The organism is Streptomyces rubradiris (assembly GCF_016860525.1).
Lineage (GTDB): Bacteria > Actinomycetota > Actinomycetes > Streptomycetales > Streptomycetaceae > Streptomyces > Streptomyces rubradiris.
Genome location: NZ_BNEA01000015.1, coordinates 1,149,962 through 1,380,647, shown reverse-complemented (window position 1 = coordinate 1,380,647; position 230,686 = coordinate 1,149,962). Strand labels below are relative to the sequence as shown.

The window sequence follows — 230,686 nt, the reverse complement described above, 5'->3', positions numbered from 1 at the left end:
GGGGTGAACGAGCGATGAACACCGCTCCGTGCGGACTGGTCAGGTACCGGTCACATCAGGGTAGTGTGCCCCGGTGACCACGCAATCGAACACCCCTGCCGGCTGGTACCCGGATCCGCACGGAGCGCAGAACACGCTGCGTTACTGGGACGGCACGCAGTGGACCGACCACACCAACCCGGCGCAGCAGGCCGCCGGGCAGGTTCCGCCGCAGCAGGCCCCGGCCCAGCAGGCCGCCTTCCCGCAGCAGCAGGCTGCCGCCGCCGACCCCAAGGTCCAGCGCCAGGTGCAGCAGCAGGCCGGCGTCTCGGCCGGCGGCGCCGGCGGCGGCACCCTCTTCACCGAACCCGTCCTGGTCGTGAACCAGAAGGCCAAGCTCATCGAGCTGACCAACGAGTACAAGGTCATGGACCAGAGCGGCCGGGAGATCGGCTCGGTCACCCAGGTCGGCCAGGGCGTCCTGCGCAAGATCCTGCGCTTCGTCTCCAGCCTGGACCAGTTCCTGACCCACAAGCTGGAGATCCGCGACGCTCACGGCCAGCCGCAGCTGCTGCTGACCCGGCCCGCGAAGATCTTCAAGTCCCGGGTGGTCGTGACCCGCCCGGACGGCTCCCCGGTGGGCGAGATCGTCCAGAAGAACATGATCGGCAAGATCAACTTCGCGATGATGGCGAACGGCCAGCAGGTCGGCGCGATCAAGGCGGAGAACTGGCGGGCCTGGAACTTCGCGATCGTCGACCACGCGGACAACGAGGTCGCCCGCATCACCAAGACGTGGGAGGGCCTGGCCAAGACGCTCTTCACGACCGCGGACAACTACGTCCTGCAGATCCACTACCAGCTGCCCGAACCCCTGCTGAGCCTGGTGGTGGCCACGGCGCTGACCGTGGACACCGCGCTGAAGCAGGACTCCCGCGGCTGGGGCTGAGCCGCAGCGGACGCGCGAAGCGGTGCGGCCGGTGCCCGGGGGTTCCCCGCGCACCGGCCGCCGCCGTATCCGCGTCTCACAGGGCCGTGAGATGCCCCGGCTGCTCCGGTTGCCGGGGCACGCCCGACGGCCCCCCGGCAGCCGGGCCCGGCCGGGGCCGGCGTGGGGCGAGGGCCGGTTCGGCGGTGGCCGTGCCCGGCTCCAGGGCCAGTACGGCCGCCACCGGATGCTCCTCGTCCGCCGCCGGCCCGCCGGGACCCGGGGCGGGCGTCGCCCGGGTGAGCAGCAGCACACCCCAGGCGGCCAGCCCCGCGCCGGCGACCGCCAGCAGCACCCCGCCGGCCCCGCCCCGCAGCCCCTGCCCCAGCAGACTGAGGCCGATCACCGCGGCGGCGACCGGGTTGGCGAGGGTGACCACGGCCAGCGGCGCGCCCAGCCCGCCGCGGTAGGCGGTCTGGGACAGCAGCAGCCCGCCCACGGCGAACGCGGCGACGAGCACGGCCCCCACGATCACCTCGGTGCTCAGCACCGGACCCGAGCGGTCCGTGGCCGCCACGGTCACCGTCTGGGTGAGCGCGGAGGCCACCCCGGAGGCGAAGCCGGACGCGGTCGCGTGCCTGAGGCCCGGCCGCGCGCCGGGCCAGGACAGCAGCCCGATCGCGGCGGCCGTCGCCCCCGCGACCAGCAGCGCCGCCGGCAGCGACAGCACCCGGGAGGGCGCCGGACCGGACGCGGCGACCAGCAGCGCGGCCAGCCCCAGCAGGGTGAGCGCCGTACCGCGCCACTCCACCGCGCTGACCCGCCGCCCGGCCGCCCGCGCACCCAGCGGCACGGCCGCGACCAGGGTGAGCGCGCCGAGCGGCTGCACGACGGTCAGCGGACCGTACTTCAGGGCGACGACGTGCAGCAGCGCGGCGGCGGCGTTCAGCCCGACCGCCGACCACCAGGCGCCGGTGCCCAGCAGCCGCAGCAGCCCGGTGCCGGTGCCGCGGGCGGCCAGGCGTTCCTGGGCGACGGCGGCCAGCGCGTAGGCGACGGCCGACACCAGCGACAGGCCGAGGGCGGCCAGGGCGGCGGCGCTCATCGGGCCGCTCCCGCCGGCACGGGCTCCAGGGCGACCGGCACACCGGTGCCGCGGCCCGCCGTGGTGGCGGTGCGCCGGGGCGGATGGATGACGGCGAGGGTGAGGCCGAGCATGGCCGTGGCCACGAGCGCGTCGAGCCAGTAGTGGTTCGCCGTGCCCACGATCACCAGCAGGGTGATCAGCGGGTGCAGCAGCCACAGCGGGCGCCAGCGGGAACGGGTCGCGGCGATCAGGCCGATGGCCAGCATCAGCGCCCAGCCGAAGTGCAGCGAGGGCATCGCCGCGAACTGGTTGGACAGGTGGTCGCTGGACGGCGGGCCGTACACGCTGGGCCCGTAGACCCGGCCGGTGTCCACCAGCCCCGTGCCGGTCAGCATCCGCGGCGGGGCCAGCGGGAAGGTGAACGGCAGCACCAGGGCGGCCGTGGTGACCACCGCGAGGACCCGGCGGGCCCAGACGTAGTGCGCGGGCCGGCGCACGTACAGCCAGACCAGGAAGGCGAGCGTGGCCGGGAAGTGGACGGTCGCGTAGTAGGTGTTCGCCAGGTGGACGAGGGTGTCGCCGTGCAGCAGTGCGGACTGCACGGCGTTCTCGTGGGGGAGACGCACGGCCCGCTCCAGGTCCCACACGCGGCGGGCGTTGCGGAACGCCTCCCCGGTATGCCCGGTGGCGAGCCGGCGGCCGAGTTTGTAGACCAGGAAGAGCCCGGCTACCAGCAGGAACTCACGTATCAGAGGCGGGCGTGCCGGGATGGCCGGTGCCGTCGCCGCCTCCGCAGGCTCGGTTCGGGCATTCATCCCCCGGCCCCTTCGCTGACGGTGGTGCGTGTGGTGGTACGTGCGCGTCCCGGACGGTCACCGGAACTCATCGATACGTTGCCGTACCGATACGCCAGTGTACCGATACGGTCGTGTACCGGTACACTTGCGTATCGATTGATGTGCGCCACACTGGACGCAGCACGAGCGAGGGGAAGCACCGCATGACGTCGCAGGCCGCGGAGGGACCGGAGACGGTCGTCGCCTCGCGCCGCTCCAAGATCACGCCGGAGCGTGAGCGGGAGTTCTTCGACGCCGTGCTGGAACAGATCCGCGAGTGCGGCTACGACTCCGTCACCATGGAGGGCATCGCCGCCAGCACCCGGTGCAGCAAGTCCACGCTCTACCGGCAGTGGAAGACCAAGCCGCAGTTCGTCGCCGCGGCCCTGCGCGCCAGCCGCCGGGTGCGGTTCGCCGGCATCGACACCGGGTCGCTCGCCGAGGACCTGCGCCAGGCCGCCCGGGCCGCGGGCGACTGGTCCGGCAAGGACACCCGGCTGCTCCAGGCGCTGGGGCACGCGGTGACCTCGGACCAGGAACTGGCCCGGGCGCTGCGCGAGGCGCTGATCCACCCGGAGATCGCCGCGCTGGAGGAGATGCTCGCCCGGGGCGTCGCCCGGGGCGAGGTCCGGGCGGACCACCCCGCGCTGGAGTACATCCCCGCCATGATGTTCGGCGTCCTGCGTGTACGGCCGGTGCTGAACGGGCAATACGCCGACGCCGACTATCTGGTCCGGTTCGTGGAGGCCGCGGTGCTGCCCGCGCTCGGACTGGGATAGACGCGGGCCGCCGTTCACGGGATGACTGAACGACGGCCTGCCCGCGCCGCACCGTGGGGACGGGGGCGGCGCGCACCCCCCGGCCGGGTGGGATTCCTCTTGAGCGGAGGGGAACCCCACCCGGCCGACTCATGTCTGCGGCCGACTCGGGAGGCGGCCGGCTCCCGCGCGCGCCGGCATGGCGGCGACCGCGGCTCACGGCCCGTCGTCGGCGGCATGTCACGCACTCGTGTGGCTTGACCGAAGGAGAGCCCGCCCCATGGCCGCCATCTGCCCGAACCGCCATCTGCCGGAGATGATCGCCTACGTGGTCAACGACGGCGGACTGCACCCCTTCCCGTGCCTGGAGTGCACCGGAACCGGCCGCTGCACCCCTTACGGGCATCTCTCGGGGGCGGCACCGTGCGGCACCGACGGCTGCCAGGGGTCCGTACGGGACGACTACCAGTACGACCCCGAGGGACGCCTCTCCCGCCTGGACCGCGTCAGGTGCCGGCTGCGCGCGACCGACAGCGCGGCGGTGCCGCCCGCCAGGAGCGCGCCGGAACGTGCCGTGCCCGGGCCCCGGCCGCCGGGGAGCGCGATGCCCGGAGCCCGGCCGCCGGGGAGCGCGATGCCCGGGCCCCGGCCGCACGGATGACCGGGGCGGCGTCGGCGGCTACACGGCCTGTCCGCTGCCCGTGCCGGCCGACGAGACCTTGATGCCCTTCAGGATCTCGTCCATGACGGACAGCTTCTGGCCGACGTCCAGGCCGAAGCGGATCACGACGATCCGCTCGGGGGCGTCGGGGGAGGGGAAGGCGACGGACTCGACGTAGCCGTCGGCGCCCTTGCCGGTGACCGCCTTCCAGCGGACCAGGTACCCCTTCTGCCCGGCCACCGTCACCGCCTCGGAGGCCAGCTCCTCGTGCGAGGTGATGCCGCCGTAGGTGGTACCGCCGTAGGACTCCTCGGCGTTGGCCGCGATGTCCGCCTTGGCGACCTCCTCGGCGGTGTCCCCCTTGACGCGCAGCACCATCGCCGGGGCCGTGTAGGCGCCGCCCGCCGTGCAGGTCTGCGTCGTGTCACCGGGGCACTTGTAGGTGTCCTCGGAGGTCACCTGCGCCCCGACGTTCATCGTCTGCCCCGTCCAGCCCTTCGGCACCGGCAGGCTGATCCCGTTGACCGGGTCCGGCACCGTGCCGCCGCCCTCGATCTCCGGCGCCCCCGACGGACGCGGGTCCGGCTCGTTTTCGCCTGACCCACCGGACCCGCCTGACCCACCGGACCCGCCGGATCCACCAGACCCGCCGGAGCCTCCCGGGCCGTCCTGCGGGCCCCGGCCGGCGTCCCCGCCGGTGGGCCCCTGCCCCGACCCCGCGCGGTCGCCCCCGCCGTCGTCCTCGGCCAGGGCGTACACGCCGACCCCGATGCTCGCCAGTACCGCGGCCGCCACCGCGACGGCTATCCCCGTGCGCAGCCCGCGCCGGGACCGGGCCGGCGGCTGTGCCGGGTACGCGGGATACCCCGGGTACCCGCCGTACCCCCCGGGAGCCGGGGCGCCCGGCCGCGCCGCCTGCGGTGCCGGGGGACCCCACGGGGCGGCGGCCGTGCCCGCCGGGCGGGTCCGGTCCGTCCAGGCCGTACCGTCCCACCAGCGCTCGGTGGGCGGGGCGTCGTTCGTCTGCCCGGGGTCGGGGTACCACCCGGGAGGAGTCACCTGCGTCATGCCCCCACCGTATGAGGTGTCGGTGAAAGTGTGATGAGAGGAATCGGCGCCGGACGGACGGACCGGCGAAACCCGCCCCGCGAAACCCGCGTACCGGTGGCCGCCCGCGCACCGCGGCCCCTCCCGGCGCCGCCTCCACCGCCGGCCGGCCCCGGCCCGGAGTCACCCGCGCGTACCGTCTTTCACCCGGCCGGGCAGCACCTGCCCCGACCGTCCCCGCGGGCCGTGCCGGACGGCTACGCTCGGTGCCTGTATGCCGTGCGGGCGACCTGGGGAGGGAACGGGATGACGGACGGACGGCCAACGGCGGCCGGCTCGGCACCCCTGTGGGAGCGGGACACCGAGATCGCCACCGTCGCGGCGGCGCTCGACGCCCTGTGCGCCGGCCGGCACGCCGCGGGCGCCCTGCTGGTCTTCCGCGGCAAGGCCGGACTCGGCAAGACCGCGCTGCTGGCCGAGACCCGCCGCATGGCCGAACGCCGCGGCTGCTCCGTCTGGTCCGCCCGCGGCGCCGAGACCCTCAGATCCGTCCCGTTCCACGTCCTGCGGCAACTGCTCCAGCCCGCACTGCTGTCCCTGCCGCCCGGAGAACTCCGCGACCACCTCGGCGACTGGCACGACATCGCCGGCCCCGCCCTCGGCATAACCGAACCGCGCGGGGACAACGCCGACCCGCACTACGTCCGCGACGGACTCGTCTCCGCCGTACGCCGCATCGCCCGCCGCACCTGGCCGCTCGTCCTGCTGCTCGACGACGCCCACTGGGCCGACCCCGAGACCCTGCGCTGGCTCGCCGCGTTCGCCGAACGCCTGGACGACGTGCCCGTACTCGTCGTGGTCACCCGCAGGCCCGACCGGGCCGGCGGGGTCGGCGCCCGCCATCTCGACGCGGTCGCCGCCGCCGCGGGCCGCCCGGTCAACGACCTGAGCGCCCTCACCCCGGCCGCCACCGCCGGACTCACCCGCGCCACCCTCGGCCGGCACGCCGACGACGCGTTCTGCCGCGAGGTCTGGGCGGTCACCGACGGCAACCCCTACGAGACCGTCGAACTCCTCGCCAAGGTGCACGACATCGAACTGGAGCCGGTCGAGGCACACGCCGGTGAGCTGCGCGCCCTCAACCGCGCGGCCCGCGGCGGCGGACTGGTCGACCGGCTCAAGGGCCTCGGCCTGGAGGCCACCCGGTTCGCCTGGGCCGCCGCCATCCTCGGCACCGGCATCACCGTCGACATGGTCGCCCGCCTCGCCACCATGGACGACGACCTCGCCCGCAGCTGCGCCGACGTGCTGTGCACCGCCCGCATCCTCACCCGCCCCGGACCCGCCACGAGTGCCGAAGGCGACGGGGACGAGCTGGAGTTCGTCCACCCGCTCATCGCCACCGACGTCTACCGGTCCATCCCCTCCGGCGTGTGCACCGCCATGCACGGCGTCGCCGCGCAGATCATCAACGAGCTGGGCCGGGGTGCCGCCGAAGCCGCCCGGCACCTGCTGAAGGTGCACCCGGACGAAGACGAGGAGCTCGTCGAGCAGTTGCGTCAGGCGGCCCGCGAACACCTCGCCGTCGGCGCCCCGGACGCCGCCCGCCGCTGCCTGGAACGCGCGCTGCGGGAGCCGCCCCTGCCCGAGGTGCACGCCCCCATGTGCTGTACGAACTGGGCTGCGCCACCCTGCTGACCAACCCAGCCGTCTCCATCGACCAGTTGCGCAGCGCGCTCGGCATGCCCGGCCTGGACGGGGACGACCGGGTCGACGCCGTCGTCCGCCTCTCCCAGGCGCTGCTCCACAACGACCAGCTGGAGCAGGCCGTCCGCACCGTCGAGGCCGAGGCCGCCCGGCACGCGGCCGGCCCGGTGCGCCTGCGGCTCCAGGCGTTCCAGTTCATGTGGGAGGGCATCCACGGCGAGACCGCCGCCCCGGCCCGCTCCCGGCGCCTCGCCGAACTCGCGAGCACCTGCACCGGCCGCGACAACGCCGAACGCGCCCTGCTGATCCTGCGCGCCTTCGACGCCATGACCCACGGCGAGAGCGCCGACGCGGTCGTCGACCTGTGCGACCGCGCCCTCGTCAACGGCCGCCTCGCGCCCGGCCTCGGCTGGACCGACCCCGAGTGGGGCATGGAACTGCTCATGATGCTCGGCAGCGCGTACGCCTACGCCGACCGGCTCGACCGCGCCGAAAGCCTGTTCTCCGAAGCCCGGCGCGTCTACACCTCGGCCGGCTGGCGCGGCGTCCACCTCTCCCTGGCCAACGCCTTCCTCGGGCTCGCCTACCGCAGACAGGGCCGGCTGCCGGACGCCGAGTCCACCCTGCGCGAAGCCGTCCGGCTCGCCGAACGCGTCGGCCGCCGCCTGCCGTTGTACTGGTCGGCCACCTGCGGACTGGTCGACACCCTGCTGGCCCGCGGCCGGGTGGAGGAAGCCTGGTCGGTCGCCGAGCAGTACGGCTTCGCACCGCCCTACCCGTCCACCATCGTGCTGCCCGACATCCGCTCCGTGCGCGGCCGGCTGCTGCTCGCCGTCGGCCGCACCGCGGAAGGCGTCAGCGAACTGGAGGCCGCCGAGAAGACCGCCGCCTCCCGCGGCGGCCACAACCCGGTCCTCGCACCCTGGTCCGTCGACCTCGCCCGGGCCCTCGCCCCGACGGACCCGGCCCGCGCCGCCCAGCTCGCCGCCGACGCCCGCAAACAGGCCGAGCGGTTCGGCACGGACACCGCCATCGGCGAGGCCCTGCGCTGCGCCGCCGCGCTGGAGACCGGTCAGCGCGCGGTACGGCTCGCCGCCCGCGCCGTGGCCTACCTGGAGGCATCTCCCTGCCAGTACGAGCACGCGGCGGCCCGCGTCGAGTACGGCATCGCCACCGGCTCGGTCGCCGAACTCACCCGTGGCCTGGACCTCGCCCGCCTCTGCGGCGCGGACGGTCTGGCGACCCGAGCCCGGAAGGCCCTGGCCGGCGTCCGGAACCCGCGCTGAACCCGGCCGGATTCAGCGCCCTGGTCGTGACCTTCGAAGACCCCGGTCCGATGCCGCGGATGTCGACCACCACAGACCTCTGGTACCACTACGGCCGCGCCCGTGCCGAACACGACCGCGCTGTTCCCGAGACCTTCCACTGGACATGGGCCCAGGACAGCGGCCCCGGCCCGGAGCCGCTGGGCGATGTGACGGGCAGTACCGTCGGTGAACTCGGCGCCGGAGCCGCCCGGCATGCCGCCTGCCTGGTCGCTCACCGACTTCCCGCGCGCGTCGACGCCGTGGACGCCTCACCCGCCCAGCACGCCATGGCCATGGACCTGTTCGGCCACCTCGCACCCCGCCTGCGCCTCGTCCGTTCCGACGCCGTACGGCACCTGCGGGATACGGCCGGCACCTACGACGTGCTGTACAGCGTCTTCGGCGCGGTCGACTTCACCGACCCGCGAGAGCTGCTCCCGGCGGCGGCGGGAGCCCTGCGACCCGGCGGCCGGCTGGTCTTCTCGACCCTCGCCCACTACCTGGGCGGTGCGCCCGCCGAGCCCGATGTCGTGCCGGCCGAGATCGCGGCACGGACCCCGGGCGGGGAGACGACCACGATGCGCAGATGGGTGCTCCAGGAACACGTCTGGACGGAGGTCCTGCACGAGTCCGGGTTCACCGGCATCAGCGTCGACACGTTGCCGTCGCCCACCGACGCGCCGCGCAGCGCGGCCACGTTGCTCGTCAAGGCGGTCCGACGGGCTTGAACGACCCGCACGCCACGGTGCCGCCGCCGAACGTCGGCCTCCTGGCAGCGCCACGGGCAACGAGCCGCCGCCGCGCGTACGCCCGGCAGCGGTACCCTCGCCATGGGTCAGTCCGGGTCCTCCTCGGCGAGTACCCGCTGGGCCGTCGCGAACGCCGAGTTGGCGGCCGGTACGCCGCAGTACACCGCGGTCTGCAGCAGCACCGCGCCGATCTCCTCCGGCGTCAGCCCGTTGCGGCGGGCCGCCCGGACGTGCATCGCCAGCTCGTCGTAGTGGCCGTGCGCGACCAGCGCGGTCAGTGTGATCATGCTGCGCTCGCGGCGCGACAGCGTCGGGTCGGTCCAGATCTCGCCCCACGCGTAGCGGGAGATGAAGTCCTGGAAGCGGGCGGTGAACGGGGTCTGCCGGGCCTGCGCGCGGTCCACATGGGCGTCGCCCAGCACCTGGCGGCGCACCGCGAGACCGCTCGCCGGCGGCCCGTCTAGCTGGGTGCGCAGTGCCGCCAGCACCGCCCGGGGAACCTGCGCCGGGGCCAGATGAGAAGCCCCGGGCAGCTCCACCAGCGCCGCGCCCGGTACCGCGTCCGCGATCTCCCTGAGGTGCGCGGGCGGGGTCGCGGGATCCTCCCGCCCGGCCACGAGCAGCGTCGGTACGGTGATCCCGGCCAGCCGGTCGCGCAGATCGAACGCGGCGAGCGCGTCGCAGCAGGCGGCATACGCCTCCGGGTCGGCCGCACGGTGGTCCCGGACCAGCTCCGGCACGCTGAACCCGGGCGTGAACCAGCGCGCGTCGGCGCTCTCGGCCAGCCACTGAAGGCCCTCGCGGCGCACCCGCTCCGCCCGCTCCCGCCAGGGCGCGGCACCGCCGAAGTGGGCCGAGGAGCACAGCACCGCCAGCGAGGTCAGCCGCTCGGGGTGGTGGACGGCCAGGTGCAGGCCGACCGCGCCGCCCAGGGACACGCCCGCGTAGGCGAACCGGTCGACGCCGAGCGCGTCCGCGAGCGCCAGCACCAGCGCGGCCAGGTCGCCGACGGTCGCGCCCGGCCCGATCAGGTCGGCCGCCGAACCGCCGTGCCCCGGCAGGTCCCAGCGGATCACCCGGTGGCTCGCGGACAGTTCGGGCGCCACCCGGTCCCACAGGGCGAGCGAGGTACCGAGCGAGGGCCCGAGCAGCAGCGGCGGCGCGGAAGCGGGGCCTTCCGCACGGTGGTTGAGGAGGGTCACGGTCAACGTCGCTCCAGAGCACGGTCGGTGAGGATGCCGGCGAAACCGGTGTACCGGGCGGGGTCGGTCGCCTCCGCCAGATCGATGCCCGCCAGCTCCTCATGTTCTTCGAGGAGTTCACGCAGCGGGCGGTTCTCGCAGTGGGCTCGGCGGGCCAGTTCGGTCAGCAGCTCCTTGGCCCGCGCCCGGCCGAGGACGGGCGCGAGGACGGCGGTCAGCCGCTCGGAGACGATCAGTCCCCGGGTGCGGCCGAGATCGCGGCGCATCGCGTCCGGGTGCACCCGCAACCCCTCGGCCAGCTCCGCCGCCTGTCCGGCCGCGCCGCCCACCAGCCGGAGCAGATCGCGCAGCGGCTCCCACTCGGCGTGCCAGGCGCCGGCCGGCCGCTCGTCCTCGGCGGCCAGGCAGCCGTACAGGGTCGCCGCGAGCTGGGGAGCGCGCCGGGCGGCGGACGCCAGGAGCGTGGCGCGCACCGGGTTCGCCTTGTGCGGCATGGCGGACGAGCCGCCGCCGCTGCCCTCGCTCACCTCGCCGATCTCGGTGCGCGACAGCGTCAGCACGTCCACGGCGAGTTTGCCCAGGGCGCCCGCCGTGAAGGCCAGGCACCCGGCCAGGTCCGCGACCGGCGTGCGCAGCGTGTGCCAGGGCAACGCCGGTGCGGCCAGCCCGAGTTCACGGGCGTAAGCCTCCGTCAGTACGGCCGGGTCCGGGGCGCCGTACGCCTGGAAGGCCGCCAGGGTGCCGGCGGCCCCGCCGAGCTGGGCGGGGAGCGAGTCGCGTACCCGGGCGAGGCGGTCGCGCGCGTCCAGGACCAGCGCGCGCCAGCCGGCCGCCTTCAGCCCGAACGTGGTCGGTACGGCGTGCTGGGTGAGCGTCCGGCCCGGCAGCACGGTGTCCCGGTGCCCGGCCGCGAGGCGGGCCAGCGCCCGCTCGGCGCGCCCGAGATCGGCCAGCACCGGGCCGAGGGCGCGCACGGCGACCAGCATCGTCGCCGTGTCCATGATGTCCTGGCTGGTGGCACCCCGGTGGACGTAAGGCCCGTACTCGGCGCCGACCGCCGCCGTCAGGTCGGCGGCCAGCGGGATCACCGGATTGCCGCCGCCGGCGGCGCGGGCGGCCAGGGAGCGCAGGTCGAACCGGTCCGGTTCGGCCGCCTCGGTCACCGCCGCCGCGGCCTCGGGCGGGGCGAGCCCCAGCGCGGCCTGCGCCCGGGTCAGCGCGGCCTCGGCGTCGAGCAGCGCCCGCAGATACGCGGGGTCACCGGTCTCGGACACGGCGTCCGCCGCGCCCCGCCCGGGGGCCAGCAGACCGGTGTCGGTGCAGGAAGGGAACTCGGGTGTCACTGGTACTCCAGGAAGACCGTCTCGCCTTCGCCCTGAAGGCGGATGTCGAAACGGTAGGTGCCGTGCCCCTCGTCAGCCGCGATCAGCGTGTCACGCCGGTCGCCCACCCGGGTGAGCAGCGGATCGGCGGCCAGGGCGGCGTCATCACCCGGCAGGTAGACACGGGTGAACAGATGCACGAGAAGGCCCCGCGCGAAGACGCAGACACTGAGGTAGGGCGCGTTGCGCCCACGCGCGCCGGGGCGCAGCGTACGCACGTACCAGTGCCCGTTCGCATCCGTCTGGATCCGTCCCCAGCCGGTGAACTCCACCCCGTTGCGGCCCAGGAAGCCGCCCGTGGCCGGGTCCCGCCGCAGTGCGCCGTCCACCCGCGGCACCGTGCCGTCGGGCCGCGGCCCCCACACTTCGAGCAGCGCGTCGGGCAGCGGATCACCCGCGCCGTCGAGGACGTGGCCGTGCACGGTGACGGTGTCCGGATGACCGAGCGGGGCGATCTCCTCGCCGCCGCTGAACGGCAGCGCGTACCCGTAGAACGGGCCGACCGTGTGGGACGGGGTGGGCGGCACCTGCTCCGGGCTGCCCGGGTCGATGAGCGTCATGGCGGTCAGCGTCCTTCTTCGATCCAGGTGGCGGCCGGGCCGTCCAGCACGATGTCCCAGCGGTAGCCCAGGGAGAACTCGGGCACCGACAGGCCGTGGTCGTAGGTGGCGACCAGCCGATGCCGGGCCGCGTCGTCCGTCACCGACTGCAGGATCGGGTCGTAGGGGAACAGCGGGTCGTTCGGGAAGTACATCTGGGTCACCAGCCGCTGGGTGAACGCCGTGCCGAACACCGAGAAGTGGATGTGGGCCGGACGCCAGGCGTTCACGTGGTTGCGCCAGGGATAGGGGCCCGGCTGGATGGTGGTGAAGTGATAGCGGCCCTCGGCGTCGGTGAGGGTACGGCCGACGCCCGTGAAGTTCGGGTCCAGCGGCGCGTCGTGCTGCTCGCGCCGGTGGGCGTACCGGCCGGCCGAGTTGGCCTGCCAGATCTCGATCAGCTGACCGCGCACCGGGCGCCCGTCGCGGTCCAGCAGCCGGCCGGAGACCGTGATGCGCTCGCCGATGGGCTCCCCGGTGTGCTGCCGGGTGAGGTCGTTGTCGATCTCGGTGATGTCCCGCTCCCCGAAGGCGGGGGAGCGCAGCTCCACCAGCTCCGGGTCCTGGCGCGTGTCGATCGCCACCAGGGGCTGCTTCGGATGGCGCAGCACGGAGGAGCGGTACGGCGCGTAGTCGCGGCGCGGATGGTGCTCGACAGGGGCGCCGTCGGCGACGCGCTTGGCGTACGCGACGCGCTCGGCGGCCATCTCCTGGTCGATGTCGTGCTGGGTGAGACTCATCGTGGTACCTGACGCTTCCTTATCGTTCGAGGACGAGGGCGAGGCCCTGGCCCACGCCGATGCACAGGGTGGCCACGCCGGTGCCGGAGCCGCGGCGGGCGAGCTGGTGGGCGACGGTCCCGGCGAGCCGGGCCCCGGAGGCGCCGAGCGGGTGGCCGAGCGCGATGGCGCCGCCCTGCGGGTTGAGGACCGCCGGGTCGAACTCCGGCCATTCGGCGAGGCAGCCCAGCACCTGGGCGGCGAACGCCTCGTTCAGTTCCAGCACCGACAGATCGCCGAAGCCCTTGCCGGCCTTGGCGAGGGCCCGGTTGACGGCCTCCACGGGCGCCAGGCCGAAGTACTGGGGATCGAGCGCGGAGAGGCCGGTCGCGCTGATCCGGGCCAGCGGCTCCCGGCCGGTGGCCCGCAACCCCTCCTCGTCGGCGAGGAGCAGGGCCGCCGCACCGTCGTTGAGGGGAGAGGCGTTGCCCGCGGTGACCGTGCCGCCCTCGGCGCGGAAGGCGGGCTTCAGCTTCGCCATGGCGGCGAGGGAGGCGTCCGGCCGTACGCACTCGTCGGCGTCGAAACCGACCGGCTCGCCCTTGCGCCGCGGCACCGGGACGGACACCAACTCGGCGTCGAACAGGCCCTGTTCCCGTGCGGCGGCGGCCTTGCGGTGCGAGTGCAGCGCGAACTCGTCCTGCCGCTCGCGGCCGATGCCGTGCTTGTCGGCGATCCTCTCGGCGCTCTCGCCCAGCGGGATGGTCCACTGCGGGTCCATCCGCGGGTTGACCATGCGCCAGCCGAGCGTGGTCGAGTACAGCTCGGTGTGGGCGGCCGGGAACGGGCTGTCCGGCTTCGGCAGCACGTACGGCGCCCGGGTCATGGACTCCACCCCGCCCGCCACGGCGAGGGACGCGTCACCCAGGGCGATGGCCCGGGCCGCCTGGATCACCGCCTCCAGGCCGGAGGCGCACAGCCGGTTCACGGTCACGCCGGGCACGGAGGTCGGCAGCCCGGCGAGCAGGGCGGCCATGCGGGCGACGTTGCGGTTCTCCTCGCCGGCGCCGTTGGCGTTGCCGAGGTAGACGTCGTCGATCCGGGCGGGATCCAGTTCGGGGGTGCGGGCGAGCAGCGCGCGGAGGGTGTGGGCGGCGAGGTCGTCGGGGCGGACGGTGGCCAGGGCGCCGTTGTACCGGCCGAAAGGCGTGCGGACGGCGTCGACGATGTAAACGGGTTTCGGGGTGTGAGCGGTGTTCACAGTGTGTGCGCCTTTGTGGTGTGAACTGGGTCAACAGGATCGGCGGGATTAGCGGGGTTCACGGCGTCGGGGCTGGCGGCGGTGGCGTGAGGGGTGCAAGCGGTGCGAGCGGTGCCAGCGGTGTGAGCGGGGTTCACAGCCTTGACGTTGGCGGTGGCTTGAGCGGTGTGAACCGTGTGAGCTGGGTTCACAGCAGACCCTCCGCAACGCTCAGTTCCGCGTCCGTCCTGGCGATGACCTCGTCCACGCTCACACCCGGCGCGGTCTCCGTCAGCGTCAGCCCCTCCGCGGTGACGTCCAGCACCGCCAGATCCGTGATGACTCGGTTCACACACCCCTTGCCGGTCAACGGCAGCGTGCACTCCTTGAGGATCTTCGCCGAGCCGTCCTTCGCGGTGTGCGTCATCACCACGATCACCTGCCGGGCACCGTGCACCAGGTCCATCGCGCCCCCGATCCCGGTGACCAGCTTTCCGGGCACCGCCCAGTTGGCCAGATCGCCCCCGGCGGACACCTGCATCGCGCCCAGCACGGCGACATCGATGTGCCCGCCCCGGATCATCGCGAAGGACAGCGCCGAGTCGAAGAAGGAGGCGCCCGGCAGCACCGTCACGGTCTCCTTGCCGGCGTTGATCAGATCGGGGTCGACCTGGTCCTCCGTGGGATACGGGCCGGTGCCCAGGATGCCGTTCTCCGACTCCAGCACCACCTCGACCCCCTCGGGAAGGTGGTTGGGGATCAGCGTCGGCAGACCGATCCCGAGGTTCACGTACTGGCCGTCCCGCAGTTCACGGGCCGCGCGGGCGGCCATCTCCTCGCGTGTCCAGGCCATCAGCCGCTCACCGTCCGGAACTCGATCCGCTTGTCGGCCGCCTGCTCCGGGGTGAGCGGCACCACCCGCTGCACGAAGACGCCCGGCACGTGCACCGCGTCCGGATCGATCGCGCCGGGCTCGACCAGTTCCTCCACCTCGGCGATCGTGACCCGGCCGGCCATCGCGGCCAACGGGTTGAAGTTCCGCGCCGACCTGCGGAACACCAGATTTCCGTGCCGGTCCCCGCGCGCGGCCCTGACCAGCGCGAAGTCGGTGCGGATGCCCCGCTCCAGCACGTACTCCACGCCGTCGAACTCCCGCACCTCCTTCGGCGGCGAGGCCAGCGCGACCCCGCCCGAGCCGTCGTAGCGCCAGGGCAGTCCGCCCTCGGCGACCTGGGTGCCGACGCCGGCGGGGGTGTAGAAGGCGGGGATGCCGGCGCCGCCCGCGCGCAGCCGTTCGGCCAGCGTGCCCTGCGGGATCAGCTCCAGCTCCAGCTCACCGGCCAGGTACTGGCGGGCGAACTCCTTGTTGCCGCCGATGTAGGAGCCGGTCACCCGGGCGATCCGGCCCGCGGCCAGCAGCACCGCCAGCCCGGACTCCATCGCCCCGCAGTTGTTCGACACCACCTTCAGCCCGCCGACGCCGCGCTCGTACAGCGCCTGGATCAGCACGTCGGGCACGCCGCTGAGCCCGAACCCGCCGACGGCGAGGGACGCGCCGTCCGGCACATCGGCCACCGCCTCGCCGGCGGTGGCCACCACCTTGTCCATGCGTGAAGCTCCGTCTCTCCGGTACCCCGAATAGTCAGGGCACTGAGTATTTCGTGAGGTGCCGCTCACGCTGCCACCGGAGACGAAGACCGTCAAGACCTGGATTTCCCGCGCTCACAGAACAAGACAGCCGGTTTGGCGGCCGGGTATCGTTCAGTGCACCAACGAATCGATCAGGGGAGCGCACATGGCCGCGGTGGACCTCGGCACCCATCCCGGACACCTCGCCCGGCGGCTCCAGCAGGCCCACTACCTGCTGTGGAACACGATGGTCTCGGAAGAGATCACCTCGCCGCAGTTCGCGGTCATGAACGCGCTCGTCGCCGAGCCCGGACTCGACCAGCGGACCGTGGGGGAGCGGGTGGGCCTGGACCGCTCCACCATCGCCGAGGTGATCAGCCGGCTCGACCGCCGCGGACTGCTGCACAAGGTGCGCGACCCGCGCGACGGCCGGCGCTTCCTGCTCCGCCTCACCGAGGAGGGCGCGCGCACCCACCGCAAGCTGTCCGTCCGCACCACCCGGATGAACCAGGTCTTCCTCGCCCCGCTGACCGCCGAGGAGCGGACCGTGTTCTTCGAGCTGATCCGCCGGGTCGCCGACGCGGCCGAGAGCCTGCGCAACCCCGAGCCCCCGCACCCCGCCGAGCCCCCGCACCCCGCCGAGCCCCCGCGCGAGCCGGCCGAGCCCCTGGCCACCCAAGGCTGACCGCCCCCACGGCCACCGCCCCGCCGTGAGCCTCCCCGCACCGGGCGCCCAATGCCGGGCGTCAGGTGCCGCACGCCGGGCGTCAGGTGCCGTACGCCGCAGCCCGCCACCGGGTTCGGCACCGGCGCGCACGGGTACCCGGCCGCGACCGCACACGGACGAGGCCGAACGTGACCTAGGGAGTGCGACCCATGAAGGCAGTCACCTGGCAGGGCAAGCGGGACGTCCGGGTCGAGGACGTGCCCGACCCGCGGATCGAGGAACCCACGGACGCGGTCATCCGCGTGACGTCCACCGGACTGTGCGGCTCCGACCTGCATCTGTACGAGGTGCTCACCCCGTTCATGACGCCCGGCGACATCCTCGGTCACGAGCCCATGGGCATCGTGGAGGAGGTCGGCCCGGAAGTACCGCACCTGCGCCCCGGCGACCGGGTCGTGGTGCCCTTCCAGATCGCCTGCGGACACTGCTTCATGTGCGACACGGGCCTGCCCACCCAGTGCGAGACGACCCAGGTCACCGGCGAGGGCATGGGCGCGGCCCTGTTCGGCTACACCCGCCTGTACGGTGCCGTGCCCGGCGGCCAGGCCGAGTACCTACGGGTCCCGCAGGCGCAGTTCGGCCCGATCAAGGTTCCCGAGGGACCGCCGGACGACCGGTTCGTCTACCTCTCCGACGTGCTGCCCACCGCCTGGCAGGCCGTCGAGTACGCCGCCGTCCCGCCCGGCGGAACCCTCGCCGTCCTCGGCCTCGGCCCGATCGGCGACATGGCCTGCCGGATCGCCAGGGCCCGCGGCGCGGAACGCGTCTTCGGCGTGGACCTGGTGCCCGAGCGGCTCGCCCGGGCGCAGCGGCGCGGGGTCGAGACGTACGACCTGAGGGCCTTCGACGACGAGAAGGCACTGGTCCACGCGATCCGGGAGGTGACCGGCGGCCGGGGCCCGGACGCCGTGATCGACGCGGTGGGCACCGAGGCGCACGGCAGCGCCGCCGCCAAGCTCGCCCAGACGGCGACCGCGATGATGCCCCGCAAACTGAGCGGTCCGCTCGCCGAACGCTTCAGCATCGACCGGCTCGGCGCCCTGTACATGGCGATCGACCTGGTCCGCCGCGGCGGCACGATCTCGCTCAGCGGCGTCTACGGCGGCATGGCCGACCCGATGCCGATGCTCACCCTCTTCGACAAGCAGATCCAGCTCCGCATGGGCCAGGCCAACGTCCGCCGCTGGGCCGACCAGATCATCCCCTACCTCACGGACGACGACCCGCTCGGCGTGGACGACTTCGCCACGCACCGGCTGCCGCTGGCGGAGGCACCGCACGCCTACGAGATGTTCCAGCGCAAGCAGGACGGTGCCGTCAAGGTGCTCATGCGGCCGTAGTGACGCCCGCGCCCGCGGCGCGCACGGTGACGGTCGCTCAGCCGGGCTCCCGCGGGCCCTTCTCGCCGAGCACCTCCGCCAGGTCGTAGCGCACCGGCTCCTCCAGCTGGGCGTACGTGCAGCTCTCCGGCGTGCGGTCCGGGCGCCAGCGGCGGAAGCGGGCGGTGTGCCGGAAACGCTGCCCGTTCTCCATGTGGTCGTAGGCCACCTCGGCCACCCGCTCCGGCCGCAGCGGCACCCAGGACAGGTCCTTCTTCCCGGACCAGCGGCTCGGCGCGCCCGGCAGCCGGGCCGTCTCGTGCGCGGCCTCGTCCGTCCAGGCGGCCCACGGGTGCCCCGAGACGTCGTCCATCCGCAGCGGCTGAAGCTCCTCGACCAGTTCGGCGCGCTTCTTCATGGAGAACGCGGCCGACACGCCGACGTGCTGGAGCCGGCCCCGCTCGTCGTAGAGGCCCAGCAGCAGCGAACCCACCACCGGGCCGCTCTTGTGGAGGCGGTACCCGGCGACGACGACGTCCGCCGTCCGCTCGTGCTTCACCTTGAACATGGCCCGCTCGTCCTGGAGGTAGCGCAGGTCCGGCGGTTTGGCCACGACGCCGTCCAGCCCGGCGCCCTCGAACTGCTCGAACCAGTGCCGGGCCACCTCGATGTCGGCCGTCGAGGGCGCCAGGTGCACCGGCGGGGTGGCGTGTGCCAGGGCCCGGTCCAGCAGGGCGCGGCGATCGGACAGCGCCACGTCGAGCAGGGCGTGGTCGTCCAGGGCCAGCAGGTCGAAGGCGACGAAGGACGCCGGGTTCTTCTCGGCCAGCATCCGCACCCGGGAGGCGGCCGGGTGGATGCGCTCGGTCAGCGCGTCGAAGTCCAGCCGCCCACCGCGCGCGATCACGATCTCCCCGTCCAGTACGCACCGCTCGGGCACCCGCTCCTTCAGCGCCTCGACCAGTTCGGGAAAATACCTGGTCAGCGGCTTGCCAGTGCGGCTGCCCAGCTCGATTTCGGCCCCGTCGCGGAACACGATCGACCGGAAGCCGTCCCACTTGGCCTCGTAGTGCATGCCCGGCGGGATCTTCGCCACCGACTTGGCGAGCATCGGCTTCACGGGCGGCATGACGGGCAGATCCATGCCACCGATTCTGCGCGCATGCATACGGCTTCGCCCGGTATGCGAGGTGTGCGGGGTGCGCCTACGGTGGCCGCATGGGTGATGCGGTGGAACTGGAGGTCGGCGGCCGGACCGTACGGCTGTCCAGCCCGGACAAGGTGTTCTTCCCGGAGCGGGGCTTCACCAAGCTGGACCTCGCCCGGTACTACGTCTCGGTCGCCCCCGGCATCCTGCGTGCCCTGCGCGACCGCCCCACCACCCTGGAGCGCTACCCGGACGGCGTCGGCGGCGAGTGGTTCTTCCAGAAGCGGGCGCCCAAGAGCATGCCCGACTGGATCCCGACCGCCCACATCACCTTCCCCAGCGGCCGCAGCGCCGACGAGATGTGCCCCACCGAGGAGGCCGCCGTGGTGTGGGCCGCCCAGTACGGCACCCTCACCTTCCACCCCTGGCCGGTCCGCGCCACCGATGTCGACCACCCCGACGAACTCCGCGTCGACCTCGACCCGCAGCCCGGCACCGACTACGCCGACGCGGCCCGCGCCGCCCACGAACTGCGCGCGGTACTGGAGGAGTTCGGCGGTCTGCGCGGCTGGCCGAAGACCTCCGGCGGCCGGGGGCTGCACGTCTTCGTCCCCATCGAACCCCGCTGGACCTTCACCCAGGTGCGGCGCGCGGCGATCGCGGTCGGCCGGGAGATGGAACGCCGGATGCCCGAGCACGTCACCATCAAGTGGTGGAAGGAGGAGCGCGGGCGCCGCATCTTCCTGGACTACAACCAGACGGCACGGGACCGCACCATCGCCTCCGCCTATTCGGTGCGTCCCCGCCCGCACGCCCCCGTCTCCGCGCCCCTGCGCTGGGAGGAGGTCGGCGTCGCCCACCCCCGTGACTTCGACCTCGCCACCATGCCCGCCCGGTTCGCCGAACTCGGCGACGTGCACGCCGACATGGACGACCACGCCTACTCCCTGGACGCGCTGCTGGAACTGGCCCGGCGGGACGAACACGACCACGGCCTGGGCGACCTGCCGTACCCGCCGGAATACCCGAAGATGCCCGGCGAGCCCACCCGCGTCCAGCCGAGCCGGGCCCGCCGCACCCCGTCGGACTGAGCCCCGGCCGGGAGCGGGTGGCACATCACGGCGCGGCCCGGGAAGCGGAGCGCCGGCGCCCCCGCGGCTATCCTGAGGGCCGGCCGCCGAGGAGGGGGTGTCCCGAAGTGACCGAGGCCGTGTCGCGTCCCACCCTGGAGGCCGTGGCCGCGCGGGCCGGAGTGTCCCGGGCCACCGCGTCCCGGGTGGTCAACGGCGGCGACGGGGTCCGCGCACCCCTGGCCGAGCGGGTCCGGCGGGCCGTGGCGGAACTGGGCTACGTCCCCAACCAGGCGGCACGCAGCCTGGTGACCCGGCGCCACGACGCGGTCGCGGTCGTCGTCGCCGAGCCCGAGACCCGGGTCTTCGCCGATCCCTTCTTCGCGCTCCAGCTGCGCGGCATCAGCAAGGAACTCACCGCGCACGACAACCAACTGGTGCTGCTGCTCACCGAGGGCCGCGCCGACCACACCCGCGTGGCCCGCTATCTCGCCGGCGGCCATGTCGACGGCGCGCTCGTGTTCTCCCTGCACCTGGACGACCCGCTGCCCGGCCTCATCCGTGCCGCCGGGGTGCCCACCGTGTTCGGCGGACGCCCCCACCGGAGCGCGGACCCCGGGGCGCCGGACCCCGGCGTGGTGTACGTCGACTGCGACAACCGGGGCGGGGCCCGGGCGGCGGTACGGCACCTGCTGGACCTCGGCCGCCGGCGCGTCGCCCACCTCACCGGCGCACTGGACCAGACCTCGGCGGCGGACCGGCTCGACGGCTACCGGGACGCCGTCGCCGAGGTGCCCGGCGCGTACGATCCCCGGCTGGTCGCGGAGGGCGACTTCACCCCGGCCGGTGGCGAGCGCGCCATGCGGGAACTGCTGGCCCGCTGCCCGGACGTCGACGCCGTGTTCGCCGCCAACGACCTCAGCGCGCTCGGCGCCCTGCGGGTGCTGCGCGAGAGCGGCCGGCGGGTGCCCGAGGACGTGGCCGTGGCCGGCTTCGACGACATGGCGCCGGTCGCCGAGCAGACCGACCCGCCGCTGACGACGGTACGTCAGGACATCGAGGGAATGGGCCGCCTGATGGCCCGGCTGCTGCTGGACGGTCTGCCCGGCGGCCGGGACCGGGAGCGTACGACGGCCGGCGCCCCGGACACGCGGGGCAAGGGCGTGATCCTGCCGACCACCCTGATACGCCGCGCCTCCGCGTGAGCCGCCCGCGGGCCGGCCGGACAAGCGCCGCCGGAACACCACGCCGGCACCCGCTTCCCCGGGGCCCTCGGCTTTTCACACCGGTCCCGCGCGCCGCCGTGCGCGTACCGGGAACCAGGGGCATCATCGGGGCGGTTCGGGGGCCGGCGGCCGACGGCCCCGGGTACGCCGTTGAGCCGGCGTTGATCGAACGTTTTTCTGTCTGGGGCAGGCTCCTTGCCATGCACTCAGACACCATCACACCGGCCGACGACACCTGGCGGACGCAGGCCCTGTGCGCACAGACCGGGCCGGACTTCTTCTTCCCCGAGCCCGGCAGCTCGGTGCGCGAGGCGAAGCGCATCTGCGCCATGTGCGAGCTGCGCCCGGCCTGCCTGGAGTACGCCCTCGCCCACGACGAGCGGTTCGGCGTCTGGGGCGGCCTGTCGGAGAAGGAACGCCTGGCCCTGCGGCGCACCGCCCGCTGATCCCGGCCCTCCGGCACACCGCCCGCCGACCGCCCGGGCCGAGTGCGGGGCGTCAGCCCCCGGCGCGCGCCGCCATCCGGGCCTTGCGCGCGGCCAGCTTCTCGTCGAACTTCGACGCCTCCGCGTTCAGCCCGCCCAGAAACAGGCCGAGTTCCTCCTGCGCCCTCAGGCCCTCGGGGCCGAGGCCGTCGATCTCCATGACCTTCAGGAAGCGCAGCACCGGCTGCAGCACGTCGTCGTGGTGGATGCGCAGGTTGTACACCTCGCCGATCGCCATCTGCGCGGCGGCCCGCTCGAAGCCGGGGATGCCGTGGCCGGGCATGCGGAAGTCCACCACGACGTCCCGGACCGCCCGCATCGTCAGGTCGGGGGCGAGCTCGAAGGCGGCCTTGAGCAGGTTGCGGTAGAACACCATGTGCAGGTTCTCGTCGGTCGCGATGCGGGCCAGCATGCGGTCGCAGACCGGGTCCCCGGACTGGTGGCCGGTGTTGCGGTGCGAGATCCGCGTGGCCAGCTCCTGGAAGGCGACGTAGGCGATCGAGTGCAGCATCGAGTGCCCGTTGTCGGACTCGAAGCCCTCGCTCATGTGCGCCATACGGAAGCGTTCCAGCTGGTCGGGGTCCACCGCGCGCGAGGCCAGCAGATAGTCGCGCATCACGATGCCGTGCCGGCCCTCCTCGGCCGTCCAGCGGTGCACCCAGGTGCCCCAGGCGCCGTCGCGGCCGAACAGCGTGGCGATCTCGTGGTGGTAGCTCGGCAGGTTGTCCTCGGTGAGCAGGTTGACCACCAGGGCGATACGGCCGACCTCCGTCACCTTCGACTGGCCCTTCTCCCAGGCCTCCCCGTCCTCGAACAGACCGGGGAAGTTACGGGCGTCGCTCCACGGTACGTACTCGTGCGGCATCCAGTCCTTGGCGACCTTCAGATGCCGGTTCAGTTCCTTTTCGACCACTTCCTCCAGTGCGTACAGGAGCCGCGCGTCGGTCCAGACGGACGGGCTGCCGAGGTGAGGGGAAGTGATCGTCACAGGAACTCCAGGGGGACGCCGGACATGGGGCGTGGGGAAGGGGAACGGCCCGGCGAGCGGTGCCGGGAACCTACGTGATCGTAGGCTACGAATCCGTAGGTTACGTAGCCGTAGGTTAAGACGGCGGTAAAGAACCGCTGATCAGCCTCGCCGACCGGGCTCCCGCGCACGCCGGACAGCCCCGGGACCCGCAGGTCCCGGGGCTGTCGAAGGGGCGGAATCACCCGATCAGGCGTACAACTCCCGCAGGCGCACGGAGAGGCAGGTCACACAGCCCTCCAGCTTCTCGAACTCGCTGATGTCGACCGTGACCACGTCATGACCGAGATCGCTCAGCAGCTCCGCCGTGCGCGGCGCGCTCGCCGCCATCAGCAGCTTGCCGCCGCCCAGCAGCACCACGTGCGCCCCGGACTCCTCCGGCACCGACAGGAACCCCGGGAACAGCGACGGCCGGTCCACCCGCGGGATGTGCCCGATCACCGTGCCGTCGGGCAGCGCGGTCACCGCCGACTTCAGGTGCAGCACCTTGCTCACCGGGACGGCCACCACCCGGGCGCCCAGCGGTTCGAAGGCCGCGCGTAGCTGCTGCACACCGGCCGCGTTGGTGCGCCCGCTGCGGCCCACGTACACGGTGTCGCCGACCTTGAGGACGTCACCGCCGTCCAGCGTGCCCGGATCCCAGATCCAGTTCACCGAGCAGCCGAGGCTCGCCACCGCCTCCTCCACACCGGCGGTCTCCGCGCGCCGGGCGGCGGCACCCGGACGGGTGATCAACGCCACGTTCCGGAACATGACGACGGTGTCCTCGACGAACACCGAGTCCGGGCAGTCGTCGGCCGGTTCGACCTCGATGGTCTCCCAGCCGTGCGCGCGCAGGGCCGCCACATAGGCCTCCCACTGCTCCACGGCGAGCCCCACGTCGACCTGCTCCCGCGCGATGTGCGTCACCAGGCCGTCGGCGAGGCGGGGGCTGGGGCGGCGGACGAGGGCCTTCTTGCTGGGCACGACGGGCCTTTCGTATCGGTCGGTGCGGTGGCCGGCGCCGGTCACTCGGCGCCGGTCCGTCATCATGCAGCGCGCTCCGGCCAGGACAAAACCCTGGTCACCGGGTGTGTGTCCGGGCCGCCCGGTCAGACCGGTCCGCCGAGCGCCTCGGGCGTGGTCTCCGTCAGCTCGCCTCCCTCCAGCAGCAGCCAGCGGGTGATCCCGATCGACTCCAGGAACGGCAGGTCGTGGGCGGCGACGAGCAGCGCGCCCTCGTACGACTCCAGGGCCTGGGTCAGCTGCCGGACGCTGGCCAGGTCCAGGTTGTTCGTCGGCTCGTCCAGCAGCAGCAACTGCGGTGCCGGCTCGGCGAGCAGCAGCGCGGCCAGGGCCGCCCGGAAGCGCTCGCCGCCGGAGAGGGAGCCCGCCTTCTGGTCGGCCCGGGCGCCCCGGAAAAGGAAGCGGGCGAGACGGGCCCGGATCCGGTTGTTGGTGGCGTCCGGCGCGAACCGGGCCACGTTCTCGGCCACCGACAGGCCGTCGTCCAGCACATCCAGCCGCTGCGGCAGGAACCGCAACGGCACGTGGGCCGTCACGGTGCCGGCCACCGGCGCCAGTTGGCCGGCGACGGTCCGCAGCAGCGTCGTCTTGCCGGCGCCGTTGCGGCCGACGAGCGCGATCCGCTCCGGGCCGCGCAGCTCCAGGATGCCCGGCACGCGCGCGTGGCAGGCGGTTTCCACATTCTCCAGGGTGAGCACCTGCCGCCCGGGCGGCACGGCCGTGTACGGCAGTTCGACGCGGATCTCGTCGTCGTCCCGTACGGCCTCCACCGCATCGTCCAGCCGTTCCCTGGCCTCGGCGAGCCGTTCCTCGTGCAGGATGCGGTGCTTGCCCGCCGACTCCTGGGCGGCGCGTTTGCGCGCACCCATGACGATCTTCGGCTCGCGCTTGGAGTCGTACATCTTCTGGCCGTACCGCTTGCGGCGGGCCAGTTTCACCTGGGCGTCGGCCAGTTCGCGCTTCTGCTTGCGCACATCGGCCTCGGCGACGCGCACCATGCGCTCGGCCGCCTCCTGCTCGACGGCCAGCGCCTCCTCATAAGCCGAGAAGTTGCCGCCGTACCAGGTCACCTCGCCCGCGCGCAGGTCCGCGATCCGGTCGACCAGGTCGAGCAGTTCCCGGTCGTGGCTGACCACGACCAGGACGCCCGGCCAGGCGCCGACGGCCTGGTGGAGCCGCCGGCGCGCGTACAGGTCGAGGTTGTTGGTGGGTTCGTCGAGCAGCAGGATGTCCGGGCGGCGCAGCAGCAGCGCGGCGAGCCGCAGCAGCACCGACTCGCCGCCGGACACCTCGCCGACGGTCCGGTCCAGGCCGATGTGGCCGAGGCCGAGTTCGCCGAGGGTGGCCAGGGCGCGCTCCTCGACGTCCCAGTCGTCGCCGACGGTCTCGAAGTGCTCCTCGGAGACGTCGCCCGCCTCGATGGCGTGCAGGGCGGCCCGCCGCTCGGCGATGCCGAGGGCCTGGTCGACCCGGAGCGAGGTGTCCAGGGTGACGTTCTGCGGGAGGTGGCCGATCTCGCCGGTCGCCTTGACGGTGCCGTCGGCCGGGGCGAGTTCCCCGGCCAACAGCTTGAGCAGGGTGGACTTGCCCGATCCGTTGACGCCGACGAGCCCGGTCCGGCCGGGGCCGAACGCGATGTCGAGTCCGTCGAAGACGGCGGTGCCGTCGGGCCAGGCGAAGGACAGGGAGGTACAGGTGAGGGAAGCGGACATGGGCGCCTCGCGAGGGTGTGGGCGTTCGGGTGGACGCGTGTCGAGACACCGCGAGGCGGAAACCGAAGGGCCGGGCAGGGAAGGGCCGCGGAAGAAGGGGCCTGTGCCTGGGGGACGGCTCGGACGCCGAGGTCGTCGTACGCCGCGCACACCTCACCGGTGCGACGCGGTGTCTCGGGACCTCAGACGAGCAACGTCCTTCTCCAATCGACGGCAACAGAACCGCTGAACACCGTACGAGCGGCGGGAAGGGGGTGTCAACGCGATTTCCACCGAGGTGCTTCTGGCGCTGAGCGAGGCGTTCCCCACGCGCGCGTGCCGTTCACCGGGCGTCCCACGCGCGCGTGCCCTTCAGCAGGTGTCCCGCATCAGCTCGGCGAGGCCGTGGTCCAGGTCGAGCTGGAGGTGTTCCAGGCCGGCGGGGACCAGTTCGTCCGCGGCCTTGAGGAACCGCCGTATCTCGCCCGAGCGCACATGCACGATCGCGGTGCCTTCCGGGGCGTGGAACTCCAGCACCGTGCGGTCGTACCCGTACGGCCGCACGCGGACGTCACCCTGGCCCGCGCGGTCCTCCAGCCCGGCCGTCAGCAGCTCGCGGGCGAAGGTCCAGCACACGTCGACGCCCTCCAGGGTGGCCGGCGCCGGGAAGGTCATGCGGACGGCGAACGGGTCACGCCGGTCGTAGCGCAGCGTGGCGGGAATGCTCGGCATGCGCGGTGCGGCGGCGACGAGACGGGCCTCTACGGGCTGCTCGATGACGGTGGACAACGCCTTGCTCCCTCGTGACGGCTGGACAGCGCCCGGATGCGCCCACACCCGGCACAAGAAGAGACGACGGAAACGGCCGGTGCGTGCACCCCCGGACCGAGTGACCTCGGTCACCGCGTTCATGCACGGGGGGCACGGTCCGGTCGGCCCGTCTCCCGCCGCGCGCCGGCGCGACCCGGCTGCCTGGACGCGCCCCGGCGGGCCCGCGCCGGGGCCCGGCACACCGGATGGGGACGGTGGCCGGTCCGGTGACGTGAGCGTCCGTGAGACGGGTACTCGTCCCTGTGCCGCGAAGGAAAGGAGCGATCATGCCAGCCGGTTCCAGCCCCAAGCGCGAGCGTCAGTACGAGCACATCAAGAAGAGCGCGCAGGACCGGGGCGAGAGCACCGGGCGCGCCAAGGAGATCGCCGCGCGGACGGTGAACAAGGAACGCGCCCGCTCCGGCGAGTCCAAGACCGCCAGCCGCACCTCGACCCAGGACATGTCGTCCGGCAAGCGGGGCGGTCAGCGGTCCGGCAACCGGGTCGGCTCGCACGGCCCGACCCGCGACCAGTTGTACAACGAGGCCAGGCAGCGCGGCATCGAAGGCCGTTCGCACATGAACAAGGAGCAGTTGCAGCGCGCGCTGGACCGCAAGAAGGGATGACCCGCCGGCTCAGCCCAGCGTCTGCCGGTGCCGCTCCAGCTCGGGGGCCGTCTTCGTGGCGAGGAACTCGATGACGCGGTAGGAGCACATCCCGGCGGTGACGAACGGGTCGGTGGCGACGACCTCCTCGATCTCCGCGCGATCCCCCGTGACGGCCAGGATCACCCCGCCGTCGCGGGGGTTCTTGCGCCCGGAGGCGAGGAACAGGCCCTTGTCGTACTGCCGCTCCAGCCAGGCCACGTGGTCGGGCAGAACGGCGTCCACGGCATCGAGGGGCGCGGTGTAGGTCAGCTCCAGGACGAACATGATCAGGAGCCTACCCCCGCCCCGCCGCAGGCCACCGGCGAACCGTACAGTCACCCCCGTGACGATCGTTGGCGTACCCGCGGGCTGGCCCGCTACCGAGGAGGAGGCCCGCGCCGTCCAGGACGAGCTGCGCGGCCGAGTGGTGCTCCACGAGCCCGGCCCCCCGCCCGGCACCGGCCGGGTCACCGGCGTCGACGTCGCCTACGACGACGAGCTGGACCTGGTCGCGGCGGCCGCCGTGGTGCTGGACGCCGCCACCCTGGACGTCGTCGCGGAGGCGACGGCCGTCGGCCGGGTCTCCTTCCCGTACGTGCCCGGACTCCTCGCCTTCCGGGAGCTCCCGGCCGTGCTGGCCGCGCTGGACCGGCTGCCCGTCCCGCCCGGCCTCGTCGTGTGCGACGGCTACGGCCTCGCCCATCCGCGCCGCTTCGGCCTGGCCAGCCACCTCGGGGTGCTCACGGACCTGCCGGTCATCGGCGTCGCCAAGAACCCGTTCACCTTCACCCACGACGACCCCGGCCCGGCGCGCGGCGCCGACGCGCCGCTGATGGCGGGAGCCGAGGAGGTCGGGCGCGCCCTGCGCACCAGGGACGGCGTGAAACCGGTCTTCGTTTCCGTCGGCCACCGGGTGGGCCTGCCCGGTGCCGTGGCGCACACCCTCGCGCTGACCCCGCGGTTCCGGCTCCCGGAGACCACGCGCCGGGCCGACGCCCTGTGCCGGCGGGCCCTGCGCGAGGCGGCGCGGCGCCTGGCCGGCACCGGCGGTCAGGACGCCACGACCCGCCAGGCGCCCACCTCCTGGTACGCCGAGTCGTAGACGGCCGAACCGGCACCGGGTTCCACGGCGTAGTGGCGCAGGTTGCCACCCCAGTAGCGCAGGATGCGCTCCAGTTCGCGCGCCCGGTCCTGCGCCTCCACAGCGTCGTCCACGGTCACTTCCAGCACGAACTTCACGTGCGCTCCGCCTCCTCGGGGGACACTCCGGTCAAGGCCCCATCGTCGCAGCCGGGCACCGGCGGGCGGGCCGGGACCGACGTGTTCCGGTCAGCGCCGCGCCGCCACCCGGAAGGTGATCCCGGCCGCGCGCAGCCGTTCGGTCAGGGCGTCGCCCATCGCCTCGGCGGTGGTGACCTGGCCGGCCGTCGGCGGCAGCTCGTCGAAGGCCAGGCAGAGGGCGGCCTCGGCGAACATCTTCGCCGTCTCGTCGTAGCCCGGGTCGCCGCCCGCGACCTCGGTGTACACGCGCTCCCCGCCGCCCTCGCCGACGAACCGCACCCGGAACCAGCTCTTCGCCCGCTTGTCCGGGCCCGGGCCGTCGCCCGGCCGGAGCAGGTCCGACACCCGGCGCCGCACGGGCGGCAACTGGGCCGCGACCGCCAGCGCGCCGACGGCGGCGGCCCCGCCGAGGGCGACCGGCAAGTGGCGTACGGCGGCGTAGTGGCGGTAGCGGAAGTCCGGGCCGTACCGCTCCAGCGCCCGCGCCGAACGGCGCACGACCTGCGGGTCGATGGTGGGCAGCGGCAGCGCCCAGGCGCCGGCCTCCGGGGCGAACCTCGGCGCGCCGGGCGGCGTCGTGACCCGGCGGCCCGGCAGCCGCGGCTCGTGCCGGGCCCGTTCGCGGGCTGCGGCCCGCATCCGCCCGGCGCGGGCCAGCTGGTTCAGCGCGGAGGCGAGGGTGCCGCCGGAGAAGGCCGCGTCCACGGTCACGTAGCCGTCCACGGTCAGCGGCACGCCCTCGGGCAGTTGGCGGACCGTGACGTACACGCCGAGGTCGTGCGGGACCGAGTCGAAGCCGCAGGCGTGCACCAGGCGCGCGCCCGTCTCCCGCGCGCGTGCGTCGTACCGGACGTACATCAGGTCCACGAACTCCGGCTCGCCCGTGAGGTCCAGGTAGTCGGTGCCGCTGTCGGCGCAGGCGGCGACGAGTTCCTCGCCGTGGAGCACGTACGGTCCGACGGTCGTGGCGACCACGCGCGCGTGCCCGGCGAGCGCGCGCAGGGTGGCCGGTTCGCCCGTGTCGGCCCGCAGGACGCCGATGCCCTCGCCGCCGGGCAGGCTCTCCCGCAGCCGTTCCAGCCGCCGTTCGTCACGGCCGGCGACCGCCCAGCGCAGCCCGCGCGGCGCGTGCTCGGCGAGATAGCGGGCCGTGAGCGTGCCGACGAAGCCCGTGGCTCCGAAGAGCACGAGGTCGTAGGGACGGCCGGCCCTGCCGATGCTGCTCATGTCACCCCTTGTCCGCACACCCCGGCGCAGCTCGCGCCGCTGTCGGTGGCCGAGGCTAGCGTGAGGAGTGCGCAGTCCGAGGACCAGCCCGGAGGCAGCGGTGCCCGCAGTCAGGAACACCCCGCGCCCGCGGGAGCCGGCACACCCGCCCCGGCGGGCGTGCCGGCACCGCGCGGACGGCGGGGGAGGCGCGGTCCCGTTCACTCGTCCGGGTGATGGCTGACGCGCCGGGCACTTGGCTAAGCGCTTGCTCGTTGGGTCTTGTGTTCGGTGGAACACGTTCTTAGCATCACCGGTGTTACAGCAACGGTGTCACACACGCATGGGGGCTGGACGGATGACAACGGCACAGACGCCGCCGGCGCCGGGTACCGGCCCGCTCTCCGGCGTGCGCGTGGTCGAACTGGCCGGCATCGGGCCCGGCCCGTTCGCCGCCATGCTGCTGGCCGACCTGGGCGCCGACGTGGTCCGGGTGGACCGCCCGGGCGGCGCGGGCCTCGGCCTCGACCCGGCCCGCGACCTCACCAACCGCAACAAGCGCTCCGTGGTGGTCGACCTCAAGGCGCCGGACGGCCCCGCACGCGTCCTGGACCTCGCCGAACGGGCCGACATCCTCGTGGAGGGCTACCGCCCGGGCGTCGCCGAACGGCTCGGCGTCGGCCCCGGCGACTGCCACGCCCGCAACCCCCGCCTGGTCTACGGCCGGATGACCGGCTGGGGCCAGGACGGCCCCCTCGCCCACCGCGCCGGCCACGACATCGCCTACATCGCGCTCACCGGCACCCTCGGCATGATCGGCCGCCCGGACGAACCCCCGGCCGTGCCCGCCAACCTCCTCGGGGACTACGCGGGCGGCGCCCTCTACCTGGTCGTCGGCGTGCTCGCCGCCCTGCACCACGCGCGCGCGACCGGCACCGGCCAGGTGGTCGACGCGGCCATCGTCGACGGCACGGCCCACCTGTCCACGATGATCCACGCCATGCTCGCCGCCGGCGGCTGGCAGGACCGGCGCGCCGCCAACCTCCTGGACGGCGGCTGCCCGTACTACGGCACCTACGAGACCGCCGACGGCCGGTACATGGCGGTCGGCGCCCTGGAAGAGAAGTTCTACGACGAGTTCCTGCGCCTGCTGGGCCTCGCCCCCCTCGCCTCCGCCCGCACCGACCTCACCCGCTGGGGGGAGCTGCGCGAACGGATCGCCGCCGCCTTCAAGACCCGCACCCGGGCCGAGTGGACGGCCGTCTTCGAGGACTCCGACGCCTGCGTGGCACCCGTGCTCGGCCTGCGCGAGGCCCCGCACCACCCGCACCTGGCCGCCCGCGCCACCTTCACCGACCACGACGGCATCACCCAGCCCGCCCCCGCCCCCCGGTTCTCCGCCACCCCGGCCACCGTCCGCACCGGCCCCGCCCGGCCCGGCGCGGACACCGCGGCGGTCGCCCGGGACTGGCGCATACCGCCCCGCCCCGCCGGCGGCCCCGACGCCCCGGCCACCGAAGACGCGATCACCGACGGCGGCTGACCCGCCGACCCCGCCCGGCCCACCCTCCCGAAAGGCACCCCAGTGAGCACCGAAGCGTACGTGTACGACGCGATCCGCACCCCCCGCGGGCGCGGCAAGGCGAACGGCGCCCTGCACGGCACGAAGCCCATCGACCTGGTCGTCGGCCTCATCCACGAGATCCGGGACCGCTTCCCGGACCTCGACCCGGCCGGGATCGACGACATCGTGCTCGGCGTCGTCAGCCCCGTCGGCGACCAGGGTTCCGACATCGCCCGGATCGCCGCCCTCGCCGCCGGGCTGCCGGACACCGTCGCGGGCGTCCAGGAAAACCGCTTCTGTGCCTCCGGCCTGGAGGCCGTCAACCTGGCCGCCGCCAAGGTCCGGGCCGGCTGGGAGGACCTGGTCCTGGCCGGCGGCGTCGAGTCCATGTCCCGCGTCCCGATGGCCTCGGACGGCGGCGCCTGGTTCAACGACCCGATGACCAACCTCGCCGTCGACTTCGTCCCGCAGGGCATCAGCGCCGACCTGATCGCCACCATCGAGGGCTTCTCCCGCCGCGACGTGGACGAGTACGCGGCCCTGTCCCAGGAGCGCGCCGCCACCGCCTGGAAGGAGAACCGCTTCGAACGCTCCGTGGTCCCCGTCAAGGACCGCAACGGCCTGGTCGTCCTCGACCACGACGAGCACCCGCGCCCCGGCACCACCGCCGACTCCCTCGCGGGGCTCAAGCCGTCCTTCGCGGACATCGGCGACCTGGGCGGCTTCGACGCCGTCGCGCTCCAGAGGTACCACTGGGTGGAGAAGATCGACCACGTCCACCACGCGGGCAACTCCTCCGGCATCGTGGACGGCGCCGCGCTCGTCGCGATCGGCTCCCGCGAGGCCGGCGAACGCCACGGCCTCACCCCGCGCGCGCGGATCGTCTCCGCCGCCGTCTCCGGCTCCGAGCCGACCATCATGCTCACCGGCCCCGCCCCCGCCAGCCGCAAGGCCCTGGCCAAGGCCGGTCTCACCATCGACGACATCGACCTGGTCGAGATCAACGAGGCGTTCGCCGCGGTCGTCCTGCGCTACGCGAAGGACATGGGCCTGAGCCTGGACAAGATCAACGTCAACGGCGGCGCCATCGCCTTCGGCCACCCGCTCGGCGCCACCGGCGCGATGATCCTCGGCACCCTCGTCGACGAACTGGAGCGCCAGGACAAGCGCTACGGCCTCGCCACGCTGTGCGTCGGCGGCGGCATGGGCATCGCCACCGTCCTCGAACGTATCTGAACTCCCCGCGGAACCAAGCGACTTCAACGGAGACGACTGTCATGACCGAGAGCACCACCATCCGCTGGGAGCAGGACGACACCGGTGTCGTCACCCTCGTCCTGGACGACCCGGACCAGTCCGCGAACACCATGAACCAGGCGTTCCGCGACTCCCTCGCCGTGATCACCGACCGGCTGGAGGCCGAACGGGACTCCATCCGCGGCGTCATCCTCACCTCGGCCAAGAAGACCTTCTTCGCCGGCGGCGACCTGCGCGACCTCATCCAGGTCACCCCCGAGACCGCACAGGAACTGTTCGACGGCGGCCTCGCCATCAAGCGCGACCTGCGCCGCATCGAGACCCTCGGCAAACCGGTCGTCGCGGCGATCAACGGCGCGGCCCTCGGCGGCGGCTTCGAACTGGCCCTCGCCTGCCACCACCGGATCGCCCTGGACACCCCCGGCACCCGGATCGGCTGCCCCGAGGTCACCCTCGGGCTGCTCCCCGGCGGCGGCGGAGTGGTGCGCACCGTACGCCTGCTGGGCATCGCGGACGCCCTGCTGAAGGTGCTTCTGCAGGGCACCCAGTACAACGCCCGGCGGGCCCGGGACAACGGCCTGGTCCACGAGGTGGCCGAGACCCGCGAGGAACTGATCGCCAAGGCCCGCGCGTTCATCGACGCCCACCCCGAGTCCCGGCAGCCCTGGGACACGCCGGGCTACAAGATCCCCGGCGGCACCCCGGCCCACCCGAAGTTCGCCGCCAACCTGCCCGCCTTCCCGGCCAACCTGCGCAAGCAGACGAACGGCGCCCCCTACCCGGCCCCGCGCAACATCCTCGCCGCGGCCGTCGAGGGCTCCCAGGTCGACTTCGAGACCGCCCAGGTCATCGAGGCCCGCTACTTCGTGGAACTGGCCGCCGGACAGATCTCGAAGAACATGATCCAGGCGTTCTTCTTCGACCTCCAGGCGGTCAACTCCGGCGCTAGCCGGCCCAAGGGCGTCGAGCCCCGCCAGGTGCGCAAGGTGGCCGTCCTCGGCGCCGGCATGATGGGCGCCGGCATCGCCTACGCGTGCGCCCGCGCGGGCATCGACGTCGTCCTCAAGGACGTCTCCCCCGAAGCCGCGGCCAAGGGCAAGGGCTACTCGGAGAAGCTGTGCGCCAAGGCCGTCGCCAAGGGCCGCACCAGCCAGCAGAAGGCCGACGCGCTGCTCGCCCGGATCACCCCCACGGCGGAGACGGCCGACCTCGCGGGCTGTGACGCGGTCATCGAGGCCGTGTTCGAGGACACCGCCCTCAAGCACAAGGTGTTCCAGGAGATCGAGTCGGTCGTCGCCCCCGACGCGCTGCTGTGCTCCAACACCTCCACCCTGCCGATCACCACGCTCGCCGAGGGCGTCGACCGCCAGGCCGACTTCATCGGGCTGCACTTCTTCTCACCGGTCGACAAGATGCCGCTGGTCGAGATCATCAAGGGCGAGCGCACCGGCGAGGAGGCGCTCGCGCGCGCCTTCGACCTGGTCCGGCAGATCAACAAGACGCCGATCGTCGTCAACGACTCGCGGGGCTTCTTCACCTCCCGGGTGATCGGCCACTTCATCAACGAGGGCGTCGCCATGGTCGGCGAGGGTGTCGAGCCCGCCTCCGTGGAACAGGCCGCCGCCCAGGCCGGCTACCCCGCCAAGGTGCTCTCCCTCATGGACGAGCTGACGCTCACCCTGCCCCGCAAGATCCGGGCCGAGACCAAGAGGGCCGTGGAGGAGGCCGGCGGCACCTGGACCGCGCACCCGGCCGAGACGGTCGTCGACCGCATGGTGGACGAGTTCGGCCGCACCGGGCGCAGCGGCGGCGCCGGTTTCTACGACTACACCGAGGACGGCGAGCGGGCCGGACTCTGGCCGGGGCTGCGCGAGCACTTCACCAAGCCCGGCCACGACATCCCGTTCCGGGACATGCGGGAGCGCATGCTCTTCGCCGAGGCGCTCGACACCGTACGCCTGCTGGAGGAGGGCGTCCTGACCTCGGTCGCCGACGCCAACATCGGCTCCCTCCTCGGCATCGGCTTCCCCGGCTGGACCGGCGGTGTGCTCCAGTACATCAACGGCTACGAAGGGGGCCTGCCCGGCTTCGTCGCCCGCGCGCGCGAGCTGGCCGAGCGCTACGGCGACCGGTTCACCCCGCCCGCGCTGCTCGTGGCGAAGGCGGAGCAGGGGGAGATCTTCACCGACGCCCGCTGAGCCGCCACACCCGGACGGCGCGCCCCGGGACCCCGCGCCCGGGGCGCGCCGTGCCGTCAGCTGTCCGCGCCGTCCGGCCGTCCGCTTCGTCAGGGCCGTCCGGGGCCGCCGCTCACGCGGTGCCGTCGGCGTTCGCAGAGGGTCGGGGGTCGTCCGCGCCCCCGGCTCGTTCAAGGCCGTCCGCGCCCACCGCTCCCTCCGGACCGTCCCCGTCGTGAGCGCCGTAGCCTTCGTCCGGGCCGTCCGCTCCGTCCAGCCACTGGCGCAGTTCCTCCCGCAGTGACCGCTGGAACGTGGTGAGCAGCGCCTGGACCACGAGCGGGTGCATATGGGCCGACAGGGACTTCACATCCCGCGTGTCGCGTTCGGCCACCGCCTCGCGCAGCAGGTCCGACAACTCGTGCGCCGCCGCCCGCGCGTGGCCGGTCAGCACGGTCCGCGCGGCCAGGATCGTCTCCTGCGCCAGCGGCACGTCCAGCAGCTGCACGGCGAGCCGCAGCAGCCCGCAGTCCACGCGGAAGGACTCCTCGTCCCCCTCCCCGTCCGGTGTGACCACGTTCATCGCCGCCAGCCGGTCCAGGTCCTCCCCGGTCAGCCGCCGCCCCGCCCGCCGCTCCAGCTCCGGGCGGGAGACGGTCTCCACGGTGTCCGGCGCCCAGGAGGCGACCACCGCCCGGTGGATCGCCAGATCGTGCGGGCCGAGGTCGGCCGGCAGCTGCCGCAGGTGCCGCTCGATCGCGGCCAGGGTCATGCCCTGGTGCTGCATCTCCTCGATCAGCGCCAGCCGGGCCAGGTGCTCGCTGCCGTAGTGGCCCACCCGGCGCGGACCGATCACCGGCGGCGGCAGCAGCCCCTTGGTGCCGTAGAAGCGGACCGTGCGGACCGTGACGCCCGCCCGCGCGGCCAGCTCGTCGATCGTCAGGATGGGCTCCCCGGTGTCGGTCGTCATGTACAGCAGTATCGCTGTCTCACCAATGGTGTGAAACCCGCGGGGAGTGCGTGCGCGTGGTGTGAGAAGTACCGCTCTGTGACGTAGACCACCGCTTAACCAGTGATCTGTCTGGGAAGCTGCTGCCTTGGTCTGTGCCGCGACAAAGGGTGGTGCGGGCCAAGACCTGCACGACCCCCGGATCCACGAGGTCCGGGCGCACCAGGAAGTGAAACCACCCGTGAGCAAGGAAGCCGTGGAATCGGCACAGGCCACCACCCAACCCCAGGTGGCCGCAGCGCCCGCGGACGCGGGCGACGCCGGATACAGCAAGGACCTCAAGGCCCGCCACGTCAACATGATCGCCATCGGCGGCGCCATCGGCACCGGCCTGTTCCTGGGCGCCGGCGGCCGCCTGCACAACGCCGGTCCGGCGCTGGCCCTGGCCTACCTGGTCTGCGGTGTCTTCGCGTTCTTCGTCGTGCGGGCCCTGGGCGAGCTGGTCCTCTACCGTCCGTCCTCCGGGTCCTTCGTGTCGTACGCGCGCGAGTTCCTCGGTGAGAAGGGCGCCTATGTCGCCGGCTGGATGTACTTCCTGAACTGGTCGACCACCGGCATCGCGGACATCACCGCGATCGCGCTGTACACGCACTACTGGAGCATGTTCACCCCCATTCCCCAGTGGGTGCTGGCGCTGATCGCCCTCGCCGTCGTCCTCACCGTGAACCTGATCTCGGTGAAGGTCTTCGGCGAGCTGGAGTTCTGGTTCGCGATCATCAAGGTCGCCACCCTCGTGGGCTTCATGCTGATCGGTATCTTCCTGCTGGCCACCCAGCACGACGTCGGCGGCAGCAAGCCGGGCCTGAGCGTCATCACCGACCACGGCGGCGTCTTCCCGCACGGGCTGATGCCCGTCGTCCTGGTCATGCAGGGCGTGATCTTCGCCTACGCCGCCCTGGAGCTGGTCGGCGTGGCCGCCGGCGAGACCGCCGAGCCGGAGAAGGTCGTCCCGCGCGCGGTGAACTCGATCATGTGGCGGGTGGGCCTGTTCTACGTCGGCTCCGTCGTGCTGCTCGCCCTGCTGCTGCCGGGTTCGGTGTACTCCGCCGACCAGAGCCCGTTCGTGACCGTGCTGTCCAAGATCGGCGTTCCGGCGGCCGGCGACGTGATGAACCTGGTCGTGCTGACCGCCGCCATGTCCTCGCTGAACTCCGGCCTGTACTCCACCGGCCGCATCCTGCGCTCGATGGCCATGGCCGGCTCGGCGCCCAAGTTCACCCGCGTGATGAGCCGCAGCCAGGTGCCCTACGGCGGCATCCTGCTGACCTGCGCGGTCTGTGTGCTCGGCGTCGGCCTGAACTACCTGGTGCCCAGCAAGGCCTTCGAGATCGTGCTGAACGTCGCCTCGCTCGCCATCATCAGCACCTGGGTGATCATCATGATCTGCCACGTGATCTTCGTCCGCCGCGCCCGCGCCGGCCTGGTCACCCGGCCGCACTTCCAGCTGAAGTTCAGCCCGGTCACCGAGATCGCCACCGTCGTGTTCCTGCTGGTGTGCCTCGGCATGATGTGGAACGACGAGGAGGTCGGCCGCAAGACCCTGCTGCTGATCCCTGTGATCGCCGTCATGCTGGTCGTCGGCTGGTTCGGCATCCGCCGTCAGGTGGCCAAGGACGCCGCCAAGGCCTCGGCGGAGCTGCCGCAGTAGCGGCTCGGCGCCATTGTCAGTGGCAGCGCCTACGGTGGCGTCATGGCGGAGATCATGTATGTCCGGGGTGACGCCACCGTGCCGTCGGGCGAGGGCGCCAAGGTGATCGCCCATGTCTGCAACGACACCGGCGGCTGGGGGAGGGGCTTCGTCCTGGCGCTGTCGCGGCGCTGGCGGGAACCGGAGGCCGCGTACCGCGCCTGGCACCGCGACCGCGCGCACAACGACTTCGGTCTGGGCGCGATCCAGCTGGTCCGCGTCGAGCCCCGGGTGTGGGTGGCCAACATGGTCGGCCAGCGGGGGATCAGGAGGGGCGGCAAGGGCGTCCCCGTCCGCTACGAGGCCGTCGACACCGCCCTCGCCCGCCTCGGCGACGAGGTACTCCGGCTCGGCGCGTCCGTGCACATGCCCCGGATAGGCTGCGGCCTGGCGGGCGGGAAGTGGTCCCGCATGGAGCCGCTCGTCGCCGGCCGGCTGGCGGCGCGGGGGATCGCCGTGACGGTGTACGACCACGGGGAGGACGGGGCATGACCGCGGCCGAGCGCGCGGGCGATGTGCTGGTGCTGGGCGGGGCCGGGGTGGACACGATCGTCCGGGTGCCCGAGCTTCCCCTGCCGTACGCCGACAGCTACATGATCGACTCGGGCATCCGCACCCGCGCCGGGCAGACCGGCGACTTCGTCGCCCTCGGGCTGGCCGCGCTGGGCCTGCGCACCCACCACCTCGACTTCCTCGGCGACGACCCCGAGGGCGACCTCGTCCGCGCCCTGCACGCCGGGCACGGCATCACCCTCACCGCGCTGCCGCAGCCGGCCGGGACCAAGCGGGCGGTCAACCTCGTCGGCCCGGACGGCCGCCGCCTGTCGCTGTACGACACCACACGCGGCCACCCCGGTGACCGCTTCCCCGAGGCCACCCTGCGGGCGCTGGCCGCCGCGAGCCGGCATGTGCACGTGACCATCACCCAGCCCGGCGCCCACGCCCTGCCCGTGCTGCGCGAGACCGGCGTGCCGCTCTCCACGGACCTGCACGACTGGGACGGCGAGAACCCGTACCACGAGGCGTTCGCCCACGCGGCCGACGTCGTCTTCCTGTCGGCCGCCGCCCTCGCCGACCCCGAGCGGACCATGCGGCGCATCGCCGAGCGCGGCCGCGCCCGGACCGTCGTCGCCACCGCCGGGGCCGAGGGCGCGTACCTGCTCGCCGACGGCGCGCTGACCCGGATACCGGCGGCGCGCCCGCCCGCGCCGGTGGTGGACTCCAACGGCGCGGGTGACGCCTTCGCCGCCGCGTTCCTCTACGGCCGGCTCGCCGGCGAGCCGCCCGAGCGCTGCGCCCGGTACGGCGCGATCGCGGGCGCCCACGCCTGCACCGTCCCGGCCGACCGCGCCGACGCGATAGGCCGGAACGAGCTGCTGCGCCGGGCGGCCGCCCCGAGCCACTGAGGCACCGCGGGACCCCAGGACAGCGGCACAGCGGCCGGGCCCCTGGCCGGTGCGCGGAGCCCCGGCGGCTCGGGCCGGCCGGCGCCGGAGCCCCGGCCGGCCACGAGACACCGGTGCCCGTGCCGCACGGCTCAGTGCTGGTGCGCCGAGTTCGTCGCCTCGATCTTCTTCCACGACTTCGGCTGCGCCACCGCCGTGCCCGTCTTCACCAGGGCGCGGGCCGACGGCGCGGCCGGCTTCACCGGCTGGAACAGCCAGGTGTCGAACAGCCCGGCCAGCGGCTTGCCGGACACCCGCTCGGCGTACCGCTGGAAGTCGGCCACCGATGCGTTGCCGTAGGCGTGCTCCTTCGGCCAGCCCTTCAGGATCGCGAAGAACGCGTCGTCGCCGATCTCGTTGCGCAGCGCCTGGATGGCGAGGGCGCCCCGGTCGTAGACGGCGCCGGCGAACTGGTTGTCCGGGCCGGGGTCGCCCGGCGCGATCGTCCAGAACGCGTCGTCGGCCGGGTGCGAGGCGTACACGTAGTCGGCCAGCTCCTGCGCGGTGCCCTCGCCCTCGTGCTCGGACCACAGCCACTGCGCGTAGCGGGCGAAGCCCTCGTTGACCCAGATGTCCTTCCAGCCCTTGACCGACACGTAGTCGCCGTACCACTGGTGGGCCAGCTCGTGCACGACCAGGGAGGTGTTGGCGCCGTTCGCGAACTGCCGCGGGCTGTAGTAGACGCGGGTCTGCGTCTCCAGCGCGTACCCGGTGGTGGTGTTCGGCACGTACCCGCCGGCCGAGGAGAACGGATACGGCCCGAAGTAGCCGCTCAGCCAGTCCACGATCTCGCCGGTGCGCTCCAGGCCGGCCCGCGCGGCGCCCGCGTTGTCGCCGAGGTCCTTGCTGTAGGCGTTGATGACGGGCACCCCGCCTTCGGAGGTGCCGGTGGTGATGTCGAACCTGCCCAGCGCGAGCGTGGCCAGATAGGTGGCCTGCGGCTTGTTCTGCCGCCAGGTGTAGCGGGTCCAGCCCAGCTTCGAACTGGTCGACTGGAGCGTGCCGTTGGAGATGGCCTGGGTGCCGTCCGGGACGGACACCGACACGTCGTAGGTGGCCTTGTCGGTCGGGTGGTCGTTGCTCGGGAACCACCACCAGGCCGCCTCGGGCTCGTTGGCGGCCACCCCGCCGTCCGGGGTCCGGTGCCAGGAGGTGAAGCCGTAGGCGCTCTTGGCCGACGGCACCCCGCTGTAGCGGACCACGACCGTGACCGGCGTGCCCTTGGGCAGCGGGGTCTTCGGGGTGACGACCAGCTCGTGCTCGCCGGAGGTGGTGAAGGCGGCCTTGACGCCGTTGACCCGCACCTCGCTCACGTCCAGCAGGAAGTCCAGGTCGAAGCGGGACAGGTCCTGGGTGGTCTTCGCCACGATCGTCGCCGTGCCCTGCAACTCGTCCGTCTTCGGCTGGTACTGCAGCCTCAGGTCGTAGTGCGAGACGTCGTAGCCGCCATTGCCGTAGTACGGGTAGTAGGGGTCGCCGATACCCTGCGCTCCGGGGGTGTAGCTCGCGGCCGATGCCGGGATCGCCAGCAGGACGGAGGCCGCCGCCAATGCGCCCGGCGCGATGATTCTGCGGTGCACGTCAGCTCCAAGTCGTCAGGACCACGGGTCCGTTCGGAAAGGCTCTGTTCCGCACCCTATTCATTACCTGTCTCTCCTGACCTGTCCATGGCACCTGCTGTCACATGATCGCCATTCAGCCGTCACGTGGCCCGGAGAGTCCTCTTTTTCAGGGGAGTTGACCGGAGTACCGTCCGCGCATGCCGACACGCACGCGCTCCGCGATCCGCAGAACGCTCGTCACCACCGCCGTCGTCACCCTGACGGCCCTTCTCCCCACTCCGGCCGGCGCCCGGCCCGCGCCCCGGGAGAGCGCCCCCGTCTACTCCTACGCCCAGGCGATCCGCGAGTCCGTATGGGTCGACACCGGGCTCGACGAGGACGGCGACGGGAGGCACGACCGCGTCGCCGCCGACATCGTCCGGCCCGCCGAACCCGCCCGGCAGGGCCGTAAGGTGCCGGTCATCATGGACGCGAGCCCGTACTACTCCTGCTGCGGGCGAGGCAACGAGAGCCAGCTCAAGACGTACGACGCCCAGGGCCACGTCGTCCAGATGCCGCTGTTCTACGACAACTTCTTCGTACCGCGCGGCTATGCCTTCGTCGGCGTCGACCTCGCCGGCACCAACCGCTCCGACGGCTGCGTGGACATCGGCGGCCCCTCCGACATCGGGTCCGCGAAGGCCGTCATCGACTGGCTGAACGGCCGCGCCAGGGCCTACACCAGCCGCACCGGCGACACCCCCGTGCGGGCCGGCTGGACGAACGGCCGCACCGGCATGATCGGCAAGAGCTGGGACGGCACCATCGCCAACGGCGTCGCCGCCACCGGCGTCGAGGGCCTGAAGACCATCGTCCCGATCAGCGCCATCTCCTCCTGGTACGACTACTACTTCGCCCAGGGAGCCCCCCTCTACGCCGGCGGCCCCGACCGTCTCGCCGACCGTGTCGAGAGCGCCGGCGCGCGCGCCCACTGCGCGGCCGTACAGCGCAGGCTGGCCGAGGGCAGCCCGCGCAACGGCGACTGGACTCCGCTGTGGACCGGGCGGGACTACGTCAAGGACGCGGCCGAGGTCCGGGCCAGCGTCTTCGCGGTGCACGGCATGCAGGACCTCAACGTCCGCACCCAGCACCTCGGCCCGTGGTGGGACGCCCTCGCCCGGCACGGCGTCCGGCGCAAGATCTGGCTGTCCCAGACCGGGCACGTCGACCCGTTCGACTTCCGGCGCGGCGCCTGGGTGGACACCCTGCACCGCTGGTTCGACCACGAACTCCTCGGCTACGACAACGGCGTCGACCGCGAGCCGATGGCCGACGTCGAGCGCCACCCCGACCAGTGGGTCACCACCCCCGTCTGGCCCCCGGCCGGCACCCGCGCCACCGTGCTGCACCCGGCCCCGGGCCCCCAGGCGGGCGTCGGCACGCTCGGCCCGCGCCCGGCCCACGGCACCGCGGTCTTCACGGACGACCCGCGGCTGGGCGAGACCGACTGGGCCGCCCACGTCACCGCGGCCACCCCCGAGAAGGCGGGTTTCCTCACCGCGCCGCTCTCCCGCGCGCTCCGGCTGGCCGGTTCCGCCGAGGTGACGGTCACCGCCACCCCGACCACGTCCTCCGCCCATCTGTCCGCCGTCCTGGTTGACATCGGTCCGGACACCATCCGCGACTACGCCGACCCCGCCGAGGGCATCACCACCCTCGCCGAGCGCACCTGCTGGGGGGAGAGCACGGCCGGGGACAGCGCCTGCTACAAGGAGACCCGGGCCAGGACCGCGGCCGTCGGCTACACCGTGGTGAGCCGGGGCTGGGCCGACCTCGGGCACCACGCCTCGGCGACGAAGGGCGTCCCCCTCACCCCGGGCAAGGCCTACACGATGACCCTCCGGCTGGGCGCCACCGACCACGTCGTCCCCGCCGGGCACCGGCTGGCGCTGATCATCGCGGGCACGGACAGGGACCTCCTCGAACCGCCGTCCACCCGGCCGACCCTCACCGTGGACCTTTCCCGTACGACGGCGAAGGTGCCGCTGGTGGGCGGAGCGGGGGCGTTCGCCCGCGCCACGTCGGGCGGGGCGGCGACTCCCGTGCCGACGGTGCTGGGCGGGGTCAGGGCGCCGCGAGCCGGTCTCCACATGCCGGTCGACTGACGGTTCGGGAACCCGGCGCGGGTGGGGTGGCTGGTTGTTGTGTTGGGGTGCGGGTGGTTGTGGGGTGGGGTGGCTGGTCGTCGTGTTCGGCCGCGGGCGGTCCTGGGCCGGGCGCGCAGTTCCCCGCGCCCCTGGGGAGTTACCGCCTGGCTCGGCCGAAACGCCGGCCCCGTTCCCGCTCAGCCGAACCGCCGGCCCTCGCTTGCGCTCAGCCGGACCACCGATCTTGGCTTGCGCTCAGCCGAACCGCCGGGCCTCGCCGGCACTTGGCCCACCCGTCGGCCTCGGCTTGCGCCCAGCCGAAACCCCGCCCCCGGCTTCCGCCCAGCCGCTCGGCCGGGCCGCTGGTCCCCGCTCACGCCAGCCGCTCGGCCGGGCCACCGGACCCTGCCTTCGCCAGCCGCCCAGCCGCCCAGCCGGATCGTCGGTCCTCGCTCACGCCCGGTCGGTCGACCGGGACGCCGGGGCCCGGCCGCTCGGCAACGCCCCTGCCCGCTGCCCGTGACGAGGGCTCAAGGTGCCGGCGACGCCAGCCTCGCCGCCTCCTGTGCGCAGCCCCACGCCACCGTGACGCCGGCGCCGCCGTGGCCGTAGTTGTGGACCAGGACGCGCCCGTCCGGCAGGAGCTGTCGCTCCAGGCGTACCGCCGTCCGGGCCGGACGCAGGCCCACCCGGTGGGCGAGTATCCGGGCGCCGGCTATCTCGGGACGGACCGACGCGCAGCGGGCGACGATCGACGCGGCGGCCCGGGGGTCCGGCTCCAGGTTCCAGTCGTCCTCCTCGGCCGTGCCGCCCAGCAGGAGCCGGTCCGGCTGCGGGATGACGTACGTGGACGTGGCCGAGGAGTCGTCGACGGTGGTGAACCACTCCGTGACGCCCGGGTTCTCCACCACGACCAGCTGCCCGCGCACCGGACGCACCGAAGGGTCCGGCACCAGCGAACGGGCCCCGAGTCCCGCGCAGTTGACCACCACGGCGGCGGGCACGGCCGCGAGGTCGGCCACCTCGCGGAGTTCCACCGTGCCCGCCGCCCGCTCCAGCCGCCGCCGCAGCCACGCCAGGTGCACCGGCATGTCGGCCACCGGCAGCCGCGCCGCCAGCCCCCCGGCCACCGCCCGCAGCCCCGGCACCCGGCCCGCCCAGGAGCCCAGCCCCGCGAGGCGCACCCCGTGGTGGACGCCGTCGACCAGGCGCACCCCGGTCTCCTCCGGCCGCGCCGCCAGCTCCTGGTACACGCGCAGGGACGTAAGGGCCCACGCCCCGACCAACGGCTCGGGTTCGATGCGGTACGGCCACCACAGGCCGCCGGCGACCGCGGAGGTGGTCCGCTCGGCCGGCTCCCGCGCCCACACCCGTACCCGTCGCCCCGACTCGGCCAGCAGCACGGCCGTCGTCAGCCCGGCGACCCCGCCCCCGACCACGATCACTTCGTCCCTCGGCTCAGTGTCCACGCCAGGACGATAGGCCCCGTACGGCCCACCCCGGCAGACCGGGGGAGGAGCGTGCCCCCGGCCCCGGTGACGGCCGCGCACGTGGCCGGGGCCGGAGCGGGGCGCCGTTAGGATCGGCGTCCTGATGACTGCCACCCTCGTTGCCAAGAACCTCGCCGCCGGGCACGGCGACCGGCCCCTGTTCTCCGGGCTCGACCTGGTCGTCGCGCCCGGCGACGTGATCGGGCTGGTCGGCGCCAACGGCGCGGGCAAGTCCACCCTGCTGCGGATGCTCGCCGGACTCACCCCGCCCGAGCAGGGGGAGCTGAGGCTGTCCCCGCCGGCCGCGACCGTCGGCCACCTGCCGCAGGAGCCGGAGCGCCGGCCCGGCGAGACCGTGCGGGAGTTCCTGGCCCGCCGCACCGGTGTCGCCGCCGCCCAGCGGGCCATGGACGAGGCCACCCAGGCACTGGTCGACGGCGCGCCCGGCGCCGACGACGCCTACGCCACCGCCCTGGAGCGCTGGCTCGGCCTCGGCGGCGCGGACCTGGACGACCGCGCGGAGGAGGTCGCCGGCTCGCTCGGCCTGGCGGTGGACCTGGACCAGCCGATGACCGCCCTGTCCGGCGGCCAGGCGGCCCGCGCCGGCCTCGCCTCCCTGCTGCTGTCGCGCTACGACGTCTTCCTCCTGGACGAGCCCACCAACGACCTCGACCTGGACGGCCTGGAGCGCCTGGAACGGTTCGTCACCGGACTGCGCGCGGGCACGGTCGTCGTCAGCCACGACCGCGAGTTCCTCACCCGCACGGTCACCAAGGTCCTCGAACTCGACCTCGCCCAGCGGCAGATCAACCTCTACGGCGGCGGCTACGCGGCCTACCTGGAGGAGCGCGAGGTGGCCCGTCGGCACGCCCGCGACGAGTACGAGGAGTACGCCGACAAGAAGGCCGCCCTCCAGGAACGCGCCCAGACACAGCGGTCCTGGATGGACAAGGGCGTGAAGAACGCGCGCCGCAAGGCGGGCGACAACGACAAGATCGGCCGCAAGTTCCGCAGCGAGGCCAGCGAGAAGCAGGCCGCCAAGGCCCGGCAGACCCAGCGCATGATCGAGCGCCTGGAGGTGGTCGAGGAGCCCCGCAAGGAGTGGGAGTTGCACATGGAGATCGCCTCCGCCCCGCGCTCGGGCGCGGTCGTGGCGACCCTGCGGGACGCCGAGGTGCGGCGCGTCGGCTTCACCTTCGGACCGGTGTCGCTCCAGGTCGACTGGGCCGACCGGATCGCGGTGACGGGTGCCAACGGCGCCGGCAAGTCCACCCTGCTCGGCGCCCTGCTGGGGCGGATCCCGCTCGACTCCGGGCACGCGGCCCTCGGTTCCGGTGTGCTGGTCGGCGAGGTCGACCAGGCCCGGCGGCTGTTCCACGGCCCCGAGACCCTGCTGGACGCCTTCCGCGCGGCCGTGCCCGACACCGAGCCGGTCGAGGTCCGCACCCTGCTGGCCAAGTTCGGCCTGAAGTCCGACCACGTCCTGCGGCCCGCCGACACCCTCTCCCCGGGCGAACGCACCCGCGCCGCCCTCGCCCTGCTCCAGGGCCGGGGCGTCAACCTGCTGGTCCTCGACGAGCCCACGAACCACCTGGACCTGCCCGCCATCGAGCAGCTGGAGTCGGCCCTCGACTCCTACGAGGGCACCCTGCTGCTGGTCACCCACGACCGGCGCATGCTGGACGCGGTCCGGGTGACCCGGCGCCTGGAGGTGGCGGACGGCAAGGTGACGGAGCGTTAACTCCCGTCGGTGGCGGCCTCCTTCGCCGCCCGTTCGACCCGGCCGTAGTGTTCCGGGTCGTGGGGCGCGACATTGAGGCTGTCCGGTCGCTGGCCCACGGCACCGTCGATCAGCTCGCGCACGATGTCGGCGTGACCGGCGTGCCGCTGGGTCTCGGCGACCATGTGGGTCAGTGTCCGGTGCAGCGTGATCTCCCCGGCCCCGCCCGGCAGTCGGCCGACCGCGTCCAGGGGGAGGGCCGCGATGGTCTCGTCCGCGTGCGCGCAGGCCCGCCGGTACCGCGCGGTGATCTCCTTACGGGATTCGTCGGCCCGCGCCCACAGGTCCGAGTCCGGCTCGGCGTCACCCGTCACCCACAGGGGCGTACCGGCGAAGGGCCGGCCGAAGGCCGCGCCGAAGTACAGGGCCTCGGCACCCGCCAGGTGTTTGACCAGGCCCAGCAGATTGGTGCCGGTGGGCGTCAGCGGGCGCCGGATGTCGTACTCGGCGAGGCCGTCGAGCTTCCAGAGCAGCACGTCGCGCGCGTCCTGGAGGTACACCTGAAGGTCGGCTTTGGGATCTGATCCTGTCATGCGACGAGTCTGACGATCAGGTGATCTTTGTCCACGGGTTATCAGGCGATCTTTGTCCACGGGTTATCCGGGGCCGGGCGGAGACACCGCCCGGCCCCGGACCCGTCGCGTCAGCGTTTCTTCTGGTCCAGCAGCCCCGCGCGGCGCAGGGCGTCCGCCATCGCGCTGTTGGCGGGCGCCGGCGCCTGGCGCCCGCCGCGGTCGCCACCGCCCCGGCCCTGCCGCTGCCCCTGGCCACCGCCCTGCCGCTGTCCCTGGCCGCCGTCCTGCCGTCGGCCCTGTCCCTGGCCGCCGCCCTGCCGCTGCTGGGGCGGGCGGGCACCGCCGCGCTGCGGCCGGCCGCCGCCCTGCCCCTGCGGGGCCGCCTCGTCGTCCAGCCGCAGCGTCAGGGCGATCCGCTTGCGCGGGATGTCCACGTCCAGGACCTTCACCTTGACGATGTCACCGGGCTTGACGACATCGCGCGGGTCCTTCACGAACGACTTGGACATCGCCGACACGTGCACCAGGCCGTCCTGGTGGACGCCGACGTCCACGAACGCGCCGAACGCGGCCACGTTCGTCACCACACCCTCCAGGACCATTCCGGCGGACAGGTCGGAGATCTTCTCCACGCCCTCCTTGAAGGTGGCCGTCTTGAAGGCGGGACGCGGGTCGCGGCCCGGCTTCTCCAGCTCCTTGAGGATGTCGGTGACGGTGGGCAGACCGAAGGTGTCGTCCACGAAGTCGGCCGGCCTGAGCGAGCGCAGCACCCCCGTGTTGCCGATGAGGGACGCCACCTCCTGGCCCGTGGTCTTCACCATGCGGCGCACCACCGGGTAGGCCTCCGGGTGCACGCTGGAGGCGTCCAGCGGGTCCGTGCCGCCCCGGATGCGCAGGAAGCCCGCGCACTGCTCGTACGCCTTCGGACCGAGCCGCGCCACCTTCTTCAGCTCCGCGCGGGAGGTGAAGGGACCGTTGGCGTCCCGGTGCGCCACGATGTTCTCGGCCAGCCCGGCGGAGATGCCCGACACGCGCGACAGCAGCGGCACGGACGCGGTGTTGACGTCGACGCCGACGCCGTTCACACAGTCCTCGACGACCGCGTCCAGGGAACGGGACAGCTTCACCTCGGACAGGTCGTGCTGGTACTGGCCGACCCCGATGGACTTCGGATCGATCTTCACCAACTCGGCCAGCGGGTCCTGCAGACGCCGCGCGATGGACACCGCGCCGCGCAGCGACACGTCCAGGTCCGGCAGTTCCCGCGAGGCGTACTGCGACGCCGAGTACACCGACGCGCCCGCCTCGGACACCATCACCTTGGTGAGCTTCAGCTCCGGGTGTTTCGCGATGAGTTCACCGGCGAGCTTGTCGGTCTCGCGGGAGGCCGTGCCGTTGCCGATCGCGATCAGTTCGACCGCGTGCTCCTTCGCCAGCCGCGCGAGCGTGGCGATCGCCTGGTCCCACTTGTTGGCCGGCACGTGCGGGTAAATGACGTCCGTGGCGACGACCTTGCCGGTGGCGTCGACCACGGCGACCTTCACGCCCGTACGGAAACCCGGGTCGAGGCCGAGCGTGGCGCGGGTGCCGGCCGGCGCGGCCAGCAGCAGGTCCCGCAGGTTCGCCGCGAACACGTTCACCGCCTCGTCCTCGGCGGCCGTGCGCAGCCGCAGCCGCAGATCGATGCCGAGGTGCACCAGGACCCGGGTGCGCCAGGCCCAGCGGACCGTGTCCGTCAGCCACTTGTCGGCCGGGCGGCCCCGGTCGGCGATCCCGAACCGCGACGCGATGACGCCCTCGTACGACGACGGCCCTTCGGTGGGCTCCTCCGGCTCCAGGACGAGGTCCAGGACCTCCTCCTTCTCCCCGCGCAGCATCGCCAGGATCCGGTGCGAGGGCAGCTCGGTGAACGGCTCGGCGAAGTCGAAGTAGTCGGCGAACTTGGCGCCCGCCTCCTCCTTGCCCTCGCGCACCTTCGCGGCGAGCCGCCCGCGCACCCACATGCGCTCGCGCAACTCGCCGATCAGGTCGGCGTCCTCGGCGAACCGCTCGGTCAGGATCGCCCGGGCACCGTCCAGCGCGGCCTGCGGATCGGCCACGCCCTTGTCCGCGTCCACGAACGCGGCGGCCGCGGCCCGCGGTTCCACCGTCGGATCGGCCAGCAGCCCGTCCGCGAGCGGCTCCAGACCCGCCTCGCGCGCGATCTGCGCCTTGGTGCGCCGCTTGGGCTTGTACGGCAGGTAGATGTCCTCCAGCCGCGCCTTGGTCTCGGCGCCGCGGATCCGCGCCTCCAGCTCCTCGGTGAGTTTGCCCTGCTCCCGCACCGACTCCAGGATCGCCGTCCGCCGGTCCTCCAGCTCCCGCAGATAGCGCAACCGCTCCTCGATCGTGCGCAGCTGCGCGTCGTCGAGCATCTCGGTCGCTTCCTTGCGGTAGCGCGCGATGAAGGGCACCGTCGAGCCGCCGTCCAGCAGCTCGACCGCGGCCTTGACCTGCCGCTCCCGTACGCCGAGCTCCTCGGCGATCCTGCCTTCGATGGACCCTGCTCCGAGGGACCCGGGTGTGGTCACGTCCCGTACCGCCTTCTCCACTGGGGTTGCGCGGCAATTGTGGCAGGTGACGCCGGCGACCGGGGATCAGGGCGGCGCCCGGCGGGGCGCCGGGCCCGGGGACGTCAGGCCCGGCTGCCGCGCGCGGTGGAGGAGGCTCCGCCGAACAGCCGGGCGAGCGCCCGGAACGGCAGCGTGACCACCGTCGCGACGGCTCCGCCGATCTGCCGCAGTACGTCTGCGAGGGCACGGAACACGGCACGGTCTCCTCTCGTCGGGGAACTGTCGCCCACCGGGTACCGCACAACGGCCCGGGAAACCACGGGAGGACGGACCACGGTCCGGGAACCACGCGACGACGGACCACGGCCAGGGCAATCCGTCGGGAGCGTGACCGGCCGGCCACCGTACGGTCCGGCCACCGTACGGCCCGGCCGTACGAACGCGAGCCGCGCCTCAGTCCGCCGTGGACGTCGTCCATGTGAAGCGCGGCTGCCTGCGCTCCAGGAACGCGGCGACCCCTTCCGCGGTCTCGCCGCTCTCGCGTGCCCGAGCCGCCCAGTGGGCGTCCCGGTCGGTGCGGCCGGCCGTGAACTCCTTGGCGGCGGCCTGGGTGAGCTGCGAGCGGGACACCAGGACCCCGGTCAGCTCCGCGGTCCGCTTGTCCAGCTCCCCCTCGGGCAGCACCTCGTCCACCAGACCGGTGCGCAGCGCCCGCCCGGCGTCGATCAACTCGGCTGTGAACAGCAGGTACTTGGCGGTGGCCGGGCCCACCAGGGACACCAGCCGGCGGGTGGCGGAGGCCGGGTAGACGATGCCGAGCCGGGCCGGGGTCACCCCGAACAGCGCCCCTTCCTCCGCCAGCCGCAGATCACAGGCCGCCGCCAACTGCGCCCCGCCGCCCACACAGTGCCCGCGCACCGCGGCGACGGTCGGCTTGGGGAACGCGGCCAGCGCCTCCTCGGCCGCCACCGCGAGCCCCTGGGCCTCCTCCGGCGAGCCCTGGAGCGTGCTGATGTCGGCGCCCGCGCAGAAGGTGCCGCCCTCGCCGGTCAGCACCAGCGCCCGGACGTCCGGGTCGGCCGCCAGGGTGTCCAGCAGCGGGGGCAGGGCCCGCCACATCGCGGCCGTCATGGCGTTGCGCTTGGCGGGATGACGGATCACCACGGTGGCGACGGCACCGGCGATGTGATGGGACAGCTGGGGGGCCATGCGGCGGATCGTAGCGGAGGCGCCGCGGGGCGCGGCCGGAGGGAGCGGGCGGCACGGCCGGGCAAACCCGTACAACCCGACTAGTTCGCGAACCGGCGCCCGGAGAAACAGGAACAGTCCCGCCCACGACCAGGTCAGACGCGGTCGGTCAGAAAGCGTTCGATACCCGCTGACTTGTGTTCAGGTATCCGGGCGGCAGCGCATCGTTACCAACACTCGACGTGTGGTGACAATCGAGCGCGAGGACGGCGACCGGACGATGGACGACCGCGGGCACGGACACGGCCCGTGCCCGGCGGGGGACGGTGCACGGCCGCCGGGCCCCCTGCCGTACGAGGGCGTCTGGCGGTTCAGCGCCGCCGCGGTGGACGCCTCGGTGCCGCAGGCCCGGCACGCGGTACGCGACCTGCTGCTGCGCCAGGGCGTGCCGGCCTCCGACGACCTGGTGCACGGACTGCTGCTGATCGTCACCGAGCTGGTCACCAACGCGGTGCGGCACGCGGCGCTGCTGTCGCCGGTGCTCGCCGTGGAGGTGGCCGTGGGAGCCGAGTGGGTGCGGGTGTCGGTGGAGGACAACCACCCCTACCGCCCCACCCCCCTGGAGGCCGACCACGGCCGGACCGGCGGCCGGGGACTGCTCCTGGTCCGCGAGGTGGCCCGGGAGGCGGGCGGGGTGGTCGACGTGGAGCACACCGCAAGCGGCGGCAAGGTGGTCTGGGCCGCCCTGCCGCTCAAGCCCCCGGCGCTGTCGTAGCGGGCCGGCTCACCAGCCGGCGGTCGGGCCCGTCAGCTCCCTGATCGCCGGCCGGGCCGCGTCCAGTACGGTCATGAACCAGGCCGAGAACGGGTCCCGGGCGTGCCGCTCGGCCAGCTCGTCCGCCGTCACGAAGACGGTCTGGGCGACCTCCTCCGGATCCGGCGCGGGCGGCGCCTGCACCAGGCCGACGAACAGGTGGTTGTACTCCTGCTCCACCAGGCCCGAGGCGGGGTCCGGGTGGTTGTAGCGGACCGTGCCGGCCGCCGCGAGCAGCGACGGCGACACACCGAGCTCCTCGTGGGTGCGCCGGGCCGCCGCCGCGAACGGCGCCTCGCCCGGGTACGGGTGACCGCAGCAGGTGTTGGACCACACACCGGGGGAGTGGTACTTGCCGAGCGCCCGCTGCTGGAGCAGCAGCCGCCCCCGCGGGTCGAAGAGGAACACCGAGAACGCCCGGTGCAGCCGCCCCGGCGGCTGATGCGCGGCGAGCTTCTCCGCGGTGCCGATCGTCACACCGTTCTCGTCGACCAGTTCCAGCAAGATCGCCTCTGCGGTGTCCTCCGACGAGCCGTGCGTCGCGGTGGCGGGTGTGATCGGCATACGCATCCTTCGCTTCGGTCCCAGCTTCCCCAGTCTGCCGTACGGATCCGGCGCCCCGGGCACGCCCCGCTTCTCCGCGCGGCGCGGCACCGGCACCGGACCCGGTAGCCCATCGTGCCCGGCCCCCGCCCGGGGAAACCGGCCGGGGCACCCTGGGCGGCGAGGTGTGGTCGGGCGGCGCCGGCCCGCCCGCCCGCGCCGTCAGTGGCAGAGCCGCGCCTCGTGCTCCGCGTGCCCGCCCGGTTCCAGCTGGAACGTGCAGTGCTCCACGTCGAAGTGGTCGCCGAGGCAGCCCTGGAGTTCGTGCAGCATCTTCTCGTTCCCGATGGCGTTCAGCACCTCGGAGCTGACCACCACGTGCGCCGACAGCACCGGCATGCCCGAGGTGATGGTCCAGGCGTGCAGGTCGTGCACGTCCTCCACGCCGTCCAGCGCCAGGATGTGCGCCCGTACCTCGGCCATGTCGACGCCCTTGGGGGCCGCCTCCAGCAGCACGTCCAGCGTCTCGCGCAGCAGCTTCAGTGTGCGCGGCACGATCATCAGCCCGATGACCAGGGAGGCGACCGGGTCCGCCGGCTGCCATCCGGTGACCAGGATCACCGCCGCCGACACCAGCACCGCCACCGAGCCCAGCGCGTCCGCGGCCACCTCCAGGAACGCGCCGCGCACGTTCAGGCTCTCCTTCTGCCCGCGCATCAGCAGCAGCAGCGAGACGGAGTTCGCGACCAGGCCCACCAGACCGAACACGATCATCAGTCCGCCCCGGGTCGGCGCGGGCTCGACGAACCGCTGGACCGCCTCGTACAGGACGTATCCGCCGACCCCGAGCAGCAGCAGACAGTTGGCCAGGGCCGCGAGGATCTCCGCGCGCGCGTAGCCGAAGGTGCGGTTGGCGCTCGGCGGGCGGCCCGCGAAGTGGATCGCCAGCAGTGCCATGCCGAGGCCGACCGCGTCGGTCGCCATGTGCGCCGCGTCCGCGATCAGCGCGAGCGAGTCCGCGACCAGGCCGCCGACGATCTCCACCACCATGATCGTGAGCGTGATGCCCAGCGCCACGCGCAGCCGGCCGCGGTAGGCGGCCGTGGCCGTACCCGGGGCCGGCGCGTGGGAGTGCGCGTGCCCGTGGTCGTGCCCTGCCCCCATGACTACCGCCTTCCGTCCGTCTGCCCGGGGGGCCAGTGAACTACGGGCGGGGGGTATTGGCAACGCGGCACTGAACACCGTTGTCATGTGCTGTGACCTGCGGAAACCTTGCGCAGGTCAGCGGGCTTCGGGCCCGCTCGGCGGAGCGCGTCACCGGGTCGGCCGCCCTCCGTCACGGTCGCCTCCCCGGCGCGGGCGCCCGCCACGGGCGGTGCCGGACGCGCCGGGGCGGACCCGGCGCCGCCGGCGCGACAGCCCGGCGTTCCGGTTGCCCGACGTCCTCGTCGCCCGATGTCCTGGTTGCCCGGTGTCCTCGTCACCCGGTGTCCTCGTCGCCCGGTGTCCCGGTTGCCCGGGTCTGCTCCACGGGTTTGTGGGCGGGGCCCCGAATCCCTGATGATGATCGCGGCAAAGGCCGGGTCAGCCCCGGTGGGCCGGGCCGTGAACGGCCGGTGAACGCGGGCTCCGGCCCATCCGATAGCCTCTGCCGACATGCCGCCCGGTGCCGCAGGCCGGGGCGCCCCACCATGCAGCAGACCGGCGCCGCGCCGGCACCCAGGGAGTGAGTTCGGTTGTCGACCGCCATCGTCACCGGTCAGCCGGTCCCCGGATCGTCACTGGAGAACGATCTGCGGTCCCTCGGCTTCGACGTGCGCGTGGCCGCCGACGCCGCCGAGACCGAGACGCTGCTCGCCGCCGTGCCGGCCGACCGGCGCGTCGCCCTGGTCGACGCCCGCTTCGTGGGCCACCCGCACGCCCTGCGCCTCGGCCTGACCGACCCGCGCTTCCCGCTCGCCGCCGTACCCGGCGCCGTCACCGCCCAGCCCACCGCCCGGCAGGCCCTCACCCGGGCCGTGGCCCGCGCGACCTCCGCGCCCGCCCGCTCGGCCGAGGGCGGCGCCCCCGCGCTCGCCGTGGACAGCCTCGCCGACCGCGTCGCCGGCGCCCTGGAAGACGACGGCGGCGCGGTGCACCGGCCCGAGCTGGGCAGCCTGGTCGCCACCGTGCCCGCCGAGCCGGGGGCACGGGAGGAGGCCCGGCGGGCCGTCGCCGCCGTCGACGAGGAGGCCGTCCGCCTGAAGTCGGCCGTGAAGTCCCGCGACGGCTTCTTCACCACGTTCTTCATCAGCCCCTACTCGCGCTACATCGCCCGCTGGTGCGCCCGCCGCGGCCTGACCCCGAACCAGGTCACCACGGCCTCGCTGCTCACCGCGCTGATCGCGGCCGGCTGCGCGGCGACCGGCACCCGGGGCGGCTTCGTCGCGGCCGGCGTGCTGCTCATCGCGTCCTTCGTGCTGGACTGCACCGACGGCCAGCTCGCCCGCTACGCGCTGAAGTACTCCACCCTCGGCGCCTGGCTCGACGCCACCTTCGACCGGGCCAAGGAGTACGCCTACTACGCGGGCCTCGCCCTCGGCGCCGCCCGCGGCGGCGACGACGTCTGGGCGCTCGCCCTCGGCGCGATGGTCCTGCAGACCTGCCGGCACGTGGTCGACTTCTCCTTCAACGAGGCCAACCACGACGCCACCGCCAACACCAGCCCCACCGCGGCCCTCTCCGACAAGCTCGACAGCGTCGGCTGGACGGTCTGGGTGCGCCGCATGATCGTGCTGCCGATCGGCGAACGCTGGGCGATGATCGCGGTCCTCACCGCGGCCACCACCCCGCGCATCACCTTCTACGCCCTGCTCGTCGGCTGCGCCCTGGCCGCGGCGTACACCACGGCCGGCCGGGTGCTGCGCTCGGTGACCCGCCGGGCCCGGCGCACCGACCGGGCCGCCCGGGCGCTCGCCGACCTCGCCGACTCCGGGCCGCTGGCGAACGCGGTCCGCCGGGTGTTCCGGCGCGGCCTGCCCGGTCTCGCCGTGCCCGCCGTCGCCCTGCTGGGCGGCGCCGCGGTCGTGGCCTGCTCCGCCCTCACCGACTTCGGCGGCGCCCTCCCGGTGGCCGGGGCCCTGGTCTACGTCCTCACCTCGGCGCTCGCCGTGGCCCGTCCACTCAAGGGCGCCCTGGACTGGCTGGTCCCGCCGGTGTTCCGGGCCGCCGAGTACGGCACGGTTCTCGCCCTCGCCGGTAAAGCGGGGGTGAACGGAGCCCTTCCCGCCGCTTTCGGGCTGGTGGCGGCCGTCGCCTACCATCACTACGACACGGTGTACCGCATCCGCGGCAACGCCGGAGCGTCCCCGGCCTGGCTGGTGCGCGTCATCGGTGGGCAGGAGGGGCGGACGCTGCTCCTCACCGTCCTGGCCGCCGTGCTCACCGCCGCGCAGTTCAAGGCCGCGCTCACGGTTCTCGCCGTGGCCATCGCCCTGGTGGTGCTCGTCGAGAGCGTCCGCTTCTGGGTGTCCGCCGGGGCGCCCGCCGTACACGATGAAGGAGAAACCGCATGATCGGCCTCGTGCTGGCGGCCGGCGCCGGACGGCGTCTGCGCCCCTACACCGACACGCTGCCCAAGGCGCTGGTGCCGGTGGGGCCCGAGGGTGTGGAGGGCGAACCGACGGTCCTGGACCTGACGCTGGGCAACTTCGCCGAGATCGGGCTGACCGAGGTCGCGGTCATCGTCGGCTACCGCAAGGAGGCCGTCTACGCGCGCAAGGCGGCGCTGGAGGCGAAGTACGGCCTGAAGCTCACCCTGATCGACAACGACAAGGCCGAGGAGTGGAACAACGCCTACTCCCTGTGGTGCGGCCGGGACGCGCTGCGTGACGGGGTGATCCTCGCCAACGGTGACACCGTGCACCCGGTCTCCGTGGAGAAGGCGCTGCTGGCCGCCCGGGGTGAGGGCAAGCGGATCATCCTCGCCGTGGACACGGTGAAGAAGCTGGCCGACGAGGAGATGAAGGTCGTCGTCGACCCCGCGAAGGGGATGACGAAGATCACCAAGCTGATGGACCCGGCGGAGGCCACCGGCGAGTACATCGGTGTGACCCTGATCGAGGGCGACGCGGCGCCGGAGCTGGCGGACGCGCTGAAGACGGTCTGGGAGACGGACCCGCAGCAGTTCTACGAGCACGGGTACCAGGAGCTGGTCGACCGCGGCTTCCGCATCGACGTGGCGCCGATCGGCGAGGTCGACTGGGTCGAGATCGACAACCACGACGACCTCGCCCGGGGACGGGAGATCGCGTGCCGGTACTGACGCGGCTGATTCCCTCGCCGGTCGTCGTGGACATCCGCCCGGGTGCCCTGGACGACCTGGCCTGTGTCCTCGCCGACGAACGCATCTCGCAGTCGGGCCGGCTCGCCATCGCCGTCAGCGGCGGCTCCGGGGCCCGGCTGCGCGAGCGCATCGCCCCGACCCTGCCCGGCGCCACCTGGTACGAGGTCGGCGGCGGCACCCTGGACGACGCCATCCGGCTGGCGGGCGACATCAAGGCCGGCCACTACGACGCGGTCGTCGGCCTCGGCGGCGGCAAGATCATCGACTGTGCCAAGTTCGCGGCCTCCCGCGTCGGCCTGCCGCTGGTCGCCGTCGCCACCAATCTCGCCCACGACGGCCTGTGCTCACCGGTCGCGACCCTCGACAACGACGCGGGTCGCGGCTCCTACGGCGTGCCCAACCCGATCGCGGTCATCATCGACCTCGACGTGATCCGCGAGGCACCCGTCCGGTTCGTCCGCTCCGGTATCGGCGACGCCATCTCCAACATCTCCGCCGTCGCCGACTGGGAGCTGTCCCACCAGGTCAACGGCGAGAAGGTCGACGGCCTGGCCGCCGCCATGGCCCGGCAGGCCGGCGAGGCCGTGCTGCGCCACCCCGGCGGGGTCGGCGACGACGGCTTCCTCCAGGTGCTGGCCGAGGCGCTGGTCCTCACCGGCATCGCCATGTCCGTGTCGGGCGACTCCCGCCCGTCCTCCGGCGCCTGCCACGAGATCAACCACGCCTTCGACCTGCTCTACCCCAAGCGCGCCGCCGCCCACGGCGAGCAGTGCGGCCTCGGCGCCGCCTTCGCGATGTACCTGCGCGGCGCCCACGAGGAGTCGGCGTACATGGCCGAGGTGCTGCGCCGGCACGGGCTCCCGGTCCTGCCGGAGGAGATCGGCTTCACCGTGGACGAGTTCGTCCGCGCGGTCCAGTTCGCCCCGGAGACCCGGCCCGGCCGCTACACGATCCTCGAACACCTCGACCTCAAGACGAACCAGATCAAGGACATCTACGCCGACTATGTCAAGGCCATCGGTAGCTGAACTCCGTCCGGTCGTCCACCCCGCGGGGGTGAAGGACCGGCGCAGCGGTGAGCACTGGGCGGGACGCCTCTACATGCGCGAGGTGTCCCTGCGCGTCGACCGCTACCTGGTCGACACCAGGGTCACGCCCAACCAGCTCACGTACCTGATGACCGTCTGCGGCGTGCTCGCGACCCCGGCCCTGCTGGTGCCGGGGATCACGGGCGCGGTGCTCGGCGTGGTCGCCACCCAGCTGTACCTGCTGCTGGACTGCGTCGACGGCGAGGTCGCCCGCTGGAAGCAGCAGTACTCGCTGGGCGGGGTCTACCTGGACCGGGTCGGCGCCTACCTCACCGACGCTGCCGTGCTGGTCGGCCTCGGCCTGCGCGCCGCCGACCTGTGGGGCACCGGCCGGATCGACTGGCTGTGGGCCTTCCTCGGCACCCTCGCCGCGCTCGGCGCCATCCTGATCAAGGCCGAGACCGACCTGGTCGGCGTCGCCCGGCACCAGACCGGCAAGCCCCCGGTGCAGGAGGCCGCGTCCGAGCCGCGCTCCTCCGGCATGGCGCTGGCCCGGCGGGCCGCCTCGGCGCTGAAGTTCCACCGGCTGATCCTCGGCATCGAGGCCTCGCTGCTCATCCTCGTCCTCGCGATCGTGGACCAGGCCCGCGGCGACCTGTTCTTCACCCGTCTCGGCACCGCCGTGCTGGCCGGCATCGCCCTGCTGCAGACCCTGCTGCACCTGGTGTCCATCCTCGCCTCCAGCAGGCTGAAGTGAGCGCGCCCATGAAGGTCGGTGCCGTCGTCATCACCATGGGCAACCGGCCCGAGGAGCTGCGGGCCCTGCTCGACTCCGTCGCCGAGCAGGACGGCGACCCGGTCGAGGTCGTCGTCGTCGGCAACGGCTCGCCCGTCCCGGAGGTGCCCGAGGGCGTGCGGACCCTGGAGCTGCCCGAGAACCTGGGCATCCCCGGCGGGCGCAACGTCGGCATAGAGGCCTTCGGGCCCGGCGGCCGCGATGTCGACATATTGCTCTTCCTCGACGACGACGGCCTGCTCGCCCGCCACGACACCGCCGAGCTGTGCCGCGAGGCCTTCGCCGCGGACCCCGAGCTGGGCATCATCAGCTTCCGCATCGCCGACCCCGACACCGGCGAGACCCAGCGCCGGCACGTGCCCCGGCTGCGCGCCTCCGACCCGATGCGCTCCTCCCGGGTCACCACCTTCCTCGGCGGCGCCAACGCCGTGCGCACCCGCGTCTTCGCGGAGGTCGGCGTCCTGCCCGACGAGTTCTTCTACGCGCACGAGGAGACCGACCTGGCCTGGCGGGCGCTGGACGCGGGCTGGATGATCGACTACCGCTCCGACATGGTGCTGTACCACCCGACGACCGCGCCGTCGCGGCACGCCGTCTACCACCGCATGGTCGCCCGCAACCGGGTCTGGCTCGCCCGCCGCAACCTGCCCGCCCCCCTGGTCCCGGTCTACCTCGGGGTCTGGCTGCTGCTCACCCTGGCGCGCCGCCCCTCGCGACCGGCCCTGAAAGCGTGGTTCGGCGGCTTCCGGGAAGGCTGGTCCACACCGTGCGGTCCCCGCCGCCCGATGCGCTGGCGTACGGTATGGCGACTCACCCGACTGGGCCGCCCGCCGGTCATCTGACAAGCTCGTCCCCGACGGGCCGGTGCCGCCGCGCGCGGCCGCCCGCAGGACGAACCAGACACGCGTACCCGAGGACGAAAGTTTCCACCTGTGAGTGAGACCATGCACGACGGCACGGTCGCGGTGACCGCGGCCGCGTCGCCCGACGCGGGACTGACGGCGGCCGAGCTCGCCGCCAAGTACGGGCTCTCCGTGAGCGGCGCCCGGCCCTCGCTCGTGGAGTACGTCCGGCAGCTGTGGGGACGGCGCCACTTCATCCTGGCCTTCTCCCAGGCCAAGCTGACCGCCCAGTACAGCCAGGCCAAACTCGGCCAGCTCTGGCAGGTGGCCACGCCCCTGCTCAACGCGGCCGTGTACTTCTTCATCTTCGGGCTGATCCTGCACGCCAGCCGCGGCATGTCCCAGGACGTGTACATCCCGTTCCTGGTCACCGGCGTGTTCGTGTTCACCTTCACGCAGAGCTCGGTGATGTCGGGCGTCCGCGCGATCTCCGGCAACCTCGGCCTGGTGCGCGCCCTGCACTTCCCGCGCGCCTCGCTGCCCATCTCCTTCTCGCTCCAGCAGCTCCAGCAGCTGCTGTTCTCGATGCTGGTGCTGTTCGCCGTGGCGATCGGCTTCGGCAGCTACCCCGGCCTGTCCTGGCTGCTGATCGTGCCGGTGCTGGTGCTCCAGTTCCTGTTCAACACCGGGCTGGCGCTGATCGTGGCCCGCATGGGCGCCAAGACGCCGGACCTCGCGCAGCTGATGCCGTTCCTGCTGCGCACCTGGATGTACGCCTCCGGTGTCATGTTCTCGATCAACAACATGCTGGCGGGCCGCCCCGAGTGGATCGTCCGGGTGCTCCAGGTCAACCCGGTCGCGATCTACATGGACCTGATGCGCTTCGCGCTGATCGACGGCTACGGCTCGTCGCACCTGCCGCCGCACGTGTGGGCCATCGCCCTGTTCTGGGCCGTGGTCTTCTTCGCCGGCGGCTTCGTGTACTTCTGGAAGGCGGAGGAGCGGTACGGCCGTGGCTGAGCAGCACAACCAGGACCGGCGCCCGACGGTCATCGCGGACGACCTGCACATCGTCTACCGGGTCAACGGAGCCAAGTCCGGCAAGGGCAGCGCGACGGCGGCCCTCAGCCGCATCCTCCGGCGCGGCGAGGAGCGGGGCGTGCGCAAGGTGCACGCCGTGCGCGGCGTGTCCTTCGTCGCCTACCGCGGCGAGGCCATCGGCCTGATCGGCTCCAACGGCTCCGGCAAGTCGACCCTGCTGCGCGCCGTGGCCGGCCTGCTGCCCGCGGAGAAGGGCAAGGTCTACACCGACGGCCAGCCGTCCCTGCTGGGCGTGAACGCGGCCCTGATGAACGACCTCACCGGCGAGCGGAACGTCATCCTGGGCGGCCTGGCCATGGGCATGTCCCGGGAGCAGATCAAGGAGCGCTACCAGGACATCGTCGACTTCTCCGGCATCAACGAGAAGGGCGACTTCATCACCCTGCCGATGCGCACCTACTCCTCCGGTATGGCGGCCCGGCTGCGTTTCTCCATCGCCGCCGCCAAGGACCACGACGTCCTGATGATCGACGAGGCGCTGGCCACCGGTGACCGCAAGTTCCAGCAGCGCTCCGAGGAACGCATCCGGGAACTGCGCAAAGAGGCCGGAACGGTCTTTCTGGTCAGTCACAACAACAAGTCGATCCGCGACACCTGCAACCGCGTGTTGTGGCTGGAGCGCGGTGAACTGCGGATGGACGGACCCACCGACGAGGTCCTGAAGGAGTACGAGAAGTTCACGGGCAAGTGACCCGTTTCGGCCAGGGCCCCGTCGGAATTTCGTCCGGCGGGGCCCTTCCACTGCAAAGGAAACGTCAACTCGGCCCGAGTGCAGGAATCTTGGAGCCAATCGGTGTGTTGTTGTGATGTGCGGGACACCCCGACGATGGGCGCCACGTTGTACAACGTAAGCTGTACCGGTGCCGGAAACCGGCAAGTCCGGCGATAATGCGCGCCTTCCTTCGCTGGGGTGCCTTCGCGCATTGCGGGGCGGCGTGTCCGAAATAGTGTGTATTGGGTCGGCAGTGTAGAACGGGAGATGTGACGGCAATGGCTACGGAAACGCCCCAGCTCAACGCAGCGTGTGCCGTCCCCGCCCCGGGCAGCGTCCGATGACGGCCACCGATACGGCGTCCGGCCTGGAACGCGCCACCCTGGACAAGGCCGCGAGCGAGAACTTCCCGGTGGCCCCCTTCTTCCTGCCCCGGGCCTGGCGCGCCGACCTCATGGCGGTCTACGGCTTCGCCCGCCTCGTGGACGACATCGGCGACGGCGACCTCGTCCCCGGCGGCGCCGACGCCCGCGCGCTCGGCGTGTCGCCCGCCGAGGCCGGCGACCGGCTGCTCCTCCTCGACGCCTTCGAGGAGGATCTGCGCCGCGTCTTCGACGGCACGCCGCACCACCCGTTGCTGCGCCGCCTGCAGCCGACCGTCCGGCGCCGCGCCCTCACCCCCGAGCCGTTCCTCGGGCTGATCGCCGCCAACCGCCAGGACCAGCTCGTCGCCCGGTACGAGACCTACGACGACCTCCTCGCCTACTGCGCGCTGTCGGCCAACCCCGTCGGCCGCCTCGTCCTCGGCGTCACCGGCACCTCCACCCCCGAGCGGATCCGGCTGTCCGACGCGATCTGCACCGCGCTGCAGATCGTGGAGCACCTCCAGGACGTCGCCGAGGACTACGGCCGCGACCGGATCTACCTGCCGGCCGAGGACATGAAGCGCTTCCACGTCCAAGAAGCTGATCTTGGCCAAAAAAGCGCGGGCGCATCGGTGCGCGCCCTGGTTGCATACGAAGCACAACGCGCCCGCGATCTGCTGGATGAAGGCGCTCCCCTGGTGGGTAGCGTCCACGGCAGGCTGAAGCTGCTGCTCGCGGGGTTCGTGGCGGGGGGAAAGGCGGCGGTCGAAGCGATCACCGCCGCCGGATTCGACGTACTTCCCGGCCCGCCCAGACCCGGCAAGGTCCAGTTGCTGCGTGAGGTGGGCGTGATCCTGCGAGGAGAGGGGTGATCCGGGCCGTGGAGTCTGCGCCGCACGTGTCCGCACCGGTACTCGCCGCCTACAGCTACTGCGAGGCCGTCACCGGGCAGCAGGCCCGTAACTTCGCGTACGGCATCCGGCTGCTGCCGGCGGCCAAGCGCCGCGCCATGTCGGCGCTGTACGCGTTCTCCCGGCGGGTGGACGACATCGGCGACGGCGGCCTGGCCGACGAGGTCAAGCTGTCGCGGCTGGAGGACACCCGGGCGCTGCTCGCCCGGATCCGCGCCGAAGAGGTCGAGGAGGACGACACCGACCCGGTGGCCGTCGCCCTCAGCCACGCCGCGCGGGCCTTCCCGATCCCGCTCGGCGGCCTGGACGAGCTGATCGACGGCGTCCAGATGGACGTGCGCGGGGAGACGTACGAGACCTGGGACGACCTCAAGGTGTACTGCCGGTGTGTCGCCGGTGCCATCGGACGCCTCTCGCTCGGCGTGTTCGGCACCGAACCCGGCGCGCGCGGCGCCGAGCGCGCGGCCGAGTACGCCGACACCCTCGGCCTCGCCCTCCAGCTCACCAACATCCTCCGCGACGTCCGCGAGGACGCGCTCGGCGGCCGGACCTACCTGCCCGCCGACGACCTCGCCAAGTTCGGCTGCTCGGCCGGCTTCAGCGCGCCGACCCCGCCGGAGGGCGCCGACTTCGCCGGCCTCGTCCACTTCGAAGTACGGCGCGCCCGGGCCCTTTTCGCCGAGGGCTACCGGCTGCTGCCCATGCTCGACCGGCGCAGCGGTGCCTGCGTCGCCGCGATGGCCGGCATCTACCGCCGGCTGCTCGACCGCATCGAGCGCGAGCCGGAGGCCGTGCTGCGCGGCCGGGTCTCGCTGCCCGGACACGAGAAGGCCTACGTCGCCGTGCGCGGCCTGTCCGGCCTCGACACCCGCCATGTCGCCCGGGGCTCCGTCCGGAGGCGCGCCTGATGCAGCGCACCGAACCGGAGCCGGCCGTACCGGACGGCACGCGCCAGGCAACCCTCCACCCCGGCGCTGCGTCCCTGACTGCGGCGGCCGACCGTGCGCCCTCCGCCCGGCACGCCCGCGCCCCGCGAGGGCGCGGGACCGGGTGCGGCGCGCGGCCGGTCTCGTGTGGGCGGGACCGGCCGCACGATCGGCCACGACGAAGCCGCGGACGAAGGACGGCCCGCACCGGCCCGGCCCGCGCAGCGCTCGCACGGAAGGACGCACGATGAGCGACGGCTCACCCCACCCCGCACCGGCAGCGGCCGCCACCTCGCCGACGGCCGCCCGCAGCGCGGTCGTGGTCGGTGGCGGACTCGCCGGGATCACCGCGGCACTCGCCCTCGCCGACGCGGGCCTCCGCGTCACCCTGCTCGAAGGCAGGCCCAGGCTGGGCGGCCTCGCCTTCTCCTTCCAGCGCGGCGAACTGACCGTCGACAACGGCCAGCACGTGTACCTGCGCTGCTGCACCGCCTACCGCTGGTTCCTCGACCGGATCCAGGGCGCGGCGCTGGCACCGCTGCAGGACCGCCTGGACGTGCCCGTCGTCGACGTCGCCAAGCCCGTGGGCCGGCGGCTCGGCAGACTGCGGCGCGACCCGCTGCCCGTCCCCCTCCACCTGGGACGCAGCCTGGCCGCCTATCCGCACCTCTCGCTCGCCGAGCGCGCCGCCGTCGGGCGGGCCGCGCTCGCGCTGAAGGGGCTCGACCTCGCCGATCCGACCCTGGACACCCAGGACTTCGGCAGCTGGCTGGCCGCGCACGGCCAGTCCGCGCGCGCCATCGAGGCCCTGTGGGACCTGGTCGGGGTCGCCACCCTCAACGCGGTCGCGGGCGACGCCTCGCTGGGGCTCGCCGCGATGGTGTTCAAGACCGGTCTGCTGTCCGACCCGGGCGCGGCCGACATCGGCTGGGCCCGCGTCCCGCTGGGCGAACTGCACGACCGGCTGGCCCGCAAGGCGCTCGACTCCGCGGGCGTCCGTACCGAGGTCCGTACACGCGTCACCTCCGTCTCCACCAACGACAACGGCGGGTGGAGCGTCCGAGTTCCCGGCGAGACGCTTTCCGCGGACGCCGTCGTTCTGGCCGTGCCCCAGCGCGAGGCCCACGACCTGCTCCCGCCCGGCGCCCTGGACGCACCCGAGCGGCTGCTGGAGATCGGCACCGCGCCGATCCTCAACGTCCATGTCGTCTACGACCGCAAGGTGCTCGCGCGCCCCTTCCTCACGGCGCTCGGCACCCCGGTGCAGTGGGTGTTCGACCGCACCGACGCCTCCGGGCTGCGCACCGGGCAGTACCTCGCGCTGTCCCAGTCGGCGGCGCAGGACGAGATCGACACGCCGGTGGCCGAACTCCGCGAGCGCTACCTGCCCGAGCTGGAACGGCTCATCCCGGGCACCCGCGCCGCCGAGGTGAAGGACTTCTTCGTGACCCGGGAGCGCACGGCCACGTTCGCCCCCACCCCCGGCGTCGGACGCCTCAGGCCCGGCGCCCGGACCAAGGCCCCCGGCCTGTACCTGGCCGGAGCGTGGACCGCCACCGGGTGGCCCGCGACCATGGAGAGTGCGGTCCGCAGCGGTGTGAGCGCGGCCGACGCCGTGCTCGGCACCCTGGGCCGGCCCCGCCCCCGCCACCTCTTCGAGTTCGAGGAGGCGGCGTGATGCCCGGCCGGCGGGCGAACGCCCCCGCACCCCCGGTACCGCAACCAGAGGAGAGATTGTGCCCACTGTGCCCCCGGCCGCGACGCCCGCTCGGAGGCCCGCGGTGGACGTGACCGCGCTCCTGGAGCGCGGCAGGAACCTGGCCACACCGGTGCTGCGGGCGGCCGTCGACCGCCTGGCCCCGCCCATGGACACCGTGGCCGCCTACCACTTCGGCTGGATCGACGCCGCCGGCAACCCCGCGCACGGCGACGGCGGCAAGGCCGTCCGCCCCGCGCTGGCCGTGCTGTCCGCCGAGGTCACCGGTGCCGCGCCCGAGGCGGGAGTACCCGGCGCGGTCGCCGTCGAACTCGTGCACAACTTCTCGCTGTTGCACGACGACCTGATGGACGGCGACGAGCAGCGCCGGCACCGCGACACCGTCTGGAAGGTGCACGGCCCCGCCCAGGCCATCCTGGTCGGCGACGCCCTGTTCGCCCTCGCCGGCGAGGTCCTGCTGGAGCTCGGCACGGTCGAGGCCGGCCGCGCCGCCCGCCGGCTGACCGCGGCCACCCGCGCCCTGATCGACGGCCAGGCCCAGGACATCTCCTACGAGCACCGCGACCGCGTCAGCGTCGAGGAGTGCCTGGAGATGGAGGGCAACAAGACCGGTTCCCTGCTCGCCTGCGCCTCGTCCATCGGCGCGGTCCTCGGCGGCGCCGACGACACCACCGCAGACGCCCTGGAGCGCTACGGCTACCACCTCGGCCTCGCCTTCCAGGCCGTGGACGACCTGCTCGGCATCTGGGGCGACCCGGAGGCCACCGGCAAGCAGACCTGGAGCGACCTGCGCCAGCGCAAGAAGTCCCTGCCGGTCGTCGCCGCCCTCGCGGCCGGCGGCCCCGCCTCCGAACAGCTCGGCGAGATCCTCGCCGCGGACGCCAAGAGCAGCGACTTCGAGAACTTCTCCGAGGAGGAGTTCGCGGCCCGCGCCGCCCTCATCGAGGAGGCCGGAGGCCGCGAGTGGACGGCCGCCGAAGCGCGCCGTCAGCACACCATCGCCATCGAAGCCCTCGACGCCGTGGACATGCCCGACCGGGTACGGGACTCCTTCACGGCGCTCGCCGACTTCGTCGTCGTACGAAAGAGATGATCACCATTGGCTGGATAAGCCTCGCGTAGTCGCCGGCCGGTGTCGCCAAGCCAAGGACACCGGCCGACGGCGGACCCACAGCAGCACGACTCGCACGACTGCACGAAGGGGAAGCCATGACAGCGACGACCGACGGAAGCACCGGGGCCATCTTGCCGTCCCGGGCTGCCGCGGCCAGCGACTCCACCCTCACCATCCCCGAGACGGCCGGGGTACAAGAAGCCGCTACGCGCGCCGTACGGCGCGCCACCGATTTCCTGCTCGCCCGGCAGGACGCCGAGGGCTGGTGGAAAGGCGACCTGGAGACCAACGTCACCATGGACGCCGAGGATCTGCTGCTCCGTCAGTTCCTGGGCATCCTGGACGAGACCACCACGCAGGCCGCCGCGAAGTTCATCCGCGGTGAACAGCGCGAAGACGGCACCTGGGCCACCTTCTACGGCGGCCCCGGCGAACTGTCCACCACCGTGGAGGCGTACGTCGCCCTGCGCCTGGCCGGCGACGCGCCCGACGCGCCGCACATGGCGAAGGCCTCGGCCTGGATCCGCGAGCAGGGCGGGATCGCCGCCTCCCGGGTCTTCACCCGGATCTGGCTCGCCCTGTTCGGCTGGTGGAAGTGGGACGACCTGCCCGAACTCCCACCGGAGCTGATCTTCTTCCCCACCTGGTTCCCGCTCAACATCTACGACTTCGGATGCTGGGCGCGGCAGACCATCGTGCCGCTCACCATCGTCTCCGCCAAGCGCCCGGTGCGCCCGGCCCCGTTCGCGCTGGACGAGCTGCACACCGATCCGGCCAACCCCAACCCGCCGCGGCCGCTCGCCCCGGTGGCGAGCTGGGACGGGGTCTTCCAGCGGCTGGACAAGGTGGTCCGCGGCTACCGCAAGGTCGCCGTGCGCAGGCTGCGCAAGGCCGCGATGAACGCCGCGGCCCGCTGGATCATCGAGCGGCAGGAGAACGACGGCTGCTGGGGCGGCATCCAGCCCCCCGCCGTGTACTCCGTCATCGCCCTGCACCTGCTCGGCTACGACCTGCAGCACCCCGTGCTGCGCGAGGGCCTCGCCTCCCTGGACCGCTTCGCCGTCTGGCGCGAGGACGGCGCCCGCATGATCGAGGCCTGCCAGTCCCCGGTCTGGGACACCTGCCTGGCCACCATCGCCCTCGTGGACGCCGGACTGCCCGCGGACCACCCGCAACTGGTCAAGGCGGCCGACTGGATGCTCGGCGAGGAGATCGCCCGGCCCGGCGACTGGGCCGTGCGCCGGCCCGAACTGCCCCCGGGCGGCTGGGCCTTCGAGTTCCACAACGACAACTACCCCGACATCGACGACACCGCCGAGGTCGCGCTCGCGCTGCGCCGGGTCCGCCACCACGACCCCGAGCACGTGGACCGCGCCATCGGCCGCGCCGTCCGCTGGAACCTGGGCATGCAGTCGAAGAACGGCGCCTGGGGCGCCTTCGACGTGGACAACACCAGCCCGTTCCCCAACCGGCTGCCGTTCTGCGACTTCGGCGAGGTGATCGACCCGCCGTCCGCGGACGTCACCGCGCACGTGGTGGAGATGCTCGCCGCCGAGGGCCTGGCCGACGACCCGCGCACCCGGCGCGGCATCGACTGGCTGCTCGCCGAACAGGAGCCGGACGGCTCGTGGTTCGGCCGCTGGGGCGTCAACTACCTCTACGGCACCGGCTCGGTTCTCCCCGCGCTCACCGCGGCCGGACTGCCCACCTCGCACCCGGCGATCCGGCGGGCCGTGGCCTGGCTGGAGAGCGTCCAGAACGACGACGGCGGCTGGGGCGAGGACCTGCGCTCTTACAAGGACGCCAGGGAATGGAGCGGCCGGGGCGCCTCCACCCCCTCGCAGACCGCGTGGGCGCTGATGGCGCTGCTCGCGGCGGGGGAGAAGGGCTCCGCGGCCGTCGAGCGCGGCGTGCGGTGGCTGGCCGCCACCCAGCGCGAGGACGGCGGCTGGGACGAGCCGTACTTCACCGGCACCGGCTTCCCCTGGGACTTCTCCATCAACTACCACCTGTACCGGCAGGTGTTCCCGCTCACCGCACTCGGCCGGTACCTGCACGGGGACCCCTTCGAGCGCAAGCTGCTCGCCCCGGCCGGGAAGGTCTCCGCGCGGGCCGAGGGAGACTGATGTGAGCCACCAGCCCGCTCCGGCTCCGCTGCTGATCGCCTGCGCGCTCGGCATCGAGCACCTCGCCCTGCGCACCGGCGACCGCCGGGCGCGCGGGGCGGGCGCGCCGGTGCCGCGGGGCGCGGGGCGGGGGGCCGGCGGGCCGGTGACCTTCGTGCGCACGGGCATGGGACCCCGTGCGGCGAAACGCTCCGTCACCCGGCTCCTGACCGGCCCGGCACCCGCCGGCACGGCCGTCCTGGCCACCGGCTTCTGCGCCGGGCTGGCCCCCGGGATGCACCCCGGCGACCTGGTGGTCGCCGAGGAGACCCGGGACCCGCGCGGTACCGTGCCGTGCGTGGGCACCGAGCTCCTGGCCAAGGAACTCGCGCGCCTGCTGCCCGGACGCACCGTCCACACCGGCCCGCTCACCGGCTCCGACCACGTCGTGCGGGGCCCCGAGCGTTCCGGTCTGCTCGCCACCGGGGCGATCGCCGTGGACATGGAGTCGGCGGCCACGCTGCTGGCCGCCGTCCGCACCGGCGAGCGGCCGGTGGCCGCCGTCCGGGTCGTCGTGGACGCTCCCGAACACGAACTCGTCCGGATCGGCACCCTGCGCGGAGGGATATCGGCCTTCCGCGTACTACGTTCCATCCTTCCCGCGTTTTTCGATTGGCACCGTTCTTTGCTGCTCCCCCGGAGGTGAGCCAGATGGCCATGCCGCTGCGCCAGTCCATCAAGGTCGCTACATACCTGGCTGAACAGAAGCTCCGCAAGCGGGACAAGTTTCCGCTCATTGTCGAGCTGGAACCGCTCTTCGCCTGCAATCTGAAGTGTGAGGGCTGCGGCAAGATCCAGCACCCCGCCGGCGTGCTCAAGCAGCGCATGCCGGTCGCCCAGGCCGTGGGTGCCGTGCTGGAGTCCGGTGCGCCGATGGTGTCCATCGCCGGCGGCGAACCGTTGATGCATCCTCAGATCGACGAGATCGTGCGGCAGTTGGTGGCCAAGAGGAAGTACGTCTTCCTGTGCACCAACGCGATGCTGCTGCGCAAGAAGATGGACAAGTTCACCCCCTCGCCCTACTTCGCGTTCGCGGTGCACATCGACGGGCTGCGTGAGCGGCACGACGAATCCGTGGCGAAGGAAGGTGTGTTCGACGAGGCCGTGGCCGCCATCAAGGAGGCCAAGCGGCGCGGCTTCCGGGTGACCACCAACTCCACCTTCTTCAACACCGACACCCCGCAGACCATCATCGAGGTGCTCAACTTCCTCAATGACGACCTCAAGGTCGACGAGATGATGATCTCGCCCGCCTACGCCTACGAGAAGGCCCCGGACCAGGACCACTTCCTCGGCGTGGAGCAGACCCGCGAGCTGTTCAAGAAGGCCTTCGCGGGCGGCAACCGCCGCAAGTGGCGGCTCAACCACTCCCCGCTCTTCCTGGACTTCCTGGAGGGCAAGGTCGACTTCCCGTGCACCGCGTGGGCGATCCCGAACTACTCGCTCTTCGGCTGGCAGCGGCCCTGCTACCTGATGAGCGACGGGTACGTGCCCACGTACCGCGAACTGGTGGAGAAGACCGACTGGGACAAGTACGGCCGCGGCAAGGACCCGCGCTGCGACAACTGCATGGCGCACTGCGGCTACGAGCCGACCGCCGTCCTCGCCACCATGGGCTCCCTGAAGGAGTCCTTGCGGGCCATGCGCGAGACCGTCTCCGGGAACCGGGAGTGACAACGGTGACCGCCGTCCCACTGGGCGTCCCCGAGGTACCGGCCCGTCCGGTCGCGCCGCGGCGGCAGTCGCGGCAGATCCAGGTCGGGCCGGTACCGGTCGGAGGCGGGGCCCCGGTGTCGGTGCAGTCGATGACGACGACCCGTACGTCCGACATCGGTGCCACCCTCCAGCAGATCGCCGAACTCACCGCGTCCGGCTGCCAGATCGTCCGCGTCGCCTGCCCCACGCAGGACGACGCGGACGCCCTGGCGACCATCGCCAGGAAGTCGCAGATCCCGGTGATCGCGGACATCCACTTCCAGCCGAAGTACGTGTTCGCGGCCATCGAGGCCGGCTGCGCGGCGGTACGGGTCAACCCGGGCAACATCAAGAAGTTCGACGACCAGGTCAAGGAGATCGCGCGCGCCGCCAAGGACCACGGCACGCCGATCCGGATCGGCGTCAACGCCGGTTCCCTGGACCGCCGTCTGCTCCAGAAGTACGGCAAGGCGACCCCCGAGGCGCTGGTCGAGTCGGCGTTGTGGGAGGCGTCCCTCTTCGAGGAGCACGACTTCCGGGACATCAAGATCTCCGTCAAGCACAACGACCCGGTCGTCATGATCGAGGCCTACCGCCAGCTCGCCGAGCGGTGCGACTACCCGCTGCACCTCGGCGTGACCGAGGCCGGCCCCGCCTTCCAGGGCACGATCAAGTCGGCGGTCGCCTTCGGCGCGCTGCTCAGTCAGGGCATCGGCGACACCATCCGAGTGTCGCTGAGCGCGCCGCCCGTGGAGGAGATCAAGGTCGGCATCCAGATCCTGGAGTCCCTGGGACTGCGGCAGCGCCGGCTGGAGATCGTCTCCTGCCCGTCCTGCGGCCGCGCCCAGGTCGACGTCTACAAGCTCGCCGAGGAGGTGACGGCCGGCCTGGACGGAATGGAGGTGCCGCTGCGGGTCGCGGTGATGGGGTGTGTGGTCAACGGTCCGGGCGAGGCCCGCGAGGCCGACCTCGGCGTGGCCTCCGGCAACGGCAAGGGGCAGATCTTCGTCAAGGGCGAGGTCATCAAGACCGTGCCCGAGTCGAGGATCGTGGAGACCCTCATCGAGGAGGCCATGAAGCTCGCCGAGAGCAAGAGCCCGTCGGACCAGGTGAGTTGAGGCAAGGCACGCAACGAGAGGGGGCCCGAGAGTGACCATTCTGGAGAGCATCCGGGGACCACGCGACCTGAAGGCGCTGTCCGAGGCGGAACTCGGGGAACTGTCCGGAGAAATACGTGAGTTCCTGGTGCAGGCGGTGTCGAGGACCGGCGGTCACCTCGGGCCCAACCTGGGCGTGGTGGAACTCACCATCGCGCTCCACCGGGTCTTCGAGTCACCGGTCGACCGCATCCTGTGGGACACCGGCCACCAGAGTTACGTCCACAAACTGCTGACCGGCCGTCAGGACTTCTCCAAGCTGCGCGGCAAGGGCGGACTGTCCGGCTACCCCTCGCGCGAGGAGTCCGAGCACGACGTCATCGAGAACAGCCACGCCTCCACGGCGCTGGGCTGGGCCGACGGCCTCGCCAAGGCCAACCAGGTGCAGGGGGAGAAGAGCCATGTGGTCGCCGTCATCGGCGACGGCGCGCTCACCGGCGGCATGGCCTGGGAGGCGCTGAACAACATCGCCGCCGCCCGGGACCGTCCGCTGATCATCGTCGTCAACGACAACGAACGCTCCTACGCCCCCACCATCGGCGGCCTGGCCAACCACCTGGCCACCCTGCGCACCACCGACGGCTACGAGAAGGTCCTCGCCTGGGGCAAGGAGGTGCTCCAGCGCACCCCGGTCGTCGGCAACACGCTCTACGAGTCCCTGCACGGCGCGAAGAAGGGCTTCAAGGACGCCTTCGCCCCGCAAGGGATGTTCGAGGACCTGGGCCTGAAGTACCTCGGCCCGATCGACGGCCACGACATCAAGGCCGTCGAGTCGGCGCTGCGCCGCGCCAAACGCTTCCACGGCCCCGTCCTGGTCCACTGCCTCACCGAGAAGGGCCGCGGCTACGAACCCGCCCTCGCGCACGAGGAGGACCACTTCCACTCCGTCGGCGTGATGGACCCGCTCACCTGCGAGCCCCTCGCCCCGTCCAAGGGCCCCTCGTGGACCTCGGTGTTCGGCGAGGAGATCGTCCGGATCGGGGAGGAGCGCGAGGACGTCGTGGCGATCACGGCGGCCATGCTGCACCCGGTCGGCCTCGCCGGCTTCGCCGAACGCTTCCCCGACCGCGTCTGGGACGTCGGCATCGCCGAACAGCACGCGGCGGTCTCCGCGGCCGGGCTCGCCACCGGCGGACTGCACCCGGTCGTCGCCGTCTACGCCACCTTCCTCAACCGGGCCTTCGACCAGCTGCTGATGGACGTCGCCCTGCACCGCTGCGGGGTCACCTTCGTGCTGGACCGGGCCGGCGTCACCGGCACCGACGGGGCCTCCCACAACGGCATGTGGGACATGTCCATCCTCCAGGTCGTGCCCGGCCTCAGGATCGCCGCGCCGCGCGATGCCGACCAGCTGCGCGCCCAACTGCGCGAGGCGGTCGCCGTGGACGACGCGCCCACGCTCATCCGCTTCCCCAAGGAGACCGCCGGCCCGCGCGTCCCCGCCGTCGACCGGGTCGGCGGCATGGACGTCCTGCACCGGGCCGAACGCCCCGAGGTGCTGCTGGTGGCCGTCGGCGTGATGGCCACGGTGTGCCTGCGGACCGCCGAACTGCTCGAAGCCCGCGGCATCGGCTGCACGGTGGTCGACCCGCGCTGGGTCAAACCCGTCGACCCCGCCCTTCCCCGGCTCGCCGCCGGACACCGGCTGGTGGCCGTGGTGGAGGACAACAGCCGGGCCGCCGGCGTCGGTTCGGCCGTCGCGCTGGCCCTCGGCGACGCCGACGTGGACGTGCCGGTACGGCGGTTCGGCATCCCCGAGCAGTTCCTCGCGCACGCCAAGCGCAGCGAGGTGCTGGCCGACATCGGCCTCACCCCCGTCGAGATCGCCGGGCGGATCAGCGCGAGCCTGGCCGTCAAGGACGTCGACGGCACAGTCAAGGAGAGTGAATGACCACCGAGTTCGACCTCGGCGCCCTGCTCGCCGAGCGCGGAGCCGAACGCTACGAGCTGCACGCCAGGCACCTCAACCCGCAGCTGCCGCGGATGCTGCACACCATCGGCTTCGACAAGGTCTACGAGCGTGCCGAGGGAGCGCACTTCTTCGACGCGGACGGCAACGACTACCTGGACATGCTCGCCGGGTTCGGGGTGATGGGCCTGGGCCGCCACCACCCGGTCGTCCGCAAGGCGCTGCACGACGTGCTGGACCTCGACCTCGCCGACCTCACCCGCTTCGACTGCCAGCCGCTGCCCGGCCTGCTCGCCGAACGGCTCCTCGCCCACAGCCCGCACCTGGACCGGGTGTTCTTCGGCAACAGCGGCACCGAAGCGGTCGAGACGGCCCTGAAGTTCGCCCGGTACGCCACCGGCAAGCCCCGCGTCCTGTACTGCGACCACGCCTTCCACGGACTGACCACCGGCTCGCTGTCGGTCAACGGCGAGGACGGCTTCCGCGACGGGTTCGCCCCGCTGCTGCCCGACACCGCCGTCCCCCTGGGTGATCTGGACGCCCTCGCCCGGGAGTTGCGCAAGGGCGACGTCGCCGCGCTGATCGTGGAACCCATCCAGGGCAAGGGCGTCCACGAGGCACCCCCCGGCTATCTGCGGGCCGCGCAGGAACTGCTGCACAAGCACAAGGCGCTGCTCATCGCCGACGAGGTGCAGACCGGCCTCGGCCGCACCGGTGACTTCTACGCCTACCAGCACGAGGACGGCGTCGAACCGGACCTGGTGTGCGTGGCCAAGGCCCTGTCCGGCGGCTATGTGCCGGTGGGCGCCACCCTCGGCAAGGAGTGGATCTTCAAGAAGGTCTACTCGTCCATGGACCGCGTGCTGGTGCACTCGGCGAGCTTCGGCTCCAACGCCCAGGCGATGGCGTGCGGCCTCGCCGTGCTGTCGGTCATGGAGAACGAGCAGATCGTCGCCGGCGTGCGCCGCACGGGCGAGCTGCTGAAGTCCCGGCTGGCCACGCTGATCGACAAGTACGAGCTGCTCGCCGACGTACGCGGCCGGGGCCTGATGATCGGCATCGAGTTCGGCAAGCCGTCCTCGCTGAAGCTGCGCGGTCGCTGGACCATGCTCCAGGCGGCCCGCAAGGGCCTGTTCGCCCAGATGGTCGTCGTACCGCTGCTGCAGAAGCACCGGATCCTCACCCAGGTCTCCGGCGACCACCTGGAGGTGATCAAGCTCATTCCGCCGCTGGTCATCGACGAGGCCGACGTGGACCGGTTCGTGGACGCCTTCACCGCGGTGATGGACGACGCGCACAGCGGCGGCGGCCTGATGTGGGACTTCGGCAAGACCCTGATCAAGCAGGCCGTGGCCAACCGCTGACGGCACTCCGGCGGGCGGGGCGCCGACGGCGGTGAACGCCGAGGCGCCCCTCTTGCCTCTCAGGCAAGAAAATTGCCCCACGGGCAACGGTGGGGCTCAATAGAGGCATGAACGCCTCGGACGCCGCGCCGCCGGCGACTGCGGACGGCGGCCTGCCCGCCGTCGCACCCCAGCTGCGCGCTCTGCGCCGGCGCGCCGGCCTCACCCTGGAAGCCGCGGCCCGCTCCGCCGGTCTCTCCCCGGCCCATCTCTCCCGCCTGGAGACCGGACACCGGCAGCCGTCGCTGCCGATGCTCCTCGCGCTCGCCCGTATCTACGGTACGACCGTCTCCGAACTGCTCGGCGAGACGGTCGCCGACCGGGACGCCATCGTGCGCGCCGCCGACATGGAACCGACCCGGGCGGGCGGCTGGACGTACCTCCAGGCCGGGGCGCCCGGCCGCGGCATGCAGGCCCTGCGGGTGCGGGTGCCCTACGGCTCGCAGGGCGACATCGTGCGCGTCCACCCCGGCGAGGAGTGGCTCTACGTCCTCCAGGGACGGCTGCGGCTGCGGCTCGGGGACACCGCGCACCTGCTCGGCCCCGGAGACAGCGCGCACTTCGACTCGCTCACCCCGCACCGACTCGCCGCCGACGACCACGACGGCGTGGAGCTGCTGTTCGTCCACACCCTGCTGCAGAGCCCCACGGCCACGCTGTGCCTGGGGTCGCCGACCGGAGAGCTGCCATGAGCAACTTCGAGACGAAGTTCCCCCGTTCCCTGTGGATCCGGCTGATCATCTACATCGCCCTCGGACACGTCCTGGCCGCCTTCCTCTACCTGCTGTTCGCGGTGGGCGGCAAGGGCTGACCGCCCCGCGCCCGCGTCAGTCCAGCAGGCGTTCGCGCAGCCGCTCACGCGCCTCGGGAGCGAACTGAAGGCCCCGCGTCAGATAGGTGTCGACGTCGCCCCAGGTCTCCTCGATGCTCGCGAACGCGGCCTGGAGGTACTCCGCGCGGGCGTCGAAGAGCGGGTCCAGCAGCTCCATCACCTCGGGCGTGTACGCCGTTTCCGCGCTGCCGCTGCGCCGGACCTTGTAGCGACGGTGCTTGGCGCCGGACTCCAGATAGTCGGCGACGATCGCCTCGCGCTCCACCCCCAGGGCGAGCAGCGTGACGGCGACGGACACGCCCGCGCGGTCCTTGCCGGCCGCGCAGTGCATCAGCGCGGGGACGCTGTCGTCGGCGAGCGCGTGCAGCACCCGGGAGTGCTCGGCGGTGCGGTGCTTGACCATCGTCCGGTACGAGGCGGTCATCCGGGCCGCCCCCTTGCCGTCGGAGAGGATCGCGCGCAGCTGGTCGAGGTCGCCGTCGCGGACCATCTTCCAGAACTCGGCGCCGTCCGCCGGGTCGCTCAGCGGCAGGTTCACGTTCCGCACGCCGGGCAGCTCGACATCGGGGCCCTCCAGCTTCTGGTCGGCCGCGTTGCGGAAGTCGAAGATCGTGTGCAGCCCCAGAGAGGCGAGGAAGGCCGCGTCCTCCTCGGTCGCGTGCGCGAGGTGCCCGCTGCGGAACAGCACGCCGTGGCGCACGCGCCGCCCGTCGACGGTCGGCAGCCCGCCCACGTCACGGAAATTGCGCACTCCTGCCAGCTCCGGCTCGGTCGACGGGACCTGCTGCGTCACGGGGGCTCCTCCCGGTCGTTCCCCGCCGTCGCGGCTCGCCGACGGGCACTGAGATCGACCATACGGCATCGATTTCCTGGGGCAATGAGTTGTCCACAGGCATTGTCAGGAGACCCCGGAGCCCTTGATGATGTTGAGGCTTGCGCGGAACTGTTGACCCCTGTGAGGTCTCGATGGTGGACATCGCCGAAGACGGTCGCACCTGGCTGCTGTCGGGCCCCGGCAGCGGCTACGCCCTGCACCTCACCGGCGCGGACGAACTGCTCCACCTGCACTGGGGGCCGCCGATCGCGCTCGCCGACGCCGAGGAACTGGCGAAGCGCCCGCCGCCCGGCCCCTGGCCCTTCGAGTCCCCGCTCGACGGCCGCGAGGAGTACCCCGTCGAGGGCGGCCCCCGCTTCGTCCGCCCCGCCCTGTCCGTGCGCACCGGCCGGCGGCGCGGCACCGAGTGGCGCTTCGTGTCGTACGACGTGGACGGGGAGGACGGCACCCTGCGGCTGCGGTTCGACGACGACGGCGTGGGCGTCACGCTGCACTACCGGATGCGCGGTGACGTGGTCGAGCGCTGGGTGACCGTAGCCAACGGCGGCCCCGAGCCCGTGGAACTGCTGCGCGCCGACGCGGCCACCTGGACGCTGCCCGACCGCGAGGGCTGGCGGCTGTCCCAGTTGCACGGCCGGTGGGCCGCCGAGTCCCGGCTCATCACCGCCCCCCTCACCTACGGCGAGAAGGTCATCGGCAGCCGCCGCGGCCACACCGGCCACCAGCACCTGCCGTGGGCCGCCCTCGACACCGACGCCACCGAGGAGCGCGGCGAGGTCTACGGCTGCGCACTCGGCTGGTCCGGTTCCTGGCGCATCAGCGTCGCCCAACTCCCCGACGCGCGCGTGCAGATCACCGGCGGCGCCGGACACGACGACTCGGGCCTGCTGCTCCTGGCGCCCGGGGAGTCGTACACCACCCCGGTCTTCGCCGGCCTGTGGAGCGACGGCGGCTTCGGCGGCGCCAGCCGTGCCTGGCACGCCTACCAGCGGGCCCACGTCATCCCGGACGCCGAACGGGACCGGCCCGTGCTGTTCAACTCCTGGGAGGCGACGTACTTCGACATCACCGAGGAGCAGCAGGCGGCCCTCGCCCGCCGGGCCGCCGAGATCGGCGTCGAGCTGTTCGTCGTCGACGACGGCTGGTTCGGCGCCCGCACCAGCGACCGCGCCGGCCTCGGCGACTGGACGCCCAGCCCGGACCGCTTCCCGCGCGGCCTGAAGCCCCTCGCCGACCACGTACACGCGCTCGGCATGCGGTTCGGGATCTGGGTCGAGCCCGAGATGGTCAACCCGGACAGCGAGCTGTACCGCGCCCGCCCCGACTGGGTGCAGCACCACCCCGGCCGCACGCGCACGGAACTGCGCAACCAGCTCGTCCTCAACCTCGCCCGCGAGGATGTCCGGGAGTACCTCTGGGAGCACCTGGACACCCTGCTCTCCAGCGCCCCGATCGACTATGTGAAGTGGGACTTCAACCGCTGCTTCACGGACGCCGGCTGGCCCGGGGAGCCCTACCCGCAGCGCCTGTGGGTGGACCATGTACGCGCCCTGTACGCCCTGCTGGACCGGCTGCGGGCCGCCCACCCGCGGGTCGCCTTCGAGTCCTGCTCGGGCGGCGGCGGCCGGATCGACCTCGGGATGCTCGGCCGCACCGACCAGGTGTGGACCTCCGACAACACCGACCCGCTGGACCGGCTCGCCATCCAGCACGGCTTCACCCAGCTCCACCCCGCGCGCGTGATGGCGGCCTGGGTCACCGACAGCCCCAACACCCAGCTCAACGGGCGAGCCAGCTCGCTGCGCTTCCGGTTCGTCAGCGCCATGGCGGGCGTGCTCGGGGTCGGCGGCGACCTGACGCGATGGAGCCCGCGGGAACGGACCGAGGCCCGGCGGTGGGTGGAACTCTACAAAGAGATCCGGCCGCTCGTGCAGCACGGCGAGCTGTACCGGCTGCGGCCCCCGACGGGCGGCCTGAGCGCCGTCCAGTACCTCAGGGGCGAGCAGACCGTCGTCCTCGCCTGGCTCCAGGCGCAGCACTACGGGGAGCCGGTGCCGACGGTGCGGCTGCGCGGACTCGACCCGTCGGCATCCTACGAATGCCGCGAAACGGGCGAAGTGCACCGCGGTGCGGTCCTGCTGCACCACGGGCTGCGCACCGGACTCAAGGGCGACCTGGACGCGACGGTTCTCCGGCTGCGCCGCATATGAAGCACCCGGAGGAAGTCGGGGAAGTCGGGGAAGTCGGGGAAGTCGGACCCACCGGTTCAAGCCGCCTTTATTCCTGTATTGCAAAGACTTTAAGAGTGGCTCATCTCACCGCTAGTCAACCCCTGCCTACGGTCGCGTAGGTCACATCCGAAGGTGAATCATGGTCCGTCGTGGCAGACGATTCGAAGAGTGACAGCAGATCAGTGATCGGGTCGTACGTGGCGGTGGGGGACAGCTTCACCGAGGGCGTCGGCGACCCCGGGCCCGACGGGGCGTTCGTGGGCTGGGCCGACCGGTTCGCGGTGCTGCTCGCCGACCGGCGTCCCGAGGGCGACTTCCAGTACACCAACCTCGCCGTGCGCGGGAAGCTGCTCGACCAGATCGTGGCCGACCAGGTCCCGCAGGCCGTCGACCTGGCACCCGACCTGGTCTCCTTCTGCGCCGGGGGCAACGACATCATCCGTCCGGGCACCGACCCCGACGAGGTGGCCGAGCGCTTCGAGCGGGCCGTTGCCCGGCTGACCGCGGCCGCCGGCACGGTGATGGTGACGACCGGCTTCGACACCCGTGGCGTGCCCCTGCTCAAGCACCTGCGCGGCAAGATCGCCACGTACAACGGACACGTCCGGGCCATCGCCGACCGCTACGGCTGCCCCGTGCTCGACCTGTGGTCCCTGAAGTCCGTGCAGGACCGCCGGGCCTGGGACAGCGACCGCCTGCACCTGTCGCCCGAGGGGCACACGCGCGTGGCGCTGCGGGCCGGACAGGTCCTCGGCCTGGAGGTGCCGGCCGACCCCGAGCAGCCGTGGCCGCCGCTGCCGCCCCGGGGCACCCTGGAGGTCCGCCGCGACGACGTCCACTGGGCGCGGGAGTTCCTCGTGCCCTGGATCGGGCGCCGGCTGCGCGGCGAGTCCTCCGGCGACCACGTGACCGCCAAGGGCACGCTCTCGCCGGACGACATCAAGATGCGCATCGCCTCCGTGGCCTGACGCCGTTCGCTTCCGGGGCCTGACGGTGCTTGCCTTCGTGGCCTGACGCCGCCGGCCGCGTCCCGGACCGCTCGCGAGGGGCGGTCCGGGACGCGGCCCGCGCGTCCCTCTCGCCGTTCAGGACAACGCCCGCCGTGACGAGCCCGGTCAGCGCCGGCCAGGGCATCGTCCGCCCACTCCGCACGCCGTGCCGGGCCCACCGTCCGGGCGGGACGCCTGCCGCACCGCCGGTTCGTCCGCCGAAACCGCAGGAGGCGAAGGGCCGTCGTCAACGGCCCTTCGGAGACGGCAGGGTGCACGAAGTGCCCCGGCCCGCCCGGGCTGTCGGAGGTGCCGACCATAATGGTGGGCCTCACCCCACTCCACCGGGAGGTACCGTGACCGGTCTGCGTTCTCCGGGCTCCGGGCCGCGCGCCCTGCGGCCCGCCGCGTTCGGAGCGGAACCGGGCGGCGCCCGCCTGGCCCGCATCCGCCGCTCGCCGCACTTCGAGGACGGTGTCTTCCAGAACCCCGGCGGCCCCGCCCGTACCCGGCCGAGCGCCTCGCCACTGGACCTCGCCAAGGTGTTCCTGGACAAGGACACCCGGCCGCTGCGCTCACCCCGGGGCACCGTCCCGGTACACCCCACCACCTTCGCCGACCTGGCCGAGCCGCCCGCCACCGCACTGCGGCTGACCTGGATGGGCCACTCCAGCGTGCTCGCCGAGATCGACGGCCACCGCGTGCTGTTCGACCCCGTCTGGGGCGAGCGCTGCTCCCCGTTCCCCTTCGCCGGCCCCAAGCGGCTGCACCCGGTTCCGCTGCCGCTGGCCGCGCTCGGCCCGGTCGACGTCGTCGTCATCTCGCACGATCACTACGACCACCTGGACCTGCCCACCGTCAAGGCGCTGGCCGGCACGGACACCCTGTTCGCCGTGCCGCTCGGCGTCGGCGCCCACCTGGAGCACTGGGGCGTCGCCCCGGACCGGCTGCGCGAACTGGACTGGCACGAGTCCACCCGGATCGGCGGACTCACCCTCACCGCCACCCCGGCCCGCCACTTCTGCGGCCGGGGCCTGCGCAACACCCAGCACACCCTCTGGGCGTCCTGGGTCGTCGCAGGCGAGGAGCACCGGATCTACCACAGCGGTGACACCGGCTACTTCGACGGCTTCCGGGAGATCGGCGCCGCGCACGGCCCGTTCGACGCCACGATGATCCAGATCGGTGCGTACAGCGAGTTCTGGACCGATATCCACATGACCCCGGAGGAGGGCCTGCGCGCCCACCTCGACCTCCAGGGCGGGGCACCGCACGGCGTGCTGCTGCCCATCCACTGGGGCACCTTCAACCTCGCTCCGCACCCCTGGGCGGAGCCGGGGGAGTGGACCAAGGAGGTCGCCGAGGAGGCCGGGCAGGCGGTGGCCCTGCCCCGTCCCGGCGAGCCCTTCGAACCCGCCGGCAAGCTGCCGGCGGAGGCCTGGTGGCGACACGTCTCGGGTGACGTCCGGCGCACCTGGCGCTCGGCCGGCGCGCTCGTGGCGGAACCGCCCGTACGGGGCTGAGCGGACCGGGGTTTCGGCGCCGACGATTCCAGGCCAAGGCAACTACTCTCGGTGACATCTGCCAGGGCCGCACCCCGTGGGGGAGGCGGTCCGGCGGGTGATCGAGGCGCACTGATATTCGCACGTTCACACCCGACCGGGGGTGGCGGGCCGATCCGGCCCGCCACCCCCGGTCTCGCTTTCTGATCGCTTCCGACCAGGTCGCACCGGTATCTTTCGCGCCGTCCGGGGGACATTCGGCCGGGTTATCGGTCTGTCGTACGGCTCCTCATACCAGAGCGGGACGCTCCGCGGGGGACTTTGTCAACTGCCCACCACACAGGATGCGCGGACAACTACTGTGAGTGTCCGTCGGGTGGCATGCGGCCGGATTCCCCGGTCCCGTCGGCCGACGCCGCGATGACGCGCGCCCGCATCGACGCATGCCCGCAGCGCGCACCGCACGAGGACCACAAGCCCGACGGACCAGTACGAGGACGCAGATGTCTCACCTCCGAGCGCCGGCCGCCCGCGCCGACCGTCGCGAGGGCGGCCGGCACGGGCGGCCGGTCGCCCGACCCGCTCCCGCACCGCCCGAGACGCACATACGGCCCCAGTTGATGCGGCTCGCCGTCCTGCCGCCCCTCGCGGTCGCGCTCGGCGCCGGCGCCGCGGTGCTGTTCAGCGTCCGCTCCGCCGGGACGCACACCGGCCCCCTGCTGTGGGCCATGGTCGCCGGAGCGGCGGGCGTGACCGTCGCCGGCATCCTGATCGCCGCCGTGGCCGCCGACCGCGCCGCCCGCTCGATCGCCGACCGCGTCGACGCGCTCCGGCGCACCGCCGCGCGCGTCGAGGCCGACCTGCACGCCCTGGTCGACGCGCTCCGGCAGGGCGAGGCCCCGCCCCAGCGCGGCCGGCGCCGCGGGCCACCTCCGGACGCCGACGACTTCGAGCTGCTCGCCGCCGACCTGGCCCGCGCGTACGACGGCGCCGTCACCGCCGTCGTCCGGGCCGCCCAGCTCTCCAGCCAGACGGGCAGCGAACAGAAACTGGAGGTCTTCGTCAACCTCGCGCGTCGGCTTCAGTCCCTCGTGCACCGGGAGATCTCGATCCTCGACGACCTGGAGAACGACATCGAGGACCCCGGGCTGCTCAAGGGCCTCTTCCACGTCGATCACCTGGCCACCCGGATCCGGCGGCACGCGGAGAACCTCGCCGTGCTCGGCGGTGCCGTCTCCCGCCGCCAGTGGAGCAACCCGGTCAGCATGACCGAGGTGCTGCGCTCCGCCATCGCCGAGGTCGAGCAGTACTCCCGGGTCAGGCTGGTGCCGCCCGTCGACGGCGAGCTGCGCGGCCACGCCGTCGCCGACGTCATCCACCTGCTCGCCGAACTCATCGAGAACGCCACGGTGTTCTCCGCCCCGCACACCCAGGTGCTGCTCCGCGCCGGCCTCGTCACCTCCGGGCTCGCCGTGGAGGTCGAGGACCGCGGGCTGGGCATGCCCGTCACCGAGCAGAACCGGATGAACGCCCTGCTCGCCGACCCCGACCAGGTCAACGTCGCCAGCCTGCTGGCCGACGGCCGCATCGGCCTCTACGTCGTCTCCCAGCTCGCCCGCCGGCACGGCATCCAGGTGCGGCTCCAGACCAACATCTACGGCGGTGTCCAGGCCGTGCTCGTCGTCCCCCAGGCGCTGTTGGGCCAGGCACGGGCGGTGCCGGACGCGGACACGGACGCCGGTGCGGGGCCGGATGAGGGTTCGGGACCGGTGCCGGCGCCGGTGTCGGTGCCGGGATCGGGATCGGGTGAGCGCGCGGGCGTGAACGTGGGCGCGGGTCTGGGCACCGAGGTCGTCGCCGCCGTGCCGCAGCCGCGCGTGCCGTCGTCCACGTCGGCGTCCTCGTCCCGGGGCGCGAACCCGGGCACGGACGGGCAGGGTGCCGGGGAACGCGCGGGAAACGGTTCCGCGCCGGCCACCGGCACGGAGACCGAGGGCGGAGGGACCGGAACCGGCGACATCGGGACCGGCGGCACAGCGGCCGAGGACGGGACCGGCGCCGGTGCCGGACAGGCGCCGGGCACCGGGCGGCGGCGGCACGCGCAGCGCGGCTCCGGGCGACGCGACGCCGGGAACGGTACGCGCGAACGCCAGGGAGCGGGCGCCCCGCCCCCGTTGCCGGTCCGCGGCGCCCGTGGAACACGGCCCAACCCCGCCGACGCCGTGCCCGGCGTCAGCGCCGAGGACCGGCCGGTGGTGGAGTCACACACGGGTCTGCCGCCCACCCCGCGCGTGTCCACCTCGCGCGTCGACATGGTGCGCGACACCCGCGACACCATGGACAAGCCCGCACTGCCCCGCAGGCGCGCCCAGGAACACATCGCGCCCCAACTGCGCGGCGGCCCGGTGCCCCGCCAGGACGCGGGCACCGTCGCCGGCCACGACCCCGGCCTGATGGCCGCCTTCCAGCGTGGCTTCGGACTCGCCGAGGCCCAGCGGCACCTGGAGTCCGGGTACGGGGAGCCGGGGCAGGAAGAGCCGGAGTACGGGGGGACGACGGGGGAGGGGAGGACGTACGGGGCCTACGGCGAAGAGGCGTACGCGAACACCCCCTACGGCCACATGCGTTCGCCCCACATGGACGCCCCGCACATGGGGGCTCACCACACAGCTTCCGCGCACATGGCTCCCGAGCACACAGCCTCCGCCCACACGGGCTCCGCGCACATGGCTCCCGAACACATGGCCTCGCCCCACACAGCCTCCGCCCACACAGCCTCCGCCCACACGGACACACCCGACATGGGCTCAGAGCACATGGGCCCGGACCACACCACCCCCGAGCAACCACCGGCCCCGGCCGCCATACCCCAGGCACGCACCCACGCGGCGCCCCTGCCGGACGGCGCCCGCGGTACCGGCCGAGCCGACGGGAGTGCCCCGGCCGGATGACCGTGCCCGCTCGCGCCCCCGCCCCCGCACGTCGTACCCCCACCCCCAGCGCTCCCGCAGAGCTTCGTACCCCAAGGAGTCGATCCACCATGGCGAGCGATGCGCCGACCATCCCCGCATCCGACCTCGACTGGCTGCTGAGCGGCCTTGTGCAGCGCGTACCGCACACCACCAGCGCGGTGCTCCTCTCCTCCGACGGACTGGTGAAGTCCGTACACGGCCTGGACGCCGACAGCGCCGACCACATGGCGGCCCTGGCCTGCGGCCTGTACTCCCTCGGCCGCAGCGCGGGCGTCCGGTTCGGCGACGGCGGGGACGTGCGCCAGGTCGTGGTCGAACTCGACACCACCCTGCTCTTCGTCACCACCGCCGGCTCCGGCACCTGCCTCGCCGTGCTGGCCGGCCGCGAGGCCGACGCCGCCGTGCTCGGCTACGAGATGGCGATGCTGGTCAAGAGCGTGCGCCCCTACCTGGTGACCGCCCCCCGGCAGCAGACCGCGGACCCCGCGGCGACGAGGCCTTGAGCGTGGCCGCAGCCGGCGACGGGCCCTGGCTGGACGAGGCGGCCGGGCGGCTGGTGCGGCCGTTCACGGTCAGCGACGGCCGCACCGAACCCAGCATCGCCCTCGACCTGATGTCGCAGGTGATGGCCACCGGTGTCACTCCGCTCGGCTACCTCGGCCCCGAGCACGCGCAGGCGCTCGACCTGTGCCGCGCGCCCGTCCCCGTCGCCGAGGTCGCCGCCCAGCTGAAGCTGCCCGCGGTGGTCACCAAGGTGCTGCTGTCGGACCTGGTCGACTGCGGCGCGCTGACCACCAAGCCGCCCGCCTACCACCACACTCCCACTGACCGGTCTCTGCTGGAGGCAGTGCTCGATGGACTACGACGACAGCTCTGACCCGTTCCCCACCGCGCTCAAGATCCTGGTCGCGGGCGGGTTCGGGGTCGGCAAGACGACCTTCGTGGGCGCGGTCAGCGAGATCGCGCCGCTCAGCACGGAGGAGCTGCTCACCACGGTCGGCGTCGGCACGGACAGTCTCGACGGCGTCGAGAACAAAATGGAGACCACCGTCGCCATGGACTTCGGCCGGATCACCCTCGACGCGGAACACGTGCTGTACCTGTTCGGCACGCCGGGGCAGGAGCGGTTCTGGTTCATGTGGGACGAACTGTCCGAGGGCGCGCTCGGCGCGGTGATCCTCGCCGACACCCGGCGCCTCCAGGACTGCTTCGCCGCCGTCGACTTCTTCGAGGAGCGCGGCCTCGCCTTCATCGTCGCCGTCAACGAGTTCGACGGCGCCCACCGCTACGCACCCGACGAGGTGCGGGCCGCCATCGACCTCGGCCCGGAGATCCCGGTGGTGCGCTGCGACGCGCGGATCTCCAGCTCCGGCGTCCAGACCCTGCTCACCCTCGTACGCCATCTGCTGGCCCTCGCCCCGGCGGCCACGCCCAGCCAGGGCGCCCACAGGTGATCCAGACACACCGTCCACGGAGTTCCCCTATGCGGTACACCCACAGCGCCGGAGCCCGGCGATGAGCTACGAGCCGCCCCGGCCGGTCCGGGGTCTGCTGCTCACCCCCGAGGACAAGGAGGCCCCCGCGCGCGTCCAGCGGCTGCGCCGGCTGGGTCTGGCGGACCGGCCCGACCCCGCGCTCGACGCCTTCGCCGGCCACCTCGCCCGGCTCACCGGAGCGAGCTACGCCATGGTCAACTTCATCGGCGAGGACCACCAGTTCTTCGCGGGCCTGAGCACCCCCGCCGCCCCGGTCGTCCGCGAGGACGGCAGCAGGGCCGAGATGGGCCGGGTGCTGCCGCGCGACCATGGGTTCTGCCCCCATGTGGTGGTACGACACAAGGCGCTGGTCCTGGACGACGTCCGTGACTTCCCGCGGTTCGCGGGCAACCCGGTCGTCGACGAGTTCGGCATCCGCTCCTATCTCGGTGCCCCGCTCATCGACGGCTCCGGCATGGCGCTCGGCACGGTGTGTGCCGCCGACACATCCCCGCGCGCCTGGGGCAGGACGGGCCTGGACACCATCAAGGCGCTGGCCGCCGACCTCGTCGTACGCCTCGAACGGAGCGCGCGGGACGGCCTGCCCCTCTGAAGGCGCCGCCTCGCCGGAACCGGGCTCAAGAACGGCTCCGGGCAAGGGAGACGAGGGACACTCGCGGGGCCTGAAGGAAAGCTGAGGCGCCGGTTAAGAAAAGCTCGATGGACCCCGGCGGCGCGCATAGGGCAGATTGCGGGGTGATTCCACCCCTCTGACCCGGTGCGGGCTCCTTCGGCATGCCCGCGGGCCGGGCCTCACCCACAGGAGCCGTAGCGTTGAAGGCGCTGGTCAAGGAGAAGGCGGAGCCGGGTCTGTGGCTGACGGACGTACCGGAGCCCGCCATCGGCCCCGGTGACGTCCTCATCAAGGTCATGCGGACCGGTATCTGCGGCACCGACCTGCACATCCGGGCCTGGGACGGCTGGGCCCGGCAGACCATCCGCACCCCGCTCGTGGTCGGCCACGAGTTCGTCGGGCAGGTCGTGGAGACCGGCCGGGACGTGACCGACGTCCGCGTCGGCGACCGGGTCAGCGGCGAGGGCCACCTGGTGTGCGGCAAGTGCCGCAACTGCCTGGCCGGCCGCCGCCACCTGTGCCGGGCCACCGTCGGCCTCGGCGTCGGCCGCGACGGCGCGTTCGCCGAGTACGTGGCCCTGCCCGCGTCCAACGTCTGGGTGCACCGGGTCCCCGTCGACCTCGACGTGGCCGCGATCTTCGACCCGTTCGGCAACGCGGTGCACACCGCGCTCTCCTTCCCGCTGGTCGGCGAGGACGTCCTGATCACCGGCGCCGGACCGATCGGCCTGATGGCCGCCGCCGTCGCCCGGCACGCGGGCGCCCGCAACGTCGTCATCACCGACGTCAGCGAGGAGCGCCTGGACCTGGCCCGCAAGATCGGGGTGAGCCTCGCCCTGAACGTCGCCGGGACCACCATCGCCGACGGCCAGCGCGCACTGGGTCTGCGCGAGGGCTTCGACATCGGTCTGGAGATGTCCGGCCGCCCCGAGGCCATGCGCGACATGATCGCCAACATGACCCACGGCGGCCGGATCGCCATGCTCGGCCTGCCCGCCGAGGAGTTCCCCGTCGACTGGGCCCGGATCGTCACCTCGATGATCACCGTCAAGGGCATCTACGGCCGCGAGATGTTCGAGACCTGGTACGCGATGTCGGTGCTGCTGGAGGGCGGACTCGACCTCGCCCCCGTGATCACCGGCCGGTACGGCTACCGCGACTTCGAGGCCGCCTTCGCCGACGCCGCGAGCGGCAAGGGCGGCAAGGTCATCCTCGACTGGACCGCCTGACCCCCTGCAACCGCGAGCACCTTCAGGAGCCCCCCATGTTCGACACCGTCCGCGACGAGCTGCGCGCCACCCTCGACGAGATCCGCGCCGCCGGCCTGCACAAGCCCGAGCGGGTCATCGGCACCCCGCAGTCCGCGACCGTCAACGTCACCGCCGGCGGCCGTCCCGGCGAGGTCCTCAACTTCTGCGCCAACAACTACCTCGGCCTCGCCGACCACCCCGAGGTGATCGCCGCCGCCCACGAGGCCCTGGACCGCTGGGGCTACGGAATGGCCTCCGTCCGCTTCATCTGCGGCACCCAGGAGGTGCACAAGGAGCTGGAGGCCAGGCTGTCGGCGTTCCTCGGCCAGGAGGACACCATCCTGTACTCCTCCTGCTTCGACGCCAACGGCGGTGTCTTCGAGACCCTGCTCGGCGAACAGGACGCGGTGATCTCCGACGCCCTCAACCACGCCTCCATCATCGACGGCATCCGGCTGTCCAAGGCCCGCCGGTACCGCTACGCCAACCGCGACCTCGCGGACCTGGAGGCCAGGCTGAAGGAGGCGTCCGACGCCCGCCGCCGGCTGATCGTCACCGACGGCGTCTTCTCCATGGACGGCTACGTGGCGCCCCTGCGCGAGATCTGCGACCTCGCCGACCGCTACGACGCGATGGTCATGGTCGACGACTCGCACGCCGTCGGCTTCGTCGGCCCGACCGGCCGGGGCACCCCCGAACTGCACGGCGTCATGGACCGCGTCGACATCGTCACCGGCACCCTCGGCAAGGCCCTCGGTGGCGCGTCCGGCGGTTACGTCGCCGCCCGTGCCGAGATCGTCGCCCTGCTGCGCCAGCGCTCCCGCCCCTACCTGTTCTCCAACACCCTCGCCCCGGTGATCGCCGCCGCCTCCCTGAAGGTCCTCGACCTGCTGGAGTCCGCCGACGACCTGCGCGTCCGGCTGGCCGAGAACACGGCGCTGTTCCGCCGCCGGATGACCGAGGAGGGCTTCGACATCCTCCCCGGGGACCACGCCATCGCCCCCGTCATGATCGGTGACGCGGCGAAGGCGGCCCGCATGGCCGAACTGCTGCTGGAGCGCGGGGTGTACGTGATCGGCTTCTCCTACCCGGTCGTCCCCCAGGGCCAGGCCCGCATCCGGGTCCAGCTGTCCGCCGCGCACTCCACGGACGACGTCCACCGCGCGGTCGGCGCGTTCGTCGCGGCGCGCGCCGAACTGGCGGCCTGACCGGGCCGGACGAGCTGGGATAATCAGGGACATGATCGAGGCGCGGCGGCTCCACATCCTCCGTGCGGTGGCCGACCACCGCACGGTCACCGCGGCGGCCGCCGCGCTCTACCTCACGCCCTCCGCCGTCTCCCAGCAGCTGACGGCCCTGGAGCAGGAGACCGGCCACCGCCTGGTGGAACGCGGCGCCAAGGGCGTACGGCTCACCCCGGCCGGCGAGATCCTGCTCAGCCACACCAACGCGGTCCTCGCCCAGCTGGAGCGGGCCGAGGCCGAGCTGGCCGCCTACGGCTCGGGCGAGGCGGGCACGGTCACCGTGGCCGCCTTCGCGACCGGCATCGCCCAGGTCGTGGCCCCGGCCGTGGCCCGCCTCGCCGCCAAGGCACCCGGCATCCGGATCCGGGTGCGGGACGCGGAGGGGGACGCCAGCCTGCCCATGGTCTTGGACCGCCAGGTGGACGTGGCGGTCGCCGTCGAGTACCGGGGCGCCCCGCCGGCCGACGACCCCCGCCTGACCCATGTCCCGCTCTACGCCGAGCCGTTCGACGCGGTCGTCCCCCTCGGACACCGGCTGGCCGACACCCCCGAGGTGCCCCTCGCCGAACTGGCCAAGGACGCCTGGATCGGGCCCTACCCGGGCAACCCCTGCCACGACGTGGTCGTCCTCGCCTGCGAGAGCGCCGGCTTCCAGCCCCGTCTGGAACACTCCTCCGACGACTTCCGGGCCGTCGTCGCGCTCGCCGCCGCCGACGCGGGCGTCGCCCTCGTACCGCGCTCCGCGCTGTGCGGCATGGACCTCGCCGGCGTGGTCGTACGCCCCGTCGACGGCGTCGCCCCGACCCGCCGGGTCTTCGCCGCCGTACGCCGGGGAGCCGAGGGACATCCGCTGATCCGCCCGGTGCTGGAGGCGCTCGGCGAGGCGGCCCGGACGTGAGCCGTCCGTAACACGGCCGTCTCATATCAGGGATAGCGTCCCGGATATGAGAAGCGAGGATCCTGTCGATCTCCTCATCGGCGCCCGGCTGGCCGAGCTGCGCGCCGAGCACGGCTGGTCCCTGGGCGAGCTGGCGGAGCGCAGCGGAGTCAGCCGGTCCACCCTGTCCCGCGCCGAACGCGCCGAGACCAGCCCCACCGCCGCCGTCCTGAACCGGCTCTGCCACGTCTACGGCCGCACCATGTCCCAGCTGCTCGGCGAGGTCGAGGCGGCCCCGGCCCCGCTGGTCCGCGCCGCCGAGCAGCAGGTGTGGGAGGACCGCGCCGCCGGCTTCGTACGCCGGTCCGTGTCCCCGCCGCACACCGGACTGCGCGGCGAACTGGTCGAGGGCCGGCTCGCCCCGGGCGCGGACCTCGCCTACGACCGCCCGCCCGTGCCCGGCCTGGAACAGCACCTGTGGCTGCTCGCGGGGGCACTGGAGGTCACCGTCGGCGAACAGGCCCACCGGCTCGACGCGGGGGACTGCCTGCGGATGCGGGTGACCGGAGCCACCCGGTTCCGCTGCGCCGGCCCGGACCCGGCGCGCTACGTCCTGGCGGTGGTACGGCCGTGAGGATCGAGCGCTGGAACGGCGACCGGATACGCGCGCGGGCCGACGGCCTGGCGGCACTGCTCACCGACACCGTGGCCGCGGGCGCCTCCGTCGGCTTCCTCGCACCGCTCGGCCACACCGAGGCGGTCGCCTGGTGGCGGGAACGGGCCGCCGCCGCGGCGGCCGGCCGGCTCGCCGTCTGGGCGGCCCTGGACGCCACGGACCGGGTGACGGGCACCGTCAGCCTGGACTTCCCGGGCAAGCCGAACAGCCGGCACCGGGCCGAGCTGGTCAAGCTGATGGTGCACCGGTGCGCGCGCGGGCGGGGGCTCGGCCGCCGGCTGCTGACCACCGCCGAGCGGGCCGCCGCGGCCGACGGGCGCACCCTGCTCCACCTCGACACCGAGACCGGCAGCCCCGCCGAGCGGCTGTACCGCTCGGCCGGCTGGACCGAGGCCGGCACCCTCCCCGACTACGCGGCGAGCCCGGCGGGCGAACTGCGGCCGACGACGCTGTACTACAAGCGGCTCGGTGGCAGGCCCGGAGGCTGATTGTCAGTGGCAGGGGCTACCTTGCGAGTCATGCCGGACGCAGAAGACGTACGCCGAATCGCCCTGTCCCTGCCGGACACCACGGAGAAGGTGGCCTGGAGCATGCCCACGTTCCGGGTGGCCGGGAAGATGTTCGCGACCCTGCCCGAGGACGAGACGTCCATCGCCGTGCGCTGCCCCAAGGAGGAGCGCGAGGAACTGGTGCTGGCCGAGCCGGACAAGTTCTGGGTCGCCGGCCACGAGGCCCAGTTCGCCTGGGTGCGCGCGAGACTGGCCGCCCTGGAGGACGAGGAGGAACTGCGGGACATCCTGGCCGACTCCTGGCGCCAGGCCGCCCCGCCCCGACTCCTGGACGCTCACCCCGAGTTGGGGCTCCCGGCCGGGGGCTGAAAAGCCTGGTGGGGGCGGCCGGCGGGGTGGCATCATCCCGCGACGGGGGCGGTACGGGGAGGCGCGGGCCCGCGGGTGACGGCAGCGGCGGAGACACCGCGGCCCGAGCCGCCGGACGCGCCGTCGACAGGGAGGGGAGCACTCGGATGACCGGAAGAACGGACGCGCGGCACGCCCTCGGCGCGCGGCGGGCGCGGGGGGCCGCGGCCGGTGCCCCGGCCGTGTGGTCGCGGGACTTCGCGCTGTTCTTCGTAGCCCGGGCCGTCGCCCGGCTCGGTGACACCATGCTGCCCGTCGCCCTCGCCGCCGGCCTGCTGGAACACGGGTACGGCGCGGGCGCGGTCGGTCTCGCCATGGCCGCCACCGCCGCCGCGTTCGCCGGGCTGGTCGTCTTCGGCGGGGTCGTCGCCGACCGGTTCAGCACCCGCAGGCTGATGATCGGCGCGGACCTGGTCCGGCTCGTCACCCAGTCCCTCGCCGCCGGCCTGTTCTTCGCCGGGCAGGTGGTGCTGTGGCAGATCTGCGCCATCGGCATCGTCAACGGCGTGGCCGGCGCGGTCTTCCAGCCCGGCGTGGCCAGCACCGTCCCCCGCCTCGCCGCGGACGTCCAGGGCGCCAACGGCGCGATACGGATCGCGGAGTCCGCCGCCCAGCTCGCCGGCCCCGCCGTGGCCGGCGTCCTGGTCGGCCTCGCCTCGGCCGGGGGCGTCTTCGCCGCGCACGCCGCCACCTACGCGCTCAGCGCCCTGTGCCTGCTGCTGCTCCGGCTGCCCCCGCTCCCCGCGGGGCACCGGGCCGCCACCGGCTCCGCCCTGCGCGCCTTCCGCGCCGACCTCGCCGTCGGCTGGCGGGAGTTCCGCTCCCGTGCCTGGCTGTGGGGCGTGATCGCCGTCTGGTGCCTCTACATGATCGCCGTATGGGGCCCGACCGTCCCGCTGGTCGCGACCGAGGTCGTCCAGCGGCACGGCCCGGGCGCCTACGGCCTGGTCAACTCGGCCCTCGGCGCGGGCACGGTGATCGGCGGCCTGCTCGCCCTGCGGCTGCGCCCGCGCCGCATGCTCCGCGCCGGGGCGCTGTCCCTCTTCGCCTTCTTCGGCTTCCCGGCGGCCGTCGGGGCGGGCCTCGGGGTGCCGGCCATGGCGGCGGGGGCCGCTCTCGCCGGTGCCGGCATGTCGTTCTGGGGGGTGATGTGGGCGACCACCGTGCAGACGCAGGTCCCGTCCGACGTCCTCAACCGCATCCACGCCTACGACGTCGCCGGCTCGCTCGCGATGCTGCCCGTCGGCCAGGCCCTGGCCGGACCGGCGGCCGGGGCACTGGGCGCCGGCCGCGTCCTGCTGACCGCCGCGGCCGTGAGCCTGCTCGTGGCGGTGGTCCTGCTGGCGATACCGGCGATACGCGACCTGGCCCGAGCCGAACCGGCCACACCCGCCCCCGGGACCCCGGCCACGCCGGCCCGCTGAGGCCCCGGCCTCCCGCCTGGCCGATCCGTCCGGTGGGGCCCTGACCCTCCGCCCGCTGGGGCCGGTGGTTCACCCGCCCACGGAGACCGGACCGCGTCCGCCCACCGGCACTCGTCCGGCTTCCACGAAGCCGCCGATCCGTTCCCGCAGGCTCGCCGCGTCCAGGCCGTGCGCGGCCACGTGCTCGTCGATCGTGCCGTAGCGGCGCAGCTCCCGCCGGCCGACGCCGAGGCCGAGCACCCGGTGCGGCACGTCGGACAGTGCCTCGCTGACCGCGGTCGTGGAGGTCCCCGCCAGGTACGGCTCGACCAGCACGACGTCCGTACCGGCGGTTTCCGTGGCCCGGCGCAGCCCGGCCGCGTCGAACGGCCGCACCGTCGTCGCGTACAGCACGGTCACGTCCAGGCCCTCCGTGGCGGCGAGGACCGTGTCCAGCAGTGGGCCGACGGCGACCACGACACCCGAGCGGCCCTCGCGGACGGTGACGAAGCGCTGCCCGTCGACCAGCCGCCCCTGCCGGTTGGACTGCACGGACAGCCGTACGTACACCTTGTCGTCGCCCGCGGCGACCGCGTGCCGCAGCAGGGTCTCCGCCTCGTCCGGATGCCCGGGCACATGCACGGTCCAGCCGTCCAGCGTGTCCAGGAGGGCCACATCGCCCGGAGCCATGTGGGTGAAGCCGCCGGCCGGCCAGTCGAAGGAGGCGGCGGCGCTCACCAGCACCGCGCCCGTGTCCTGGTGCCCCAGGTCCAGTTTGACCTGCTCGAACGGCCGCTCCACGAGAAAGCTGGCGAAGGTGTGCACGACGGGCCGCAGCCCGGTGAGCGCCAGCCCCGCCGCCGCCCCGACCAGGAGCTGTTCGCGGATGCCGACGTTGATCACCCGGTCGGGGTGGCGGCGCATGGCGTCCTGGAAGCCGTCGAGGCCGATCTCGGCGAGGACGACGGCGAGGCGGGGGTCCTCGTCCAGCAGCCGGGAGACGACGGGTGCGAAGCGGTCACGCATGGTGTCCATGGAGGTGTGCCCTTTCGGGGAGCGGGGGAGGGTCAGGCGTTCTTCGGCTCGACACGGGCGACGACGACATGCGGCCGGCCCGGGTGCGGCGCGGTGAACGCCGCGTACAGCGCCGCGTGGTCGCGGCCGTCCACGGTGACGGCGGACCAGCCGGCGGCCTCGAACCGGGCCGCGATCCCGCCGGGCAGCGCGTGGCTGGCGGAGGAGTTGTCGATCACGACGGTGTGCAGCCGGTCCAGTCCGGCGGGCCCGGCGAAGGCGATCGCCTCGTGGTTGCTGCCCTCGTCCAGTTCGGCGTCCCCGATCAGCACCCAGACCGCCGGGTCGGTCCGGCCCTGGGCACGCAGGCCCAGCGCGGTGCCCACGGCGATCGGCAGCCCGTGCCCGAGCGACCCGCTGCCGATCTCGGCGCCCGGCACCAGCACCCGGTCCGGGTGGTGCCCGAGCGGGGAGTCGTACGTGCCGAACCCCGGCAGCCACTCCGCGGGAAGGAAGCCCTTCGCGGCGAGCACGGCGTAGTACGCCATGGGTCCGTGCCCCTTGCTGAGCAGGAAGCGGTCCCGGTCGGGGTCGGCGCGCCGCTCAGGGGTCACGCGGAGCACCCGGTCGTAGAGCACCCACAGCACGTCGAGGGTGGAGGTGGCGGCGGGGCCGTGCTTCTCGTCACCGGTCATCAGCCCCATCAGCCGGGGCAGGTCGTCGTAGCCGTGCGTACGGCCCAGATCCGTTGCGGTCGTCATGTGGTTGATCGTGCAACCTCAACCAAACTTGAGGTCAAGGGGGAAAGGGGCGCGCGACCACCCACCCGAGTGCGGTATGGTTTTCCTGCGCGTTCGCCCGGGGAAACCCCAGGTCAGAGCGTGCGACGGGACGTGGCGCAGCTTGGTAGCGCACTTGACTGGGGGTCAAGGGGTCGCAGGTTCAAATCCTGTCGTCCCGACTCGTGAGAGTCGCAGATGAGGGCCGGTTTCGGAGCAATCCGAAACCGGCCCTTGATCTTTTTGGGGACCAGTCGGGGACCAGTGCTCCCTCGACCGGTGTCAGCGGGTCATGACGATCGGGCCCGGGAGCGAGCGGGACGCGGTGCTGTGCCGGCGGTCGTGATCTCGGGGTTGTCCGGGTGGAGGTAGCGCTGGATGGCCATGAGAGAGCCGTGCCCGGCGATGCATCTCCGCCGTGCGCCGCGTGGCTCAGCGAAACGGCCTCCGCCTGATCCGCGAATCTGACGGAGATCAGCAGACCACGCGACTCACGGAGGCTTCTGTCCAGCAGACGCGTGACGCGGTTGTGAACGAGCCGGGGGCACTCGACGGCGCCGCGCTGCTCGGTGATCCACCTTTTGACCTGCCGGGCCCGGCCGCACGGGACAGGGCCGGTCGGGTCCAGCAGCGGGTGAGAAGATCACCTTTGGGTAAGTCCGGTGAACGGCAGGGGTAGGGCAGGGGCATGGCGAAGAGGTCCACGTTGCGGGGGTACTTGCTTGAGGAGGCCCTGGCCTGGTTGCTCCGGCACAGCGGCTACCGTCTGATAGTCGACTATCGACAGGACGATGCCGAACTCATCGGATCAGGTGGCGCTCTGCGTGTCCGTGGCCGCGGGGCGCTCCATCAGGTGGACGTGCTCGGTGAGTTCGCTTTCACCCCCGCTTTCTCCCTCCCAGTTCGACTGTTCCTGGAAGCCAAGCACTACTCGACCCCGTGCGAACTGGAGGTCGTGCGCAATGCGCACGGCGTCCTGCACGACGTCAACGAGAACTTCATGAGTCATGCCGGTACCCGGCCCCGGCGGCGCTACCAGTACACCTACGCGCTCTTTTCGGCCAACGGGTTCACTCAGAGCGCCCAGCAGTATGCCCTCGCCCACCAGATTTCCTTGGTGGACTTGTCCGGCGAGTCCTTCACGTGGCTGCGCAATGCGATCCGGATCGCTGCGGCCAGCCTTTATTCGGCGCAGAACGCCCACGCCGTCGTGCCCTTCCCTGTGACGTGGATGCGCAAGGTGCTCCGCGAGGCTCTCGGTACATGGCCGACAGGGGTGCCGCCGCTGCCGGTCGATACCAGTGCCGAGCAGTTCAAGGCTGCTGCCTCTGTGATCCTTGCGAAGTTTGTCGACACCCTGGAACAGCATGCTGCGGCCGAGCTGCTGCTGGGCTTCCCCGCGGCCCCGTTCATCCTGCCGCTGGTCGCCGAGGATCAGGAGCAGTTCCTCTCCTACGCCGAACAGTGCCCCGACCACGCTGTGCGGCTGCGCAGGTCTGGGCAAGCCGCAACTGCTGAGTGGACGCTTTCCCCACGAGAAGACGAGGACGCTTATCGTCTGGCCTTCAAGCTGCCGGAACACATCGAGGTGTGGATCAGCGGGATTGAAGAGAAGGAGCGGCAACGCATCCTGGACATCAAGCAGCAGTTTCTGTCGAGCATCACGATCTACCGCATGAACCCGAGCAGTGTCCGCGCTTATCGACTCAGCTACGAGCCGGGCGAGTTGCGACCGTCTCCTGACGGAGGCCAGTAGCAGATCGGCTAGGGCCTGTAGCGAAAGTGGATCTTGTTCGTTGATGATCCCGTCCTGTGGGACGTGGGGATGTGACGAACGGCCAGTGGGCCCGGCTTGAGCCCCTGCTGCCGACGGGCATCAAGCCGGGCCGGCAGCGGGTGTGGACGCGGCGGTAGTTGACAGACGGCATACGGTAGCGGACCCGGACCGGTGCTCCCTGGCGGGTCGTGCCCCGAACGTCACGGGCCGTGGGGCCGGTTCTATGACCTGTCCCGGTGCTGGCAGCGGGACGGCACCTGGGCGAGGGGGGAGATCCTCACCCAGCTCCAGGCCGAGGCCGATGAGAAGGGCCTGATCACCGTCTGTCGTGATCACGGCCGGGCAACGAGGCGACTCCCCGTAGTTCGAGCCGGTCCTGGAAGCCATCCGGGTTCCCCGGCTGGGGCTCGGAAGGCCGCGCAAGCGCCCGGACCGGGTCCGGGCCGACAAGGCGTACGCCTCCCGTGGCAACCGCTCCTACCTGCGCAGGCGCGGAACCAAGGCCACCAACCCGGTTCCGGCGGACCGGGTCCGCAACCGCCTCAGGCGCGGATCGCGTGGCGGGCGGCCGCCGAAGTTCGACAAGGACGACTACAAGCAGCGGCACGCGATCGAGTGCGGGACCAACCGGCTCAAGCGTCACCGGGCCGCCGCCACCCGCTACGACGAACTCGCCGTCCGCTACGAAGCGACCGTGCTGGTCGCAGCCATCAACGAGTGGCTGTCACCAGCACTCTCACAACAGGCCCCAGAGGGAAAGAACCGCAACGGCAGCAAATCGCCTGTGTACCGGGTTGTTCAGATGCCCCATTCCATCCGTACGGGCTCGCGGGCTGCGGCGAGGGCGCCGTCGAAGTCGGCGAGGCGTTCGGCGAGGGTGGTGGTGGCGATGCGGGGCGGGAGGGCCGCCGAGAACTTCAGGCCGCGGACTGCTCGCGGATCAACAGTGGGCAGCGTGAGGGAGTCGGGGAGTTCGGCGCGGGCGGTCTTCCAGTCGGTGGGGGAGAGGTCCTGGCGAAGCCGGATATGAGTGTCCGTGGGGCGCTGTACGGGGTCGGCGAGGTTGCCGAGGGAGGCGGTGAGGGTGGCGTTGGCGCGGTATCCGGCCCAGGTCCACCAGCGGGTGGCGTCGGCGTCGCGGACCAGCAGGGTGCCCGCCGGGTGGACTTCGTGAGGTGCGCGGTCCATGCGGAGTTCAGCGAGGGCCGCGACGGCGCGGCGGGTGAGGCGGACGTCGGGGTCGGTGCCGAGCAGGACGTCGCGCATGGCGCGGGTGAGGATGTAGGACAGCCCGCGGGCTTCGCTGCCCTGCCATTTGGCGATGCCGCCGTCCTCGACGGGTTCCACGAAGGCACGGCGTCGGGCCCAGTCGATGAACGTGACCTGCCAGCTGCGGCCGGCCAGCAGCAGGCGGCGCGGGCCCGGTCGTTCTTCGGTGAGGACGGTGGGGTCGGTGGTGCCGATCTCGGTGCGTCCAGCGAGCACCGTGAACTCGGGGGGTGCGGTGAAGGAGGCGGTCAGCTCCATGAAGTGCCGGCGGCCGAAGTGCTTCTCGGCTTCGGAGCCGATGAACAGCATGCCGCCGTCGCTGTTGAGGAAGCCTTCCGCGACCAGGTGTGACAGGAGGGGCGCGGCGGACTGGTCGAAGGGCGCCAGGCCGTTCCACTGCTCGGGCCACAGCCGGTCGCCGACACGGTGTTCCTGCAGGGTGACGGCGAGGAGCTGCTGGGCGACGAGATGGCGGGGTGAGGGAGGCGGCGTGACGGGTTCCACCCAGCCACGGGCCCACAGAGTGAGCAGGCCGGCGGCTTGGAGCAGGGCGTCGGGCCGGGTGGCGAGGAACAGGCAGTTGCGGGAGGTGCCAGCGCGACGCCCGGTGCGGCCGATGCGCTGCAGGAACGAGGCCACTGTGCTGGGGGAGTCGATCTGGATGACCCGGTCGAGGTCGCCGACGTCGATGCCGAGTTCCAGGGTGGAGGTGGAGACGATGACGCAGTCGCGAGCTTCGGCGAATGCCTGCTCGGAGCGTGCGCGTTCGTCGGTGGACAGCGAGGCGTGGGAGAGGAACACGGTGACGTCGCGGGCGCGCAGTGCCGCACCGAGTTCTTCCACCTGCTTGCGGGAGTCGCAGAACACAAGCCGTTTCTCGCCCCGGTGCAGGGCGGAGATCACCTTGGCAGCGTTGGGGAGCGAGCCGACGTAGTCGAGCTCCACCTCTCCCGCCGGGCGCGGGAGTTTGGTGGTGCCGGTTGTGGCAGGCAGAGTGACGCCGGGGGCTACGACCCGGCCGGGGCGGTCGGCGGGGCGTGCGCCCTGGAGCCAGGTGAGCAGGGCGTGGGGATTGCCGACCGTGGCGGACAGGCCGATGCGCTGGATGCGGTGGCCGGCGAGCCGTTCCAAACGTTCGAGTACGGCGAGCAGGTGCCAGCCGCGGTCGTCCCCGGCGAAGGCGTGCACTTCATCCACGACGACGGCATGCACCCGGCCCAGCATGTGTGCGTGGTCGGTCTTGACGCTGATGAGCATCGCTTCGAGGGACTCGGGCGTGGTGAGCAGGAAGTCGGGGGATTCGGTGCGGATGCGACGGCGTACGGACTCGGGGGTGTCGCCGTGCCAGAGGGCGGCTCGGCGCCCCAGCCACTGGGCGTAGCTGTCGATCCGGTGCACCAGGTTGTTCAGGAGCGCCTTGAGCGGGGCCAGGTAGAGGACGGAGGTGCCGGTCCAGCGCTGCTCCCGCATGGCGGACAGCAGGGGGAAGGTGGCGGCCTCCGTCTTCCCGCCCGCCGTCGGCGCGAGCAGGACCGCGTCCTCACGGTTCATCAGCGGATGCACGGCCGCCTTCTGCAGGGGGCGCAGATCGGGCCACCCGAGCGTGTTGACGATGTGGTGCAGGACTACCGGGTCGAGGCGCTCCAGCGGGTCGGTGCCGCGTGGCTGCTCCTGCACGTCTGCAACTCCAGGGCTGTTCGTCAGCGTTCGGGACTTCGGGAACTGGGTCGTCAGAGGTCGATGTCGAGGTCGTCAGCCGAGACGGCCGGTGCGGGCGCGGCGAAGTTCCGTTCGGTGGCGGTGAGCTCACTGCTGCCCACGGTCAGCTTGTAGTGCGTGCGCGGGTCGAAGTCGGGGAACTGGTCGATCCGATCGAGTACGTCGCCGACCAGCTTCTTCAGGTACAGCCGTGGTGCTACTCCGACCTTCCCGCCCAGTGCCCCGCTCACAGCCCGGGCCAGGTCGGTGAGGTAGGCGTCGTCGGCGAGCTGCTTGATCCGGTCGGGGGACAGGGAGCCTTCGGCATACAGGTCGCGGATGGCGGCGCCCAGGCCGGTCAGTGATGCCTCGGTGAATCCGGGCAGCCGGATCTGGACGGCCCGCGGGTTGTCGAAGCGGGGGTCGGTGGTGAAGTCGGTGGCGAGGCGCTGGGCGAGCGGTGCGAGTCGCTGGACGCCCTGCTGCCCGTCGTAGAAGGCGGGCGTGCCGGTGATGATGAGATACAGGCCGGGGAAGCGGCCGGAGTGGACCTCGTCGATGAGCTGCCGCAGCGCGTTGAGTGCCTTGTCGCGGGCGTCGGAGCGGACCCGTTGCAGGGTTTCCACTTCGTCCAGGACGAGGACGAGTCCGGCGTGCCCGGCGTCCCTCAGCACGGCGAGCAGGCCCTGCAGGAAGCCGTAGGCGCCGAAGTGGTCGAGGTCGCCGCGGACGCCTGCGCTGCGCCGGGCGGCTGCGGCGACGTGTGGCTGGCCGCCGAGCCAGGCCATCACCGCAGCGGCGGTGGCCTCGTCGCCGGCATCCAGTGACTGCTTGTATCCGCGCAGGGCGGTGGCGAACGCGGGGGCGTGTCGGGACACCTCGGCCAGGCGGGCAGTGAGCAGCCGGTCCACGGCCTGTGGCAGCTCGCTCTCGCAAGCGCCGTCGGCGAGTGCGTCCTCCTCGAGTGCGTAGAACCAGGCGTCTACGACCGGCCGCAGGGCGCTGGGCGGGAAGCTCGCGGTGGCCAGGCGCTCAGTGAGTCGCCGGTAGACCGTCTCCAGCTTGTGCAGCGGGGTCTCGGTCTCTGACACCTGCACCTCGGCCACGGCGAATGTGCGCCGTTTGGCGCGCTCGCCGAGCCAGCGGGCGAAGAAGGTCTTGCCGGATCCGTACTCGCCGCGCACGGCCTTGAACACCGAACCGCCGGCGGCGGCAGTGTCCAGTTCCTCATCGACGGCCCGCTCGAAGCGGCCTAGTCCGGTGGCGAGCAGGTCGAGGCCGCTCTCGGGGACGGCGCCGCGCCGCAGGGCGTCCACGACAGCACGCCGCCGCACCGCGCTGACCGGAGTGGTAGCCCCGGATGCCGAAGATCCAAACGCGTTCACCCGAATAGTCTCGCATCCGGCCGGCCACCTGGCCGGACACCCGGCCCTGCACCGCGCTGCCGGTGCCCGGAGCGGCCGGGCGGGCCGACTACACCGCCCGGCATGGCCGCAGACACCCGGTTCACAGTCCGAACTGCTCGATCAGCCGGCCCCGGTGCAGGCGCAGGGTACGGTTGTCGGGGAGAATCTCCAGGATCTGGGCCCCGTCGTAGTTGAGAAGCTGGGCCAGGGTCGCGGCCAGGCCGGGGGCACGGGTGGCGGGCTGGCCGGCGCGTTCGGCCAGGGCGGTCATGGGCAGGGTGCCCGCTTCGACCAGCGCGGCCAGAGCCTTCGGCAGGACCGCCTTGTCGCGTGGCACACGGGCGAGCAGTTCCAGCTGCGCCTGGTACAGCTCGGTGGCCAGGAGGCGTTCCACCAGTGCGGTGGCAGGATCCTCCGTTCGGTCGGAGACGGGTACGGCCGCAGGCTCCACCACAGGGGCGACAGGTTCCTGTGATCCGGAGGGTGCGACCTCGTCCTCGCCGAAGAGACTGATAGCGCCCTCTGTCACGGGCGGGGCTGCCTTCCCAGCCCGCTTGCGGCTCGGGCGTGCAGCGGTGGCCTCGGGTGCCGCGACTGCATCGGTTCCAGTCTCAATCTCGGCCTCGAGTCCGGTGGTGGCGTCGTTGTCCTGCTCCCACCATGCGGGTGTAAGGTCGCCCAGCTCCCGCCACCCCGTAGGTGGCTCCGCGCCGAACGGCAGTAGGGCGAGGAGGGGGATGGTGAACTCGGCGAGGGTTGCCCCGCCGTGGTGGCCCGCCTTCAGCGCGGTGTACCGGACGTCGTGGTCCCGCAGCGCGACGATCCGCGATCCGGGCTCCGGCCAGACCACCCGTGGTCCGGACAGCTCGATTTCGGCCGGTGCGAGGGGTCCGCCGGGGGCGCGGTGACGGGCCGACCCCATGGCGCCGACGGCCGAGTCGATCTTGCTGCCGCGTCGCTCGACCACATGGCCGTGGTCGGAGGTGAGGAGCACCGTCATGCCGTTGGCGCGGGCGGCCCGCAGCAGCGGTTCCAGGCCGCCGATCTCCTTGATCTCCCAAGCGCCGTCGCCGAGCTTCTGCTCCTTGGCGAGCCGGTCGTCGACGGTATTGAGGACGACCGCGACATGGGTGCGCTCGTCGGCGAGCGCTTCAGCCAGGGCGGTGGAGAAGGGCGAGCCGGTGTCGGGGCTGCGCAGATCGTCCTTGTGGAAGACAGCCGCAGGGGCCCCCTTCCAGCACGGGTGCTGGGGGAAGAGCCGCTTCTCGTCGTTCTGGTCGCCCTTCATCAGGGTGCCGGCGAACAGCGAGGTGCGGGAAACGGTCGTGAGAGTGGGCAGCGCAGCCGCCACGGCCCGCCTCACCGGTGCTCCGACCGCTCCCGGCAGCGGGTCGAACTCGGACCAGTGTGCGTGCAGTTCCTCACCCAGTTCGGCTGCGATGGCCGCACTCATTCCGTCGATGAGGAGGAGCAGAAGCCGCCGGCCGGGACAGTCCACGACGGGCGCGACGACCCGGTCCAGGAAGCTCTCGACGGTGAGCATGGCGCCGGGGGCGGTGCCATCTGCGGTCCACACCGCGAGCCGCTCGGAGAACGCGCGGTCCAGCTCACGACGTTTGCTGCGCACCTGCTCGCCGATCCGGCTGTAGGCGTAGGCGAGTGCGTCATCTGCGTCGCCGCCCGCGTCCAGGTGTTCCAAGGCTCGGTCCACCCAGCCGAGTTCGCGGATCTGGCGGGCGATGCCGTCGGCCACCGAGGCGATGTCGACTTCAGGCTGGGACGCCAGCCACCGCCGCAGCCGCGCTGCCATCCGTACCCGTTCGATACGGGCCTGGGTGGCGCCGTCGACGGCCAGGGCGTGTTCGGCCAGCGCGGTGATGGCAGCCGTGACCGTCTCGGGACCGCCGTCGGCGAGGGCGCGACCCGCGGCGGTGAAGCGGGCATCGAGTCCGGCGGCGAGCAGCGGACTGGCAGCGGCGGCGGTCTGCGCCCCGAACTGTGTGACGAGCTGTGCGGCCCTGCTCAGGACCGGGTCGGCGAGCCGGTGTTCGCCCCGGTCGATGAGACCGCGGACGTACGCCTCACCGCTTTGCCCGAAGGAGGTAAGGAGTCGGTCGAGGTCGTCGCCCTGGGCGGGGGGCTGGTCGCCGAGCCATCGCTCGGCGCGCCCACGCGCCCGGTACAGGTCGTGGTCGGCCTCCGCGTGCCCCCACAGAGCCGCGCAGACGACCGCGTAGGCGGCTGCGTCCGCCCCGTGGTCGGCGTCCACCAGGGCGGTGATGATCTTTCCGGCGGCGCCGGCCTGTTCGGGTTCGGCGAGGAAGCGGGCCAGGCCGGCCCGTTCCGGTCCGCGCAGGTCGCGCAGGAGGTCGGGGCCGCCTGGGATGTGGGTCCACCGGAACAGGGTGATGGGGTCGATGCGGTCTCCGTCGTCGTGTGCGGCCGGCCCGCCCAGCGCGTCCGTGTCACGGCGGCCGAGCCGGAGCCGACGCCGGGCCAGTCGGGTGAGGGCTTCGTCTCGGGACAGCAGTCCTTTGCCGAGGGAGGGCCAACCGCGGCTGGCCGCCGCGTCAAGGAGCGCTTCGGCCGCCCAGGTCTCCTTGCGCAGCCGCCCGTCGAGGCGGCGCGCGTCGAACGCCTCCTGCACGACCTCCCAGTTGTCGACGGACCGGATCCTTCCGCCGTAGACGCGGGCGAGCAGCCCGGGGTCGAGGTCGGTGTCCTCGCGGTCGGTGAGGACGACCAGCACTTTGGGGTCGGGAGGAGTCGGCGCGTCCAGGTGGCCCAGGATCTGCTCGTGCACGGCCAGCACCGAGGGTGCGACGACCACCCGTGCCTGCAGCCCGCCCGCCGTACGCTGCACGGCGGGCCCGTCCCAGACGGGAGCGGCTCGCAGCAGCAGTACGCGGACCGTGCCGTCACCGAGCCGACTGCGGGCGGCGAGGTACTGACGGACGGTTCCTGCCGACAGCCGGGCGGGGCCGACGGTCGCGGGGGCTGTGGTGACCGTGTCGGACATCAGTCGACGACCTTCCAGATGACCTCGACGGTGGCGTTCGGGTGCTCGGCCGCGAGCGCCGCGATCTCCGCCTGCAGTTCGGCGGCGGCCCGGGCGGCGGTAGTCCGCCCGCCGCCGGAGCGGGCCACGGACCGGGACGGTGTGCGCGGCCCCGGCTGCTGCGGCGGCTCCGGCAGCACCTGCGGGTGGGCGGAGCCGCCGTTCAGGTCCACGCTGTCGGAACTCGGCGGCGGAGTGGGCGACGGCTGGGGTCGCTCGGCCGTGCTCTGGCGAAACCTCAGCAGGGACAGCACTTCCCGGCAGCTGGTGTGCAGCACGCCCGGTAGGTCGGGGTAATCACCCGGGTCGCCAGCAGCAGCATCCCGTACCCGCTCCAGGACGGCCGCGCCGTCCACGCCGAGGGTGTCGGCCAGACCCAGCTGGTCCCAGCTGGTGTTCTGCAGCGCGCTGGCGACCTTCCCGGCGCTCTTCAACGACATGCCGTACCGGTGTGCGGAGAAGTCGCCGAGAGGGAAGCGGGCGAGCCGGTCCACGACGGTCTTCGCCTCGATGCCCGCTTCCGTCACCTCCTTGACCAGCTCCTGCGCCCGCCGGGCAAGGACGAGCCGGGGGGAGTCGTCGTTCAACTGGAGGAAGTCGCGGTGCTTCTCCAGTTCCCCGACGAGCCGTCCGGCGTCCTGGCCGAGTGAGTCGGCGGCCTGCTTGATCTGTGCGGCGAACTGGTTGACGATCCGGCCGCGCCGCAGTTGCGGCGCCTGCTCGCCGAGCATGGTCTCGAACCGTTTGCGCGCCTCCGCCCAGTCGCTCTCGGTGGGCAGTTGCTGCTCGCGCAGGGCGTAGTCGCCCTTCAGCTCGTGCGGTGCGGGCGCGGGTTCGACGGGGACGCCGCCGCGCACCCACACCCGGTCGGTCATCTCCGCGTATGCGGCGGCGAGCAGCCGGCGCAGCGGCTCGGGCAGTCCGCGCGGCTCGGGAAGGTCGCTCCAGTCGGAGAGCTTGACCAGGGTCGGCTCGGCGGTGCCGTTCCGGCGGGCTCGGTCGTTGAAGTGATCGGGCCAGGCGGTGGACTGCCGGTAGTACGCCTCCCGCATCGCGCCGAGCCCGAGGCCGCCCGCGATCCGCGCCATGGTCTTGCGGTCCTTGCCGTCGACCTCGGTCTGGCCGTCACGGTTCTCGGCGGCCTTGCGGACATACTCGAAGACGGTCTTGATCTCGGCAGGCTTCACCGGCCTGCCCGTGCCGTCCGGGTCCAGGTCGGGGTGGGCGGGGTACTGGTGGGCGAGCAGCTTGCCGGCCAGGTCGCGGGCGGCGGCATCCAAGGTCGCGCCGAGCGGAAGCCGCAGGTCGGGCACGTCCTGCTGGGCGACCAGGTGGGTGTCGAAGCTGAGGTCGACGACCCCTTCCTGCTTCTGCGCGAGCCCGTACGCCTGCCGCAACGCCTGGCTGACGCGCTCGGTGAGGATGAGGAGCTGCGACTGGAGCATGCCCTTGGCGCGCTCCTTGTCGTCCGCGTTGAGGCTGCGCGCGAAGTCGGAGTCGAAGCGGGTCTCGTCAGCGAGGGCTTTGTCGATGACGACGAGGCGCTCGAAGTCGCCGCGGGAAGCATCGGTCAGGTGAGTGGGCAACCAGGCCAGCGTGCGCGAGTCACCACCCGGCTTCTCCCGTAGGGCACGCAGCCGCTGCAGGTCATCCATCGGCCCGAACTCGCCCTCGTCGTAGGGGAAGTCGACGACAAGCCGCCAGGCGTCCTCCTGGCTGGGCCGCAGGGTCGCCTCGGGCAGCGAGTCGACGTCGGCGACGTTACCGAAGACAACCTCGACCTGCCGTTCGGTGCCCTTCCACACCAGGTTGAGCACGTCGTACGCGTCGAAGCCGCCAGGCCCGTCGCTGACGCCGAGCGCCTCCTTGAGCAGGCCGCGCATCTTGGCACGCCGGTTGTTCTGGTTGTTGTGGACCTGGGCGTTGGCGAGGACCGCGTCCAGGTCGACACCGGTGAGCTCCAGGCGCACCACAGCACCCGGCCCGGTACCGGTCACCTTTATCTCGGGGAAGGTCGCCGCCCACTCCTTCGCCTTCTGCTCCAGCCGGCCGACCTCGGTCCCCGCGATGCGGGTGGTGATGGAGCCGTGGTTGAGGGCATGCAGCCGTGCCAGGGTGAGGTCCGCCAGCGCGGGCACACTGGGCGCGAGCGCAGACAGCAGCAGGGTCTGGAGCAGTCGATTGTCACCGGTGAAGTCGCGGCAGCGGGCCGCGAGTTGCGGGTCGCCGAGGGTCTCGGGGCGGCGCCGGTACGCCTCGACTTGGTCCTCGGTGACCTGGTTGGTCTTCAGCAGATACGGTCGCAGCTTGTCCCGGTACAGCTTGTCGGCGGCCTCGAAGTGAACACTGGTCTCCCCGCTGAACGCCTTGTCGCCGCCGCCCGCGATCGCCGGGTACAGATCGCCCAACGGCACAAGCTGTCCGAGCCGCCAGTCGTCGCGATGATCGACGAGCAGCTGGCTCATCAGCTTCAGGCCAGTACGGGAGCGCTGCAGGGCCGCGGAGATGTGTACCAGGGTATCCATGAACGCCGGCGGGAACGGGTACGTCCTCCTGAACGCGCTCTCGTCCGCGCCGGTGGTGGACTTGTCATGGCCGAGCAGGGTGTCCCACACGTCCGGACCGAGCCTCTTGGCCTCGGCGAACGCCGCCTCCACCTTCGCCTCGGCCTCCGGACTGGTGGGCTTGAGCAGGCGGGCCTGCGCGATCTGCGGGAGGTTGCGGTCCTCCAGGACGATCTTGTCGAAGCGCCCGCCGCTGAGCTTCAGACTGTCCTGGACCGCGGCCTCGGCGGCCCCTGACATCTCCTCGCCGACCAGCTCACGCAAGTCGCGCTGGCGGGCGATGAACGACACCACCGGGATGGCGCGCCGTTCGTCACCGCCCTCCACGAAGTTCGTGATCTTGTCGGCCTCGCGGGAGACGAACTTCTGGTCGTGGATACGGGAGGCCAGCCACAGGATCAGCTCGTCCATGAAGAGGACGAGACCGTCGTAGCCAAGGGACTTGGCGTGCGCGGCGATGATGCCGAGACCCTTGTCCAGCGAGACGAACCCGTCGGCATCCTCGGAGGCGTTACGCGAGAACGACGGGAACAGAGTCTGAGTGAGGTCCTGCACGAGACGGGCCCGCAGTTCCCGCGGCGTGGAAGGGTTCTCCAGATCGAGGTCCTTGGTGTTCTCGTGCTCCTCCGGCGCGTTCACCGCCTGGTCCAGCAGCTCGGATGTCCAGGCGAAGGAGTCACCCCACTCGTCCTCCTGGCCGTCGCCGGCATCGGCGAGCTGCTCAATCACCCGCTCGTCACCGTGACGACGACGCTGCTCGGCGAAGTCCTCGAAGAGCCCGTCGGTCCGGTAGACCTGCGGCAGCGCGCAGCCAGGGTGGAGTTTCCGTACGTGCTCCACGTACTTGCCGAGCACGCGCTGCTCCAGCGACTTGGAGCCCAGCATGTGGTAAGGCACCAGCAGGAACTTCCGGTCGTCCTCATCCAGCCAGGCGTGCCGGGCCCGTACTGGGTCGAGGTCGCCGCGCGCCCGAGCGGCCTGGTTGTGCGACAACAGCGCGTAGAGCACGGCCATGAAGTGCGACTTACCGGAACCGAACGAGCCATGTAGATAGGCAGCCTTCGACGAGCGGCTGTCCAGCGCGGACTTGATCAGGTCGAGGGCTTCGTCGAAGTTCCCGAGCAGCCGGTCGGTGACGACGTAGTCCCTCAGCGCCGCTTCGGCCCCCTCGGGCATGACCGCTTCGTTCAGCTTCAACACGAAGTCGGAGGTGGACACCGACTCCGGGATGTCGATCAGCTCCCGAAGCAGCGGCCGGTCCTCGGGACGAGGATTGTTCCTGTTCATGAACGCCATGGTGTGTCTGCTCCTCGCCCTGCTCAGGCGTACTCTGCGCCGCTTACGGCCTCGGTGCCGGTGTCGTTGCCGGCGTCGATGACGGACGTCTGGACGGCGGCCTTCGTGCCCGTGCGCGTTCTCGATGCGGCGGCCTTCGACGCGCCGCGTCCACGGCTGGCGGCCGACGGACGCCAGGCCCGCAGTGCATCGTCGGTCAGCCCGAGCTCGCCCTGCTTCTGCTGCCTGAACGCCAGGATCTCGGCGGCCGGTGACGCCCCGAACTCCGGGTCATACTCGCCATGCCACTGCTCCAACCACGGCTGCAGCTCAAGCAGTCCGGCCAGGTAAGGCACGAGGTCGTCGTCGCTGAGCCCGGCCTGCTGGATGTACGAGGCGAGTGCGAGGGCCTGCTCCAGGTGATCCCAGCCGGCCCATCCGTACAGCTCCGGCGACTGCGCGTTGACCGTGCCATAGGACACGAACCGCTCCTTGGGCACATCCAGCTTGCCGCGCGCACGCCAGTAGCTCGGCTTCAGGAAGTCCGCCGAGGTGTACTTCGGCGGCACGGGCGTCCGCTCACGGACCTTCCGCTTGGCGGGCTCGTCGGGCGCCGCGTCCTCCTCCCGCTGCAACTCCCAGACCTGCTCCCAGTCGGCACGCTTCTTCAGCCCGGTCGGCTTGTACCGCAGCGCGGACACGAACGGCACATGCTCCTCGGACAGCAACTCCCGCACGATCTGCACGAGGTCCTGCCGGGGTGCGTACAGCTCGGCAACGGACGTGAAGTCCTCGTCGGCGGAGAGGTTCTCGGCAAGGCGGGCGAGGGTGGTGACGGTGGGATTGCCGCTGGCGTCGAACCAGTGCGCGCGGTCCTCGACCCGGTCGAGCATCCAGGACCTCAGCGCCTTCTGCCGCATCGTGTCCCAGCCCTCCGTGGCCCAGCGCCTCTTGTACTCCGGGCGCTCGACCATCCCGATGGCACGGTTCGACTCGATGACCTCGATTCGCCTCCGTACGAGCGTCTGATAGTCGGCGGGCCAGTGCGTGGGGATGTCCGTGACGGGCGTCGAGCCGTGTCGCTTGAACCACTCGCCACTGGCTTCACCGGCCGCGACCCGTCGAGCGAGCACAATCTCGAAGGCACGCTCGCCGAGGGCGAGTTCGGGCACGGCGGAGGTGTCGGGCAGGCGCAGATCCTCGGAGTGAAGGTCGTAGAGGGAGTACACCTGCCAGTCCAGCTCCTCCTGGAGGGCGATCATGCGAGCGCGGGTGGAGTTGTAGCGGGCCTGAGCTTCGCGGAGGGCGGTGGCGGTGGGGGTGGCCTCGGTGGCGAGGGCGGCGGGGGTTGTGGCGGAGAGCTGCTGGGCGAGGGCGTCAAGCTCGGTGGCGAGGGCAGTCGGGAATTCGGCGGGGAGGGGGAAATCTTCCAGATTGGTCCCCGTGAACTCGTAGCGCTCCTCCCAGGCTTCACTCTGAATCCCGCGCCCCAGGCCACTACCACCCTTCGCCTGGCTCACCATCTTGAGCCAGAACCCGGCCGTGGAGCTATTGAGCAGACCAAGCAGCTGCACATGCTCCTCCTCCGTCGCCCCCTCCCGCAACTTGATAACAGGGGCCGTGCTGCCGAAGAGGGTTCCGTCACGATCAAAAGCGAAGTGATTGTGAGTCGCAACGAACGCGAAAGTGATCCCCTTGGGATTCCTGAGCTTTTCGGGGTAGCTCTCTAGGTGGGCATGCCAGGGCTTTCCGTGCTCAACGATGGTCTTGCCGAACAGGAGACGCTGACTCAGGACCCGACGGTGCGGCCACAGGTAGCGCGCCACGAGAGGAGTGGTGTCGGCGACGGAATGTGAGTTGGTTGAATCCTCGTAAGGGTTCACAACCGTTACGAGATCCCAAATCACATAATCTCGGACTGCGTTGCCTGTGGCCAGAGGTCGAACATTCTCCTGGATTCCTAGTCGAGCGGCTGCCGTGTTATCGGGCAAGAAGTAGACGTCGTCTCCTCCGGACTTGGTTGTGCGACCTGCTGACTGAATTACCTGAGTCAGGGTCAGTGCGGCACTTTTCCCCAACTGCTCGATCATCTCCAGGCCGCCGTCCGCCAAGATCCACGGCTGTTTCCCAAAGTACCGATCCCGCGTCAGGTCGTCCACCGAAACCCAATGCCCCCCACTTCCCGGCCGGTCGACCTGTTCCACGATCGCCGTCCAGACCTGCCCTTCCTCGGGCTTCGCCGGCGCCGCAGGCTCTCCCTGCACGCTGCGCACCGTCCGGACCGTCATCTGTCGCTTCGATCCGTCCCTCGGCCGGCCCACGAGGATAACCGTCGGTGTCCCGTGCCCCGGGATGTACGCCCCCGACGTGTCGATGACCTCGGTGAGTTCGACCTTGTGCGCGAAGTACTCCTCGATGAGCTTCGTGCCGAACTCTCGCTTCATGAAGGAGTTCGCCGTGATCTGGCCGACCATGCCGTAACCGTCTCCATCGGCTCCGCCTCGCTTGGCCAGTTCGAAGAACCGCTGGGCGAAGGGGACGGACAGCGCGTACGTCCCCGCGCACGCGTCGTACAGCTCCCGGTACAGCTGGTTGAGCTGCTTGTCCTTGACCGTGATGTAAGGCGGGTTGCCCACGACCACGTGATAGCGCCCCTGCTCCAGGATTCCGGGGTGCTCGTGCACGTCCTCCGTCGCGTACGAGAAGTCGGCCAGCGGGTCACCGGCCGCGCTGCCGCCCTCCTCCTCAAGGGCGAGCCCCAACTGCAGCTCCAGCTGCCGGTCCTTGATGAGCGAGTCGCCGACCGCGAGCTGGATGGGCCACTCGTAGCGCCGCGCCTCCTCGAAGGTCCGCATGCCGCTCGCGGCCATCGCCGCGACCAGGAGCCGGAAACGGGCCACTGCGACCGCGAACGGGTTGAGGTCCACCCCATGCACCGAGTGCAGGGCCGCTCGTACCCGCTCGTAAGCGCCAACCTCGGGCCGCTGCTCAGCCCACATTCGCACCAGTCGCCGGAACGCACCGAGCACGAAGTGGCCGGACCCGCAGGTCGGATCGATCATCTTCAGCTCTTCGAAGCCGAACTCCCGCACTGCCGGGGTCATCGTCCGGTCGAGGATGAACTCCTCCACGAACTCCGGCGTCTGCAGCAGCGCGTACGTCTTGCGGGCCGCCTCGCTCAAGTCTTGGTACAGGTCGCCCAGGAACCGGGTGTCCCAGCCCTCGGTGCCGTCCTCGCCCAGCGGGTCACTGAAGTCGTGTACGAGGACCGGACCGTTCGCCCCTTCGCCCCCGTTGACCTCACCGGCGCGCTGCTCCCGCCAGAAGGCGAGCAGCGCGCCGGCGCCGTCGTGCGAGAGCGGGATCTGGTAGAGCGGGTTGTGGTCGCGGTCGAAGAGCAGCCGCCCGGCCTGTCCGGCGCCCAACTCGGCGAACGCTGTCTCCAGCCACCCTCGGTATGTCGGGTCGGCGTCCTTCTCCAGATACTCCTCGAACCGAGCCTGGGCGATCTCCCGCCCTGCCACGTCGGGGGAGGTGATGTAAGGCTCGGCGATCAGCCGGTTGTCCTCGCTGAACCGCACGAAGACCGTGCCGAGGACCCAGGCCACCGCGACCTGGGTGATCCGCTCGCCGAGCCAGGCGCTCCATGTTGCCGACGTACGGCCCAGCTTCCGGGCCTGCTCATACTCGCCGCGCAGCCGCGTCCCGACCTCGGGGATGGCTTTGACCTGCTGTTCCAGATCGATCTCTGCCGCCTTGACCTGCTTCTGTAGATCGGCGAGGAGGATCTTGCGGTCGATCACCAACGGCTCCTGTGGAGAAAAGCGAGAGGATGGAAGAAGGCCAGGTCAGGAGAAGGGGTGGGTCAGGCGTCCGGCTCAAGGTGTTTGCGTGCCACCCAGGCGTCAGGCACGACGATCCACTCGTCGAATCCCGCCTGGTACGGGACACTCTGCCCGGCCAACCGTGGCGCCCGTGCCGGATCGGACTGGGCGACGAGCAGCCACAGCGGGCTGCCGCCCTGCCGAGCCCCCTCCGCGAGCCGCCCGATCAGATCGAACGCGTCATAGCGAGCCAGCACCGCAGTGTCGGTGAGCAACAGCGGACCAGCGGCCTCCGCCAGCAGCTCCCGCAGCTGCGGCTCGACCCGCCCCCACGCCTTGTCGGTGCGTATGCGCAGCTGTTGGTGAGCCCGACTACCCGGCTCGGCGGCGTCCGCCTTGAGGACGGTCTCCCAGGTCGGCCGGGCAGCCTCGCCGACCACGCCGCGCAGTTCGGCCACGAACAGTGCGGTCACCGACACCGGCCGAGCCCCGTATGGCTCGCCGGCCAGCCGCCGCACCGCGTCCTCGGCGCGCCGCTGGGGCACGGTCAGGACCCGGAAGCCGTCCTGCCGTGCCGAGTGCGTAAGCCGCTGTTCAGCCTTGACGGCAGCGGCGACGGCAGCGTCCGCGTCGTACTGGGTGGGGGCCGAGCGGCGCGCAGCCGAGGCACCCCAGCTCGCCGAGGTCAGCCCGGCAGTGGCGTCCCCGGAGGGGCGGTCCGGGACGAGCCGGAGCACCTTGTCGTAGCGGGTGGCCAGTTTCAGCTCGAAGCCCGCCTGCTTCAGGGCGCGGACCAGGGCGCTGCCCGTGGGCAGCTCGCGCGGCGCCAGCGGATCGGTGCCCAGGTCGGGGAAGCGGGTCGCGACCCGCTTGTGCAGCGCGTCCACCGTCAGGCCCGGCTGCCGCTCCTCCTCGACACCCGGCTGCAGGGCGACCACGCCGGCCTGGGTGATCCGCAGCGCACGCACAAGGTCCAGGTCGCGCGGGTAGATCTCCAACCGCGGGGTGAGCGCGGCCCGGGTGGAGGCGGCGACCGCGATCTCGGCCGTCCGCCGCTCGTCCCAGCCCAGGCTGCCCGGTGGCCGTCGCACCGCGTCCAGCTCGGTGAGGACCGTGCTCGCTGTCGGCAGGGACTCAAGCGCCGCGAGCCGGTCGGCCCGCACGCCCAGGTTCAGCGCGTACTCCTGCAGGGCGGGCAGCGCCGGGGTGTCCGGACCGTCCACGTCCTCCCGGACATCCAGGGCGAGCAGGCCGAGTACCGGATCGGCGCCCTTGGGCATGCGGGCGTGGAAGTAGCGGAAGAGCGGCGGGGACTCGTTGTCGTAGTTCTCTCTTTCGACCACCGCACGCAGCAGCGACAGGGCGAGTGCACGCCGGTCGCGCCGCTCCACGTGCTGGGTGCCGCGCCGGGCGATGAGGGCGTCGGCGAGCTCGATCACCGGGGCCACCCGGCCGCGCTCAGCCAGAAGTTTCACCACCTGCTCACGCAGCAGCCCCAGAGCCGCGTCCTTGTACCAGCGCTCGCGCGCCTTCTTCACGATCTGCGGAATCCGGCCCGCGGTCAGGCCCACCGCATCGGCGACGTCCCGCTGCCGGACCCAGGCCAGGCCCCCGGGCAGCGTCCCTGTCTCGTCGGGCAGCCGCAGCAGCAGCCGGATTGCTTCGCGCTCCTTGGCATTGGAGCGGGCACTACCGCTGGATGGCTTCGGTACGAGACGGGCGGCGAGCGCGTCCAGGCTCAGGCCGCCCAGCACCTGCGGGTCGGCGCCGTCCCCGTCGGCGGCGGCCGACTCCGCGACCGCCCGCTCCAGGTCGGAGAGCTCCTGCCCCGCCGCCTTGCGGGCCTCCGCGCTGAGCGGCGCGGGAGCCGCCTTGCCCAGGCGCGCGTTCCACTCCTTCTGCCGGCGCTGGATCTCCTCCCGGGTGCGCGAGCCCATGCCCGGCGCGGTGAGGAACTTCCTCGCCGAGTATTCCAGGACGTCCCCGACGGTGTTCAGCCCCATCGCGAACAGCTGCGACTGCGCAGCGACCGTCAGACCCGCCACCGACAGCGGCGTCTTCCGGTCGGCGCGCTCGGCCTGCTGGTCGCGGACCTGCTCGGCGGAGACGTCGTCGTCCTCCCGCCCGATCCGCGGCTGCGCCGCCGACCCGGCGACCGTGTCTGTGCCGCCCTTCGCTCCGCGCCCCGACTTCTCACCGTGACCGGTGCTCGGCGCCGTCGTCTGCTGTGCGTCCAGGAAGATCCGCTGCCAGGCACGCTCCATCGGCTTGAGGTCCGGGAAGCGGTCCTTCACATCCCGGGCCAGCGCCTTCCGGAAGAACGCCACCAGGCCGTCCCGGACAGCCGGTTCGAAGGCATCGGCCGCGAGCTGCGGGTACGGCCACTCCTTCGCGTCCGTCTGCCGGGCCGTGACCGATCCGTCACCCCAGCGGGGCAGCTCGTTCGACGCCATCTCATGCAGCGTCACGGCCAGCGCGTACCGCTCGGCGTACCCGTCGTACGAGCCGCGCGTGATGACGCCCACGAACGGGTCGAGATAGCCCTCGGTGCCCGCCTCGATCTCCTTCGCCGGGTACCCGGCGAGCGAGAAGTCGATCAGTACCAACTGACGGGTGCCGTTGGGGCGGACCCGGATCGCGATGTTGTCCGGCTTCAGGTCCCGGTGCCAGATCCCCTCCGCCTCCAAGTGCTCCACAGCACCGAAGAGGTACTTCCCGTACGCCTCCAGCTGGTCCATGCCCAAACGGCCGTTGTCCCGCAGCTGGCGGGCAACGGTGTCCTCCCTGCGGCGCGGCCCCTTACTCGCACTGCCGTCCTGGTCCTTCAGCTCCCGGCTGTCGCCCACGTACTCCAGGACCAGGACCCGGCGCCCAGCCAATGTCAGAGGCTGCGGCTCGTACAGCGAAATGATGCTGGAGTCCCTGTGGATACGGCCCAGGACCTCCGCCTCACGATCCAGGACAGCATGCTTGGCCTCGCTCAGCGCGACCTTCAGCACTGCCACCGGCAGGCCGCCGCTGCGCCGAGGCTCGCCCTCCAGATCCCGCACCAGGAAGGCCCGCGCGGTCGAGCCTGTACCGAGGCGGCGCACGACCTCCCAGCGTCCGGCCAGTACGTCCCCGGCCACGGCCTCCAGCGGGTCCTTCTCCGGCTCGGATCTTTCCTCGCCCGCGCCTGCGGCTGAACCGCCGTCTCCGCCCGCGACCGCAGCCGCGTCTCCGCCGCCCGGGACTTCCTCGACGAATGCCTGCTCGACGTACTCCAGCATTTCCAGAAAGTCGTCGACCGTGGACAGACGCCGACCTGGTTCGTACGCGGTGGATGCCTCCACCAGATCGTCGATGTCCGGATTGAGACCGTCGACGAGCGCGCTTGGACGCAGACTCTCGCCGGCCTCCAGACGTGCCATGACCTCGCTCTGGCTCGCGCCAGGCGCTTGCCCGGTCACCAGCAGATACGTGAGCACGCCGAGCCCGTACACATCGAGGCGCACTGGATCGGCCTTCGGAATCCTCAGCTCCGGAGCCAGATATGGATCGGCCTGGTCCGCGACATGGAGCCTCGTCACGTTGGTTGGGGCCAGGGTCAGTGGGCGGCCGCGGCTGGAGCTTTGTCCAGTGCCGATCTGCCAGTCCGCGATCTGTGTCCACGGACGCAGCCAGCGCTGCTCTTCGCCGAGCTCCCGCCCGCGTGGGCCGCGGTCGCGCGGAATCACATGCACCGCGTGCGCCGACAGCGTACGGTGGTGGACCCGCCGGGAGTGCGCGGAGCGCACCGTCTCGGCAAGCTGCCGCACCAGCGCGAGGCGCCCCCGCAGGTCGAGACCCTCACCGTGCTGGACCAGGTAGTCGTCCAGGCGTAGCGTCTCCGGGTGGTAGTCGAAGAGGATGGCGGGCCCGGCGGGATGCCCCGACGGCAGATAGTTCTTCAGCCGTACCGCACCGGGATGACGAAAACGGCTGAGTACCGACGCCTCGCGGGCGGCGGCTCGCTCCACCGAGCGCCGCTCGTCGTCCGAGGCACCGCGTTCGCTGAGGAAGACCCGCACCCGTGCCAGGTCGTGCAGCTGGGAATGGCGTCCCAGATAGTCGGCCCAGGTCGGCCCGGAGTCGAACGCCTTCGCATCGAGGAGGTAGGAGCCCACCTCGTGCTGGCGGCGGATCGGTGCGATACGGAGCTTTTTCAGGGCTGCATCGACAAAGCGGGATGCCTCGGCTGTGATTTGGTAGCGGGCGTCTCCCGGCGGAACGGCCAGCATCTCCACCAGCTGCTTGACCGTGAACACGCCGTTCATGTCGGCAGCCGGTAGCTTCACCTGGAGCTTGTCGTCGGTGAAGCAGACAGCCTCGCCCACCCAGATCTTCGTTCGGTGCGCGGGCCGACCGGAGACGCCGTTGATCAGGCCCGACAGCTCTTTGGCCTTCCGGTTCGCCAGGTGCAGCGGGTTGCCGTGCCGACGGCTGGTCCCACTGGGTGTGGTCTGCACCCAGTCGTTGCCGCCGCCGTGGACCGAGCCGTGCCAGTCTTTCAACTCGACCAGGAACACTCCGGCCGGCGCTACCACCAGAAGATCGACCTCACGGACGTGCCCGCTGTTCGCGGTGAACATGAAGTTCGCCCAGGCGCGCCACGGCTCCTCGTCCGGCAGACGGCGGCGGATCGCCTCAAGACCACGACGCTCGTGCTCATACTCGGACACGGTGACCGTCGTCCACCGGTCTTCCAGCATGCGGCTCCCCGTCCGTGTCTGTATGCCTGCCGTAGTTCCTGCCGACGCGTTCAGGAAGCACAGCTCAACCCTCGGACCGAATCCTAAAGGGTGACACTGACACGAAGAGCGGCCTGAGCGTGCTGCGACAGAGGCCCTGTGACCCAGACCTGCTGGCGATGGAACGGGGCAGTGCGCACCGTGAGCGGATTCGGCCGGGCGGACCATGGCGATTCAAGCCGCAGCAGCGCCGAGTCGATGCGTGTGCGGATGAAGCGGTGGGTGTCGGGTGGGCGATCACGCCGTGCCCGGTGACAGCATGGCTTTGCGTCGTAGCCCTTGCTGACGCGGCCATGCCAGGTCGGCTCCATGTTCTGCCGGTTGCTGCCGAGGGAGCGGCAGTGGCTGATTGGCGGGCGCGGGCCGTCACGGTGATGCCCCCTGCGTAAGATCCCATGACTGTGTGAAGATCGGCCTTGAGTGCAGGAGGGGCCGGGTGGCCCGAGGGGGATGCCATGAGCGATTCAAGGACGCAGCTTTCCAGGCATATCTGGTCGCTCACGGATCTTCTTCGCGGGGACTTCAAGACATCTGAGTATGGCAGCGTTGTATTGCCGTTCACCGTACTGCGGCGCTTGGATTGCCTGCTCGGACCCACGCGCCAGGAGGTGCTGGCCACCTCGGCTGAATTGGCGGACAAGGGTGTACATTCGGACTCGTTCCGGGATTTTGCGCTGCGCCGCGCCTCTGGCCATCCCTTTTTCAACACCAGTCGCTACGCCCTGGATGCTGTCGTCGCCGACCCGAGTAACTCGGTGGCGTTGCTGCGTGAGTACGTGCTCGGTTACTCCGAGAACGTCAGGGACGTGTTCCGGCGCTTCGAGTTCGACCGCACCGTCGAACGGCTGCACCACGCTGGGCTGCTGTATGCCGTCGTCAGCCGATTCGTCTCCATGCACCTGGGGGCACCCCTCTCCGCCGGCGACATGGGGTTTGTGTTCGAGGACCTCGTACGGCGCTCTGTCGACCAGGCAGGAGGGACTGGCACCGACGAGCACGTCACCCCACGTGACGTCGGCCGGCTGATGTCTGCACTGTTGCTGCGGCCCGATCAGCATGAGCTCACGCTTTCCGGCGTGCTCCGCACGGTCCACGACCCGGCCTGCGGGACGGGCGGACTCCTTGAGGAGGTGGCCGAGCGCATCGAGACCGCCAACCCCTTGGCGCACGTGTCCCTGTACGGCCAGGAGATCAACGCCGAGACCTGGGCTGTCGCTGGCTCCAACATGCTAATGAGCGGACGTGATCCGGGACAGATCCTCTTCGGGAACGTCCTGCGGGAGGACCTCTTCAAGGACCAGAGCTTCGACTACCTGTTGGCGCACCCTCCGTTCGGCCTCAGCTGGAAGCACGTTGAGCAACAGGTCCGCGACGAGCATGGGCTGGGCCATGCAGGACGGTTCGGTGCGGGACTGCCGCGTGTCAGCGACGGATCGCTGCTCTTCCTTCAGCACATGCTGGCGAAGATGAAGCCGGTGGACGCTTCCGGTGGTGGTGGCAGTCGTGTCGTGGTCCTCTTCAGTGGCTCTCCCATGCAGGGGGGAGCCACTGGCCTGGGTGAGTCCGACGTCCGGCGATGGATTGTCGAGAACGACTGGCTCGAGGGCATCGTCGCCTTGCCTGACCAACTCTTCTACAACACCGGCGTCAGTACGTACCTATGGGTCCTGAGTAATCGCAAGAAGTCGGCGCATAGGGGCAGGGTGGCCCTGGTCAAGGCGCAGGACCACTGGCAGAAGACGCGGCAGTCATCCGGCAGCAAGCGGAAGTACCTCGGCCCCGATCAACTCGACAAGATCGTCCGGCTCTACGAAGAGGCGCTGTCGGCTCCGGTCGGCGGGTCTCCCCGCGACCAGGTGAGTGTCGTGCGGAACGAGGACCTGCTGTACCGGCAGATTGTCATCGAGCGCCCGCTGCGCTTGCGCTTCGAACTCACCGCCGACGGCTTGCAGCAGCTCTCCTCCCTGCGGCCGATCCAACGAGGGGACCACCCCGAGAAGCTGGTTGACGCGCTGCGTGGGCTCGTCGGAACGTCCTGGACCACCAGCTCAGACGCCTTCTCGGCACTGCAGCACGCGGTCGCGACCGTGGGCCAGACCTGGCCGCGAGGTGCCGCCTTCGAAAGGAGCGTCCGAAACGCTATCGGGGTGCGTGATGACCAAGGAGAAGTGCAGCAGCGCCGGGGTGTGACGGAACCTGATCCGGAGTTGCGTGACCTGGTCGTCGTGCCGTTGCGGGACGATCCTGAGGAATACTTCCGCAAAGAGGTGTTGCCCTACGCTCCAGATGCCTGGCTCGATCATGCGAAGACCCGGATCGGGTGCGCCATCCGGTCTTCGCTCTTCTATGTCGCGGAGCTTGACGGGGAGTTCAGGCCGCTGCGTGCCTTCGCACAGCTGGAGACAGTGCGTGTCAAGCTGCGCCGTCCGCGACGTGGTGAGGCAGAGTCCATCCCGCCCAAGCACCTCACGGCGTCCTACCTGCATAGTGTCGACTCGGCCTTGGAACTGCCGGATGCGGAACTGGATGACTCCGAACTGACACCGTGCACGGGCGGCGACTTGGTCGGGCGCTCTGGTAACTGGCGCCTTCTGCCTGCGGGGTTCGGTGACGCAGTCACTCGGCTGTTCGTGCTGCACCCCGCCCCGGGGAGCGGTCGCGGGCTATGTGAATGGCTCAACTCCCGTAAGGGCAACGCGGCTTACCCGCAAGCCCGAGAGCTGCTCGACACGCCCGTACCAGTGGAGTTGGTCGCAGCCCCGGAGGTCGAGGATCTACTGGCAGAGGTGCAGGAGGGCCGTCATGCGCTGCGAATGGCGACGGACGGCATCTTGCCGAACGTCTTCGCCGGCCCCGAGACACGCGTTGCGGAGATCCGTCAGTCCATCCGGTTCATCGCCCGCGAGGCACGCCTCGCCGGACAATTGGTGCGCCCTTTCGACGACCCCGTGTGGCGTGCGGAGGCGAGCTATCCATTTCACGTAGCCGCTCTCGCGCGGCGTTACCGCGTAAGCACCCACCCGGCCGAGAAGAAGGACGGACTGCTCAAGCTTGGTGAAGGAACGGCACGCACGCTGGGCGTCCTTGCCTTGCAGGAACTCATTGCGCACCGCGGGAGCTTCTCCAGCTCTCTCCGCAAATCTTTCGGTCAAGGGGCGACCTTTGGCACCTGGACCACACTCATCAAGAGATTCATTGATGAGGTCCCAACGCCTCAGCTGCCGGAACTCGTCGCGCTCCGTGAACACGGCGTCACGCTATCGCTGCTGAAGGAAATCAAGGATCTCCGTAATAATTCCCACCACGCTCACGGGGTGCGCAGGAGTCACGAACTCGACGAGGACGTCGAAAAGCTCGAACCGTATGTGGTCTCGGCGCTCAACTCAGTCAACTGGCTGTCGAGCACTGACTGGTTCTGGGTGGAGCGCTGTGAGTACCTCGATGATTCCTCCTTCCAGGCTGTGGGCCTGAGGCTACGAGGGAGCCACCCGAGCTGGGAGCCGTTTAGCCGGCCGATCGACCACCCTCTGCGGCCGGACAGGATATATGTCGACGGCACCCCGCCAGGCGTCCCGATCGATCTATGGCCATTGGCCGTGGTCAGCCTGTGCCCGGACTGCCGCACGCGGGAACTGTTCCTGCTTAATAAGATTTCGAATGGCACGGCAGTTCTGCGCAGCCTGGAGGAGCACGAGTTGACAATCCCATACACGACCCAGGCCTAGAGCTGAGCTGGTGAATGCGTCTGGTTTGAGGCGCGTTCACTGAACTGGGCGTGCTGAGTGGACGTCCGTTGTCGGCACCAGGCCCTCGAACTCCCGCAAGAAAGCCTGCCGCTGGCCTGGTACCTGTGCGCTCTGCCCAACCCCTGGAACTGGAGCCGGAACGCCCACCTGGCCTTCGAGGGCGCACCGGGCGAAGAGCGGGAAGGACTCGCCCCCGTACCCGGCCCCTTCGTGCACCCGGACAATGCTCGCCCCATCACCGGATGGGGCGAGCACAACATCGGCCGACAGAGCCGCGCCGGAACTCCGTGCGCTACCGCACCTGTCGTAACTACCAGTTCACCTGGTGGCTGCGGGGCCACCGCAGTGCGCCGGTTGCGCCGCCGGAGTTCATCCCGCCCAGGAGGTCAGGTGCAGGCGAGCAGATGTCACTGATGTGACGGCGGCGCTGGCGCGGCGGAATCCGCCTCGCCGAGCCGCTCCGAGCCGACCGCTGATCCGCCGGCTTCGGACCGCACCGGGTCGGCGGTCTGCGCGTCTGTACTCTTCTGCGCGGGCGGAGCCTCGCCGTCCGCCGTCTGGTTCTGCTCGCTGTCGTCGCGAAAAGTGCTGCGCAGCTTGCGCCATGCCCTGACCAAGGGGATGAGCTGCCCCAGGATTCCAGTCAGGACGAAGATCAAAACAGAGATCACGCCTGACCAAGCGAGAATCCAAAGAATCGCAGACGAGTCCACCGTTCGGTCCCTTTCTGTACAGGGCCGAACTGAATGCGGGCACGCCTACTCAGCTCGGCCACAACTCGTGGCTGAACTGAGTTCCGTACCAGCGATCGAAACTCAGGACCTTCAGACTTTTCCGGCTCTGTGTGTTTTGCGAAAGTGGTCGCTCGTCCGTGCACCGTGGAGAGTCAGGCAGGTCGCTGGATCCGCCCGGACTTCCCGGAGCACCCGGTTAGCGCACGCCCTTGAACTGCGGGGGCGATGCCCGGACTTCCAGCGGAAATGGTACTGGGCCGCAGAGTCGCTGTCTGCGGAACAGGTGAAGTGGCGGAGTGTCGGTTCCTGCCGACGGTGCAATCATGGACCCGGGCGCGGGGGGGGGCGCACCCGAGCTGTGGCGGACCCCCGCCGTGGGACGCCCCGACAAAGCCGCTCGTGCGGCCATCGCGCGCCGCCGCTGAGACGCCATCGACCTACGACTCGCCGGCGTGGACTGGCTCACGATCGCCCGCGAACTCGCCGCCGACCCGACAGCCAACTCCGACGGCATCGCCCACCCCGAGGGCTGCTGCGTCGAGCGGTACCGCAAGAACCAGGACCCGCCCACCGACGAGGCCCTGATCCACGCCGCTCGCCGCGACGTCCGTACCGCACTCGCCGACCGCCGCGCCGAGCTGAACGACGACGTTGACGAGCTGCGCGCACTTGAGGCAGAAGATCCGCATCCCCCCGGTAGCGGCCCGCGTCCAGCGATGTGGCCGCGATGAACTCCGCCACCAGCTCAGGCTTCACGGGATGGTATGTCAGCTCTGCGTGTGTCCCCCAGCCGGCAGAGAAACCGCGGTCGGCCCATGGGTGATCCGGTGTGGCCGGCGTCGGATGCTCGGCCAGCTTCCGCCGACGCCGGCGGCCAGCGGGGTGGTTCGTGGGACCGGTCGGAGGCCGTCGAGGGCGTCGTACCGTGCCAGCAATAGGGTCAGCGGCGCCGTCAGAGAGCCGGTGACCCCGCCGGTCAACGCTTCCGTGGTGACTCGGGCGCGCACCTTGATCCACGCCCTCTTGCGTGGCAGGTATGGCTGGTCCAGGCCCTTGCACCACACCTTCGATGCCTGCGCTTCCCCAGGCCGGGTCGAGCCAAGTCCTGTGCCGTCGCCCGGTCAGCCGTGGCTGGACAAAGCGGGAAAGGCGTGTCGAGGGCTCCAGTGGCGAAGAGGGAATCGAGCCGGGCGAGGAGGTTGTCACCGAGGGGTCTGGCCGCGCGGGCGATATCGGGGAATGCCGAGGTCAGGTCCGTGCCCTGGCGGGACTGAACCATCACCAGGTCACTGCGGGCGAAGATGATGGCACGGACCCGTCGGGCTTCTGTTCGGCGACGATGCCTCCGGGCAGGGCATCGGCCGCGGCGGCAGGTGCCATCGAGCCTCAGCGAGCATCGGCTCGATGGGTGGGGTCAGGGGCACACCTCCACCTCCACTCGCACCTCACTCGCACCGCGCGCTGGAATCCGCTTCGGCACACCCCACCCGGCCTCGCCCTGTCTTCGGCCGTCTGTCTGCGGACTCGCGCACGACTGCTTCGCCCTGGCCCCGGATCGCAGTTGTCCGTGGTCGCTCAACCCAGGCTTTTGACAGAGAACCGAGCCGTGAGCGCCGAGCAGGCCAGGACAGCTCGGAGCATTGGGGGCATGCTCAAGGAGTGGCCGGCCAGTGTCCCGACCCTGTCCGTCACCACTGAAGGCACCGACCCTAGCGGCTGACCTACCGGCTGGACTGCCAGCCGGTCCGACAGGGCCAAGTGCGGTGCGGTCACCAGTCGGTGATGTCCACCACGTACCGACAGTGGGGGTCGATCGTGTCCTTCGAGATCCGGTACTCCTCATCGAGCAGGGACGGCAGAGCCGCCAGCACAGCGGTCAGCGCACCACCCGGGCGTACGTCGGCGGCGATCACTCCGGGAACCTCGTCGCTGTCCATGTACAGGCGCAACAGACCCTCCTCGCGGAACAGGAAGCCGCGCAGTCGCGCCCCGTGCCGGTCCTCGGCCGGATCAGTCGGACGGGCCAGGCAGCGCAGGAGTGTGGCGGACCAGTCGTCCGTGGTGAACGGGGCCTCCGTCACCTCCGCCGGGTCGACCAGGTAGAGGTCCATGCCCATGACCGAGGTGACCCGGCTGCGCGGGTAGATGTGGGTGCCGGTGTGCGCGGCCCGGAGCAGTGCGACGACATCGTGCGGCGTGCGCAGATCCTCGCCGTCCCGGAGGGGGATCTCGTATGCGGTCAGCCGTTCCGGCCTGGTCTCGCCCCGGTCGCCCAGCACTCCCCGGACGGCCGGCGCCTGCGACGGGGCGGGCAGGACTCCGCGTACGTGCTGGTCCTCCAGGAGCGGGGCGTAGACGTGGTCCGACAGGAGGGCGGCCACCTCGACCTGGAGGTCTGCGATCTCACGCTCGTCTTCGTTCACCGGGTTACCCATTCACCCAGTTCGGACACTTCCGCATGCCCTTGCAGTACGCGGTGATCACGCCGATCACCTGCCTTTCTCCGGCGTCGTAGCGCCTGTCGTCCGTCCTGCGAGCGTAGCGGGCCTTGACGATGATTTTGACGCGACCGTGAGCCCGGTCCGAGGCCCATCCCCAGTACAGGAGGTTGTGCCCGTCCACCTTGTCAACCTTGTCCCGGAGAGGAATGGTGACGAGCGCGCACTTCTTGATGTTGTGCTTGCCGGAGAAATGGGTCCAGCCCAGCACGCCGTTGCCCAGACGGGTGGGGATCCGGCGGCCGTCCGGGTCGGTCGCCTCACACTTGATGTGCTTGTTCCAGTAGGGGCCCGCGTGCGCGGGGAAGGCGGCACCGCTGAGGAAGAGCGCCGCTACGGCGACGGGTGATGTGAATGCCGTGAGCTTCCTCATGCCAAGACAATGGCGTCGCCCGTACCGGCGTGTGCATTATCTCCCGCGGGATTCATCATATTCAGGTTCCGTCGCACGTGTGTCCAGCCCTCCGTCGGTCCCCTCGGTAGCGGCCGACGCCGGCGTCAGTGACACAGGCAGCGGCGTGCCGTCGCCGATGATGCTGGGCATGACGGCGAGCAGACGTCCGTGCGCGCCTTCGTCGCACAGTGCGCGGGTGGTGGCCAGCCGGGTGTTCAGCGGACCGCTGCCGGTCGGGGCGGGAGTGTCGTCCGGAGCCTCGTCCAGGTAAGGCGCGTTCTCTTGGTGGCCGTCTGCTCCGGGCGCGGCACGGCTGCGGTAATGGATGGGACAGCGGTAGGCGGTAGCAGGGGTTCCGGTTCGCGCACCGGCGCGGCGGTTCTGCCGGGTGGCTGTTGGTGCGTCTGCGGCACACGATCTTCGGGTTGCTCTGGAGTCGGGACGACCTTCCCGGTGGCGTCTCGCTGCCGGGATCTCGTGTTCTCCGGGCGGAGTCGGATCTTGCGTAAGGTGCGGCCGCACGACCGGAGTTCAGAGGGTTGACGTCGATCCGGCCGTGCTCCAGGCCGCCGTACATCGCTCCGTGCCCACGACGGTGCCCGGGCAACAGCGTCACGTCCACCGGGGACCTCACCGCACCGTCCGCACACAGCACCACGTCCGCCGGCTCGAACAACTCGTCACGCCGAGCGGTCAGACACTCGTAGAACTCTCCCCGGAGGCGTGCCGCTTCCGCGAACGCTTCCCTGCGGGCAGCATCAGGCAGCAGACTCACCCTCACGGTCTTCGTCGTGGGCACGTGCACCTTGGGCGGAGCACGTGATCAGACGAAGGCCGCCGCCACGTCCGGTGAATCCCCATGCGAGCGAATCCGGTCGAGACCCCATTCGAGGCCGTGGCACCATGTACCGCATGACGACGAACCGAAAGGTCCATGCCTCGTAGTCGGCCAGGACAGATCCGTGCCGGCGCCCCCGGCGGCCACCGGACCACGGGTGCAAGGCCAGTCATCGACGGCCTGTCTTCGCGCGCACTGTCCGAGATCACCCGTCTCGAGCACACCCGCAACTATCTGCAGCCAGGCGACGTCAGCGCGGCTGTGCGCCTGTGGAAGGACTACGTCCAGCAACCCGAGCGTGATCTGTGGCACGACTACGAGTGGGGCAACGTGCACTGGCACTGCTGCGGCAACCCTCTCGAAGCCCGAGCCCTCCTCGACACCGTGATGCAGGCCGTATCGCCACGAAGCGCCCGCGAACTTCGAAGGATCGTCAGCCGGTCAGACACCGTCTGGAACCGTCCCTCCCCGCCCCATCGCGCGGACGGAAGATGAAGAAGAAGCCCAGTTCCCGCCCGGCCGTCGCCTTTGATCTTGCTCGGGCAAAGAACCGTTCGAGAGAAAAGGGCGCTTGCCTCCCACAGGTGGTAGAGGGATGCCATCTGCATGGCTCATGGCGAGAGCATGGCTCATGGCGAGAGGGAGCGTCCGGCCATCGGCGTCCGTTCCCTGCCAGTAGGGCAGCGGTGCGGCTGGCCCCCGCCTCGTACAGGCGCCGCTTCTGCACCCGCACCAAGACCGCCCGGGCACCCCAACTGAACGCGGCCGCCCCCGATGTATGGGGCGAGGCGTCCGCTTCCGACGCGACCGCGCTGGGGCTCGGTGATGGAGACTTGGTGGGCGTAGGCACTCCTCGCGGGACCCGGTGCGGACGGCTGAGGATCACCGGCATCCGCCGGGGACTGCTCTTCGTCTCCTTCCACTACGACTACTGGGACACCGAAGGCGGGCAGGTACCCGTGGGCGACGCCCCGGCCGGGCCGCGAACGAGACGACTGTCACCGGCTGGGACCGGGTCTCCAAGCAGCCGCTGTTCAAGGCCGCGGTGGCGGGGCTGCGTCTCGTGGAACGGGGCGGCGGCACGAGCGCCCCCGCCCCGACGACCACCGCGTCCGCCCGACGCCACAGGGGACCGCCCCCGGAAGGAGGCACCGTGAACGGCGTCAACCTCACCCCCTGGGAGTCCTCTACCACGGTGAGAAGCAACTGGCAGGGCAGCTGACGGCCGTGGTCCGGGAGATGCTCACGCAGGCTACGCAGGGCGCGCAGGCCGCGCATGCCGCCAAGGACGACGTAACTCCTCGCTCTGGACTCCGCGTGCCACCCCGCGCCCCTGCGGCAGATGCGCTGCGGGGCGGCCACCGGATGTTGAGCGCGTTCGGGTCACAGAGACGTGAGCCGATCGTGGAACACCGACAGGCGGTCGATCTTTTCCTGGTCGCTGCTCGGGTCGAGCGGGAGGTGGCCGTCCGCATTCAGCTCCGCGGTGAGCCGTGCCTGTTCCCGCAATCTTCGTGGTCCAGTACTCCGAAACCCTGATCACCTGGGCAGCGATCACGCTCGGTCAGTGCCCGCGCTTGACCTTGTCGAGGAGCGAATCGTAAGCAACCTCCGAGGAATCACTGCAATCAACCTCGACTGCGATGCCTACGAGCGAGCGGCGCAGCTCCTCCTTGGAAGCAGTGAAGAGCATCTTCTGCTTGACCTTGGCGGTGTCCGGTAGCCACGAAACGAACACGAGCTTGCTCCGCTCCCCGGCGCCCTCCTTCTCGAACTCGAAGTCGTAGACGGCCCACCGGCACTCGGTCTCAGGCAGGTCCGCGATGAAGTCGTCGTACTCCGGGGAACTGGAGACCTTCTGGACGACGATCTCCGTATTGTCCGCGTTGAGGTTGAAGAGAACGTACCTGTGCTTCTTCTCGCTCTTCAACGCCTGGTATTCCTGTACGCAGCGATCGTTCACCGCGGCACCTGATGACATGACGTTCCTCCGTTGACGGGCTGGAACTTACAGTGGTCGCATCGTATCGGAGTGTCACATCCTGGGGGCTCGGGCCGGGCACCCGCCCCCGGCACCGACGCCGTCGCCCTCCTCAACGCGCTCGCCCACGCCGGCCGCCCGCTCACCGCCGACTTCCTCGCCGAGTCCCTCGGCTGGGACCTCCACCGCGTCAGCGACGCCATCGAACGCGCCTGGGCCTACCCCCATCTCGCTGGCCCGTACGCCCTGCGGCGCACGGCCCCCGCCCACTTCACCCTCACCCCGCGGCTGGACGTCCTCACCGACCGGCAGATGAACTGGCTCCACCCCGCCGACCGCACCGAGCCCTGGCGCCACCCGACGGACCAGCACCACCGGCCGCTCCAGCGCAACGTCCTCAGCAGCCAGGACGCGGCCGTGCTGTTCCGTCCTACGAGGGCTCCGTCTCCACCGACCCCGAGGAGCCGACCGCGGCCACCGTCGCCGGGCTGATCGACGCCGGCCTCCTGGTCCGTGCCGCTGACGGCACCGCCGTCCTGGCCGACGACGTCCGATACAGCCTCCGCCTCACCGACGCAGACGACGCCAACACCTACTGACACGCCTCATGGCAGAACCACTGACATCCAGTGGCAGACTCCACTGACCTCTCCGTGGCAGACGACACGGAGCGAGGGGACTGGCCGGCTATCGAACGAGATGGCCAACTACCGATCGGCGTCACACACGACGGCGCTCAGCGGTTGCCGGGGCGGAGCGTCGATGATCTCCAGGATCGGCGGGACGGTGAACTCCACCGGCCGCGCGGCCCGCTTCATCCGGTCGACGTGAGCCGCGGTGGCGGCGTCGAATTCGCCCGCGAAACCGGTGCGGGTCCCACCGGGGAACAGCAGTACGTACCGGGCGCGACGGGTGCTTCCCCCCTCGGCGAACGAGACCCCGAGAAGGTCGTTGAGCCGGCCGCCCTGGAGCATGGCCGTCCAGCCGTCGTAGCCGCGTTCGAGGCCGAGGTCGTTCCAGTGGATGCCCGGCGCCCCCACACCTGGGCCGGCGATGTTCATCACGACCGGCGTTCCGGCCTTGTTCATGACGTCGACCAGTCCGTATCCGAGCAGGTACCGGCCGAGGTAGTACAGCGCCACATTGTGTTCGATCCCTTCGGAGGTCACCATCCGGTGGCTGCGGAAGTACCGCGCGCACAGCGCGAGTACGTCCACCACCGGGAACCGGTCCTCGATCTCCGCGATGACGCGCCAGTTCTCGCTGATGAGGCTGAGGTCGGCCTCGATGAACACGGCACGGTCGGCGGCACCCGCCTTCTGTGCCGTGTCGAGGAATCTCTTCCCCTTCAGCAGGTCCGGAGCGATGACGACGACTTGGTCCCCGGCCGAGACAGGTATGTGCGAGCGCCTGCCCGATACCGGAGGTGCCTCCCGTGACAACGATGGTCTTCACCGTGATCCTCCTCGGAACACTGGATCGTGAGATCCCGCGCGGCGGAAGAGCTCCCGCCCACGGGCGGAACTCACCCCTGGACGCGGGGCGTTCGCGTTCCTACGGGGCGTTGTTCGTTTCCCGCGCCGGGGCGGGCACCGGGGCTTCCCCGGCCTTCGGTCCGGCCCCGGAGCCGGCCGTGGGGCGCATCCGTGACGCGACGACCAGGGTGAGGGCGACGACCACGGCCATGGCCAGGAAGACGTCGGAGTAGGCCGAGCCGCTGTGACCGGAATAGAGGGGGTTGACGGCGTCGCTGCCGCTCTGCTTCCTGGCGGACACCAGCACACCGAACACCGCGGGACCGGCGCCGGCCCCCAGGAACTGGGCCCCCTGGAGGATTCCCAGGCCGGCACCGATCCGCTCCGGGGGCAGTTCGCTCGCCGCGGCGCCGATGATGGTGGTCATCACGAGCATGAAGCCGATGCTCAGCCCGAGGATCCCGGCACCTGCGAAGATCACCGAAGAGCCGCCGGTGAAGGACGAGAGGAACAGCGAGAACAGCCCCATGACGCCCAGTCCGTAGAGCACCGGGACCCGCGTGCCGAAGCGGCCGGCGAGGCGTCCGATCCACGGTGAGAGGAGCGCGGTCACGACTCCGGCCGGAATCATGACCAAGGCGCCCCTGCCCGGGGCGAGCCCGTTGACCTCCACCAGCAGCAGCGGGACGAACACCAGGCCGCCGAGGTTGACGGCCATGACCAGGAACGCGACGAGGACGCCGGTCCGGTAGACGGGGTTGGCGAACAGCGACGGGGGAACGAACGGCTGGTCGATACGGACGGTGCGCACCCCGAAGAGCACGAGCGCCGCGATCGCGACCACCAAGCTGCTCCAGGACATGGGGTCGGTGAAGCCGGCGACCTGCGCCCGGGTCATACCGAACAGTGCGAGACCGGCTCCGAGGCCGAGGAGGGCGCCGCCGGGGAGGTCGAGCCGGCCGGAGCCCTGCGGAGTCTCGTCCGGGAGTACGCGCAGGGCGGGGAACAGCAGCACCAGCGAGACCACGAGCGTGATCCAGAACAGCGCGTGCCAGCCGAGCGCTTCCCCGATGCCGCCGCCCAACGCCGGTCCGGCGGCGGTGCCGACGCCCGCACCGGCGGAGACGACGCCGATCCCGGCACCGCGCCGCTCTGGCGGCAGCAGCGTCGTGACGGCGATGACCGAGAGCACCGGGATCGCGGCCGCGCCGACACCCGTCACGATCCGCCCGGTCACGAGCACTGCCAGATTCGGGGAGATCGCGCAGACCAGGCTCCCGGCGGCGTAGGCGAGGAGCGCGAAGGCGAAGAGACGGCGCAGGCTCACGCGGTCCGAAACGCGGCCGTACAGGGGGATGCCGACCGAGAACATCAGCAGGAAGCCGGTGACGACCCAGGCGAGTTCCGCCTCGGAGGCCCCGAACTCGGCCCCGATCGCGGGAAGCATCAGGTTGACCATGTCGCTGGCGGTGACCGTGGCCAGGATCGCCGGGGTCAGCACGGCCAGTAAGCCCAATCCTGCACCGGTCCGCTCGGTCGGTGTCGACGTGGAAGTCATACGAGGCCCTTCGAGTGACTTACTGCCACCAATGTGGTTACATTTAAGGGAGAAGAACGGCGGAGGGTGCTGCCTCCGCCGTCTGTTCAGCTGGTGACGCGTTGTGCTGCCTCGCGCTCGCTGTCCCGCACTTGCCGGACGAGGTGGGCGATCGTCGTCCGCCCGAGCCGTTCCTCCAGGGCCCGCTCCGCGTCCTGGAACTCCACCTCCAGCAGCTTCTGCATGTTCCGCCCGACCTCGCATTCGGCGCTCGGCGGATGCGGGTGCCGGGAGAGGATCGGCCCCGTCTCCACCGCCGTGTACGCGTCGTAGAGCGTGATCTCGCGGGTGGGGCGGGCGAGCGACCAGCCGCCGTTGCGCCCCTCGGTGGACCGGACCAGGCCGGCGTCGCGCAGGCTGCCGAGGATCCGCCGCACCAGGACCGGATTGCTGGCCAGGCTCTCCGCGATCTCCGCGGAGGTCAGCGAGCGGTCCCAGCGCCCCAGCATGGTGAGTGCGTGAATCGCGACCGCACTCCTGCTGCTGATGCTCACCGTGACTTCCTCCCGCCGGTCACCCCGCCAACCAAACTGTATTCACGCTAGTAGCAGTTTTGTGCGCGCGTCAACAGCTGCCAACGCGTATTGACACCCGCTTGAAGCGGGCCGCCCTGGGACCGGTTCATGCTGGCGGACGGGCGCGGCTACGAAACCGTGCACGTGTGACGTCACCACGGCCGGCGCCACTCCTTGTCCGGCGGAACCAGAGCATTGGCCGGGTTTGCCCTTCACAACGCAACTGCCGTTGTTCCAGAGGCGGAAGGACTTACGGCGATGTTGTCCACGGACGCGGGCCGCACCGCCACCCGGAGCGTCTCCTTCTTCGACGCGGCGGCCGAGGGCTTCGGCCCGCGCGAGAGGTGACCAGCTTCGACACCTCCGCGTCCCCCTCGCGGCCGGCCGGGGCGAACGGCGGGGTAATCGCCGGAGGAACAGTTCACCGGACCGCCGGTACGGCGACGACCGCCGCACCGGTCACGTCGTACCGGCGGTCCCCGGGTCACGCCTTGGGCGCGGCCTGCCGGACGAAGTCCTCCAGCGAACCAGGCTTCACCTGCGGGTACTTGGCGTTGTCAACGTTGTCGAACTTGGCCTTGCCCGTCACCATGCACCACTGGTACTGCAGACCCACGTACTCGAACGGGTTCTGGGTGGCGGCGGCCTTCCGGGTGATCTCCGCGCGCAGTTCGTCGGCGGTGCCGAGGTTCTTCAGGGTCAGGCCGCGGCCGGTGGCCCGCTCCAGGGTCTGGTGGAACTGGCGCATCGACAGCACCTCACCGGCGAACCGCTGGGTGCCCTTGGCCTCCGGGTCGAGGGCGACCGCGGCGGTGAAGGCGGCGGTGTCGGGGACCGAGGTCATGTCGAGCGGCTGGTCGGGGTCGCCCCAGTGGGAGACGGTACCCGCCTCCCAGTCGACGAGACCCATGAAGCCGATCATGACCTCGTAGAACGCGCCGTTGAGCACGGAGATCACGTCGAGGCTGGTGTCGCCGTACGCGGCCGCGGCCTTCCGGCGCCAGCCGATCATGACGTTGTCCTCGTCGTCCAGCTTGGTGATGTCGATCGCGAAGTCGGACGGGATGAAACGGCGGGCACCGGCCTGCTCTGCGGCACGCACCAGGTTCACCTGCCCGTCGATGATCAGGTCCGGGCCGCCCTGGATGGCCGAGACCACGGTGGTGGCGTCGCCGATCGCGGCGGCCAGCTTCTCCACCGGGTCGGTGATGTCACCCTCGACGAGCTCCAGTCCACGGGCCTGGAGCGCGGTGAGGGCCGCCTTCTTGTCGCCGTCGGTGCCCGGCCGGACCAGCGCGCGCACGGAGGCGCCCCTGTCCAGCAGGTTGCTGACGATCTGGCCGCCCAGCAGGCCGGTGGCGCCGGCCACGAAGATCTTGGATGCGGTGGTCATGGTGTTGTAGTTCTCCTCGGTAAGCCCCGGGCCACGGCCGGCCCGGACGAATGAGCGCAAGGTGCTTGCTGCGGAAGGTGGTTCACGGGATGAGCAGGGTCTTGCCGACGGTGCTGCGCGCCTCCACGGCGGCATGCGCCTCGGCCGCCCGCTCCAGCGGGTAGCTCTGGCCGATGACCGGCTTGATCTCGCCGGCGACCGCCAGGCCGAGCACGTCGGTGACCAGCTCGCGGGCGAACGCGGGCCGGTTCCAGATGAGACCCGCGCTGAAGCCGGTCAGGGTCAGGCCGCGGCCGAACAGCTCCATGGGCTTCACGTCGAGCGGCTGCCCGCTGGAGAAGCCGAACACGATCTGACGGCCGGCGCCGGGGGCGAGCAACGAGAAGGAGTCGCGCCCGAGTTCGCCGCCGACGTGGTCGTAGACGATCTCGACGGCGCCCCCGGCGGCCTGGCGTACCTGCTCGGTCCAGCCCGGCAGCGAGTAGTCGATGACGTGGTCGGCGCCCAGCTCCTTGACGAGGCCGAGCTTGGCGGCGCCGCGGGCCGTGCCGATCACCGTCGCGCCGGCCCGCTTGAGCAGCTGGACGAGGACCGTGCCGACGGCACCGGCCGCGGCCTGCACCAGGACCCGGTCGCCCGCGCCGACGCGTGCGGCGTCGATCAGGCCGCGGGCGGTGGCACCGTAGCGGTAGAGCGCGACGGCGTCGCGGAAGCCCAACCCGTCGGGCACCGGGACGAGTTCGTCGGCGGGCGCGGTGGCGAGCTCGGCATAGCCGCCGACACCGCCGGTCGTGGCGAGCACCCGGCTGCCGACGAGCGCCGTGTCGACACCCGGCCCGGCCTCGATGACCTCGCCCGCGATCTCCTTGCCGAGGATCACGGGCAGGGGCGCGTCGCCCAGGGCCCCGCGCATCATGCCGGAGCGGACCTGGGTCTCCAGGAACTGGATGCCGACGGCGGCCACCCGGATCGTCACCTCGCCCCGGGCGGGGCGCGGGTCGGGTACCTCGGCCACGGTCAGTCGGTCCGGAGGACCGAAATCTTTCAGCAGGACGGCACGCACCTGTCCTCACTCCTTCTTGGTGAATCGTGTACGGATTACTCGTCCGCGACGACGGGGACGAGCTGATGGCTGCCGAACCGGCCGCCGGTGCGGATATGACGTGGTCGCCGGCGTCGCGGGTGACGCGGTGTCCGGGCAGCACGCCGGTGACCACATGGCCCGCCTGGACGACGGCTTGGAGGCTTTCGCCCGGCTGGGCGAGCGTCGACGTGGGCCAGATCTCGATGCCGAGGGCGACCGGGACGCCCGGTTCGAGGAGCTCCTCGCGGTCGTGCCGGTGCGAGGGCTGCCACGGCGTGGAGCGCTGTTCGTCCAGGGCCCGGTGGCCGGCCCGCAGCCGGCCGAGGGCGGCGGGGCCGTTGTCGTACAGCATTGAAGAACGGGAACGGCACCTCCTGGTCCGTGGTTTCCTTCTTGCGCGGCGCGGCGCGGCGCGACGCGGCGCGGCGCGACGAAGACGTCGGCGTCGTCGGAGCCCCTCGCCGCCAGCCACAGCCGCAGCTTGGCGTGGCCGGTGAGCCGGGTCCGCTCGGTGAACCGGTAGCTGAGACGCGTCCCGCCCATCCCGTCGCCGTCCTAACCGGGTAACTCACCTCGGCCTCGGCCGGCGGCGGCTTGTCGGCCAGGGTGCCCGTGGCCGCGTCCAGGTGCCGCGGCACGTACTCGGCGCGGGTGATGGGCCACTCCCGTTCCTGCCCGACATGGCCGGCGTTCGCCCGTTCGCGCACCTCGGTGAGCACCTTCGGCCGCTCGGTCCAGTCGAAGAACTTCAGCCGGCCGGCGACGTCCTCGGAGGTGCACGGCCGCACAAGGTGCCCGCGTACGTCGTGGTAGCCGAGGCTGTGCCGGGCGAACACCGCCATGAAGCCGGTCTCGGGCCGGCCTGGCCCACCGTCTACCGGCGCTTTGCCCAGGGGAGCCGGGAGCGGGTGTGGGCCGGACTGCACCGGGTGATCCTGGACGGACTCGGCGCGCGGGGTGAGTGGGACTGGTCGCGCTGCGCGATCGGCGTCCGGGCGGCGGAAGGGGGGCCTTGACCGGACCGGATCCGACCGGCCGTGGCAAGCCGGGACCGAGAATCCACCTGATCGCCGACCGGAACGGCGTGCCGCCGTCGCTGGGGATCTCCGGCGCCAACCTGTACGACAGCCTCGGCCTGGAGCCGCTCGTGCGGGGTGTCCCGCCCATCCGTTCCCGCCGCGGGCCCCGCCGCCGGCGTCCGGCCAAGCTCCATGCCGACAAGGGCTACGACTCCGACCACCTTCGGAAATGGCTCCGCGAGCGTCGCATCCGCCACCGCGTCGCCCGCGAGTGCATCGAGTCCTCCCCGCGGCTGGGCCGCCACCGCTGGGTCGTCGAAAGAACCGTCTCCTGGCTGGCCGGATGCCGGCGCTTGCACCGACGTCACGAGCGCGAGGCCGAGCGCTCCGTGGCCTTCGTAGGCATCGCCGCAGCCCTCATCAGCTACCGCCGACTCACCAACCAAGGCGGCGTCTAAGTGGGTCACGGTCCCTACCCCTTCTTCTCGATCGCTTCGGCGAAGGCCGCCAGACGCGTGGCCAGGCTCTTGATGTCGGCGGTGCTCCAGTCCTCCATCAGCTCCGCCACGATGGCGGCCCGGGCCTGCCACAGCTTGCGGACGGCCTGCTTGCCGGCCCGGCTGACGCTCACCAACTGGGCGCGGGCGTCCGCCGGGTCGGGCTCGCGGACGATGAAGCCGCGGGCCTCCAGCCGCTTGGCGGGCGGGGTGAGCGTGGACTTGTCGACCTCCATCAGGTCCGCGAGGACCGACAGCCGCACGGGTGCGTGCTGGGAGATCTGTGCGAGCAACGTGTAGTCCCCGATGGACAGTTCGAGACCGGAGGCCGCCATGATGCGGCGCCGCGCCGCCGTGGAGAACATCCAGTTCCCCACCACGGCAAGGGCCGACGCCACCTCACCGGAGGCCGCGCGGTGCTCGTCCGGTCCGTCTGGTGGATTGGCTGACGTGCGTCCCATGTCCGGCACCGATCCCGCTTGGTTGGTTGTGACAAACCAACTATGACTCGGTGGTCCGGTCCCTGGCAAGTACGTTCTCTGTCGATCCGGGCCTCCAGGCGACGGTGAGCCAGGCTTGCGAGCGTCGCCGTACCGCAGTCGACATCAGCAAGTTCGCATGCCGGACGATCTCTCGCACGGCCGCTGGAGGTGGGCTTCGGGCGGGCCTTGTCGCCGAGGAGGGCGACGAGGCACGCCACTCGGCCCGCAGGGGAAACGGCCCCACGGCGCTCCCTGACCCGCCCGGCCCGGGCCTATGAGGGCCAGGGGGCAGCCGTGGTCGCGAAATGGCCGGATCACGTCACTCGTCGGGGGGATCGCCTGCGCGGCGGTCCCGGTGATCTCTACGGTGGGCGGGAGACGTCCGGAACGTGGGGGAGTGCTGTGGAAGCGGAAATCCTGGCCCTGGCAGGCATGGGCGCGAGCAGTCTCGTGACGCTGGCGCTGCAGGATCTGTGGGGATGGGGCAGGAGACGCTTCGCGACGCTGCTCGGGCGGGGCGCGCCCGCGGACGAGGCGGCGGCCGAGGAGGAACTGGAGCGGTCCCGGCGCCAGTTGCTGGACGCCCGGCGCGCCGGCGACGAGGACACGGCCGACGCCGTCGAGGAAGCGTGGGCCGAGCGCCTGCGGGACCTCCTGGCCTCCCACCCGGAGGCCGGGCACCGGCTGCGGGAGGTGGTCGCGGCGACGATCGAGCGCAGCCCCGCCCCGGTCGCGCTCGGCCACATCCTGCACTACGTCAACCACGTCCCCGTCTTCCAGGCGATGAACGACCACTGGGCACGCTGCACCGAGGCACGCGCCACCACCGCGATGTTCCTGTGCGGACTGCCCGGCGTCGGCAAGCGGACCACCCTGCGCCGCTGGCTGCAGTCCCACCGGGACGACCTGCCCGGCGAGCTGCTCCAGGCCGACCTCGCCCCGGACGAGCGCGGACGCCCCGCCGACCCGGCGGCCGTCCTGGAACGCTGGCTGGCCCAGCTCGGCGTGGCCCGCGAAGACCGCCCGGCCGACGCCGACGCGAAGGCGGCCCTGGTACGGCGGCAACTGCGCGCCCGGCCGGCCGTGCTGGTCCTGGAGAACGTGAGCAGGCCCGCCGAAGTCAGGCCCCTGCTCCCGGACTCCGCGGGGCACGTCGTGCTGATGACCGGCCAGCGGGTGCCGCTCGGGCTGGACGCCCTGCTGGACTTCGAACCCGTGGAGATCGCCCCGCTGAAGGACGAACACGCCCTGGAACTCCTGCTGAAGGTCAGCCGCAGCACCGAACACCCCGACCGGCTGCGGCCCGTCGTCCGGCACCTGGGCGGGCTGCCACTGGCCCTGCGCCTGGTCGCCGGGCAGCTCAGGACACCGGGGCCGGGCACCCTGGAGGACATCACCGCCCGGCTCGCCGACCGGACCACACGATGGGAACTGCTCGCCGTGGACGACACCCACGACCTGCCCGGCGCACTCGACCTCGCCTACGAACGCCTCGGCGCCGACGCCGCCCTCCTCTACCGGCGCCTCGGCACCCTGCCCCGGACCGGCATCCACCTGGACACCGTGCACGCGCTCACCCCGGACCGGGAACCGGCCACCGCCCGGCGCGCCCTGCACGAACTGCTCTCCGCGCGGCAGCTGGAGCGCGACGGCGTGGACACCTACCGCCTGCACCCCCTCGTCCACGACCACGCGGCGGCCCGCGCGGAGCGGGAGGACACCGACGCCGAACGCGACGCCGTGACGGGCTGGTTCGTCCGCCATCTGCGGCAGACGGCAGAGGCCGCCGAAGCGGCGCTGTCCTCCCGCTGGCGTTACGACCCCGGCCACGCCTACCCGGACGTACCGCGCACCCCCGAGCAGGGCGCCCGCGCCGAACGCGAACTCGCCCGGCGCCGCGACGGGTTGCTCGCCGCCGTCCGCCTCGCCCACGCCACCGGACGGTACGAGGAGGCGTGGCGGCTGTGCCAGGCGCTGTGGACCTTCTGCCTGCGCACCGGCAGCCACGCCGAGTGGATCGAGTCCCACGAGACCGGCCTCGCCGCGGCCCGCGCCGACGGTGACCGGCTGGCGGTGGCGCGCATGCACTTCCAGCTGGGCTTCGCCCGCCTGGACCGCTGGAGCCTCGCCGAGGACGACCCGCGCCGCGCCCGCGAACACCTCGAAGCCGCACGGGAGTCGGTGCGCGGCGACGGCACCGGCCGGGGCGAGGGCGAGGCCCGTACGGAGTCCAGTGCGCTGGAGGCGCTCGGGCTGCTGGAACTGAAGCTGGACCGCCCGCGGCAGGCCCTCGGCCTCCTCGCCGACGCCGAGACGGCGCTCGGTGACCTCGCCCACCCGCGCGGGCGCGCCCTGCTCGCCTACCACAAGGGCGCCGCGTACACCGCGCTGGGCCTTCACGACGACGCCGAACGGACCCTGCGGGAGGCCCGCGAGCGGTTCCGGCGGCTGGGGGACGGACCGGACATCGCGCTCAACATCGGCAAGTCCTGGCTGCGGTACGCGCGGGACCGGCTGGCCTGCGCCCGGCCCGAGGAGGCGCTGCGGGCGCTGGACGAGGCGGTCACCGCCATCGAGAAGGGCGGCTCCGGCTACTTCCTCGCGGTAGCGCGCCTGCTGCGGGGCGACGTTTACCGGCGGCTGGGGGACGAGCGGCGGGCAGCCGCCGACTGGGCCGCCGCCGGCACGCTGTTCGAACAGGCCCGCAGTCCCCGTGCGGAGGAGGCCCGGCGCCGCCTCGGCAACAGCCCCGTCCGCTCAGCGGACGGTGAACTCGACTAGCCCGGCCTCGGGATGGTCACCGGCCCGCACGGTCACCCGCGCCCGGACGCCGGGCCGGAGCGGGGCCGGGCCGGACCGCACCCAGGCGTACGCGGCCGAGGCCGCGACGGCGAACGACGCCCAGGCGGGGCGCGCGGTCCAGCGGGCCCGGAGCCGGGTGCCGTCGTCGAACAGCGCCGTACAGCCGTGACCGGACTCCTCGACGGCCACGGCCCCGCACCCCGGGAAGCGCCGGGTGAGGAAGGACCCGCTCACCTCGTCCGGGAGCAGCCCGCGCTCGGCGGGCACCAGCAGCACGTCGGCGGAGCGCGGCCAGCGGGGATCGGGATCGTCGGGGTCGGCGGCGAGGTGCGCGTCGGCGAGGTGACGGCTCTGGGTGCGCTGCGCCGTGGCCGGGAAGCGCCGGATCCGGACCGTGACACCGCCGTCGTGCCCGGCGTCGACAGCGGCGGTGACGAGGGCGGCCGGCAGGTGCGGGAGCCGGGGCGCGGCGGGGCCGGGGGAGGGGACGGGTATCGCGCGGGTGGCCGCCGGGTGCGCGGGCTCCGGCAGCTTCAGCCAGGTGTAGAACAGCCGGCGCAGTCGCCGGGCCGACTCGCCGGGCGCCGATGACACGCTCTGCCGGAGCGCGGCCAGTTCCGGGTCGTCCGGCTGGGCGCGCGCCGCGTGCAACAGCTGGGGCAGCAGGGGTACGGCGCGGGAGAGGCGGGGGAGGTGTCGGCCGAGGCGGTCCATGGGGGAGCCGGGGGCCACGGCGGAATCGCTGAAGGCGCCGAGAACACACGGAATTCCCAGGGCGGTGCCGTACATGGTGAGCGATCCGTGGTCGCCGATGAGGAAATCGGCCGCGCACAGGGCGGCTTTCCAGGTTTCGGTCTCCGGTGCCGGGAGTAGCATTCCGGATTCGGTCAGCGGGGCGAGCCAGTGGTGTATCTGCCAGGCGCCGTGGCCGTACCACGCATTGGGGTGTACGGCGGCGAGAACGCGGAATTCGTCGGCCGGGAGTTCGGCGAGCGCGCGGCGCAGCACATCCGCCCCGGGCGCGCCGAGCACCGAGTCACGGCCCCAGGTCGAGGAGACGACCACCAGGCGCTGACCGGGCAGTAGTCCGAGGGCGCGCCGGTAGGCCGCCCGGAAGGGCAGTCCGGCGCGGAGCTGGTCGAGACACGGATCGCCGGCGACGACGGCGCGGGGAACCGCCTCGGGGCAGCCGTCCGCGAGCCGCCGCAGCTGCTCGTCATGGGACAGTACGATCGCGGCCGGCACGACCCGCCCCTCATGGACCAGCCACTCCGACGTCAGCCCGAACGCTCCCGGCTCCCGGCTCCCGGCTCCCGGCTCCCGGCTCCCGGCTCCCGGCTCCCGGCTCCCGGCTCCCGGCTCCCGGCTCCCGGCTCCCGGCTCCCGGCTCCCGGCTCCCGGCTCCCGGCTCCCGGCTCAAAACCTTATTGTATCCGGCCCCGTGTGGCGCGCCTATGAGCGGAAAAGGAAGTCTGTGCAATTCCCCGCCGCGGCTCGTGGCCACGGCGAGATCGAACGGCTGGGACAGCGCCTCCTGCCAGGAAATCCGGGCCATTCCGCGCGAGGTGAGGAATTCCTCCGTCCCGCCGTCGAGTTCGGAGGAACCGGTGCGCGTGAAGAACACCTGGATCCGCTCGTCGCCCTCGAAGACGGCCAGCAGATCCAGCAGCCGCGTGGCGGACGTGATGTTGTGCACGACGCCGAGCACACTGCGCTCGGCGACCACCGTGCTCCACCGCGGTCCGTCCTTCCGCAACGGCAGCGGCAGCCGGCCCGTCTCCCGCACGCGCACTCCCGGCCACGATCGGCTCACCCTGTCGGAGCACACGATAGTCATGCCGGGTACACGCCACCGTCATGTGCCGGCCACGACCCCGTGTGCTCAGGACACCAGCCCGACGTGCGCCAGCGCCTGCTTCAGCAGCACCCCGTGGCCGCCCGGCATCTCGCTCTGCACGGCCCGGGAGGCGGCCTCCTGCGGGGTGAACCAGACGAGGTCCAGCGCGTCCTGGCGGGGCCGGCAGTCACCGGTGACCGGCACGATGTAGGCCAGGGACACCGCGTGCTGGCGCGGGTCGTGGTACGGCGTGATGCCCGCCGTCGGGAAGTACTCCGCGACCGTGAACGGCTGGAGGGAGGCGGGGACGCGGGGCAGCGCGACCGGGCCGAGGTCCTTCTCCAGGTGGCGCAGCAGCGCGTCGCGGACCCGCTCGTGGTGCAGGACCCGGCCGGAGACCAGGGTCCGGCTGACCGTGCCGTCCGGGCCGATGCGCAGCAGCAGCCCGATGCTGGTGACCTCACCGCTGTCGTCCACGCGCACCGGCACGGCCTCGACGTACAGGATCGGCATCCGGGCCCTGGCCATCTCCAGCTCGTCCGTGGTCAGCCAGCCGGGCGTGGTCTCGGTCATGTCAGACATTGCTTGATCATACTTTCCGGGTGGGGAGCCCGCCGGGATCGCGGGCCGGTTCGGACAGGGGCGGCCCGTACACCCGCCGGGCGTTGTCGCGGCCCGTCCAGTGCGCGATCCGCAGGGCGTCGGCCGGGCTCAGCTCGTCGGCGTCCACCCGGTCCTGCAGCAGACCGGCGAGGCCCCGGCGGAAGCACAGGGCGCCCAGGTGGTGGAACTCGGCCACACCGTAGGCGTCGGAGCTGTACAGCAGTTTGCGGAACGGGGTCACCTCCAGTGCCTCCTCCAGCACCGCCCGGCAGCGGGCCGGGCCGGTGTGGTGCAGGGCGAGGCCGACGTCCAGGTACACGTGCTCGAACACCGCCGACAGGTACGCCGCCTGCCGGTGGTACGGCCAGCAGTGCAGCAGCAGGACCGGGATCGTGCCGGCCGTCCGGTGCAGCCAGTCGGTGAGCAGGGTGGGGTCGGCGCGGTGCAGCCGCAGGTCCGCGTCGCCGAACCCGGTGTGCAGTTGCAGCGGCAGCCCCAGATCGACGGCGGTCCACAGCAGATGCCGTACCAGCACCGGGTCGGCCAGGCGTCCGTCGCGCGCCGGCCGGTGCCGGACCGCCCGGGTCACCTCGGCGTCCGTGGGGCGCTCGGGGTCCAGGGCGAAGCCCGTGCGGTAGGCCGCGACCGACTTCACCGCCACCACGCCCGGCCGCCGTACGGCCTCCTCGGCGGCGGCGCGGAACACGGCCGCGTACTCGCCCGCTTCCACGCCCCGCGCCAGGACCGCCTCGGCGACCCGCTCCAGCCGTACCACCTCGCGGGCGGTGGCGCCGGCCGCCGCCGCCAGTTCGGTGGGCGTGGTGAGCGGGTGCGCGGTGAAGCCGGTGTCCACGCAGAACACCTCGGCCCCGGCCGCCGTGAGGAACCGCCGGTTGACCTCCCGCCAGCCGAGCTCCGCGCGCCGGGCCGCGTAGTCGGCGGGCGGGGCGTGCCGGGGCAGGTCCAGCAGAGGCGCGCAGTGCCGGCGCACGGCCACGCCGGCGGGGGTGTCGAAGGGGGAGACGCCGGGCCAGGCCGCGCCCTCGGTGAGCAGGGACGCGAACTGGGCGGCGGTCAGATCGGCGGTCACCGCGCCGTGGCAGTGGTGGTCCACCAGCGGCAGCGCGGCGAGGGCCTCGTGGACCGGTCCCGGGGCGGCCACGGTCAGTACGCCCAGCGGTAGAACGCCGCCAGCGCGGTGGGGGAGAGCCCTTCCACGGCCGCCGCCTCGCCGAGCCGTACGGCGCTCACCGCGTCGGCGAGGACCGGGCCCAGCGCGGCCCGCAGCACCGGGTCCGCGCGGAACTCCTCCACGGCCCGCGGCAGCGATCGCGGGAGCCGTCGTACGCCCAGCGCGGCCGCCTCGTCGGGGCCGTACCGTACCGGGTCGCCGGTGATCTCCCCGGGCAGCGGGCGGCCGGCCGTGATGCCGTCGAGCCCGGCGGCGATCACACAGCCGAGGGCCAGATACGGGTTGGCGGCCAGGTCGACGGGCTTGACCTCCAGGTTGGCGTCCCGGTCCCGGCGGCCCGCGGTGCCGGTGACGACCCGCACGGCGGCCTCGCGGGTCTCCCGGCCCCAGGCGGTGAACACCCCCGCCCACTGGGAGGGCTGGAGCCGCAGATAGCTGGCCGGGCTCGGCGCGGTCACCGCGGTCAGGCCGGGCAGATGGGCGAGGATCCCGGCCAGGAACGCCTCGGCCGTGGCCGTCATGCCGTACCGGCCCTCGCCGCCGGAGTGCAGGTTCACCCCGTCCCGCCAGCAGGACAGGTGCAGGTGACCGCCGTTGCCGACCCCCTCGGGGAGGTAGGCCGGCGCGAAGGAGACCCGCAGCCCGTGCCGCTGGGCCACCGCCCGGATCGTCTGCCGCACCAGCACGCTGCGGTCGGCTGCCGCCACCGGGTCCAGCGCGCCCACCGACACCTCGAACTGCGCCGGCGCGTACTCGGGATGGATCTGGTCGACGTCCACGCCCTGGGCGGCGAGCGCGGCCAGCAGATCGGCGGTGTAGTCGCTCAGCTCCACCTGCCGGACGGCGCCGTAGGCCGGCCCGGTGGCCGCCGGGACGAACTCGTCGGCGGGTGCCGAACCGGCGCCGACGGCCCACTCGATCTCGATCGCCGCCTTGAAGGCGAGGCCGTGCCGGTCGGCGGCGTCCGTGACGGTCCGGCGCAGGAAGGTCCGGGCGCAGCCGGGGTGCCGCTCACCCTCCTGGGTGATCCGGTCCACCGGCGCCCAGGCCCAGCCGGGCTGTCCGGCCAGCGGCACGAGGTGGTCGAGGTCGGGGAAGAGCCTGAGGTCGCCGTCGGGGGAGCCGAGGACGTCGGTGGTGACGATGGAGTCGTCGGCGAGGAACGTGTCGAACACCGGCGACATGCCGACCCCCCACGCCACGGCCGCCTCCAGCCGTGCCGTCGGGATGGTCTTGACCCGGCAGACGCCCGCCGTGTCCACGTACGCCAGGACGATGCCGTGCACGCCCCGGGCCGCCAGGTCCGCGGTGAGGGCGGGCACCCGGTCCAGGTCGCCGGGGCGGCCACCGGGTCGGGGGTCGGCGAGCGTGGTCATGCGTCCTCCTCGGCGGGCCCGGCCGGCGGGGGACGGCCGGGCCCCGGGGTCAGGGTTTCACGGCGACCGCGCCGTACTGCGGCACCACGGCGGCCTCCGCCGCGGCGCGCCACCGCGAGCACGGCACGAGTCCGGGCTCGACCGGCTCCAGGCCGTCGAGGAAGCCGGCGATCTCGGCGTGGCCGCGGGCGGTGATCGGCGGGGTGGCGTGGGCGTTCCAGAACTCCATCGCGGCGACGTTGCCCGCGCCGCCCGCCTCGGCGTCGTAGGTCGGGTGGGTGAGCACCAGGTGGCTGCCGGAGGGGACGGCCGCCATGATCCGCCGCACGATGTCCCGGGCCTCGCCGGTGTCCGGCACGAAGTTGAGGATGCCCAGCATCATCACCGCGACCGGTTGGTCCAGGTCGAGGGTCCGGGCGGCGTCCCGCATGATGACGTCCGGGTCGCGCACGTCGGCGTCGAGGTAGTCGGTGACGCCCTCGGGGGAACTGGTCAGCAGCGAGCGGGCGTGCACCAGCACGATCGGGTCGTTGTCGACGTACACGATCCGCGACTCGGGCGCGATCCGCTGGGCTATCTCGTGGGTGTTGTCGGCCGTGGGCAGCCCGGTGCCGATGTCGAGGAACTGCCGTATCCCGCGCTCGGCGGCCAGGAACCGCACCGCCCGGCCCAGGAAGTCCCGGTCCGCGCGGGCCACCGCCCGGATCACCGGGAACATCCCGGCGATGTGGTCGCCCACCCGCTGGTCGACCTCGTAGTTGTCCTTGCCGCCCAGCCAGTGGTTCCAGACCCGTGCGTTGTGCGCCACGCTGGTGTCCAGCCGTGCCGTCCCGGCCGTCGGGGAGTGCCCCTCGCTCACCTGTCCGCCCTTCTCACATGCGGTTCGTCCGCCGTCATTGTCCCTCCCGTTGATCGTTCTGTCCCGGGAAACGGATCACCCGGAGAGACGGATGCGCCGGGAACGCACCCCCGGGCGGTCCGGGGCCCGTCGGGCGGATGAGGAACACTGGACCGGTATCCCCGCACCCGACCGGAAGCAGCACATGTCCGCCATACCCGCCCCCTTCCTCGACACCGCCGCGCTGCCCGCGGGCCCCGCCGACATCCGGCTGATCGTCACCGACATGGACGGCACGCTGCTGGACGACGCCAAGCGGATCCCCGACGGGCTGTGGCCGATGCTCGCCGAGCTGCGCCGCCGCGGGGTGCTGTTCAGCCCGGCCAGCGGACGGCAGTACGCGACCCTGCACCGGCAGTTCGAGCGGGTCGCCGAGGGCATGGTGTTCATCGCGGAGAACGGCACCTACGTGGTCCGCGACGGCGTGGAGCTCAGCTCCGACCCGCTGGACGGACCCGTCGCGGTGGAGATCGCACGGACGGTACGAGGGCTCGCCGCGGGCGGCGCGGACGTCGGCGCCGTCCTGTGCGGCAAGCGGGCGGCGTACGTCGAGCGGACCGACGAGGCGTTCCTCGCCGAGGTGCGCCAGTACTACGCCCAGCACCGGGTCGTCGAGGACGTCACCGCCGTCGAGGACGACATGATCAAGGTGGCGGTGTTCGACTTTGCGTCCGCCGAGCACACCGTCGCCCCGGCCCTCGCCCCCTTCGCCGGCACCCACCAGGTCGTCGTCTCCGGCGAGCACTGGGTGGACGTGATGAACCGCACCGCGAACAAGGGCACCGCCCTGCGCCGTCTGCAGCGGGCGCTCGGCGTCACGCCCGCCCAGACCATGGTGTTCGGCGACTACCTGAACGACCTGGAGATGCTCGACGCCGCCGAGTGGTCCTTCGCCATGGCCGGCGCCCACCCCGAGGTGATCCGCCGGGCCCGGCACCTGGCCCCGTCCAACAACGACGCCGGCGTGCTGCGGACGATCGCCCACGTGCTGGGCCTCTGACCGGGTTCAGGGCTTGAGCGCGACCCCGCCGTACAGCGAGACCGGGCCGTCCCCGGCCGGCGGCTCCTCGGGGCGCCACCGCGACACCGGGACGATGCCCGGCTCCAGCAGGCCGAGCCCGTCGAAGAACGCGCCCACCTCGGCGTGCGAGCGGGCCACCAGGGTCACCCCGCCGGCCGCGTAGGCGGCGATGCCCTTGCGTACGTTCTCCGGCTCGAAGTCGGCGGTCATGGTCGACAGCACGAGGGCGCTGCCCGGGGCCAGCGCCTCGACCAGCGTGCGGACCAGGTCGTGGGCGCCGTCCTCGTCGGCGACGAAGTGCAGCAGGGCGATGAGGGAGAGGGCCACCGGGCGGCCGAAGTCGAGGACACGCGCGGCCTGTTCCAGGATGGTGTGCGGATCGCGGGCATCGGCCTGCACGTACTCCGTCACGCCCTGCGGGGTGCCGCGCAGCAGGGCGCTCGCGTGGGCGAGCACGATGGGGTCGTTGTCGACGTAGACCACGCGGGCGTCCGGGACCACCGACTGGGCGATCTGGTGCAGGTTGGGTTCGGTCGGTATGCCGGTGCCGATGTCCAGGAACTGGCGGATGCCGGGCCCGGCCGCCAGCGCGCGGGTGGCCCGGCGCATGAACGCCCGGTTGGCGCGGGCGGCCTTCGGCGCCGAGCCCCCGTCGATCGCCGCGATGCGCCGGCCCAGTTCCTCGTCGACCGGGTAGTTGTCCTTGCCGCCGAGGTACCAGTCGTACACCCGGGCCGGATGCGGCCGCGTGGTGTCGATGACCCGGTCCGTGTCCTGGATGTCCGCTCCGGTCTCCGTCATGCGCAGGCTCCTCCCCGTTTCGGTCCCGGCGATCGGTGTCCGGGTCGCGCGGGGAGCAGTCTGGCACGGTCAGCCGGCGCGGCGCAGACAGTCCTCGGCCACCCGTTCGTCGAGCGCCGCCCGGACCAGCGCGGCGGCCAGTACGGCAGGCTGGCTGTCCCGGGCCAGGCCGGTCAGCTTCCGCGGGTCCTCGGGCAGGCCGAGCCGCCCGGCGCCGGACAGCGCCTTGCCGTCCAGGTACGGCGCCACGTCCGGCCACACCCGCTGCGCCTCGCGCAGGAAGATGTCGGCGCCGGCCGGCCCGATGCCCGGCTCCTCCTGGAGTAGCTCCCGCAGTGTGCCGACGTCGCCCTCCGCCTCCCGGTGCAGCCGGCGCAGATCGCCGCTCCAGCGCCGGCCGAGCAGCTCGGCGCCGTCCCCGAGCTGGGTGGCCGTCCGCTCGTCGTACCGCCGGTAGCCGCCCCGGCCGAGCGCGTCCACCCGCCGCTGCCATCCGGCCTCGGCCATCCGGCGCGGGCTGTCCAGGTGCTCCTCGTGCAGGGCGCGGGCGGTGGCCACCGCGACCGAGGTTCGGATGCGGGCGCTGAGCAGCAGGGACAGCACCAGCAGCCGGTACAGCGGCTGCGGGGTGTCCTTCAGCCGGATGCCCGCCTCCTCGGCGAACGTCCGCCCGTGCTCGGACACCAGCTCCCGCAGCACGCGCTCGTCGCGGTTCATCGCCTACGGCTTGAGCGGGTCGTGGCCCAGCGTCATCAGCCGGTGCCGGCGGCCGGTGTCCCCGGCGCTCTCCGGCTCGGGCTCGTTCTCCGCGTCCACCAGCTCACCGACCGTGTCGACGACCTGCCGCATGACCCGTACGTCGTCCTCGGTCAGGTCGGTGCGGCGCTTCCGCAGGAGGGCCAGGACGTGCTGCCCGGTCTCGCCGCCCGCCCGCTCCGGCAGCGGTTCGCTCTCCTCGTCGGCGTCCCGGACCTTCAGCCAGGCCGCGAGCTCCGCCGAGCTCATGTTGACCACGCGGTGGAAGTCGTCCCACAGCGCTTCGAATTCCAGCGAGTCGGCCATGGTTGTCCCCTTCCGTGTGTGCCTTGCCCCGGGCGGGGAAGTGTGCGGGGCCGTGGATCAGCCGGCGGACGTGTCGCGCGGGTGGTTCTCGGCCTCGAACATCCAGCGCTGCTTCTCCAGGTCGGCGGTGACGGTGATCAGCAGGTCCTGGGTGACCGGGTCGGCCTTCTCGGTCGCCTCGATCCGCTCCCGCAGCCGGCCGATGGCCGCCTCCAGCGAGGACACCATCAGCTCCACGACCTCCGTGTCGCGCAGCCAGCCGTCCTTGGTGCCGGGCAGCGCGAAGGTCGCGGCGATGGTCTCCGGCCGGCCGTCCGGCGGCACGCCCAGCGCGGCGGCCCGCTCGGCCACCGTGTCGGAGTGGGCGCGGGCCGTCGCGACCACCTCGTCCAGCTGGAGGTGGATCGAGCGGAACCGCGGGCCGACGATGTTCCAGTGCGCCTGCTTGCCGACCAGCGACAGCCCGAGCAGGTCGACCAGGGTGTCCTGGAGGGCGGTGCCGGTGACACCGAGCGCCTCTTCGGTAAGTGTGCTCTTGACCACGGTCATGGTGCGCGGAACCCCTTTCCTCGGCTTTCCTCAGTGACGTCCGAAAGGGCGGGTGCCCCCGCTGTGCGGTGGCAAACCGGCTGATCAGCGGGGGCGGCGGCGGGGACGTGGGGCACCGGCCGGGTGGCGTGGGCAGGACCCGGAGGTGTCGCGACCCGGCCCGGTCAGCCGGGCAGTACCCCTGGTCGGCCGGGCAGTACCCGGTCCAGGAAGCGGAGTAGCTCCGCGTGGGCCGTGGCGCGGTCCGTCTCGTGGAAGACCTCGTGCCGTGCTCCGGGAAAGATCCGTTCGGTCAGCCGGCCGCCGCTCAGCCGCTCCACCCCGGGCCGGCTTCCGGACAGCGGTACCAGGCGGTCGTCGTCGCCGTGCAGCCACAGCACCGGCAGCCGGCCCACGTCACCGCCTTGCGCGACCGTTTCCAGGGTGCGGGCGAACGCCCGGAGCGTCGGCCGCTTCATGGGCCCGTGCCACACCAGCGGATCGGCAGCGAGGCCGCGCCCACCGCCGGGTTACGGGACAGCGCGGACGGGCTGACCGGGGTGTCCGGGATCTCGTCCAGGGCCAGCAGCCGTCCCGGCAGTTCCCAGGCGCCGATCACCGGCGCGGACAGCACCAGCGCGCTCAGCCCGTCGCCGTACCGCTGGGCGTAGCGGGCCGCGATCAGCCCGCCCATCGAGTGCCCGAGCAGGACCAGCGGCGGGCCGGGACGCGCGGCCCGGGCCAGGTCCGCGACCGCGTGCACATCGGTGACCACGTCCTCGAAGTCCTCGATCAGTGCCCGCTCCCCGGCCGACCGGCCGTGACCGGCGTGGTCGGGCGCGTACACGGCGGCTCCGTACCCGGTCAGCACGCCGGCCAGTTCGTCGTAGCGGCCGGAGTGCTCGCCGTACCCGTGCACCAGGAGCGCCAGCAGGCGGGGGTCCGGATGCGGCCACTCGCGTACGGCGAGGGCCCCGTGCGTGCCGTCGAGGACGTGCTCGCGGACGTGGCGCATGTCTCCTCCCGTCGCCCCGGCTCCGGTCCCGGGGGAGCTTCCCAGCGGGGCGGCCGAGGTCTATAGTCCAAAACTAGCAGTGCTAATTAATGGGTGCTGCGCAGTTCCGTGATCCACAATGTCGTAGGTCAGGAGTCCCGCCGTGCGTCCCGTCCACTTCGCGACCGCCCGCCGCACCCCCATCGGCAAGGTACGCGGCGCCCTCTCCTCGGTCCGCCCCGACGATCTGGCCGCGACCGTGATCCGCCACCTGGTGGCCGACGTGCCCGCGCTCGACCCGGCCCGCGTCGACGACGTCTACTGGGGCGCCGCCAACCAGGCCGGCGAGGACAACCGGAACGTCGCCCGTATGGCCGCCCTGCTCGCCGGCCTGCCCGACTCCGTGCCCGGCGCCACCGTCAACCGGCTGTGCGCCTCCGGACTCGAAGCGGTCACCGCCGCCGCCCGCACCATCGCCGCGGGCGAGGCCGACATCGTGATCGCGGGCGGCTCCGAGTCCATGAGCCGCGCCCCCTTCGTGCTGCCCCGGCCCGACGAGGCCCTGCCGCACCGCATGGAGACCTACGACACCCGGCTCGGCTGGCGGCTGGTCAACCCCGCCATGAAGGAGCTGCACGGCCTGTTCTCCATGGGCGAGACCGCCGAGGAGGTCGCCGACCGCCACGGCATCTCCCGCGCCCGGCAGGACGAGTTCGCCCTGCGCAGCCACCAACTCGCCGCCGCCGCCCGCAAGAACGGCCACTTCGACGACGAACTCCTTCCTGTGGAGCGCCCGGACGGGGTCACCGTCGAGCACGACGAGTGCGTCCGTGAGGACACCTCCCTGGAGAAGCTGGCCCGTCTCAAGCCGGCCTTCCGCGCGGACGGCACCGTCACCGCCGGGAACGCCTCGCCGATGAACGACGGTGCCGCCGGGCTGCTGCTGGTCAGCGAAGAGGCCCTGAACGAACTGGGCCTGGAGTCCCTCGGCCGGTACGTCGCGGGCGCCTCCGCCGGCGTCCACCCCGATGTGATGGGCCTCGGCCCGGTGCCCGCCACCCGGAAGGTGCTCCGCCGGGCCGGCTGGGAGACCGGCGACCTCCAGGAGGCCGAGCTGAACGAGGCGTTCGCCGCCCAGACGCTCGCCTGCGTCGATCAACTGGGCCTCGATCCCGGCCTGGTGAACCCCACCGGCGGCGCCATCGCCCTCGGCCACCCCCTCGGCTGCTCCGGCGCCCGCATCCTGACCACCCTGCTGCACCGCATGCGGCGCACCGGCGCCCGGCGGGGCCTCGCGACCATGTGCGTGGGCGTGGGGCAGGGCAGCGCGGTGCTGGTCGAGCGACACTGAGGAGTCATCAACAGGGGAATTCCCGCGAGGGTTCGACGGGAGCTCCCCGCACGGGTCCGACGGGGGCTCACCGCATGGGTCCAGCGGGAGCCCCGCACGGGGGTCCGGTAGTACGAGCCGCAGCAAGGAAACGGAGCAGCACTCCATGGCAACCCTGTCCGTCGCCGCCATCCTCGCCGAGAACGCCCGGCGCCGCCCCGGCAAGACCGCCCTGGTCGAGGGGGAACTGCGGCTCACCTTCGCCGAGGTGTGGCAGCGGGCGCTGGCCCGGGCGGGCGCGCTCACCGGCCTCGGCGTACGGCCCGGCGACCATGTCGCCCTGATGGCCCCCAACACCGCCGAGTTCCCGGTCGCCTACTACGCGATCGCCGCGGCGGGCGGTGTCGTCGTCCCCGTCCACCTGCTGCTGTCGGCCGAGGAGGTCGAGCACGTCCTGAAGGACAGCGGCGCCACCGTGCTGCTCGTCCACCCGGCCCAGGCGGACACCGGCCGGGCGGCGGCCGAGGCGGCCGGCGTCCGAGTGGTCACCCTGGGCGAGGAGCTGGACAAACTCGCGGTCGACGCCGAGCCGTTGCCGTCGTACGTCACCCGGGCCGCCGACGACCCGGCGGTGATCTTCTACACCAGCGGTACGACCGGTGTGCCCAAGGGCGCCGTCCTCAGCCACTTCAACCTGGTGATGAACGCGACCGTCAACGCCTTCGACGCGCACGACGTCCGCGCCGACGACATCGCCCTCGGCGCGCTGCCGCTGTTCCACGCCTTCGGCCAGACGGTCTCGCTGAACTCCACCTGGCGGGCGGGCGCCACGCTGGTGCTGCTGCCCCGTTTCGACGCGGCCCGGGCCATCGAGCTGATGGTCGAGGAGGGCGTGAACACCTTCCACGGGGTGCCCACCATGTTCGTCGCCCTCGCGGCGGCCGCCGCCGACGCCGAGCGGCTCCCCGGGCTGCGACTGTGCGTCTCCGGCGGGGCCTCGCTGCCGGTCGCGGTACTGGAGCGGTTCGAGGCCACGTTCGGGGCGCGGATCTACGAGGGCTACGGGCTGTCGGAGACCTCTCCGGCCGCGACCGTCAACCAGCCCGTGTTCGGCGCCAAGGCCGGCACCATCGGGCACCCGCTGTGGGGCGTCGACGCGGAGATAGCCCGCGCCGACGTGGAGGACCGGATCGAGCTGCTGCCGCCCGGTGAGCTGGGCGAGGTCGTCATCCGCGGCCACAACGTCTTCTCCGGCTACCTCGGCCGCCCCGAGGCCACCGCCGAGGCCCTGGTGGACGGCTGGTTCCGCACCGGCGACCTCGGCACCAAGGACGACGAGGGCTTCCTGCGGATCGTCGACCGCAAGAAGGACATCATCATCCGCGGCGGCTACAACGTCTATCCGCGGGAGGTCGAGGAGGTCCTGATGCGGCACCCGGAGATCGCCCAGGTCGCCGTCATCGGCCTGCCGGACGAACTGCACGGCGAGGAGGTCTGCGCCGTCGTCGTCCCGGCCCCGGGCACCACCCCGGACGCCGCCGCCCTCACCGAGTGGTCCAGGGAACACCTGGGCCGGCACAAGTACCCGCGCCGCGTGGAGTTCACGGACACCCTGCCGCTCGGCCCCAGCATGAAGGTACTCAAGCGGGCGTTGCGGGCGCGGTACACGGGGCGGTAACGCTACGGGGCCGCAGCGGCGGGTACGGGGGCCGCCCGGCGGTATGGGGCCGCTTGGTGGCATGGAGGCCGCCCTGCGGCATGGGGCCGCCGACGGGTGCCGGTCCAGGGCGCCGGCGGGTGTGCGGTCCGGCGGTGAGTGCCATGAGCCCGTGCCGTCGGCCGGGCGGAGGCGGCTCGGCGTCGTGGAGCGGGCCGGCCCGCGAGACGGACCTTACGTGTGGGTTGATCATGCACATAGCATCGGCCCCCGAATGAACACGATGACGCTCTGGCACATATCCGGCTGGGAGTTCGCCGCGCTCGCCTTCGCGGCCGTACTCGTCGGCTTCTCCAAAACCGCGGTCAGCGGGGCCAACACGGTGAGCCTCGCGATCTTCGCGGCGGTCCTGCCCGCCCGCGCCTCCACCGGCGTACTGCTGCCCCTGCTGATCGCCGGTGACGTACTCGCCGTCTTCACCTACCGGCGGCACGCCCACTGGCCCACGCTGTGGCGTCTGTTCCCGGCCGTGGCGGCGGGCGTGGTGGCCGGCACCCTGTTCCTGGTGTGGGCCGGCGACGGCATGGTGCGGGTCTCGATCGGCGCGATCCTGCTCTTCATGGCCGGGGTGACGATCTGGCGCCGGCGGACGGCCGAGACCCCGCCCGCCCCCGAGGCGGAACCGAACCGGGCGGGCCGTGTGAAGGCCCACTCCTACGGTGTGCTCGGCGGGTTCACCACGATGGTCGCCAACGCGGCCGGACCGGTGATGTCGCTGTATCTGCTGTCCGCAGGCTTCCGGAAGCTCGGCTTCCTCGGCACCTCCGCCTTCTTCTTCCTCATCGTGAACGTGTCGAAGGTGCCGTTCAGCGTGGGCCTGGGACTGATCGACGGACGCGCCCTGCTCCTTGACGCCGCGCTCGTGCTGTTCGTCGTGCCCGGTGCGCTGTTCGGTAAATGGGCTGTGAACCGAATCAACCAGCGACTCTTCGAACAACTCGTCATCGCGGCGACGATCGTGGGCGGCGTGCAACTGTTGCTGCCCTAGCCTCAGGGCGGGCGGCGGTGACGGTGGCGGCCGGACGTCAGGTCCCGCACTGCCGGTGGAACCGAGCCGGCGGCTCCGGGCCAGGACACGGTGAGCACCCGCGCAGGACGCTCGGGACGGCACGTACGGACGCCACGGACGCCGTACCCCGGCCGTCCGGCCGCCGAACGGAACCTCGTACGCTCACCCCTATGCCCGCGCATGTGCTGATCCTCGGCGGCACCACCGAGGCCCGTCGCCTCGCCGCCGACCTCGCCGTCCGGCCCGGGGTACGGGTCACCACCTCGCTCGCCGGCCGGGTCACCCGGCCCGGGGCACTGCCCGGCGAGGTGCGCGTCGGCGGCTTCGGCGGGCCGGAGGGCCTGGCCGGCTGGCTGCGCGAGCACCGGGTGGACGCCCTGGTGGACGCCACCCACCCCTTCGCCGGGACGATCACCGCCCACGCGGCGCGCGCGGCACGGGCCACCGGAGTCCCCGCCGTGGTACTGCGCCGCCCCGGCTGGCGGCCGGGCCCCGGAGACCGCTGGTACGACGTGGCGTCCCTGGCCGGTGCCGCCGAGGCCCTGCCCGGTCTCGGCAGCCGGGTCTTCCTCACCACCGGACGCCTGGGGCTCGCGGCCTTCGCCTCCCTGACCGGCCTGCACTTCCTTGTCCGCTCGGTGGAACCGCCCGAGCCGCCCCTGCCGCCGGACACCCGGGTGATCCTGGCCCGCGGCCCGTTCACGGTCCCGGACGAGACGCGGCTCCTGCGCGCCCACCGGATCGACGTCCTGGTCACCAAGGACAGCGGAGGCCAGGCCACGGCGGCGAAACTCACGGCCGCGCGCGACCTGGGGCTGCCCGTCGTCGTCGTCCGCCGCCCCCCGCTGCCGGACGGAGTCGAAGCGGTACCCGACGTGGCGAGCGCCCTGGAACGTCTGGGCTTCGCACCACACGACGGACCGGGCGCCTGACCCGGCCGGGTGCCGGTCGCCGGAGCACCTGCCGGTTTCCGGAGCACCTGCCGGCCCCGCGCTGTTCGGTCGCGCCCCTGTGCGGGCGGCCCGCCCCGTTCCCGGCCGGGCTGCCTGGTCCCCTTCCTGTCTCCTGTCAGTCCCGCGCGGGCCGGCCCTCCGCCGGATTCCTGCGCAGCAGGTACGTGTCCATGATCCAGCCCTTGCGCTCGCGGGCCTCGGCCCGCAGGCGCTCGATGCGCGGAGCGGCCTCGGCGATCGGACCGGAGACGAGGATCTCGTCCGGCGTGCCTATGTAGGCGCCCCAGTAGATGTCCATGTCCTCCTCGGCGTACCGCCGGAAGGCCTGGTGCGCGTCCAGCATCACGACCACGTCGTCCACCCCCTCCGGGAAGCCCTCGGCCAGCCGCCGCCCCGTGGTGATCTGCACCGGCCGGGCGACCCGGTTCAGACCCGTGCGATGCCGGGCGACCAGGGCGGAGACGCTGCTGATGCCGGGCACCACGTCGTACGTGAACTCCACCGCGCCCCGCGCCAGCACCTCCTCCAGGATGCCCAGCGTGCTGTCGTACAGCGCCGGGTCGCCCCATACGAGGAACGCGCCGGTGCCGTCGTCGTCCAGCTCCCCGGCGATCAGCCGCTCGTAGATCCCGGCGCGGGCGCTGCGCCAGTCGCCGACGGCCGGGGAGTACGCCGCCCCGCCCGCGGAGCGGTCCCGCTCCGGGTCGCGGGCCTCCACCACCCGGTACGACCCGGCCGGCAGATGCGCGTCCAGCATGTCCCGGCGGAGCTGGGTCAGATCGCTCTTCACCTCGCCCTTGTCGAGAAGGAAGAACACGTCCGTGCCCCGCAGCGCCTTGACCGCTTGGAGGGTCAGCTGGTCGGGGTCGCCCGCGCCGATACCGATGACATGAATCTTTCGCACGCCCCGAGTCTGCCGCATGCCACTGACAGTGCGTCCACCGCCTCCGTACGCGCAGCGACGACCCCTCGGTGGCACCCGGGGAGCCCCCCGGGTCAGGGGCCCGGCCGGGACGCCTACGCGGAGCCTGGCCAGGGAGCCCCGGCAGGACCCGGCCGGGAGGCCTCGGCGGGGCCCAGCCAGGGAGCCTCGGCGCGCGGGTCGACCGGTGCCGAGCCGCGCTCCACCCGCCCCGCCAGCTCCCGGGCCCACCGGGTCAGCCCGGGCAGATCAAGTCCGTAGGGCCGGTCCTCGCCCTGCCCGGCCGCCCATTCCTCGACCGCGCCGGCGCCCCGCCGCAGCAGCCGGGCCCCGCCGACGGCGTTGCCCCGGGCCGCGTGGGTGAGCCCGACGGCCAGCTGGGCCAGCCCCCGCCAGAGCGGGCGTTCCTCCCCCGGCCCCGACTTCCAGGCGTCCTCGAACACCTCGTGCGCGTGGAACGGCCGTCCGGCGGCCAGCAGCGCCTGTGCCTCACCGACGGTCTCCCGAGGTGCCCGCACGATCCCCTCCGGCTGCCGGGGAACGCCCTCGGCGCCGTAGGGCAGCGGACGCCCCAGCCCGTCCCGGGGCCGCGCGTTCCGGGCCCGCCCGGCCGTGTCCCGGTCCCTGGCATCCGATGCCCCCGAGTTCGTCATACCGCCGATTGTGCCCCGCCGTCTTCCCTGCCGCGCCCCGGCTCCCACCCGACCGGCAATCCCGCTTCACCCCGTCTTGTACGACTCCCTGCCCGGCCCTCTTCGGCGCACCCGCCAACGTGGGGTAAAGTACTGCCCGCACGATCACGCGGGCCACCGCGAGGCAGTGCGACGGGACGTGGCGCAGCTTGGTAGCGCACTTGACTGGGGGTCAAGGGGTCGCAGGTTCAAATCCTGTCGTCCCGACTGGAGACAGTCGCAGGTCAGGGCCGGTTTCGGAGCAATCCGAGATCGGCCCTTGATCGTTTTTGGGGACCAGTTGGGGACCAGTGCTCCCTTGACCGGTGTCGGCGGGTCATGACGATTGGTCCCGGGAGCGAGCGGGGGGGGGCGCGGACTGGTCATGAGGGAGCCGTGGCCGGCGATGCGTCGCAGGACGTGGACCGGGACTCCCGCGTCGGCGAACCAGGTGAGGCCGGTGTGCCGGAGGTCGTGGCGGCGCAGGTGTTCGTAGCCGAGCCTGATGACCACGTCGTCCCAGTGGGTGGCGTCGTGCAGGACGGCGGTGGAGATGCGTCCGCCGCGCGGGCCGGTGAACAGGCGGGCGGCGGGGTCGGTGCCCACGGACAGGATGCGCTGGGCGACGAGGGGACGGATCTCCTCGATGATGGGGACCTTGCGGGCCCGCTTGCCCTTGGTGCCCTTGTCGGTCAGTCCGTCGGGTGCGGGTGTGGTCTGGCGGCGCACGGTCCAGATCCACTGGTCGGTGTCGATGTCCTGGACGCGGCAGCCTGAGACTTCGCCGATCCGGGCGGCGGTGCACGCGGCGAAGACGACGACGTCTCCCCATCCGCGGTCCTGGTCGTGGGAGGCGGCCACGAGCGCGTCGGCCAGCTCGATGAGGCTGTCCCAGTCGGGCAGGGCCAGCGCGCGCGGACTACGAAGTTCGTCCTCGGCCTGCTTGTAGAGCTTCTGCCAGCCGGTCACGCGGGCGGGGTTGACGGTGATGATGCCGTCGCGGACGGCCTGTTCCATGACGCGGACCAGGACGGCGATGGTGTTCTTGACCGTTGAGCGGCTGTGCTCGTCGGCGATCCAGTTCTGCACGGTCCGGTCGACGACACCGTTGGTGATCAGCCGCACGGCGAGGTGGCTCAGGGCGGGAACGACACGCTTTCGCCACCCCGCGAGGTAGGGGTCGAGTGTCTTCAGCTCCAGGCCGCGCAGCGCGAGGTCCATGTTCGCTTCGCCGTATTCGGCCAGCGTCATGGTGGCGGTCGACGGGGTCAGGCCGGCTTGGGCGGCCTGGACGATGGCCTGGAGCCACTCCAGCGCTTCTTCTTCGCTGTTCTTTCCCTCGGACAGTGACTGGCGACGTTTGGTGGTGGGATCCCACCATCGGACGCGCGCCCGGTACGGGGCGGGGCGGTCGGGGCGGTGTTCGATGTCGGTGGAGATCCGGATGCCGACGGCGATGTTGGTCCTATCGGCCATGGATCCCCTTGGTGGGGGAGGTACGACGGCTGCGCAGCCATTCCTCGACATCGAGGGCGCTGTACATGACGACACGTTCCGAGAGAGCGACGAACGGCGGCCCTTGGGGAGGCCGGGCGGTGCATCATCGGCGCAGTGTCGAGGCGTCCACCCGGAGACGAGCGGCCAGGTCGCTGGTCGAGTACCAGGCGTTGGTCAGGAGGGGTGCTTGGTTATCGGCGGGGACGGCATGCCGGCGGGGAGATGCGGGTTGTGCTGTGGTCTTCTTCTCGTGATGGGGTTCGGCGTTGGTGCTTGTTGCTATCGGGTCAGGCAAGTGCGGGTGATCTCCGGGCAGTACGGAGCACCAGGCGGGTCGGTGAAGAGGTCGGATGCGGGCGACACGTTCCGGGAACGGAGGGCGTGTCGCGCCCGGCAGCAGCGCTGATGCCGGTCACCATCACTCGCGGTTGTGCTCCGAAACGGGCGTTGACCAGATAGTCGTCTCCGGATACGCCGGTTTGGCTAACCGGCGATTACGGGCTATGTTGCCCGGCTGACGCGACATGACGGGGCGTGAAGAGCCAGCCACTGGACTCCTCTATCGACCTGTTTACGATGACGCATCATGTGGAGTGCGTGGCGATTCTGGAGCCGGCCGAAAAGGGCCGCTGACCTGCGGTTTCGGTGGGTGTGCATGATGTGCGCTATGGGCGTTACGGGCGATATCTTGACGCTCGAATGACGCTCTGCGCGGTATCTTGACGCTCATTTGACGCTCGCTTTGATGGTGCGTCAGGTGTATCGCGTCGCTGTTCAGGTGGGCTCCTGGTTTCGTAGGCGTGGCGGGCTGCCGAGGACATCGGGGCCGTTCGCCCAGCGCGGAACGACGTGTATTTCGAACCCGTATCCGAGTGGTGGAATCAGCTCGCCGGGGATGGGCGGGCGGCCTTCGCGGCCGCGCTGCCACCAGCCCATGTCCTATGCGTCCAAGACGAGATGGGTCTCCTGCGACATCGAGGCGGACCAGCCGACGATGCGGCGGGAGAAGGTGTCCACGACGAAGGCGACATAGACGACTCCCGCCAGGCGGCGACGTGGGTGAAGTCGGTGACCCAGGTGCGATTGGGGACCGGGGCGACGAAGTCGCGGTCCAGGCGGTCCGGGGTGCCCAGGAGCAAGGGCCAGGCCCGCTGGACCATGCGCGGCGAGTGCAACGAGTGCGAAGTCCCTGCGTTCTCCCACAGCTTCACGATCGATGGATACTTCCTGCCCCAAGCATCGGCGAACTTCGCGGACCGCTCCAGGGCGGCCTTCTCGGTCGGCTCCGTGTGGACCGGCTCCAGAAGCGCTTTAGTCCCAGTCCTGGCGGGCGGCGTAGCGGAAGGAGTCCCGCAGCAGCTGCACCACGCATCGGTGGCTGCCCTGCTCGGACCAGGCAACGCGGGGGCTCGAACACGGCCGCCGACCGCATCACCGCCGCCGGCCCGGCCCTGGCCCAGCTGCCGAAGAAGTACCGGCGCGGGCGACAGAGCATGGTCCGCGCCGACTCCGCGGGCGGTACCCACGACTGCCGTCGCCTGGCTGGCCCGGCGGGGACGGTGGCTGAACTGCTCGGTCGGCATGGTGGTCACCGAGGCGATCCACCAGCACGTGCTGAGGGTTCCGGCCAGGGCATGGACGCGGGCCGCCGAGGCGGACGGCGGGATCCGCGATGGCGCCTGGGTCGCCGAACTCACCGGCGACGTGCTTCGGGGCTAGCCGGAGGGGATGCGGCTGACCTGATCCGCCACCAACATCGTTGGCCGGCCGGTCGTGGAGCGCGAGCTCCGTCGCCGGCTGCGGGAAAGGGCCGAGGACCGCGTCCGGGCCGCCCGGACCACCGGCCTGCGCAACCTGCTCCTGCGCCGCACCCGCACAGCCTCGCCCCACGCCACCAAAACGGTCCACCGACTCCGTCAACGACCCGCCACGAAACGTCGAGGTCAGATCCAGCGGACCAGGCCCTTAAGAACCCGGAAAAGCTTGGCCCGCCATGACGCGTTAGCAAGCCATTCACGGTCTTTGGTGATGCTGGCCCGCGTTACACCTGCCTCCCGCCTGCTGTTGTGGGCGGGTGTCAGATGCCCAGTAGTTATACGCCACCCTACCCGGAATACAGAAATGTCAAGTTCTTGAGCCGCCTCATACTGGGAAGCCCACTCATCGTCAGAGCATTCGACAGGGGAATTGCTCCATCCCTTCATCACTCGCGGGTATGAACGATCAGCCACGTTAACCTCACATTACAACCATTGCGAACGTTTGCAACGCAATCGAACTGCGGTTACCGCCTCGCATGCGAGGCGGTAACCGCAGTTCGATTCAGAACATCCATTCCTTCACGGTGACACCCACTTGTCGTAGCGCCGCACTGCCTAGCTGTGTTCGAGGGGTGCCCGCGAGCGGGAAACCAGCCTTTGGCCCCAGAGCGACGCACCCACCTACTCCTCTGCCGCAGAGACTACCGGCTAGGATCCCCATCCCTTCCGCTTTTGCAGTACCTACCAAATATTGAGCCATTCCTTGATGGCGCTCTTCGCTTGAAGACGCAGCGTAATGCGCCATGAGTCCACCAGCGAACAGCGCTCCCGCACCCACGACGAAGAGTCCGGCTCCGCACGCCACTGACGCTATGCAGACTGCGGTTCCTGTTGCGGCGAGGATTCCCACCCCCTTGTCGATCAACCAGTGCTTGTCGGTCACCTTGTCCTTGGTGTTCTGCCAAGCGTCACTGAAGTGGCCCTTCATGATGCTGCCGAAGATTCCGTCCTTCTTGCGGCGTTCTGCTTCTGCCCTGCGTCGGACCTCTGCTTGGGCTTTGAGTTCTGCTGCGCGGACGGCTCGGGCTTCCGCTTGCGGGTTGTAGGTCTTTTTGCTGATGTTGCCTTTGCTGTATCCGAGGCGGTGGCCGTCGGAGCACATGCCGTGGTGGCAGACGGAGTGGTTCTTGCCGCCTGGGTCGACGGGCCCGTCCTGGACGTATCGCTTCGGGTTGTTCGGGCCGGTGCCAGTGCCTCCGATGGGGTAGCCGACGCCGCAGATATCGGCGAGGCACAAGCCTGACGGATCAGCGTGGGTGATGGGACTGTTGTGGGCGTAGCTGTAGGCGTTCATCTGGGCGGGGTCATCGATGTCGATGATCGGGTCGACGGAGATGAATTGGCCGGTGGTGGGGTCGTATTCGCGGGCGCCGAGGTGAACGAGGCCGGTGGGGTCTGGTGTGCCGCCGACGAAGCCGCGGGTGCCGGGGATGGTCTCGGCCTGGAGGGAACGGAGCTGGCCGAAGGGGAGTTGCTTGCGGCGGGTGACGGCGAGGGTGGTCATGGCGACGGCGGCCATGGCGGTGCCCTGCTGGTCGGGGACGAGGAAGGAGAAGCCGCTGCTGGTGCGGACGGCGACAGTCTGGCCTTCGTGGGTGTAGTAGCGCACACCTTCCTTGGTGCCGTCGGTTTTGATCTTGAGTTCGTTGTTACCGGGCAGGGTGAGGGTGGTGGTGCCGTCGGCGTCTTTGGCTATGAGGCGGTTGCCCTCGGCGTCGTACTGGTAGCTGGTGGTCCTGCCGTTCTCGGTGAGGGTGGCGAGGTGGCCTTCGTCGTCCCAGGTGAGATTCTGGGTGCTGGTGCCGACGGTGCGCTTGGTGGTGTTGCCCGCAGCGTCGTAGGCGAACGCGCTGGTGCGGCCGTCATCAGCGCCGCCTCTGACGGTGGCGGACTGCACCGCGTGCGGCAGCTCCGACTTGGGGTTGTTGTGGACGTAGGTCGTGGTGGTGTCGGTACCAGCCAGGAAGCTGGTCCCGTGGTCGGTCTGCTCGATGCGGTTGCCGACAGTGTCGTATGTGAAGGACTGCCAGTACGCGTCCGGGCCGCCGACGGCCGACGCCGACGGCTGCGCGTCGCAGTCGGTCTTGGCGGTCCACGCCTGGATGAGCCGGCCCAGGGCGTCGTTAGCGAAGCACTGGGTGTCGACTGTCCGACCAGCGTCCTGACCGCTGGCGGTGGTGATCCCGGTGATGTTATCGGCGTCGTCGTAGGCGTAGGTCACGTCGTCGATGCGCTGGGGGGCCAGGTCGCGATCGGTGGTCTGCTGGTGCAACCGACCGGTGAATTCGTCGTATACCTGGGTCCGGTAGACCTTCTTGCCGAGCGTGCCGTACTCCGTGCGCACAGGGCGTGAGAAGACGTCGTGACTGGTGGCGTTGATGAGGGTGACGGCGCCGGCGGTGGTCTTCTGCGGGAGGTTGCCCGGTCCGTAGACGGTGGTCTGGCGTTCAGCAGGCAGATCGCCGACCGCAGGGTGTTTGATCCACTCCTGCAGACTGGTGTAGGCGTTGTAGCCGTAGGTCCAGGTGTAGCTGCCGGCGACCGCGCCCGCCTCGGCGGGAATGGTGACGGTGCTGGAGGTCGGCTGGTAAGCGTCGTTGTACGAGTCGACGGCGGAGGTGTACGGATTGCCGCCGATGTAGCGCGTGCTGCTGGTCAGCTGGCCCTTCGCGATCGTGTCGTAGGCCCACTCTGCCAGCAGGGAGTTGCCCTTCTTCACGGTGGTCCTGCGGCCGAGCTGGTCGTATCCGGTGGTCAGCGTGATGCCGCGGGCGTCCGTAACCGTGACGGGGTTTCCCAGCTCGTCGTAGGTGATGTGGCTCTTGCCCTTGTCGGGGTCGTCGATGTCGGTCTTCTGGCCCCGGGCGTCGAAGCCGTAGGACCAGACGTTGCCCGCCGGGTCGGTGACTGTCAGTGGCTCGTCCCACATGCCGTAGCTGTAGTGGGTCCGCTGCGAGGCGGTGCGGGCCGCATCGGTGTACTCCAACCGATCGGTGGTGCGGCCCTGGGCGTCGGTGATCACCGTGGTAGCGATGCCGCCCTTCGGTGGAATCACCGTAGTACGGTCACCGTCGTAGAGAGTCGTGGTGCGGTACTTCTCCTCGCCGTAGGAGAGAGCGATGGCATCGGTGACGCGCCCCATGCCGTCGTAGACGTTCTGCGTCATCGTCGGCACCGTGTTGTCAGCTGCCTTGACCAAGCTCTCCGAAGGCGCTCCATCGGTGTAGTAGGGAGCGTGGGACTTCCATGGGTTGCCGAGGGTGTCGTAAAGCGTCTCCGTCACGATCCGGTTGCTGGTGCCGATCGCCGGAGCCTGTGTTTCACGCGGTCGCATCAGACCGTCGTAGAGCTGGTAGCTGGTGCTGTAGGAACCGTCGTATTGCAGTGTCTTGGTCGCCACAGCGTTGGCCGCGCTCTGCGAAATGGTGTACCGGTACTCGGTCGAGGGCTGGGAGGGGTGGTCTGCATTGGCCCAGCCGGGCTTCCACACCTGCAGCGTGCGCCCCAGTCCGTCATACACGGCGTCGGTGCGCTTACCGTTGGCGTCGACCATGGCCGTCGGCACCGCGCGAGTTGGATCGTAGTAGGTCATGGTGATGTGGCCGAGGGCGTTGGTCTCCCTCTGCAAGGAGGGTGCCTCGGTCGTAGTCGGCGTATACGTGGTGGTGCTGGTGTTGCCCCTCGCGTCGGTCTCAGTGAGCTCTCGGCCGTGCTGGTCATAGGTGTGGCGGGCGGTGGTCAGGTAACCGGTGCCCTTCGCGTCCTGCTCGTCCAAGCGTGTGACGTCACCCTTGGCCGGCGAAGTGTCCAGGCTGGTGGCATCGTCGTAGTAGTACCGTCCGACGGAGATCAGGTCGGCAGGAAGTGACGGCGTCTTGTCGCAGGGGACTGCGACGGTTCGCTCGGCCTTGATCAGCGTAAGAATGTTCGCAGCCGAGTTGCGGGCGTAGTCAGTAGCGGTGCACTCCTCGTCACCCGTGACCACGACGTCACCGAGGTCGGACTCTGTCAGGACCAAGCCATAGTTGTCGAAAGACCGCGCGGTACGAGTGGTGCGCCAGGAGTCGCCGACGGCTGTCCGAGTTTCCTCAAGCTGCGTGCCGGTTGCATAGGCGTTCAGGACAGGCAAGCCACTGCGGGACTGGCTGGCGGTGGCCGTGCTGTGCCAGGCGGTGTAGCTGGTGGTGGTCTCCAGCCTGCCGCCGTTACCGTCGAAAGTGGCCTCTTCCCTCGTCATGCCGGCGAAAGCACGGTGATCGGCGACAGCGCTTTCCTGATGGTCTTTGACCTGGGCTCCGTCGATGCCGCGGAAGTAGCGGTACTCCCTCAGCGTCTGTTTCGTCGAGGCAGGACTGCCGCCGCGGACCTGGACACGACCGTATCCCTTACGATCACTGTAGGTGAGGTACTTGGCCTTGGTGAACTCGTCCTCGTCTTTATCCCATGCCATGCCGTCCAGATAGCTGTAGTCGGTCTCTTTGGTCGGGGCTCCGCCAGTGTTGTCCGACTCCAGGATCTGCGTGACGACGTAGGTGTGGAACCAGTCCAGGTATGGCTCGTAGTCAGCGGCCGGGGCCTCCGGCGGAGACCAGATCACCGGGTAGCAGCGGCGAGTATTGGTCGAAGGAGCGGGCACGTCGCCGGCTTTGCAGTCGGGCCGCGAGTAGGTGACGCCGATGGTGGCCCCGGTCTCGGTGGTGATGCCGTAAACGCGATACCGCGTCAACGGAGGCACCGGATCCGGGCTGCCACCGGTGGTGGCACCTTCGACCCGGTTGGCCAGCTGCTGGCCCTTGAAGGTGACCGCGGGCAGGCTGACATCGCCAGTGCCGGTGTGTCCCGTGCGCGTGATCGACGCCAGCCACAGCGCGGGCGCAGACCCATCGCCGGTGGCGGGGAACTGATGCGTCAGGGTCCAGGTGTCGACCGGCTTGTAGGCGCCGCCGGTGAGGATGGAGGTGTCGATCTTGGTCAGCCGCTTACGTGTCCAGAACGACGGCGAGTAGCGGCTCTTGCAGTCGTCGCCCTTCTTGCAGTATCGATCGAAGGGCACATCGGGCCAGTTCTTGGCGTGGGCGGAGTCGAAGACGCCGCAGTCACTCAGGAGGCAGCGCTCGGACACGGTGAAGTCCACCCGGCCGGCCGCCTTGGCGCTGTAGACGCTGCTGGAACGCAGGCCGTACTCGATATGGTCCAGGTAGCCGCCGCGATCGTACTCGGTGGCGGTGGAGGCCCCGGAGCTGGAATTGACGTCGAGACCGTAGTAATTGGTCTCCTTGGGGCCCCAGTAGTAGGCCATGGCGTCGGAGTGCGGGTCGACGACGTAGTCGAGGTTCCACCGCCACGCCTGCCGGCACCAAGAGTCCTTGAACGCGGCCGCATGGCACGGTTCGCCCGCGTGGTTGCCGAAGACGGGGACTGCCCAGGTTGAGTTGGTCTCTGTCCTGCCGCTTGTCCAGCCGGGCAGGTGGTTGTAGCCGAAGTAGTACTGGGTGCCGTCCGGGGTGGTTACCTTCCAGTACTCGCCGTTGTCGTCACCGTTGGCGAGGCTCGTGTCGGTGAGTTTTTCGGCCTTGGTGCCGTTGTCGTTCTGCAGGTGCCATTCGCCCGTGCTGTCGTCGTGGACGAGCACGTTGGTCTTTCCGCCGAGTTCCAGTACGGCGTTGTCCTTCTTCCAGCACAGGTCGCCGCTCTTGTCGGTGCCGTTGCCGTCCTTCACGTCGTCGGAGCAGGAGACGTAGCGACGCTCGATGTATCCGGGCGCCAATGACCAGCCGTCACCGACCCAGTTGGCCTGGTTGTTCGTCGCCGCGGTGCGTCCGTCGACCGCCTGCGAGGAGTAGGACAGGCTCAGGTCCGGTTCAACCCCACCGGGCACCTCGGGCGTGTCGACGTCGTACGACCAGGTGAAGGCACCACTGGAGCCGCCCGCAGTCCACGAAGCCGTCGGAGCGAGCGGCGTGGCCGAGAAGTTGCCCTGGCTGCCGGAGGCAGCGGCCGTCGCAGCGAGCAGCACGGTGTTGCTGTCGGTGGTGCTCTGAGCAGTAATGGATGCTGGCGCGCCGGATGCCAACGTGGAGGGTGATGGCGTATCAGGCTGCGAGCCCTGTCCGTCGGCAGCCGGTAGGGAGACTGTGGCTGCCAGAGTTTTGGCCTTGGTGTCGTTCTCGGTCCGGAGCTCTCGGCCTGTACGGCAAGTCGTCTTGCTGGGGGTTGCCAGCGCGCACTCGGGCAGCTGGCGTAGTGACAGCCGGGAAGCCCAGTCACCGCCGAACATGTACTGAAACGTCGAGTAGTCGACCTCGATGTCGACCTGGCCGCCGGCTCCTGCGGATCGGAGCGCCAGCACCACCCCATCGATGCCAAGGTTCCTCGCGACTTGCTGGTCCAGCACTTCTACCTGCGCCGTGTCCGGGCCGCCTTTCGCTTTCCCTTTACTTGAGCCAGCCCGGCCGATCCTCAGCGGTGTACTTCCTACAGGTAACTTGCCACTATTGCTCAGCTGCACAGTGGCTTTGCCCGGGTGTGGCCACGCGGATCTGGGCACAGCCTTCCAGGCATGCCGAGCCGCCTCGTCCGGCTTATGCAGCTGCTGAGCCCTTTCCGCAGACGTCGGTACGGGCTTCGGCTTCCTGAGCTTGGCCAGCGACAGTTCCGCCGCTGCGGCTACCGGCCCACCCAGCAAGCCGGCCACGAGATAGGCCACCAGCGAGGCAGCGATCCATCTCGCGACTCGCGCCTGTCTGCCCATCGAACTGCCACGATGCACGAATCCCCCCCCCACAAATCGGACACTTCCCCCCCACGAAAATTTCACAAGCGTGTAGATCGTCCGGAACTTTACATCGCCATCAAGGGGGTCCCAAGAGGGCGACAAATAAATTTCGAGCCAGCCTGAGTCATTGACCGAAAATAGGTTCTCAAAATGAAATGAGCCACATCCCATTAATCCCGATATCGAACGCAATGGCCCTAATTGTTAGGTTCGCATAGATTGGGGAATTCGGTGCAGCTCGGGATGCCTGATATTCGAACGGGTTGCGCGGTGCACGTGAGTCTGTGAAGATTCCGTAAGGGGGTTCAATGAGAAGTTTGCTATGTATCTTCCTTACGCATGCCGTCTCGTCACGAGTTACGCCGGAGGGGGACGGCCAGCATCCAGGGTCTGAGGAGTGCGGCCGGGGCCGGTCGGCGCGCCCAGGGCATCCTCATCAGAGAAAGGTCTGCTGTGAAAATTCCAAGACTGTGGCCATGGGAGAGTCGCCATCGACGCAGAATTTTACCAAGGGCATCTGCCCTGGCTGTCGGGTCCTTGATATTGCCGGTGGTCGTATCGACAGCTGTCCTGGCGGCGCCCGCTGCAGAAGGGTCTGCTGATGTCCAGCAAGATCCGCTCGCGGTAGCCTCTCAGGAAGCCGTAAAGACCGGACAGCCAGTCGAGGTGGCTGCCAAGAGAACCGAAGACAGCGAGGTCTACGCGAATCCGGACGGGACCTACACTGAAAACCAGCACGCTCTTCCGGAGAGAGTCCGCAAGGGCAACAAACTGGTTCCAATCGACGCTACACTCCAGCTCAACTCCGATGGAAGTCTGTCGACCAAGGCCACCACCGTAAGCGTGACCTTCTCTGGAGGCGGCAACGGACCGCTGGCCACGGTCACACGTGACGGGCGCAGCATCTCCCTGTCCTGGCCGACCGCATTGCCCGATCCCGTAGTAGCCGCAGACAGCGTGACGTATCCGGATGTACTGCCGGATGTGGATCTTAAGCTCCAGGCCGGAGCCAGCGGCTTCGCTCAGCTTCTGGTGGTGAAGACCCCAGAGGCGGCGAAGAATTCACGACTGGCGTCCCTGCAGTACGGCATGGTCGCCGACGGCGTCGAAGTGCACGCCGACAGCAACGGTAACCTCACTGCCCTCAACCCTGCGGGGCAGGAGGTGTTCACCAGCCCCACTCCCCGCATGTGGGACAGCACCACTGCGGCCTCCCCTGGGGCAGTGTCCCGTACGAACGCACAGGGCCCCCAGAATGAGGATGAAGAGACAGGCGTTCCTACTGGCGAGTTCGAGCCCGGTTACGGTGCTAAGCAGGCCGCGATGGACGTGACATTGACCGACACGCATCTGTCGATCACTCCGGACAAGGAACTACTGACCGATCCGAGCACCGAGTTCCCGGTTTACATCGACCCATACGTCTCGGGCGCCCGCGAGGCATGGGCGATTGCCTATAAGAAGTATCCGAACTCCTCTTTCTACAACGGCGTCGGCTGGGGCGGCTCCGGGTCCTCCACCACCACCGCACGTGTGGGCTACGAGAACGAAACAAACGGCCTGGCCGAGTCCTTCTTCCGTATGGACTCCAATAAGCTGTGGGACACCAACAAGCAGATCATCAATTCCACCTTCAGGATCAAGAACACCTGGTCGTGGTCATGCACGGACCGCATTGTTCAGGTCGGCCTCACCGGGGGAATCAGCTCCTCCACTACGTGGAACAACCGCCCGACCTGGGCTCGGACGCTGTCGTCTGTCAATGAATCGTTAGGCTGGGGCAGCAACTGCCCGGCCGGAAACCTCGCCTTCGACGTAACATCGGCCGCCAAGGACGCCGCTTCGAAGAAATGGTCCAACATTACATTGGGCATGCGCGCAGACAACGAGAGCGACGTCTACGCGTGGAAAAAGTTCGACGCCCACAGCGCGGTCCTCTCCACGTCCTACAACACCGTCCCCAACCCTCCCACCGGTCTGTACACGTCTCCGGACAGCGGCAAGAACTGCGGGATCAGCACTCCGTATACGGTGCTCGGCAACACCGACGTAACCCTGGGCGGTAGGTTTACCGACTCTGACGGCGGCACCGTCAAGGCCCACTTCCTTCTGTGGCCGACAGGCCACGGTGGAGCGGCCAACGAGGTCAACAGCACCGTCTCCACCACGTCTGGGACCATCAGCAAGATCGTCGTCTCCAAAACCAAACTCGCCGCGCTGCTCAAGGACGCCGGTATCGCCGGCACCGGAACTTTCACCTGGTACGCACGGGCCGAGGACGGCTCCGCTACCAGCGCCTTCAGTTCTGAGTGCCACTTCCAATTCGACAGCACCCGCCCGAGCCACCCACCGACTGTCACCTCAACTCAGTTCCCCGACGGCAGTGACGGTTGGCCGCAGGACACTAGCCTCGTGAGGACCCAAGGCACCTTCACCCTCGGTAGCGGCGGTGTCAACGACGTCAAGAAGTACGAGTACTGGACGGACTGGGACGCCACCGTCCGCACCGCCACGCCCGCATCCCTCGGAGGGCCGACGGACGCCAGGCTGACACCGACCTCGGCCGGACCCCACTTCCTTTACGCCCGCAGCATCGACCAGGGCGGCAACGTCTCCGACCGCACCGCATACCTCTTCTACGTCAATAGCCCAAGCATCCAGGACAAGCCGGGCGACCTCAACGGTGACGGCAACAGTGATCTGTACGGAGTGCGATCCGATGGCGCCCTCTGGCAGTACTCCGGCACTGGTAACGGAACCCTGAGCGCATACACCGAAGCCGGCTCAACCAACTTCAAGGGTGCCTCCATCACCCACCGCGGCGACTGGACCGACGACGGTTACGAAGACCTTGTCGCACTCAGCGGCACGGACGGCAGTAAGACTCTGCAGCTCTACTCCAACAACGGCTACGGCTATGCCTGCACCACTGTCGGCGAACAGGCCAGCACCGGTGCCTGTACTACCGGTCGGCAGGAACTCACCGTCTACGATCCTGGCAACAGCCACTGGCAAGATGCCGACCAGATCATCGCCATCGGCGACGTCGACGGCCCCTTGGATGTTGACGATGACGGCAGCGTCGACATTCCCGGCTTCCCCGACCTCCTCGTCAAGGAGGGCAACCTGCTCTGGCTTTACTACGGTGCCAGCAGTTACCACCTCGATGAGACCTACGAGCCAGTCCTCGTCGGCAACGGTGGGTGGTCCGACTACGACATCATCGCCCCCGGAGATGTCGACAACAACCAATACGTCGACATCCTGGCCCGACGGAGATCAACCGGCACCCTCTACTACTACCCAGGATCCGGCCCGTCCGGCGAAGGCCTGGGTAACAGTACGACGCGAACCCAAATCGGCACCGGCTGGACTCCCACAAGCCGGCCTTTGATCACATCGGGTGGGGACGCAGACAGCGACGGCAAGCCGGACCTGTGGGCAACCAGCCCCGATACCGGCAAAGGGCTGTACTTCTACCCAGCCGTTACGAACGCCGGTCACGGTACACCTACCGCGGTCGGTACCCATGGCTGGTTGGACTTCCAGACACTGAGCTGACGAACGCCGCACCCGGTTGGTGGGGCTCGCCGCAGGCGCCGATCACGGCGCGGCCGCCTACTGCCTCCACCTCCAGCATCTGACCAATGGAGAGCTGAGGGCAGCGGACGCATAGTGGGCGCAGGTCGAAGAGGATCTGGCCGACGCGGAGGGCGGAGACCCGACCTTCGATGAGAGGCCGACGCTGATCGAGGCGCTGGATGATTTCGCCGGTACCGCGCTCGCGCCGGCGCCCACCAGGCGGTCCCCATGGGCGGTCTGCCGGGGGAGGCCGACCGCCTGGCTGACCAGTACGACGACGGCCTGCTGGGCCGGTCCGACCGCCGCCTGGCGGACCGCCGGCGTGAACTCACCAGCCACTGACTCCAACTCATCGCCGAAGGGGGCCTCCCGGGCACCACGCCCACCCGGGAGGCCCCCTTCGGCATGTCCACTGAAGGAGTTGGTCTCTGTGGCCGCTTCCCCTGCTACGGCCGACCAGCGGCCCCTCCCGGCGCGGTGCCCTACCCGCATGCCCGCGTCGAGGGCGGCGGGGCGGTCGGTGGTCTTCCAGGCCGGGCCGTGCTGCTGGTCGAGACGGTCCGCAAGACCGACCTGGACCACGCGATATCCGCAGCCCTGACGCCGTGGCGCAAACCGCGGGCGGTGCACGATCCGGGCAAGGTCCTGCTGAATGTGGCGCTCGCGGTGGCGCTGGGCGGGAGCTGCCTGGCGCGATGTCGCCATGCTGCGGGCAGAGCCGGCGGTGTTCGGGCCGGTGGCCTCCGACCCGACCGTCTCCCGGCTCGTCGACACCCTCGCCGTCGGCGGGACACGGGTCCGGACAGCCCTCCGCGCTGCCCGGGCCAACGTGCGCGAGCACGTGTGGAAGCCGGCCGGTGACGCGGCGCCGGACACCGGCGGGCAGGTGACCGTGGACCTGGAAGGCGTCACCGTCCTGGCCCACTCCGAGAAGCGGGATGCGGCGGCGACCTGGAAGAAGTCCTTCGGCCACCATCCGCTGATGGGGTTCGTCGGCCATGGCCGCGGCGGGTCCGGGGAGCCGGTGACGGGCCTGCTGAGGCCGGGGAGCGCGGGCTCCAACACCGCCGCCCGACTGGCCCTGGCCCAGCTGCCGAACCCGACTGGCCCTGGCCCAGCTGCCGAAACAGTACCGGCGGGACGGCAGACCCTGATCCGCACCGACTCCGGCGGCGGCACCCACACCTTCGTCGTCTGGCCCGCGACTACGAGACCCGGCCCGCCCGCTCGGAAGCCATGATCTACCTCGCCATGAAAGTCGCGTTCGCCGCAGTGCGACTGCCGCAGGAGAGGTCGTCGAGCGCCCGCGGTGCCGTTCGGGTCTGTCACTAGGGAATCAGCACGCTATGCCCTGCTCACGCAACCAGTCGCATTGAGTCTCACCTGAGGACTTCGGCCGGTCGACGCCCGGTCGCATGGTACGAAGTTCCTCCACCGTGGCATTCTTCGGCCACTCTGTAGGGTTGCCGCTGGAGGAGGGGACCACGTGTTGCGGCGTGGACGGACTGGGTGTTGCCGGCCGTGAGTAGGAAGGCGACGGAGAGGCGTCCGCTGGGCTCGGTGAAGGACTTTCCTCCGTCGTCTGGCGAGACGGCTCGGGCTTGCTCCTTTGTGTGCTTGGCGAGGGACTCGGGGCGGGGGAGGCAGCCCCCGAACCGCTCGCGCACGCTGTCGCTCCAGTGCCGATGCCGACGACCAGCAGCGCAGCAACGGCAATGGTTATCGCGCCTGCCCGCATGCGGGTGCTCCTCCTCCAGGTGATTGATCAGGGCGCCTGAACTCTACGGCCGGCGGGAAGCCCCAGCACATCCGCGCGGGTGTACGAGACTCAGGCCGACGTCGGGCCGCCACCGCCGGACTCGCGGTACAGCCAGGCGACAGCGACGACCGAACCCGACACCGCGAGGCGTAGGCCGATGAATGCGGGTGCCGCGCCCCGCGGTTCCGGACCGTGGGCCCCGGCGGCCGCCGCGTCCGTCAGAGCGGAGCGTGTCATCCGTGCCGAGCGATCCGAGCTATCGAAAAGGGACTCCGGCTACGACGACTTCGCGTACGTGATGCCCTGTCGGCCGGCGATCCGGTTGAGCCTGGCCGGGTTGAGCCGACCGTCCACCATGAGCCGGGGCCCGCCTCGACCATGTCCCCGAGGAAGCACTCCCAGCCGCCCGGCGATGAGATCCCCGGTACGCGCGGCGGGCCGCCCGCCCTGGTGAGCAGGGCCGGCCCGCGGTGGAGGCCCGCGCCGTGGGCCGGCGCGAACGGGGTGGCGTCGGTCCCGCGGAGCAGCGGGACGCCCGCCCGGTGCAGCGCCCGCAGCGGTCCGACAGGCTGGAGCACTACACCTACTGCCCACGCCAGTGCGGGCTGATCCTCCTCGAGGACTCCTTCACCGACGACGCGGCCACCGTGCGCGGCACCCTCCTCCAGTAGCTCTGTCGCCTGTCGCTCCACTACTCGGGAGCGAACGGTAGGCTGATTTTGCTGCTCAGGCAGCGTGGCGGTCGCCCTCCGGGGCGGCCGAGGATCGCAACAAGTGGAAGCGCCTGATCTGGCCGTCCCTGCTGGGGCTGGCGGCCCCCCGGGCGGCCGAGGATCGCAACGATCACTGGTACAGCAACGCCGGCGGCAAGGCCGTCACTGGCGGTCGCCCTTCGGGGCGGCCGAGGACCGCAACGACCCCCGCGCCATCGACGCCTTCGAGGACTGGCCCTGGCGGTCGCCCTTAGACGCCATTTCACTTGGTCAGTCTGCGGTGGCATATGAGGGTCGCGGCGATGGCGGTGAAGGCGAGGAAGTGTTCTGGCTTGCGTTCGTAGCGGCGGTGCAGACGGCGGCAGCCAGACAGCCAGGACACGGTCCGCTCCACCACCCAGCGGTGCCGGCCCAGGTGCCGGGAGGACTCGATGTCCTTGCGGGCAAGACGATGCCGGATGCCACGGGATGCGAGCCATTGCCGCAGGTGACGGTAGTCGTAGCCCTTGTCACCGTGCAGTTTGCCGGGCCGCCTGCGCCGTGGGCCGCGGCTGGAGCGGATGGGCGGGATGCCGCGGACCAGTGGGATGAGGGCCTGGCTGTCGTGGAGGTTGGCGGCGGAGATGCCGATCGACAGGGGCAGGCCCTGGCGGTCGACGATGAGGTGGATTTTCGATCCCTTCTTGCCGCGGTCGGTCGGATTCGGTCCCGTCAGCTGCCCCCTTTGAGGGCCCGGACGCTGACGGAGTCGATTGCGCACCGCGACCAGTCCAGCTCGCCCCGGGCACCGAGTTCGTCCAGGACCAGGCGGTGGAGCTTGGCCCACACCCGGGCCTCGGTCCACTCGGTGAACCGCCGGAAGGCCGTCACGCCCGACAGGCCGAATCCCGGTGGTAACTGGTTCCAGGTGCAGCCCGAGGTGGCCACGAAGATGATCGCGGCCAGCACCTCGCGGTCCCCTCGCCGACGATGCCCTCCACCCTGCGGGCGCACCGGCGCTGGTGGCACCACCCGCTGGAACAACGTCCACAGGTCATCCGGTGCCATCCGCTCGACAAGCGCAGCAGTCATCACCCCAGACTGCCGCAAGATCACGCCAAGTGAAATGGCGTCTTAGGGGCGGCCGAGGCTGGCAACCCCCTCCTGTTCCCCATCGTGGGAGTCGAGCCGCAGCCTGACGGTTGCCCTTTTGGGCGTTAGAGGATCGCAACATCGACATGGACAACTTGCGTACGCCGGTGCGTGTGATTGAGACGGAGCGGGCGCTTAGAAGGCGCCCGCTCCAGTGCTTGTGGAATGGGCTCTGACCTGGGAAAACGTGATTTTATCCGCCGTCCCCTCGGACGCCGGGGGACGCATGGGGGAAACGTATCTTCCCGATGACTGGGGGACGCGATGTGCATCGGACGTCCGTACGCGCAGGGTCTCACATCACCTTCGGATTAGCCGACCTTCGTTGAAACAATCCCGCGCCCCTCGGCGTTACGGATCTTGAAGCCGAGGAAGGGAAGGTGTGGGGCCTGAAGCTGTTCCATATGACACAGAGCGGCGCGGCCGAGGTCGCGCCGCGTCTTGCTGAGACGGAAGCGGATGTGCAGGGCCATGTTGAGGCGCACATGGAGACGTTGCTGGGCGTCCGGTTCCTGGCGAGTGAGTACAGCACGGGGCCGGTCCATGGGGGCAGGATCGATTCACTCGGTCTGGACGAGAACGGGTCGCCTGTCATCGTGGAGTACAAGCGCGGTGTCGACGCCGGCGTCATCAACCAGGGCCTGTTCTACCTGAGCTGGCTCGTGGACCACCGGGCCGAGTTCGAGCGCCTGGTCCGCGACCGGCTCGGGGCTCCGGCCGCGGCCCAGGTGCTGTGGAGCAGTCCGAGGCTGATCTGCATCGCTGGGGACTTCACCCGCTACGACGTGCACGCCGTGCGTGAGCACCGGCGCAGCATCGACCTGGTCCGCTACCGGTACTTCGGCAGGGACCTGCTCGGACTTGAGACCGTGGCCTCCGTCAGCGGCGGGCAGCCAGCAGTGCGAGCGGCCCGCAGGAAGCCGGTCGCGCGGGCAGGAGGCGCCGGCCCGAGCGCGGCGCTGGACGACCTGGTGCAGGCTCTCGACGAGACACTGCTCGGTCTCGGGGACGGCGTGACCCGCGTTCAGCGCAAGACGTACCGGGCGTATCAGCGCCTGCGGAACTTCGCCTGCGTCTGTCCGCCACAGAGGACCAAGCTCCTCGTCTACCTGAAGGTCGATCCGAAGGAGGTCGACCTGGTGCCCGGCTTCACTCGCGATGTGGCGGGACTCGGCCATCACGGCACGGGCGACCTGGAGGTCCAACTGCGTACGCAAAGGGACGTCGAGCGCGCGCAGGACCTGTTTCGAGTCAGCTACGCGGCGGCATGAGCCGGCTCCTGTCCGTGGCGTTCTGTGGAAGCGTGGTTTTCAGCGAGCCTTTCGACGCAGGGATGGAAGGGTGGCGGTGGACTATCAATGATGTTCAGGATCGCCGGTTTGGCTAACCGGCGATCCCGAGCTATGTTGCCCGACCGCGGCGAAGCGCTCAGTGTCTGCTGACTACGATGATGAGGGTGTGTGCGGCGCCTTCCGCGCCCAACGCTCGAGTGGCACGCGATCTCCCACCCGGAACGTGGCGCGGCCGGTGAACGCGATGACGCGGAAGTCGTCGGCCCTCTGCTCGAACAGCACGGGATCGGAGAGCGGCAGCGCCGCCATGGAGCGGGTCAGTAGCGGCTCGATGGGTGGTGAAAGGCGCACTCCTCCACCCCTGCACCCCGCGCGTCCGGACTGCCGGCCTTGTTCGCACCGCCTGGACAGCTGCACGGTGTTCGGGCGGAATCGGCTCTGCGGCCTGGCTTTGGCGGCGCATGGGCGTGCGAGTCCCCGTCCCTGTCCACGTGGCTGAAGGGGGCGTCGTCCGGTCAGTCGTCGGCCGTGGGTCGTAGCTGCTCGAAGAGCCGCGAGGGGTACAGCGGCAGGTCCAGTGCGAGTTCGAGCAGGAGGATCGTGTGTGAGGCGGGCAGCCGGGTTCCCTCCAGGACGGCCTTGACCGTGGGGTGGGACGACTGGGCCAGCCGGGCGAGTTCGCGGAGCCCGAGGCGCCGCTGGGCCATGGCCGCTGCGAGGTTCTTCGCGAGAGCCTGGCCGAGGTGAGCGCCGGGTGGCGCGTCGGCCGCCAGGTCCCCGGACGGCCATTCACCGTGGGCGAGGTGGTCCCGGGGGATCACCTCCCGCGCCATGTCCCACCCCGCTGTGACCGTTATCTCCTGGTGCCTCGAACGTCTCATTTTCCCTGATCCCCATGCGTGACCCGCGCGATCCCGGGTGGTAATTTTTTCTACCACCGTTTGTGTGATGAAGGGGGATGCACTGTGCTGTTCGTTGGATGCGACTGGTCGGACAAATGGCTCGACTTCGCCGTGCTCAACGACGCCGGCACCGTGATGGCCGAGCGCCGCATCACCTACGCCGACGCCCCCGACCCGGTGGCCGAATACCAGGCGTTTCTCGCCCCGTTGGAGCGGCGGTGGAGGTCGGCCGTCACGGGGATCGAGGACACCGGCATCCTCTTCGCGCGTGCCCTGGCGGCGGCTGGCATGAAGGTGGTGCACGTGGATCCGACGCGCGCGGCCCGCCACCGGAGTGCTCTGGGAATCGCGAAGTCGGACCGTGCCGACGCGCGGATGCTCGCGGCCATGGTCCGCGCCGGGGTCTGCCGGCCGGTCGTCGCCAGCAGCCCCGAAGCCCAGGCGCTGCGGACCCTCACCCACACGCACCGCGCCGCCGTCGCGGCCCGCGTAGAAGCCGCACACAGTCTGCGTGCCGCCCTGACCCGGTTCTGGCCTGCGGCTGCGGCTGCCTGGCCCTCCCGGCTCGGCGGGCTGCGCAACGCCCAGGCCATGACGGTGCTGGCCGCAGCTCCCGGACCTCGCGCCGCCAGCAAGCTCACCCGGGCCCGGCTGGCAGAACTCCTGCGGCAGGCCGGCCGGACCAGGGCCGTGGAGGACGAAGCCGAGCGGCTGCACCTGCTGTTCTGTCGGCCCGCCATGCTTCTCGACCCGCAGGTGGAGGAAGCCGAGTCGGTGCGGATCAGGGACCTGGTGGCCGTCCTGGACCGCGCGGTCTCCAGGGCCGCAGCCCTGGAGAAGGACATGCACGCGCACTACACCCGCCAGCGGCACTACCCGCTCATCTCCCGAATCCCGGGGATCGGTCCTGTCCTGGGGGCCTACCTGCTTGCCGAGATCGGGGACCGGCCCGAGGAACGTTTCGGCAGCGGGCGCTCCCTGGCCGCCTACGCCGGCGTCGCTCCGCTCACCTGGGCCTCCGGCACCACCACCCGTGTCGCCTTCCGCCGGGCCTCCTCCGTCCACCTCCGCAGCACACTGCACACGGCCGCGTTCAGCCTGGCCATGCAGTCGCCGGGAGCACAGCACTACTACCGGCGGCGACGTGCCGCCGGAGATGCGCACGCCACCGCCCTGCGCAAGCTCGGCCGCCGACTCGTTCTATGCCTGTACCGGTGCATGTCCACCGGCCTGCCGTACGACGACGCGGTCGCCTTCGGCTACGACCCGGAGCGGCCGGATGCCCCCGCGCTGCAGAGGCGAAGCCCGCTGTCCCCGGACGAGATCAGCCACGCGCGCGAACTCCTCGCCCAACCCGGCGCCACCGTCGTGGCAGTGGCCAAGGCGTTCGATGTCAGCAGGCAGACGATCTACCGGCACGTCCTCGGCCGCCCCTGGGCTGCCTGACGGGCAGGCCGCCGATCCGAGAGCGGAGGCGTCCGCCGATTGAAGCGGCGAAGGCCCCCGCCCTCGGCCCGGGCGGGAGAGGTGGGTGGGCGCGCGGTACGCCCGTTTATCCCAGGGCCTGCGAGCCCCTACGCGGGAATGGCGGCCACGCCGCCCACCCACCTCACATCACGATTCCCCTCCCAGCTGGGCCACCGACCGGTCAACGCCGTAGATGGGCTGGTGGCTGCTGAGGTGCTCCGGAGGGCGTAGCGGGAGCGTAGTGGTGTGCCTTTTTCGCCTGCGGTGGACGGGGCTGACGTATTCCGATTCCCTCGGCGAGTTCTCCGGTGAGGTGGGAGAGCAGGGTGGCGGGGGTGTAGGTGGAGGCGTGGATGGCCCAGGTGGGGCGGTCGGGGTTCTGTCCGGCCCACAGGGTCCAGGTGGGGAGGTAGTGGCCGGGGTTCTGGGCGGCGAAGGCATCGAATTGCACGCCGGCGTCTTTCTGGGGGGTTTCCCAGCGGATCCATCGTCCGTCCACCGTGTGCTTCCACCCGGCATCAGTGAGGGGGCGCGTGGCTTCGGTGACGGTCTTGTCCGTGATCGGGCTGCCAGCGACTGTTTCCCACGTGTCTGTGTCGTCCAGCTGGTCCAGCAGGGCCTTCAGCACGGGGGCGGGCGCGGTGTCGGTGGCGGTGAGGTGCCACATGCGTTCGGAGACCGGCGTTTCGTACGCGGCCACGGTCCAGGACGTCTCCCGGGGGTCTGCCTGGTGGACGCGTTCGATGCGCAGGGTCTGGGACTCGTGGATGGCGTGGGTGGTGTCGTCGGACCAGGTGCTCCACTTTTGCCACTCGCCGTGTGCGGCGAGGAACTCCTCCAGTAGGGCGTCGTGGTCGCCGGGGTCGGCGGCGTACGCCGGCACGACTTCTGGTTCGGGGGCGGGCTCGGGCTGGGCCACAGGCGATTCCGTGCCGGTGTCCGGTGTGCCGAGGATGGTGCGGGCTTGGGCGGTCTGGCGCTCGGTGTCGGTCAGGGGCGCGGGGCCGGGGCGCATGCTGTCGCCGTGGACGCGTTCGAACATGGTGAGGGCCTGGGCGGGGGAGTCGAAGGTGTCGGCGATCTGCCGCAGGTGGTTCTCTCCGTGGAGGTAGACGCTCTTGCCTGTATTGAGGTAGGTGCCGACCGCGACGGTGGTGTGGCCGTCGTGGGCGTGGGCGTGGATGAGGAGCCGCCTGTGCCGGATGTCGTCGTAGAGCTTCTGGGCCTGGTCGGAGACCTCCCGGATCTCGGACCGGGTGAGCCAGGGCATGGGGTAGTCGGCCCAGGTCCACTCCTCGTGGATGGCCTTGCGGAGCCGGTCGCTGATCTGGGTGGGGATCCCGGCCGCGTGGAGTTTGCCGGCGGTTTCGTTGGCCCAGTAGGGCTCCTCGTGGTCGATACGGACCAGGACGAGCGTGTTCTCGGCGGCGTTCTCCCAGCCGTCGGCCAGGAGGATGGCCAGGGCACGATCAGCTTTGGTGCCCGTGACGGTCGCGGTCACGGCGCTGGAGTGCGTGGGGTGGGTGTCGAGGCGGACGTGGGCGTCGAGGGCAGGTTCGGTCACTCGGGATGTGCTCTTTCTGCCGGTGGCCGGACCCGGTCGGGGCCCGTCCACCGGCATGGTCGGGGTCAGCGTGTGAGGCGGCCGGCGGAGGCTGCCGTGGTGGGAGCGGGGCCGGTGCGCCGGACCGCCCGGGTCGTGCGGGGCGGGGGGCCGGTTGCCGGGGAGGTGGCTTGCTGCCAGCGGGTGCGGATGGCCGTCAGTTCGGCGAGGGCGCGGCGGCTGCCGACCACGAGCTGGTAGGGGCTGTTGGCCGGGTCGTCGCTGAAGGCTTCGATGCGGCGGCCGGCGTGGTGGGCGGTGGCGAGGACGGACCGGCGCAGGATCCGCTCGCCGAGGTAGGGCGCGGACACGTCCGGCCGGGTGAGGAAACCGAGCACCTCCCGTGGGTCATCGACACCGTTCAGGACACCGCGCTGCTGGGCCTGCCAGAGGACGGTTACGGGATCGACGGGGGCGCGCTGGCGCACCAGTGTGGTCAGGCATCGCCAGAGTCCGGCGTGCAGGGGGAGGGTGAAGTCCTCTTCCGTCAGCCAGCGCATCTGCTCCGTCTCGGCTGGCCGTGCGGTGGCCGTGGCGAGCAGCAGCCGCTCCTCCTGGGTGGCCTCTTCGCCATCGGGTGGAGGTTCCTGCGGGGGTAGGGGGGTGCGGGGCAGGGAGCCGGAGTGCGGCGGGAACGCGGCGGCGATGGCGTCCACGACACCGGCGAGGGCGTCGGCTTCGGCCAGGGTGCTCGGCACGGGGTGGGGGAGCGAGGTGTCCCGCGCGGTGTGCGTCAGGCGCTGGGCGGCCTTGTGCAGGCGGCGGCGGGCGTGCTCGGCCTGGATGATCCGCGTGTACGCGGGCGCGTGCCGGGGGGTGGGGCATGCGCTGATGAGGGTGTGCAGGTGGGCGGCGGTCAGCCCGCGGGCCTGCCCGCGGGCGACGGTGAGCACCTTGCCCAGCCAGGCAATGTGCTCGGCGTGCTTGCCCGGGCCGGGGGCGGCAGGCCGTGCACGCAGGGCGGCGAGCGCGGCGGCGTGATCGGCGGTCTCGACGGGGGCGGGGGTCGGCAGGGCTTGGATCGCGGCGAACACCGCGGCGTGCGCCGGGGTGGTGAACGCGTCGGGGCTGATGCCGGTCACGTCGGGCAGGCGGTGCGGTTCGGACAGGAGGGCGCCGAGCAGGGCCTGCTCGGCGAAGTAGCCCGGCGGCGACGGTGCGCTGGCGCCGAGGCCGTCCTTGTGCGGGTGGGTGGTGCGGGGCATCAGGCTGCGAGCGTGAAGTCGTCGGGGCGGAAGGGGACGTTCAGGTGCGGGGCGAGGAGGTGGGCTGCGAGCCGGGGCGGGACGGCGTTGCCGATCTGGGAGAACTGCTGGCCCTTGTTGCCCTGCCAGGGGTAGTCGGCCGGGAAGGACTGCAGGATGCCCGCCTCCCGGGCGGTGATCTTGATCGGCTCGGGTACCACCATGGTCTTGCCCGCGGTGTCGCCGGGGCTGGGGGCGGCGGGTTCGGCGACCCAGGTGCACTCGTTCGCGCGGTGCCCGAAGAACAGCGTCCCGGCCGGCTCCCGGATCGACCGGACGGTGGCGTTGGTCTGGTTGTTGCTGCGCAGGGACCAGACCCAGCGGTGTGCTTCGGCGGTGAACGTCGGCGCTGGACGGTCGGCGGGCAGGTCGGAGCCGGGCCGGGCGGCCCAGGCCGGCCCTTCACGACGGGATCGCAGGACGGCTCCGCCCGGGTGGGGAGTCCAGGTTCCCCGGTCGCGGGCATCGGCGAGGGTCTTGCGGGAGCCGGAGGGGAAGGGCTCGGGGCCGCCTCCCGGGCCCCCGCCGGCACACACGGTGGGCACCGGGCCGTCGGTCCGGCCCCACCCCAGGGCCTCGGCCATCGACACCCACCGGGCGCGGCCGGGCCCGAACAGCGACTCCGGCTCGGCGACCTGGGCGTGCGTGGGCGGCGGGGGTGCGGCGGTACGCACCCGGGAGGCGAGCAGGAACGCGCGGCGACGGGTCTGGGGGACGCCGTAGTCGGCGGCGTTGAGGATCCCGGTCCACACGGAGAACCCCCAGGTGCGCAGGATGGCGGCGTACTGCCGCCACAGGGGCAGGACGTCGGGGACCTCCTCCATGGCCACCCACTCCGGCTCGCCCACCGCGTTCAGGGCGTGCAGGTAGCGCATGGGCTCGGCGGCGAGCAGGGAGCGCGGGTCGGCGCACGCGGCCAGGAGCTGGTCGCGGGTGTCACGACCGGCGGCGAGGTCGGCGACGGCCTGGTGGACGAGGGGCTGGTCGACCAGACCCAGGCGCTTGCCGGCCATCGACCACGCCTGGCACGGCGGGGAGGCGATCAGCCCCAGGACACGCCCGGAGAAGATCCACGCGGGGTAGCGGGCGACATCGGTCTGGAGGGTCAACTGCCCGGCTGCGGCGCGGGTTTCGCAGGCCCAGGTGTCCCATTCCAGGCCGATGTCGCGGGCCCCGAGAACGCTGAGGGCGTGGCTCCAACCACCACAGCCGGCGAACAAATCAAGGATGATCCGCCTCACACGGTCACCCCGAAGTCGCTCCGGATGTGCCGCAACTGCACGGTTGTATGGACTGGGCGGGATATGTCGGATTGAGGCAGGGGCTGGCCTTTCATCTGAGAAGCAGCTGACAGAGGAGGGTCGAGAACTTCGGCCCCGCAGGCGCCCGCGGGTCTCGGCGGGTCAGGGTGTCGCCGAGGTGGCCCGGCGCACCGGCGTTCAGCCGCCGTGTCCGGAGCTGAACGCGGGGTCGGCCATTGAAGGGCGGGCATGTCAGCGGCTTTTCGCTGCGCGCGGTGCCACGGCGGGGGGCAGTATGGCGGGCGCGGGGTTGGCCTGTGCGGAGTTGACGGGGCCGGGTGTGCGGGCGGGGGCAGCGGCTTGTACGCGAGCGGGTGGGTGCGCCAGTTCGACCGCCGCTGCCTGCAGCTCATCGGCTGCGACTTCGAGTGCCTCGTCGGCTGCGTCACGACAGCCGGTGATGATCTCGTTGACGTACCGGAGTTGGCGTTCCAAGTCCGAGGGGCTGTTGTGATACTTGGGGTAGGTGGTGAAGTTGAAGAACGTTACTTCGGCCTGCAGGCGGCCGAGTTCGGTCATGGCCTCACCGAGCGGGACGAGGGCAGCGCTGTACACCACCACCGCCTTCTTCGCGTCCGCGGAAGACAGGCCCAGGCGGTGGCTGACCTGGTCGCTGACAGCGGTGAGGATTCCGGCCAGGGAGTGCACCTGCGCGGTGACGCTGTCCAGGTCTGGGATGGTGGGAGCCGGCGGCAGGGCGCGCAGCTGGAATCGGAGGCGTTCGATCTGGCCGGCCATGTCATAGAGGGCCAGGGCCTGGGTGATGCTGGTCATGATCAGTGCTCTCGGGCATTCGGTCCGGCGGATGGGGCGGGTGTGGTCACGCGGTGAGGTCGAAATCGCTCCGCACGGGGTCGCCTGACCGGCAGGCCCACGGGGAGCAGCCGTCCACCACCCCGTTCTCCAGGTCCTCCACCACCGCGGTGCGGTCATCGATCTCCTGCTGGCGGGCGGCCCACTCGGCCGCCGTGACGTGGTCGATCGGCGCCTCGCTGAGCGGGACTCGGGAGCGGTGGAGGAACGCCTGCCCGAGCAGCCGGGTGCCGGAGGCGTTCGCGCGGGCGTTGCCCGCCCGGATCGCCGCGTCGAACTCCACGACGTCACGCCACTCCTCGGGGTTTTCCCGGATGTGCCGCCACTGCGCGTTGCCGTGGTACGGGCAGCCCAGGCAACTGGACTTCGGGGTGTCGGCGAGGCCGAGCGAGGTGAGGTAGCGCAGGCAGTCGCTGCGCGACCAGCCCAGGTCGATCAGGGGGTGGCGGTTGCGCATGTAGCGGACGTCGGCGTCCTTGGCGCGGTGGAACTCGTCGGTGGAGATGCCCACCCACTGCTCGACGAAGACGTCCTTCGGGACGCGCTGCGGGTGGGGGTAGCCGAGCAGTTCACGGACTTGTCGTTTTATCGGTTTTATCTTGTATTCCCCGGTGCACTGGCGCCGGGTCATGCCCGGCCTGCCGTCCTGGTTGAGGACGTACAGGGGCATGGACGCGAAGCGGTGGTTCGGGTCGAGGGCGTCACGGCGGATGTTGCCGGAGGAGACCCGCAGGACGGGTATCCCGGCGGGAGCGGCAATCTCCTTCTCCAGCCGGTCCAGGTGCTGGTAGACGGCGCGGGGCTCCCAGCCAGTGTCGGCGAAGATGGCGTAATCGGCCTTCGGGAGAACGCCGTTGGCGGACAGGGCGAGCAGGGTGCTGGACTGGACGCCGGCACCGAGCGAGATGCAGATGAGCGTGGGCGAAGCGGGAATCAGGGACTTCCTTGCGTGAACGAGGCAGCAACGGGACGCGTCAGCGGCGGGCGCGGGCGGTGCTGACCGTGGCCGGGGCGGGGACCGGGCTGGCCGCGGGTGGGCTGGGGATGTGGGGGGTGTCGATGACCGTGCTCAGGACGCAGGTGCCGAGGGTGGTCAGGCGTACGCGGTCGCGTGAGGAGCCGCCGGGGAAAAGCGGGGGCACGGTCGTGGACTGGCGCTCCACCAGGCCCTGGGCTTCCAGTTGGCGCAGGACGTCGACGGGCACCGGCACGCTGTGGCCGTAAGCGCGCTGACCGTATTGATCGGTGACGGCAACGTGGCCCTGGGCGACTTCGAGGAGAGCACCCCGCTGGGCCGTATCCAGGCCGGGGACCGTGGTGGTGCTGCGTGCCCGCTGGGGCAGCCTGGTGGCGATCTGTGCGGCGGAGGCGACGATGGTCGCTGGTGCGAGGGTGGTCAGTTCACGGGCCAGCCGCAGGTACTGGCCGAACCCGCGGCGCGGATCAGGGTGGGTCGGTTCGGCGTCGTCGGTGGGCCGGGCTTGCCGGGCGGCGGTGAGGTAGCGCGTGGCGCCACCGGCCAGGTAGGCGGTCTGCTTCAGCCGGACGACGGCGCTGGTGACCGGCTCGACGGCCGGCAGGGACTGCTGTCGTACCGTCTTGATGCCGGCAAGGGTCTCCCGCTCCAGACGGTGGGAGGAGGACACGTAGGCATCCTCGGGGAGTAGGGCGCGGCCGGCGAACAGCAGGTCGATCGCGTCGTTGTGCTGGGTGTAGAGGTCGGCGAGTGCCAGCAGCCGTTCCACGGGCGTCAGCGCGGCGGGTGCGGCCACGTCGAACAGCGGGGTGTCGGGGTCGGGCGGTGTCGTCATCAGTGGCGGGGCTTGGCGGCGGGTGGGGCCGGAACGGACGGGGGTGCTGCCGGCGCGGCTTGCCCGCCGGGCGGCAGGGGCGTGGTCAGACAGGTACGGGCGTCCGACAGAGCGAGCAGGGCGTCATGGACCTGCTTGGTGAGCTGGCTCAGCGCGTCGAAGACGTCGAGCTGTTTGGCGCTTCGGGCATCGGACTTGCTCAGGGCGATGACGGGGGCCAGCGCCAGGGTGTAGTGGGCGGTGGCGCGGCCGAGGTGAGCGGCTGCCCGGCCGAGCGGCTCGACGCGTTCCTGGTCCGCGGGATCGGCGTGCTCGCAGGCGAGCCCGAAGTGGGCATCGCCGACCGCTCGGGCTGTCAGGTGACAGAGCAGGTCGATGTGCCGCATCACGGTGAACACGCCGTGGGGCGAAGCGGCGACCGGGTGGTGGAGCAGGTCGGCGATCACGGCGTCGATCGCTTCCGCCATCGTCATGTCGTCCAGGTCGGTCGGCTTGTAGGTGTGCAAAAAGGCGGGGTTCCTCGGGAGGGCTTAGCGGGTTGCCGACCGGGTCACGGCGGCCTTGGCCGTGGGAGGGATGGCCGCGGGCGGGGCGGAACGAGGCTGGCCCAGGGTGGCGGCCAGGGCCTGGCAGCCCTCCGGGGTGAGGTGGGGCCGCTCGTCGTGCATCCACAGCGCGCAGGGCTCCCGTTGCACCAGGCCACGGCTTTCCAGGGAACGGATCGTGGTGATGGCCATTCGCCCGGTGCCACGCTCGACCAGGACCCCGTGCTGGTCGAGGGTGACCCGGCCGGCGGCGACGGCTTCGAGCGCCGCCCGCTGCGTGGGTGACAGGGCCGGCGGCGGCCGGAAGGCGCCGGGGTGCTGTTGGCGCAGTTCGCGGGCGAGGAGACCGGCGGCGGCCAGGCAGTCCTCGGCGCCGAGCGAGGTCAGCTGTTCGGCCAGGCGGGAGTGTCTGGCGGCCTGCGCCGTCTGCGCGGCGGGCGGAGCCGTTGCCGGTCCCTGCCCGGGGTGGTGGGAGACGGTGTGGGACAGCAGGTCGACCGCGTCGATGAGGTGGTCGGCGGCGACCACGGCCAGCGTGGCGAGCTGCGTCATCCGGACGATGGCGCGTTCGACGTCCGGTGAGTGGTGGAGCCCTGGCGCCGTACCGATGGCGTCGCGCGCATCGAGCGCGCCCCGAGCCAGGGCCTGGGTGACCGGGATGTGCTCGGCTGCCGCCCCGGTCGCGTAGGCGGTGTGTGCCGAGTTGATGCGGGTGAGGACGTCGCGGTGCCGGATGAAGTCGGCACCCAGGAGCAGAAGGCGCTCGGGCAGAGGAAGGTCGGGCAAGGTCATCGTTTCTGGGGTCGGCCGGCAGACGTGCGGGTTGCCTGCGCGGCGGCGTGGTGGACGTGAGGGCTGACGGCGGCTGCGGCCAGGGGGGTGATCAGCGCACCCGAGCCGTGTTGGACGAGGTAGGGCAGGTCCTTGAAGAGCCGTTCGACCGGTGCCGGGTCGGCCAGGTGGGCGAAGAATTGCCGGGCCAGCTCCTTGGGGGCGTCGCGGCTGAGGGTCGCGGTCCATTCCGTGTCGAACCCGTCGTACAGCGAGTGCGTGAACCGCCAGGGCAGCTCACCGCCCGGCTCGTAGGTCAGGACGCAGTGCCCGTCGGGGGAGGCGTAGACCGTGGTGGTCTCGGTCCGGGTGGTGGTCCAGCCGTTGAGGGCGGCGGTCTGGTCCAGGGCGCTGGTGGTGAGGGGGATGCGGTCGGCGTGCCGGGCGTCGCCGAGGAGCTGGGGCAGGGCCTGGGCGACGGCGGCGATGGCCTCGATGGGGGTCTGCCGGGAGAACCGGGCCGTCCAGGACGGGTCGTGGTGGCGGATGGTCCACCACGACCCGTCGAACCGGGTCGGTTCGAAGTCGAGGAAGGCACTGCCGCAGGGACTGTCGAGGCGGATGTGCCCGCTGGCCGGGTCGTGGTCGTAGGACCAGTCGAACAGGTGGATCAGGGGGCCGAGTGCGTCGGCGATCCGGGTTCCGGACCCGGCCAGGTACCGGGGGGAGACGAGCACGAGGCCCTCGGGCGCGAACGTGGTCATCGCCGCCGCCCGGCCGTAGAGGAGGCAGAGGGAGCGGGCCGGGCCGGTGCTGACGGTGGCGTCCGCGAGGACCGCTGGGTGTCCAGGACCAGCTGTCCGGCGGCGGTGACCGAGACGTCCTGGCCGCCGAGCGAGGAGTCCCGCTCCTGGACGCGGACGAGCCGGTTCTTCGCCAGGACGTGGAACGGCTTGCTGCGGATGGTGCTGCCGTTACCGGCCCGGATCGTTTCCCGGCCCCCGCGCAGCGAACGCCACAAGCGGGCACCGTCCTGGGCGATGGTCTCCAGCGCCGTGTACTGGCCGCGGGTGAGCTGAGGCATCGGCGGCATGTGCTGCGGATGCCGGATGAGATCCCGGATGATGCCGGAGGCGGCGTACTGGCAGCCCGTCGCGCAGACATCTAGCTGGTGGGCGGCATCGGCGACGATGTCCGCCAGCCGGGCACGGGTCTTGGCGTCCTGGGCCTGCCGGGCGGCGGCGTCCGGGAGCGGCTCGCCGGAGAACCCGGTCGCGTCCAGCGGGTTGTCGGCCACCGCTTCGGCGAGGTCGAGGGCGGCCAGGCAGGCCGCTTCCACGGCGGTGCTCAAACACTTCAGGGAGGCGCGGCTGCCGGGGACGACGGTGTACTGGCTGCCGTCGAGGACGGCCAGCTGCTGCAGGGTACGGCCGGTCAGATCATGCACCTGGGCGATGGCCGGGACGAGCTGCTTCAGCAGCTCGCTGCCCGGATCCGTCTTCAGGCGGGTGACGCCGGTCTTGAGGGCGTCGAAGTCCGCGCCGAGCCGGCGCAGACCGTCGACGGTTTCGAGGAGATCGATCTGGCGGGTGGTGATGGTCGGGCTCCAGAGAGGGTCATTGGGATCGGCGCGGTGCCGGTTCCGCGCCGGGGCGGCCGGGGACGGTGGCGGAAGGACGCGGGGATGGGGCCGGGATCGCGTCGGGGGTGGGGATGCCCAGATCGACGCGGACGGTGATGCCGTAGGCGTGGGCGTGGGCCTCTGCCCGGACCACCGCGCCCAGGAGATGGGCCATGCCCAGCGGCGTGGCCGGCTGGTAGGAGGTGCCGTCCGCCGAGCGGGCGAAGCCGTGCTGCTCCAGGACCAGTCGGGCCACTTCGGTGGTGGCGGTCGCGCTGAAGGTGGTGGAGGTGAGCGTGAAGCGGATGCCGGGATCCGGCCGGGGCTCTTGTGGGTTTGCCCGGGTGGTCCAGGACAGGTCGACCAGGTCGTGGGTGTGGGCCAAAAGCCCGTACATCGCTATCCCGGCGTGCTCGTTGGCTTCCTCGGACGTGGTGGGCGCCAGCAGGTAGACCGTGCGGTCGTTGATCTTGCGGGCGGTGAATCCGGCACCGGTCAGCAGACTGTTGGCGCCGCGGATGGGGCGGTTGAGAACGACGAACGTATAGGCGTCATCGGTGGATGATCGGTCCGGGGCCGGGAGGGGGTGTGCCATCCGGGCCGGGGCGGCCGGGCGGCGATGAGGCGCCATCCGGCGCCGCGCAGGGACGCGCCGCTCTCGCCGTCCTGCGTGTAGGTGATCAGCCGGCGGTAACCGAGCGCCTTCGCCGCCCGCCACGCCGCCGCGTAGAGCAACGAGTTGGCGTTGCGTACCCCGTCGCTCGCGGTGCGGGTGACTTCCAGGGTGGCGCCATCGTCAAGGTGGCGGGCTACGGGCCGGCCGACGATCGCCACCGCCCGCAGGGTGCCGTTCTCGTCGGCGGCGCCGACGGCGAAGATCTGTCCGGCCGGGGGCGCGTGGTGGCGGTGCCAGGTCCGGACGAAGTCCTTGGCCTGGCGGGAGCGGACCGGTACCAAGTGCAGCCGGGGTGTGCTCATGCGGCCTGCCCGTAGTCGGCCTGGGCGGGGGTGTGTTTGGCGACGGCGCGGGCGGTGATGGCTTTGGAGGCGCGGGCGGAGGCGGCGGCCAGTTCGCCGGCGCCGGGCTCGGCGTACCAGGGGCGCAGGTCGAGCATGGCGGCGCGCATGCCGGTGGCGAAGAGCAGGGCGGTGCCCTTGGGCAGGGCGCGGATTGCATCGGCGGGCAGGATCCGCTCCTGCCGCATGCTGACGGAGGTCGACTTGCCCGACTCGGACGTGGAGGTGGAGGTGGTGGCGACGTCGTGGTCGCCGATCAGCCGGGACAGCTTGTCCGCGAAGTCCGGGTCATCGATACCGGAGCCGATGACCTTGACGGTGGCGGCGGACCACATCGCGTCCATGCCCGCATCGCCCCAGACCTTCTGGCCCTGGCGGTAGGACTGCAGGATCGTGATCGGGATGATTCCGCGTGAGCCGAGGTGGCTGTACAGGTCGGGCAGGTCGCTGATCTTGCAGACGTTGGCGGCCTCGTCCAGGATCGCCAGCATCGGCGGGTCCAGACGTCCGCCGGCGCGTTCGGCCTGGGCGGTCGCGGCCCGCATCACCGAGTCGGCGCACGCCGCGATCAGCGCGGAGGCGCCTCCGCCGCCGTCTTTCGACAGCAGGTAGAGGGTGTCGGTGGAGGTGACGAACTCCGACGGGCGGAACTCGGGGACGTCCTTCTGTGGGGTGACCCAGGCGGCGATCTCGCTGTTGAGGAGGGCGGCGGCGTACTGGCGGGCGGTTTCGTAGATGCCGTCGCGGGTCTCCGGCGGGCCTTCCACGGTGCCCTTGAGCTGGGCGGCGACGGCGGTGAACTGGTGGTCGCGCAGGATGTCGAGCGGGGTGCGGTCGGCGGGGAAGGCCAGCCACTGCATCACGTCGGTGATGGGCCGGTCATCGAGCGCGGCGGCGAGGAAGAGCTGGGAGAGGATGTTGGATCCGGCCTTGGACCAGAAGTCGCCCTGCTGGGAGGCGTCCACGGACGCGGCGAGAAAGTGACCGGCCAGACGGCCAGCCCCGTCGAGGGTCTTGGCGTCGGCGAGCGGGTTCCACCACATCTCGCGGGCCGCGTGGGCGATCTGCTGCGGGTCCATCGACCACACCCGTCCGACCGTGGCGCGGGCATCGAGGGTGGCGGTGTAGGCGTCACCGGCCGCCTTGTTCGACGTCAGCAGGACCGGGCCGGGGGCGTTGAGGATGGACGGGATCGCCAGCGACGTCGTCTTACCCGACCGCGGGGCCATGATGGCGACGGCCACGTCCTCGTACCCCATGCGGACCTCGTGCCGGGTGCCCTGGAGGTTGCCCAGAAGGATGCCGGTGTCCTTCGGCGCGATGTGCCTGGCGGTCTTCAGACTCGGGCGCAGCGAGCGCGCCTTGTCGGTGATCGCCTTGGCCATCAGGGGCTCGATGTCCCTCGGCTTGGCCATCGCCGTGATCTTCTTTTTCCGGCCGCCGCCGTTGTTCTTGTACCGGGCCCACAGCAGGCCGGCTGTCGCGCCGAGGGCGAGCAGGACGGTGACGGGGAGGATGCGGGCGCCGATCAGCAGGGACGTTTCACCAACGTTGGGCCAGAGCTGGTCGGGGTGGAGCAGGGCGGTGGTCGGCTGGTAGGGCGCCCAGGGGTGCCCGGTGAGGTAGGCGGTGAGGTTGCCGGACAGCCAGGCGAGGTGGGACAGGGGGACGACGACGGCGAGGACGCCCATGAGGAGACGGAAGGCGAGGTCGTAGCCGTCGGAGGTGTTGGTGGAGGCAGGGGGCAAAGGGCTGCGTGCTCCGGTGGGGGGGGAGGGGGATCAGCGGGTGTGGCCGGGGTCGGCGGACGGCCGCCGGGGAAGGCCGGGTGGTGCCGTCGGGGCCTTGTGGCGGGCGGCGAGCGTGCGGACCCGGTCCTCCAGCACGAAGGCGATCTGGGAGGCCCGTACTTCGGCGCGGGTGTGGGTGACAAGGTGCGGGTCGCGGGTGGGGAGGCTGTCCACCGTGCTGATACGGGCGAGCGGGGTGGGGTCGGTGAGTGCGGTGGTGAACGCGGTGATCAGGTGCGGTGGGGTGTGCTCGCCGAAGTGGGCCTGCCATACCGGTCGCTGGGCTTGGTTCAGGGTGGTAGTCACCCACCAGGTGCCGGTCGCCTCGTGCAGGTCGACGCGTACCGTGCCGTCGGGGGAGGCGAGCCGGTTGTCCTGGGTCGTCGGTGACCAGCCCGCGTCGCGGAGCGGAGCCAAGGGGTCCCAGGCGTCTGCCACATCGCCGGTGGGGGCGGTGAGGGCGTCGGTGAACGCCGCGATGATCTCGACCGGGGTGCGGGCGCCGAAGCTGGCGTACCAGGCGGGCCGGTCGGGGCCGGCGGCGTGCTGGATGGTCCACCATGCGCTGTCCGGGTCGGGTTCCAGCCGCAGCAGTGCTTTCTGGTCGGGGCTGGAGAGGATGACGCGCGGCATGAGGGGGTCGTGGCCGTGGCTCCAGCCGCAGGCGCGGTGCAGGGGGACGGTGATCCAGGCGGGGTCACCGCCGCCGGCCAGATACCGCGGAGCGACGAAGTCGATCTCGACCGTCTGGGAGGACTCGTGCACGGTCACCTCCGCGCCATGGTGGTGTGGCCGGTGGCCGGGGCCGGTCGCGCGGCCGGTGGTCGGGACCAGGAGGTAGGGGGGCGCTTCACGGCCGTGTTGATCTCACCGATGACGTGGCCGTGGGTGGCCCAGTCGTCCAGGTAGCTCCAGCACTCGGCGTGGTGTTCGGCGAGCGCGGTCTCGAAGGCTTCGGTGCCGCGCGGGAGGCTGTCCTGGGTGGCGTGCCACTCCTCTTCCAGTGCGTCGAGGCGGTCGAGTGCGTCTCGTAGGACGCCGAGCTGGTGGATCCAGCGGGTCTGCGCGCGGTCGGCGGGCACCAGGGGCAACTGGTTTTCGGCGCTGTCCAGCAGGTGCCTGGCGCCGGCACGTACCTCCTCGAACGCCGCGGCGGTCTCGGCGTCTCGGCGGCTCTGGCGCAGGCCGTAGGCGTGGTCGTCGTACGGCCAGCCGTCGAGGTCGGTGTGCAGGTCGGAGTACGAGTTCCAGGCGTCGAGGATCCTCTTGGCCTCGCCGATGTACCGGTCGAGGCGGCGCAGGAACTCACGCTGGGCGTTGGGGTCGGGGGAAATGAGCGAGGTGCCTTTCGGTAGGTCAGCGGCGTGCGGCCGGGCGTGGGGCGGAAGCGATGGCGGCCGGTACGCCGGGTGTGCTCTGCGCGGCAGCGCGGCGGGATTTGCGGGCGGTGGCGCGCACCGCTTTGAGCCGTGCGGCGTGCTCGGCGGCGAGTTTCTCGGCCTGCGGACCGCGCTCTTCCTGGGTGACCAGGTGGAGGTGCGGGACGTCGGCCCGGGCTCGCTGGACTGGTTCGTCACTGGCCAGGGCCTTGGTGAAGGCGGCGATCAGGTGCGGGGGCATGCGGTCCTCAAGCCAGCCAGTCCATACTCGTTCGTGCCGCTCGGTGGTGGCTTCGGCGAGCCAGTGGAAGCCCAGGGCATCGTCGGCGAAGCGGCGTAGGCGCAGGTGTCCGTCGGGGTGGGAGGCGTCTTCGTTGCCGTGTTCGTCGCGCTGGTAGTGCCAGCCGGCCGCAGTGAGCTGGGACCAGATGTCCTCGGTGTGCTCGGGTACGGGTTCGAGCAGAGCGTCGGTGAGGGCGCCAAGGATCTCCACAGGCGTGTTCGCCCCGAACTCGCTGTACCAGCTGCGCTGTTCATGCCGTCCGTGGATGCGCCACCATCTCCCGTACGGTCCCGGCTGGGGCTCCAGCACCAGGCTGTGACTCCGGTCGGGGCTGGCTAGGACGACGTGGGGGAAGTCCGGGTCGGAGAGGTTGTGCCATCCCGCGGCCCGCAGAGTCTGGGTGATCCGGCGGGGATCACCGCCGCCGGCCAGATACCGGGGGCGGGTCTCGAACCAGATCAGGCCGTACGGGTCGTTGGCGCGGGTGGGGATGTACGGCCGTGTCACCACCGCGCTCCGGGGCGGATGTCGTCCAGTGCCGCATCGGTGCCGTCGCCGGGTGCCGGGTGGGTCGGCCTCATCGCTCGTCCTGCGGCGTGGCGCTGTGGGTGAAGTGCTGGTGCAGGCGGGGGAGGTCCCAGTGCAGGACGTGCCAGTCGGTGGCCTCCTGGGCGGCTTCGCGCAGGCCGTCGATGATCAGGCGTATCTCGTCGGTTTCCGGGCGGCCGGACTGGTCGGATGCCAGGCGGGCGGCGTCGCGCAGGATGTCACCGAGCAGGACCGGGACACCGGTGTCCTTGTCCAGGAGCGGTTCGAGCAGCGGCAGCGCATCGGCGGCTGGCGGATCGCCGCGCAGGTACTCCTTGACGTCGGCGAGGGTGCTGGTCGCCTGGGCGATCTGGTTGGGATCGGGGGTGGAGAAAGCGGGCAAGGCTGCCCTCCTTCCGAGAGGGGGAAGCGGTGGTTCGCCGTGCGGTACCCGTGACCGGGCGAAGAAGCGCGGGCTCACCGGCCTGACCCGGGCTGGGTGCCGGTGGGCGCTCACGAGGTCAGCGGCGGGCAGCCGGACGGGCGGCGGCCGATGACGCCGGGGCGGCTGCGGCTGTGGTGCTGTGCCGCCGGGCTGCGCGGGCCAGAGCGTGCAGGGAGTTGAGGCGCGTCTTGTGGGCCTCGATGATCTGCTCCGGTGTGACCGTGCTGCGCTGCTGGGTGACGCTTGGGAGGGCGGTGCGGTCGTACATGCCGCGCTGGAGCGGGGCGGGGTCGGCGAGCGCGGTGACGAACGCCGTGACCAGGTGCACGGGTGTGCCGGTATCGAAGTGGGCGTGCCACAGCCGGGAGCGAGGCCGGTCGGGGTCGCAGACCTCTACGTGCCAGGCCGCCCGCGGGTCGTCGGGCCGGTCGGTGTGCCGTTCGACGCGGCAGGTCGCATCCGGTGAACTGGCCGCTCCTCGGGCGTCGATCAGCCATCCGGCGGCGTCCAGCACGTCAAGGGGGGTGCTGTGCCGCTGTGGTGGAGGGGCGATGAGGGCATCGGTGAAGGCTCCGAGGATTTCGGCGGGCACGAATTCGCCGAACCCGGCGGCCCAGCTCCGTTCGGTCTCGGTCGCCTCGGCCCACAACCGCCACCAGGCGAACATCCCGTTCCCTGGCGTGAAGTCCAGACGGTAACGGTAGTCGGGGCTGGTGAGGACGAGCTGGGTGCTGAGCGGGTCGGAGGTGCGTTTCCACCCGGCGGTGGCCAGACCGTGGGTGACGTACCGGGCGTCACCGGGGCCGGCGAGGTGCCGCGGGCTGGCGTCGAAGGGGATGCGCCACTCGTGCGTCCTGGCGAACTGCGCGAGCTGCTGTTCGCTCACCGGCACGAGCCGCACCCCGGCTCACTCGGCTGGCACAGGTACTCGGGCAGACGGGACAGGGTCTTGGCGACGGTGCGGATGTCATCCGGGGTGAGGTCGGGCACGAAACTCCAGGGAGGGGTGGTCAGCGGCGTGCGCGGAAGGCGCCGGTTTTCGCGTGCGGCCGGGCGGTGGTGGGGCGGGCGCCGCGCGCCGAATTGCGGGCCCAGGCGGCGGCCCGGGCGGCGGCGATGCGGGCCTGCTGCCAGGCGCCGAGCTGGGAGGGCAGCACGGACACGGAGGTGGTCTGGATCTTGCTGCTGTGCGGGACACGTCCGCGCGGTCGCATTACCGGCTCAGGCGAGGCCAGCGCCGTGGAGAACGCCTGGACGAGGTGCAGCGGGGTGCTCGCAGAGAACTGGGCGCTCCAGCCGTTGCCCTGCTCGTCCCGCGCGCCCGACCACCACATCGCGTTGCCCTCACCGTCCTGTCGGAAGTGCAGCCAGGCCGCCTCGTCGGGGCTGGTGGCGGTGTAGTGCCGGCCCTCGGCCCGCGCCACCCAGCCCTGCTGGGCCAGGGGCGCCCAGACGTTGGGGGCGTGCGCGGAGCGGGGCTGGGTCAGTGCGTCGGTCAGCCCGGCGATGATCTCCACCGGCGTCTGCCGGCCGAACATCGCCCACCACTCGGCCTGCTCCCCGCGCGCCCTGGCCTGGATCATCCAACCGCCCGGCTGGACGTAGGGGTCGTAGGTCAGGCGGATCGCACGGTCCGCGCTCTCCATGACCAAAGGCCCGCCGTTCTTGGACTTGTCCCGCCAGCCCGAGGCACGCAGGAATTCGGAGACATGCCGGATGTCCCCGCCGCCGGCCAGCGCCCGCGGCTGGATGAGGTAGTGCTGCTCGGCCTGCTCGCCCGGCCCCCAGCCCGGCCAACGACTCTTCCTCACCGGTGCCGCCTCGCCACCAGCGGCGCGGGCGATGCAGGGCGGGCCGCCGACGTACCGGCCGGTGCGCCTGCCCGGGCGAGCGTGTCCTTGTGCTCGGCCAGGTCGAGGCCGATGCTGTGCAGTTCGTTCGCGGCCCGGCCCAGGGCCAGACACACCTCCGGCGCCAGCACGCCGCGCTCGGCCTGGTCCCTGGCGATACGGGCCCCGGTCTCCACCAGCTGGGTGAAGCTGCCCATCGCTCCGTCGACCGGGTGGAGGATGCGTGCGATGACCTTCAGGGCCTGGTCGGCGGGGAGTTGTTCGAGAGCCCGGGACAATTGCCGCATGCGCAGGGTGACCTGGTTGGTGAGCATGATGGTGTGAGGGTTCGGGTTGGGCATGCTCCTCCAAGAGCGTGGGATCGAAGATCAGCGGCGGCTGGTCCGGTGGGCTTCGCTGAGAGTGGTCTCGGGGCGCGCGCCGGCCAGCAGGCAGGTGCGGTCGGGGCCGGTTGGTGTGCAGGCGCACAGGTAGCGGCGGAACAGTGCGGTCGCCAGGCGTGGCGTGAGGTGCCAGCTCATCGGCGGGGGTGTGCGGGGTGTTACGGGATCCTCCGGTGATCGACGGGCGTGGTCGGTAGCCGTGGTGCCGGGCTCGGCGTTTTTACGGCGGAGTTCGGTGGTGCGGTGCTGGCGATGTCGTTACGGAGCCGAAGGATCTGGTCGGCGGCCCGCGAGAGCGCGTCGGCTGTGTTCATGAGCTGTCTGACCGGTTGGGGGTCCGCTCCGTCGGCGAAGGACCCGACGCACAGGACTGCGACGGCCTGCCGGATGAGTGGCAGCAGTCCCTCGCCAGGACCGGCGATCTCGGTCAGCAATGCCGCCTGCTCCTGGGCGTCTGACGTATCACCGGCCCGTTGTGACAGCTGGACGAGGTACCGCAGCGCGGTTTCCCGGTTGCCGTCCGATACGGCCAGGTCGTTCAGGAACGGGTCGAGGTGAACGCTGTATCCGGCGGCGAGCAGGGCGTGCGAGGCGGTCGTGGCCCTGCGGCTTTGTTCCTGAACGGGCAGGTGGTGGGGAAGACGGTGGTAGGTGCCACGGGGGCCGGGGGCGTCGAGGAAGCCGGCGCGCTGAAGAATCCCGGCCGCCTGGTCGGCGCCGCCCAGGGCGAGGACCAGCCCGGTCCGCGTGTCCTTGGTGATGGTGACGTAGTCCAGGACGTGGAAGTCGGGTTCGGCGTGCTTCACCGGGACCGGGCCGCCGATGTGCGGGTCGTGGCCGGGGCCGGAGGGGCGGACGGCGCGGTGGCGGTCGGGGTGATCCGGCCCGAGGGGTGCTGGAGCGCGGTGGCGATGCCGTGGGCGCGCAGTTCCCGGCCGGCCTTGCGGACGGCACGGGCCTGCTCGATGGTGTCGTCGCCGGACAGGCGGTAGATGCCGGTCTGCTCCAGCTGGACGAAGCCGTTGGCCACCAGCACGTTCGCGGCCGTTTCCCCGATGGGGGCGGCGGCGAGGCTGCCGTCCGGCTGCCAGGTCAGCACCAGACGGTCCGGCTGCGAGGGCACGATGGCGTCGAGGGCGTTGTGGCGGACCTGGGCGAGGGCGGCCTCGTAGCGGGGAAGCAGGTCACCGGCGACCTGCTCGGCGCCGAGGAAGGGATCGTCCGCCACCGCGATCCCGTTCGGCTCGGCCACACCGCGGTACGCCTCGTCGGGCAGCTCGCGCGGGGCGATGGCGGCGATGAGGAAGCCGCCGAGTTCGTCGTACCGGTCGATGACGATGAGCTGGGCGCCGTCCGGCCGGGACAGGACGGCCGCCTGCCGCAGCGGGTGCTCGGCCAGGAAATCGGCGACGAGGTCCAGGTCCCAGATCCGCTCGTCCAGGGCGGCCAGGGCCTTTCGGTGTCCGGCGGGGTGGTGGGTGCTGCTCCAGGCGCCGGGCAGTTCGCCGGCCAGGACGTCGGCGAAGGAGGCGAGACGTTCGGAGTCTTCGTGGTCGTGCATAAGGTCCTTGAGCGAGAAGAGCGGGGGAGGGGTGGGATGTTCAGCGGCGCGGTCCGCCGGCCACGGGCGGCGGAGGGACGGGAAGGGCGCGCGGCGGGGGCGGGCACGCACACACGGCGGACCGTTCGCGCTCCCCGGCGGGGACTTCCTGGGTGCACTCGGTGCGGCCGGGGTGAGGGGCGTGCTGGTCGGCGAGGTCGTTGCGGGTGTGGACGAGGTCGGTGTGGATCACGCGCAGGGTCTCCTCGGCCAGGTAGCGCAGCCGCCGCGCGGTGTACGGGGCCGAGGCCGTGCCGAGACCGTCGTGGAACTCGGCTGCGGCGATGAGGATGTGACCGACGGCGTCGAGGATGCCGTCGCAGGGGGCGGTCAGCTCCGTCAGGATCTCGGCGGCCTCGCCGGTGCTGGTCGCCTGCCGGAGGCGCTCGGCGAGGTGGGCGACCGACTCACCCAGCACCTGCCACCGGAGGGGGCGGTGGCTGGTGTCGAAGTCGGCATCGCAGTCGACGTGGTAACCGGCCGCGCGCAGCCGGGCCACTGCCTCGGTGGCGAGACCGGTCTCTTCCTCCGGCGGGAGGCCGGTGGGTGCCCGGTGGTAGGTCTCGTGCAGGCGGTGGACGGGCACGAAGCCCGCGCGTTGCAGGATGCTGTGGGCTTCAAGGTCCCCGTCGCGGGCGAGGACCTCCTCGGAGTCCGGGTCGCGGCGGATGGTCAGGTAGCGGTCGGACAGGGGCAAAGGGAAGCATTTCTCCTACGGTGAGTGCCCGCCCGAGGCACGGGCAGCGGGGACAACGGGGGCTGCCGGCACCCGGCCGGGGCGGGCGGTCAGACGGGTGGCGGTGGCGTCGAGATCCTGCTGGATGCGGTGCAGGCGGTGGGCGATCAGCTCCAGGCGGTGCCCGATGTCGGGGCCGGTGCCGGGCTGGAGCGCTGCCCGGTGCGCGGTGCGCTCGATGAGACCGCGCACGGCGGCCAGCGGACCGGACCGCTCGTCGGTGAGCTGAGCGAGAACACCGGCCAGCTGTGAGGACGCATCCGGGACTGACCCGGTCAGGCACCGGCGGCCGGGTACAGCGGCAGGAGCGATCAAGCGCAGGTCCTGCTCGATGCGCCGGGCCTCCGCCGCCAGCCGTTTCAGCAGACCGGTGGGCAGATTCTGCCAGGCGCCATCCAGCCGGATGAGGTTGGCGATCACATCCAGGCGCCCGGGCTGCGCCTGGATGGCGATCCACCGGCAGCCGGCCGTGTCCCCGGGGTTCTCGAAGCCTGCCGCGCGAGCGAAACGGTGGGCGATCTCGGACCACTCCGCACCGTTCGGCCGGCGGTCATCAGGGTGGAGCCGGACAGAGAGGTGGACGACGGCCCTCCGGTCACCGGCGGGACCGGCGGCGAAGGGGTGCTCCAGCAGCGGGTCTTCGAGGTGCTCGGCCCACTGGGCGGCCGTCCACGCCGAGGTTTCGCCGTCCAGGAGGTAGGCGTCCAGGGCCGGCCAGTAGGCGACCACCGTGTCCTTCGTCAGCACCTCCTCCGCGCTCACCACGCGCCCCAGGGCTTCGCCGAGCGGCCCGTGCGGGGTGCCGGAGGGTTCGTTGAGACGGGAAATCATGCTGGTACGGCTCCGGTGAAGGCACGGGGGTACTGCTCGGTGGCGGCCAGGGTTCGTACGTCCGCCACGGCAGGGGCGTGGCCGGGACGGCGGGCGGCCAGCGTCACCGGCCGCTGCGGGCGTCGGCGATGTGGACGAGCTGGCCCAGGGCCGTGGTGGTGTACCAGCCGCAGTCGATGATGGCGTCGGCATGGCCGGCGTACCTCGGCAGCAGGTGGTCCTCCATGGCGCGCTGGAAGATCAGGCAGTCCGGGCAGCGCCGCGAGAGGTGCACCAGGTAGCGGGGGTGGGCGGTGATGAACGTCTGGGCACCGCCGTTGGGATCGCGCAGCCGCCACCCGTCCTCGTCGGTCGGGGTGTGCCAGGACGGGGCGACAACCCGCATCGCGTCCCCGCATAGCCGACCGCCGGCGACGCCCTTGATGACCATGATCTGGTCACCGGCCTCGAAGTGCTCGTGGGTGATGTCCCGGGCGGGCGTGAGCGGGTCGGGTGTCGGCGCGAAGGCTGGGGTGGACGGCGGGGTCCAGGGCGGTGGGAGCAAAGCGGATCCTTCCACGCGGTGCGTGTAACGGCGGGAGGATCAATGGTCCGCAGGATCGCCGGTTTGGCTAACCGGCGATCCTCGGCTATGTTCCGTCCGCTCGAAGCATCGGTAAGGCGGCCGATAGCAGCGCAGCGCGGGTACCTGCTCAATCGACCGGACGTCACCAGCAGGGGTGACCACCGCTTTGCCCTGCAGCGCGGTGCACAAGGGAACCGGATCCCGAGACCGCGCGGGCGTGGAACGACCGCCAGGTGGACGCCAGGACTTCAGACCCTGCGCCCTATTCGGTGCCGCCACTGGCGCAGTCGGCCTGCCACTTCTACTCGTCAGTATTAACCCGGAAGAGTGAAGAGGGCCGAGGTGACGCGAGATGACTTTCAGAGCGGCACGCCGATTTTCAGACCGGAGGCGTTCGGTTTTTTTCTTCTTTGCGCGCCATTTTTTGCTCGTGATCGAAGAGGTTGCATCTCCTCGATCCAGGCGTGATGTGCATGAGGAGTTCCCCGCTCCGCTTTCACAGGGCCATCGCGTCTTGCTGGTCGCGCGCTGCCGCTAGTCTCCAGACAGGCACGGAACGGGGCCCCGAGTTTGGTTGGCGTCAGCCTCGGAGCCCCGCGTGTCCGCGCCGGACCAGCACTCGACCTGAGGAGTTAGCGCATGATCCAGCACGTCCGCCGAAAGCTCGCGAGCGCCCTTCCGGCGGTGCCAGAGATTACCATTCCGGTTTCCCGCGCTGTGCAAACCACTGTAAAGAGTGTGCTTCTGCTGCGCTTTCGTTTCGGAGCTGCCCTCTCGGCCGGAGTGACCGTCGCGTCCCTGGTCAGGCCAGAGACGGTATCCACAACGGTCCTCCTCACCGCCTCGGTTGCTCTCTGTGCCGACCGAAGCGTCCTTGTGTTCTACAAGGTCAGCCGCTACCGCTGACCCGGGCAACCTGCCGGCCGCTGCGCCAGCTCCTGCAGCGGTCGGCAGCATGACGTCCCTTGTGGGCCAGCCGACTTGATCCCTGTCAATCCCGTGTGCGTGGCCATCGCCGCGCTTTGGTGCCGACCGGGGAACGAGGTGACGACCTTGCAGCAGCATCCCATCTATTTATGGCCGAAAACGAACGAGGAAAGCGATCACTGGCTGCGCAAGCTCGGTGACCAACATCCTCGCCGCCGGTGCGCGGAGGCTGCTTACGCGGCTTTCCACCGTGAACATCAGTCGCATTACTCGAAGTTCGCGGCAACAATCACCGGCAGTGCATCGGTCGGACGGCATCTGGCACGTGCTGCCTTGACAGAACTGGCTGTCCAGTGGCTCGTCGCCCTGCGTAGCACGTCACCCTCCGGTTTCGCGTGGACCCTCCTGGCCGAGACCCTCGGCCCGCATCGAACAGACAACGTTCGGGTCTTGTACCGGAACCTTCGCACACCAGAGGCGGACGCACTGCTTCTGAGGCATCGGCTCGGATGCTCGGTACTGACAGCCAGTCGGCTCATGGGACTGACACCGGATGCATTCGAACTGCTGCGGCGCCGGGCCCTGGCGAATGCCGTCAGCATCTGGCATATGCCTGCGTCGGATGCTATCTGACCTGGGATGGTGTGCGCCGGAGCACACCTCGTCAGATTGGTGTCAGGTTTGCCTCCGAACGGGTTCGCCTGTTGGTGGCTGCGGGTAGCCCTGGTGAGGAGAACCCTCCTAACATGTGACCCCTACCTTCGGAGGGCCGCTGTGCTCCTGAGGAGGCATGCGGCCGGGAGCGTGGGGAGCCTCTCATCCTTGACCTCAGCAAGCCCAGTGTCGCGAGAATGTACGACTACCTTCTCGGTGGTACTGACAACTACCAAGTAGATCGCGAAGCGTGCGAAGAATTACTGCGACTGGCGCCAAGTACCAGGGAACTTGCTCTTGTGAACAGGGCATTTCTGGTCCGCGCTGTCCGATACCTTGCGGAGGAGTGCGGTGTACGCAGGTTTATCGACCACGGATCGGGCTTGCCCACCAGCCCAAACGTGCACGAGGTTGCGCAAGCAGTAGATCCGTCATGCAAGGTCGTATACATCGACAACGATCCTGTAGTGGCCGCTCACGGAAGGATGGGTCTGGCTGAGGACCCGTCGACAACTGCCGTTCTGGAGATGGATATGCGGGAGACGGATAAGATTTTCGAAACTCCCCAGGTGAAGCAATTACTTCGGGAAGGGCAGCCGGTTGCGGCGCTTTTCGTGTCAGTGCTCCACTGCATTCCAGACACCGACGATCCGTGGGGACTAATCCGCCGCGTTGCCAACCGGCTGCCCGCCGGCAGCTATATGGTGGTCTCGCAGCTCGCCAGCGACGACCCCGCCCTCCGCGCAGAGATCACCGGCTTCATGCATGCAGTCACGGACGGCAACTGGGGGCGAGTTCGCTCTCCGAGCGAAGTGACCCGCTTCTTCGAAGGTCTTGAACTGCTGGAGGCCGAGGAGCAGAAGCCGATGGAAGTCTCCCTCTGGCATCCCGACAGTGACCTGGGTCCCCGCCAAAGAAGCAAGGAGTGGATCGAGTACGGCGGCGTTGCGCTCATTAAGACGGCCTTGAAACGGACGAATTAGTCGCTCAGTTGGTTGATGTAGTGCTGGAGGATCTTCATGGACTCCGTCTTATCGCAGGCATCGACCCAGAGGTCGTCTAGCGAAGCCATGTAGGTTTCGATCTCTTCCTCGTCGGTGACTAGTTCGCCTCCCCGGTTCCGGTTCTCCAGGTAAACCAACCGACCCCTTTCCATGTCGAACGGTGCGATCAGGGTCATCGCGTTGTGGAGGGCCGATCCGGCACTAGGGGCTGAGCCGCGCAAAATGCGAAGCCGCACACTCGGCTTGTTCTCTGCTACGTTATACAGATGGCGAAGCTGTTCCCGGTGGGTGCGCGCACCACCTCGCTGTACGAGCAGGACAGCCTCAGCTATCACTGCCTCGTAGATCGGCGCCTTGTCGCCGTCGAGGAGGGTTTGGCGTCGCATCCGGAATTCAAGACGCTCGGCCAGCTCTTTTTGGTGCTTCCCCTGCTGGCCGTCGGGAAGGGTACGACTAAAACCTTCCATGAGCGCCTTGGCGTAGGCCCGGGTCTGTAGCATGCCGGGGACATTGCACTCTTGGTAAACCCTGATGACTCTGGCGCGCGACTCCATGGCAAACAGTGCCCGGAACGCCTCGGAGGAACCGGCTGGCGGACTCCAGCCCGGCGACTGCTTGGCCCGGGCCAGGCAGTCTAGTGCCTCGTCGATATCCTTCTGCGGGGCGTCATAGTGACGAAGGAGCGCTACGACCTTCTCGGGCTTCATCTCGACGCCGGCGTTCTCATAGCGACTGAGTGTCGGTACCGAGCCGATCTCCGGAACAGCAGCAACAACCTCGGCTTGAGGCTTGTTGCCGCGATACTGCTGGAGCATGTCGGAGACGGCCCGTTCAAGCGGATGAGCGGGCCGTCGCGGCCTTTTCCCTTCGGGATTCGGCAATGAGGCGAGATGACGAGACAAGTCCAACTCCCTTAGCGGCACGGCGTTTTGCCGTCCATGTTAACCATAGGGTGGACTGTCCGATGGTGCTCCCGCAACCCATGGCCGAATTTTTTCAGACAGTCATGACGTCGAACTCGCCCTTCTTGGAGCCGTCGACGAACGCGGCCAGCTCTGAGCGCGTGAAGATCAGGGCAGGGCCCTCGGGGTCGCGGGAATTGCGCACCGCGACGTTTTCACCGAGATCGGCAAGTTCCACGCAGTCGTCCCGGCCGTCGCTCGCGGATGCCTTCACCCATCGCGCGCCGACCAGCGACCCGGCGGAGATGCCATTGGGGGTGCTCTTCATTTTCAATCCCTCTTTCTGTGCCTGACCAGCGCAAACGGCCTGGTTTCGCATGCTGTCTCCCTGACCGGACTCCCCGTTTTCACGCCGTCGTGAAATTTTCACCTATCGGCGAGAATGGAAGGAATACTAGACCGTTCTGCATGGCGCCCGCCGTCCCTCGAAAGAGTGTTCTCGGTGGCATTGAAAGCTTTAAGTACTATGAAACTACTTAAAGTTTCGGTGTGGTCTGGTCGGGAAGTGCCGTGCCGACGAACGCCCGCCATCCCTCACCCGACGGGCTCACCCGCTCACCTGGAGCGAGGCTCACGACTGGCTCAAGGTGCTGGTCGCTTGGCCCGCGTAGACGTGAACCTCCCGGCTCTTTTGGCCCGCTCGGTGATGTCGTCGTCAGAGTCGAACGCAAGCCAGCCATCACTGAAGGCAAGCCGTGTGCCAGACCAAGAAAGCCACGAACTAGGCCGGAGCACTAGCGGTACGGGTTCTCCGTACCGCGGTCCTGCTCGGTGGCGGCGTCGAGGAGTTCGGGCAGGTCGGTGCCGTCGGAGTCGCGCTGGTCGATCCACCATCCGGCGCGGGTGATGGTGCGGGCCTTTTCTTCCAGTTCCGCCCAGTCGGCGTCGTCCCAGGTGCCTTCGATGACGAGGGCGGTGTGGGCTGCGGTCATGAGCTGGTGGCGGGAGCGTTCGCCCCAGGCCAGGGCGCGTTCGGGGCCTTCCAGCGGGGGTATGTCGAACTGGGCGGCCCACTCGGCGGCGGCCCGCTGTTCCTCGGCGCGCTTGGCGGCGAGCCACTCCTCCTTGGAGGCGGTGTCGGTGCTGCGGGTGGCCTTCCAGCAGTCGGTGCAGTCCCGTGCGGCGAGCCAGCGGGCGAACCCGGCCCGTCGGTCGGCGGCGCGGTCGGACAGGTCGTGGACGACTTCGTGGCCGCAGGCATGGTCGACGGTCCACTTCGTGCGGACAGCCATGGATCATTCTCCTTGAACAGGTCGTAGAAATGCAGAGGGAGGGAGAGTCCGCTGCAGCGCAGTCGGGCCTACGCGCGGCGGGTGGTGGCCGTGCTGCGGGCCGGTGGTGTGGGAGGGGTGGTGCTCACTGCGGGGCGGGACCGTGTGCGGGGTGGTGCCGGGGTGCGGTGTGGGGGCAGGATGCCGACGGTTGCACCGAGGTCTTCTGCCGCGTCGTGGACTTCCTGGGTGAGGAAGGCGAGTTGCCGGCCGAGGGCGGCGAGCCGGGCGCCGATCTGCTGGCCGCGGACGGTGTCCAGGGCGTAGGAGAAGCGGGCCGCGGTGTCGAGGAGGTGCTCCAGCCGGACCAGGGGGCCGGCTTCGTAGCCGGGCTGCGCGGCGGTGAGCAGGGCCTCGGAGACCTCGCTGGCGGTGCGGGCCTCGACCACCTCCTGGAGCAGCTCCTGTACAGGGCGCTCGGGCGTGGGCTCGGGCCGGTTGAAGCGGGAGGTGGCGTCCGGGCGCAGGACTCCGGGCGGGACCGCGCGGGGCAGGGCCCGGCCGGCGGCCAGTTCGTCGTCGTAGTGCCCGATGACCTCCCAGCCTGATACGGCATCCAGGTCTCCGGCCAGGGCGATGACGGTGGAGGTGTCGTCCTGGACCAGGTAGGCGAGGGTGATGAGGCGGCCGTCGGCTGCGTACCAGGACTCGATCGGCTCCAGCTCGGCCCGCCGTCGTGCGGCACGGGCCTGGTCGGTCCACCGGTGCTTGTCCTCGGCGGACAGTTCGGGGCCGGGGTGATGGTGCTGGTCGGCGAGGTCGGCCGCGATGGAGCCGTAATCGGCCCAGAAGGCCAGGTGCGGCCACACGGCAGCATGCTGTTGACGTTGCTCGGTTGACCCCGGTCCGGCTGGGTGGGTCAGGGTGCGGGTGATCTCGGTGTGGGAGGTGGCGAGGGCGGCCAGTAGGTCACGCCAGGCTTCGGTGTGCGGGGCCGGGGGCTGGTGGTCGAGGCCGCTGCGGGCGGCGGTGAGCAGCTGCTGGCCGTGTTCGGCGAGATGGATGGCGTAGGTGGCGAGGGCGGCCTGGGTTCGGCGGGTCCGGGCGGCGGTGGCGGCGTCGTGGTGGACGGTGCGGCCGTAGCGGTCCCGGCTGGCGTCGAGGGCGGTCTCGGTCTCGCGGTCGATGACCGTCATCCGCAGCCGGTAACTCCGCGCCCGGTCGGCGAGTTGTGCCGCGCTGGGCGGGGTGGTGTCAGGGATCAGGTTCTCCCGGAGGAAGGGTTTCAGCGGCGCTGTGGCCTGCTGGGTGGTGTTTGGGCGGTCATGGCCGGCGGTCGTGCGGGCGGGGCCGGTTCGTCGGGTGGGGTGTAGCGCAGGTCGGGGTCGAGGTGCACGTGGTAGCGGGCGGTGGAGAGCATGTCCGCTGCCCAGGTCGCGTGCTTGTTCTCCCAGTCGCGGCCGAGGTCGAACGGCAGCCGGACCCAGACCCGGCCGCGCAGGGCCGGCAGGAAGAGGAAACCGGCCCGGAGCAGCAGCTCCTTGGCCACCGCGTCGATCCTTCCGCTGACTTCGACCTCGCCGCCCTGCCCGCGGGTGATGCGGATCGTCTCGTCGTCGGGTGTCATCGCGACCGTCCCGTGTGCAGGTGCACGGTCGGGGCGTAGGCGGGCTTCGGCGGAATCGGCCGTGTGGCGGGTGTGGTGGTGGGCGGCGTGGCCCGGTGCTGCGGGGAGCGCACGGCCGCCGCCTGGGCGAGCCGGTTACGCCGCTCCGGCAGAGCGTGGGGCCGGGCCGGGCGTGCCGACCGCGACGGTGGGTGCGGGTCGAGGCGGAGGTCGGCGTCCACCGTGTAGCCCAGGGCCCGCAGGTCGTTGACGGCGTGGCGGGCGCGGCGCGCACCGTCACGGTCGGGCTCGGTGAGCCGGAACAGCGTGGGATGGCCGGGGACGGGCTCGAACTGCTCGCGGGTGAGGAACCAGTGGCCCAGGTGGGCGGGCATGGTCGTGGTGAACGCGGCGACGAAGCCGTGCTCGGGGTGGGTGCCGAAGGCGAAGTGCGTGCCAGGGTCCAAGAAGGGGGCCTTCCTACGGTCAAAGGCGGTGTGCGGGCAGGGCGCGGGGCGGGGGTGCGGGGAGTGCGGGCGCGGGAGGCGGGCTTGGTGCCGCGGCGCGGGCCTGGCGCAGGAAGCTGTCGCTGTGGGTGAGCCAGGTCGCGATCACCGGCCAGGTGCGCTGGTGGTGGTCGGCGCGGGACAGCGGGACGCCTCGGGTCAGGTCATCGCGTACCTGTTCAGCGGCGAGGAGCGCGGCGGCGAGCTGGTCGAGGGCCTCGGCGTCCTGCGGCCACGCACTGGCCGCAGGACGGCACCGGTCCAGCAGCACCGGGGCGTGGTCCACGACGGTGAGGAACTCGCGCCACGCGCGGTCCAGGAAGGCGTCGCCTGCCGGGGCGCACTGCCTGGACTGTTCTGGCAGGGCACCCTCGGCGCCCGTGGCGGTACGCGGTTCGCGCCGGGGATCCAGTTCCGACTGGATGATGCCGAGGGCCTCGGCCACCATCGTGATGCGACGCTCGTGGACGGCCTGTTCGTAGGCGGGCAGATACCGCTCGGTGATCGCCTGTGCGGCGGGGCCGGGGAACGGCCCCACGGTGATGCTGCGCGGGGCGTGCGGATCGCCGTCCACCTCGCCGAACGCCGCGGGAGCGAGGGCACCGACCAGGTAGCCGAGCCGACCGGGGCGTTCGGCCAGCAGCAGGATGGTGGCGGTGGCCCGGTTGGTGAGGGTGGCGGCGTAGGGGATCCGGGCAGTCCGCACGGCGTGGGCTAGGTCGCCGTTGTCCCACAGATAGGGGAGGAGGTCTTCCTGCCACACCGGGTGGGCGTAGATCTCGACCTGCGTGTTCCACTGGCCGGGCAGGAGGCGGGCGATGTCGCGGGCGGCGTCCCCGATGAACCGCCGGCTGCTGGCCGTCACCTCGATTCCGGACGCCTGGGCACGCTGGACCAGGCGGGCCAGGGCTTTTTTGGCCGCTGCCTCGTCCGCGTCGGACACGTGGTACGTCCCGGCCTCACCCCGGCGGAACCCGGTAGCGCCCAGTACCTTCTCCGCGGATTCGTAGTGCTTGCCGGTGGCGATGGCGACGACGCCGATGTTCCGGCTGTAGGTGAGGGTGATCTGGGCGTCAGCCACGTGCGGTCTCGCGGCGGGTGAGCGAGCGCAGGCTGCGGCCGTAACTCCAGGCGTGTTCGCGGGCGGCGGCTTCCAGCTGGTCGTATCCGGGCTGGGCGGTCATCTGCCCGGGGTGCTTGCGGTAGCGGTAGACCGGCTGGGGCAGCAGGATCCCCGGGGCGAGGCTGGTGATGCCGATGGCCGTCATGTAGTCCTCGCCCTGGACCAGGCCGCCCATCGGGGCGGCGCGCACCAGCTCGGTGCGGGCCAGGATCGTGGTCGGCCCGATGGGGATGGTGTCGGCCGGTGAGCGCCAGTACGTCCACACATCCCCCGCCTCGTGCCGGCCGGGCGGTGTCGGGCAGCGCCACAGCGTGGTGGTGCCGTCGGGGTGGAGGTCCTCGCTCCACCCGGCGCACCAGCCCACCCCCGCTTGCTCCAGGGTGTCGAGCCGTGCCGCCAGCGCGCCGTCGGGGAACAGATCGTCGTCGTCGGCCCAGTTCACGTACGGGGTGCGGACGAGGGTCAGGGCGAGGTTGCGGGCGCACGCGGCGCCGACTGGCCGCGGCAGTGCCAGCGTACGGACCCGAGGATCGCCGGCCAGTGGCGCCGGTAGGCGCTCGGGGTCGGCGCCGTCGAGGGCGATGACGGCCTCCCACGGGACCGTTTGCCGGGTGAGGCTGGTGTGCAGGGCGGTCAGGAAGCCGAGGCGGTCTTCTCGCAGGCGGGTGGCGATGACGACTGTGATCACAGGCGGCGTGGGCAGGGCAAGATCTCCAGGGTTGCGGTACGGGGTGGTTCAGCGGCGAGCTGCCGTACGGGACGGCACCGGCGCGGTCGCGGGTGCGGCTGGCGCCGGCCCGGCCGCAGCGGGCGTGGCGAGCGGCGAGAGGGCGGGGGCGAGCCAGTACCGGGGGTTGTCGCTGAAGCACTCCAGGGGGTAGGTGTCCCAGCCGACGACCGGGCCGGCATTGGCGTACGGCATGCTGATCACCTCGATGCCCTCCGGGCGCAGGACGTAGCCCCATTCCAGGTCCTGGTCGGCCGCGTCCTTCTCGGTGACCGTCATACGGGTCGGCGGTGAGCCGTCCGGGGTGATGAGGTGGTCCAGGGTCCTGCTGGGCCACCGCTCGCCACGGGTCAGCTCTTCGACGATGTACGGCTGCGCGCCGTCGAGGAGGTCGGTGCCCAGCTCCTCCCAGCCGACAGCCACGTCGTCCACGAGATGCCGGGTCATGGCATCGAGGTCGCGTGCGAACCGGTACTGGAAGGCGGCCAGGAGCAGGGGCAGCTGCGCCGTCGGATAGCCGTCGAGGTGTACGTAGATGCCGTCATAGCCGCTTGCGGTGGGACGGGCGATGAAGGAACGGGTCGACAGAAGATCTCCAGAGACGGTGAGGTCAGCGGCCCGGGGTCGGGCCGGCGGGCGGGGCGCTGGGAGGGGAGGGGGGAAGACCGGGTGCCTTCGGGCCCTGCTGCGGGCTGGGCGGGGCTGGTGCCGGGTCGTATTCGGCCCGCAGGATCGCCAGGTCCGCTTGGTGGGCAAGGGCCAGTACGGACAGGCTGTGGCTGGCCGCGGTCATCAGCATCTTCGGCGGCGATCCCAGCTCCGCTCCTCGGTTCTGGTCCCGCCATCGGGCGGCGGCCACGAGGTAGTTGCTGATTGCGTGGAGCAGGGGGTGGGCGGCGTCCAGCAGGCGCTGGGTGACCGCGCTGGCCTCAGCAGGGGTCTCGGCGGCGGCGAGTGCGTCGAGATACGGGGTGAGGTCGGGGCTGGGCAGGTCCTGCTCGGGCAGCGGGTGTCGGGCCAGGAAGTCTTCGGCGTCGCGCTTGGCCCAGCGCAGCAGGTCGTTGTCGGTGGCGATGCCGTAGCGGGCGGCGGCGATCTGGTCGGCGTCGCGGCCGACGTTGTCGTACAGCTCGAAGTCGGGATCTCGCAGAATCGTCTCCTGGAAGAAGAAGTCGGGGATGGTCGAGGTCGGCTGGCCGTGCGGCAGCCGCCGTACGGCCGAGGTGGGAAGGGGCGAGCACGGGGCGGAGTGGACGGTCAGCGGGCGCGGGCCGGGCTCGCCTGCGGGGAAGGCGGGGCCGCAGCGGGTGGCGCCGTGCGGGTGTCGGCGGCGCGACGCAACTGCTGGGCAGCGCGGATCAGATGGGTGCGGGCCGCGGTGAAGTGTTCGGCGAGGCGCTGGTGTGCGGCTGCCGCGGCCCGGTTGCGGTCACGTCCGGGGGCCTGGTGGGTGAGGTCGAACAGGACGCCGAGGTCGTGAACGGCGCTGCCGAGGGAGGCGAGCGCGCCGCTGGTGGGTCCGGCGGCACGGGCGAGGGCGAGCGTGGTGCGGCGCTGGGAGGACGTGACCTGGTCCGGATAGCGGGCCGACGCCCGGTGACGGAAGGCGCTCTCGCCGGCCAGGTAGCCCAGCAGTCGTGCCAGGTTGCGTATTTCGTCGTCCAGGATCTCCCCGACCGCTGGGTCGGCACGGACCTGGTCGGGCAGCGGGAACTGGTCGGCGATGGTGTTGAGCTGGTCGGCGATCCCGTGCAGCAGCATCCGCTGGTCCCCATCGGACAGTCCGGGTGTTCGCACGTGAAGGGCCCGGAACCGCTATCGCCGCGCGGCCGGCGGCTGCTTCGGGGCAGGGGGCGCGCCGAGTGCCGGAGCCGTTGTGCGGGAGGAGGGAGGAGTGGGGGCGGCGTGGCGGAGGTTCACGCCGATGCCCTGGGCGGTGAGTTGCCGCAGAGCGCTGCCGAGCAGGAGGGCACGTTCCCCGGGGGCGTAGGAGGTGGGCAGTACGAATGCGGCCTCGTCGGGGCTGTACTGGAAGCGGTACTGGTAGAGGACGGGGCGGGCTGCGGCGGGCACGCTGTCATACGGGGCGCCCACCACGCCGTCGGGGTACCAGATCAGCGTGAACGACTGGCTGACCTCGGGTGCGGCGGGCCGGTGCGGTGGCTCCGGCTGGCGGCGGGCCTTGTCGTAGACGGCGGCGATTGCTTCGGCGTAGCGGGGCAGGACGCGGCGGGTGACCTGGGCGGCGGCACGGGCGGGATCGTCGGGCACGGCGATGCCGTTCGGCTCGTAGACGCCGCTGAAGTGGTGCGGTCGTACACCGTCGGGCCGCAGGGGAGCTACCAGGTACTGGCCCGACGAGCGGGGGCGCGGTATCACGATGAGCTGTTGGCCTTCGGGCCCGTCGAGGACGGTGATGGGGGTGTCGGGCCAGTCGAGCAGGGCCGAGTGGACGGGGCCGCAGTCCCAGACCCGCTCTGCGAGGCGGCACTGGTCTTCGAAGGGCAGGATCTCGGTGTCCCGGCGGAACCAGTTGCCGGGCAGGTGCGCGGCGAGGCCGGTGGGGAGGGTGCTGGAGGCGTGCGGGGGCAGGTGGGTTTCTCCTGGTGGTGAGGGCGGGCGGCCAGGGGCGGTGTCAGCGACGCGGTCCGGCCGAGGGTGCTGGTGCTGCGGTGGCGGTGGAGGCGGGCGCGCCCGCGCCCGGGTGTTCTGGCCCTGCTGCGGGAGGCGTGTAGTGGGCGCGCAGGTTCTCCAGGTCGGCCTCGGCCACCTTGACCACCGCGGTGCGGATGGTCTGGGCCGCTTCGCGCAGCAGGCGCACCGCCTGGGGTGTGTGCCGGTGCTCGGTGCCGGCCCAGAGGGCGAGGGTGACGAAGTGGGCGGCGATGTGGTCGAGGACGGGTGCGGTGGCGGCGACCAGCTGGTGGGTGAGGGCGCTGACCTCGGCGGGCGTCCGGGCGTCGGGGAGTGCCTGGAGGTAGGAGGTCAGGTCCGGCAGCGCGGCCGGCTGGTCGGGGAGCGGGTGGCCGGCCAGAAACGGTGCGGCGTCCCGGCGGGCCTTGCGGTAGAGGTCACCGGGCTCGGGGCGGTTGGGCGACCGTGGGGACGGTTGGTGCGGCAAGGAGGCTTCCGGTGCGGGTCAGTGCATGCGGGCGTCGGTGTCGAAGAGCGCCAGCTCATGGGCGTGGAGCAGATGTTGAATGATGAAGGACCTGCCGGCGACCTTCCACAGGCCGCGTCCGCGGTTGAGGTGCGCGATGGCGTCGACTTCCACGGAGGTCAGGCCGAGCAGGGAGGCGGCGGCGTGGAGCTGGTCGGTCTCCTGCCGGTAGATGATCCGGGTGGAGCAGTCGGCCAGGAGGCCCTCGGCCAGGGCCCGGCCCTGTGATCCGGCGTCGCCGGCGGTGAGCAGGTCGGACAGCCGGTGGATCACCATCAGGTTCGCGATGCCGAGCCCGCGGGAGAGTTTCCACTGGGCCTGCATGCGCTGGAGCAGGCCGACGTGGCGCATCAGGCGCCATGCCTCGTCGTAGACGATCCAGCGCCGGCCGCCGTGCGGGTCGGTCAGGGCGGACTCCATCCAGGCCGAAGCGCAGGTCATGGCGAGCACCAGGGCGGTGTCGTCACCGGACCCGCCGAGCCGGGACAGGTCGATGGTGAGCATCGGTGCCCGCGGATCGAACGTGATGGTGGAGGGCGCGTCGAACATGCCGGCCAGGTCACCGTGCACGAGACGGCGCACGGCGTGGGCGAGGTCACGGGCGGCATCCCCGAGGTGACCGGCCATCGTCCCGGCCACCTCGTCCAACTGTGCGGGCTGGTTGAGAGCGGCGGCGACATCACCGAGCAGCGGCGTACGGCCCGCGCCGGCGGCCTGGGTGACCGCGATGTCCAGGGCGACGTCGAGCGCGGTGTGCTCCATCGGCATCAGGTCCCGGCCCAGCACGGTACGGGCCAGCGAGCCGAGCAGCAGCAGGCGCCGCTTGCGGATCTCTCCCTCCCAGTCGGCCTCGGTGATGCTGTCCGGGCGCGGGGCGGCGTCCAGCGGGTTGAGGCGGCCGGGCAAACCGGGGCCGAGGGCGACGCAGGTGCCGCCCAGCGCTTGGGCGACCGGCGTCCACTCACCCTTCGGGTCGCAGGGGACGTAGACGCGGTACCCGAACGCGATCGACCGCAGGGCGAAGCTCTTGGCGAGCGCGCTCTTGCCCTGGCCGATCACCCCGGCCAGCAGCACGTTGGGGTTGGTGAAGCCCTCCACCTTCCCGTACAGCGCGAACGGGTCGAAGCAGAAGGAGGCTTCGGCGTGGACGTCGCGGCCGATGTAGATCCCCTCGGCGCCGAGACCGCCTTCGGCGAGGAAGGGGTAGGCGCCGGCCGCGATGGCGGTGGTCATGCGGTGGGCGGGCAGCTTCAGCCGGTTTCCGCGTGCCGAGGCCCGGCCGGGGCGTCCGCCCGCCGGGTAGACCGGTGGCGGTGGGTCGTGTTCGGCCGGCCCGGCGCCGGCCAAGGTGCGGTCGGTGGTTTCGGTGCGGGCTTTCGCGGCGGCTTCGGCGAGGCGGCGGCGGGCGGCACGCCGGGCGGCGCGGTCGGTGCCGTGCGGGGTGAACAGTGGGGAGGCGGAGGCCCGACGGGCGCGGCGGGCGGGCCGGTGGTTCATAGGGGCGCCTCGTCTTTTCGGGTGAGGCTCACCGCACGCACGAGGTGGTGTGCGGGGCGCGCAGGTCGGTGGGGGTGGTCTTGCGGCGGACGATGTGTCCGGCCGCGAGGTGGCGCTGGCAGATGGTGAGGAACGGCGGGCCGTCGGGAAGCTGCTCGGGACGGCACGCCACCGAATCCTTCTGCGCGGTGGGCAGCAGGTGGAAGGCCGCGTGGATGTCGGAGGCGGCCTGCCACAGCCGGGTGTGGGCGGTAGCGAGGTGTCGGCCCGCGGCCGGGTGCGGGGGACGTGCCGCCTCGGCCAACTGGTCGAGGAGCCGGTGCAGTTCGGTCAGGTGGGTGTGAAGGGCGTCGAGGTGGGCTCGGTCCGGCGGGCCGGCAGGCCCGGGGCGGGTCAGAGCGCGTGTGTGGTGGCGGACGCCTGCGGTGGCGGCCCGCAGGTAGGGGTGCGAGTCGGGCTCGCTGGTGCGGGGCTGGGTCAAAGGGTGGTCCTTGCCGCCGGGGAGGCGGGAGCGGGGGCCGGAGCCGGTGCGGTCACTGCGGGGGGGATGAGCGCGGCGGATGAGCTTGCCGCCGGTTTGTGCGGCGGATTCTTGTTCGTCGCGCATGTCGTTGTACGCGTCGAGCGTGGGAAGGCCGGGGTGGCTCTGGTGCGGCAGGTAGACGACGTCCGCGTCCTGGCCGTCCGGGGTCCCGCCGTGGGCCAGGTACCACTCGCGCCAGCTGAGGAGGCGGGCCAGGACGCGGAGGGCGTCACCGAGGTCCATGGCGTTGACGACGAAGCTGGTGGGGGCTTCGCCCATGTGGCGTTCCAGGCCGGCGAAGGTGAGGGTGAACGGGCTGGGCGCCGGCGGGCCGAGGAGGCCGGCCAGGCGGGCGCGCACGGCATCGAGGTGGTCGCTGGCCTCGATGGCGGTGGTGATGCGGGCGTCGTTGTAGTCGTAGAGCTTGTCCGCGGTCACCTCCCCCTCGGTGTCGAGGTACTTGCCGAGTTCGGCGCGGTGGCGGGCGGACAGCTCCTCACAGGAGGCCAGCAGAGCCCGCAGCTCCTGCAGGAGCCGGTCGTGGTCGGTATTCGGTGTCAGTGCGGATCCCAGGGGATCGGAGGGTCAGAGGGTGGTGCGGGCGAGGGGGAGCGCGCCGACGGAGAAGGCGTCCGGCTGCTGGTACCACAGCCGTCGGAGGTCGACGCCGGCGGTGACGGCGGCGGTCTCGATCTGCGCGCACGCGGCGTCCAGGGCGGCGTCGGTGTCGGCGCTGACGGTGACCAGGCCGGTCAGGGCGACGTCGGCGTGCCCGGCGATCAGCTGCCGTTCGCGGTTTTTGACGTCGGCGTACTCGATGGAGTCCTCCTCGCTGTCGACCTGCCCGCGGCGGGCGCGTTCGGAGGCGTCGGCGATGATCGCGGCCTTCTTGCGCTGGACGTCGCGCAGCGCGGATTCGAGCTGCTGGGGGACGTAGGTCAGGGACAGGGTGCGGCGCACGCCGGCGGTGAACATCAGCCCGTGCAGGAAGCCTGCGCCGATTTCGGTGCGGGGCCAGTTCTCCACCCAGTAGGTGGCGTGCCGGGCGGAGTCGGTGGCGATCCGGTCGTACTCCTCGACCTGGACGACGGGTCCGGCGGCGGCCGGGTCGGCTTCCGCGTGGCCGGTGGGGGACCACTGCTGGAGCGTGGCGAGCGCGTGGGGGTCGTAGGCGGTGCGGATGACGGCGGCGATCTCCCGGGCGGTCAGCCACCCGGTGATCATCAGTCCGGCGGTGCGGGCGGCCTGGGCGATCGAGGCGGTGGTCTGCTGCAGGACGGTGAACGCGCCCGGGAGGCCGCCGCCGGCCTGGGAGATCAGGCGCTTGGCGGCCTTGAGGTCGAGGGAGATGGCCAGGTAGGTCTCGTGCGGGGCGGCGGCCGGTCCGGCGGAGGCGACCAGGTCCGCGTAGACCTGTCCGGCGACCGGTGTCTCGGGCCGGCCGTGCTGCGTCCAGTGCCGGGCCAGGGTGTCTCCGGAGTCGGGGACGGTGCGTTCGAGGACCTGCACGGTGGCGACGTGCCCGGTGCGGGCGGTGCCCGCCAGCGCGCGCCCCCAGCCGCCCACGTTCTGGTTCTGCGTGGCCGGGTCGAGCAGGGCGAACGCGCGGCTGCTGACGCGGGCGACGGCGGTGAGGGTCTGCTGGTGCGGGTCGTGGACGGCGGCGGCGCCGTTGGCGGAGTCGCCTGGGGTGACGACCTTGAGGGAGGCGGCGGTGCCGGGCAGGTGGAGGAGGCCGTCCTGGCGGGGGCGGGTGACGGGCCGGGCGAGCCACAGGGTCTGGCCGGTGTGGTGGCGCCAGGCGTAGCGGGCGACGATGGGTGCCCAGTCGATCAGGGAGCGGCCCTGTCGGCGGACGGTGACCAGGGCGGCGATGGTCGCCCAGAGCGGGGACAGGGCGATGACGCCGAGGAGCCCGGTCGTAAGAACCGTGACCAGAAGCAGGGCGAGCGCGGCGGCGACGAGGACGAGCTGGTGGAAGGTGAGGCCGAGCAGGATGCCGCGGCGGCTGCGGTGCGGGAACTTGACGGTCGGGGATATGGCTGGGGTGGCGGCGAGGTCGGACAAGGGCGGGTCGGGGTCCTGGAGTGAAGGCCCGGGGGCGGGTGGACTCCCGCCCCCGGGGATCGGGCATCGGGCAGGAGGTCACAGGCCGGCCGGGGGCGGCGGAGGTGAGACCGGCCCGCTCGTGCCGGCGTTCTGCGTTCCGGGAGACTGCGTGCCAGGGGTGGGTGCGGCGCCCTGCGGCGGAGGAGCCGTCGTCGGCGGGGTCGGTCGCCATGCCGTCTGCCCGCCTCCGGCTGCGGCGTTCTGAGTGAAACCGCCGGCACTGGCGCTGCCGGTGGTGCTGGGACCGGTGCCGGTCGGGCTGGTGGTGTCGTCGGTGACGTGGGCCGATGGCTGAACGGCCTGTTCCACACCGGTCTTGACGGAAGTGCCGCCGGACGCGCCAACCGCGCCCGTGTCAGGTGCGGAGTCTTTTCCGTTGCCGGACGGGCTGGCGGCGATGTCGCCGGGGAATCCGTGCTGGCCGGGCACGCTGTCCGGGCCCTGCGGAGCGGCAGTGGCACCACCGGCTCCGGCGGTGGCCGCCATGGAGACGGCCTTCCTCCCGGCGCGTTCGGCGTGCTGCCGGGCCATCTGCGCACCGGCACCGCCGGCGCGGTGCAGCGTCTCCCCGTCGGAGCCCTCGGCCGCCCAGTGCACGAACTTGAACGTCGCGTACGGGCACAGCAGGACCAGAACCATGATCACGATGCCGGCGAGGACGTCGGCCAGGGCTGCCAGGCCGTCCTTGGTGTCCGAATGGCCCATCGCGGCGATACCAAGGACGAAGATGATCGTCATCAGCAGCTTGGAGACCACCAGGGTGGCGGTGGCCTCGATCCAGCCCTTGCGCCAGCGGCGCGCGGCCTCCCAGCCGCCGCCGGCTCCGGCGAAGGGGGCAAGGGTGACCATGACCAGGATGCCGACCTTGCGCACCATCATCACGCACCAGTACAGGAACGCGCCGACGGCGGTGGCCAGTCCGGCGAAGACGGCGACGAGCCAGCCCAGCCCGGCCACTTGTGCCAGGGCGCTGACCTTGACGATGCGGCGCACCGCGGAGGCCAGGTCGGTGTTCGCGGCCTCGAACAATCCGTCGGACAGAGCGTCGGTCACTTCAACCGCGACGGTGGTCAGGGAGATGGCGGCGAACGCAAAGATGACACCGGATGCGGTGCCGGTGAACGCCTGGGTGAGGGCCTGGCCGTCACGGCGGATCGCGGCACGCACCAACTGCGCGCAGAAGGTGGCCACGAGGACGACCAAGCCGATGGGCAGGATCGTCTCGTAGTTGTCGCGGAACCATCCCGCGTTCAGGTCGACGCGGGTGGTGGCATCGACGGCCCTTGACGCCAGGTCGGCCGCAGATGCGGCGAGTTCGCCGGCGCTCCTCGCCATCCAGGTGCCGATGTACTTGCCCGGGTCGGAGGCGAAGTCGATGGCCTCGCCGACCGAGCAGACCTTGTCCGCCAGAGGCAGGTTGCAAAACCCCACGGGTGCTCCTTTGAGGTCAGGGCGCGACGCGCGGGGCGATGGCGACGAGCGAGCAGTCGGTGGAGGGCCGGCACTGGACGGCGAGAGTGACCGAGCGGTCCTCCGCCCCCGTGCCGCCCCTGGCCCAGGTGATCGTCTGCTTGCCGGTGACGGTCACCGCGTAGATGTACGCCTTGGTGATCGCCGCCGGGTCCTCCGCGAGCGCCTCCTTGAAGGCGGCCGGGTAGTGGCCCTCGGCGATGGTGGCGGTGGCGTGCTGCTCCTGGTCCGCCATCCGCGACCACAGCACCGGATCCGGTATCTGCGCCGCCACCGAGGCCCAGTCGCCGTACTCGTCTTCCTTCGTCATCCACGCCCGCATTCCGGTCAGATGCTGGGCCTGGCTGGTGGTGCGGGTGTCGTAGGACCAGAGCATCTTCGCGGCGGCCTTGGCGAACTGAACCGGATCGGAGATCTTCGGCGGCCCGGCCACCGGGCCGCTCCAGGAGGAGGGCTGGCCGGCCGGGGCGGCGGAGCTGTGCGCGGGTGACGGGACGGGGTCGGAGGCGTCGGTGCCGGGGTGGTCGTCGCGGCCGGTGAGGAAGGCGGTGGCGGCGGCTAGGGCCAGCAGGCAGGCCAGGCCGATCCCGATCACGGTGACGCGACGGGTCGGTGACCAGCGCAGGCTGTAGTCGGTGAGGCGTTTGAGCATCAGTGGACCTGCGACCCCAGGTTGGAGAAGAAGGCCACGAGGCCGTTGGCCGCGCCGAGGCCGATGGCGGCGCCGGCGGCGACCGTGGCGCCCTTCTTGCCGTTGGCCTCGGCCTGGTGGCCACCGGTGTGGTGGCCCCACGCCCAGACCGCGAGGCTGACGGAGAGAGCACCGACGACCGCGATGATGCCGAACAGGTTGATCGAGTTGACGACGTTCTTCAGGACGGACAGGCCCGGAAGGCCGCCGCCCTTGGGGGAGATGCCCGGATCGTAGGCGAGCTGGACGACATGGTCGGCGAGCAGGGACACGGGGATAGAGGGCTCCTTGCGTGTGCGGGCCAGAAGGCAGGGGCGGTCGGGAAGTTCAGGAAGACGGGGAGGGTGCGCCTGGCGGCGCGGGAGGAGATGGGGTCACAGGACGCGGCGGGCGGCGAGGACGGTCCAGTCCTTCAGCGGCGTGATCCGCACCGGCTTTCCGGTACGGGGGGCTTCGATGACCAGGCCCTGGCCGATGTACATGCCGACGTGCTCGGGCCGGGCGGCCGTGCCGCGGCTGAAGAGCAGGTCACCGGGGGTCAGGGCCTTCGGTGAGACGGCCTTGCCCTCGCCCACCTGCGTGTAGGTGGTGCGGGTGAGGGTGACACCGGCGTGGCGGTACGCCTGCTGCATCAATGAGCTGCAGTCGCAGCGGGCCATGGCGTCGGGGCCGTGCGGGTTGGTGCAGGAGCCGCCCCACTGATACATCGTGCCGAGCTGGTGCATCGCCCAGACGATCGCCTTACGGGCCCGAGGATCGGCGTCCTTCGGGATCGCGTAGCCCTTCGGGACGGCGCCCTCGGGGATCGGGCCGAAGGACGTACCGTCGGCGCCGTCGCAGCCGGTCGCCGCGTCGTCCTTGCTGGTGTCCTTGTGCCCGGAGCCGGGGAAGGTGGCCGAGATCGCCTGCTGCAGCGCGGTCGCCAGCGGCTCCCACTGCGCGTAGGCGTCCGGGTAGGCGGAGCGCTGCACCGCCTGGGCGGCCTGGGTGACGGTCATCTGCTGCCAGCCGTGCACCTGCAACAACGCCTTGTAGAACCGCTCGCTGGCGTAGACGGGATCGTGGATCTGCTCGGCGGTGCCCCAGCCCTGGCTGGGCCGCTGCTGGAACAGGCCGAGCGAATCCCGGTCCCCACCCGACAAGTTGCGCAGTCGGCTCTCCTGCATCGAGGTGGCCAGCGCCACGATCTGCCCGCGCTTGGGCACGTTGAGGCTGATGCCGGTGGCGACGATGGTCTGCGCGTTCGGGATCTGCTCGGCGGGCAGGTCCAGGCCCTTGATGTGAACCTTGGAGGCGTCCGCGCCGTCGAGGATTTCGGTGACCTGGTCGGCGATCTTGCCCGTGTCCGCCTCGGTCAGGCAGTCCAGCGGGGAGGCGGTGTTCTGGGCGGCTTCGCTGGAGGTGGCCATCATCATGGCGCCTCCACCCAGGAGGAGAGGGGAGAGGAAGACGACGCCGATGCCGGCGGCGAGCGCCTTCAACCCGAAGCGCTCACGGCCCGGTCACCGATTTCGGGCAGGGGCGGGTAACGAGAGGTCATGCATCCTCCGGGTGCAGTGGACGGCCGCCGCGGGCGCGGAGCGTGGTGGAAAGGGACTGCGGCGGCCGGGGCGGGCTCGAGGGAGTGGGGTGGCGCGGGCGAGTAGCCGCTCGCCTGCGCTGCCGGACAGTGCTCTTGGTGTGCGCCGGCCGGGTCCAAAAACAGTAGAACCTAATCGGCCGTTGACCAAAAAGTCGGAGGCGAGGGGCCGGAATCCGGCCCCCCATAGGGCACTTCTTGGTCGTCGGCCGATTCGCGTCTACAGTTTTTCAACTCCCCTCGCTCTCCCCAACCGGCCGGCCATGGGATCTTCATGCCCGGAAGCCGGCCCGCCGCGCTTTGCGGTGCGATAGGGGACCTCCATACGCTCCCACCCGAATCGGGGTTCTCTCTTTGCCTTTTTCCCTGCATCAGGGCGACGCCCTGAGCGTTCTTACCAAGCTCCCGGACGACTGCGTCGACGCGGTCATCACCGACCCGCCGTACAACTCCGGCGGGCGCACGGCGAAGGAGCGCACCAGCCGCTCCGCGAAGCAGAAGTACACCTCCGCCGACGCCAAGAACACGTTGCCGGACTTCACCGGCGAGAACATGGACCAGCGTTCCTACGGGTTCTGGCTGACGCAGATCATGACCGAGGCCCACCGCCTCACCAAGACCGGCGGCACCGCGCTGCTGTTCACGGACTGGCGCCAGCTGCCTATCACCACGGACGCGATCCAGGCGGCCGGCTGGCTGTGGCGCGGCGTCGTGGCCTGGCACAAGCCCCAGGCCCGGCCCCAGAAGGGCCGCTTCACCCAGAACTGCGAGTTCGTCGTCTGGGCGTCCAAGGGCGCGATCGACGCCTCCCGCAACCCCGTCTATCTGCCGGGCATGTACTCCGCCTCCCAGCCGTCCGGCTCCAAGCGCCAGCACATCACGCAAAAGCCGGTCGAGGTGATGCGCGAGCTGGTCAAGATCAGCCCGCCGGGCGGCACGATCCTCGACTTCTGCGCCGGCTCCGGCTCCACCGGCGTGGCCGCCCTCCTCGAAGGCCGGGACTTCATCGGCGTGGAGAAGACCAAGCACTACGCGTCCATCGCCGCCGACCGGCTCACGGAAACCATCCGCCAGAGCCTCGGCCAGGACGACATGGTCCTCACCGCCTGACGCCACAGTTCCTCGCCACACCCACGGGTAACGCCCTCAGCCGGTGCGTTACCTGATTCCGCCTGCCCCTATTGCCCTGGCACTCAGGAGGTTTTCCCTTCATGCCCGAATCGATTGAGCCCCCGGCCGACGGGGGACCGGACCCGGTGCGTATCCCGGACACCCAGCTGGAGGGCATCGAAGCCAGCGTGCGCCGACTGATGGAGCAGACCGCGGAGCAGGCCCGGCAGCTCGACCACCTCGCCTCCACCCCGCCCTCCGCCCCCTCGCCGTCGCCGTTCGCGGCGTTCGGCATGCCCGGCTTCGGCGGACCGCCGGCACCGGCCATGCCCGAGCCGCGGCCCATCCTGGAGCTGGAAGGCGAGGCGTACGAGGACGAACTCGACGCCCTGTCGGACTGGGTCGACGACTTCCTTCTCCCCGTCTACGGAGCGGAGGTCACCACCGCGGCGCCCTGGTGCCTGCAATGGCAGGAACACCACGACGTCGTCGCCTGGCTGCACGCCCTGTGGCTGGCCTACCAGCAGCACAAGGACCCCGAAGCCGGCCTCTCCGGCCTGTTCGTGTGGCACCGCGACTTCCTCACCCACGCCATGGCGGCGATCCGCGCGCCCGGCGGCCCGCTGTCCGCCTGCATGACCTCCCCCGAGCGCCCTGCCCACCGCCTCCTTCCCGGACCGCCCCCCTCGGCCCGCGCGGAGAAGGAGTCCGAGGCGCAGGCGCCTGGGCCCGGTGGGTTCGGGCTGGCGTCATGAACCAGGGCCAGCGGCCGGCCTTCGGGTTGAGCTTCGACCCCCGCGCGCTGACCGACCTCCTCCAGGCGCCCTCCGACATCCGCGACCTCACCCTCGCCTACCTGCAGGAAGTCGTGAACGCGCAGCGCTTCGGGACCCGCCTGACCGGCGATCTGGAGGGCTACCGCAAGCTGTTCGTGGACTCCCGCAAGGACTGGCGCGTCGTCTACGGCGTTCGCCCGGCACCCCGGACGTCCGCGCACGCACGGGAGATCTACGTGGTCGCCGTCCGGCCCCGGGCGGGCAACGACGTCTACGACGAGGTCGGCCGCCGGCTCGGCATGCGCCGCCGGCCGCTGAGCGCCCGCACCCACGCGGCACGCTCCCGCTCCCCGCAACTGGCCGCCCGCCAACACCCAGTCTCCCGGCGGGTTCCGCTGCCGTCCGCCATGCCGGGCCTGCCCCGCCCGGCACAGAGCGCCAACCCGCTTCACATCCGCTGACCACAAGGAGCCGCTATTGCCTCCCGAGCCGGCGCCCACGACCACCCGGCGCGCCGTGTCCCAGCTAGACCCCCGTATCGAGGCGGCCACCGGCCATGACGTCGACACCCTGTGGGCTCACCGCGACCGCGGCCTTCTGGACGAGACCCACACCGAACTGGTCGACCGGCACCGCGAACTAGCGGCGGCCGAGACCAGCGTCACGTTCTACCGCACCCTCCTGCACCGACTGTCCTCGGGCGAGTACCCGGTCGATACCGCCCTGTTCGAGCGGATCGACCGCACCGTGGACCAGCTGGAGGAGGCCGCCGACGCCCGCGACAGTGCCGCACAGCGTGTCCTCGCCGCGCTGGAGCCGATCGAAGCCGCCGCCCGATCCGCCCCGCAGTCCGGCGAACAGCAGATCACCACTGCTGATCAGGCGGCACTGCTGGCCATCGCCGGCGGCGCCAAGCTCTACCAACACCTGCTGACCAGCCGCCTGTCGGTCACCACCGCCTCCGGCACCCGCATCCCCTACGCCCACCTGCAACGGCTGCACTCCGCCGGCCTCGTGGACATCGACACCACCCCTCCCGTCCACGCCGGCCAGCCGGTCAGCCTGACCGACGCCGGCCGCGCCGCGCTGGCATCCAGTCGCCGTCCCCAGACGCCCCAGGCTTCGTCGCCGGCGCCCCGGCCAGGGGCGTGGCCGTCCACTCCCGCACAACGGCGCTGAATAGCTGACCGGCTGCCCGCGTCACGAATTCGTGGTGCTGTCCAACTGATCCGCCGTGAGTGCCCGCCGGACCGGACGGAAGCCGTCTTCTTCCGGCCGGTTTCCGCGGCCGGAAACGGCCGCTCGCCGACTGCCGGGCCGTTCGCTCTATAGGCGCGGCTGCGATTGGCGCGGCGAAACATACCCGATGATCGCCGGTTGGCCAAACCGGCGATTCTCCGGACTCTTATACGGCCGCCGGGACAACACCGGCCGGCACCCCCTTTCCTTCTTCTCCCCTGCATGGAGGCTACTTCCGCATGCGCGCAACTAGAATTGCCGTATCCGCCGCACTCCTGGGCGCCCTCGCCTTGCCGATCGCGTCGGCCACGACCGCCACGGCCGCTCCGGTCAACGCCCTGACCCAGTCCTGCACCGACCCGGGTCCCTGGATCGTCGGCACGAAGGCCGTGACCATCCGCTCCAAGGCGTCGGTCAAGTCCACCGCCGTCGGGATCCTGTACCGCGGGCACAAGTTCACCGTCCACAAGACCAGCGGGAACTGGCGCTACATCACGGACCGCACGACGGGCGTGAAGGGCTGGGTGTCCGCCGCCTACGTCTACCGCGACGTCCCGATGTGCCTCGACTAATACCCCGCCGGCAACGGCGGCGGGATTTCAGCGCCCCTGCCGCTTGGTCTGCCGCCTCACCCTCCGGCCGTTCGGGACCACCGTAGTAGAGGAGTCTTTCTTGTCCGCCGCTCCACCCGATCTGATGGACGACGTCGTGGGCGTGCTCACCGCACAGATCGAAGCCCGCTTCGGAATGGGCATCGACCACTTGAAGGCCGCCGTCACCGCCTCGCCGGCCGCGAATTCCGACGCCACCGACATCGTCAAGTGGCACGGCATGCTGCTGGAGTCCCAGGCGACGCTCGATCGTGCGGAGGACGCTCTCGTGGCCGCGCTGGAGAGCCAGCCCAGCGAGGTGGACGAGCCGACGATGGAGCTGGCCCATCGCGTCAATAGGGCCGTCGCCGTCCGCGACGGGCGGGCCATGGTCGTGCGGTGGCTGCTCGACCCGAACGCCGTGGGTAAGCACGGCTTGGCCGCCCGGATGCTGGCCCGCTTCGGTCAGCGCCAGGGCCCGGCCGTACCGACCAGCCCGGCGCCGCGGCCGGCGACTGCGCCGCAGCCGGGCAGGAGCCTTGCGCGATGAGTGCCCAGCACCGGCCCAGCTCCGCGGACGACCGCCTGCACCAGGTCTTCGGCGCCCCGGTCGGCGACCTGCACACAGCCGCGGTACTCCCCAACGCCTCCCCGGCGCTGGCGCGGGCACTGGAGCTGCGCTCCTTCCTGGCCGTGGCCGAGGAGCAGGTCGCCCGGGTCCGCGACCGCGTCCACGCCGCGATGGCCCCCGACCGGGACATGGACGAGTTGTCCGCCGAGGCCCTGCGCTGGGACCAGCAGTGGCTGCAGGCGGCACTCGAAGCCCGCGCCGGCTACCGCACCGCGCTCGATCAGCTCCTGCGCGCCATGCCCGCACCCGGGCAGCACTCCCGGACCACGCGCACCGCGCAACCAGCCCTTTCCTCCGCCCCGTCCACGGCCGCGGTCGCCCCGACACCAACGAGTGCCGGGGCGACCCGGTCCCGCCGACTGTGAAAGCCCCGGCTTGACCCACCCGACGTCCACCGAGATAGCCGGACGGATCGAGGACCTCTACGGCGCACCGCTCGCCGACCTCGAAGCACATGCCCAGGACCAGCCGCCCGACATCCTCACCGCCCTCCTCGGCCTGCACAGCACACTCGCTCTCGCCGAGCACAGCATCACCGTCCACCGCGAACGCCTCGCCCAACTCATCCACCCCGAGCGGGACATCAGCGCCCACGAGATGGTGCACGTGCTCGACTGCGCCCGCCGGCTCGCCGAAGCGGTCGCCGTCCGCGATACCCAGGCGGTCACGGCGTCGGCAGTGCTGCAAAGCCTGGTCCGCATCGAGCCCCCCGAGACGGCCGATCCCCCCGAGCCGACCGCGCAGGCGGAACCGCCCGAGCCGTCCCCGGCCCCACCCACCACCACGGTGCCCCCGGCCCCGCCCGCCGCGACCACGACCAGCGCACCGAGCCGCTGACCCGCACGCGTATCCGTCACGAACAGGAGTTCCTTCCTTGGCCCTCACCGGTCTGCCTCCCGACACCGACGCCGACGTCGCCCGGGTCACCGAGGCCCTCGCCATGATCACGCCGCGCTGGAACGTGCGGATCCTGCTCGCCCTGACCGGGCAGCCGCTGCGCTACAAAGAACTCGCCGCGAAGGTGCCGTGGCTCCGCGACGGCCAGTTGGCCCCCAAGCTGCGGCAGCTGTGCGATACCGGTCTCGTTGAGCGTACGGAGCACAACCCGCGGCACGTCACCTACGGCGCGACCGACCGTGCCACGACGCTGCTGCCGGTCCTGCCGCTGATCGTCACCTGGGCCGAGCAGTACCTGGAAAAGCCCGAGCAGCCGCTGCCCCCGATCGAGCAGGTCGAGGACAGCCTCACCCTGCTGACCCGGCGGCACGCCGCCGCGATCTTGTGGGTGCTCAAGATCCGGGGCGAGGTCAGCGGACCGGCTCTGGCCCAAGAGGTCATTCCCGGCAGCTACTGGACCAACGTCTACCCGCCGCTGCGACAGCTGGTGGACGACGGACTCGTCGCCACCAACGGCAACGGGCAGCCCTACCGCCTGTCTCCCGCCGGGGAAGGTCTCGCACCGGTGCTGAGCGCTTTGTCGGCATGGTCCGCCGGCCAGCCCCTGGCCCAGGCCGGACAGCACCCGGTCTGGGGCAGCGCCCAGGCCGCGCCGGGACAGCGGATGTGGCTCAGCCGCCCGCCGCGAGCGCAGGCGCCGACGACCGCTCCCGCGCCGGCCAGGACCGGTCAGACGCCGGTCTGGCAGCGCACCGCTCTGTTCTCCCACGCCACCTCATCCCGCCCGCGGGCGGCCCTGCCCACCGGAGGCCCGCGCCGATGACCACCCTCTCCCACACCACCGGCCTCCGCCACGCCTGCACGGTGCTGTCCAGGCCCGGCCTGATCCGCCTGGTCACCGAGATCGACGACAACGGCCCCATCCCCCCGCGCAGCCTGACCCGCACCCTGCCCGACCTGCCCGACCACCATCTGCACCACACGGTCCGACAGGCTCGCGCCCTGGGACTGGTGTGCCACCAGCCCGGTGTGGGCCTGAGCCTGACCCCGTCCGGCTCGGGCCTGGCCGACATCTACGACGCGCTCGCCCGCGTCGCACGCCGCCACCACCTTCCGGCACCGGTGTGCGACTTCACCACCCGCGTCCAGCACACCCTCACCCTGCTCGCCATGCCCGTCCTGACCACCGAGCAGACCGAACGGGGCTCGCGGCCGGCGGCCGAGGATCTCGATGGGACGCGTGCCCTGCTCCAGCAGTGGCTCCAGGAGAACCCCCAGCTGACCCAGGGCGCCGAGCCCGTGCTGGCCGCGTGAGGGCCGCCAGAACCCGGCACGACCGCCGTTTCTCCCTGTTCCGCAGTGTCTACCTGCCCCGATCGGTCGACGGGGCCGCGTTCGCGATGACCACGTACGGCATCCCGCTCATCGTCGTCGCGACCACAGGGTCGGCCGCGCTGACCGGACTCGCGTTCGCCCTGGAGTGGCTGCCGCGCCTGGTGGCGTTCACGGTGGCCGGCTCCCTGGTCGACCGCCACGGCATCGCCCGCGTCTTCCGTACCGCGTGCGTCGGGCGGGCACTGGCCGTGCTGCTGGCCGGACTCCTGCTCGCGGTTCCCGCTTTCGGGGTGCCGGCGGCGGCAGTGGTGATGGCGCTCGCGCCGGTGAGCGGCTTCCTCACCGAGTGCAGCTACATCGCCGCCGAGACCGCGGGCGGCGAGGCCAGCCGCACGGCCGGAGCGCGGGCGCACCGGGTGCAGTCGGTGCTGCTGGGCATCGACCAGACCGCCACGCTGGCCGGCCCCCTGGTGTCCGGCCTGCTGCTGGAGTACGGCGGACCGGCGCTCATGCTCAGCACACTCGCCGCCCTGTCCCTGCTGGCCGCCGCCCTGCTCCCGCACCATCAGCACAAGCCCACCGGCGATCGGCAGAACGCGAGCGGTGTCCGGGCCGGCTGGGGCACCCTGCGCGCCCTGCCCGCCCTGGCCTGGCTGGTGGGCGGCCTGCTCCTGTCGAACACAGCCATCGCCCTGCTCCAGGCGGCGATGCCGGTGATCGTCGTCACCGAGCTGGGCCGCTCCAGCGCCGATGCGGGACTGATCTGGTCCGCCGCCGCCCTCACCTCCCTCCTCGCGATCACCGCCGCGCGCCGGGCGATCGACCGGTGGGGACTGTGGCCCGTCGGCGCCACCGCTGCCACCGCAACCGCAACCGCCACCCTCGCCGTCGCCCAGGCCGACACCTACCACGGCTACCTCGTCCTGGTCGCCCTGCTGATGGCCGGCGAAGGCGGCCTCACCGTCGTCCTGCGCACCCTGCGCTCCCACCTCATCCCGCCCGAGGTCTTCGCCAGCACCCTGAGCCTGACCATCCTGCTGCTCCTGCTGCCCTTCCCCGCAGCCGGACTGCTCATCGCGGCCCTCCCGCCCGGCCAGATCGGGAACGCCATCACCGCCACCGCGCTCCTGCAGGCCCTCGGCCTGGCCGCCGCCTTCACCCGGCTGCGCACCCTGCGCACCACACCGGCCTGAACCCCCGCCCCCGAAAGGAACGACGCCACGCATGCCCACCGTGCAGGACGAACTGCCCGGCCTCACCACCCCGCGCCGGGACGACACACCCACGATCAGCGAGCAGTTCCGCGCCTTCGACGCCGAACACCCGTGGATCTACCGCGCCCTGGAGCGACTCGTGGAGGAACGCCTGGCCGCCGGAGCCGAGCGGGTCGGAATGAAGGCCCTGTTCGAAGCCCTGCGCTGGAGCCGCCCAGTCGGAGTGAAGGGGCTGAACAACAACTACACCGCCCTGTACGCGCGCAGACTGCTCGCCGCCCATCCGCAGTGGGCGTCCGTGATCGAGGTCCGCCGCCGGCGCACCCCGTAAGCCGCCCACGCTTCCCCTTCGTCGTTTCGTCTGAATTTGAGGAGTTCCTTTTCGTGTCCCGTCCTGTCGTCCTGGTCGTCGCCGCCGCCGACATGGAAGCCGAGGCGTACCGCGGGTACTGCCTGCAGTCCGTGGCCGCCGCTTATGACGTCATCCTGATCACCGGCGAGGAGCCGTCGTGGGAGGTGCCGTACCTCCGCGACTGCATGGTGGTGCCCGACCCGGCCGACCCAGTACAGCTGTCGGCCGCCGGGCAGGCGCTGGCCGAGCGCTACGACCTGGCGGGCGTGTTCACCTGGACCGAGTGGTACCTCGTGGCCGTCGCCCGCCTCGCGCGCCAACTCGGTCTGCCCACTAACGCTCCCGAGGTCATGCAGGCGTGCCGCAACAAGGCCACCTCGCGTGCGCTGTTCGCCCGGCACGGAGTCCCGTCGGCCACCTCGGTGAGCGTGCGCACCCGAGCCGAGGCCGAGGCGGCGGCCGAGCGGATCGGCTACCCGGTCGTGCTGAAGCCGGCCGCGCACGCGGCCAGCATCGGCGTGATCCGCGCCGACACCCCCGAACAGCTAGCGAGCGCCTATGCGTTCGCCGAAAGGGCCGCCGGTCTGGGGCAGGAGAGCACGAGCGTGCTGGTCGAGGAGTATCTCGACGGGCCCGAGGTGTCAGTCGAGTGCGTCACCTACCGGGGCGAGACCACCGTGGTCGCCGTGACCCGCAAGACGGTCAGCGACCCGCCGTACTTCGAGGAACTGGGCCACTGCGTGGACGCCGCCGACCCGCTGCTCGACGTGGTCGCCCCCGCGGCACGCGCCGCGATCCGCGCGCTGGGGATCACCGACGGCGTCAGCCATGTCGAGATGCGCCTGGTCGACGGTCGGCCGAGGCTGGTCGAGGTCAACGGCCGGATCGCCGGCGACATGATCGGCCACCTCGTGCACCTGGCGACCGGCATCGACCTGCCGCGCGCCGCCGCCGACATCGCCTGCGGCCGGGCGCCCGATCTCACCCCCACCCGCTCCTCGGCCGCCGCGATCCAGCTGATCTACCCGACTGTCTCCGGCACCCTGCGCCGCGTCTCCTTCGACGGCATCAGCCCCCGCTGGCTGGACCGCGTCCACTTCCAGCACCAGGCCGGAGACCAGCTCCTCCTCCCCGCCGACGGCGGCACCATGTTCACCGCCCGCATCGGCTACCTGATCACCACCGCCCCTAACGCCGACCTCGCACGAGCACGCGCCGACCAGGCCGCCCACCGCCTCCACATCGACATCGCACCCCTCGCGGGCAGCGCGTCTGTCACCGGCGGACTGGCCGCGTGAGCCGTCCCACCGCCGCTGCCCGCCGCAGCCGGATACTGCTGACCGGCTACTTCCTCGGCATGGGCGTCGTGATGGCCATCTGGGGCGCCCGGATGCCCGCCGTCCAGCACGCCGCCCACCTCAGCACCGCCCAGCTGTCGCTGGTCCTGCTCGCCGCTGCCCTCGGCATGGTCGCTGGCCTGCGAACCGGTGGCCGCCTCGCCCGACCCGACCGGCTCCCCGTGCTCCTGATGGGCGGAGCCGTGGGCCTCGCCGGCGCACTCGCTGTGCTGGGCCAGTGCCACACCCTGGCCTCGCTGCTCGCGGCGGCGCTCGCCTTCGGAGCCGCGCACGGTGTCGTGGACGTCGCCACCAACTCCGCGGCGGTGCGCTGCCAAAACGCCTATGGCCGGCCCATCATGTCCTCCCTGCACGCCGCCTACTCCCTCGGCGCGCTCGGCGCCGCCGCCCTGGCCGCCGCCACCGCCGCGACCAGCCACAGTGTCCTGTTCCTGGTCACCGGCCTGGCGCTGACGGCCGCCGTGCTCGCGGCCAGACCGCGCACCCTCGCGCTGCACGGCACCGACCAGCCGCCCACGCCCAGCGGCGGCACGGCAGCGGTGCTGCGGCGCCGCAGGCTGTGGCTACTGGGAGCGCTGGCGGCAGCCAGCCTGCTGGGGGAAGGGGCGGCAGCCGACTGGGCGGCCGTGCACGTCCACACCCTTGACGGCACCACGGCCGCCGCGGCGAGCGCGTTCGCCCTCTACAGCGCGGGCATGACCCTGGGCCGGCTGACCGGCGACCGGCTCACCACCGCCTTCGGCACACCGGCCGTGGTCCGCGCCGGAGCACTCCTCGCTGCCACCGGACTGGCCGGCGGCGTCCTGGCGGACAGTGTGCCCGCCGCCCTGGCCGGCTGGACGGTCTTCGGACTCGGCCTGTCCACCACCGTCCCCAGTCTGATCACCGCCGCCGGGAGGGGCGGGCCGAAGGCCGTGGCCACCGTCTCGGTGACCGGCTACCTCGGCCTGCTGGCCGGACCCGCCCTCATCGGCGCCCTCGCCAGCGCCACCACCCTGCCCACGGCCCTGCTGCTGCCCGCCCTCCTCGCAGCCGCCCTCGCCGTCCTTGCCCACCGCGCCCTGGAGAACACCACCCCTTGACCCGCACCACCCACCTGGACGCCGTCATCCTCGACTACAACGGCGTCATCGGCCGCCAACCCACCCACGACCAGTGGGTCCGTCTCGCCCGCACCGCCTCCTGGCCCGACGACGACCTGACCGGCTTCCAGCGAGCCTTCTGGAGCGCCCGCGACCCCTACGACGCCGGCCAGCTCAGCGACCTGGCGTACTGGGCCCGCGTCCTCGGCTCCCACCCCGGCCCCCGCCTGCTGCACGAACTCCTCACCACCGACACGGACATGTGGACCGGTACGGACGAGCGAGTCCTTTCCGTCCTGCAGCGTGCCCACGCCGCCGGGCTGCCGATGGTCCTGCTGTCCAACGCCCCCGCCCGCCTCAGCGATGTGCTCGACACCCACCCTTGGCGCCAGATGATGCGCCAGGCCCTGTACTCGGCCTGGCTGCAGGTGTGCAAGCCCGACCCGGCCGCCTACGACCACGCCCTGAAGGCCACCGGCGCCGACGACCCCCGGCGAGTGGTGTTCGTGGACGACCGCGCCGACAACTGCCGCGCCGCCGAAGAAGCGGGCCTGCGCGCCCTGCACTACACCGGCAACCCGGCCGATCTCGAAGCCGCCCTGACGCCCGCCGCCGGCTGAACACCACTGGACCGTCCCCACCCCCCAGGACCTCATTGCCTCCCGACAACGACCTCTCGGCCAGCGGCGACGTATACGTTTCCCCGCGCTACCTCGCCGGACTGCCCGGCCACCCCGACCCCAGCTTCGACCCCGTCGCACACTGGCCCCACCACTACCCCGAAACCGGGCCGTGCCAGCTCGTCGTCGCCTCACCCGACCACCGCATCCGCGTCGGCTGGTTCGGCGACGACTACGACACCTGGGTCATCAGCGCAGCTGCAGACCCCATCTCCCCACCCCGCTGGACCGCACGGATCAACCATGTCACGCCCCCCGAGATCGTCGCAGGACTCACCCGCGCCCTCGCCGAGGAGTGGGCCGAAAACAGCTACACCTTCCTCACCCAGCCCTCCGTGTACTGGACCGACGGCATGCATCCCCTCCTCGATGCGGGTTGGAAGAGAAACCCTCCGTGTCACGGCGTGGTGGACATCGTTGCCCCGGACGGGCTGGCCGGAGCGAGTATCGACGTCGCCGCCCCAGACCCCGACGCCGAGACGGTGACCCTGTGGGCCGGGCCACCGGGCTGGGCCACCCGCGCCGAAGCAGTCTTCACGGCGCGCACCCCCTCGCACCTGATCGCCGCCACGGCCGCTGCCCTCGCCGACCCCAACCCGGTCATCCGCAGCAGAACGACCCTGCACCCCCGCCTGGCCGAGCTGGCTCAGCTCACCTCCGTCGAACCGCCCAAGCCCGCCGTGCCGACCCCGCTCGACGTCCACCGTGCCGCGGCAGCCCGCCGCCCGACCGTACTGCCGGCCCCCAGCGCACGCCGCTGGACCACCAGCACGCCCCCGCCCCCAGCACGCCCGGCGGCCCGCCCGGGGCTGCGCCGCTGACCCACCCGCGGTCGGCCGGCCCCCCCTGACCGCCGTACACCAGGAACCCATGCCGCCTCATACCGACGCCCCCGACGGGGACGTTCACGTCTTTCCGCGCTACCTCGCCTCAACCACCGGGACGGGCAATCCCGCCTTGGATCCCCTGCTCCAGATCGGCTGGGATTTCCACCACGACGATCTGTGCAACGCCTTCGTCACCGCGCCCGACCACAAGGTCCGCCTCGGTTACCTCCCTGAGGGCGAGGATGACGGCCTCTGGCGCATCACCGCCTACAAGGACCCCTTTGGCCCGCCCGTCTGGGGAGTGTGTTTCAACGACTTCTGTCCGACGGAGTTCGTCACCGCGTTCACCACCGCCCTCGCCGAGGCGTACCAGCAGGGCCCCAACAGGTACCTGGCCGGCCTCGGCACCACGGACAAAGTCCCCGACCCCCTGCCGGTGATCACACCGCTGCTCGCACGCGGCTGGCGCATCGACCATCCCCACCGGGACGCCTTCGCCGTCCAGTCACCGGACGATCTGGCCACCCTCAGTTACGCCACCGGCGATCTGGACCCGGAAGCCGAGCTGGCCACTCGGGAGACCCGCTGGGAACTGTGGGCCGGCCCGCCCGACCGCCCCTACTGGTACGCCACCGCCAGCACCAACACCCCCACCGTCCTCCTCGAAGCGGTCACCGAGTGCATCTCCGACCCGGCACCCCTGCCCCGCTGGCGCGAGGAGACCTACAGCTATGTCGAAGGCAAGGCCCAGCTGATGCCCATCCGCCCACCGGCTCCCAGCCCGCTCGACGTTCAGCGTGCCGCCATCCGGCGCCCAGCCACGCGGCCCGCAGCCAGCGTCCCGCGCTGGAGCACCACCAGCCGACCCGCCACCGGAACACGCCGATAACGGGAAAGAGACCCATTTGGCACTGCACGCACGCGAGTTCTTCGCCGAACTCAAGTTGCCCTTCGCCGACAGCGCCGTCGTCGGGGACACCTACTACGCCGCCCCCGAACCTGGCGGCCCACTGAGGCTGCGGATCGACTTCACCAGCACCCGGTGGGCCAACCAGTACGACGGCCTGCGGCTTGCCACCGTTCACCAAGACCGAGGCGATCTCGACATCACGATCCTGCGGTTCGCCGATCACCAGACCTTCCGCCACCGCGACTCCACGCGCGGCGTGCCGCCGCACCACTCGGACTACGGAACGATCAAGGAGTTCAAGAACGACCCCGCCTTCGTGCCGTGGAAGGGAGCACACACAAGTGGCCTGCGCGAGGCGATCGAGCAGTACACGTCCATCTGGTTCCCCGGCACCTGGACAGCATCTGCACAGAAGCGAACCGCCGGCCGCACCGCGCGGGTGGCACCGGCCCCGCCAGCCGCCCCCAGCACGCGCCGCGCCCGCTGACCACGACCGCCCCCGAGGTGCTGACAAGGAAGCGGTCCCCTCTCATGCCGGTCCGGCAGACCTCCGCACTACCTAGCCTTTCTCCTGGCGCAACGCCGTGGATGCTCACCGGCGCCGACCTCCTGGTCGCCGACGGCGTCAACACCGTCGTCGCCGCACGACGGCGCACGGCGAGCAACAGCAGCACCCACAGGACACCGCCGACCACTAAAACCGAGACCAGCCACGCCCCCGGAACCCGCCCTCGCGGTCCGGGGGCGTGGTCTTGTGCCGTCTTCACGGCTCGGGGCAGCATTCCGGCCTGCCGCGGCCGGTCAGTCGATGGCGCGGCTGAGCGCGGACAGCAGCCCACGCTCACATGCCCCCGGCCCGTCGACCTGGTCCACGAAGTCGGCGATCAGCGCCAGGGCACACCCCATTGCACGCGATTCGCTGTCAGGGACCGGCCCGGCCTGGTCCCGCCAGGCAACCGGATCATGTCCGTCGAAAACCGCGGTCACGACCTGGCGCACCATCGGCAGATCGGACGGCTCCACGACATCGCCCCACTGGCCGACCTTGTCCATCAACGTCTGGGTGAACCGCTCGGCGAAGCCCTCACCGCCCAGGGGCCCACCGCCCACCAGGTGCAGCGCGCCGCCGATCAGCCATACCGTCCCCCGGGAAAGTTCCCCGGCACCGTAGAGGGCCGTGGCTGCCGCGATGCGCTCGGACAGGGTCGGCCAGGCACTTGGCTGGTCTAGCGAGCGCAGGATGCTCACCTGGTCCCACGCCGCCTGCACCGCCCCGACCTGAACCTGCGCACCGCTCATCGTCATGGCAGCCGAGCGTACCCAGACGTACAGGCCCGCTGGGCGGGAATGCCGTAATCCAGGCCCGAGAGACCGGGCACGCGCCGCATGGAACGCGCTCAGGTGTGACTGAGCGCTTCATTTGGCCGGTGAGCGTTCGACCTGTCCAGTTGAGCGGAGTCGCTCCTTCGAGTGGAGTCGCCTGGCGATGCAAGGGCCGGGTCCGAAACTTCGATACGGTTCTGAGCAGGAGCCGAGGCAGCCATCCCGGGACCGCTGTCCGTGCCACCCCGACGCCGCGCGGAGGGTCATCAATATCCGCGGTACAGAGAGGCCCCCGTCATCGGCGGGGGCCTCTTCTGCTCAACTGGCCAAGTGAAGCGCTCAGTCACAGGCGTAGCGGCGGCCGGTGCGCAGGTACACGGTCAGCGTGTCCGCGCTGGCGGCAACGGCCGCATACGCGCGGCAGGCCGCGAGCGCGGGCACCACGACGTCGCGCAGCACGTCGGCGGCGGGCAGGACCACGTCCCACGCCGCCCGGCGGCCGGTCGTGTCCTGGACCACCTCCCCGTCCGGGCCGGTGTGGAAGTTGAGTGCCCAGCAGGTACCGGCGGCGGTCGTGAAGACGACGTCCCCCGGGGTACCCGGCAGGCCCGCGTCGGTGGCGCGGAGGACACCGGGGCGGGCCGCCAGAGCCTCCGCCAGACAGGCCGCTTCCCCGTCCAGCTCCCCCAGCGGGCTCTTGTCCAGGTCGATGGCGTTGGTGGTGTCGGTCATGGTCGTTGACCTTCCCTTCGTCGGGTCGTTCCTGATCCAACGCCGCGCCGGAACGTACCGGCGTCCGGCTCTCCGGCATCCCCGCCGCCCGGCGAACGGGCCAGAACCCCACGGGTCTTGAGGGGCGGGGCGCGGACCCTACGGCTCAGGTGGACTCATCATCGGCGTCGGCGGCGTTGGCGGCGCCCGAGCCGCCCCCGAGAAGGCTGCCGACGATGGGCAGCGAACTACTGATGTCCAGTTCGGCGCCACCGCAGTGGTTGAAGGGACTGCCGACGGGCAGGCCGGCCAGGTTGCCGTTGGCCGTTCCGGTGCCGTGGGCCGTCGCTCCGCCGGCATGGGGCGCGCCGTGGTTGGTGCACGAGGTGGCGAAGGAGGGGGAGGCGATCGGCAGGATGCCGCCCGCAGAGGCGGGAACAGGGGCCAGGCCGACGGCAAGGGCTGCAAGGCAGCTTCCGGTAAGAGCGCGTTTCATGTCTTGATCAACGACCCGCCCGGTCGCCGGACACTCAGAGCCCTCAGGCAGCGGGCAGGGACCGCTGCCGCCGACGAGGCGCAGGCGACACGGCGGCGGCCCCGGAGAGTCTCCCGAGGGCCCGCCGCCCTGCCGCGCCCGATGCCCGGCTACATCGCGCCCAGGGCCTGCGCCGCCCTACTCCAGCCCGAGACCGGCCAGCCGCTCCAGCTGGGGCCCGCTCAGCCTCGCCCGCCGACTCACGCTGTTCGCCAGAAACCACCGAGACGGACCTCACTGCCGTCCGGCAAGGTCTCGGTGTGCTGGCCGCTGACCGGCCCTACAGAACCCGTCCGCGCCCGGCACTGCCAGGACCTCGTGCAGCCGCTGCCACAGGCCGGCCTCGTTCCAGTCCCGCAGTCTGCGCCGGCACGTCATGCCGGACCCGAAACCAAGGTCCTGCGGCGGGTACTCCCACTGGATCCCGGTGTAGAGCACGTACAAGATGCCGCTCAGCGTCCCGGTCCGGCAGCGGCTTCCGGCCCGGATACCGAAACCTGCGCTGACGCTGCGGCAGCAACGGCTCCAGCCGGTCCCACAGCTCATCCGACACGATCCACGGCAACGTCCCCACACCAGAACGAACCTCCAACGGCCACCCAGGAGCGATCGAGTTCGACACGCGCTCGGCACCGGTGGTGCGGATAGTGCGGTTCTGTCGGCGCCGAAACGGCCACGATCGGTCCTCGGCGCCCTTGCCGTGCCCGTCTGCCGTGCGCGGCGTTGTCA

At 71.4% G+C, this 230,686-nt stretch carries 199 protein-coding genes, 2 tRNA genes and 14 pseudogenes (1 of these 215 only partly in view); 100 read left to right on the top strand and 115 right to left on the bottom strand.

Going from position 1 to position 230,686, the window contains the following annotated elements; translation table 11 throughout:
• Both Srubr_RS19370 and Srubr_RS19365 read left to right on the top strand, forming a co-directional pair.
• On the top strand, positions 1-7 hold the 3' portion of the coding sequence (locus tag Srubr_RS19370; RefSeq protein WP_189999363.1) for a phosphocholine-specific phospholipase C. It extends 2,042 nt beyond the left edge of the window; only the last 7 of its 2,049 coding nucleotides appear in the window; its start codon lies beyond the left edge, outside the window; its stop codon occupies positions 5-7.
• Between the two features lie 66 nt (positions 8-73).
• Positions 74-928 carry a phospholipid scramblase-related protein gene (locus tag Srubr_RS19365; RefSeq protein ID WP_189999362.1) on the top strand — a complete coding sequence of 285 codons (855 nt, stop codon included), beginning with the start codon at positions 74-76 and terminating at the stop codon, positions 926-928.
• A gap of 76 nt (positions 929-1,004) precedes the next feature.
• Here the strand turns inward: Srubr_RS19365 and Srubr_RS19360 are convergent, their stop codons facing one another.
• Together Srubr_RS19360 and Srubr_RS19355 are read right to left on the bottom strand one after the other, a co-directional pair.
• Positions 1,005-2,012 (bottom strand): DMT family protein, encoded by a 1,008-nt coding sequence (locus Srubr_RS19360; RefSeq protein WP_189999361.1) that lies wholly within the window; start codon positions 2,010-2,012, stop codon positions 1,005-1,007.
• Positions 2,009-2,809 carry a phosphatase PAP2 family protein gene (locus tag Srubr_RS19355; protein ID WP_189999360.1) on the bottom strand — a complete coding sequence of 267 codons (801 nt, stop codon included), beginning with the start codon at positions 2,807-2,809 and terminating at the stop codon, positions 2,009-2,011. The genes Srubr_RS19360 and Srubr_RS19355 overlap by 4 nt, the downstream gene beginning before the upstream one ends.
• A 185-nt stretch (positions 2,810-2,994) precedes the next feature.
• Between Srubr_RS19355 and Srubr_RS19350 the strand changes: the two genes are divergently transcribed.
• Both Srubr_RS19350 and Srubr_RS19345 read left to right on the top strand, forming a co-directional pair.
• Positions 2,995-3,609 (top strand): TetR/AcrR family transcriptional regulator, encoded by a 615-nt coding sequence (locus Srubr_RS19350; RefSeq protein ID WP_189999359.1) that lies wholly within the window; start codon positions 2,995-2,997, stop codon positions 3,607-3,609.
• 259 nt (positions 3,610-3,868) lie between these two features.
• Positions 3,869-4,249: a hypothetical protein gene (locus Srubr_RS19345; RefSeq protein WP_189999358.1), complete on the top strand. Its 381-nt coding sequence runs from the start codon at positions 3,869-3,871 to the stop codon at positions 4,247-4,249.
• 18 nt (positions 4,250-4,267) lie between these two features.
• Here Srubr_RS19345 and Srubr_RS19340 read toward each other — a convergent pair whose 3' ends face one another.
• Entirely contained in the window at positions 4,268-5,317 is a 1,050-nt protein-coding gene (locus tag Srubr_RS19340; protein WP_189999357.1) for a DUF2510 domain-containing protein, read from the bottom strand.
• 285 nt (positions 5,318-5,602) lie between these two features.
• Here Srubr_RS19340 and Srubr_RS19335 point away from each other — a divergent pair.
• Both Srubr_RS19335 and Srubr_RS19330 read left to right on the top strand, forming a co-directional pair.
• A pseudogene (locus tag Srubr_RS19335) lies at positions 5,603-8,289 on the top strand (ATP-binding protein).
• 59 nt (positions 8,290-8,348) lie between these two features.
• Positions 8,349-9,038, top strand: a complete 690-nt coding sequence (locus Srubr_RS19330; protein ID WP_189999355.1) for a class I SAM-dependent methyltransferase — start codon at positions 8,349-8,351, stop codon at positions 9,036-9,038.
• A 107-nt stretch (positions 9,039-9,145) separates the two neighbouring features.
• Here the strand turns inward: Srubr_RS19330 and pcaDC are convergent, their stop codons facing one another.
• From pcaDC to Srubr_RS19295, 7 genes are all read right to left on the bottom strand, one after another.
• Complete coding sequence (gene pcaDC, locus Srubr_RS19325; protein ID WP_189999354.1) at positions 9,146-10,267, bottom strand: bifunctional 3-oxoadipate enol-lactonase/4-carboxymuconolactone decarboxylase PcaDC; 1,122 nt, start codon at positions 10,265-10,267, stop codon at positions 9,146-9,148.
• Positions 10,264-11,604: a 3-carboxy-cis,cis-muconate cycloisomerase gene (gene pcaB / locus Srubr_RS19320; protein ID WP_189999353.1), complete on the bottom strand. Its 1,341-nt coding sequence runs from the start codon at positions 11,602-11,604 to the stop codon at positions 10,264-10,266. Before pcaB ends, pcaDC begins: the two co-directional genes overlap by 4 nt.
• On the bottom strand, positions 11,601-12,203 hold the full coding sequence (gene pcaG, locus Srubr_RS19315; RefSeq protein ID WP_189999352.1) for a protocatechuate 3,4-dioxygenase subunit alpha: 603 nt from the start codon (positions 12,201-12,203) through the stop codon (positions 11,601-11,603). Before pcaG ends, pcaB begins: the two co-directional genes overlap by 4 nt.
• Positions 12,204-12,208: 5 nt before the next feature.
• Complete coding sequence (gene pcaH, locus Srubr_RS19310; RefSeq protein ID WP_189999351.1) at positions 12,209-12,982, bottom strand: protocatechuate 3,4-dioxygenase subunit beta; 774 nt, start codon at positions 12,980-12,982, stop codon at positions 12,209-12,211.
• A gap of 19 nt (positions 12,983-13,001) precedes the next feature.
• A complete protein-coding gene (locus Srubr_RS19305; protein ID WP_189999350.1) occupies positions 13,002-14,222 on the bottom strand; it encodes a thiolase family protein in 1,221 nt (406 codons plus the stop codon).
• A 187-nt stretch (positions 14,223-14,409) separates the two neighbouring features.
• Positions 14,410-15,054: a CoA transferase subunit B gene (locus tag Srubr_RS19300; RefSeq protein WP_189999349.1), complete on the bottom strand. Its 645-nt coding sequence runs from the start codon at positions 15,052-15,054 to the stop codon at positions 14,410-14,412.
• On the bottom strand, positions 15,054-15,809 hold the full coding sequence (locus Srubr_RS19295) for a CoA transferase subunit A (protein WP_189999348.1): 756 nt from the start codon (positions 15,807-15,809) through the stop codon (positions 15,054-15,056). Before Srubr_RS19295 ends, Srubr_RS19300 begins: the two co-directional genes overlap by 1 nt.
• A gap of 187 nt (positions 15,810-15,996) precedes the next feature.
• Between Srubr_RS19295 and Srubr_RS19290 the strand changes: the two genes are divergently transcribed.
• The gene (locus tag Srubr_RS19290) at positions 15,997-16,515 is read left to right on the top strand and encodes a MarR family winged helix-turn-helix transcriptional regulator (RefSeq protein ID WP_189999347.1); all 519 of its coding nucleotides are present in this window, start codon (positions 15,997-15,999) and stop codon (positions 16,513-16,515) included.
• A gap of 191 nt (positions 16,516-16,706) precedes the next feature.
• Positions 16,707-17,897: a zinc-dependent alcohol dehydrogenase gene (locus Srubr_RS19285; protein ID WP_189999346.1), complete on the top strand. Its 1,191-nt coding sequence runs from the start codon at positions 16,707-16,709 to the stop codon at positions 17,895-17,897.
• Between the two features lie 37 nt (positions 17,898-17,934).
• On the opposite strand, the gene Srubr_RS19280 is transcribed toward Srubr_RS19285, so the two are convergent.
• Complete coding sequence (locus tag Srubr_RS19280) at positions 17,935-19,020, bottom strand: ATP-dependent DNA ligase (RefSeq protein ID WP_189999345.1); 1,086 nt, start codon at positions 19,018-19,020, stop codon at positions 17,935-17,937.
• A 74-nt stretch (positions 19,021-19,094) separates the two neighbouring features.
• Here Srubr_RS19280 and ligD point away from each other — a divergent pair, with 74 nt between their 5' ends.
• The 3 genes from ligD to Srubr_RS19265 all read left to right on the top strand — a co-directional run bounded on the left by ligD (position 19,095) and on the right by Srubr_RS19265 (position 21,765).
• Complete coding sequence (gene ligD / locus Srubr_RS19275) at positions 19,095-20,114, top strand: non-homologous end-joining DNA ligase (RefSeq protein ID WP_189999344.1); 1,020 nt, start codon at positions 19,095-19,097, stop codon at positions 20,112-20,114.
• Positions 20,115-20,221: 107 nt separating this feature from the next.
• A complete protein-coding gene (locus tag Srubr_RS19270) occupies positions 20,222-21,298 on the top strand; it encodes a LacI family DNA-binding transcriptional regulator (RefSeq protein ID WP_189999343.1) in 1,077 nt (358 codons plus the stop codon).
• Positions 21,299-21,519: 221 nt separating this feature from the next.
• Positions 21,520-21,765 (top strand): WhiB family transcriptional regulator, encoded by a 246-nt coding sequence (locus tag Srubr_RS19265; RefSeq protein ID WP_189999342.1) that lies wholly within the window; start codon positions 21,520-21,522, stop codon positions 21,763-21,765.
• Between the two features lie 52 nt (positions 21,766-21,817).
• Here the strand turns inward: Srubr_RS19265 and Srubr_RS19260 are convergent, their stop codons facing one another.
• From Srubr_RS19260 to ssgD, 4 genes are all read right to left on the bottom strand, one after another.
• A complete protein-coding gene (locus Srubr_RS19260; RefSeq protein ID WP_189999341.1) occupies positions 21,818-22,792 on the bottom strand; it encodes an acyl-ACP desaturase in 975 nt (324 codons plus the stop codon).
• Positions 22,793-23,020: 228 nt separating this feature from the next.
• Positions 23,021-23,797, bottom strand: a complete 777-nt coding sequence (gene ddaH, locus Srubr_RS19255) for a dimethylargininase (RefSeq protein WP_189999340.1) — start codon at positions 23,795-23,797, stop codon at positions 23,021-23,023.
• Positions 23,798-23,922: 125 nt separating this feature from the next.
• Entirely contained in the window at positions 23,923-25,548 is a 1,626-nt protein-coding gene (locus Srubr_RS19250; RefSeq protein WP_189999339.1) for an ABC-F family ATP-binding cassette domain-containing protein, read from the bottom strand.
• A gap of 351 nt (positions 25,549-25,899) precedes the next feature.
• Positions 25,900-26,316: a spore wall synthesis regulator SsgD gene (ssgD, locus tag Srubr_RS19245; protein WP_189999338.1), complete on the bottom strand. Its 417-nt coding sequence runs from the start codon at positions 26,314-26,316 to the stop codon at positions 25,900-25,902.
• 308 nt (positions 26,317-26,624) lie between these two features.
• Between ssgD and Srubr_RS19240 the strand changes: the two genes are divergently transcribed.
• Positions 26,625-26,963, top strand: a complete 339-nt coding sequence (locus Srubr_RS19240) for a hypothetical protein (RefSeq protein ID WP_030618251.1) — start codon at positions 26,625-26,627, stop codon at positions 26,961-26,963.
• A 9-nt stretch (positions 26,964-26,972) separates the two neighbouring features.
• Here Srubr_RS19240 and Srubr_RS19235 read toward each other — a convergent pair whose 3' ends face one another.
• Positions 26,973-27,269, bottom strand: a complete 297-nt coding sequence (locus tag Srubr_RS19235; protein WP_189999337.1) for a YciI family protein — start codon at positions 27,267-27,269, stop codon at positions 26,973-26,975.
• Between the two features lie 58 nt (positions 27,270-27,327).
• Here Srubr_RS19235 and Srubr_RS19230 point away from each other — a divergent pair, with 58 nt between their 5' ends.
• On the top strand, positions 27,328-28,086 hold the full coding sequence (locus Srubr_RS19230) for an endonuclease V (RefSeq protein WP_189999336.1): 759 nt from the start codon (positions 27,328-27,330) through the stop codon (positions 28,084-28,086).
• Here the strand turns inward: Srubr_RS19230 and Srubr_RS19225 are convergent.
• The gene (locus Srubr_RS19225) at positions 28,035-28,223 is read right to left on the bottom strand and encodes a hypothetical protein (protein ID WP_189999335.1); all 189 of its coding nucleotides are present in this window, start codon (positions 28,221-28,223) and stop codon (positions 28,035-28,037) included. The two genes, Srubr_RS19230 and Srubr_RS19225, sit on opposite strands and share 52 nt — an antisense overlap.
• A 90-nt stretch (positions 28,224-28,313) precedes the next feature.
• Positions 28,314-29,492, bottom strand: coding sequence for a saccharopine dehydrogenase family protein (locus Srubr_RS19220; protein WP_189999334.1), 1,179 nt, complete (start codon positions 29,490-29,492; stop codon positions 28,314-28,316).
• A gap of 337 nt (positions 29,493-29,829) precedes the next feature.
• On the opposite strand from Srubr_RS19220, the gene Srubr_RS19215 reads away from it, so the two are divergent.
• From Srubr_RS19215 to Srubr_RS19205, 3 genes are read left to right on the top strand one after another with little or no spacing between them, the layout of a single operon-like run.
• Positions 29,830-31,014, top strand: coding sequence for a CaiB/BaiF CoA transferase family protein (locus tag Srubr_RS19215; RefSeq protein ID WP_189999333.1), 1,185 nt, complete (start codon positions 29,830-29,832; stop codon positions 31,012-31,014).
• A 42-nt stretch (positions 31,015-31,056) separates the two neighbouring features.
• Positions 31,057-32,271: an acetyl-CoA C-acetyltransferase gene (locus Srubr_RS19210; RefSeq protein WP_189999332.1), complete on the top strand. Its 1,215-nt coding sequence runs from the start codon at positions 31,057-31,059 to the stop codon at positions 32,269-32,271.
• 41 nt (positions 32,272-32,312) lie between these two features.
• Positions 32,313-34,490 carry a 3-hydroxyacyl-CoA dehydrogenase NAD-binding domain-containing protein gene (locus tag Srubr_RS19205; RefSeq protein WP_189999331.1) on the top strand — a complete coding sequence of 726 codons (2,178 nt, stop codon included), beginning with the start codon at positions 32,313-32,315 and terminating at the stop codon, positions 34,488-34,490.
• Between the two features lie 112 nt (positions 34,491-34,602).
• On the opposite strand, the gene Srubr_RS19200 is transcribed toward Srubr_RS19205, so the two are convergent.
• A complete protein-coding gene (locus Srubr_RS19200; RefSeq protein ID WP_229926982.1) occupies positions 34,603-35,439 on the bottom strand; it encodes a MerR family transcriptional regulator in 837 nt (278 codons plus the stop codon).
• A 220-nt stretch (positions 35,440-35,659) separates the two neighbouring features.
• On the opposite strand from Srubr_RS19200, the gene Srubr_RS19195 reads away from it, so the two are divergent.
• Genes Srubr_RS19195 through Srubr_RS19185 form a run of 3 tightly spaced genes read left to right on the top strand, consistent with a single transcriptional unit; the run spans position 35,660 to position 38,571 of the window.
• On the top strand, positions 35,660-37,126 hold the full coding sequence (locus Srubr_RS19195; protein ID WP_189999329.1) for an amino acid permease: 1,467 nt from the start codon (positions 35,660-35,662) through the stop codon (positions 37,124-37,126).
• A 42-nt stretch (positions 37,127-37,168) separates the two neighbouring features.
• The gene (locus Srubr_RS19190; protein ID WP_189999327.1) at positions 37,169-37,657 is read left to right on the top strand and encodes a macro domain-containing protein; all 489 of its coding nucleotides are present in this window, start codon (positions 37,169-37,171) and stop codon (positions 37,655-37,657) included.
• The gene (locus tag Srubr_RS19185) at positions 37,654-38,571 is read left to right on the top strand and encodes an adenosine kinase (protein WP_189999325.1); all 918 of its coding nucleotides are present in this window, start codon (positions 37,654-37,656) and stop codon (positions 38,569-38,571) included. The genes Srubr_RS19190 and Srubr_RS19185 overlap by 4 nt, the downstream gene beginning before the upstream one ends.
• Before the next feature lie 131 nt (positions 38,572-38,702).
• On the opposite strand, the gene Srubr_RS19180 is transcribed toward Srubr_RS19185, so the two are convergent.
• Entirely contained in the window at positions 38,703-40,190 is a 1,488-nt protein-coding gene (locus Srubr_RS19180) for a M1 family metallopeptidase (RefSeq protein WP_189999323.1), read from the bottom strand.
• Positions 40,191-40,369: 179 nt separating this feature from the next.
• On the opposite strand from Srubr_RS19180, the gene Srubr_RS19175 reads away from it, so the two are divergent.
• Positions 40,370-42,316, top strand: coding sequence for a Xaa-Pro dipeptidyl-peptidase (locus tag Srubr_RS19175; RefSeq protein WP_189999321.1), 1,947 nt, complete (start codon positions 40,370-40,372; stop codon positions 42,314-42,316).
• Between the two features lie 512 nt (positions 42,317-42,828).
• On the opposite strand, the gene Srubr_RS19170 is transcribed toward Srubr_RS19175, so the two are convergent.
• Positions 42,829-43,743, bottom strand: coding sequence for an FAD-dependent oxidoreductase (locus Srubr_RS19170; protein WP_189999390.1), 915 nt, complete (start codon positions 43,741-43,743; stop codon positions 42,829-42,831).
• 148 nt (positions 43,744-43,891) lie between these two features.
• On the opposite strand from Srubr_RS19170, the gene Srubr_RS19165 reads away from it, so the two are divergent.
• The gene (locus tag Srubr_RS19165) at positions 43,892-45,529 is read left to right on the top strand and encodes an ABC-F family ATP-binding cassette domain-containing protein (RefSeq protein ID WP_189999319.1); all 1,638 of its coding nucleotides are present in this window, start codon (positions 43,892-43,894) and stop codon (positions 45,527-45,529) included.
• Here the strand turns inward: Srubr_RS19165 and Srubr_RS19160 are convergent.
• From Srubr_RS19160 to Srubr_RS19150, 4 genes are all read right to left on the bottom strand, one after another.
• Positions 45,526-46,101 (bottom strand): DinB family protein, encoded by a 576-nt coding sequence (locus tag Srubr_RS19160; protein WP_189999317.1) that lies wholly within the window; start codon positions 46,099-46,101, stop codon positions 45,526-45,528. The genes Srubr_RS19165 and Srubr_RS19160 overlap by 4 nt on opposite strands.
• A 110-nt stretch (positions 46,102-46,211) precedes the next feature.
• On the bottom strand, positions 46,212-48,653 hold the full coding sequence (locus Srubr_RS19155; protein ID WP_189999316.1) for a Tex family protein: 2,442 nt from the start codon (positions 48,651-48,653) through the stop codon (positions 46,212-46,214).
• 104 nt (positions 48,654-48,757) lie between these two features.
• Positions 48,758-48,889 (bottom strand): LPFR motif small protein, encoded by a 132-nt coding sequence (locus Srubr_RS41455; RefSeq protein WP_268253357.1) that lies wholly within the window; start codon positions 48,887-48,889, stop codon positions 48,758-48,760.
• A 199-nt stretch (positions 48,890-49,088) separates the two neighbouring features.
• Complete coding sequence (locus tag Srubr_RS19150; RefSeq protein ID WP_189999313.1) at positions 49,089-49,844, bottom strand: enoyl-CoA hydratase/isomerase family protein; 756 nt, start codon at positions 49,842-49,844, stop codon at positions 49,089-49,091.
• Positions 49,845-50,103: 259 nt separating this feature from the next.
• Between Srubr_RS19150 and Srubr_RS19145 the strand changes: the two genes are divergently transcribed.
• Positions 50,104-50,598: an ATP-binding protein gene (locus Srubr_RS19145; protein WP_189999389.1), complete on the top strand. Its 495-nt coding sequence runs from the start codon at positions 50,104-50,106 to the stop codon at positions 50,596-50,598.
• Positions 50,599-50,607: 9 nt separating this feature from the next.
• Here Srubr_RS19145 and idi read toward each other — a convergent pair whose 3' ends face one another.
• Both idi and Srubr_RS19135 read right to left on the bottom strand, forming a co-directional pair.
• On the bottom strand, positions 50,608-51,201 hold the full coding sequence (idi, locus tag Srubr_RS19140; RefSeq protein ID WP_189999311.1) for an isopentenyl-diphosphate Delta-isomerase: 594 nt from the start codon (positions 51,199-51,201) through the stop codon (positions 50,608-50,610).
• Positions 51,202-51,402: 201 nt separating this feature from the next.
• Positions 51,403-52,344, bottom strand: coding sequence for a cation diffusion facilitator family transporter (locus Srubr_RS19135; protein ID WP_189999309.1), 942 nt, complete (start codon positions 52,342-52,344; stop codon positions 51,403-51,405).
• A gap of 572 nt (positions 52,345-52,916) precedes the next feature.
• On the opposite strand from Srubr_RS19135, the gene Srubr_RS19130 reads away from it, so the two are divergent.
• The 20 genes from Srubr_RS19130 (at position 52,917) to Srubr_RS19040 (ending at position 74,156) form a co-directional block, all read left to right on the top strand.
• Positions 52,917-54,734 (top strand): DUF5941 domain-containing protein, encoded by a 1,818-nt coding sequence (locus Srubr_RS19130; RefSeq protein WP_189999308.1) that lies wholly within the window; start codon positions 52,917-52,919, stop codon positions 54,732-54,734.
• Positions 54,731-55,483 (top strand): phosphocholine cytidylyltransferase family protein, encoded by a 753-nt coding sequence (locus tag Srubr_RS19125; protein ID WP_203855040.1) that lies wholly within the window; start codon positions 54,731-54,733, stop codon positions 55,481-55,483. The genes Srubr_RS19130 and Srubr_RS19125 overlap by 4 nt, the downstream gene beginning before the upstream one ends.
• On the top strand, positions 55,471-56,532 hold the full coding sequence (locus Srubr_RS19120) for an iron-containing alcohol dehydrogenase family protein (protein ID WP_189999891.1): 1,062 nt from the start codon (positions 55,471-55,473) through the stop codon (positions 56,530-56,532). The genes Srubr_RS19125 and Srubr_RS19120 overlap by 13 nt, the downstream gene beginning before the upstream one ends.
• Positions 56,510-57,289, top strand: a complete 780-nt coding sequence (locus tag Srubr_RS19115) for a CDP-alcohol phosphatidyltransferase family protein (RefSeq protein ID WP_189999890.1) — start codon at positions 56,510-56,512, stop codon at positions 57,287-57,289. The genes Srubr_RS19120 and Srubr_RS19115 overlap by 23 nt, the downstream gene beginning before the upstream one ends.
• A gap of 8 nt (positions 57,290-57,297) precedes the next feature.
• Positions 57,298-58,170: a glycosyltransferase family 2 protein gene (locus Srubr_RS19110; protein ID WP_189999896.1), complete on the top strand. Its 873-nt coding sequence runs from the start codon at positions 57,298-57,300 to the stop codon at positions 58,168-58,170.
• A 90-nt stretch (positions 58,171-58,260) separates the two neighbouring features.
• A complete protein-coding gene (locus Srubr_RS19105; protein ID WP_030792658.1) occupies positions 58,261-59,190 on the top strand; it encodes an ABC transporter permease in 930 nt (309 codons plus the stop codon).
• Complete coding sequence (locus Srubr_RS19100; RefSeq protein ID WP_030792661.1) at positions 59,183-59,962, top strand: ABC transporter ATP-binding protein; 780 nt, start codon at positions 59,183-59,185, stop codon at positions 59,960-59,962. The genes Srubr_RS19105 and Srubr_RS19100 overlap by 8 nt, the downstream gene beginning before the upstream one ends.
• A gap of 361 nt (positions 59,963-60,323) precedes the next feature.
• A complete protein-coding gene (hpnC, locus tag Srubr_RS19095) occupies positions 60,324-61,220 on the top strand; it encodes a squalene synthase HpnC (RefSeq protein ID WP_189999889.1) in 897 nt (298 codons plus the stop codon).
• Positions 61,217-62,167, top strand: coding sequence for a presqualene diphosphate synthase HpnD (hpnD, locus tag Srubr_RS19090; protein ID WP_189999888.1), 951 nt, complete (start codon positions 61,217-61,219; stop codon positions 62,165-62,167). The genes hpnC and hpnD overlap by 4 nt, the downstream gene beginning before the upstream one ends.
• Complete coding sequence (locus Srubr_RS42065) at positions 62,167-62,436, top strand: DUF6380 family protein (protein ID WP_351329777.1); 270 nt, start codon at positions 62,167-62,169, stop codon at positions 62,434-62,436. The genes hpnD and Srubr_RS42065 overlap by 1 nt, the downstream gene beginning before the upstream one ends.
• Positions 62,433-63,863, top strand: coding sequence for a hydroxysqualene dehydroxylase HpnE (hpnE, locus tag Srubr_RS19085; protein ID WP_229927026.1), 1,431 nt, complete (start codon positions 62,433-62,435; stop codon positions 63,861-63,863). Before Srubr_RS42065 ends, hpnE begins: the two co-directional genes overlap by 4 nt.
• A gap of 67 nt (positions 63,864-63,930) precedes the next feature.
• Positions 63,931-64,995, top strand: coding sequence for a polyprenyl synthetase family protein (locus Srubr_RS19080; protein ID WP_189999894.1), 1,065 nt, complete (start codon positions 63,931-63,933; stop codon positions 64,993-64,995).
• Between the two features lie 116 nt (positions 64,996-65,111).
• Entirely contained in the window at positions 65,112-67,142 is a 2,031-nt protein-coding gene (gene shc, locus Srubr_RS19075) for a squalene--hopene cyclase (RefSeq protein WP_189999887.1), read from the top strand.
• Between the two features lies 1 nt (position 67,143).
• Positions 67,144-67,827 carry a phosphorylase family protein gene (locus Srubr_RS19070; protein WP_189999886.1) on the top strand — a complete coding sequence of 228 codons (684 nt, stop codon included), beginning with the start codon at positions 67,144-67,146 and terminating at the stop codon, positions 67,825-67,827.
• Positions 67,828-67,832: 5 nt separating this feature from the next.
• Positions 67,833-68,855 (top strand): adenosyl-hopene transferase HpnH, encoded by a 1,023-nt coding sequence (hpnH, locus tag Srubr_RS19065; RefSeq protein WP_189999885.1) that lies wholly within the window; start codon positions 67,833-67,835, stop codon positions 68,853-68,855.
• Between the two features lie 5 nt (positions 68,856-68,860).
• Positions 68,861-69,994 (top strand): flavodoxin-dependent (E)-4-hydroxy-3-methylbut-2-enyl-diphosphate synthase, encoded by a 1,134-nt coding sequence (gene ispG, locus Srubr_RS19060; RefSeq protein ID WP_189999884.1) that lies wholly within the window; start codon positions 68,861-68,863, stop codon positions 69,992-69,994.
• Positions 69,995-70,025: 31 nt separating this feature from the next.
• Entirely contained in the window at positions 70,026-71,924 is a 1,899-nt protein-coding gene (gene dxs, locus Srubr_RS19055) for a 1-deoxy-D-xylulose-5-phosphate synthase (protein ID WP_189999883.1), read from the top strand.
• Complete coding sequence (locus tag Srubr_RS19050) at positions 71,921-73,306, top strand: aspartate aminotransferase family protein (protein WP_189999882.1); 1,386 nt, start codon at positions 71,921-71,923, stop codon at positions 73,304-73,306. The genes dxs and Srubr_RS19050 overlap by 4 nt, the downstream gene beginning before the upstream one ends.
• A gap of 107 nt (positions 73,307-73,413) precedes the next feature.
• The gene (locus Srubr_RS19045) at positions 73,414-74,037 is read left to right on the top strand and encodes a helix-turn-helix domain-containing protein (protein ID WP_189999881.1); all 624 of its coding nucleotides are present in this window, start codon (positions 73,414-73,416) and stop codon (positions 74,035-74,037) included.
• Complete coding sequence (locus Srubr_RS19040; RefSeq protein ID WP_037703104.1) at positions 74,034-74,156, top strand: DUF6126 family protein; 123 nt, start codon at positions 74,034-74,036, stop codon at positions 74,154-74,156. The genes Srubr_RS19045 and Srubr_RS19040 overlap by 4 nt, the downstream gene beginning before the upstream one ends.
• Before the next feature lie 16 nt (positions 74,157-74,172).
• Here Srubr_RS19040 and Srubr_RS19035 read toward each other — a convergent pair whose 3' ends face one another.
• On the bottom strand, positions 74,173-74,970 hold the full coding sequence (locus Srubr_RS19035) for a tyrosine-protein phosphatase (protein ID WP_189999880.1): 798 nt from the start codon (positions 74,968-74,970) through the stop codon (positions 74,173-74,175).
• 173 nt (positions 74,971-75,143) lie between these two features.
• Between Srubr_RS19035 and Srubr_RS19030 the strand changes: the two genes are divergently transcribed.
• The 15 genes from Srubr_RS19030 (at position 75,144) to Srubr_RS18960 (ending at position 91,203) form a co-directional block, all read left to right on the top strand.
• Entirely contained in the window at positions 75,144-77,222 is a 2,079-nt protein-coding gene (locus Srubr_RS19030; RefSeq protein WP_189999893.1) for an alpha-galactosidase, read from the top strand.
• 203 nt (positions 77,223-77,425) lie between these two features.
• Positions 77,426-78,211: an SGNH/GDSL hydrolase family protein gene (locus Srubr_RS19025; RefSeq protein WP_189999892.1), complete on the top strand. Its 786-nt coding sequence runs from the start codon at positions 77,426-77,428 to the stop codon at positions 78,209-78,211.
• A 377-nt stretch (positions 78,212-78,588) separates the two neighbouring features.
• A complete protein-coding gene (locus Srubr_RS19020; protein WP_189999200.1) occupies positions 78,589-79,755 on the top strand; it encodes an MBL fold metallo-hydrolase in 1,167 nt (388 codons plus the stop codon).
• 482 nt (positions 79,756-80,237) lie between these two features.
• The gene (locus Srubr_RS19015) at positions 80,238-82,685 is read left to right on the top strand and encodes a sensor histidine kinase (RefSeq protein WP_229926971.1); all 2,448 of its coding nucleotides are present in this window, start codon (positions 80,238-80,240) and stop codon (positions 82,683-82,685) included.
• A gap of 89 nt (positions 82,686-82,774) precedes the next feature.
• The gene (locus tag Srubr_RS19010) at positions 82,775-83,209 is read left to right on the top strand and encodes a roadblock/LC7 domain-containing protein (protein ID WP_189999202.1); all 435 of its coding nucleotides are present in this window, start codon (positions 82,775-82,777) and stop codon (positions 83,207-83,209) included.
• 2 nt (positions 83,210-83,211) lie between these two features.
• Entirely contained in the window at positions 83,212-83,583 is a 372-nt protein-coding gene (locus Srubr_RS19005; RefSeq protein ID WP_030620868.1) for a DUF742 domain-containing protein, read from the top strand.
• On the top strand, positions 83,561-84,160 hold the full coding sequence (locus Srubr_RS19000; RefSeq protein ID WP_189999204.1) for a GTP-binding protein: 600 nt from the start codon (positions 83,561-83,563) through the stop codon (positions 84,158-84,160). The genes Srubr_RS19005 and Srubr_RS19000 overlap by 23 nt, the downstream gene beginning before the upstream one ends.
• 61 nt (positions 84,161-84,221) lie before the next feature.
• Positions 84,222-84,794 carry a GAF domain-containing protein gene (locus Srubr_RS18995; RefSeq protein ID WP_189999206.1) on the top strand — a complete coding sequence of 191 codons (573 nt, stop codon included), beginning with the start codon at positions 84,222-84,224 and terminating at the stop codon, positions 84,792-84,794.
• A 221-nt stretch (positions 84,795-85,015) separates the two neighbouring features.
• Positions 85,016-86,044 carry an L-threonine 3-dehydrogenase gene (gene tdh / locus Srubr_RS18990; protein WP_189999208.1) on the top strand — a complete coding sequence of 343 codons (1,029 nt, stop codon included), beginning with the start codon at positions 85,016-85,018 and terminating at the stop codon, positions 86,042-86,044.
• Positions 86,045-86,079: 35 nt separating this feature from the next.
• The gene (locus tag Srubr_RS18985) at positions 86,080-87,273 is read left to right on the top strand and encodes a glycine C-acetyltransferase (RefSeq protein ID WP_189999209.1); all 1,194 of its coding nucleotides are present in this window, start codon (positions 86,080-86,082) and stop codon (positions 87,271-87,273) included.
• Between the two features lie 31 nt (positions 87,274-87,304).
• Complete coding sequence (locus Srubr_RS18980; RefSeq protein ID WP_189999211.1) at positions 87,305-88,207, top strand: LysR family transcriptional regulator; 903 nt, start codon at positions 87,305-87,307, stop codon at positions 88,205-88,207.
• Between the two features lie 46 nt (positions 88,208-88,253).
• Positions 88,254-88,820: a helix-turn-helix domain-containing protein gene (locus tag Srubr_RS18975; RefSeq protein WP_189999213.1), complete on the top strand. Its 567-nt coding sequence runs from the start codon at positions 88,254-88,256 to the stop codon at positions 88,818-88,820.
• Between the two features lie 2 nt (positions 88,821-88,822).
• Positions 88,823-89,350: a GNAT family N-acetyltransferase gene (locus tag Srubr_RS18970; RefSeq protein ID WP_189999295.1), complete on the top strand. Its 528-nt coding sequence runs from the start codon at positions 88,823-88,825 to the stop codon at positions 89,348-89,350.
• A 30-nt stretch (positions 89,351-89,380) separates the two neighbouring features.
• Positions 89,381-89,740, top strand: coding sequence for an MmcQ/YjbR family DNA-binding protein (locus tag Srubr_RS18965; RefSeq protein WP_189999215.1), 360 nt, complete (start codon positions 89,381-89,383; stop codon positions 89,738-89,740).
• A gap of 146 nt (positions 89,741-89,886) precedes the next feature.
• On the top strand, positions 89,887-91,203 hold the full coding sequence (locus Srubr_RS18960) for an MFS transporter (protein ID WP_229926972.1): 1,317 nt from the start codon (positions 89,887-89,889) through the stop codon (positions 91,201-91,203).
• 69 nt (positions 91,204-91,272) lie between these two features.
• On the opposite strand, the gene Srubr_RS18955 is transcribed toward Srubr_RS18960, so the two are convergent.
• Both Srubr_RS18955 and Srubr_RS18950 read right to left on the bottom strand, forming a co-directional pair.
• The gene (locus Srubr_RS18955) at positions 91,273-92,217 is read right to left on the bottom strand and encodes a transketolase family protein (RefSeq protein WP_189999217.1); all 945 of its coding nucleotides are present in this window, start codon (positions 92,215-92,217) and stop codon (positions 91,273-91,275) included.
• A gap of 32 nt (positions 92,218-92,249) precedes the next feature.
• A complete protein-coding gene (locus tag Srubr_RS18950) occupies positions 92,250-92,957 on the bottom strand; it encodes a transketolase (RefSeq protein ID WP_189999219.1) in 708 nt (235 codons plus the stop codon).
• 126 nt (positions 92,958-93,083) lie between these two features.
• Here Srubr_RS18950 and Srubr_RS18945 point away from each other — a divergent pair.
• The 3 genes and pseudogenes from Srubr_RS18945 to Srubr_RS42255 all read left to right on the top strand — a co-directional run.
• Positions 93,084-93,157, top strand: a tRNA-Pro gene (locus Srubr_RS18945).
• A gap of 506 nt (positions 93,158-93,663) precedes the next feature.
• Entirely contained in the window at positions 93,664-94,731 is a 1,068-nt protein-coding gene (locus tag Srubr_RS18940) for a PDDEXK family nuclease (protein WP_189999221.1), read from the top strand.
• A gap of 56 nt (positions 94,732-94,787) precedes the next feature.
• Positions 94,788-95,476, top strand: a pseudogene (locus Srubr_RS42255) (transposase); the annotation flags it as partial.
• A gap of 74 nt (positions 95,477-95,550) precedes the next feature.
• Here the strand turns inward: Srubr_RS42255 and Srubr_RS18930 are convergent.
• The 6 genes from Srubr_RS18930 to pglW form a co-directional block, all read right to left on the bottom strand.
• Positions 95,551-97,698, bottom strand: a complete 2,148-nt coding sequence (locus tag Srubr_RS18930; RefSeq protein ID WP_189999223.1) for a DEAD/DEAH box helicase — start codon at positions 97,696-97,698, stop codon at positions 95,551-95,553.
• Positions 97,699-97,751: 53 nt separating this feature from the next.
• Positions 97,752-99,104, bottom strand: a complete 1,353-nt coding sequence (gene brxD, locus Srubr_RS18925) for a BREX system ATP-binding protein BrxD (protein WP_189999225.1) — start codon at positions 99,102-99,104, stop codon at positions 97,752-97,754.
• A 121-nt stretch (positions 99,105-99,225) separates the two neighbouring features.
• Entirely contained in the window at positions 99,226-102,144 is a 2,919-nt protein-coding gene (gene pglZ, locus Srubr_RS18920) for a BREX-2 system phosphatase PglZ (RefSeq protein WP_189999226.1), read from the bottom strand.
• A complete protein-coding gene (gene pglY, locus Srubr_RS18915) occupies positions 102,144-106,043 on the bottom strand; it encodes a BREX-2 system ATPase PglY (RefSeq protein WP_189999228.1) in 3,900 nt (1,299 codons plus the stop codon). Before pglY ends, pglZ begins: the two co-directional genes overlap by 1 nt.
• Positions 106,044-106,066: 23 nt before the next feature.
• Positions 106,067-109,825 carry a BREX-2 system adenine-specific DNA-methyltransferase PglX gene (pglX, locus tag Srubr_RS18910; protein ID WP_189999236.1) on the bottom strand — a complete coding sequence of 1,253 codons (3,759 nt, stop codon included), beginning with the start codon at positions 109,823-109,825 and terminating at the stop codon, positions 106,067-106,069.
• Between the two features lie 62 nt (positions 109,826-109,887).
• Positions 109,888-114,576, bottom strand: a complete 4,689-nt coding sequence (gene pglW / locus Srubr_RS18905; protein ID WP_189999238.1) for a BREX system serine/threonine kinase PglW — start codon at positions 114,574-114,576, stop codon at positions 109,888-109,890.
• 494 nt (positions 114,577-115,070) lie between these two features.
• Between pglW and Srubr_RS18900 the strand changes: the two genes are divergently transcribed.
• Positions 115,071-118,340, top strand: a complete 3,270-nt coding sequence (locus Srubr_RS18900) for a type I restriction-modification system subunit M (RefSeq protein WP_189999240.1) — start codon at positions 115,071-115,073, stop codon at positions 118,338-118,340.
• 428 nt (positions 118,341-118,768) lie between these two features.
• Here the strand turns inward: Srubr_RS18900 and Srubr_RS18895 are convergent, their stop codons facing one another.
• Positions 118,769-119,074 (bottom strand): hypothetical protein, encoded by a 306-nt coding sequence (locus Srubr_RS18895; RefSeq protein WP_189999243.1) that lies wholly within the window; start codon positions 119,072-119,074, stop codon positions 118,769-118,771.
• A 473-nt stretch (positions 119,075-119,547) separates the two neighbouring features.
• Between Srubr_RS18895 and Srubr_RS18890 the strand changes: the two genes are divergently transcribed.
• The gene (locus Srubr_RS18890; RefSeq protein WP_189999244.1) at positions 119,548-119,826 is read left to right on the top strand and encodes a hypothetical protein; all 279 of its coding nucleotides are present in this window, start codon (positions 119,548-119,550) and stop codon (positions 119,824-119,826) included.
• A gap of 1,038 nt (positions 119,827-120,864) precedes the next feature.
• Here Srubr_RS18890 and Srubr_RS40870 read toward each other — a convergent pair.
• Positions 120,865-121,518: a hypothetical protein gene (locus tag Srubr_RS40870; protein ID WP_229926973.1), complete on the bottom strand. Its 654-nt coding sequence runs from the start codon at positions 121,516-121,518 to the stop codon at positions 120,865-120,867.
• Between the two features lie 4 nt (positions 121,519-121,522).
• Complete coding sequence (locus Srubr_RS18880) at positions 121,523-121,966, bottom strand: hypothetical protein (protein WP_229926974.1); 444 nt, start codon at positions 121,964-121,966, stop codon at positions 121,523-121,525.
• Positions 121,967-123,544: 1,578 nt separating this feature from the next.
• On the opposite strand from Srubr_RS18880, the pseudogene Srubr_RS18875 reads away from it, so the two are divergent.
• Positions 123,545-124,047, top strand: a pseudogene (locus Srubr_RS18875) (molybdopterin dinucleotide binding domain-containing protein); the annotation flags it as partial.
• 342 nt (positions 124,048-124,389) lie between these two features.
• On the opposite strand, the gene Srubr_RS18870 reads toward Srubr_RS18875, so the two are convergent.
• Positions 124,390-124,806 (bottom strand): actin-binding ADF family protein, encoded by a 417-nt coding sequence (locus tag Srubr_RS18870; RefSeq protein ID WP_189999246.1) that lies wholly within the window; start codon positions 124,804-124,806, stop codon positions 124,390-124,392.
• A 51-nt stretch (positions 124,807-124,857) separates the two neighbouring features.
• Between Srubr_RS18870 and Srubr_RS18865 the strand changes: the two genes are divergently transcribed.
• Positions 124,858-125,298: a hypothetical protein gene (locus tag Srubr_RS18865; RefSeq protein ID WP_189999248.1), complete on the top strand. Its 441-nt coding sequence runs from the start codon at positions 124,858-124,860 to the stop codon at positions 125,296-125,298.
• Positions 125,299-125,513: 215 nt separating this feature from the next.
• On the opposite strand, the gene Srubr_RS18860 is transcribed toward Srubr_RS18865, so the two are convergent.
• The 7 genes and pseudogenes from Srubr_RS18860 to Srubr_RS42055 form a co-directional block, all read right to left on the bottom strand.
• Positions 125,514-126,101: a Rossmann-fold NAD(P)-binding domain-containing protein gene (locus tag Srubr_RS18860; protein WP_189999250.1), complete on the bottom strand. Its 588-nt coding sequence runs from the start codon at positions 126,099-126,101 to the stop codon at positions 125,514-125,516.
• Between the two features lie 259 nt (positions 126,102-126,360).
• Complete coding sequence (locus tag Srubr_RS18855; RefSeq protein ID WP_203855039.1) at positions 126,361-127,782, bottom strand: MFS transporter; 1,422 nt, start codon at positions 127,780-127,782, stop codon at positions 126,361-126,363.
• Positions 127,783-127,925: 143 nt separating this feature from the next.
• The gene (locus Srubr_RS18850; RefSeq protein WP_229926975.1) at positions 127,926-128,372 is read right to left on the bottom strand and encodes an RrF2 family transcriptional regulator; all 447 of its coding nucleotides are present in this window, start codon (positions 128,370-128,372) and stop codon (positions 127,926-127,928) included.
• 505 nt (positions 128,373-128,877) lie between these two features.
• Positions 128,878-129,786, bottom strand: coding sequence for an NmrA family NAD(P)-binding protein (locus Srubr_RS18845; protein ID WP_189999254.1), 909 nt, complete (start codon positions 129,784-129,786; stop codon positions 128,878-128,880).
• An 82-nt stretch (positions 129,787-129,868) separates the two neighbouring features.
• Positions 129,869-130,801: a quinone oxidoreductase family protein gene (locus Srubr_RS18840; protein ID WP_229926976.1), complete on the bottom strand. Its 933-nt coding sequence runs from the start codon at positions 130,799-130,801 to the stop codon at positions 129,869-129,871.
• Between the two features lie 262 nt (positions 130,802-131,063).
• Positions 131,064-131,222 (bottom strand): annotated as a pseudogene (locus Srubr_RS42060) (hypothetical protein); the annotation flags it as partial.
• Between the two features lie 56 nt (positions 131,223-131,278).
• Positions 131,279-131,413 (bottom strand): annotated as a pseudogene (locus Srubr_RS42055) (CocE/NonD family hydrolase C-terminal non-catalytic domain-containing protein); the annotation flags it as partial.
• 305 nt (positions 131,414-131,718) lie between these two features.
• Here Srubr_RS42055 and Srubr_RS18825 point away from each other — a divergent pair.
• Positions 131,719-132,347, top strand: a pseudogene (locus tag Srubr_RS18825) (IS5 family transposase); the annotation flags it as partial.
• Positions 132,348-132,361: 14 nt separating this feature from the next.
• Here Srubr_RS18825 and Srubr_RS18820 read toward each other — a convergent pair.
• On the bottom strand, positions 132,362-132,847 hold the full coding sequence (locus Srubr_RS18820; RefSeq protein ID WP_189999260.1) for a MarR family winged helix-turn-helix transcriptional regulator: 486 nt from the start codon (positions 132,845-132,847) through the stop codon (positions 132,362-132,364).
• Positions 132,848-133,270: 423 nt separating this feature from the next.
• Between Srubr_RS18820 and Srubr_RS18815 the strand changes: the two genes are divergently transcribed.
• A complete protein-coding gene (locus Srubr_RS18815) occupies positions 133,271-135,649 on the top strand; it encodes a tetratricopeptide repeat protein (RefSeq protein WP_189999262.1) in 2,379 nt (792 codons plus the stop codon).
• Here the strand turns inward: Srubr_RS18815 and Srubr_RS18810 are convergent.
• The 5 genes from Srubr_RS18810 to Srubr_RS18790 all read right to left on the bottom strand — a co-directional run bounded on the left by Srubr_RS18810 (position 135,626) and on the right by Srubr_RS18790 (position 141,537).
• Complete coding sequence (locus Srubr_RS18810; protein ID WP_189999264.1) at positions 135,626-136,915, bottom strand: hypothetical protein; 1,290 nt, start codon at positions 136,913-136,915, stop codon at positions 135,626-135,628. The genes Srubr_RS18815 and Srubr_RS18810 overlap by 24 nt on opposite strands.
• 637 nt (positions 136,916-137,552) lie before the next feature.
• Entirely contained in the window at positions 137,553-138,080 is a 528-nt protein-coding gene (locus tag Srubr_RS18805) for an NUDIX hydrolase family protein (protein ID WP_189999304.1), read from the bottom strand.
• Between the two features lie 16 nt (positions 138,081-138,096).
• Positions 138,097-139,272, bottom strand: coding sequence for an amidohydrolase family protein (locus Srubr_RS18800; RefSeq protein WP_189999265.1), 1,176 nt, complete (start codon positions 139,270-139,272; stop codon positions 138,097-138,099).
• 2 nt (positions 139,273-139,274) lie between these two features.
• On the bottom strand, positions 139,275-140,678 hold the full coding sequence (locus Srubr_RS18795) for a type I glutamate--ammonia ligase (protein WP_189999268.1): 1,404 nt from the start codon (positions 140,676-140,678) through the stop codon (positions 139,275-139,277).
• Between the two features lie 49 nt (positions 140,679-140,727).
• Positions 140,728-141,537, bottom strand: coding sequence for an SAM-dependent methyltransferase (locus Srubr_RS18790; protein ID WP_189999270.1), 810 nt, complete (start codon positions 141,535-141,537; stop codon positions 140,728-140,730).
• Between the two features lie 184 nt (positions 141,538-141,721).
• On the opposite strand from Srubr_RS18790, the gene Srubr_RS18785 reads away from it, so the two are divergent.
• Complete coding sequence (locus Srubr_RS18785) at positions 141,722-142,576, top strand: Cof-type HAD-IIB family hydrolase (protein ID WP_189999272.1); 855 nt, start codon at positions 141,722-141,724, stop codon at positions 142,574-142,576.
• A gap of 6 nt (positions 142,577-142,582) precedes the next feature.
• Here Srubr_RS18785 and Srubr_RS18780 read toward each other — a convergent pair whose 3' ends face one another.
• From Srubr_RS18780 to Srubr_RS18760, 5 genes and pseudogenes are all read right to left on the bottom strand, one after another.
• Complete coding sequence (locus Srubr_RS18780; protein ID WP_189999274.1) at positions 142,583-143,398, bottom strand: SAM-dependent methyltransferase; 816 nt, start codon at positions 143,396-143,398, stop codon at positions 142,583-142,585.
• A 69-nt stretch (positions 143,399-143,467) separates the two neighbouring features.
• Entirely contained in the window at positions 143,468-144,115 is a 648-nt protein-coding gene (locus Srubr_RS18775) for an HhH-GDP family DNA glycosylase (RefSeq protein WP_189999275.1), read from the bottom strand.
• A 3-nt stretch (positions 144,116-144,118) separates the two neighbouring features.
• A complete protein-coding gene (locus tag Srubr_RS18770; RefSeq protein WP_189999276.1) occupies positions 144,119-144,460 on the bottom strand; it encodes a DUF3140 domain-containing protein in 342 nt (113 codons plus the stop codon).
• Between the two features lie 57 nt (positions 144,461-144,517).
• A complete protein-coding gene (locus Srubr_RS18765; protein WP_189999281.1) occupies positions 144,518-145,009 on the bottom strand; it encodes a Dps family protein in 492 nt (163 codons plus the stop codon).
• A gap of 164 nt (positions 145,010-145,173) precedes the next feature.
• A pseudogene (locus Srubr_RS18760) lies at positions 145,174-146,003 on the bottom strand (lysophospholipase).
• A gap of 142 nt (positions 146,004-146,145) precedes the next feature.
• Between Srubr_RS18760 and Srubr_RS18755 the strand changes: the two are divergent.
• From Srubr_RS18755 to Srubr_RS18740, 4 genes are all read left to right on the top strand, one after another.
• A complete protein-coding gene (locus Srubr_RS18755; protein ID WP_189999282.1) occupies positions 146,146-147,333 on the top strand; it encodes a thiolase family protein in 1,188 nt (395 codons plus the stop codon).
• 145 nt (positions 147,334-147,478) lie between these two features.
• Positions 147,479-148,990, top strand: a complete 1,512-nt coding sequence (locus Srubr_RS18750; RefSeq protein ID WP_189999283.1) for a long-chain-fatty-acid--CoA ligase — start codon at positions 147,479-147,481, stop codon at positions 148,988-148,990.
• Between the two features lie 253 nt (positions 148,991-149,243).
• Positions 149,244-150,017: a sulfite exporter TauE/SafE family protein gene (locus Srubr_RS18745; protein WP_189999284.1), complete on the top strand. Its 774-nt coding sequence runs from the start codon at positions 149,244-149,246 to the stop codon at positions 150,015-150,017.
• A 191-nt stretch (positions 150,018-150,208) separates the two neighbouring features.
• Positions 150,209-150,970 (top strand): cobalt-precorrin-6A reductase, encoded by a 762-nt coding sequence (locus Srubr_RS18740; RefSeq protein WP_189999287.1) that lies wholly within the window; start codon positions 150,209-150,211, stop codon positions 150,968-150,970.
• 136 nt (positions 150,971-151,106) lie between these two features.
• Here the strand turns inward: Srubr_RS18740 and cobF are convergent, their stop codons facing one another.
• Together cobF and Srubr_RS18730 are read right to left on the bottom strand one after the other, a co-directional pair.
• Complete coding sequence (gene cobF, locus Srubr_RS18735; RefSeq protein ID WP_189999288.1) at positions 151,107-151,895, bottom strand: precorrin-6A synthase (deacetylating); 789 nt, start codon at positions 151,893-151,895, stop codon at positions 151,107-151,109.
• A 113-nt stretch (positions 151,896-152,008) separates the two neighbouring features.
• Positions 152,009-152,566, bottom strand: a complete 558-nt coding sequence (locus Srubr_RS18730) for a DUF309 domain-containing protein (protein WP_189999290.1) — start codon at positions 152,564-152,566, stop codon at positions 152,009-152,011.
• A 172-nt stretch (positions 152,567-152,738) separates the two neighbouring features.
• Here Srubr_RS18730 and Srubr_RS18725 point away from each other — a divergent pair.
• Positions 152,739-152,812, top strand: a tRNA-Pro gene (locus Srubr_RS18725).
• 216 nt (positions 152,813-153,028) lie between these two features.
• Here Srubr_RS18725 and Srubr_RS42050 read toward each other — a convergent pair.
• Positions 153,029-153,601: pseudogene (locus Srubr_RS42050) on the bottom strand (site-specific integrase); the annotation flags it as partial.
• A 45-nt stretch (positions 153,602-153,646) separates the two neighbouring features.
• Here Srubr_RS42050 and Srubr_RS40850 point away from each other — a divergent pair.
• Positions 153,647-153,934 carry a hypothetical protein gene (locus tag Srubr_RS40850; protein WP_229926979.1) on the top strand — a complete coding sequence of 96 codons (288 nt, stop codon included), beginning with the start codon at positions 153,647-153,649 and terminating at the stop codon, positions 153,932-153,934.
• A 1,089-nt stretch (positions 153,935-155,023) separates the two neighbouring features.
• On the opposite strand, the pseudogene Srubr_RS40845 reads toward Srubr_RS40850, so the two are convergent.
• Both Srubr_RS40845 and Srubr_RS42250 read right to left on the bottom strand, forming a co-directional pair.
• Positions 155,024-155,202: pseudogene (locus tag Srubr_RS40845) on the bottom strand (DDE-type integrase/transposase/recombinase); the annotation flags it as partial.
• Positions 155,203-155,271: 69 nt separating this feature from the next.
• Positions 155,272-155,455 (bottom strand): annotated as a pseudogene (locus tag Srubr_RS42250) (transposase); the annotation flags it as partial.
• On the opposite strand from Srubr_RS42250, the pseudogene Srubr_RS18715 reads away from it, so the two are divergent.
• Positions 155,456-156,217 (top strand): annotated as a pseudogene (locus tag Srubr_RS18715) (hypothetical protein); the annotation flags it as partial.
• A 186-nt stretch (positions 156,218-156,403) separates the two neighbouring features.
• Here the strand turns inward: Srubr_RS18715 and Srubr_RS18710 are convergent.
• Positions 156,404-162,295: an RHS repeat domain-containing protein gene (locus Srubr_RS18710; RefSeq protein WP_229926980.1), complete on the bottom strand. Its 5,892-nt coding sequence runs from the start codon at positions 162,293-162,295 to the stop codon at positions 156,404-156,406.
• Between the two features lie 930 nt (positions 162,296-163,225).
• Between Srubr_RS18710 and Srubr_RS18705 the strand changes: the two genes are divergently transcribed.
• From Srubr_RS18705 to Srubr_RS18695, 3 genes and pseudogenes are all read left to right on the top strand, one after another.
• A complete protein-coding gene (locus Srubr_RS18705) occupies positions 163,226-166,237 on the top strand; it encodes an FG-GAP-like repeat-containing protein (protein WP_229926981.1) in 3,012 nt (1,003 codons plus the stop codon).
• Between the two features lie 498 nt (positions 166,238-166,735).
• Positions 166,736-167,462: pseudogene (locus Srubr_RS18700) on the top strand (transposase); the annotation flags it as partial.
• A gap of 1,040 nt (positions 167,463-168,502) precedes the next feature.
• Positions 168,503-168,688, top strand: coding sequence for a hypothetical protein (locus Srubr_RS18695; protein WP_203855037.1), 186 nt, complete (start codon positions 168,503-168,505; stop codon positions 168,686-168,688).
• A 304-nt stretch (positions 168,689-168,992) separates the two neighbouring features.
• Here Srubr_RS18695 and Srubr_RS18690 read toward each other — a convergent pair.
• Positions 168,993-169,801, bottom strand: a protein-coding gene (locus Srubr_RS18690) for an IS5 family transposase (RefSeq protein ID WP_373319166.1) whose coding sequence is annotated in 2 segments (ribosomal slippage) — positions 168,993-169,451 and positions 169,454-169,801 — 807 coding nt in all. Because the reading frame shifts where the segments join, the coding sequence is not laid out codon by codon here.
• A gap of 440 nt (positions 169,802-170,241) precedes the next feature.
• Between Srubr_RS18690 and Srubr_RS18685 the strand changes: the two genes are divergently transcribed.
• Positions 170,242-171,132: a DUF5655 domain-containing protein gene (locus Srubr_RS18685; RefSeq protein WP_189999519.1), complete on the top strand. Its 891-nt coding sequence runs from the start codon at positions 170,242-170,244 to the stop codon at positions 171,130-171,132.
• A gap of 536 nt (positions 171,133-171,668) precedes the next feature.
• On the opposite strand, the gene Srubr_RS18680 is transcribed toward Srubr_RS18685, so the two are convergent.
• Positions 171,669-172,034, bottom strand: a complete 366-nt coding sequence (locus Srubr_RS18680) for an XRE family transcriptional regulator (RefSeq protein ID WP_189999520.1) — start codon at positions 172,032-172,034, stop codon at positions 171,669-171,671.
• Positions 172,035-172,118: 84 nt separating this feature from the next.
• Here Srubr_RS18680 and Srubr_RS18675 point away from each other — a divergent pair, with 84 nt between their 5' ends.
• A complete protein-coding gene (locus Srubr_RS18675; RefSeq protein ID WP_189999521.1) occupies positions 172,119-173,501 on the top strand; it encodes an IS110 family RNA-guided transposase in 1,383 nt (460 codons plus the stop codon).
• A gap of 202 nt (positions 173,502-173,703) precedes the next feature.
• Here the strand turns inward: Srubr_RS18675 and Srubr_RS18670 are convergent, their stop codons facing one another.
• From Srubr_RS18670 to Srubr_RS18545, 26 genes are all read right to left on the bottom strand, one after another.
• Positions 173,704-175,086: a DUF317 domain-containing protein gene (locus Srubr_RS18670; protein ID WP_229926990.1), complete on the bottom strand. Its 1,383-nt coding sequence runs from the start codon at positions 175,084-175,086 to the stop codon at positions 173,704-173,706.
• A gap of 65 nt (positions 175,087-175,151) precedes the next feature.
• A complete protein-coding gene (locus Srubr_RS18665; protein ID WP_189999523.1) occupies positions 175,152-176,330 on the bottom strand; it encodes a DnaB-like helicase N-terminal domain-containing protein in 1,179 nt (392 codons plus the stop codon).
• Positions 176,330-177,601: a DNA cytosine methyltransferase gene (locus Srubr_RS18660; RefSeq protein WP_189999581.1), complete on the bottom strand. Its 1,272-nt coding sequence runs from the start codon at positions 177,599-177,601 to the stop codon at positions 176,330-176,332. The genes Srubr_RS18665 and Srubr_RS18660 overlap by 1 nt, the downstream gene beginning before the upstream one ends.
• A 261-nt stretch (positions 177,602-177,862) precedes the next feature.
• Complete coding sequence (locus Srubr_RS18655; RefSeq protein ID WP_189999524.1) at positions 177,863-178,444, bottom strand: hypothetical protein; 582 nt, start codon at positions 178,442-178,444, stop codon at positions 177,863-177,865.
• A 46-nt stretch (positions 178,445-178,490) separates the two neighbouring features.
• On the bottom strand, positions 178,491-179,357 hold the full coding sequence (locus Srubr_RS18650; RefSeq protein WP_189999582.1) for an adenine nucleotide alpha hydrolase family protein: 867 nt from the start codon (positions 179,355-179,357) through the stop codon (positions 178,491-178,493).
• Positions 179,358-179,457: 100 nt separating this feature from the next.
• Complete coding sequence (locus Srubr_RS18645; RefSeq protein ID WP_189999525.1) at positions 179,458-180,294, bottom strand: hypothetical protein; 837 nt, start codon at positions 180,292-180,294, stop codon at positions 179,458-179,460.
• Positions 180,294-180,800: a hypothetical protein gene (locus tag Srubr_RS18640; RefSeq protein ID WP_189999526.1), complete on the bottom strand. Its 507-nt coding sequence runs from the start codon at positions 180,798-180,800 to the stop codon at positions 180,294-180,296. The genes Srubr_RS18645 and Srubr_RS18640 overlap by 1 nt, the downstream gene beginning before the upstream one ends.
• Before the next feature lie 24 nt (positions 180,801-180,824).
• Entirely contained in the window at positions 180,825-181,625 is an 801-nt protein-coding gene (locus Srubr_RS18635) for a hypothetical protein (RefSeq protein WP_189999527.1), read from the bottom strand.
• 2 nt (positions 181,626-181,627) lie between these two features.
• The gene (locus Srubr_RS41450) at positions 181,628-182,374 is read right to left on the bottom strand and encodes an SPDY domain-containing protein (RefSeq protein ID WP_189999528.1); all 747 of its coding nucleotides are present in this window, start codon (positions 182,372-182,374) and stop codon (positions 181,628-181,630) included.
• The gene (locus Srubr_RS18625; RefSeq protein WP_189999529.1) at positions 182,371-183,057 is read right to left on the bottom strand and encodes a hypothetical protein; all 687 of its coding nucleotides are present in this window, start codon (positions 183,055-183,057) and stop codon (positions 182,371-182,373) included. Before Srubr_RS18625 ends, Srubr_RS41450 begins: the two co-directional genes overlap by 4 nt.
• A gap of 169 nt (positions 183,058-183,226) precedes the next feature.
• Positions 183,227-183,826 (bottom strand): hypothetical protein, encoded by a 600-nt coding sequence (locus Srubr_RS18620; RefSeq protein WP_189999530.1) that lies wholly within the window; start codon positions 183,824-183,826, stop codon positions 183,227-183,229.
• On the bottom strand, positions 183,727-184,209 hold the full coding sequence (locus tag Srubr_RS18615; RefSeq protein ID WP_229926991.1) for an XF1762 family protein: 483 nt from the start codon (positions 184,207-184,209) through the stop codon (positions 183,727-183,729). Before Srubr_RS18615 ends, Srubr_RS18620 begins: the two co-directional genes overlap by 100 nt.
• On the bottom strand, positions 184,206-185,939 hold the full coding sequence (locus tag Srubr_RS18610) for a type IV secretory system conjugative DNA transfer family protein (RefSeq protein ID WP_373313653.1): 1,734 nt from the start codon (positions 185,937-185,939) through the stop codon (positions 184,206-184,208). Before Srubr_RS18610 ends, Srubr_RS18615 begins: the two co-directional genes overlap by 4 nt.
• Before the next feature lie 90 nt (positions 185,940-186,029).
• Positions 186,030-186,803: an SPDY domain-containing protein gene (locus Srubr_RS18605; protein ID WP_189999532.1), complete on the bottom strand. Its 774-nt coding sequence runs from the start codon at positions 186,801-186,803 to the stop codon at positions 186,030-186,032.
• Positions 186,804-186,805: 2 nt separating this feature from the next.
• Positions 186,806-187,120, bottom strand: coding sequence for a hypothetical protein (locus Srubr_RS40830; RefSeq protein WP_229926992.1), 315 nt, complete (start codon positions 187,118-187,120; stop codon positions 186,806-186,808).
• A 274-nt stretch (positions 187,121-187,394) separates the two neighbouring features.
• Positions 187,395-188,207 carry an SPDY domain-containing protein gene (locus Srubr_RS18595; protein WP_189999533.1) on the bottom strand — a complete coding sequence of 271 codons (813 nt, stop codon included), beginning with the start codon at positions 188,205-188,207 and terminating at the stop codon, positions 187,395-187,397.
• A gap of 70 nt (positions 188,208-188,277) precedes the next feature.
• The gene (locus Srubr_RS18590) at positions 188,278-188,631 is read right to left on the bottom strand and encodes a hypothetical protein (protein WP_189999534.1); all 354 of its coding nucleotides are present in this window, start codon (positions 188,629-188,631) and stop codon (positions 188,278-188,280) included.
• Positions 188,632-188,749: 118 nt separating this feature from the next.
• Entirely contained in the window at positions 188,750-189,559 is an 810-nt protein-coding gene (locus Srubr_RS18585) for an SPDY domain-containing protein (protein ID WP_308439959.1), read from the bottom strand.
• A 124-nt stretch (positions 189,560-189,683) separates the two neighbouring features.
• On the bottom strand, positions 189,684-190,484 hold the full coding sequence (locus Srubr_RS18580) for an SPDY domain-containing protein (protein WP_189999536.1): 801 nt from the start codon (positions 190,482-190,484) through the stop codon (positions 189,684-189,686).
• Complete coding sequence (locus Srubr_RS18575) at positions 190,481-190,864, bottom strand: hypothetical protein (protein WP_189999537.1); 384 nt, start codon at positions 190,862-190,864, stop codon at positions 190,481-190,483. Before Srubr_RS18575 ends, Srubr_RS18580 begins: the two co-directional genes overlap by 4 nt.
• Before the next feature lie 27 nt (positions 190,865-190,891).
• A complete protein-coding gene (locus Srubr_RS18570) occupies positions 190,892-191,044 on the bottom strand; it encodes a hypothetical protein (protein ID WP_189999538.1) in 153 nt (50 codons plus the stop codon).
• Positions 191,045-191,064: 20 nt separating this feature from the next.
• Positions 191,065-191,712: a hypothetical protein gene (locus Srubr_RS18565; RefSeq protein ID WP_189999539.1), complete on the bottom strand. Its 648-nt coding sequence runs from the start codon at positions 191,710-191,712 to the stop codon at positions 191,065-191,067.
• Entirely contained in the window at positions 191,709-192,467 is a 759-nt protein-coding gene (locus Srubr_RS18560; RefSeq protein ID WP_189999540.1) for a hypothetical protein, read from the bottom strand. The genes Srubr_RS18565 and Srubr_RS18560 overlap by 4 nt, the downstream gene beginning before the upstream one ends.
• 40 nt (positions 192,468-192,507) lie before the next feature.
• Positions 192,508-193,203 carry a hypothetical protein gene (locus Srubr_RS18555; protein ID WP_189999541.1) on the bottom strand — a complete coding sequence of 232 codons (696 nt, stop codon included), beginning with the start codon at positions 193,201-193,203 and terminating at the stop codon, positions 192,508-192,510.
• 15 nt (positions 193,204-193,218) lie between these two features.
• A complete protein-coding gene (locus Srubr_RS18550; RefSeq protein ID WP_189999542.1) occupies positions 193,219-194,073 on the bottom strand; it encodes a relaxase/mobilization nuclease in 855 nt (284 codons plus the stop codon).
• Between the two features lie 103 nt (positions 194,074-194,176).
• Positions 194,177-194,617, bottom strand: a complete 441-nt coding sequence (locus Srubr_RS18545; RefSeq protein WP_189999543.1) for a hypothetical protein — start codon at positions 194,615-194,617, stop codon at positions 194,177-194,179.
• A gap of 660 nt (positions 194,618-195,277) precedes the next feature.
• Here Srubr_RS18545 and Srubr_RS18540 point away from each other — a divergent pair.
• The 3 genes from Srubr_RS18540 to Srubr_RS18530 all read left to right on the top strand — a co-directional run bounded on the left by Srubr_RS18540 (position 195,278) and on the right by Srubr_RS18530 (position 197,202).
• The gene (locus Srubr_RS18540; RefSeq protein WP_189999544.1) at positions 195,278-195,544 is read left to right on the top strand and encodes a hypothetical protein; all 267 of its coding nucleotides are present in this window, start codon (positions 195,278-195,280) and stop codon (positions 195,542-195,544) included.
• Between the two features lie 147 nt (positions 195,545-195,691).
• Positions 195,692-196,198 carry a hypothetical protein gene (locus Srubr_RS18535; RefSeq protein WP_189999545.1) on the top strand — a complete coding sequence of 169 codons (507 nt, stop codon included), beginning with the start codon at positions 195,692-195,694 and terminating at the stop codon, positions 196,196-196,198.
• 185 nt (positions 196,199-196,383) lie between these two features.
• Complete coding sequence (locus tag Srubr_RS18530; RefSeq protein WP_268257609.1) at positions 196,384-197,202, top strand: SAM-dependent methyltransferase; 819 nt, start codon at positions 196,384-196,386, stop codon at positions 197,200-197,202.
• On the opposite strand, the gene Srubr_RS18525 is transcribed toward Srubr_RS18530, so the two are convergent.
• From Srubr_RS18525 to Srubr_RS18435, 19 genes are all read right to left on the bottom strand, one after another.
• Positions 197,199-198,038: a DUF5753 domain-containing protein gene (locus tag Srubr_RS18525; RefSeq protein WP_189999547.1), complete on the bottom strand. Its 840-nt coding sequence runs from the start codon at positions 198,036-198,038 to the stop codon at positions 197,199-197,201. The genes Srubr_RS18530 and Srubr_RS18525 overlap by 4 nt on opposite strands.
• 181 nt (positions 198,039-198,219) lie before the next feature.
• Positions 198,220-198,504: a DUF397 domain-containing protein gene (locus Srubr_RS18520; RefSeq protein WP_373313650.1), complete on the bottom strand. Its 285-nt coding sequence runs from the start codon at positions 198,502-198,504 to the stop codon at positions 198,220-198,222.
• A 415-nt stretch (positions 198,505-198,919) separates the two neighbouring features.
• Complete coding sequence (locus tag Srubr_RS18515) at positions 198,920-199,417, bottom strand: hypothetical protein (RefSeq protein ID WP_189999549.1); 498 nt, start codon at positions 199,415-199,417, stop codon at positions 198,920-198,922.
• Between the two features lie 68 nt (positions 199,418-199,485).
• Positions 199,486-200,592 carry a hypothetical protein gene (locus Srubr_RS18510; protein ID WP_229926993.1) on the bottom strand — a complete coding sequence of 369 codons (1,107 nt, stop codon included), beginning with the start codon at positions 200,590-200,592 and terminating at the stop codon, positions 199,486-199,488.
• 89 nt (positions 200,593-200,681) lie between these two features.
• Complete coding sequence (locus tag Srubr_RS18505; RefSeq protein ID WP_189999550.1) at positions 200,682-201,023, bottom strand: hypothetical protein; 342 nt, start codon at positions 201,021-201,023, stop codon at positions 200,682-200,684.
• Positions 201,020-201,469 (bottom strand): hypothetical protein, encoded by a 450-nt coding sequence (locus tag Srubr_RS18500; protein ID WP_189999551.1) that lies wholly within the window; start codon positions 201,467-201,469, stop codon positions 201,020-201,022. Before Srubr_RS18500 ends, Srubr_RS18505 begins: the two co-directional genes overlap by 4 nt.
• Positions 201,470-201,488: 19 nt before the next feature.
• Positions 201,489-202,589, bottom strand: a complete 1,101-nt coding sequence (locus tag Srubr_RS18495) for a hypothetical protein (protein ID WP_189999552.1) — start codon at positions 202,587-202,589, stop codon at positions 201,489-201,491.
• Positions 202,582-203,319: a glycosyltransferase family 2 protein gene (locus Srubr_RS18490; protein ID WP_189999553.1), complete on the bottom strand. Its 738-nt coding sequence runs from the start codon at positions 203,317-203,319 to the stop codon at positions 202,582-202,584. Before Srubr_RS18490 ends, Srubr_RS18495 begins: the two co-directional genes overlap by 8 nt.
• 48 nt (positions 203,320-203,367) lie before the next feature.
• A complete protein-coding gene (locus Srubr_RS18485) occupies positions 203,368-203,805 on the bottom strand; it encodes a hypothetical protein (protein ID WP_308439960.1) in 438 nt (145 codons plus the stop codon).
• 810 nt (positions 203,806-204,615) lie between these two features.
• Complete coding sequence (locus tag Srubr_RS18480) at positions 204,616-205,119, bottom strand: hypothetical protein (RefSeq protein ID WP_189999554.1); 504 nt, start codon at positions 205,117-205,119, stop codon at positions 204,616-204,618.
• A gap of 54 nt (positions 205,120-205,173) precedes the next feature.
• Positions 205,174-205,737 (bottom strand): hypothetical protein, encoded by a 564-nt coding sequence (locus tag Srubr_RS18475; protein WP_189999555.1) that lies wholly within the window; start codon positions 205,735-205,737, stop codon positions 205,174-205,176.
• A gap of 256 nt (positions 205,738-205,993) precedes the next feature.
• The gene (locus Srubr_RS18470; protein WP_189999556.1) at positions 205,994-206,479 is read right to left on the bottom strand and encodes a hypothetical protein; all 486 of its coding nucleotides are present in this window, start codon (positions 206,477-206,479) and stop codon (positions 205,994-205,996) included.
• 18 nt (positions 206,480-206,497) lie between these two features.
• Complete coding sequence (locus tag Srubr_RS18465) at positions 206,498-208,015, bottom strand: TraC family protein (protein WP_189999557.1); 1,518 nt, start codon at positions 208,013-208,015, stop codon at positions 206,498-206,500.
• Between the two features lie 28 nt (positions 208,016-208,043).
• Positions 208,044-208,496: a DUF6238 family protein gene (locus Srubr_RS18460; RefSeq protein ID WP_189999586.1), complete on the bottom strand. Its 453-nt coding sequence runs from the start codon at positions 208,494-208,496 to the stop codon at positions 208,044-208,046.
• 627 nt (positions 208,497-209,123) lie between these two features.
• The gene (locus Srubr_RS18455) at positions 209,124-210,605 is read right to left on the bottom strand and encodes an SCO6880 family protein (RefSeq protein ID WP_189999558.1); all 1,482 of its coding nucleotides are present in this window, start codon (positions 210,603-210,605) and stop codon (positions 209,124-209,126) included.
• A 78-nt stretch (positions 210,606-210,683) separates the two neighbouring features.
• Positions 210,684-212,078, bottom strand: coding sequence for an SCO6881 family protein (locus Srubr_RS18450; RefSeq protein ID WP_189999559.1), 1,395 nt, complete (start codon positions 212,076-212,078; stop codon positions 210,684-210,686).
• Between the two features lie 16 nt (positions 212,079-212,094).
• The gene (locus Srubr_RS18445; RefSeq protein ID WP_189999560.1) at positions 212,095-212,769 is read right to left on the bottom strand and encodes a hypothetical protein; all 675 of its coding nucleotides are present in this window, start codon (positions 212,767-212,769) and stop codon (positions 212,095-212,097) included.
• Entirely contained in the window at positions 212,769-213,080 is a 312-nt protein-coding gene (locus tag Srubr_RS18440; RefSeq protein ID WP_189999561.1) for a DUF6112 family protein, read from the bottom strand. The genes Srubr_RS18445 and Srubr_RS18440 overlap by 1 nt, the downstream gene beginning before the upstream one ends.
• Positions 213,081-213,182: 102 nt before the next feature.
• Positions 213,183-214,289, bottom strand: coding sequence for a C40 family peptidase (locus tag Srubr_RS18435; RefSeq protein WP_189999562.1), 1,107 nt, complete (start codon positions 214,287-214,289; stop codon positions 213,183-213,185).
• A gap of 452 nt (positions 214,290-214,741) precedes the next feature.
• Between Srubr_RS18435 and Srubr_RS18430 the strand changes: the two genes are divergently transcribed.
• From Srubr_RS18430 to Srubr_RS18345, 18 genes and pseudogenes are all read left to right on the top strand, one after another.
• On the top strand, positions 214,742-215,497 hold the full coding sequence (locus Srubr_RS18430) for a DNA-methyltransferase (protein WP_189999563.1): 756 nt from the start codon (positions 214,742-214,744) through the stop codon (positions 215,495-215,497).
• A gap of 200 nt (positions 215,498-215,697) precedes the next feature.
• Entirely contained in the window at positions 215,698-216,252 is a 555-nt protein-coding gene (locus tag Srubr_RS18425; protein ID WP_189999587.1) for a DUF4913 domain-containing protein, read from the top strand.
• Positions 216,249-216,734, top strand: coding sequence for a hypothetical protein (locus Srubr_RS18420; protein WP_189999564.1), 486 nt, complete (start codon positions 216,249-216,251; stop codon positions 216,732-216,734). The genes Srubr_RS18425 and Srubr_RS18420 overlap by 4 nt, the downstream gene beginning before the upstream one ends.
• 16 nt (positions 216,735-216,750) lie before the next feature.
• Positions 216,751-217,452, top strand: a complete 702-nt coding sequence (locus Srubr_RS18415; RefSeq protein ID WP_189999565.1) for a hypothetical protein — start codon at positions 216,751-216,753, stop codon at positions 217,450-217,452.
• 299 nt (positions 217,453-217,751) lie between these two features.
• Positions 217,752-218,084 carry an SH3 domain-containing protein gene (locus Srubr_RS18410; RefSeq protein ID WP_189999566.1) on the top strand — a complete coding sequence of 111 codons (333 nt, stop codon included), beginning with the start codon at positions 217,752-217,754 and terminating at the stop codon, positions 218,082-218,084.
• A gap of 100 nt (positions 218,085-218,184) precedes the next feature.
• On the top strand, positions 218,185-218,652 hold the full coding sequence (locus tag Srubr_RS18405; RefSeq protein ID WP_373313652.1) for a hypothetical protein: 468 nt from the start codon (positions 218,185-218,187) through the stop codon (positions 218,650-218,652).
• The gene (locus Srubr_RS18400; RefSeq protein WP_189999567.1) at positions 218,649-219,098 is read left to right on the top strand and encodes a hypothetical protein; all 450 of its coding nucleotides are present in this window, start codon (positions 218,649-218,651) and stop codon (positions 219,096-219,098) included. The genes Srubr_RS18405 and Srubr_RS18400 overlap by 4 nt, the downstream gene beginning before the upstream one ends.
• A 10-nt stretch (positions 219,099-219,108) precedes the next feature.
• A complete protein-coding gene (locus Srubr_RS18395) occupies positions 219,109-219,570 on the top strand; it encodes a hypothetical protein (protein WP_189999568.1) in 462 nt (153 codons plus the stop codon).
• Between the two features lie 37 nt (positions 219,571-219,607).
• Positions 219,608-220,453 (top strand): winged helix-turn-helix transcriptional regulator, encoded by an 846-nt coding sequence (locus Srubr_RS18390; protein WP_189999569.1) that lies wholly within the window; start codon positions 219,608-219,610, stop codon positions 220,451-220,453.
• A complete protein-coding gene (locus Srubr_RS18385; protein ID WP_189999570.1) occupies positions 220,450-220,944 on the top strand; it encodes a hypothetical protein in 495 nt (164 codons plus the stop codon). Before Srubr_RS18390 ends, Srubr_RS18385 begins: the two co-directional genes overlap by 4 nt.
• Positions 220,941-222,158 (top strand): MFS transporter, encoded by a 1,218-nt coding sequence (locus Srubr_RS18380; RefSeq protein ID WP_268257608.1) that lies wholly within the window; start codon positions 220,941-220,943, stop codon positions 222,156-222,158. The genes Srubr_RS18385 and Srubr_RS18380 overlap by 4 nt, the downstream gene beginning before the upstream one ends.
• A gap of 31 nt (positions 222,159-222,189) precedes the next feature.
• A complete protein-coding gene (locus Srubr_RS18375; RefSeq protein ID WP_189999571.1) occupies positions 222,190-222,510 on the top strand; it encodes a hypothetical protein in 321 nt (106 codons plus the stop codon).
• 92 nt (positions 222,511-222,602) lie between these two features.
• Positions 222,603-223,829 (top strand): ATP-grasp domain-containing protein, encoded by a 1,227-nt coding sequence (locus Srubr_RS18370; RefSeq protein WP_189999590.1) that lies wholly within the window; start codon positions 222,603-222,605, stop codon positions 223,827-223,829.
• A pseudogene (locus tag Srubr_RS18365) lies at positions 223,817-224,971 on the top strand (MFS transporter); the annotation flags it as partial. The gene Srubr_RS18370 and the pseudogene Srubr_RS18365, both read left to right, overlap by 13 nt.
• Positions 224,968-225,591 carry an HAD-IA family hydrolase gene (locus Srubr_RS18360; protein WP_189999572.1) on the top strand — a complete coding sequence of 208 codons (624 nt, stop codon included), beginning with the start codon at positions 224,968-224,970 and terminating at the stop codon, positions 225,589-225,591. The pseudogene Srubr_RS18365 and the gene Srubr_RS18360, both read left to right, overlap by 4 nt.
• 35 nt (positions 225,592-225,626) lie before the next feature.
• Entirely contained in the window at positions 225,627-226,472 is an 846-nt protein-coding gene (locus Srubr_RS18355) for an SPDY domain-containing protein (RefSeq protein WP_189999573.1), read from the top strand.
• Positions 226,473-226,521: 49 nt separating this feature from the next.
• Entirely contained in the window at positions 226,522-227,367 is an 846-nt protein-coding gene (locus tag Srubr_RS18350) for an SPDY domain-containing protein (protein ID WP_189999574.1), read from the top strand.
• Positions 227,368-227,383: 16 nt separating this feature from the next.
• Positions 227,384-227,875: a hypothetical protein gene (locus Srubr_RS18345; RefSeq protein WP_189999575.1), complete on the top strand. Its 492-nt coding sequence runs from the start codon at positions 227,384-227,386 to the stop codon at positions 227,873-227,875.
• A 314-nt stretch (positions 227,876-228,189) separates the two neighbouring features.
• Here Srubr_RS18345 and Srubr_RS18340 read toward each other — a convergent pair whose 3' ends face one another.
• The 4 genes and pseudogenes from Srubr_RS18340 to Srubr_RS18325 form a co-directional block, all read right to left on the bottom strand.
• Complete coding sequence (locus Srubr_RS18340; protein ID WP_189999576.1) at positions 228,190-228,693, bottom strand: hypothetical protein; 504 nt, start codon at positions 228,691-228,693, stop codon at positions 228,190-228,192.
• A gap of 357 nt (positions 228,694-229,050) precedes the next feature.
• The gene (locus Srubr_RS18335) at positions 229,051-229,443 is read right to left on the bottom strand and encodes a hypothetical protein (protein ID WP_189999577.1); all 393 of its coding nucleotides are present in this window, start codon (positions 229,441-229,443) and stop codon (positions 229,051-229,053) included.
• A gap of 145 nt (positions 229,444-229,588) precedes the next feature.
• Positions 229,589-229,918, bottom strand: coding sequence for a hypothetical protein (locus Srubr_RS18330; RefSeq protein WP_189999578.1), 330 nt, complete (start codon positions 229,916-229,918; stop codon positions 229,589-229,591).
• Between the two features lie 348 nt (positions 229,919-230,266).
• Positions 230,267-230,567, bottom strand: a pseudogene (locus Srubr_RS18325) (transposase); the annotation flags it as partial.
• Positions 230,568-230,686: the final 119 nt, after the last annotated feature.

Coding starts and splice junctions, on each gene's coding strand:
- Srubr_RS19360 (WP_189999361.1), bottom strand. CDS start 2,012: ATGAGCGCCGCCGCCCTGGCCGCCCTCGGCCTGTCGCTGGTGTCGGCC.
- Srubr_RS19355 (WP_189999360.1), bottom strand. CDS start 2,809: ATGAATGCCCGAACCGAGCCTGCGGAGGCGGCGACGGCACCGGCCATC.
- Srubr_RS19350 (WP_189999359.1), top strand. CDS start 2,995: ATGACGTCGCAGGCCGCGGAGGGACCGGAGACGGTCGTCGCCTCGCGC.
- Srubr_RS19345 (WP_189999358.1), top strand. CDS start 3,869: ATGGCCGCCATCTGCCCGAACCGCCATCTGCCGGAGATGATCGCCTAC.
- Srubr_RS19340 (WP_189999357.1), bottom strand. CDS start 5,317: ATGACGCAGGTGACTCCTCCCGGGTGGTACCCCGACCCCGGGCAGACG.
- Srubr_RS19330 (WP_189999355.1), top strand. CDS start 8,349: ATGTCGACCACCACAGACCTCTGGTACCACTACGGCCGCGCCCGTGCC.
- pcaG (WP_189999352.1), bottom strand. CDS start 12,203: ATGACGCTCATCGACCCGGGCAGCCCGGAGCAGGTGCCGCCCACCCCG.
- pcaH (WP_189999351.1), bottom strand. CDS start 12,982: ATGAGTCTCACCCAGCACGACATCGACCAGGAGATGGCCGCCGAGCGC.
- Srubr_RS19300 (WP_189999349.1), bottom strand. CDS start 15,054: ATGGCCTGGACACGCGAGGAGATGGCCGCCCGCGCGGCCCGTGAACTG.
- Srubr_RS19295 (WP_189999348.1), bottom strand. CDS start 15,809: ATGGACAAGGTGGTGGCCACCGCCGGCGAGGCGGTGGCCGATGTGCCG.
- Srubr_RS19290 (WP_189999347.1), top strand. CDS start 15,997: ATGGCCGCGGTGGACCTCGGCACCCATCCCGGACACCTCGCCCGGCGG.
- Srubr_RS19285 (WP_189999346.1), top strand. CDS start 16,707: ATGAAGGCAGTCACCTGGCAGGGCAAGCGGGACGTCCGGGTCGAGGAC.
- Srubr_RS19280 (WP_189999345.1), bottom strand. CDS start 19,020: ATGGATCTGCCCGTCATGCCGCCCGTGAAGCCGATGCTCGCCAAGTCG.
- ligD (WP_189999344.1), top strand. CDS start 19,095: ATGGGTGATGCGGTGGAACTGGAGGTCGGCGGCCGGACCGTACGGCTG.
- Srubr_RS19265 (WP_189999342.1), top strand. CDS start 21,520: ATGCACTCAGACACCATCACACCGGCCGACGACACCTGGCGGACGCAG.
- Srubr_RS19250 (WP_189999339.1), bottom strand. CDS start 25,548: ATGTCCGCTTCCCTCACCTGTACCTCCCTGTCCTTCGCCTGGCCCGAC.
- Srubr_RS19240 (WP_030618251.1), top strand. CDS start 26,625: ATGCCAGCCGGTTCCAGCCCCAAGCGCGAGCGTCAGTACGAGCACATC.
- Srubr_RS19235 (WP_189999337.1), bottom strand. CDS start 27,269: ATGTTCGTCCTGGAGCTGACCTACACCGCGCCCCTCGATGCCGTGGAC.
- Srubr_RS19220 (WP_189999334.1), bottom strand. CDS start 29,492: ATGAGCAGCATCGGCAGGGCCGGCCGTCCCTACGACCTCGTGCTCTTC.
- Srubr_RS19215 (WP_189999333.1), top strand. CDS start 29,830: ATGACAACGGCACAGACGCCGCCGGCGCCGGGTACCGGCCCGCTCTCC.
- Srubr_RS19205 (WP_189999331.1), top strand. CDS start 32,313: ATGACCGAGAGCACCACCATCCGCTGGGAGCAGGACGACACCGGTGTC.
- Srubr_RS19200 (WP_229926982.1), bottom strand. CDS start 35,439: ATGACGACCGACACCGGGGAGCCCATCCTGACGATCGACGAGCTGGCC.
- Srubr_RS19190 (WP_189999327.1), top strand. CDS start 37,169: ATGGCGGAGATCATGTATGTCCGGGGTGACGCCACCGTGCCGTCGGGC.
- Srubr_RS19185 (WP_189999325.1), top strand. CDS start 37,654: ATGACCGCGGCCGAGCGCGCGGGCGATGTGCTGGTGCTGGGCGGGGCC.
- Srubr_RS19175 (WP_189999321.1), top strand. CDS start 40,370: ATGCCGACACGCACGCGCTCCGCGATCCGCAGAACGCTCGTCACCACC.
- Srubr_RS19165 (WP_189999319.1), top strand. CDS start 43,892: ATGACTGCCACCCTCGTTGCCAAGAACCTCGCCGCCGGGCACGGCGAC.
- Srubr_RS19160 (WP_189999317.1), bottom strand. CDS start 46,101: ATGACAGGATCAGATCCCAAAGCCGACCTTCAGGTGTACCTCCAGGAC.
- Srubr_RS19150 (WP_189999313.1), bottom strand. CDS start 49,844: ATGGCCCCCCAGCTGTCCCATCACATCGCCGGTGCCGTCGCCACCGTG.
- Srubr_RS19145 (WP_189999389.1), top strand. CDS start 50,104: ATGGACGACCGCGGGCACGGACACGGCCCGTGCCCGGCGGGGGACGGT.
- idi (WP_189999311.1), bottom strand. CDS start 51,201: ATGCCGATCACACCCGCCACCGCGACGCACGGCTCGTCGGAGGACACC.
- Srubr_RS19135 (WP_189999309.1), bottom strand. CDS start 52,344: ATGGGGGCAGGGCACGACCACGGGCACGCGCACTCCCACGCGCCGGCC.
- Srubr_RS19125 (WP_203855040.1), top strand. CDS start 54,731: ATGATCGGCCTCGTGCTGGCGGCCGGCGCCGGACGGCGTCTGCGCCCC.
- Srubr_RS19115 (WP_189999890.1), top strand. CDS start 56,510: ATGTCAAGGCCATCGGTAGCTGAACTCCGTCCGGTCGTCCACCCCGCG.
- Srubr_RS19110 (WP_189999896.1), top strand. CDS start 57,298: ATGAAGGTCGGTGCCGTCGTCATCACCATGGGCAACCGGCCCGAGGAG.
- hpnC (WP_189999889.1), top strand. CDS start 60,324: ATGACGGCCACCGATACGGCGTCCGGCCTGGAACGCGCCACCCTGGAC.
- Srubr_RS42065 (WP_351329777.1), top strand. CDS start 62,167: ATGCAGCGCACCGAACCGGAGCCGGCCGTACCGGACGGCACGCGCCAG.
- hpnE (WP_229927026.1), top strand. CDS start 62,433: ATGAGCGACGGCTCACCCCACCCCGCACCGGCAGCGGCCGCCACCTCG.
- shc (WP_189999887.1), top strand. CDS start 65,112: ATGACAGCGACGACCGACGGAAGCACCGGGGCCATCTTGCCGTCCCGG.
- hpnH (WP_189999885.1), top strand. CDS start 67,833: ATGGCCATGCCGCTGCGCCAGTCCATCAAGGTCGCTACATACCTGGCT.
- Srubr_RS19050 (WP_189999882.1), top strand. CDS start 71,921: ATGACCACCGAGTTCGACCTCGGCGCCCTGCTCGCCGAGCGCGGAGCC.
- Srubr_RS19045 (WP_189999881.1), top strand. CDS start 73,414: ATGAACGCCTCGGACGCCGCGCCGCCGGCGACTGCGGACGGCGGCCTG.
- Srubr_RS19040 (WP_037703104.1), top strand. CDS start 74,034: ATGAGCAACTTCGAGACGAAGTTCCCCCGTTCCCTGTGGATCCGGCTG.
- Srubr_RS19030 (WP_189999893.1), top strand. CDS start 75,144: ATGGTGGACATCGCCGAAGACGGTCGCACCTGGCTGCTGTCGGGCCCC.
- Srubr_RS19015 (WP_229926971.1), top strand. CDS start 80,238: ATGTCTCACCTCCGAGCGCCGGCCGCCCGCGCCGACCGTCGCGAGGGC.
- Srubr_RS19010 (WP_189999202.1), top strand. CDS start 82,775: ATGGCGAGCGATGCGCCGACCATCCCCGCATCCGACCTCGACTGGCTG.
- Srubr_RS19000 (WP_189999204.1), top strand. CDS start 83,561: ATGGACTACGACGACAGCTCTGACCCGTTCCCCACCGCGCTCAAGATC.
- Srubr_RS18995 (WP_189999206.1), top strand. CDS start 84,222: ATGAGCTACGAGCCGCCCCGGCCGGTCCGGGGTCTGCTGCTCACCCCC.
- Srubr_RS18985 (WP_189999209.1), top strand. CDS start 86,080: ATGTTCGACACCGTCCGCGACGAGCTGCGCGCCACCCTCGACGAGATC.
- Srubr_RS18980 (WP_189999211.1), top strand. CDS start 87,305: ATGATCGAGGCGCGGCGGCTCCACATCCTCCGTGCGGTGGCCGACCAC.
- Srubr_RS18975 (WP_189999213.1), top strand. CDS start 88,254: ATGAGAAGCGAGGATCCTGTCGATCTCCTCATCGGCGCCCGGCTGGCC.
- Srubr_RS18965 (WP_189999215.1), top strand. CDS start 89,381: ATGCCGGACGCAGAAGACGTACGCCGAATCGCCCTGTCCCTGCCGGAC.
- Srubr_RS18960 (WP_229926972.1), top strand. CDS start 89,887: ATGACCGGAAGAACGGACGCGCGGCACGCCCTCGGCGCGCGGCGGGCG.
- Srubr_RS18955 (WP_189999217.1), bottom strand. CDS start 92,217: ATGGACACCATGCGTGACCGCTTCGCACCCGTCGTCTCCCGGCTGCTG.
- Srubr_RS18950 (WP_189999219.1), bottom strand. CDS start 92,957: ATGACGACCGCAACGGATCTGGGCCGTACGCACGGCTACGACGACCTG.
- Srubr_RS18940 (WP_189999221.1), top strand. CDS start 93,664: ATGGCGAAGAGGTCCACGTTGCGGGGGTACTTGCTTGAGGAGGCCCTG.
- pglZ (WP_189999226.1), bottom strand. CDS start 102,144: ATGTCCGACACGGTCACCACAGCCCCCGCGACCGTCGGCCCCGCCCGG.
- pglY (WP_189999228.1), bottom strand. CDS start 106,043: ATGGCGTTCATGAACAGGAACAATCCTCGTCCCGAGGACCGGCCGCTG.
- pglW (WP_189999238.1), bottom strand. CDS start 114,576: ATGCTGGAAGACCGGTGGACGACGGTCACCGTGTCCGAGTATGAGCAC.
- Srubr_RS18900 (WP_189999240.1), top strand. CDS start 115,071: ATGAGCGATTCAAGGACGCAGCTTTCCAGGCATATCTGGTCGCTCACG.
- Srubr_RS18880 (WP_229926974.1), bottom strand. CDS start 121,966: ATGAGGAAGCTCACGGCATTCACATCACCCGTCGCCGTAGCGGCGCTC.
- Srubr_RS18870 (WP_189999246.1), bottom strand. CDS start 124,806: ATGTCATCAGGTGCCGCGGTGAACGATCGCTGCGTACAGGAATACCAG.
- Srubr_RS18845 (WP_189999254.1), bottom strand. CDS start 129,786: ATGACCACCGCATCCAAGATCTTCGTGGCCGGCGCCACCGGCCTGCTG.
- Srubr_RS18820 (WP_189999260.1), bottom strand. CDS start 132,847: ATGGGACGCACGTCAGCCAATCCACCAGACGGACCGGACGAGCACCGC.
- Srubr_RS18805 (WP_189999304.1), bottom strand. CDS start 138,080: ATGACCGAGACCACGCCCGGCTGGCTGACCACGGACGAGCTGGAGATG.
- Srubr_RS18795 (WP_189999268.1), bottom strand. CDS start 140,678: ATGACCACGCTCGCCGACCCCCGACCCGGTGGCCGCCCCGGCGACCTG.
- Srubr_RS18785 (WP_189999272.1), top strand. CDS start 141,722: ATGTCCGCCATACCCGCCCCCTTCCTCGACACCGCCGCGCTGCCCGCG.
- Srubr_RS18780 (WP_189999274.1), bottom strand. CDS start 143,398: ATGACGGAGACCGGAGCGGACATCCAGGACACGGACCGGGTCATCGAC.
- Srubr_RS18775 (WP_189999275.1), bottom strand. CDS start 144,115: ATGAACCGCGACGAGCGCGTGCTGCGGGAGCTGGTGTCCGAGCACGGG.
- Srubr_RS18770 (WP_189999276.1), bottom strand. CDS start 144,460: ATGGCCGACTCGCTGGAATTCGAAGCGCTGTGGGACGACTTCCACCGC.
- Srubr_RS18765 (WP_189999281.1), bottom strand. CDS start 145,009: ATGACCGTGGTCAAGAGCACACTTACCGAAGAGGCGCTCGGTGTCACC.
- Srubr_RS18750 (WP_189999283.1), top strand. CDS start 147,479: ATGGCAACCCTGTCCGTCGCCGCCATCCTCGCCGAGAACGCCCGGCGC.
- Srubr_RS18745 (WP_189999284.1), top strand. CDS start 149,244: ATGAACACGATGACGCTCTGGCACATATCCGGCTGGGAGTTCGCCGCG.
- Srubr_RS18740 (WP_189999287.1), top strand. CDS start 150,209: ATGCCCGCGCATGTGCTGATCCTCGGCGGCACCACCGAGGCCCGTCGC.
- Srubr_RS18730 (WP_189999290.1), bottom strand. CDS start 152,566: ATGACGAACTCGGGGGCATCGGATGCCAGGGACCGGGACACGGCCGGG.
- Srubr_RS18680 (WP_189999520.1), bottom strand. CDS start 172,034: ATGAGACGTTCGAGGCACCAGGAGATAACGGTCACAGCGGGGTGGGAC.
- Srubr_RS18665 (WP_189999523.1), bottom strand. CDS start 176,330: ATGCCCCGCACCACCCACCCGCACAAGGACGGCCTCGGCGCCAGCGCA.
- Srubr_RS18655 (WP_189999524.1), bottom strand. CDS start 178,444: ATGACCAGCATCACCCAGGCCCTGGCCCTCTATGACATGGCCGGCCAG.
- Srubr_RS18645 (WP_189999525.1), bottom strand. CDS start 180,294: ATGACGACACCGCCCGACCCCGACACCCCGCTGTTCGACGTGGCCGCA.
- Srubr_RS41450 (WP_189999528.1), bottom strand. CDS start 182,374: ATGACCACGTTCGCGCCCGAGGGCCTCGTGCTCGTCTCCCCCCGGTAC.
- Srubr_RS18620 (WP_189999530.1), bottom strand. CDS start 183,826: ATGGCACACCCCCTCCCGGCCCCGGACCGATCATCCACCGATGACGCC.
- Srubr_RS18615 (WP_229926991.1), bottom strand. CDS start 184,209: ATGAGCACACCCCGGCTGCACTTGGTACCGGTCCGCTCCCGCCAGGCC.
- Srubr_RS18610 (WP_373313653.1), bottom strand. CDS start 185,939: ATGGGCGTCCTCGCCGTCGTCGTCCCCCTGTCCCACCTCGCCTGGCTG.
- Srubr_RS18575 (WP_189999537.1), bottom strand. CDS start 190,864: ATGCCCAACCCGAACCCTCACACCATCATGCTCACCAACCAGGTCACC.
- Srubr_RS18570 (WP_189999538.1), bottom strand. CDS start 191,044: ATGAGCTGGCACCTCACGCCACGCCTGGCGACCGCACTGTTCCGCCGC.
- Srubr_RS18560 (WP_189999540.1), bottom strand. CDS start 192,467: ATGCACGACCACGAAGACTCCGAACGTCTCGCCTCCTTCGCCGACGTC.
- Srubr_RS18550 (WP_189999542.1), bottom strand. CDS start 194,073: ATGATTTCCCGTCTCAACGAACCCTCCGGCACCCCGCACGGGCCGCTC.
- Srubr_RS18540 (WP_189999544.1), top strand. CDS start 195,278: ATGATCCAGCACGTCCGCCGAAAGCTCGCGAGCGCCCTTCCGGCGGTG.
- Srubr_RS18525 (WP_189999547.1), bottom strand. CDS start 198,038: ATGCTCCAGCAGTATCGCGGCAACAAGCCTCAAGCCGAGGTTGTTGCT.
- Srubr_RS18520 (WP_373313650.1), bottom strand. CDS start 198,504: ATGCGAAACCAGGCCGTTTGCGCTGGTCAGGCACAGAAAGAGGGATTG.
- Srubr_RS18515 (WP_189999549.1), bottom strand. CDS start 199,417: ATGGCTGTCCGCACGAAGTGGACCGTCGACCATGCCTGCGGCCACGAA.
- Srubr_RS18510 (WP_229926993.1), bottom strand. CDS start 200,592: ATGACGGTCATCGACCGCGAGACCGAGACCGCCCTCGACGCCAGCCGG.
- Srubr_RS18505 (WP_189999550.1), bottom strand. CDS start 201,023: ATGACACCCGACGACGAGACGATCCGCATCACCCGCGGGCAGGGCGGC.
- Srubr_RS18485 (WP_308439960.1), bottom strand. CDS start 203,805: ATGACCCGGCATCTCGTGGACGACGTGGCTGTCGGCTGGGAGGAGCTG.
- Srubr_RS18480 (WP_189999554.1), bottom strand. CDS start 205,119: ATGCTGCTGCACGGGATCGCCGACCAGCTCAACACCATCGCCGACCAG.
- Srubr_RS18465 (WP_189999557.1), bottom strand. CDS start 208,015: ATGAACCACCGGCCCGCCCGCCGCGCCCGTCGGGCCTCCGCCTCCCCA.
- Srubr_RS18445 (WP_189999560.1), bottom strand. CDS start 212,769: ATGCTCAAACGCCTCACCGACTACAGCCTGCGCTGGTCACCGACCCGT.
- Srubr_RS18425 (WP_189999587.1), top strand. CDS start 215,698: ATGGAGCAGACCGCGGAGCAGGCCCGGCAGCTCGACCACCTCGCCTCC.
- Srubr_RS18420 (WP_189999564.1), top strand. CDS start 216,249: ATGAACCAGGGCCAGCGGCCGGCCTTCGGGTTGAGCTTCGACCCCCGC.
- Srubr_RS18410 (WP_189999566.1), top strand. CDS start 217,752: ATGCGCGCAACTAGAATTGCCGTATCCGCCGCACTCCTGGGCGCCCTC.
- Srubr_RS18400 (WP_189999567.1), top strand. CDS start 218,649: ATGAGTGCCCAGCACCGGCCCAGCTCCGCGGACGACCGCCTGCACCAG.
- Srubr_RS18385 (WP_189999570.1), top strand. CDS start 220,450: ATGACCACCCTCTCCCACACCACCGGCCTCCGCCACGCCTGCACGGTG.
- Srubr_RS18375 (WP_189999571.1), top strand. CDS start 222,190: ATGCCCACCGTGCAGGACGAACTGCCCGGCCTCACCACCCCGCGCCGG.
- Srubr_RS18370 (WP_189999590.1), top strand. CDS start 222,603: ATGGAAGCCGAGGCGTACCGCGGGTACTGCCTGCAGTCCGTGGCCGCC.
- Srubr_RS18350 (WP_189999574.1), top strand. CDS start 226,522: ATGCCGCCTCATACCGACGCCCCCGACGGGGACGTTCACGTCTTTCCG.
- Srubr_RS18340 (WP_189999576.1), bottom strand. CDS start 228,693: ATGACGATGAGCGGTGCGCAGGTTCAGGTCGGGGCGGTGCAGGCGGCG.
- Srubr_RS18335 (WP_189999577.1), bottom strand. CDS start 229,443: ATGACCGACACCACCAACGCCATCGACCTGGACAAGAGCCCGCTGGGG.
- Srubr_RS18330 (WP_189999578.1), bottom strand. CDS start 229,918: ATGAAACGCGCTCTTACCGGAAGCTGCCTTGCAGCCCTTGCCGTCGGC.